A 165,954-nucleotide genomic window follows, 5' to 3' on the forward strand; every position below is an offset into this window, starting at 1 on the left:
TTGGCGCCACATCGGCCACCTCGTTGAAACGATCGAGGCAACCGAATGCAACAACTACTTCGCAAACGCCGGCTACGCTTCCATCAAAACGTGAAAGGCTCTAGGCCGGCAGACGTCGTCCGTTTGCGGCAGCCGCAACTCGATCGTCGGTCCGTGCGCCTGCGTCGCGCGGATGCGGCCCGATCGGCATGATCACCGGGAACGGCGTTGCGCCGAACGCAAACGTCCATTTGTAGCCGACCAGTCGGTCTTCAGGCGTCGTGTGCTGGTCGTGATGAGCAAGCAATTTGGCGCGCTCCGCCAATTCCTCCGCCTCGCGCCTGACCATTTCCGCCGTTTCCGGCCGCATCCGCCTGGAGAAGCTGACGAACGTCGACTCGCGCTCAAGATGGGTGATGGCCCAGCCGATGAAATTCTTGTTGGTCGTCTCGAACAGCGGCCGCAATGGCCCCTCGAAATTCCACTGGATCGGCGCCTCGATCAGCAGCCTTGCCGACAGGCCGCGACCGAGCGCGACCAGGCCGAGTTCCTCGAGCTCGCGCAGATAGAGGAACATCGAAGCCTCGCTCAGCCCTTGTGAGCGCATGATGCCTTCGGGCGTGAATTCTCGGAAAGCATGACAAAGACGAACAGCAGTGCCGGCCGCCCGGCGAGCTTGCGCTCGATCTCCGGCGCGATCTGGTTGGCGGGTCCTGGTCCTCTGTTCATAGAGCCGAGCACGTTCTCCAACTCTACGCCGGCGGCAGTGCAGATCTCCATCAGCCGGTCGAGCTTGCAGTTGCGCTCGTGGAAGATGCGCTTCACCGTCGGCTCGGAAACACCCATCCGCTCGGCAAGGACGCGATAGGTGATGCCCTTTGCCTTAAGCGTCCGCTTCAGCGCTTCGAAGATCAGGCCGTTCATGGGATGCACCTCTTTTGCACGATTTGGTATCAGCCTTCGGTACTAGTCCTGATAGCTCTTCCCGAAAAGTATCGAAAGGCCTAGCTCTCCGCCAGTCCATTACAGGAGACTAGCCATGAAGAGCCTCTTCACCTCGATACTTCTCGCCCTGGTCGGCATCGCGGCCGCGCCGGCAGTTCAGGCCGCTGAACTCTGGCGCACCGGCGGCCTCGAGCAGCCTGAATCGGCGCTGTTCGACGCCGCCGGCCAGCGCGTTGTCGTCTCGAACATCGTCGGCAATCCCGGCGAAGCCGACGGCAACGGCTATCTGTCGATCCTGTCGATGGACGGCAAGCTAGTCACGCAACACTGGACCGACGGCATGGACGCGCCCAAGGGCATGGCGATTGTCGGCGGCAAACTCTACGTCGCCGACCTCACCCATGTGCGCGTCGTCGATCTCGCAAGCGGCAAGCTAACATCGACGATCGACGTGCCGAACGCCGTCTTCCTCAACGACGTGACCGCCGACGCGTCCGGCAAGATCTATGTCACGGATATGCTTGCCGATACGATCTATCGCATCGACGGCGACCGGCCCGAACTGTTCGTCAGGGATGCGGCGCTTGCTTCGCCGAATGGCATCTTCGCCGATGGCGGCCGGCTGATCGTCGCTTCCTGGGGCAAGGGCATCAAGCCCGACTTCAGCACCGCGGAGCCGGGCGGCCTGCTCTCGGTCGATCTTGCTACCAAGGCCGTTTCGCCACTGCCCGGCGCGGAAAAATTTGCCAACCTCGATGGCGTCGTTGCCATCGGCGGCAGCATCTACGCCACCGCGTATATGACCGGCACGCTCTACCGCTACAAAGCCGGCGGCACGCCGCAAGCGGTTGCGACGTTCAAGCCGGGCAGCGCCGACATCGGCACCGACGGCAAGTCGACAATCTTCGTGCCGCTGATGAACGACGGCGAGATCGCGGCATTGGGCCTCGACTAAGCCAGCCATCGGCTCAGGCGGCGGGCGCGGCTTTCTTCAGCTGCGCCCGCGATCCGTGATCGAGGCGGTATAAGTCACCAGCGGCCGCTTGACGCCGTGGTTGATCAGCATGCGGCGTATCTGCGGCGAAGCGCCTGATATAATGAAGCGAACGCCGGCGCGGCTCGCCTTGTGGGCCGCACCCTCGATGACATTGGCCGCCGTTGAATCGAAGAACGGCATCGCCGAACAGTCGAGGATGAAGTTCCTGCGCTGGCGCGGTCGGCGACGTCTTCCTGCACCAAGGATTGATGGTCTGCCTCCAAACATGCAGCACTCTTTGCCAGCCGATGCACTGTGATGCTACAAACCTCGGCATCGTTTGGCGGGACATCCACTGCGATCCCGATTTCACAGGCACGACTTCAAAAGGATGAGCGGGTGAAGATATTCAAAGCGTTGGCAACCTCGACAGCCTTGCTGTCGATGGTTTTCCTGCTGGCAGGCTGCGGTCATGGCCTGATCAACAGGCTGATTTGAGTCAGGTGCCGTCGGCCCGCCCAAGCCATCGCTGCAGGAACCGTGCCGCAAGCCAGCACAGCATCGCCCAGGCAAAGCCGGCGCACCAGCCGGCCAATACGTCGGACGGCCAGTGGACGCCGAGATAGATGCGGCTGATGCCGACCACCACTGTCGTCAGCACCGCCAGCCCGAGTACATAGATCTTCGTTGTGCGCCCGGGCAAAACCCGCGCCGCCATGCTGCCCAGCGTCAAATACGTCACCGCCGACAGCATGGCGTGGCCGCTCGGAAACGAAAGCGATGCCACATCGGCGAGATGCGAGACCAGATCGGGGCGCGGCCGGTCGATATCGAATTTCAGCACGCTTGACAGGAGCTGGCCGCCCGCTACCGCAACGAACATGAGAAGCGCCGCGCCTGGCCTGCGGATAAGAAGCAGATAGACGATCATTGCTGCCGTGATCAGCAGCAGTACGCTGGCGCTGCCGAGGCTGGTGATGTCGCGCATCGCCCCTTCCAGCCACGCCGGTCCGATCGGATTGTCGGGCTGGCCGGCCTTGCGGAAGGCAAGCAGGATTTCGGTGTCGAAGGCATGCGGCGTGGTCGCCCGCGCCAGCTCCATCAGCTCCTCGAACCCCCACAGCCCGCCGGCAATGACCAGCCCGGCCAGCAGAACCGGGAACTCCAGCCAGTTGGGCAGTCTGCTTGCAATCTTCTTCATCGGCCCGATCGCAGTTACAGCCTTTGCAGATAGGGCCCGAGCGTGATCAGCGCCACAGCTGCGATGGCAAGCACGATGCCGGTTGCCTGCAAGGCATTGACGCGCTCGCCGAAGAAGACCAGCGCCACCACATTCACCGACACCAGCTGGATCACCGCCGACAGGCTGAACGACACCGACATGCCGAATTCACGGATCAGCCTCAGCATGATCAGATTGCCCAGCGAATAGAGCGCCAACGTCAGCACAATCTTGCCGAGGCTCGGCGCCAGCCCCCACTGTTTTGCGGCCATCGCCGCCAGCAGGAAGATCACCGTCGAAACGCAGAGCTGCCCAAGTCCCCAGAAACTCACTTTTGTTCCTCCCGATGCGGTCCCTACCGCCTGCCGCAGCTCTTGTTTCCGAAGCGCCGGTCGCGGTCAAGCGGGGCCGATGTTGGATACGAAATCGCAGGTGGCAATTAGCCGGCATGTCATCAAACTGTGACCTGCCGGTAATACCGGATTGGCCAGGCAACACGCTCCAGCAATCCATCCAGCCAGAGGCAGGCCCTATGACCGAACATCGCACCCCTGACGCCCATTTCCGCACCAGCCTGCTCGAGGAAAACGATGGGCCAGGAGCCAATCCCACCGACAACCGCACCATGGGTGAGATCATCGCCGCGCGGTTCTCACGCCGCGGCTTCCTCAAGGGTTCGCTTGCCGTCTCGGCCATAGCCGCTACCGTCAGCCCGCTGGCGCTGATCACCGCCGACAATGCCCGCGCCGCCGAAGGCTCCGCCTTCGCTTTCGACGAGCTCGAGGCCGGCATCGACGACAAGCATCACGTCGCACCTGGCTATGACGCCGACGTGCTGCTGCGCTGGGGCGATCCGCTGTTCGCCGATTCGCCGGGATTCGATCCGACAAAACAGTCGGCGGAAGCCCAGGCCAGACAATTCGGCTACAACAACGACTATGTCGGTTATATCCCGATCGACGGCTCGGCCGAGCACGGCCTGCTGGTCGTCAATCACGAATACACCAATCCGCACCTGATGTTTCCGGGCCTCGTCACCATCGTCGATGGCAAAGCCAAGCAGGCGCCCCTCAGCAAGGAGCAAGTCGATGTCGAGATGGCCGCGCATGGCGGCACTATCGTCGAGATACGCAAGGTATCAGGCAAATGGCAGGTCGTTCGCGACGGCAAGCTCAACCGCCGCATCACCTCCAACACCGAGATCGCGCTCTCCGGCCCGGTCGCCGGCCACGACCGCGTCAAGACCAGCGCCGATCCGACCGGCACGAAGGTCATCGGCACCATCAACAATTGCGCCGGCGGCGTCACGCCGTGGGGCACCTATGTCATGGCCGAGGAGAACATCCACGGCTATTTCTCGGGCGAGCTGCCGCAGGGGCATAAGGAGGCGGCCAATTACAAGCGCCTCGGCATTCCCGAAGATGCCTATGAGTGGGCAGCGCATTACGACCGTTTCGACATCGGCAAGGAGCCTAACGAGCCGAACCGCTTCGGCTGGATCGTCGAGGTCGACGTCCAGGATCCGACTTCGGTGCCGAGGAAGCGCACCGCCATGGGCCGCTTCAAGCATGAGGGCGCCGAATCGATCGTCGCCCAGGATGGCCATGTCGTCTTCTATCTCGGCGACGACGAGCGCTTCGACTATGTCTATAAGTTCGTCACCACAGGCAAGTTCGATCCGGACAACCGCGCCGCCAACATGGATTTGCTCGACGACGGCACCTTGCATGTCGCCAAGTTTGCCGACGACGGTTCGGTCGAATGGCTGCCGATCGTCTTCGGCCAAGGGCCGCTGACGGCGGAGAACGGCTTTGCCAGCCAGGCCGACGTGCTGATCGAGACGCGCCGCGCCGCCGACCTGCTCGGCGCCACCAAGATGGACCGCCCGGAAGACATCCAGCCCAATGCCGTCAACGGCAAGGTCTATGTCATGCTGACCAACAATTCGAAGCGCAAGGCCGACCAGGTCGACGCTGCCAACCCGCGTGCCGAAAATGCCTTTGGCCACATCATCGAGATCGTCGAGGACGGCGGTGATTTCACCGCGACAAAGGGCAGGTGGGAAATCCTGCTGAAATGCGGCGATCCCGCTGTGGCCGACGTCGGCGCCACCTTCTCGACCGCAACCACCGCCAATGGCTGGTTCGGCATGCCGGACAATTGCACGGTAGATTCGGCTGGCCGCCTCTGGGTCGCCACCGACGGCCAAGGCCCGAAAGCCACCGGCCGCACCGACGGTCTGTGGGCTGTCGATACGGAGGGGACGGCACGGGCGACATCAAAGCTGTTCTTCCGCGTGCCGATCGGCGCCGAAATGTGCGGTCCCCTGTTTGCGCCGGACGACCAGACCGCCTTCGTTGCGGTCCAGCATCCGGGCGACGGCGGCGAGGACTGGGAGGCTTTCGGCCGTCCGTCCTACTATGAGGATTTGTCGACGCGCTGGCCCGACTTCAAGCCGGACATGCCGGTGCGCCCGGCGGTCGTTGCCATCACCAGGCAAGGCGGCGGCAAGATCGCGGTCTGACACGCAGCAGGTCTTGCAGTCTCAAGGAAGGATTTCGGCGGTACGAAATCCTTCCTTCCGATACGGGATGCATCCATGCTGCGCATCATGCGCCGACTAATCATTCGCTGCGCTGAACCACGGCCACATTCATTGTGCTTCGCAACCTGAAGCCGATGGACTCGTATAACGCTATGGCCGCGGCGTTGCTGGCATAGGCGTGGAGATAGGGAACTTCGCCGCGCGCCACTATCCGGTTTGCCACGAATAGGGACAGCAGCTTTCCTAGACCACCGCCGCGAAATTCCGGATGTGAGCACACCCCGCTGAGTTCAGTATAGCCAGGTTGCTTCATGCGCTCGCCGGCCATTGCCGCAAGCCTGCCCTCGATCTTCACACCCCAAAAATCGCCCAGGCTCAAGGCTTCGAGCGTGAATGGGCCAGGCTTGGTGAGCAATGCCAGGGCGAGCATCTCAGCAGCATCGTCTCGGGTCAGACGATGCACGCGCGGGTCGGAGACGATCTGCAATGACTGCTCGGCGATCATCTGAACCCCGGCTGCGGTCGAAGTCGCGGAAAGCCCCGTGGGCAGAGCAATCGCGTCCGCTTGAAGCAGGATCACACTCTCGCCCGGGGAGACAAGCTTTTCGAGCGCCAGCAGGCTTTCCGGGTCGTCCGCGCCAGTGGCGGCGAAAGGGACGATCGACGGCCGATATCGCATGGCGAGGTTGTCACCCTCCGCGAAGGCCCGATGTCGCGTCTGAAGCGCGCTCCAGATAGGGCGGTCGAGCAGATGTCTCATTGCGCGGCACCCTCAGGCTTATTTACACGACGGTCGAGAGGGGCAGCGGCGAGGCTGTCCTCGATGGCAGCCAGCTGCTCAAGAAGCGGCCCCGAAAAACCCGCGCACAAATCCGCGACCACGTTCTCGATGCAAGGCCAGACGTCGCGCTTTGCGACATCGACCAGCCGCCGCCCGTCCCGAGTAAGCGAGACGATCCTGCGCCGCTGGTCATCGGTCGACGGACTGACTTCGAGCAGTCCCAATTCGGCCAGAAGCGAGACGCTTCGCGTTACGCCTGGCTGCGCGATGCCAAGGGATTGCGCCAGTTCCCCGACCGACAGCGGACCCAGCCTGTCGAGCGCGGCCAGCAGCGGGTATTGGCTCGCCTGAACCGGGACATCCAGCCGGTCGAGCAGGCGCTGCGCCTCCGCTTGCAGTTGCTCGCCTATACGCTTCAGCCTGCTGCCCAGGCACAGAAAGCCAAGCGATCGTATGACGTCTTCCATAGGCCAACTCATCCCCATGAATATCGATAACATGATATATAACAATGCATGAAAAGCAACATCGAGGCATTCAAGCGCCGGGTTCCAGGCCTATCGCCTTCGGCAAGGAAAGGTCGATCGATCAGGCTCCTTCGCCTGGACGAGGCCCGTTCGATCAGTTGCGCAGCCGGTAGCCGGTCCTGAAGATCCAGGCGACGATCGTTATGCAGATGAGCAGGAAGACCACCGTCATGCCGAGGCTGACGCCGACCGAAACGTCGGACTTGCCGTAGAAGCTCCAGCGGAACCCACTGACCAGGTAGACCACCGGGTTGAACAGCGTCACCGTGCGCCAGATGCCGGGCAGCATGTTGATCGAATAGAAGCTGCCGCCGAGGAAGGTCAGCGGCGTGATGATCAGCAGCGGCACCAGCTGCAGCTGCTCGAAGCTCTTCGCCCAGATGCCGATGATAAAGCCGAACAGGCTGAAGGTCACCGCCGTCAGCACCAGGAAGGCGAGCATCCAGAACGGATGCTCGATCGTCAGCGGCACGAACAGCGAGGCCGTCGCCAGGATGATCAGGCCAAGCACGATCGACTTTGTCGCCGCGCCCCCGACATAGGCGATGACGATCTCCAGATAGGACACCGGCGCGGACAGCAATTCGTAGATCGAGCCGACGAATTTCGGAAAATAGATGGCGAAAGAGGCGTTGGAGATCGATTGCGTCAGCAGCGACAGCATGATCAGCCCCGGTACGATGAAGGCGCCGTAGCTGATGCCGTCAATCTCGGTGATGCGCGAACCGATGGCCGAACCGAAGACGACGAAATAGAGCGACGTCGAAATGACCGGCGAAACGATGCTCTGCAGCACAGTGCGAAGGGCGCGCGCCATCTCCACCCGATAGATCGCCCATACCGCATGAAGATTCATGGCCGCGCGCGGGTTCATGCCGGTTTCCTCACCAGATTGACGAAGATCTCCTCGAGCGAGCTGTTTTCGGTATCGATGTCGCGGAACTGGATGCCGGCCGCCTCGAGCTCGCGGATCAGCGAGGCGACGCCCGGCCGTTCGCTCTGGTTGTCATAAGTATAGGTCAGCTGTCCGCCATCCGGCGAAAGCTCCAGCGCGTAGTGCGAAAAAGCATCGGGAACGGTGGCCAGGGGACTGCGCAGTTCCAGCACAAGCCGTTTGCGGCCAAGCTTGCGCATCAGCTCGGCCTTGTCCTCCACCAGTACGATCTCGCCGCGGTTGATGACGCCGACGCGGTCGGCCATCGCCTCGGCTTCTTCGATGTAATGCGTGGTCAGGATGATGGTGACGCCGTCTTCGCGCAGCCGGCGCACCATCGCCCACATGTCCTGGCGCAGCTCGACATCGACGCCTGCCGTCGGTTCGTCGAGGAACAGGATGCGCGGCTCGTGCGACAGCGCCTTGGCAATCATCAGCCGGCGCTTCATGCCGCCGGACAGCGTGATCGCCTTGGCGTCCTTCTTGTCCCAGAGCGACAGGTCGCGCAGCACCTTTTCGACGAACGCCCTGTCGGCCGGCTTGCCGAACAGGCCGCGGCTGTAGTTAACCGTCGCCCACACGCTCTCGAAGGCGTCGATGGTCAGTTCCTGCGGCACCAGCCCGATCAGACTGCGCGCGGCGCGGTAGTCGCGGTTGATGTCATGGCCGTCGACGGTGACGGAACCCGACGAGCGGTTGACGATGCCGCAGACGATCGAGATCAGCGTTGTCTTGCCGGCGCCATTCGGCCCGAGCAGCGCAAAGATCTCGCCGCGCACGATGTCGAGATTGATCTCCTTCAGCGCCTTGAAGCCGGTGGCGTAGGTCTTGGAGACCCCGGAAATCGAGATGATCGGCTGCATGGCTGAAAACGACTGCTTGAAACAGAGTTGTTGGTTTAATCCGCTGAATGTCGGTCCGCAAATCCGGATGTCAATGGCGCTCCCGACAGTTCTGGACATCGAGGTTCGCCGGAATAGGCAACACCTGCCCGGTCGTCCAGCCAAATTCCACGCAAAAGCAGATTAACCGCACTGCGGCGTTCCGCCTCGCGGCGGGACGCCGCTTTGACCGTCCGGTGCATCAAGCCTATCCTTCAACAAACAAGCAGCAGCCGGAGCCGCCATGGACCCGCTCATTCTGTCGCGCATACAGTTCGGCGCGAACATCTCGTTCCACATCCTGTTCCCGGCGATCACCATCGCGCTCGGCTGGGTGCTGCTGTTCTTCAAGCTCCGCTACAACGCGACAAACGATTCCGCCTGGATGCGCGCGTATTTCACCTGGGTTAAGGTATTCGCGCTGTCCTTCGCCATGGGCGTGGTTTCCGGCGTCACCATGAGTTTTCAGTTCGGCACCAACTGGCCGGGCTATATGGAGACGGTCGGCAACATTGCCGGCCCGCTGCTGGCCTACGAAATCCTGACCGCCTTCTTCCTCGAGGCGGCGTTCCTCGGCATCATGCTGTTCGGCTTCCGCCGCGTCTCGAACCGCGTCCATACGCTGGCGACGGTGCTGGTGGCCGGCGGCACCACCTTGTCCGCCTTCTGGATCATCGCGCTCAATTCGTGGATGCAGACACCGGCCGGTTTCGAGATGCGCAATGGTGTTGCGCACGCCACCGACTGGTGGGCCGTTGTCTTCAATCCGTCCATGCCCTACCGGCTCGTTCATATGCTGCTTGCTTCGGGGCTGACCGTCTCGTTCCTGATCGCCGGCCTGTCGGCGCTGCGCTATCTCTACGGCGATCGCTCGGAATCGATGTGGAAGGCCCTGCGCACCGGCGTCTTCACCGCCGCTATCCTGATTCCCATCCAGATCTTTGCCGGCGACCAGCACGGCCTCAACACGCTGGAACACCAGCCGCAGAAGATCGCCGCCATGGAAGCCAACTGGAACACCGGTCCCAACGTGCCGCTGGTGCTGTTTGCTCTTCCCGATGAAGCGGCCAAGCAGAACAGGTTCGAGCTCACCATTCCGGATGGCGCCAGCCTCATCCTCAGGCACAGCGCCGGCGGCATCGTGCCGGGTCTGAACGATTATGCCGGCAACCATCCGCCGGTATTTCCGGTGTTCTGGGGCTTTCGCATCATGGTCGGCACCGGCCTCCTGATGCTCGCCGTCTCCTGGTCGGCGGCCTTCTTCCTCAAGCGCCGCCACGGCCTGCCCAAGCCGCTGGCGCTTGTCATGGTGCCGATGGCGCTGTCCGGCTGGCTGGCGACGCTGGCCGGCTGGTACACCACCGAGATCGGCCGCCAGCCCTGGCTGGTCACCGGCGTGCTGCTTACCGCCGATGCTGTCGGGCCGGTCGCCGGCAGCCATGTCGCGCTGTCGCTCGCGGTCTATCTCATCCTCTACGTGCTGCTCTTGATCGCCTATCTCGGCGTGTTGGTGCATCTGGCATTGAAGGCGGCGAAGGATGGTGACACCTCGCCGCTACCGGGCGTCATGAACAGGCCGCTGTCGCAGCCGGTTGCGCAACCAGGAGAAACATCATGAGCGTCGACTGGCCGACCCTGCTGCCTCTGATCTTCGCCGGGCTGATGGGCCTCGCTATCCTGATCTACGTCATCCTCGACGGCTTCGATCTCGGCATCGGCATCCTGTTCGCCGCAGCCGAAGACACCGAACAGGATACGATGATCGCCGCCATCGGCCCGTTCTGGGACGCTAACGAGACCTGGCTGGTGCTGGCGGTCGGCCTGCTGCTGGTCGCCTTTCCATTGGCGCATGGCACCATTCTGACGGCGCTCTACATTCCGGTCTTCGTGCTGCTGGTCGGCTTGATCCTGCGCGGCGTCGCCTTCGATTTCCGCGCCAAGGTGCCGGCCGGCAGGAAGCACCGCTGGAACCGCATCTTTTTCCTCGGCTCGGTCGTCGCGTCGCTGGCGCAAGGTTATATGCTCGGCGTCTATGTGCTCGGCCTCGACGTCGGCCCCGGCGGCGTCGCTTTCGGCGCGCTGGTGGCGCTCTGCCTTGCCGCGGCCTACGCGGCGATGGGCGCGGCCTGGGTCATCTATAAGACCGAAGGCGATCTGCAGAAGAAGGCGGTGCTGTGGCTGCGCACGGCGCTGGTGCTGACCGCGCTCGGCATGGTCGCGGTATCGCTGGCCACGCCTTTTGCCAGCGCGCGCATCTTCGACAAATGGTTCGTCTGGCCGGCCATGCTCTATTTGTCGCCGCTGCCTATCCTGTCGGCAGTGCTGTTCCTGTGGCTGTGGCGCCAGACCTTCCATCTGCCGAAACCCGGCGACCGCCACGCGCTGCTCCCGTTCCTGACATTGGCCGCGATCTTCACGCTCGGCTTTGCCGGCCTCGCCTGGTCGTTCTACCCCTTCGTGGTGCCCGACCGGCTGACCATCTGGCAGGCTGCTTCGGCACCCGAAAGCCTGGCCGTCATCCTGGTCGGGACGGTCGTCGTGCTGCCGATCATCATCTTCTATTCGTTCTTTGCCTACCGGGTGTTCGCCGGCAAGGCGACGGATCTGACCTATGACTGACCGGCATAGCAGTCGCAGCCTGAAACAGAATATTCATCTTCAAGCGGAATAACCTTCTCTGGCCGGACCAGCAGAATCGCCGGCAAGAAGAAGGGCAACAGAATGAACCCCTTTTTTGCGGCAGGACAGGATCGGCTGCTGCTTTTGCTGATCCGGACGGTCGCGCTGATCGGCGCACTCGCGCTTTCCGGCCTGCTGCCGGCCATGCCGCAGGCGCATGCCCAGGACGCGGCCAACTGGACGGGCGTGTGGGACACGAAGTGGCGCGGCGGCGGCGCCCAGATCAAGTTCGAGCAGACCGGCACTGACGTAAAGGGCGTGTACCCGCTTTATAACGGCCGTATCGAGGCCAAGGCCGAAGGCGACAAGCTTGTCGGCCACTGGTTCGAAGGCGACCGCCAAGGCGCCTTCACCTTCGTCCAATCGCCTGACGGCGGCAGCTTCATGGGCCGCTTCGATGCCGCCACCGCCGAATGGTGGACAGGTGTGCGCGTCAGCGCCGTCGAGGACGTCCGTGTCGACCAGTCGAGCCCGATGAGCACCATGCGCTCGTTCCTGCAGACGATGAACGAGAGCGGCGCCGACAATGTGCCGCGCGCCGCCGGCGGCGGCATGGGTCTTGCCGGTCTGGCAGCGGGTCTCGTCGACGTCACCGAGGCCGACCGCGGCGGCCTCAACATGCCCGATTACACCAAGCTTCTGTTCACCGTCATCGACAACGCGACGTTCCGCCTGTGGAGCCTGCCGCATGATGCGATTTCCGGAGACGAGGTGACGGCGACGCTGCCGCAATACGGCACCAGGGTCTCCTTCGCCGTCACTTTTCGCCGCAAGAATGGCGACTGGTTCATCGTCGGGCCGCCACTTGGCCAGCTCCAGGCAAAGCTGGCCGAATTCCAGGAAGCGCGTGGCGAAGCCGTCGACATGGTCGACGATCCGAGCAGGCTCGCCTCGCCGCGCGACACGTTCAAGGTACTGTTGAGCGGCCTCACCGAAGCCGGCGACCCAGCCCAGGCGGCGCTCGACCTGCGCAACTACAGTCAGGCGGTGCGTGGCGACGAGGCGTTCCTGCTCGAGCGCTATCTCAAAAAGGTCATCGACCGCATCGGCTACGTCTATTGGCAGGAGATCCCCGACGATCCGAAGAGCAACACCCCCTTCGTCTATTTCGAGCATCCCGCCGGCAACATCGTCATCGGCCCGGTCGAGACTGAGAAGGGCAAGATCTGGCAGTTCACGCCCGAGACGCTCGCCCACATCCGCGCGCTCTACGCCGATGTCGAAGACGTGCCGGTGGCGCCGGAATTCGCCGCCTTCGCCAGCACCGACCCGTTCTTCATCGCCCGTGGCCTCGCCCGCGAGATCAGCCCCGGCCTGCTCACCCGCGCCGGCCCGATGGAGCGCTGGCAATGGTCGATGCTCGGCCTTGCCGCACTGGCCGGCATCGTCTTCGGTTTCATCGCCAATGCGCTGATTTCCTTGTTTGTGCGAAGGACGGACAGCCCTGCCTTCTTCCGCATCGTCGAATGGGCGGTGCGCTCGATCGTGCTTGGCTTCTTCCTGCTGTTGACGCTGCGCCCGCTCGGTCTGCCGCAAGTGGTCGCCGCCCCGGTCAAGGCAATCGCCTGGAGCCTGGTCGTGATTGGCGCCGTGCCGGTGGTCTGGCACCTGATCGGCAAGGTCGCCGACCATTACCGTGGACTGTGGCAGGTGCCCGGCTATCACGACACGCTGATTTCGCTGTCCACCGGCGTGGCGCGCGTCGCCGTGCTGGTCGTCGCCTTCCTGCTGCTGGCCGAAGTGCTCGCCATCCCCTACGAAGGCGTCATTGCCGGTCTCGGCATCGGCGGTTTGGCGGTGGCGCTGGCCGCGCAGCCGACGCTGCAGAACTTCCTCTCCGGCCTGACGCTCTATGCCGATCGGCCGGTCAGCGTCGGCGACTTCTGCAAGTTTGGCGACCAGTCCGGGACGATCGAGCATATCGGCATGCGCTCCACCCGCATCCGGTCGCTCGACCGCACGATCATCTCGGTGCCGAACTCGGATTTCGCCGGCATGCAGATCGAGAACTACGCGCATCGCGACCGCACCAGGTTCGCAACGACGCTGCAGCTGCGCTACGAAACGACGCCCGATCAGCTACGTTACGTCCTGGCCGAGCTGCGCAAGCTGCTGATTGCCCATCCGCGCGTCATCGATGAGCCGTGCCGCGTGCGCTTTGCCGGCTTCGGCGCCTATTCGCTCGATATCGACGTGTTCACTTATGTCAAAACCGCCGACGTGGCCGATTTTCAAGCCATACGCGAGGACATCCTGTTGTCCATGATCAACATCATGGATGATGCCGGCGCGCAGTTCGCCTTCCCTTCGTCACTGGAATACAGAGCCACCGACCGTCCGGTCGACGACGAAAAACGCATCGCCGCGGAGAAAAGGGTCAGCGCTTGGCGCGAGGCGCAAAACCTGCCTTTCCCCGACTTCAGCCAGATCGACAAATTCGCCCTCAACAACACACTTGCCTACCCGCCTGAGGGCTCGGCGCATTATCGCGAGACAGAACCCGACCCGGACTCGGCCGAGGCAAAGGCGACGCTGGAGAAGGTGCGCTGGAGCCTGCCCTGGAAAAAGGGGGAGTAGTGCGAAGCGCGGGGCCTGCTGATCTCCCCTCTTGAGGGGGAGATGTCGCTGAAAGCGACAGAGGGGGTCGCCGCGCGTGGAGTGCCAACTTCGTCTTCCTCGATATGCCGGACCGCGTCGCGCCAACCGAACCGACCCCCTCTGGCCTGCCGGCCATCTCCCCCTCAAGAGGGGAGATCAGCAGGCCCCCCGCAAAAGCTCAGCTCTTGTTGGCGGCCAGCACCAGCACCGGCTTTTCGCTGTAGAGGTTGGGGAACAGCCGCTTCAGGTTCTCGACCTTGGGCAGATCATTGTAGACGATATAGGGATAGGTCGGGTTGAGCGTCAGAAAGTCCTGGTGATAGTCCTCGGCCGGATAGAAGGTCTTGCCGGTCTCCAGCGTCGTCACGATCGGCTTGGGAAACACCTTGGCCTTGTCGAGCTGGGCGATGTAGCTTTCGGCGATCTTTTTCTGTGCGTCGTTTTCGGCAAAGATCGTCGAACGGTACTGGGTGCCGCTGTCCGGGCCCTGGTAGTTCAGTTGCGTCGGGTTGTGCGCGACCGAGAAATATACCTGCAGCAGCTGGCCGTAGGTCACCTTGGACGGCTCGTAGGTGATCTCGACGGATTCGGCATGGCCCGTCCGGCTGGTGCCGACCATTTCATAAACGGCCGTGTCCTGGTCGCCGCCGGCATAGCCGGAAACGGCGCTGGTGACGCCCTTGATGTGCTGGAACACGCCTTGCACACCCCAGAAGCAGCCGCCGGCGAAGACCGCCTTTTCGGTGCCGGCGGTGGCCTTCTCGTCCATTGCCGGCGGCGGGATCACCACCGCGTCTTCGGCCGAGACTGCCGGCGTCTGCCAGAATACGGCCGCGGCGGCCGTGAGGATGAGCGCGGCAAGTGCTGCTTTTGCGAAAATCGACGATCGTTTCACGGCTCCGGTCATGTCTGATCTCCCATGATGCTGGTTTGGATTATACGACGGATAGGTCCGCCGGGCTCTCACATTGCTGTGCGCATCGCCTATTTGGTCGGAGCCATGGCATCGCAGGCCTTGGTCGCTTCGGCTTTCTTCATGGCGTCCGTCTCGGCGGCGGCCTTGTTCATGCAGTCGGCCTTCATCGGATCGCCCGCCCTCATCGCGGTCGTGGCCATCGCGTCAGCGGCCATGGCGCCGGCCGGCTTCATGGCATCCGTTGCCGGCTTCATGGCGTTTGTCGCCATCGCCGGCTTCATCGCATCTTCGGCCCGCGCCGCGCCTCCTGCGAACAGCGCCGTCGAGCAAAGTGCGAAGGCGAGTGCCGCCAGGGTCGGGCGATTGGTCAAACGATTGGTCATGATGATCTCCTAGGGTTCTGGCAGGGTTGATCGCATGCGGCGGCGCCGCTGCGCGTTGTGAAAATTTCGGCAGGGTTTCTAGTTCGTAGCGGCAGCAAGGATCGGCCCGCCGCCCGGCACCTGCACCAGCACCGCTGTGCTGAGGCCGCCCGTCGCCGCCGGCAGCGGCAGTGCGGTGGCGTCGCCGGTCCAACTGCCCAGCCTGGTCAGCGAATGCACGACGTTGGCGTGCGGCAGCGTGCGGCCGGTGTTTTCGCCGCGCGCCACCGGCACGTCGACGATGCCCTTGCCGTAACGCACCAGCCAGACGTCGGCCTTGCCGCCGGGCACCGGACCGGCGCCGATGCTGACCTTTCCGCCGGCGAGCGACAGCGAAGGTCCGTCACCGTGGCCGCCGCTCGAAATCAGCTGCTCGATCTCGCCCGGCCTGGCGCCGACGGCATCGGCCCTGCCATTGACCACCACTTGCGGCGTGAACGGGCCGGAACGGCCGAGCGACGGTTCATAGCGGACCTGGCGCTGCGTGAATTCTTCTTTGCCGAATGTGTCCTTCCAGCCGAGATAGTCCCAGTAGGTGACGTTGAAGGACAGCGCCAGCACGCCGGGCCGGTCCTTGACCTTGATCAGATTGGCGTTGGCCGGCGGACAGGACGAGCAGCCCTGGCTGGTGAACAGCTCGACGACGGTCAGCGTCTCGCCGGCGGCCGCGCTGGTTGCCGACAGCACAGTCGCGGAAAACAGTGCCGCGGCGAGCCCCATCAGGGCTGTGCTGCGTTTCGCTGTCGATCCGGGCATCGCATTTCTCCTGCGCAGACATCGTGTCATGTCCACACTTCGCCGCCGACGCACGCTTCGTTACAGCATCACCGCTTCGTGATTGAGGAGAAGTCCGAGTTCCTAGAGCATTAGCGAGGGCCGAGGCAATGTCCGATCTCCCCCCTTGAGGACCCACAAGGGGGAGGTAGGCACTCAAGTCGCCCCTATTGTGTGAGCACGGTTTCCGAAGGCCGCTTGTTGAACGCGCACTTGCCGGTCACAAAATAGGAAAAATCGGCATCATCTATGGTGTTGTTGGTAAGTGATCCGCCATCTTCCCATGCTTGACTGCTGGTGATGCCGCACGGCACGGCCTCAAAGATGTCGACAGTCGTATTGGCCAGCGTCTTGACCTTGTCGATGAACAATCGGTCGGACGTGGCCGGATCGTCCGATCGCAGGGTTTCTTTCGTGCCCGAGGCCAGATAGCCGCCGCCAAGACCAGGATTGGGATTCGGAATCTTCATCTCCAGAGACAGGTTATCCATGTCCTTCACGTCGATCACCGCACCGGCGCCGGTCGCGGGATACATCGTGTTGACGCAGGTGGTTGCGTATTTCCTGGTACCGCTGATCTGAGTGATTGTGCCGGTGGGCAAGCCATAGAAGCTGGTCACCGTGACGGTCGTGCATACTTGTTTCTGGACCAGCGTCTCCGTCGTTCCGTTGATCGTGTAAACAGAGGACGTCCCGTAGCCTTTGGGATCGCCAAACCTGTTGTACGCGTAGGAGATCCTCATTAGCTTGTTGGCCACCGTGTCCCCGAATTTGGTGCCGTAGAGCGTCACCGTCTTGTCCCACCAGCCAGAGATCTTGTCGACCTTGAACGTGGCCTCCACCAATGCCGGCCGCTTTGTCACTGCCGACGCAACGCCGACCTGCACCGTGTTGATCCTGGCGATCTGCATGAAATTCGTCGGCATGGCAAAGCCGGCCGAAGCCTTGATGCTGGCGGCGCCGTCGGTGGCGACGACGAAGCTGTCGAGCTTGGCCGTGCCTTGCCCGCCATTGGCCAGATATGAGTCCTGCAGGCTTACCTGGCGGTCCGCCAACGTCGTGGTCGTCGCAAGCGTCGTGATCGACAGCGACGCTGCATCGAGGGCGTTCTGCATCGATGCCCTGGTTGAAACCGCGGAGGTATAGTCGGTGGAAAAACCCAATGCGGCAACCATCGGGATAAGCAAGATGGCGAGCAATGGCGCGAACGAGCCGCTCACCGATCTGAGAAGTTTGCGTGCTGACAGCGGCATTCCGATCCCCCCGAAACGGCGATAGACCGGTGGGTTATCACGCCGGGCGCAAACTATGCTCTAATCTCATGGATCAAAGTTTAACGACTTTGCCGCCCCGCCGCCGCACCCGCGTCCCGCCGCTTGCCGATGTACCGTGCCCCTGCTAAAGCGCGCCGCATGACCACGCCGATCAAGAACATCCGCAACTTCTCCATCGTTGCCCATATCGACCATGGCAAATCCACGCTTGCCGACCGGCTGATCCAGTCGACCGGCGGGCTGGAGCTGCGCGACATGAAGGAGCAGGTGCTGGACTCGATGGACATCGAGCGCGAGCGCGGCATCACCATCAAGGCGCAGACGGTGCGGCTGAAATACCGCGCCAACAATGGACAGGACTATGTCCTCAACCTGATCGACACGCCCGGCCATGTCGACTTCGCCTATGAAGTGTCGCGCTCGCTCGCCGCCTGCGAAGGTTCGCTGCTGGTCGTCGACGCCTCGCAAGGCGTCGAGGCGCAGACGCTGGCCAATGTCTACCAGGCGATCGACAACAACCACGAAATCGTCGTGGTGCTGAACAAGGTCGACCTGCCCGCCGCCGAGCCCGAGCGCATCCGCGAACAGGTCGAGGAGGTGATCGGCATCGACGCCTCCAACGCCGTACTGATCTCGGCCAAGACCGGGCTCGGCATTCCCGACGTGCTGGAAGCGATCGTCAACGATCTGCCGCCGCCGCGCGAGGGCGACATCGCGGCCCCGCTGAAGGCGATGCTGGTCGACTCCTGGTACGATGCATATCTCGGCGTCATCGTGCTGGTCCGCATCATCGACGGCGTACTGAAGAAGGGCCAGACCATCCGCATGATGGGCACCGGCGCCAGGTACCTGGTCGAGCGCACCGGCGTCTTTACGCCCGCCCGCATCAATGTCGACGAGCTCGGCCCCGGCGAGTTCGGTTTCTTCACCGGCTCGATCAAAGAAGTCGCCGACACTCGCGTCGGCGACACCATCACCGAGGACAAGCGCCCGACGGCACAAGCCCTGCCCGGCTTCAAGCCGGCGCAGCCGGTGGTGTTCTGCGGCCTGTTCCCGGTCGACGCCGCCGATTTCGAGGATCTGCGCGCCGCTGTCGGCAAGCTGCGCCTCAACGACGCCTCCTTCTCCTTTGAAATGGAAACCAGCGCCGCACTCGGCTTCGGCTATCGCTGCGGCTTCCTCGGGCTGCTGCATCTCGAAATCATCCAGGAGCGGCTGGAGCGCGAGTTCAATCTCGACCTCATCGCCACCGCACCTAGCGTCGTCTACCGCCTGCTGTTGAACGACGGCTCTGTCAAGGAACTGCACAACCCGGCCGACATGCCCGACGTGGTCAAGATTGCGGCCATCGAGGAGCCATGGATCCGCGCCACCATCCTCACCCCCGACGACTATCTCGGCGGTATCCTGAAGCTCTGCCAGGACCGGCGCGGCATCCAGGCCGATCTCTCCTATGTCGGCAAACGCGCCATGCTGATCTACGATCTGCCGCTCAACGAGGTGGTCTTCGACTTCTATGACCGGCTGAAGTCGATCTCCAAGGGCTACGCCTCCTTCGACTATCATTTGACCGACTACAAGGAAGGCGACCTGGTGAAAATGTCGATCCTGGTCAATGAGGAGCCGGTCGACGCGCTGTCGATGCTGGTCCACCGCACGGCGGCGGAAAAGCGCGGCCGCCAGATGTGCGAGAAGCTGAAGGAGCTGATCCCGCATCATCTGTTCAAGATCCCGATCCAGGCGGCGATCGGCGGCAAGGTCATCGCCCGCGAGACGATCTCGGCGCTGCGCAAGGACGTCACCGCCAAATGCTACGGCGGCGACGTCTCACGCAAGCGCAAGCTGCTCGACAAGCAGAAAGAGGGCAAGAAGCGGATGCGTCAGTTCGGCAAGGTGGACATCCCGCAGGAGGCGTTTATCCAGGCGCTGAAGATGGGCGATTGAGAAGTCCGGCCTGTGGCAAGGCCGGGTCGGAGCTGCCGAAGGCAGCGGGTCTTACCCGGGGCTGTGCGCACTCTTCCCCAAGACTACCAGCAGCCGACTAGGCCGATGAAACAACCGGTCCTAGACCTGTCTAGCCAATGACAATCACAGGATGCCCCCGGTGTCGGGGGTTTCCCGGAAACATGCAGTAACAAATATGATTGTTCTTACTCAGACCAGGCCTCTTCGGACCGTAAGCACTCTCCATACTAAAAAACACGGCACCATCAGCACCAGTAGCGAACCCGCTGTAGCCATTCTGGATGAAGTTTGTAACCTTGCCGTCAGATCGATGAACGTCAATGTAGCAAAGTTCATCGCACATCACTATTAGCTGGTCCGCAGTGGGTCTACCAGAAGGATCATATTCTAGGCACCGCTCGATAGTTGCCTTTAGCTCTGTCGCCAGAGGCTCGTACTGCGGATTTTGAACCATAAATACTGGCCAAGACTTGCGATTCTTGTTTCGAACATTCACTGCTGCCTCTAAGTAAACGCCAAAGGGATATTCCCCGGTTAAAAGGCGAAACATTAGAGCACCAAGAGACCAAATATCGGCGGCTTGTCCAGGATGATCTCCCGGCGACCGAAACATCATTTCCGGAGCCATATAAGGAAGGGCACCTCTAATCGTTCCTGACGTAGAACGAGTGAGGTCGCCATCCTTTGCGGCTTCGTTAAAAATCTCCTCCGTAAGAGTTGCTATGCCAAAATCAGTGATTTTTAGCTGGTGCAGATTCACTCCAGCTTCTGCAATAATATTACTTGGCTTCAAATCTCGATGAACTACCCCTGCGCGATGTGAAGCCGCAACCCCTTTCGAAAGGTGATGTAGAACGCGCGCGCCAAGGTGTGGATCAACAACACCGAAACGATTTAATTTTTCTTCAAGAGTTTCACCTGGAACATATTCCTCTATCAAAAACAGTCGGCCGCCTTCTTCGACGTAATCCAGGGTCTTTGCTACATTATGATGATTAACGCGAGCCGCAACGATCGCGCTCTGTGAAAATCGTCGCTCTTGCTGTCCAATTTGCGGCGTTTTGAGAGCCACGTCGGTTTCCAATAGCTGATCCGTGGCCAAATAAACGTCCTGCATCCCGCCTCGCCCTATGTGACTTTTGACAGCGTACCTTCCAGACACTACGTCACCATTTTTCATGGCATTACCTCCGGATTCGATACGTCGAAAGTTACAAACCGGCGATTTCCGCTAGCGCCAAAGGTGATAACGCAACATCCCGGCACAACATCGCCTTTATTCGCAATACTATTGTTCAAGAAAACCGACCCCGCAGAGGCGGTAACCGAAAATCTCATTCCATCGTATTCGATAATGAGCGAAGCGACGCCAGGAGCGTTTAGCGTTATTCTCCTGCTACGTTTATTTAGGTGATGATGTCTACCGTCCATAACAACCAATGCGCGATGCTCGTCCCTTAGTAGGTGACCCGCCAAGCTCTTCTGCACGGTTTCCATATCCGGGCGTCTTCTCGGATCCATACTCAGGCATCGATGGACTACCTCGACTATATCCGGTGCCACTCCCGCCATGGCATTCTCTAGTGATGTCAGCGGAACTGCTTGCGGTGGCTGCTTGCCCAATGGGTCGAGCACAGTTCCGTTCATCAAAGCCAAGGCGGTCACCCCGAACGCATAAACATCTATCGAACTGTTAAAGCTAATTGTCTCGGTTCCCCATAGTTCGGGTGCCATAAAAATCGGAGTGCCAATAATACTACGGGTCTTGGCGTCAAATCCGGCGTCCCTGGCCAGGCCAAAATCCAGTATCTTAACAACGCCCTCACCATCTAATCGTATATTATTCGGCTTAATGTCCCGGTGAATTATTCCGGCCCGATGAATATCGCGAAGGCCACAGGCGATTTGCCACAAAATCTTAACGTAATGTAGGTTCGGCTCCAACGAGCCGACTTCCAAATTGTCACCCTCAATATACTCCAGAACGATCGCTTTCTCTTTCCTTCCCCGATCCGCAAGCTCGACGATGTCATAAAGTTGAACGACATGTTTAGATCTCAGTTTGGCCAACGCCTTTTGTTCATCAACAATTCGCCGTTCATCGATACCGGACTGAAGTCGTTTGATGATCACTGGGCGTCTGAGGTGAGAATCTCGGCATTCGATGATCTCACCCATTCCGCCAGCCGTCATTTTTCCTGTTGGCTCGTATCGATTCGCGATCATCATTATTGTTCTGCCGGGTCCTCGGAGCTCTCTATTTCGATCTCAAATTGCAAATCTTCGTCAGCAGCTTTTTGTTTGCGAGGCTTTCTCGGTTTTTTTTCTGTTGATTTACCAGCTCGCGCCCCGGCCTTTGCTTTCTCCGATTCAGTCGCAGACGGGACGCGCTTTCTTTCGTCAGGATCCAAGTTGACGTTGGATTGGTTGCCCTCGGATCGCTCTGTTTCCCCTCTTACCCAAAGTGTTTGTAAGCTGCCAAAAGGGTCCCAAAGTTGAATTCCTTCTATATCTCTTGTTCCTAGTATATTAGATAATTCAACAGTGTCGACGAGGGCAGACGACGCGTTGTCAGATCCTCCACACCATCTCGCGAGTGCCGCCAGCCTTTCGGCAGCCGATTTAAGATCAGAAGCGTGAGATAGAATGTCGTTAAAGGTTTGAGTTGGGAGGAAATGTATGCCGTCCGTCGTAATCGCTATCTTCAAAGCACTGTTAGGCATTGCGTTGATGTGGGGTTGAATTCCTGGCCCCATCCCGATGAACTGCAACAGATCTCGCCCGTGTCCACCAACGGCCTCGGCCAACGAATCGTCGACAGTGAGCCGCTCCACAGAGACATCGTTTCCAAACGAATAAATCCGGCTGTCACCAATATTAACTATCACCGGCTTTAGTTTATGATCGATTAGGACGGCAGAAAGTGTCGCTCCGCCGTTACCTCCATACAGCTCAAACACGCTGTCGTTCGCGTGCAGAATAGCTGTAGCGACACGTTGTTCTAGGCTCTGAAATCTATATAAAGTCAAAGCATAGAAGAAACTTGACATCGCAATGGTTGCACATTTGCCCCCATCTCGCATGCCGCCCATTCCATCGGCGACGGCTACTGCGGTCAGAGGCCGCCCTGCGGACGAGCGCGAGCTAATTTTCATCGCCGCCACACGATCTTGGTTCTCGGATCGATGTAGTCCAATATCTGTCGCTAACACAGCGGGCAGATCAAAGCAGAGATTTACAGCCCGATCTGGTACCCTGCGCGACAACCAGCTTTCTAATTTTTCTCGAAACATCTTCTTTCCGAAGCTAATTGTTTGGAGGCAAGGCCTTCTCGGGTGATCCGAGGGAAGGGAAAATGATAGGTGCGCAACTCGCGCGGCACAAGCTTACTCTGCTTCTATAGACGACCATTCCGGACATATTGACGAAACCGATCGAGGAAGCGGTATGAACGGATCAGACCTATTCTGTGTTTTTCATCGTCGCGTGAGCCGGCCGCGCCCTAGTCTAGCAGCCCACCACTCTCGACACCTCTCCCGGTTTCGCTTCACTTCGCCCGCATGTCGGCCCCGTCCAACCCCACAGCAGCGCTACCGGAAGAATCTTCCCAGCCGTCGGCCGTTCACGATATGGTTGATTTCGGCTCGCATAAGCCCACCCTTTGAGAATACTCGCTCTGAAGTGTCCTTAGGCGGCTTGGGGAGACATCAATGCGTTCCACCTTGGACACCATTGCCGCGATAGGCCTCGCCATCGGCGGCGCCTTTGGCCTCGCCGGCACCTTCGTCGAGAGCGCGCCCCTTCGCGAAACGCTCTGGACGATCGACGGCGTGGCGCTCGTGGTGGCGACCGCGCTGTTGACGATGAAATATCAGCGCCAGGGCAATGACTGCGTGGCGGCTGGATTTTTGACCTTTCTCGCCGGCGAAAGCCTGCTGCTCTCCGGCAATGCGGCGGGGCTTGAGGCCAGCGTGCCCTCCTATGTCGGCGGTATCTCGCTTTGGGCGGCGGCGCTGGTCATGGTCAGCGCGCCGAAAACTTTCGCGCTGTGGATGCGGCTCACGGCTGTCGTGGCCGCCTTGCTGTTTGTTGCGTCGGCGGGCCTGATCCTCTGGGGGGCGCCGTTGCTGCCGACCTCGGCGCCGCTGCCCGCTGCCGGATATCCCTTCCTGGTGCTCACATTCATCGGCTGGATCTGGACGCTGCTGAAGCCCAGCCGGTGAGGCCAGTCGGACCGCCCCCTCTCCGGCCGCTTCGCCTCTCCCCCACTTTGTGGGGCGAGGAACCCAGGCTTCGTGAGACTTCGGCGATTGGCGGTTTCCTCGCCCCACGAAGTGGGGGGAGAGGTGGTTTGCGAAGCAAACCGGAGAGGGGTCTTCCTTGGCAACGCTGCGCTTTCGCGATGTGCAAATGGCGCACCCCTTCCACCCATCCCGCCGCCATGCCATGTTCCCCCTCGCGGCCGGGCAGGCCGCTTCATTCCGGGGGGAAATCATCATGTCGTCCTACGCTTTCGGGCGCCGCATTGCCGCGGGGCTGTTCATTGCCGCACTGTTTGCGCCCGTCGCGCATGCCGGTGATGTCACCTTCGAGATCAAGAACAGCCATCCGAACGCCATGCGCGTCGAGCTCTACAGCCAGGACCGCGATCATGTCTGGCCGGGCAACAATCAGGATTACTATCTCAACGACGGCGAGACCAAGTCGATCCCGCTGTCCTGCAGTGACGGCGAATCGATCTGCTACGGCGCCTGGGTCGACGGCGACGAGAACACCTATTGGGGCGTCGGCCCAGGCAATACGGAAAAGTGCGACGATTGCTGCTACACCTGCAGTGGCGGCGAGACCGAGGAAATCGATCTGGTTCCGTGACGTGGCAGATCTCCCCCCTTGAGGGGGAGATGTCGCCAAAGGCGACAGAGGGGGTCGCCGCGCATAGAGCGCCAACCTGTTCTGCAGCAGCAGGCCGAGTCCGGTCGTGCCGACCCCCTCTGGCCGCTGCGCGGCCATCTCCCCCTCGAGGGGGGAGAGGGCCGTCCCGCGAGTGCAGGCCGGCAACGGAATTCAAAGCCGAAACAAAAAACCCGCCTCGGTGGGCGGGTCGTTGGAGCCAATTGGCACCATACGCAAATTAGTAGCATAGCTGCCGGCACAAAGCAAGAACAAAATGTGGTGCTGCGAGCAAAAATGCGAATTCCCTTCCCGCCGCGCCCGAGGTCGGCCCTCACGAGGGGGAGAATGCTGCCTTGACGTCGTCCTGACTGTCGCCATAGCGTAGTCCGACAGGAGACCCACCCATGGCAGTGGTCGAAGGCGAGAACATCGACATCGGCTTTTCGGGAAAACGTTGCATCCATTCGCGCAACTGCGTGCTTGGCGATCCGCATGTTTTCGTGCCCAACGCGCCCGGCCAGTGGATCCATCCGGATGCGGCCAGCGTCGAGAAGATTGTGGCGCTCGCCGAAGCCTGCCCGTCCGGCGCCATCACCTATGTCCGCAAGGATGGCGGGCAGCAGGAACAGCCGCCGGTGGTCAACATTGTGCGCATCCGCGAAAACGGCCCGCTTGCCGTCCATGCCGAGATCGTGTTGGGCGGCGAAACGTTTTACCGCGCCACGCTCTGCCGCTGCGGCGCCTCGGAAAACAAGCCGTTCTGCGACGGCAGCCACACCAAATCGGGCTTCACCGCCACCGGCGAGCCGGCGCTGAAGGACGCGCCGGCGCTGGAGGTGCGGAATGGCCCGCTGACTGTCACGCCGACGACCAACGGCCCGCTCAAGCTCGAAGGCAATGTCGAAATCGTCACCGGCACCGGCCACACGGTCGACCGTACGCAACGCACCTTCCTCTGCCGCTGCGGCCACTCCGCCAACAAGCCGTTCTGCGATGGCTCGCACAAGCGCGTGGGGTTTGTGGGGTAGGCGCCGCCGCTATCTCCCTCCTTGAGGGGGAGATGTCGCCGAAGGCGACAGAGGGGGTCGGTGCGTCCTGACGCCAACGCCATCGCGGCCAGAGAATGCCGGGGCTCCACGCGAGACGACCCCCTCTGGCCTGCCGGCCATCTCCCCCTCGAGGGGGAGATTACGCTGCCTTGGCCCAGCGCTCGTGCCTTTATCGGCCCGTTCATATCCGCTAAGGGGCGGAGACGAATTCTCCGGACCCAAATATGACCGCCAAGACCAAATCGCCACCCCTCTTGCTCGGCATCGACACCGGCGGCACCTATACCGATGCCGTGCTGTGGTCGGAAGCCGGCGGACCAAGCGGAAAAGTGCTGGCAAAGGCCAAGGCGCTGACGACACGGCACGATCTGGCGGTCGGCATCTCCGGCGCGGTCGATGCGGTGCTCGAAATGGCCGGCACCGACCCGGCAGCGATCAAACTGGTGTCTATGTCGACGACGCTAGCCACCAATGCGCTGGTCGAGGGCCAGGGCGGCCGCGTGGCGCTGGTGATGATCGGCTTTGCCGAGGGCGACCTTGCCCGCGACGGGCTGAAGGCGGCGCTCGGCACCGACCCGGTGGTGTTCTGCCCCGGCGGCCACGATGTCCACGGCAATGCGGCAAAGCTCGATCTGTCCGGGCTGGAGGCAGCTTTGCCGGAACTGGAAAAGTCGGTGTCCGGCTTTGCCGTCTGCGCCTATTTCGCCACCCGCAACCCGGCGCATGAGCTAAGCGCGCGGAACCTGATCCGCGACAGGACCGGCCTGCCGGTCACCGCCAGCCACGAACTGTCGGCCAAGCTCGGCGGCCCGCGCCGGGCGCTGACGACATTGCTCAACGCCAGGCTGATCTCGATGATCGACCGGCTGGTCGCGGCAACCGAAGGCTTTTTGGCCGCGCGCAACATCGCCGCCCCGCTGATGGTGGTGCGCGGCGACGGCGCTCTGGTCTCGGCCGCCTTTGCCCGCCAGCGGCCGATCGAGACCATCCTGTCCGGCCCGGCCGCCAGCCTCGTCGGTGCCCGCCACATGACCGGCCTCGACGATGCCGTGGTCTCCGATATCGGCGGCACCACCACCGATGTCGCCGTGCTCGACAAGGGCCGGCCGCGGCTTGATCCGGAAGGCGCCACCGTCGGCGGGTTCCGCACCATGGTCGAGGCCGTCGCCATGCGCACCTTTGGCCTCGGCGGCGATTCCGAGGTGGCGCTGGAGGACGGCGCGCTCAATCCGAGAATCCTGCTCGGCCCGCGCCGCCTGGTGCCGCTGGCGCTGGCCGGCTTGATGCATGGCGAGGCCGTCACATCAGAGCTCGAACGCCAGCTGCGCGCGCCCAATCCCGGCCGCATGGATGGCCGGCTGGCGGTGCGCACCGGCGTGCCGGAGCGGCTGGCGGCCGGACTGACCGGCGCCGAAGCCAAGCTTTACGAGCTGATCGGTGCTGTGCCGCAGGCTCTCGACAGATTGCTGACCTCGAACGCCCAGAACGCCACCTTGAACCGGCTGGTATCGCGCGGGCTGGTGCATGTCGCCGGCTTCACGCCGTCGGACGCGGCGCATGTGCTGGGCAGGCAGGCCAATTGGGATGCCGCCGCGGCGCGTCTGGGTGCCGAGCTGTTCGCGCGCAGGCGCGACGGCCGCGGCCAGTTCATCGCCGCCTCGCCGGAGGCGATCTCGGAACGGGTGCTGACCGCGCTGACCCGCCTGTCGGCCGAAGTCATCCTCGAAACCGCCTTTGCCGAGGACGGGCTGGATGGCGCGGCGACCGTCGCCCATGCCCTGGTCCAGCGCGCCGTCGACGCGCATCCCGGCATCGCCCGCTTGAGCGTCGCCCTCGACCGTCCGGTCATCGGCCTCGGCGCCTCGGCGCCGCTGCATTATGCCGGCCTGGCCGAGCTGGTCGGCAATCGATGCGTGGTGCCGCAGGATACCGATGTCGCCAACGCGCTCGGCGCCGTCGTCGGCCAGGTCCGGGTGTCGGCGGAGGCGCGGGTCAGCCAGCCCAAGGAAGGGCTGTTCCGCGTTGCCTCAGGTGAAAGCGTGCGCGATTTCAACGACGAAGCAGCGGCGATCGCCGCGGCGGAGAAGGATGTGCGGGCGATTGCCGCCGGGCGGGCTAAGGACGCCGGCACCGACAGCGCCGAGATCGAAATCGCCAGCGAGTTCCGCGTCTCCACAGTAGAGGGGCAGCGCATGTTCATCGAGGCGCATGTCGTGGCGGTGGCGTCGGGACGGCCAAGGATTGCTGTGTGAGCGCGTAATCTCCCACCTCAAGGGGGGAGATCGGCAGCGAAAACGCCCTACCTTCACCCTGAGCTGAATTGACCCTGCCACCGTGACATGCCAAAGGCCCGGCCTAGCCTTTCGTCTGGAGAAGCCCTGATGACCGATCGCGTCGAGATCGCCGGATTGCGGATTGCCCGCGAGCTTCATGATTTCGTCGTGAACGAGGCGCTGCCGGGCACCGGCATTGAAGCGGAGGCATTCTGGAGCGGTTTTTCGGCGATCGTCCATGATCTCTCGCCAAAAAACCGGGCACTGCTCGAAAAGCGCGATGCCATGCAGGACAAGCTCGACCGCTGGTATCGCGACAATGGCGCGCCCGTCGACATTGAGGCCTACAAGACGTTCCTCCGCGAGATCGGCTATCTGCTGCCCGAGGGGCCGGCCTTCAGCGTGACCACCGAAAATGTCGACCCGGAAATCGCTTCGGTCGCCGGGCCGCAGCTGGTGGTGCCGGTGATGAACGCGCGTTATGCGCTGAACGCCGCCAATGCGCGCTGGGGCTCGCTGTACGATGCGCTCTATGGAACCGACGCCATCCCGGAGACGGCCGGCGCCGAGCGAGGCAACAAATTCAATCCGGCGCGCGGCGCCAAGGTCGTCGCCTGGGTGAAAAGCTTCTTCGACGAGGCGGTGCCGCTCACCACAGGCAAATGGGCCGGCGTCAACGGGCTTTCGGTCGCCAATGGCATGTTGCGGCTCGGCGAGGGTGCCGGCGCCACCACGCTTGCCGACCTCAGACAGTTTGCCGGCTATCGCGGCGATGCCGCCGACCCTGAAGCCGTGCTGCTCACCAAGAACGGCCTGCACATCGAAATCGTCATCGACCGCAACAACCAGATCGGCCGCACCGATCCGGCCGGCATTGCCGATGTCGTGCTGGAATCGGCACTGACCACCATCCAGGACTGCGAGGATTCGATCGCCGCAGTGGATGCGCAGGACAAGGTGCTGGTCTACCGCAACTGGCTCGGCCTGATGAAGGGCGACTTGGCGGAGGAGATCACCAAGGCCGGCAAGAGCTTTGTCCGCAGGCTCAACCCCGACCGCACCTATACCGCGCCCGATGGCGGTACGCTGACCTTGCCCGGCCGCTCGCTGATGCTGGTCAGGAATGTCGGCCACCTCATGACCAATCCGGCGATATCAGACCGCGACGGCAACGAGGTGCCGGAAGGCATTATGGATGCGGCGCTGACGGCGCTGATCGCGCTGCATGACATCGGCGTGAACGGGCGCCGCGCCAATTCTCGCGCCGGCTCGATGTACATCGTAAAGCCCAAGATGCACGGGCCCGACGAAGTTGCCTTCGCCGTCGAGATTTTCGACCGCGTCGAGGCGCTGCTCGGCGTGCCCAAAAACACCATCAAGATGGGCATCATGGACGAGGAGCGGCGCACCACCGTCAACCTCAAGGAGGCGATCCGCGCCGCGAAAGAACGCGTCGTCTTCATCAACACCGGCTTCCTCGATCGCACCGGCGACGAGATCCACACCTCGATGGAAGCCGGCCCGATGATCCGTAAGGGCGACATGAAGCAGGCCGCCTGGATCGCCGCCTACGAAGCCTGGAACGTCGACATCGGGCTGGAATGTGGGTTGGCCGGCCACGCCCAGATAGGCAAGGGCATGTGGGCGATGCCCGACCTGATGGCGGCGATGCTGGCCGAGAAAATCGTGCATCCCAAGGCCGGCGCCAACACCGCCTGGGTGCCGTCGCCGACGGCGGCGACGCTGCACGCCACCCATTATCACAAGGTCGACGTCCATGCCGTGCAAGCGGCGCTGAAGAGCCGGCCCAAGGCAAAACTCGACGACATCCTGTCCGTGCCCGTCGCTGTGCGGCCGAACTGGTCGCCAGAAGACATCCAGAAGGAGCTCGACAACAACGCGCAGGGAATTCTGGGCTATGTCGTGCGCTGGATCGACCAGGGCGTCGGCTGTTCGAAAGTGCCTGACATAAACGACGTCGGTCTGATGGAGGACCGCGCCACGCTGCGCATCTCCTCGCAGCACATCGCCAACTGGCTCCATCACCGCGTCTGCACGCCCGAGCAGGTCATGGAGACGATGAAACGCATGGCGGCGATCGTCGACCGCCAGAACCAAGGCGATCCACTCTACCGGTCGATGGCGCCGGATTTCGACAAGTCCATCGCCTTCCTCGCCGCCTGCGACCTGGTCTTCAAAGGCCGCATCCAGCCCAACGGCTACACCGAGCCGGTGCTGCACGCGCGGCGGCTGGAGCTGAAGGCGCGGGATAACGGCTGAACCGAAAGCACGATGCACGCCGGCCAAGGGTAGGCGCCGGCGTCCCCCTCCCCCTTGAGGGGAGGGTGGGCCGAAGGGCCGGGTGGGGTCGCCAATGCAGTGCGCCAACCCAATTCTGACGGTGCGCCTTAGGAGGAGCATCGCAACGCTCCGCACCTCGGTCGGTTTCGAAATGCGACAGGCCGAGCGTCTCACCGGCGACCCCACCCGGCCGCTTCGCGGCCACCCTCCCCTCAAGGGGGAGGGGAACGTCACGCCGCCTGCGCCATCCGTTCCGAGCTCATGCGGTAGGAAATCGCTTCGGCCAGATGGATGCGGCCGACTGTTTCGCTGGCCTCGAGATCGGCCAGTGTCCGCGCCACCTTCAAGACGCGGTGATAGGCTCGTGCGGAAAAGCCGAGCTTTTCGCTGGCATCCCTGAGCAGCGACAGGCCGGCGGCGTCGGGCATGGCGATCTCCTCGATGACTGACGGCGAGCAATGGGCGTTGGTGGTGGCGGTCGCGCCGAGCCGCTCGAAGCGCTCTCGCTGGATCGTACGGGCGCGGGCAACACGTAGTGCGACGGCGGCACTTTTCTCCGCCCGGTCCGGCCGGATCAGATCGCTGGCCGAGACCGCCGGCACCTCGATCCTGAGATCGATGCGATCGAGCAGCGGGCCGGAAATGCGCGCCTGGTAGTCGGTGCGGCAGCGGTCGCCGCGCAGGCAGCGATAGCCGGGCTCGCCGGCCATGCCGCAACGGCACGGGTTCATCGCCGCGACCAGCTGGATACGCGCCGGATAGGTGACGCGATGATTGGCGCGCGCGATCATGCAGTCGCCGGTCTCGAGCGGCTGGCGCAGTGCATCGAGCGCCTGCGGCGAGAATTCGGGGAATTCGTCGAGGAACAGCACGCCGTGATGGGCAAGCGAGGCCTCGCCCGGCCGCACGCGCAACCCGCCGCCGACCATCGCCGCCATCGAGGCCGAATGATGCGGCGCGCGGAACGGCCGCCGGTCGGTGAGTTTTCCTTCGCCGAGTTCGCCGGCCACCGAGGCGATCATCGAGACTTCGAGCAATTCCCTGGGCGCCAGCGGCGGCAGGATCGACGGCAGCCGCTGCGCCAGCATCGACTTTCCCGACCCCGGCGGTCCGACCATCAGAAGATTGTGGCCGCCGGCGGCCGCCACCTCCAGCGCCCGCTTGGCGGTCTCCTGGCCCTTGATGTCGGCAAGGTCGGGCAGGTCGCGCGCCGCGGCATGGATGCCGGCTTCCGGCCGTGACAGAACCTGCGTGCCGCGAAAATGATTGGCGATGGCGATCAGGCTGCGCGGCGCCAATATGTCGAAGTCCTTGCCGGCCCAGGCCGCTTCCGGCCCGCAGGCGAACGGGCAGATCAAGCCCTTGCCTTCGGCGTTGGCACCGATTGCCGCCGGCAGCGCGCCAGCCACCGCGGCGATGGTTCCGTCGAGTGACAATTCGCCAAGCACGACATAGCCGGCCAGCATGTCGCCCGGAATGGCGCCGAGCGCCGCCATCAGCCCGAGGGCGATCGGCAGATCGTAGTGGCTGCCTTCCTTGGGCAGGTCGGCCGGCGCCAGATTGACGGTGACCTTCTTCGACGGCATCGACAGGCCGGATGCATGCAGCGCTGCCTGCACCCGCTCGCGGCTTTCGGCCACAGCCTTGTCGGCCAGCCCGACGATGTGCATGTTGACTTTGCCCGGCGCGATCATCACCTGCACATCGACCGGCACGGCCTCGATGCCCTGGAAAGCAACCGTGCGAACCCGCGCCACCATGTCTTCACCCCAGATGCAGGCTTTTGCCCCAAGCCTTTGCGATCATGCCGCGAACGGCGTCACCCGAGACAACCACAGATTTCCGGCGAAGGCAAGAACATTTGGGGAACAGCTGAGCGCCACGGCTGCAATGGTTTGCAACGCGGCCGCTCGCGAAGCGAGGCTAGTTGCGCTTCTCCTCCACGGCATCCCAGAACAGGCTGGCGATGTCGGCGCCGCCGAAGCGCTGCACTTCGCGTATGCCGGTCGGTGAGGTCACGTTGATCTCGGTCATGTAGTCGCCGATGACGTCGATGCCGACGAGGATGAAGCCGCGCTCCTTCAGCGCGGGGCCGATGCGGGCACAGATCTCGCGTTCGCGTTCCGTCAATTCGGTCTTTTCGGCGCGGCCGCCGACATGCATGTTGGAGCGCGAATCATGCTCGGCCGGCACGCGGTTGATGGCGCCGACAGGCTCGCCGTCAATCAGGATGATGCGCTTGTCGCCACCCCGCACCTCCTTGAGGTAGCGCTGCACGATGTAGGGTTCGCGGAACAACTGGCCGAACATTTCGAGCAGCGAGGCGAGGTTGCGGTCGGCCTCGTGCAGGTGAAAGATGCCGGCGCCGCCATTGCCGTAGAGCGGCTTGACGATGATATCGCCGAACTCCTTGCGAAAGGCGGCGACCTCGAGCGGGTCCTTGGTGATCAGCGTGTCCGGCATCAGGTCGGGAAATTCGGTGACGAAGATCTTTTCCGGGCTGTTGCGCACCCAGGCCGGGTCGTTGACCACCAGCGTCTTCGGATGGATGCGCTCGAGGATATGCGTGGTGGTGATGTAGTTCATGTCGAAGGGCGGATCCTGCCGCAAAAGGATGACGTCCATCTCCGCAAGATCGGTGCGCACCTTCTCGCCCAGCGAATAATGGTTGCCCTTCTCGTCGCGGACCTGCATCGCCTCGATACGGGCAAACACCTTGCCTTCGCGCAGCGACAGCCGGTCGGGCGTGTAGTGGAACAGCTGGTGCCCGCGCCGCTGCGCTTCCAGCGACAGCGCAAACGACGTGTCGCCGGCAATCGACACGGTAGAGATGTGGTCCATCTGGACGGCGACTTTCAGGGGCATGGGTGCTCTCCGGCGCAGTTGCAACGAACGTGCGTCCACCTGGACGCACATACGCTCCAACACTTTGAATCCATGCATCGCGCTTTCCGAAAATCGATTCCGATTTTTCGGGCCGATGCATCGACGAGAGCGATATAAGGAAATCGGCGGCCTCTGCCAATCGGCCAAGGTCATGATGAGGCTGCGCTTCTGGCGCAGACCCCAATGCGATGTGCGTTCAGCGGTCGAAGACCAGCTTGGAATAGCCGAGGAAGGACAGCGCCATGGCAACCAGCGAGGCGACCGCAAGGGCGACGAGCGGCGGCACCATCGGCAGCGCGAACAGCATGGCGCAATAGACGAGATAATTGACGAGGCTGGTGGCGATGCCGACGCCGCCATAGCGTGCGCCCTCTTGCGCGACGCCGCGGCTGGAAGGCGAGAAGGTCAGATGGCGATTGATCAGCCAGGTGACGGACAGGGCAAAACCGATCGAGATGATTCGGGCTGCGAAGGGGCCAAGCGGCGTTGTCGCCAGCACCAGCCAAAGCGCCGCCGCGTCGGCGACGAAGCCGATGCCGCCGGCGACAATGAAGCGGGCGAGGCGTCCCATTTACGGCTCTAAGCCGCCCGCGGGGTCTTGCGCGGTCCGGTCTTCAAAGTCGCGAGCGCACTTGCGCGTTCGCGTTCGATGCGGCCGGAAGGCATCGACAGATAGAAGATGCGCTTCTGCTCGGCCCGGCCGCGCGACACCGAATCGAGGATTACCCCGGTCACCGCCGCCAGCATCGACAGCAGCAGCAGCCCGACTGACAGCACCCACGTCGGCATGCGCGGCACAAGCCCGGTTTCGGCGAACTCGATCAGCACCGGCGCCATCAGAAACAGGCTTGATGCCAGGAAGAACACCGAAAAAGCGCCGAAGAAACGCAGCGGCTGCGTCTCCTTCATCAGCATGGCGAACATCCACAGGATCTTCGCGCCGTCGCGAAAGGTCGACAGCTTCGACGAGGAGCCTTCCGGCCGGCGACCATAGTCGAGGCCGATCTCGCTGACCGGCAATTTGAGCTGCGAGGCGTGCACCGACATTTCGGTCTCGATCTCGAAACCGCCGGAAACGGCGGGAAAACTCTTGACGAAGCGCCTGGTGAAGGCGCGGTAACCCGAGAAGATATCGGTAAAGTCCGAGCCAAATAAACGTTTGTAGAGGCTGTTGAAGATGCGGTTGCCGAAGGCGTGGCCTGTCCTGCCGGCGTCGTTGGCGACACCGCGCCTGGTGCCCACCACCATGTCGGAGCGCTCGGTCAGCAGCGTGTTGATCAGTTGCGGCGCGTCCTCCGGCGCATAGGTGCCGTCGCCGTCGGCCATCAGGTAGATGTCGGCCTCGATGTCGGCGAACATGCGGCGCACGACATTGCCTTTGCCCTGGCGCGGCTCGCGCACCACGATGGCGCCGGCGGCGCGGGCTCGGAGCGCCGTCAGGTCGCGCGAATTGTTGTCGTAGACATAGATCGCTGCGGCAGGCAGCGTTTCGCGAAAGCGCCGCACCACTTCGCCGATCGTCAGCTCCTCATTGTAGCAAGGCAGGAGCACGGCGATGCTCGGCTCATGGCGCACTTCTTGTGGCATTTTCGTCTCCGGATGCCCTGTAAGGCCCCTGACCGCTCAAACGCCGGCCTCGCTCGGGCGGCTTTACTATTTATTGAAGCTGTTAAGGCTAGGTTTAAACCGCACCGTATTCCTTCCAAAGGTCCCGATATGAGCACAGCCGACGATGGCGCCTCCAATTCGAGGTCCGATATCGCGCTGGCGCTGCTTGCCACGGCGCTGGCGCTTACCGTCAATGCCTTTGCCGGCTTCCCGGCACTGACCAATGCCGGCGGCGACAACGACAATCTGCTGCGCCTCGTCGAAGTTCGCGACATGCTGGCCGGCCAAAGGTGGTTCGATCTCCACCAGTACAGGATGGGCCTGGAAGGCGGTTTCGTCATGCATTGGTCGCGGCTGGTCGATGCGCCGATCGCCGCCATCATCATCGCCGTATCGGCCCTGACCGGCAGCGCGGCCTTTGCCGAGAATGTTGCGCAAGTGCTGTGGCCGGCGCTGCTCTTCTGCCTGACCGTATTTTTCACGGCTCGCGCCGCGCGCAGCTTTGCCGGTGACAGCGCCGTGCTGCCCGCTGTCGTGATCGGCGCTGCCGCACTGTATTTCCTCGGCATTTTTTCGCCTGGCGCGCTCGATCACCACAATATCCAGCTGATGCTGAGCATGGCCAGTCTGAGCCTGTTGCTTGAAGCGCCAACGCGCAGGCCGGCGGCATTGCTCTCCGGCCTGTGCGCCGGATTGATGCTGGCCGTCGGCATGGAGACCGCGCCTTATGTGGCCACCATCGGCGCCTTTGTTGCCATGCTGTTCGCCCTCGGCGCCAATGGCGAGAGGCTGATCGCCCGGGATTTCGGCCTCGGCTTTGCCGGCGTGTCCGCTCTCGTCTTTGTCGCCACCATTGCGCCGTCTGCCTGGGGTCAGGCGCAATGCGACGCCTTCTCGGCCGTGCAGTTCGTCGTCGCGGCGATTGCCGGAACCGGCCTTGCGGCGATAGCGTCGATCGAGCCCGCCGGCCGCACGCGCCAATGGCGCATCGCCTCGCTTGGCCTGCTTGCCCTGGTATTGGCCGCTGTCATCGTCTTTTTGTTCCCACAATGCCTGGCAGCGCCCTACGCCAACCTCGATCCGCGCCTCAAGGAGCTATGGCTTGATCACATCGACGAGGCGCAGTCGCTGTTCAAGCTGCTCACTGAAGATCCGGCCGGGGTGGTGGCGCGCTATGCCACGCCGCTCATTGCGCTCATGCTGATGGCGCTTCGCCTTGGCCGCGGTGGCTGGCGGCGGCAGGACAGCCTTGTCGGCGCGCTGCTTGTCGTGGCCTTCATCGTCAGCGCCTGGCAGGTACGCGGTTCGACATTCTCGATCGCCTTCGCCGTCATCCCGCTTGCCGCCTGGATTGCCAAATGGCGTCAACGGGCCGAGGCCAGCGCGTCGCGCGGTGTGGCGCTGCGCATGGCTGCCGTCTGGCTGGTTTCGGTGAATGCGGTCTGGACTGGAGCTGCCGCGGCGACCTCGGTAGCCTTCGACGACAGCAACACCACGGCGGATAATGGCGACGGCGCCGATGTCGCTTGCCAGCGCATGGCCTCCTTTGCGGCGCTTGGCCGCCTGCCAGGCACCACCATACTGGCAATTTCCAATCTCGGATCGCCGATCCTGGCCTATTCCGGACATCGCGTCTTCGCCGGGCCCTATCATCGCAACGTCGCCGGCAACCTGTTGGCGCTCGATGCCTTCCTTGGGTCCGATGCCGATGCCAGGACCATCCTGGCGGATCATCACGTCGGCCTCGTCGCGCTGTGCCCCGGCAGCGCCGAAAGCAAGCTCCTCGCCGCCAAGGCGCCGGCAGGCTTTCTTGCCGGGCTGATGCGCGGCAGCGTGCCGGAATGGCTTGAGCCGGTTGCCGGGACCAGCGGAGCCGCCGTCGAATTGTACCGCGTCCGACTGGGCAGCTGATCGATCGGCGGCCCGTGCGGCCTTTTGTCGGACATAAGTCCTGACAATCCACTCTTTCGCCCTTGCCCGCCCGACACGGCTGGATAGGATGCGCGCCGGCCGACCGAGATCATTGGACCGGGAGAGAATTTCATGATGCCATCGGCACGCTTTGCCGACCTCGAAGGCGCTTCGGTGCTGATCACCGGCGGCGGCTCCGGCATTGGTGCTGCCTTGACCGAAGGTTTTGTCCGCCAGGGGGCAAACGTCGCCTTCATCGATATTGCCGACCGTGCGAGCCTGGCGCTGGCCGATCGGTTAGAGAAGGAGCTGGGCCGGCGGCCGCTTTATCTCAAGACCGACATACGCGACATCGAGGCGTTGCGGCTATCGGCGGCTAAAGCCGCCAAGGCGCATGGCGACGTGACCGTGCTGATCAACAATGCCGCGCAGGATGAGCGTCATGCCGTCGAAGACGTCACGGTGGAGTTCTGGGACAACAACCATGCCATCAACCTGCGCCCGCATTTCTTCAGCGCACAGGCGGTGGCGCCGGGCATGAAGCGGGCCGGCGGCGGCTCGATCATCAACTTCACCTCGACGTCGTTTCTCATCAACCATCCCGATATGCCGGCCTACACCGCCGCCAAGGCCGGCATCGTCGGTCTCACCAAGGGTCTTGCCGGCAAGCTCGGCGTCGACGGCATCCGTGTCAACGCGATCGCGCCCGGCTGGGTGATCACCGAGCGGCAGAGAAAGCTCTGGGTCACCGAAGAAGCGCTCGCCGCTCATGTCGCCAAACAGTGCATCAAAGAGGTGATGCAGCCGGAAGACATTGTCGGCACTGTGCTGTTCCTGGCGTCGGATGCCTCACGCATGCTGACCGCGCAGATGCTGATCGTCGATGGGGGGTTCCTGTGATCTCATCGAGCAAGGCAGCTTCCGTCGCGGCCGTCGACTGGGGCACCACCCGCATGAGGGTCTGGTTGCTCGACGGCGCCGGCAAGGTTCTCGCCGAGCGGCGCGGCGATGACGGGCTGATCACCGCCCAAGCTAAAGGATTTTCGTCCATTCTCGAAGGGCATCTGGCTGCCTTGGGCGCAGCCGAGGCGCTGCCGGTCATCATTTGCGGCATGGCCGGTTCGCGCCAGGGCTGGCTGGAGGCACCCTATGTCAGCGTGCCGGCGCCGATCGGCGCTATTCTCGCCGGCGCTGCCCGCATTCCCGGCCAGCGCCGCGACATCCGCATCGTGCCTGGCCTTGCCCAACGCCTCGCCGATGCACCTGACGTCATGCGCGGCGAGGAAACCCAGCTTGCCGGCGCCGGTTTACCGGCAAAGGGACGCCACCTCGTCTGCATGCCCGGCACCCATTCGAAATGGGTGCTGGTCGAGGACGGCTCTGTTGCCGGTTTCGGCACCTGGCCGACCGGCGAGCTGTTTTCGGTGCTGGCCGCGCACTCGATCCTGCGCCATTCGCTGGGCGAGCCGCCGAAGCCGGTTGCCGCCGAAAATCCATTTTTCCGGGAGTGGTGCCTGAAGCCGTTGGCCGAAGGCGGTGACATCGGTTCAAGACTGTTCTCGATCCGCGCCGCCAGCCTGCTGCAGGATCTGAAGCCCGAGGATGCCGCCGCGTGCCTGTCCGGCCTGCTGATCGGCGGCGAGATCGCTTCGGCAAATCGCCGTTATGGGGCGAGTGCCGTGCCCGTCGTGCTGATCGCGTCGGGCGCACTCGGCAAGCTCTATGCCGAGGCGCTCGGCCTTGCCGGGCTCGCGGTCAGGGTGGTCGACGCCGACGAGGCGGTGCGTGCCGGTCTTGCTGAAGCCGCGCGCGAAAATGGCATGATCGCTGGAAATGGAGTTGCCGCATGACCGAAACCGCACCTTTTCCAAAGCTCGAGCGGGGTCTGGTCGCCATCCTGCGTGGCCTCAAGCCAAGCGAGGCGGTGGCAATCGGCCAGGCGATCTTCGGCGCCGGTATCGAAGCGATCGAGGTGCCGCTCAACTCGCCCGATCCTTACGCCTCCATCGCCAGCATTGTCGGAGCGCTTCCTCCAACAGCCTTGGTCGGTGCCGGCACGGTGCTCAGCGCCGCCGATGTCGACGGCCTGCACAAGGCCGGCGGGCGGCTGCTGGTCAGCCCCAATATCGATGCCGAGGTCATGGGCCGGGCCATGCACTACGGCATGGTGACGATGCCCGGCGTGTTCACGCCGACCGAGGCATTTCAAGCAATCCGGCTCGGTGCCTCGGCATTGAAATTCTTCCCGGCGAGCGTGCTTGGCGCGGCAGGCATTTCGGCGATGCGCGCGGTGCTGCCGGCCAGTGTGCTGGTCGGCGCGGTCGGCGGCGTTTCGGACAAGGATTTTGCCGGCTACAAGGCAGCGGGCGTCAGCGTCTTCGGTCTTGGCTCCAGCCTGTTCAAGCCGGGCATGAGCGTCGACGAAGTGGCAGCACGGGCGAAAGCCGCAGTTCAGGCCTGGGACGCGGCGTTTGGAGTGGCATGATGAGCGAGACCATTGTTTCGGTTTTTTCCGACCATGTCTGCCAACTCGGCGAGGGACCAAGCTATGACCCTGCCACCGACACGCTCTACTGGTTCGACATCGTCAATGGCCAGCTCCTCGAACAGCGCCTGTCGGGCGGTGCGGTCAAGATCCACGAGCTCGGTCAGATGGCCAGCGCCGTCGCCATCGTCGACGACCGGCGCCAGTTGATCGCCACCGAGACCGGCCTGCATGTCCGCGACGTCGCGACCGGCAAGCTGACGCTGCACACGCCGATCGAGGCCGACAATGCGGTCACCCGCTCGAACGATTCACGCGTTCACCCTTGCGGCGCGCTGTGGGTCGGCACCATGGGCAAGGGCGAGGAGAAGGGTGCCGGTTCGATCTACTGGTTCTTCAAGGGCGAGCTGCGCCGGCTTTATGCCGACATTACTGTGCCCAACTCGATCTGCTTTTCCGAGGATGGGACCATTGCCTATTACACCGACACCAGCACCGGGCTGTTGATGCGCGTCGGCTGCGATCCGGCGACCGGCCTGCCGGTTGGCGAACCGAAGGTCTTCGTCGACCACCGTTCGACCAAGGGCTATATCGATGGTTCGGTGCTCGACCGTGACGGCATATTGTGGAACGCCTGCTGGGGCGGCAGCGTCGTCGAAGCCTATGGACCCGACGGCAAGCTCGTCCGTTCGGTGGCGATGCCGGCGACGCAGCCGTCCTGTCCGGCTTTCGTCGGCAGGAATGCCGACCGGCTGGCGGTCACCTCCGCCTGGTCGGGCAAAAGCGAGAAGCAGCGCCTGCTCGACCCGCAAGCCGGCATGACATTCATGCTCGACATTCCAGTCAATGGTCGCTTCGAGCCACGCGTGCTGATTGGCTAGACCCATGTCTAGCATTGTCGTGCAGGCGTCCAGCTGACGTCGGTTCCGCGAAAGCCGAATGCATTCGCCGCGCGATGCTAGAACGGTTCATCGTTTCGCGGGAATGCTGAACCGCTCTATCTCTTTGTTTTGACGCAATTCCGGACGGAAAACCGTTTCACACTTTTCCTGGAATTGCTTTAGGCAATCGTGCTGCCGGGAAATCGTTTCGATCATGTCAAGCCGCGAGCCGAAGCTGATCCTTGTCTACGAGCCGGAAAAGGCTTGCTTCGATCGGCTGGTCGCCGATAACCACGTGCCGGAGCGTGCCGCCGAAATCGCCTCCTATCTGGCGCAATCGACCGACATCGCTGCTGAATTCGACGCACTTGCCGCCGCTTGCCAGACGCGCGGCCTGTCGTTCGTACCGCTGGCGCTCGACGATGCTGCAAGCGTTCTCGCCGGCGAGGACCCGAAGACCACGCTTGTCTGGACGCTGACCGACGGCATTGCCTATTTCCGCGGCGGCGCCGCACCAGCTCTGGCACGGCTGAATGGGCTGAAGGCGATCGGCGCCGACGATGCGTCGTTCGCGCTCTGTCAGGACAAGTTCCGGTCCGGCGCCGTGCTCGGCGCGCTTGGCCTGCCGGTGCCGCGGGCGGGCCTTGCCCGTGACGGCGCCTGGCTGGTCGCGCCACCGGCCTCGCCCGGCGGCTGGTTCGTCAAGCCGAACCGGCTCGGCGCCAAGATCGGCATCTGGCCGGATTCGCACTGCCACGATCTCGGCCACGCGCTGGAGCTTAGCCGGCGCGTCTTCGCCGCCTATCGCGACGATGTCGTCGTCCAGCCCTATGTCGCCGGCCGCAACGCGCGCGCCAGTTTTCTCGGATTGAGGCCGGATACCGGCGTCGAGGCGCTGGGCATCGCCTTTGTCGATTCGGGCGGCGACTTCCAGACCATGCAGGACAGCCTGGCGCTTTACGGCGATGCCGGCGCAGCGGCGAAAGCTGCGGGAAAATATACCGAGCCGGTGCTGCTGCCGGTCGCCGGCAGCCAGCCTGAAGCCGATGCAAGAATCCGTCGCATCGCCGAACGCCTGATGGTCGGGCTTGGCCTGCGGGATGTGTTTTCCATCGATTTCCGGGTCGAAGCCGACGACAGCGTCCACCTCATCGAGTTCGAGGTCTGCCCCGGCCTGCCCTGCTTCGATTTCCGCGATTACTGTCGCCAGCAATGGGGCTTGAGCCTCGCCGATGCGATGGCGGAGGCAGCGGCGAACCGGCTTCTCGCCTAAATCCCCTCGACCAACACGATTTCGCCCTCGGCCACCTTCTGGCGGATCGCGACGGCGCGCTGGTATTCGGGCGAGTGGTAGCAGTCATGCGCCGCCGCAAGCGACGGAAACTCGATGATCACGTTGCGGTCGCGGCCCGGCCCCTCGGCCTTCTCATGCGCGCCGCCGCGCGCCAGGAACTTGGCGCCGAAGCGGTCGAAGGCCGGTTTGGCAGCTGCGACATAGTCCTTGTAGCCTTCCGCATCGCGTACATCGACGCGAGCGATCCAGTATCCCTTGGGCATGGCTTTTCTCCGGGTTAATTCCTGCCCTCAGGCCGAGCGCATTTCATCGAGGATCGCTTCCGCCGCCGCCCGCCTGTCGGCCGCACCGACGATCGGCCGGCCGACGACGAGGTGGCTGGAGCCGTTGCGGATCGCCTGCGCCGGCGTCACCACGCGTTTCTGGTCGCCATGGTCGCTGCCCTTCGGCCGGATTCCCGGCGTCACCACGGCCAGGTCGGGGCCGACGATGCGGCGCACCTCCTCGGCTTCTTCGGCCGAGCAGACGATGCCGCCCATGCCGGCATGCAGCGCCTGCTCGGAGCGCCTCAGCACCAGTGTATGCGGATCATACTCATAGCCGGCGTCGATCACGTCCTGCTCGTCCATCGAGGTCAGCACGGTGACCCCGAGCAGGCAAAGGTCGCTGCCCCTGGCGGCCTCGACCGCCGCCTTCATTGTCTTCGGATAGGCATGGATGGTCAGCATGCTCATGCCCATCCTGGCGATGTTTTCGACGCCCTTGGCCACCGTGTTGTCGATGTCGAGCAGCTTCATGTCGAGAAAGATCCTGGTGCCGCCGCTGGCCAGCTCGCGGGCGAAATCGAGCCCGCCGGCAAAGGCGAGCTGGTAACCGATCTTGTAGAAGGAGACGATCCCGTCGAGCTCGCGCACCGCTTTCTCGGCTTGCTTCAGCGTCGGCAGGTCGAGGCCGACGATCAACCTTTCCTGCATCGTGTCGGCATGCGCGGCGTCCGGGATCATGCCTCGATCCGCGTCGACAGCATGCGCGAGGTTTCGATCAGCGTTCGGCATAGGTGCTCCATCGATTGGCTTAGTCTCTCGTCCCTGAACTTGCCCTCGTCGTCGAAGGCGTTGCCGCCCTCCGGCACCGAACATTCCGGTGTCACCACCTCCATCCGGCAGCGTACCAGAACGGCGCGCAGATGGTTGATGCAGCGTATCCCGCCGAAGGGTCCGTTGGAAGACGAGCAGAGGCCGGCGACCTTGCCGGCAAGTGGCCTGAACGTCCGGCCGCCATCCTTGCGCAGCTGGCTCACCCAGTCGATGCTGTTCTTGAGCAACGGTGGAATGGAGCCGTTATATTCGGGCGTCGCGATCAGCAGCCCGTCATGGGCGGCGATCATCCGGCCGAGCTTGACGGCGTTTTCGGGAATGCCTTCGTCCTTTTCCAAATCCTGGTCGAGGATCGGCAGCGGATAGTCGGCGAGCGAGATGCGGGTCACCTCGGCGCCCTGCATGGCAAGTTCCTTCTGTGCCACGTCGGCGGTCCTGCCGCTATAGGCGCCGCTGCGCACCGAACCGGCGACGACGAGAATTTTCGGGATCACAGCCATGGGTCTGCCTTGTCACCCGATGGGTATAAGACAAGTGCTATTCAAACCCAACGTTTCAATTCATGCGGCCCCGCGTCGGTAGATCCAAAGCTGCGTCGGCGGAATGTTGCGGATGACGAAATGGAAATGCTCGACCGTATAGTCGCCGCGGCCCGGCGGGATCGGCGACAGCGGCCCGTAAGTCAGCTGCACGATCGGCCGGCCCGCCGGGATACGGTCGAGCAGGCTCTCGACATAGGCGATGCGCTGGGCGACAGGGAAATTGAGCAGCGGCACGCCCGATATCACAGAATCGAAGATCAGGTCGCGCTTGTCGCCGAGCGTCGCGTCGAGATTGAAGGCGTCGCCCTCGATGACGTTGACGCCTGGATAAAGCTGGCGCAGATGGCGCACGAAATCAGTGGAATATTCGACCGCGTAGAGATTCTCAGGCTTAATGCCCTGGGCGAGGATGGCGCGTGTGATGACGCCTGTACCGGGTCCGACCTCGAGCACCGGCAGGCCGGATGTCGGATCGACGATCGAGGCCATCTTGCCAGCGGTGATGGAACTGGTCGGGACGATCGAACCGACCGCCTTCGGCTTGTCGATCCAGCCCTTGAAGAACTTCAGCTCGTCGTCGAACTTTTCCGCCAGCGTCTTTCGCAGTCCGGGACTACGCGTCATTGAAAGTCCTCCTCAACGCTCCCTCGCATGCTACTTAGCAGTTACGAGGTGCAAGACAAGGCGAATCCCCGGATAAGGTGTTGATGACGCTCGGGAAGCGTTTTCCAGGGATCAGCTTCAGTGCTCGCCGAACGTTTCGAAAAAGTCTTTCATGCGGGCGAAAAATCCGCTCGACTGAGGCGAATTGTCCTTTGAGGAAAGCTGCTCGAATTCCTCCAGCAATTCGCGCTGACGGCGCGAAAGGTTCTGCGGCGTCTCAACCACGGTCTGGATGTAGAGGTCGCCGATATTGGGCTGGCGCAGCACAGGCATGCCCTTGCCCTTGAGGCGGAACTGGCGACCGTTCTGGGTGCCCTCCGGCACCTTCACCTTCGTCTGGGTACCGTCCAGTGTCGTCACCTCGAACGAGCCGCCAAGCGCTGCCGTCGTCATCGAGATCGGCACCTTGCAATAAAGATCGGCCCCGTCGCGCTGGAAGAATTCGTGCGGCTTGACCGCGAGGAAGATGTAGAGATCGCCCGACGGGCCGCCGCGCAGGCCGGCCTCGCCCTCATTGGCCAGCCGGATGCGGGTGCCATCCTCGATGCCGGCAGGGATGTTTACCGACAGCGAGCGCTCCTCGGTGACACGGCCCTGGCCGGCGCATTTCGGGCACGGATCCTTGATGGTCTGGCCGCGCCCCTGGCATTGCGGGCAGGTGCGCTCGATCGAGAAGAAGCCTTGCGTGGCGCGCACCTTGCCGTGGCCGTTGCACATCGAGCAGGTGACGGGCTGGGTGCCAGGCTTGGCGCCGCTGCCCGAGCATTCCGAGCAGGAAATCGAGGCTGGCACCCGAATCTGCGCGGTCTTGCCGGAAAATGCCTCTTCCAGCGTAATTTCCATATTGTAGCGCAGGTCGGCGCCGCGCTCGCGGCCGCCGGACGAGCGGCGCTGGCGCCCGCCCATCATGTCGCCGAAAATGTCTTCGAAAATGTCGGCGAAGCCGCCGGCGCCAAAGCCTTGCGCCCCGCCATTCATGCCGCCGTGCTCGAAGGCGGCGTGGCCGAAGCGATCATAGGCGGCGCGCTTCTGCGGGTCCTTCAGTGTCTCGTAGGCTTCGTTGATTTCCTTGAACTTGTGCTCGCAGGCATGGTCGCCTGGGTTGCGGTCGGGATGGAACTGCATGGCGAGCTTGCGAAAAGCGCTCTTGAGCTCCTTCTCGTCGGCGCCCTTTTGCACGCCTAGCGTTTCGTAAAAATCAGCTTTCATGTTTTCCCGCAGTCCGGATAGTCAACGTCTTGAAGCATCGTTGCGTCGTTTGCCGGCACGCTGTTCCGATTTAGGTGTGATGGAGGCGCGATGCCAGTGTCTACGAGGCTTTGTCCGCATTTTTTCGGGCAGCGCAGCGTTTTTCCGGCAAAGGGTTGCAAAAAAGCCCGGCTGTGCGCCGGGCTTTTTCCCTTACCTGTACCGTCAGGCGGTTCAGGCCGACTTCTTCTTCTCGTCGTCTTCGTCGATTTCCTCGAAGTCGGCATCGACGACGTCACTGTCCTTGGCGGCATCAGCCTTGGCGTCGGCCTCGGCGGCTTCCTTCTGCGAAGCCTCGTACATGGCCTGGCCGAGCTTCATCGAGACTTCGGCGAGCGTCTGCGTCTTGGCCTCGATCTCGGTCACATCGTCGCCTTCGGCAGCGGTCTTCAGCGCCGCGATCGCATCGGCAATCGCCGTGCGGTCGGCCTCGGAAACCTTCTCGCCGTATTCCTTCAGAGACTTCTCCGAGGAATGCACCAGCGCCTCGGCCTGGTTGCGGGCCTCGACCAGCGCGCGCCGCTTCTTGTCGGCTTCGGCATTGGCCTCGGCGTCCTTGACCATCTTCTCGATGTCGGCGTCCGAAAGGCCGCCGGACGCCTGGATGCGGATCTGGTGCTCCTTGCCGGTGCCCTTGTCCTTGGCCGAGACGTTGACGATGCCGTTGGCGTCGATGTCGAAGGTGACCTCGATCTGCGGCACGCCGCGCGGCGCAGGCGGGATGCCGACCAGATCGAACTGGCCGAGCGCCTTGTTGTCGGCGGCCATTTCACGCTCGCCCTGGAAGACGCGGATGGTCACCGCCGACTGCGAATCCTCGGCCGTGGAGAACACCTGGCTCTTCTTTGTCGGAATCGTCGTGTTGCGTTCGATCAGCCGCGTGAATACGCCGCCCAGCGTCTCGATGCCGAGCGACAACGGCGTCACGTCGAGCAGCAGCACGTCCTTGACGTCGCCCTGCAGCACGCCGGCCTGGATAGCGGCGCCTAACGCGACGACCTCATCCGGGTTGACGCCCTTGTGCGGCTCCTTGCCGAAGAACTGCTTCACGATCTCCTGGATCTTGGGCATACGGGTCATGCCGCCGACCAGGACGACTTCGTCGATTTCGCCGGCCTTCAGGCCGGCATCCTTGAGCGCCGCCTTGCAAGGATCGATCGTGCGCTGGACGAGATCCTCGACCAGGCTCTCGAACTTCGCCCGCGTCAGCTTCAGCGTCAGGTGCTTGGGGCCGGTGGCATCGGCGGTGATGAAGGGCAGGTTGATTTCGGTCTGCGTGGTGGACGACAGCTCGATCTTGGCCTTTTCAGCCGCTTCCTTGAGGCGCTGAAGGGCGAGCTTGTCGTTCCGCAGGTCGATGCCCTGTTCCTTCTTGAACTCGGCCGCCAGATATTCGACCAGACGCATGTCGAAATCCTCGCCGCCGAGGAAGGTGTCGCCATTGGTCGACTTCACCTCGAACACGCCGTCGCCGATTTCGAGCACCGAAATATCGAACGTGCCGCCGCCAAGGTCATAGACAGCAATCGTCTTGCCTTCCTTCTTGTCCAGTCCATAGGCAAGTGCTGCCGCCGTCGGCTCGTTGATGATGCGCAGCACTTCGAGGCCGGCGATCTTGCCGGCATCCTTGGTCGCCTGGCGCTGGGCGTCGTTGAAATAGGCCGGAACGGTGATGACTGCCTTCTCGACCTTCTCGCCGAGATAGGCCTCCGCCGTTTCCTTCATCTTCTGCAGGATCATCGCCGAGATCTGGCTAGGCGACTGCTTCTTGCCGCCGGCCTCGACCCAGGCGTCGCCATTGTCGCCCTTGACGATCTTGTAGGGGACAAGCTTCTTGTCCTTCTCCGTCACCGGATCGTCGTAGCGGCGGCCGATCAGGCGCTTGACCGCGAAAATGGTGTTCTCAGGATTGGTAACCGCCTGGCGCTTGGCCGGCTGGCCGACGAGGCGCTCGCCGTCGCTGTTGATGGCGACGATGGAAGGGGTCGTGCGGGCGCCTTCCGCATTCTCGATCACCTTGGATTCCTTGCCGTCCATGATGGCGACACAGGAGTTGGTTGTTCCCAGATCGATACCGATTACTTTTGCCATTTCTCTAATCTCTCCGCTAAGCAGGCTCTCAGGACCCGTACAGGCGTTCCGACGAAAGCCCCTGTTCACAAGAAATTCCGCTCCGGCAACCGGCATTCGGCGCTGGACGGCTTGGCGCGTATATAAGAACAGGCTGCGTGGCGCGCAAGCATTCTGCGCAAGGCGTTCACCATTCATCGCGGTTGATCGGATTCGGGACCGGCAGGCCCGTATTTTCGGCGGTGATCCAGCCGGGCCGGCCCCCGGCCCATGAACCTTTCCGCCTCGCCCCGCGACTGATGCTCAGGTGCCGCGTGGTGCGGCCCCGGAAAGGAAAGCCCCATGACCACAGATCCAGAGGCTCCATGGTCTCCGGGAACAGCAGGAGCTCAGCGCGACCATCGCCTTCGGGACCGGGTCGATGCGCTGGGCTTTTCGCCGGTTCCGTTGACCCTGCGCGGACCCAGGCGTATCGTGACGTTGAGGAAAGCAGACAATTCGATCAGGGATGAACGTGCCGGAACGCCGCGCCTTGCCCTGATTTGCGCGCCGGGACCGGATGTTTCTCCCATGACCTGTGGGGGGAGATCCATGTCTTGCGACCACGGCGCGTTCGTGCGCTCTCGTGCCGGCCGTTTGCGCCGCGCCATCGAGGCTGCCAGCGGATTGTCGATCCTGGCGCTCGCCGCTGGGCTCTGGCTCGGTGGCTCGGCACAGGCTCAGGAAACCCGGATCATCTATCCCGGCTCGATGGCAATGACCGGATTCTCCGGCACCATCATTCCCAATTTCGAGGAAGGCCTGCCGCCGGGCGTCGATCCCGTCGACGAAACCTTCATCGACACGGCGCGCGCGACCTTGCGCATCTTCGACGTCTCAAGGCTGGGCGGGCCGGCGTCTGGCCAATTGGTCTTCACCCCGCCACCGTTCGAGGTCACAGCCGGGCAAATCGGCCAGGTGTTCGGCATCACCTACGACGACGGCGTGCGCGACGGCGTCCCATCGGCCATTCCAAACCTCTATGCCGGCGCCACGTCGCTGCACGGCATCCGCATAGTCACGCCAGACGGCGACGCCGACGGCCGGCCGGAGCGGCAGCGCCGCGGCACGGCTGACGCTGTCTTCATGGACGGCCAGTTCGGCACCGAAAACGGCGGCGGCCCCGGAACGATCTGGAAGATCGACGGCATTACCGGCGCCGTCTCGAAATTCGCCGATATCGACACCAATAGCGGTCCCGGCATCGGCGACGTCACTTTTGACAATATCCACCGCCAGTTCTTCGCCAGCGATCTCGACACCGGCCTCATCCACCGCATCGACGCCAATGGCGCGCTGCTCGACACGTTCGACCACGGCATAGCCGGCCGCCCGGCGCACGGGCTTGCCGCCCTTGCCGACGACGGCTCGGTGATTGACATCCAGGGTGCTGCCTTCGACAGCGAGGACCCCGACAGCTGGGGCTACACGCAGGACGAGCGCCGCGTCTGGTCGGTCGCCTATCGTGGCGACCGGCTCTATTATTCGGTCGGTGATAAGGCGGAGATCTGGTCGGTAGGCGTTGCCGGCGACGGCAGTTTCGCCGGCGACCCGCGCTGGGAACTGACGGTCAAGGCCGACAAGGATTACGCGGTCACCGACATCGCCTTCGACAACGAAGGCTTCATGTACCTGGCCCAGCGCGGCCCGGTGGAGAACCGCTACGACTACAGCCAGTTCGCCGATTCCGGCAAGGGTGAGGTCATCCGCTACTGGCGCGAAAATCCGGACGATCCGGCGACGGAATCGGCCTGGGTGGAAGTGCCGCAGGAATATGCCGTCGGCTTCCCGCAAGACAACCGACAGTCGGCCGGCGGCCTCGACCTGCAAAATGGCTACGATGCCGAAGGCAATCTCGATACCGGCGTCTGCACCGACACGCTGGTCGATACCGGCGACAAGTTGCGCGACAACCCGGAGCTTGCCGAACAACTCGCGGCCGGCGGGCCGCTCGCCGTGCACGGCGTGCAAATCACGCCGACGGCACTGGTCAAGCCGGCCAACATGCCGCCTTTCGGCTCGTGGTTCGTCGACTTCGACAATTATTTCGAAGACCCGGAAGTCGAAGGCCATGTCGGCGACGTCGAGGTCTGGCGCCCCTGCGAGGGCCGTGCCGGCTATTATGAGCAGGTGCCGGGCGGCTATCTGCCGCCGTTCTATCCGCCGGACTTTCCGCCCCCCGGCAATCTGCCTCCTTGCCTCGATGTCGAGGATGTCAGGTATTTCTGCACACCCTCCGGCCTCGAGGCCGATCTCTATCTCCATGACCATGCCGGCTTTGGCGGCGATTCGATCAAGGCTCTGTCCAGGACGCCTGGCGTTGGGGTGACTTCACCTCTGTCGCATGCGCCCGGCGCGCCATACACGATCGGCATCACCGGCCATTACCCTGGCGATACGGTCGACGTCGGGCTCTGCTTCTACAGGCAGTCCGATAGCGACAAGGGTGGCTACTACCCTTGCTGCAAGATGACCTTGCCGCTCAGAACCCCAGCCGTCAGCTGCGAACCGTGAGGAGGGGAAGATGAGCAATCTCGCATTTTTCCCGCCTGCGACGAGCAGCCAGTCAACCGGCAAACAATCATTCGTCATCGAGACCATCATGAAACCCCTGTCACTCGCCAGGCGCGGTGTGCGCTGGCTGATGGCGGCCGGTATCGCGGTCGCCATGCTGAGTCCGCTGCAAGGCTTCGCTGAAGACCTTGCTCCGGTCAAGACCAAGCCTGCCGATGCGGGCATCTACACTGCCGTTACAGATCCCAGGCTCGATTTCGACAATCCTCGCATCGTCAATCCGGAGCCGGGCCGGATCGTGCCCTTGTTCACCAAGAAAGGCACCCAGAGAGGCTGCGACTATGTCGTATACTCGCTGAGCTTTGGCTTGCGCGGCAATCCGCAGGGTTTTGCCAGCCCGGACCTCGCCGCCATGCTGAAAAAGGTCAGGCTCGATTTCAGGGACCAGCTCCCGCACGGCCTGCGCATCGTCGGCGTGCATGTGACCGGCGACGGCACCGATGCGTCCGACGGACCGCTGCCTGGTGCTGCGATCAGCAGTTCGGCTGGCCCGGACGATACCGCGACGGTGTCCAATTTCCGGATTTCCGCCAGCGATCTCGACGGCATCGGCGCTGCGAACGAGCGCGTCGTCACGTTCCAGATCGCCGCCAGGATTGACCATGCGGCGTTTCCGTCGCCGACGACCGTTCACAACCAGGGCGTGGTCAAGGTCAGCCGCGAACGCGGCGCCGGCGTCGAAATCCCGTCGCAGGATCCGGGCAAGCCGGACGACGGCAATTATCTCACGGGTGCAAAGACGTCGATCAAGATCGACGTCACCAGGTGCAACCCGCCGCCTCCACCTCCCGGCAAGGAATGCTTCAAGGTGGAGCGCGGCACGGTCGATTGCGTGCCCGGCGGCGGCGCCTTCATCTACCACATGCCGGTCGGCCCAGAGATGGCTGGCAAATGGGTGCAGCTTTCGACGACGACACCCGGCATCACCATCATTCCCGACACGCAATTGGTGCCGGCCGGCGGCGGTGTGCTCAATTGGAAGATCGTCGGCGCTTCACCCGGCGACGTCATCCACATCATCGTCACCGGTATCGAAACCTATGCCGGCCCGAGGGAGGGCTGGGGCCTGTGCTGTACGCAGACTGTCGATATCGTCATCCCGCGTGATCAGCGCTGCCCACCGAAGGACAAGGAACCGGATCTGAAAGTCGAAAAGCGCGCCGACGTGCAACGTTGCACGATGGGCGGCGGCTGCGACTTCATCATCAGGGTCACCAATGTCGGCGATGCACCCTACCACGGCAAGATCGTGCTCAACGAAGTCACCCTGCCGGCCGGCTCCACCTTCCATTCAGGGCCGAACCCGCCTTGGGTCTGCGCGCCTGGAACCACCCCGATGATTTGCACTCATCCGGTGACCACGCTCAATCCGGGTGCCTCTGTCGACCTCAAGCTTGGCTTCAAGCCGGCCGCAGGCTGGCGAGGCAGCGTCTTGCGCAACTGCGCCACTTACAATTACGGCGCCAGCGGCAAGCCGCTTTTCGGCAGCCAGCAAAACGATCGCGGCTGTGCTTCGATCCCGGTCTGCCGGCGTGGCGATCGTGGCCGCGACTGCCGGCCGCCGGTGGAGAAGAAGGTCGACCTGATCCTGAAGAAGCGCGCCCGCACCGAATTCTGTTCGGCCGATGGCGTCTGCACCTTCGTGGTCGACATAATCAACAATGGCAGCGTCCCCTATAATGGGCCGCTGACGGTCGTCGATACCTATCCGGGCGGCGCGCCGGCATCCTCGACCTTCGGCCCGACGCCGCCATGGACATGCGGACCGAACGGCCCCGGCCAGTTCCGCTGCGACAATGCCGGCATCGTGCTGTTGCCTGGCGCCTCGACGCCGATCTTCGTCAGGGCGGTGATGCCGGCCAACTACCGGCCCGACAGTGTCGAGAACTGCGCCGAGGTGAAGGCTATTCCCGGTGAGAACGACATCACCAACAACAGGGCCTGCGCCAAGGAACGCATCCGTCATCCGAATGGCGGCCAGCCGGCCCTGCGCATCACCAAGGTGTGCAATGGTTCGCTGGCCGGTGCTGCGGTCGTTTCCTGCCGCATTACCGTCATCAGCCTCGGCACCACTGCCCCGACCGGTCCGGTACGGGTCAACGATGCCGCGACGCTGATAGCCAGCGGAGCGCCGGTCCAGATCCAGACCGTCACCCCAGACGGCGCGGAATGGACTTGCGGACCGGTTCCGGCCAATGCGCTGTCGTGCCAGATTCCCGGCGCCGTCATGACGCCTGGAACCAGCCGCCATTTCGACGTGACGGTTGCCGCGAACGGCGAATTCGAGAACTGCGCACGCGGCTCCTACGGCCCGGCTCCGGGAGACGACATCGTCTATCCGATCGGCCAGGCCTGCGCCAAGGGCGGCGGCGCCTCGACCATCCGCGTCGAGAAGACCGGTGATGCCGAGTGCAAGCCCGGCCAGCCCTGCTCGTTCGAGATCACCATCACGAACGATGGCGCGAGCGCCTTCTCCGGTCCGGTTCGCGTCGGCGATGCGATCGGCGTCGAAGGCCTCGGCCGGCTGGAAGACGTTGCGATCACCTCGATCGATCCGCCCTTCGGCTGCTCGCCGGAGCCGGCAATCTTGCCTCTGTCCTGTATCGCCCAACTGACGCTCGGCGCCGGGGAAAGCCACGTGCACACAGTGACCGTGACTATTCCCGACGACGGCCGTCTGGCCAATCTGCAGGGCATTGTCAACGGCCAGAACTGCGTCGGCATGCTGTCTCCGAACACGCCGGTGCAAGGCGGTGGCGACGTGCTGTCCCGCGGTGCGGCCGACGTGCAGGGTGATCGCGGCAAGGCCTATGCCTGCCATCCCTTCACCATCAGGAATGAGGTGAAGAAGGAATGCTCGCAAGGCTTCGTCATGAACGACGCCGGCAACTGCGTCTGCCCGCCCGGCACGACCTTCCGCAATGGCCAATGCTCGTCCGGGGGCGGCACGGTCATCGTGCCGAAGCCAAAACCTTGCGTTCTGCTCAAAGGCCAGATCCGTACCGAAGACGGACGCTGCGTCTGTCCGCGCGGAACCGAGCTGGAGAACGGCGCTTGCGTGGGCAGCAAGCCGCAGCCCGAGCAGTGCACCATCCGTGGCCAGATCCACGACGCTGCCGGCGATTGCGTCTGCCCGCGGGGCACCGAAGTCAAAGGCAATGCCTGCCGGCCAATCCAGCCGAAACCCGAGCAGTGCACCATTCGGGGCCAGATCCATAACGCCGCAGGCGATTGCGTCTGCCCGCGGGGTACGGAAGTCAGGGGCAATGTCTGCCGGCCAATCCAGCCGAAGCCGGAGCAGTGCACCATCCGCGGCCAGATCCACGACGCCGGAGGCGATTGCGTCTGCCCAAAAGGCACGGAAGTGCAAGGCAATGCCTGCAGGCGCAAGAAGCCTGTTGTGGTGGAGTGCTCGATACCTGGTCAGATCCACAACAAGCGTGGCGTCTGCGTCTGCCCGCGTGGGACAGAGCTGCGCGACGGCGCCTGCCGCAAACCGCGGCTGGAGTGCGCACCGGGCGCGCGGCCGATTAATGGCCAGTGCCAGCCGATCCGCAAACCGAGCCTGCTGCTGAATCCAGATGTTCTTCAGCAGCTGCCAAGGCGCAAGCCGCAGCTCGAGCAATAGGATCGCACGCGAACTTCAAAACGGTGATCATTCGATCAAGAAAACCCCGCCGGAGCGATCCGGCGGGTTTTTCTTTGGCTGGCAGATGAAAGAGCAGCGAAAACCTGAAGCCGTGGCATCAGCGGAAGGACAAACCGGCTTCCACTTTCCGGACTCGACTCATGGTCTAGGCAGGCGATACAGAGGGGCCGTAAACCGAGGCGTTCGGGAAAACCGCGTCATGAGCAAAAAAACCCTGATCGCGCCATCGGTGCTGGCTTCCGATTTCTCGAAGCTCGGCGACGAGGTCGAGGCGGTGGCGGCCGCCGGCGCCGACTGGATCCACCTCGACGTCATGGACGGGCATTTCGTCCCGAACATCACCTTCGGGCCGCCGGTGATCAAGGCGATCCGCAACCGCACCAAGGCTTTCTTCGACTGCCATCTGATGATCGCCCCGGCCGACTCCTATCTGGCCGCCTTCGCAGAGGCCGGCTGTGATGGCATCACAGTGCACGCCGAAGCCGGGCCACATCTCGACCGGTCGCTGCAAACGGTCAAAAACCTTGGCAAGAAGGCCGGCGTGTCACTCAACCCCGCGACACCGGAGACGATGATCGAATACGTGCTCGACCGGCTCGATCTTATCCTGATCATGACGGTCAATCCGGGCTTCGGCGGCCAGGCCTTCATTCCGGCGATCGTAGACAAGGTGAAGCGGGTGAAGGCGCTGATCGGTGACAGGCCGATCCGGATCGAGATCGACGGCGGCATTTCGCCGGAAACTGCGCCCCTGGTCACCGCCGCCGGCGCCAGCGTGCTGGTCGCCGGTGCGGCCATTTTCAAGGGCGGCAGCGTCGCAGCCTATCGGGCAAACATCGAGGCAATCAGGGCAGCGGCGGACAAGGCGGCCGGCTGACCGCCGCCGTTCGGCCGGAGACAGCCGCTCGGGGGGACTTTTGAGCAACCATCTGTTCGATGCTTTCCGTGCCCGGATGCCCACGCCCGGACGCCTTTTGATGGAGGCAGAGGACGGGCGCTCGATCAGCTATGGCGAAATGCTGGCGCGCTCCGCTCAACTGGCACATGTGCTGTCGCAGCTGGGCGTCGAAGCCGGCGACCGCGTCGCCGTTCAGGTCGAGAAGAGCCCGGAGGCCATTTTCCTCTATCTCGCCTGTCTGCGTGCCGGCGCGATCTTCCTGCCGCTCAACACCGCCTATACGCTGACCGAGCTCGACTATTTCTTCAGGGATGCCGAGCCGCGACTGATCGTCTGCGACCCGGCGCGAGTGACCGAGATCGGCGCTTTGGCGCAGACCTCGGGCGCTGCGGTCGCGACACTCGGCAGCAAGGGCGAGGGTTCGTTGACCGATCGGGCCTCTGAGGCGGCCATGGACTTCCACGACGTGGCGCGCGGACCGGACGACCTTGCTGCGATCCTCTACACATCCGGCACCACCGGCCGTTCGAAAGGCGCCATGCTCAGCCACGAAAACCTCGCCTCGAATGCGCGGGTGCTGGTCGACCTCTGGCGCTTCACTGCCGCAGACGTGCTGATTCACGCGCTGCCGGTTTTCCACACGCATGGCCTTTTCGTCGCCACCAATGTCGTCCTGATGGCCGGCGCCTCGATGCTGTTCGAAACCAAATTCGACCCAGCCCGCATCGTCTCGCTGCTGCCGCGCGCCACCGTGCTGATGGGCGTGCCGACATTCTACGTCCGCCTGCTGCAGCAGGACGGTTTGAACCGGCAAGCGGCGAAAAACATCCGCCTGTTCATTTCCGGCTCGGCGCCGCTTTTGGCCGAGACGCACAGAGCCTGGCGAGAGCGCACCGGCCACGCCATCCTCGAGCGCTACGGCATGACCGAGACCAACATGAACACGTCGAATCCTTATGATGGCGAGCGGCGTGCCGGCACGGTCGGGTTTCCCCTGCCCGGCGTCTCCCTGCGCATCACCGACCCCGAGAGCGGCGAAACACTTGCCAAGGGCGATGTCGGCATGATCGAGGTGAGGGGTCCCAATGTCTTTTGCGGCTACTGGCGCATGCCGGAAAAGACCAAAGCGGAGTTCCGTGACGACGGTTTCTTCATCACCGGCGATCTCGGACTGATCGATGCCGACGGCTATGTCCACATCGTCGGCCGCGGCAAGGACCTGATCATTTCCGGCGGCTACAATATCTATCCAAAGGAAGTCGAGAGCGAGATCGACGCGCTGCCTGGCGTCGCCGAAAGCGCTGTCATCGGCGTTGCCCATCCGGATTTCGGCGAAGGCGTCACCGCTGTCGTGGTGAGGGCGCCGGGCTCGACCATCAGCGCCGCAGGGATCGTCGAGGCCATCGCCGGGCACCTCGCCAGGTACAAGCATCCGAAACGGGTGATCTTCGTCGACGAACTGCCGCGCAACACGATGGGCAAGGTGCAGAAGAACCTGCTGCGCGAAGCCTACAAGGACCTCTATACGTCCAAAGCCGGCTAACCCTAACGAGCAGGGCTGCCTGCAAAAACCCTGGCACCATCGATCCAGACGCTTTTAATGTCCAGATCGTCCGACAGCGAAACGATGTTGGCCGCGGTACCGTTGGCGAAGCGCCCGAGCCGGTGCGACTGGCCGATCGCCTGCGCCGGATAGAGCGAGGCCATGCGCAAGGTTTCGTCGAGGTCGAGGCCGACGACGCGGTGCATGAAGCGCACTGCGGAAATCATGTCGAGGTCCGCGCCCGCCAACGTGCCGTCGGCAAGTGTCAGCCTGCCATCCTTGCGGTGGATGGTGCGGCCGTTCAGCGTGAACGAGGTCATGTCGGTGCCGATCGTCGCCATGGCATCGGTAACGAGCAGGATCTTGCCCGGCCCCTGCTTGGCGCGCAAGGCGATGGCCATGGTGGCCGGATCGACATGGATACCGTCGGCGATGATGCCGGCATAGAATGTGCCTGTATCGATTGCGGCGCCCGCCAGCCCCGGCTCGCGATTGCCGATCTGGCTCATCGCATTGAACAGATGGGTGACCACCGTTGCGCCGGCCTCGGCTAAGGCGCGAGCCGTGGCATAGCCGGTATCGGAATGGCCGATGCTGACGACAATGCCGGCCTTGCTAAGCGCCGACACCTGGCTGGCCTCGACGGATTCGGGCGCCACCGTCGTCAGCAGCACGGGCAGGTCTTTCCGTGCGGCGATCAGCATCGTCTGGTCGGAGTCTAGCATCGGCCGGATCAAAGCCGGGTCATGTGCGCCCTTGCGGGCGATCGACAGATGCGGCCCTTCGAGGTGCAGGCCCAGGAACCCCGACACCTTCCTCCGTGCCGCTTCGGCTCCGGCCGCAACCGCCGCGGCGGTGATCTCGGACGTGTCGGTGATCAGCGTCGGCAACAGCGCCGCCGTGCCGAAGGGTGCGTGCGCCCGGCAGATGGTCTCGATCGAGGCGACGTCCGGATGGTCGTTGAGCATGACGCCGCCGCCGCCATTGACCTGCAGATCGACGAAGCCAGGCGCCAGCATGCCGCCACCGGTCTCGATACGCGCAACATCGGATGGAATGGCACCGGCGGCAACAATGGCCTCGACGAGGCCGTCGCGCACGACAAGCGCCGCATTGTCGTGCCAGTCGTCGCCATCGAAAATCCGGGCGCCAGTCAGGGCAAAACGGTCGCTCATAGGGTTTCCGTTACCTTGCGCAGATTGGGCGGCGTGTCGGGGTCGAGGCCGCGATGGCGGGCAAAAGCCTCGACGAAACCATAGAACGACACGATCAGCGTCAGCGGGTCGGTCAGCGGATGACCGGTTGCGACATGCGGCAGGCGCTGAGCGCTCTTTGCCTTGTTCGACGTCACAAAGACGGCAGCGCCCTTGCCGGCCAGGCTGTCGGCGGCATCGGCCACCGATGGCTCGGACGCATCGCGAGCAGCCAGCGCCAGCACCGGGAAACCGGGACCGACCAGCGCCAGCGGGCCGTGCATGACCTCGGCGGCACTATAGGCTTCCGCATGCATGGCGCAGGTTTCCTTGAATTTCAGCGCCGCCTCGTTGGCGATCGCCGCCGACGGGCCGCGACCGAGAATGAACAGCGACTTTTGCGTCTCCAGCGCCCCGGCCAGCGCCATCCAGTCGCAGGCGATCGCCTTGCGAAAATGCTCCGGCAAGCGCGCGAGCGCCACCAGAAGTTTGTCGTCGCCGGTGCAATGCGCCATCAAGGCGAGTCCTGCGACGGCTGAATTGACGAAGGTCTTCGTCGCCGCGACGCTGCGCTCCGGTCCGGCCAGGATGTCGATCGCGTAGTCCGAAGCCCGCGCCAGCGGCGAATCGGCGGTGTTGGTGATGGCGACGGTCAGCGAACCGCCGGTCCTCGCCGCTTGCGCCATTGCAACGATGTCCGGGCTCTTGCCGGACTGCGAGATCGCCAGGCAGGCCGAGCCGCCCAGCTTCAGCTTGGCGCCATAGATCGAGGCGATCGACGGGCCGACCGATGCAACCGCCAGCCCGGCGGTCAACTCCACGGCATATTTCATGAAGGTCGCGGCATGGTCGGACGAGCCGCGCGCCACGGTGACGACGAAATTCGGGTCGCGCTCGCGAATGCCGCGTCCAGCTTCCGTCAGCACCGCGGCCGAGCCATCGAGCAGACGGGCGGTGGCCTCCGGGATCTCCTCGATCTCGCGCCGCATATGGGTCGTTGTCGCGGTCATGGCCGGCCCTCTTCGCCCGGCCCGCTCAGCCGGAGTTCGGCGACAAAATCATAGGCGTCGCCCCTGTAGATGGAGCGGGTAAACTCGATCACCTTGCCGCTCGCCAGATAGGAGATACGCTCGATGTGCAGGCCGGCAATGCCCGGCGGTACTTCCAGCAGCTGTGCGTCGCTATCGCCGAGATTGGTGGCGGAAATGCGCTGCACCGCCCGCACCGGCCTGTTGCCGGTCTTTTCCAACGCGGCGTAGAGCGACGAACCAATCGCCGCCGGATCGGGCAGCACGCTTGTCGATAGCGAGGCGCGCTCGATCGCCAGCGGCGTGTCGTTGGCGATACGAAGGCGCGCCACGCGCGCCACCAATTCGTTCGACGCCAGGCCGAGCACCATCATCTCGTCGGGCGACGGCGGATAGAGGCCGCGGTCGAGCCAAGCCGAACGCACCGCCATGCCGCGCCGTGCCATGTCCTCGGTAAACGAGGTCAGCATCGACAGCGACTGCTCGACGCGCTCCATACGTGGCGCAACGAAGGTACCGGAACCATGGCGCTGGACGAGGATGCCGCCCTTGACCAGGTCCTGCACCGCCTTGCGCACGGTGACGCGCGAAATGTCGGCCTTGCTAGCGATGTCGCGCTCGGAAGGCAGCGCATCGCCAGGTCCGATCAGCCCGCGTTTGACCGCATCCTCGATACTCTTCCTGAGCTGCAGATAGAGCGGCGCGCCACTCTGCGACGATTGTTTCAGCGCCGCGAATATCTGGTCGGCGGCCTCACTCATCGAGCTGCCTCCGCCGTGTTTGCGAAAATCCGAGCCGCCATCTGAACCGCGCCGCCCAGCGCGTCGTCGAGCGGCGGTTTCAGCAGCGCCCGGTAGCGGGCCGACAGGCGCGGCGCGTAAAGCGGCGCCAACCCGCCGAGCAGGCAGAGCGGATCGCCGCCGCCCAGGTCGAGCACGCCAAGCGCTGCTTCGACATCGGCGACCGCCTTGTCGAGGATCCAGATAGCGACGACGTCGCCTTTTTCGGCATGTTCGAACACCTTGGGCGCGAAGCCGCCGAAATCGCCGGGCTTGGCGTTGGTGGTGAATTCGACCAGATCCTCGGGATTGTTACGGAAGATGGCGAGCATGGTCTCCGTCAGCGGCGATCCCTGGCGGATGCCGTCATAGGCGAGCAGCGTCTGCTCGAGCAGGTCGCGGCCGATACGGGCGCCGCTGCCCTGGTCGCCGACCTGGAACCCCCAGCCGCCGATGGCGCGCGACTTGCCTTGTTTGCGTGCCATATAGGCGGTGCCCGTGCCGAGTATGGCCATGGCGCCGTCGCCGGAGCCAACCGCGCCTTCCAGCGCGATCTCGGCGTCGGTCTCGACACGGCTGATGCGAAACGGCAGGATCGCTTCGAGCTGCTGCCGGTAGGTGCCGACATTGGCGCCGGCAAGACCGAGAACGGCCGGAGTTTGCGGGATCAGTGCGGGATCCTTGCCCGCGGCGACAAAGGCCTGCTGCGCTGCGTCGACGATGTTCGTCCTGGCGCCGGTGAGATCGGTTCGGATGTTGGCGGCACCGCTTTTGGCGCGGCCGAGGACGATGCCGTCGGCCGTTGCAAGGGCCGCCCTGCAGCTGGTGCCGCCGCCATCGATGCCGAGCACGAATTTCACGCGATTTCTCCTCCGGGCGGATAATACCAATAAAATACCAATAGCCAAGGATTAATTTCCGTTTCAAAAAAGTTAAGGCGTAGTTTGTTGGAAAATCAGCCAATTTCGTTCGCAAGCCTGCACTGCCGCAAGGATTTCATTAATGCGTGTGGACAAGTGGTATTTTTTTGGTATGGTTTTCTCGATTGGAGGAAAGCGGATGGCCGAAACGCGCACCGAAGCGCTTCACCAGAATGCCGAGGGACTGGATATCCAGGCCCCGGAAGCCGTCCTTTCCTCTTTGGCCAACGCACAGATCGAGGCCGCCAAGGCCGTGCACGGCGCCATTCCTGCCATTGCTGCGGCAGCCGAAATCATCGCAAGCAGACTGAAAAGCGGCGGCAAGCTCGCCTATGCGGCTGCCGGCAGTTCGGGCCTGATGGCACTGGCCGACGCGCTTGAGCTGCCGGGCACTTTCGGCATCCAACGCGACCGCATCGCCATCCTGATCGCCGGCGGCGACGAGGCCTTCAAGACACTGGCCGGCGGGCCGGAGGACGACACCGAGGAAGCTTCGGCAGCAGTTGCCGCCGCCCGCATCGGCAAGGGCGACTGCCTGATCGCCGTCTCGGCCAGCGGCTCGACACCTTATGCAGTCAGGGCGATCGAGGACGCCAGGCGCCGCGGTGCGGCGACCATTGCCATCGCCAACAACAGGGATGCGCCGCTGTTGCGGCTGGCCGACATCGCCATCCTGCTCGAAACGCCGCCGGAGCTGATTGCCGGCTCAACGCGCATGGGCGCAGGCACCGCCCAGAAGATCGCGCTCAACATGCTGTCGACGCTCGCCGCCATCCATCTCGGCCATGTCCATGACGGCTACATGGTCAACCTCATGGCCGACAACATCAAGCTGCGCGACCGCGCCGCACGCATCGTTGCCGCCGTCAGCGGGCGCGACAAGGACGAGGCGGCGCGCCTGCTCGAAAGGAGCGGCGGCGTCGTCAAGACCGCTATTCTGCTCGCCGCCGGCGCCGCCAGCGCCGATGCAGCCGAGAAGATATTGGAAGGGACTGGCCACAAGCTGCGGCCGGCCCTTTCCGCGATCGAGGGGAGCAAGGGGCGCAATGCCTCTGTTCTCATCAAAACCGAACCTGAAAAAGGTCAACAGGGAGACTGAGCATGACAACGAAGCTACTGACGGCACTTCTTCTCGGCACCAGCATTCTCGGCTCCGCCGGGGTGGCTTATGCCGACGACGTAACGCTCAACATCGAAAGCTGGCGCGGCGACGACCTTGCCATCTGGAAGGACAAGCTGATCCCGGCCTTCGAAGCCAAGAACCCGGGCATCAAGGTGGTGTTCGCGCCGTCGGCGCCAACCGAATATGACGCCGCCCTCGGCGCCAAGCTCGCCGCCGGCTCGGCCGGCGACCTGATCACCTGCCGCCCGTTCGACAAGTCGCTGGAGCTCTTCAAGAAGGGCAACCTCGCCGACATCTCGACCCTGCCCGGCATGGAGAACTTCTCCGATGTCGCCAAGGCCGCCTGGCAGACCGACGACGGCAAGTCGAGTTTCTGCGTGCCGATGGCCTCCGTCATCCATGGCTTCATCTACAACAAGGACGCCTTCGACAAGCTCGGCATCAAGGTGCCGGAGACGCGCGACGAATTCTTCGCCGCGCTCGACAAGATCAAGGCCGACGGCACCTACATCCCGATGGCGATGGGCACCAAGGACCTCTGGGAAGCGGCGACCATGGGCTACCAGAACATCGGCCCGAACTACTGGAAGGGCGAGGAAGGCCGCCTGGCGCTGATCAAGGGCGAGCAGAAGCTGACCGATCTGCAGTGGGTCGAGCCCTTCAAAGAACTGGCCAAGTGGAAGGACTATCTCGGCGACGGCTTCGAGGCGCAGACCTATCCGGACAGCCAGAACCTGTTCACGCTCGGCCGCGCCGCCATCTACCCGGCCGGTTCGTGGGAGATCGGCCTTTTCAACACGCAGGCGCAGTTCAAGATGGGCGCCTTCCCGCCGCCGGTGCAGAAGGCCGGCGACACCTGCTACATCTCCGACCACACCGACATCGGCATGGGCCTCAATGCTGCCTCGAAGAACGCGGATGCGGCCAAGACCTTCCTGTCCTGGGTGGCCTCGCCTGATTTTGCCACCATCTACGCCAACGCGCTGCCGGGCTTCTTCAGCCTGAACAACACCCCGGTGAAGATGGAAGACCCGCTGGCCCAGGAATTCGTCTCCTGGCGCGGCAAGTGCAAGTCGACGATCCGCTCGACCTACCAGATCCTGTCGCGCGGCACGCCGAACCTTGAAAACGAGACGTGGGTTGAATCGGCCAACGTCATCAACGGCACCGACACGCCGGAAGCTGCCGCCAAGAAGCTGCAGGACGGCCTCGATAGCTGGTACAAGCCGGCGAAGTAAGAGCGCGGCGAAGCGTTGTCTCCCCCCTCGAGGGGGAGATGTCGCCGAAGGCGACAGAGGGGGTCGGTCGAGGCAGGCTGCGGCTTGATCGCTGCTGGAAAGCACGGTCGAACGACGATGGCGCGCTGCCTCTGCCGACCCCACCCGCCTCGCTTTGCGAGGCACCCTCCCCTCGAGGGGGAGGGAGGCGCCGCGCCCTTTGACGGCAATAGCAAGACCTGATCGGCGGGGACCGAACGCATGGCCGCAGCACCGAAAAGACCGTTCCGTTGGCATATCGGCGTTTTCCTGGCGCCGGCAGTGCTGGTCTATACGGCGATCATGATCCTGCCGCTGGCCGGCACGCTGCAGCTGTCGCTGTTCCGCAACATCAATCAGTCGCAGGTCTTCGTCGGACTGGAAAATTTCCGCATGCTGTTCGGTGATCCCAACTGGTCGGTCAATTTCTGGAACGCGCTCAGGAACAATGTCTGGTTCTTCATCATCCACATGCTGGTGCAGAACCCGATCGGCGTCCTTTTGGCCGCACTTCTGTCCAGCCCTAGGCTGCGGTTTTCCGCCTTCTACCGCACGGCGATCTTCGTGCCGACGATCCTGTCCTTCGTCATTGTTGGCTTCGCCTGGAAGCTGATTCTGTCGCCGCTATGGGGCGTGGCGCCGCATATGATGGACCTGGTCGGCCTGAAAAGCCTGTTCACGCCCTGGCTCGGCAAGGCGCAATATGCGCTGACCGCGCTCAGCCTGATCTCGGTCTGGCAGTTCGTCGGCATCCCGATGATGCTGATCTATGCGGCACTGCTGTCCATTCCCGAAGAGGTGATCGAAGCAGCCGAATGCGACGGCATCACCGGGATGGCGCAGTTCTGGAAGATCAAGCTGCCGCTCATCCTGCCGTCGATCGGCATCATCTCGATCCTGACCTTCGTCGGCAACTTCAACGCTTTCGACCTGATCTACACCGCGCAAGGCGCGCTGGCCGGGCCGAACTATTCAACCGATATTCTCGGCACCTTCCTCTACCGCGCCTTCTTCGGTTTCCAGCTGCAGGTCGGCGATCCCAACATGGGCGCGGCGATCGCCACGATGATGTTCCTGATCATCCTCGGCGGCGTCTGCGTCTATCTGTTCCTCGTACAGACGCGCTTGCGTCGCTACCAGTTTTAGGGGAGCGCGACCATGAGCACCGCAACCCGCTCGCTGCCCCGCACCATTGGCGCGCATGCGATCCTTCTGACCTACACGGCGATCGCGCTGTTTCCGGTGATCCTCGTGATCATGAATTCGTTCAAATCGCGCGCAGGGATTTTCGGCGCGCCGCTGACGCCGCCGACGCCAGGGACCTTCGACCTGATCGGCTACACGACGGTGATCGGCCAGGGCGATTTCATCCACTATTTCCAGAACAGCCTTGTCGTCACCGTCGCCTCGCTGTTCTTCGTGCTTTTGTTCGGCGCCATGGCGGCTTTCTCGCTGTCGGAATACCGCTTCCGCGGCAATTCGCTGATGGGGCTCTATCTGGCGCTCGGCATCATGATCCCGATCCGCCTTGCCACCGTCGCCATCCTGCAATTGATGGTGGCGAGCGGGCTGGTCAACACGCTGACGGCGCTGATCCTGGTCTATACGGCGCAGGGCCTGCCGCTTGCCGTCTTCATCCTGTCGGAATTCATGAAGCAGGTCTCCGACGACCTGAAGAACGCCGGCCGCATCGACGGACTATCGGAATACACCATCTTCTTCCGCCTGGTGTTGCCGCTGGTCAGGCCATCTATGGCGACGGTCGCCGTCTTCACCATGATCCCGATCTGGAACGATCTGTGGTTCCCGCTGATCCTGGCGCCGTCGGAGGAAACCAAGACGGTGACGCTCGGCGCGCAACTGTTCCTCGGCCAGTTCGTCACCAACTGGAATGCCATCCTGGCGGCACTGTCGCTGGCGATCATGCCGGTGCTGATCCTCTACGTCATCTTCTCGCGGCAGCTGATCCGCGGCATCACTTCGGGAGCGGTCAAGTGAATTCGCAAAAACCCCTTCGCGTTGTCGTCGCCGGGCTCGGCAATATGGGGCGCAGCCATGCGTTGGCGTATCACACCAATCCGGGATTCCAGATCGCCGCGCTGGTCAACCGCTCCGATGTGCCGCTGCCGGAAGGGCTTTCGACCTACGCCATCCGGCGTTCCTTCGACGAGGCGCTACGCGACGAAAAGCCCGATGTCGCCTGCATCGCTACCTATTCCGACAGCCATGCCGACTATGCGGTCAGTGCATTCGAGGCCGGCTGCCATGTCTTCGTCGAAAAGCCGCTGGCAACGACGGTCGCCGATGCAAAGCGCGTGGTCGCGGCAGCCAAGGCCAACGGCAAAAAACTGGTGATCGGCTACATCCTGCGCCATCACCCGTCCTGGATCCGGCTGATCGCCGAGGCGCGCAAGCTCGGCGGCCCTTACGTGTTCCGCATGAACCTCAACCAGCAATCCTCCGGCCATAGCTGGGAGACGCACAAGCAGTTGATGCAGACGACATCGCCGATCGTCGATTGCGGCGTGCATTATCTCGACGTGATGCTGCAGATCACCGACGCCAGGCCAGTCGAGGTGCGCGGCATGGGGCTGAGGCTGAGCGACGAGATCGCGCCGTCAATGTACAATTACGGTCATCTGCAGGTGCTATTCGACGACGGTTCGGTCGGCTGGTACGAGGCCGGCTGGGGGCCGATGATTTCGGAGACGGCTTTCTTCGTCAAGGACGTGATCTCGCCCAATGGCTGCGTGTCGATCGTCATGAAGGAGGGTGTCAGGTCCGACGACATCGACACCCACACCAAGACCTCGACCATCCGCCTGCACAGTGCGGCGACCGGAGCCGACGGCAAATTCGCCAAACCGGACGAGATGCTGTCGATGCAAGGCGAGCCCGGCCATCAGGACCTCTGCGACCTGGAACAGGCGTTTGTGCTGAAGGCGGTCCGCGAGGATCTGGACTTGACCCGTCACATGGACGACGCGGTGAAGTCGCTCGCCGTCTGCCTTGCCGCAGACGAGAGCGTGCGCAGCGGCCTCGCCGTGAAACTCTAGAACAGGGACGAAGCCGTGGGCTCGCTGAACATCGAAAATGTGAAGAAGGCCTTTGGGCCGGTCGAGGTGCTGAAGGGCATCAACCTCGAGGTGACGGATGGCGAGTTCGTCGTCTTCGTCGGTCCATCCGGCTGCGGAAAGTCGACGCTGCTCAGGGTCATTGCCGGGCTGGAGGACTCGACCTCGGGCCGCGTGGTGATCGACGGGGCGGACGTCTCCGCCACGCCGCCGGCCAAGCGCGGTATCGCCATGGTGTTCCAGACCTATGCGCTCTATCCGCATCTGACTGTGAAGAACAATATGGGCCTCGGCCTCAAGCAGGCGGGCACGCCGGCGGCCGAGATCGACCGCCGCATCGGCATCGCTTCCTCGATGCTGTCGCTGGAGCCCTACCTCTCGAGGCGGCCGGCCGAGCTTTCCGGCGGTCAGCGCCAGCGCGTCGCCATCGGCCGCGCCGTGGTGCGCGAGCCCAAGCTTTTTCTGTTCGACGAGCCCCTGTCCAACCTCGATGCCGCGCTGCGCGTCAACACCAGGCTGGAGATCGCGCAATTGCATCGCCGGCTGAAGGCCACGATGATCTATGTCACCCACGACCAGGTCGAGGCGATGACGCTGGCCGACAAGATCGTCGTGCTGAACGCGGGAAAGATCGAGCAGATCGGCGGACCGATGGAGCTTTACAATTCGCCGGCAAATGAATTCGTCGCCGGCTTCATCGGCTCACCGAAGATGAATTTCGTCGACGGCGCCAGGCTTGGCGAGACGGCCAAGACCATCGGCGTCCGTCCCGAACATCTGACCGTCGATCCCAAATCCGGCGCCTGGAAAGGCACGGTCGTCCATGCCGAGCACCTTGGCGCCGACACCAACCTCTATCTCGACTGCGAGAAGGCCGGCTTGATCACAGTGCGCATCTTCGGCGTCTATAACGCTGAACCGGGTGCCACGCTCTATGCGACGCCGGATCCGGCAAAGACATACCGGTTTGGAGCCGATGGGAAGGTGCTGAAGTAGCGCAGGCGCCGACTCCCCTTCTCCCCTTGTGGGAGAAGGTGGCCGAGCGAAGCTCGGTCGGATGAGGGGTGTTGGACGGATCGCTACGCTGAAGGCGTAAGTGCCTAAAATCCCCTGATGTTTTCACGCCTCGTTTTCTTGCAGCACCCCTCATCCGTCTCGGCGCTGCGCGCCGATCCACCTTCTCCCCCAAGGGGAGAAGGAAGAGCGCCTACAAATCCGCCTTGAACGTCTGCTTCTGGATGCCCAGCCCTTCGATACCGAGCTCGACCACGTCGCCGGGCTTGAGGAAGACCGGCGGCTTCATGCCGAGGCCGACGCCGGGCGGCGTGCCGGTCGAGATGATGTCGCCCGGGTGCAGCGACATGAACTGGCTGAGATAGGAGACGAGATAAGCGACGCCGAAGACCATGGTCTTGGTCGAGCCGTTCTGCATGGTCTTGCCGTTGACCGTCAGCCACATCGGGATGTTCTGCGGGTCCTTGATCTCGTCCTTGGTCACCAGCCACGGGCCGATCGGCCCGAACGTGTCGCAGGACTTGCCCTTGGTCCACTGGCCCTGGCGCTCGGCCTGGAAGGCGCGCTCCGAGACGTCGTGCGCGACGCAATAGCCGGCGACATAATCCAGCGCCTCGGCCTCGGTGACATACTTCGCAGTCTTGCCGATCACCACGCCGAGCTCGACCTCCCAGTCGGTCTTCACCGAGCCGCGCGGGATCAGCACGTCGTCGTTCGGCCCGACAATAGCCGAGCTTGCCTTCATGAAGATGATCGGCTCCGGCGGCACGGTGGCGCCGGTTTCGGCAGCATGGTCGGAATAGTTGAGACCGATGCAGATGAATTTGCCGGTGCCGGCGACGCAGGCGCCGATGCGTGGCTTGCCGGAAACCGCCGGTAGCGTCTTCGGGTCGAGCTTCGACAATGTCTCGAGCGATGCCGGGTCAAGCGCCTTGCCGGCAATGTCGGTGACATGGGCGGAGAGGTCGCGGATCGTTCCATCCGCATCGAGCAGGCCGGGGCGTTCGCTCCCCGCCTCGCCATAGCGCAGCAGTTTCATGCAGTTTTCTCCCAGTTGCGACCAGAGGCCGTTTGCAAACTCGCTCCGCTGCGGCGAATGGCGTGGGTTTCGAGAACCGGAGCGGAGCGTACTTAAAGTACGTGAGCACCGGAAGCGCAGAAAGCCGCGTCAGGCGCCCGGCGGAGTAGGGTTTTCAAATGGCCTCTTAGATCGACCAGCCACCGTCGATATTATAAGCCTGCCCCGACGTATAGGTGGCGCCGGCCAGATAGACGGCGAGATCGGCGATTTCCTCGGGCGTGCCGAGGCGGCCCATCGGCTGGCGGGCGATGAAGGCGGCGCGAGCTGCTTCGTAGTCGCCCTGCGCATGCATGCGGTCCTGCAGCGACGGGCTTTCGACCGTGCCCGGACAGATCGCATTGCAGCGTATGCCCTTGCCGACATAGTCGGCGGCGACCGACTTGGTCAGGCCGATGACGGCTGCCTTGGTTAGGCCATAGACGAAGCGGTTCGGCACGCCCTTGGTCGAACTGGCCAGCGACGCCATGTTGATGATCGAGCCGTCGCCGCGCTCCAGCATGCCGGGCAGCACGGCGCGGATGGCGCGGATCATCGAGCGGACATTGAGATCATAGGCAAAGTCGAGATCGCCGTCCTTCATCTCGAGGATCGAGCCGGAATGGACGAAGCCGGCGCAGTTGAACAGCACGTCGACGGCGCCGATCTCGGCAAAAGCGGCGTTCACCGCCTCGTCGTTCAGCACGTCGAGCTTGCGGGTCTTGATACCGGGCGTCTTGCCGAGGTCGGCGAGCACCACCTCGTTAATGTCGGTGGCATGGACGACGGCGCCGGCCTTGGCGAACGCCAGCGCGCTCGCCCGGCCGATGCCTTGCGCCGCCGCCGTGACGACAACGACCTTGCCTGTCAGATCCGCCATGCTTCTCTCCTCGCCCGTCTGTGATCGTTCGGCTTTTTACCGGCATTAGGCCGGGGCGCAATGTGCCAGCCGGGCACTACCATCCCGCCTGTTTCGATATTCGCCTGCCGGCCAAATGTTTTTTCTCGGTAAAGAACATTTGTTGGCCCGTCAAGCCCGGACGTCCCTCCGGGACACTCAGTCGCCGTAGGGCACCCAGACGTTCTTGACCTCGATCGCACGGCGCAGCAAGGCATCGCCGGCTGCTTCGTTCGAGGGCCAGTCGAGGCTGTGGCCGTTGCCGGTCCAGACGCGTTTGAGATTGCCGATGGACTCGGCCTCGGCCTTGGCGCAAGTCTCGGCATCGGCGAACACCCAGAGCCCGTCGACATCGTCATGCTTGGCCAATACGCCGGCAAGCTCGGCGCTACGGCCGGTAACGATATTGATGGCGCCTGCGGGAACGTCGGAATATTCGATGACCTGGTAGAGGTCGGTGGCAAGCAGCGGGTATTTTTCGGATGGCACTGCGACTACGGTGTTGCCCATGGCAAGCGCCGGCGCCACCAGCGAGATCAGGCCAAGCAGAGGCGCATTATCCGGCGCGATGATGCCGACGACGCCGACTGGCTCGTGCAGCGCCAATGTGACGGCGCGGGCCGGCGGCTGGTGGACGCGGGCCTCGAATTTGTCGGCCAAGCCGGCATAGAGGAAAAGGCGCTCGATCGACAGCTCGACCTCGTCACGCGCCGCCTTGGCGGTCGCGCCGGTGAGCTGGGTCAAACGGGCGGCAAACTCGTCTGCGCGGCCGGAAAGGTTTTCGGCCAGGTAATAGAGCACCTGGCTGCGGTTGTAGGCGGTCGCCTCCGGCCAGGCCTTGCAGGCGCGCGCGGCCGCGACGGCGTCACGGATATCCTTGCGGTTGCCGAGACCGATCTCGCCGGCAAGCTTGCCCTTGGCGCTGGCGATGGCGAAGGAATAATTGCCGTCCGGCCGGACCTGCTTGCCGCCGATGAACAGCTTTGCCGTGCGGTCGATGGCGCCACCTTCCGCCTGCTCGACAGGTCGGGCCGAAGACGTTGCCGGTTTGATGATCGGGCCGAGCGGCAGTTTTGCCGAGAGATATTCGAACATGCCCTCGCGCCCGCCTTCGCGGCCAAAGCCGCTCTCGCGGTAGCCGCCAAAGCCGCAGGAGGCGTCGAACATATTGGTGCCGTTGACCCAGACGACGCCGGCCTTCAATTGCGGCGCGACGTGCAGGGCAAGATTGATGTTCTCGCTCCACACCGAAGCGGCCAGGCCATAGCGTGTGTTGTTGGCGAGCTCGATCGCTTCCTCGGTGTTGCGGAAGGTCATAGTGGCGAGCACCGGCCCGAACACCTCTTCATGTGCCAAGATGTTAGCCGGCGAAACACCGGTCGCCAGCGTTGGCAGATGGTAATAGCCCGCGGCGGGCAGTGCCGAGTCCGGCTGCCAGCAGATCGCGCCCTGCTTGGCGCCTTCGGCGATCAGGCCCTTGACGCGATCGAGCTGAGTCAAATCGACCAGCGGGCCGATATCGGTGTTCTTGTCGAGCGGACTGCCGATGCGCAGCCGGCTCATCCGCGTCTTGACCTTGGCGATGAAGGCGTCGGCGATGCCTTCTTGCACCAGAAGGCGCGAGCCGGCACAGCACACCTGGCCCTGGTTGAACCAGATGCCGTCGACCAGACCCTCGACGGCGCTGTCGAGGTCGGCATCCTCGAAAACGACGAATGCCGACTTGCCGCCAAGCTCCAGCGACAATTTTTTGCCCGAGCCGGCAGTGGCCTTGCGGATGATCTTGCCGACCTCGGACGAACCGGTGAAGGCAATCTTCTGGACGCCGGGATGGTTGACGATGGTCGCGCCCGCCTCCGGCCCGCCCTGGACGATGTTGACGACGCCCTTCGGCACGCCGGCGCGTCCGCAGATCTCGGCAAACAGGATCGCGGTGAGCGGCGTGAATTCCGCGGGTTTGAGCACCACGGTGCAGCCCGCAGCGAGCGCCGGCGCGATCTTCCAGGCGAGCATCAAGAGCGGGAAGTTCCACGGGATGATCTGGCCGACGACGCCGACGGCCTTGTGGCCGGGAAAATCCCTGTCCAGCGCCTGCGCCCAGCCGGCATGATGGATGAAATGGCGGATCGCCAGCGGCACGTCGATGTCGCGGCTTTCGCGGATCGGCTTGCCATTGTCGATCGATTCCAGCACCGCGAACAGCCGTTGGTGGCGCTGCATGGCGCGGCCGATGGCGTAGAGCACTTTGGCGCGTTGATATCCGGTGCTGGCGCTCCATTTCGGCAGCGCTTTTGTGGCCGCCGCAACCGCCGCGTCGATATCGGCGGCACCGGCATCCGACACCTTGGCCAGCAGCTTTCCCGAGGACGGATCGCTGGTGTCGAAGGTTTTGCCTCCGCTGGCTGCCTTCCAGTCGCCGCCGATGAACAGCGCTTTGCCGAAATCCCGCGCGGCAAGCCACGCATCGGCCTCGTTGCGCGCCTCCGGCGCCGGGCCGTATTCCATGGCGTGATAGCGTTCGAGGATGTTCATGAAGCGCTCCGAATCACGCCATCGCGTGGCGATGATTGGCCGAGTAGTGGCCGGTCAGATGATGCTCGAGCTGGCGCTCGATATCGGTCAAAAGGCTCGATGCTCCGAAGCGGAACAGCTCCGGCTCCAGCCACGGCCGGCCCAGTTCTTCTTTCATCAGCACCAGCCAATCGAGCGAGGCTTTTGCCGTGGAAATGCCACCGGCCGGCTTGAAGCCGATGAGATAGCCGGTTTCCTCGAAATAGGCGCGGATAGCGCGCACCATGGCAAGGCCGACCGGCAGCGTCGCGTTGACGCTTTCCTTGCCGGTCGAGGTCTTGATGAAATCTGCACCCGCCATCATCGCCACCATCGAGGCGAGCATGACGTTGCGCAGCGTGGCGAGGTCGCCGGTACCGAGGATCACCTTCAGATGCGCCTCGCCGCAAGCGGCGCGCATCGAGACGATCTCGTTATAGAGCTCCTGCCATTTCGCCGCGAATACCAGGCCGCGCGGGATGACGACGTCGATCTCGTCGGCGCCGTCGCGGACCGATGCTTCGATCTCTTGCAGGCGCGTCGAAAGCGGTGCAAGGCCATGCGGGAAGGCGGTCGAAACGGCGGCGACATGGACGCCGCTGCCGCGCAGCGCTTCTACGGCGGTGGCGACGAAGGGATGATAGACGCAGACCGCCGCCGGGCGGATCTTTTCACCAGTAATGCCCAGCCCCTCGACGATGTCGCGACGGAACGGGTTGACCGCCTTGGCACAGAGCCTGCGCACACGCTGTTCCGTGTCGTTCGAGTTCAGCGTCGTCAGGTCCATGCAGGCGACGGCGCGCAGCAGCCAGGCCGCCTGGTTATCGGCCTTGATCGAGCGTCTTTTGGTCAGGCTGGCGACGCGGCGTTCCAGCGCCGAGCGGTTGACGCCGCGCATCGATTCCATGAAGCCGAGATCGAGCCTCATGCCGGGATTGCGAGCAATGCCATGGGCTTGCGGCATCGGCGCATTGGCGGCGGCGCGCGCCGGCAGCGGCGTGATCTTGGACGTGCCGAGATCGGTTTCGCGGATTGTGCTGCTCATCTCCTGCCCCTTGTTCAGCGACTTATGCCGAAGATAGACCGTGAAGCAGCGCTTCACGAGTCCTTCAAGCAGTCATAGCGGAAAAAGGCGGTCAAGGCAGCCAGATTTTTGACCGCATGATCAAAATCAGGGTCTCGAACCAGTGGACGCTGAGCTGCGCGTCTCAGCCGACGAAGGCGCGCTCGACGACGAAGCTTGCCGGATGGTGCAGCGAGCCTTCCTGGAAGCCGAGGCTTTCGGCCAGTTCCTTGACGTCCTTGAGCATATGCATCGAGCCGCAGATCATGATGCGGTCGGTCTCGGGATTGAGCCTGTCGATGCCGAGATCGGTGTAGAATTTGCCCGAGCCGATCAGCGCGGTGATGCGGCCCATGCGCACGGAGGTCTCGCGCGTCGTCGAATTATACAGCGTGACGCGGCCGCCGGTCAGTTCGCCGATCAGCGGGTCCTTCTCAAGCGCTGTCACCAGCTCCTGGCCGTAGGTGAGCTCGGCATTGTCGCGGCAGGTATGGGTCAGGACCACCTGCTCGAACTTCTCATAGGTGTCGGGATCGCGCAGCAGGCTGGCGAAGGGTGCGATGCCGGTACCTGTCGAGATCATGAACAGGCGCTTGGCCGGCGTCAGCGCGTCGACCACCAGCGTGCCGGTCGACTTCTGCCGCATGATGACTGTATCGCCGATCCCGATTTTCTGCAGCTCCGAGGTAAGCGGGCCGTCCGGCACCTTGATCGAGAAGAATTCGAGTTCGTCGTCCCAGGACGGGCTGGCGATCGAATAGGCGCGGAACACTGGCTTCTCGGCATTGGGCAGGCCGATCATGACGAATTCGCCGGAGCGGAAGCGCAGCGACTGCGGCCGGGTGATGCGGAACGAAAACAGCCGGTCGGTATAATGCTTCACCGAGACCACGGTTTCGGCATAGACATTGGCCGGTATCGGGAACTGCAGCGGCCGGGCGCCGGCTGTGTTGAACGCGGATGTGGTGTTCATCAAACCTAACCTTCTGGGCCGGCTCAGCGCCGGCGCCAAATCTCCACCTGCGCGCCCGAACCGGTCAGGTTCCAGCGTGCCGTTTGCACACTCCGAAGCGGTAAGCTCTTGTGTCCGGAATTTATTAGTATACAAACGATATTTGCGTCAAGACGCCACCGTAAAACAGCTTTCCAAACTAAGGCATCTAGGCAGTTCGGGCATTTCGGGTTTCGACAATGGGACAGAATTTTTCGGCGCGAGCGCTGGATTCGACTGGCGGCGTCGTCGCCGGCATCGATGTCGGCGGAACTTTTACCGACCTCCTTCTGATCGACGGCCGTGACGGTGGCCGGGTGCATATCGCCAAGACCCCGACGACAGTCGACAACCAGGCGTTCGGCGTCGTTTCGGCACTTGGCGCCACCGGCTTTCCGGTCGACGGCATCGACCTCATCGTGCACGGCACGACGACGACTACCAACGCGGTGCTGGAGCGCCGGCTGGCCAAGACCGGCATGATCACCACGCGCGGCTTTCGCGACGTCATCGAGCTTGGCCGGCGGACACGGCCGCAGGCCTATGGCATGACGGGCACCTTCGTCCCGATCATTCCGCGCAATCTGCGGCTCGAAGTGTCGGAGCGGGTCGAGGCCTCGGGCGCGGTGCGCATCCCGCTCGACGAGGCCGATATGCGGACAGCGATTTCACAACTGATCGCAGCCGGCTGCGAATCCCTGGTCATCCATTTCCTGCATTCCTACGCCAACCCGGCGCATGAGCGGCGCGCCGCCGAGATCGCAGGGGAGCTTTGGCCGAACGGCTACATCACGACAGGCCACGCCCTGCTTTCGGAAGCGCGCGAATTCGAGCGCGGCGTCACCGCTTCGGTCAACGCCTCGGTGCAGCCAATCCTCGAACGCTATGTCGAGCGGCTGCGCAAGGAGCTGGCGTCAAAAGGCTACGCCCGCGACTTCCTGATCATGAACGGCAATGGCGGCATGATCTCGGCCCGCTTTGTCACACGTGAGTCGGCCAAGACCGTCATGTCCGGCCCCGCTTCCGGTGTCATCGCTGCCGCCTATACCGGAAAACGCGCCGGCTTCGAAAATCTGGTCACCTACGACATGGGCGGCACCTCGACCGACGTGGCGCTGATCCGCAACGCCGAGCCGGCGGTGTCGAACGAGATCGAGATCGAATATGCGATGCCGATCCACGTGCCGATGGTGGCGGTGCATACGGTCGGCGCCGGCGGCGGCTCGATCGCCCGCGTCGATGCGGCCGGCCTGATCCAGATCGGCCCGGAAAGCGCCGGCGCCAATCCCGGCCCGATCTGCTACGGACGCGGCGGCTTGGAGCCGACCATCACCGACGCCAATCTGGTGCTTGGCCGGCTGGCGCCGAAAAAGCTGCTTGCGGTGGAAAACCCGGTCACCGTCGAACGGGTCACCGGCATATTCGAGGACAGGATCGGCCGACCTACCGGCCTGTCCGGCGTCGAGGCGGCGGGTGCGGTGCTGCGGCTCGGCAACGTGAAGATGGCCGGCGCCATTCGCATGGTCTCGGTGTCGCGCGGCCACGACCCGCGCGATTTCGCGCTGTTCGCCTTCGGCGGCGCCGGGCCGCTGCATGCGACGGCACTGGCGCGCGAACTAGGCCTGCCGAAAGTGCTGGTGCCGGCGCGGCCGGGCATCACCAATGCTCTCGGCTGCGTCGTCGCCGATCTGCGCCATGATTTCGTCAACACGGTTAACCAGCCGGTGGCCAGTCTCGATGAAACCCAACTCCACGAGACATTGGAACGGCACCGAAACGAAGGCGAGGAGCTGATCGGCAAGGAAGCGGTGAAGCCGGAAGCAATCCGTTTCACGCATTCCGCCGACATGCAGTTCGTCGGCCAGACGCATATCATAAACGTGCCGCTGCCGTCGTCTGCGATGACACGCGAGGGACTGCAGCAACTGTTCGAGAAGGCCTATTTCGCCCGCTTCAAGGTCGAGCTACCCGAGATCCGCGCCAATCTGGTCAATCTCAACACCTCGGTCACCGGCGTGCGGCCGGCCATCGATCTGTCCCGGCTGATCGACCCGGCTGGGCGCGCCAAAACGCTCGAAGAGGCGCGGCGCGAGATCCGGCCGGTCTGGTATGGCGGGCGCTGGTACGACACGCCGGTCTACAGCAGGGAAAAGTTGCCGCTCGACGCAACAATCGAAGGTCCGGCGATCCTCGAACAGATGGACGCGACGACTGTGCTGGAGCCCGGCGACCGGGCGCGATCGGATGCCGACGGCAACATCATCATCGACATCGGTGAGGCCTGAGATGGCGCAGCTCGACACCATTACGCTTTCGGTCCTCCAGGCGGCCCTGCAGCAAGTCTGCGACGAAATGGACCTGACGTTTTCGCGCGCCGCGTTCTCGCCTGTCATCGCCGAGGCCAATGACCGTTCGGATGGCATCTATTCGGCGCTCGATGGTTCGCTGATCGCGCAAGGCAGCCAGGGCCTGCCGGTGTTCGTCGGCGTCATGCAGTATTCGACCAAAACCGTGATCGAGATGATCGCCGACGGACGCTGCCTGCCGCCCGAGCCGGGCGATATCTACATCGTCAATGATCCCTATCTCGGCGGCACCCATCTCATGGATGTGCGCTTCGCCATGCCGGTCTACCGCGACGGCAGGATATTCTGCTGGCTTTCGAACACCGGCCATTGGCCCGACATTGGCGGTTCGGTGCCGGGCGGATTCTCCGCCTCGGCAACGGCGGTCGAGCAGGAAGGCTTGCGGTTGCCGCCGGTGAAACTGTTCAAGAAGGGCGTGCTCGACCCGGAGATCTACGCCATCATCTGCTCCAACATCCGTGTCGCCGACCAGCGCATTGGCGATATCCGCGCGCAGGCGGCGGCACTGCTGATCGGCCAGGACAGGCTTAATGGAATCCTGGATCGTTACGGAGATGAAACGGTTGTCGAAGCGATCGCCGAACTGCGGCGCCGCGCCGCTGAACAGATGCGCGTCAACATATCGGCCATTCCCGACGGAATCTATCGCTCGCAGGCCTTCGTCGATTCAGACGGCGTGGTAAACGAGCCGCTGATCATCGCGCTGGCAGTCGAGAAAAAAGGCGACACGCTCAGCTTCGACTTCTCGGGCTCATCAAAGCCCTGCGCCGGGCCGATGAACAGCGTGCTGGCGACGACCTTGTCCTCGGTCTATCTCGCCATGCGGCACATTTTCCCCGACGTGCCGATCAGCGCCGGCGCCTTCGAGCCGCTGATCGTCAAGCGGCCGGAAGGCACCTTCCTCGACGCCAAATATCCGCGCCCGGTATCGGGCTGCGCGGCCGAGGTTTCGCAGCGCATCGCCGAGGCGGTGTTCGCGGCGATGGTGCAGGCCCTGCCGGACAGGGTGACGGCGGCTCCGGCCGGCTCCAGCGGCAATTTCGCGCTCGGCGGCAACGATCCGGCCCGCGGCCGCGATTATGTCATGTACCAGATCTCCGGCGGCGGTTATGGCGGCAATGCCGGTCACGACGGCCTGACCAATGGCTGCTCTACCATCGGCATCTCCAAGTCGCCGCCGGTCGAGATCATGGAGCAGGCCTTCCCTGTGCTCTACCGGCATTATGCGCTGCGCGAAGGCTCGGGCGGCGCCGGCAAGCACCGCGGCGGGTTTGGTCTCGCCTATGAGGTAGAGATCCTGCGCGGCGACGCCCGCGCCTCTTTCGTCATGGATCACGGCCGGTTCGGCCCGCAAGGCGCGCTCGGCGGCAAGGACGGCGCGGTCAACACGGTGACTGTGTTCCGCAACGGCGAGGAACATGTGCCGCCGCACCTCTCCAAGGAGCAGGACATCGCGCTGAAGGCAGGCGACCGCGTGCGCGTCGGCACACCGGGCGGCGGCGGCTACGGCGATCCGTTGCAGCGCGATCCGCAATTGGTCGCTCGGGATGTCAAGCTCGGCTACTATACCGCAGAGCAAGCCAGGGACCTGTTCGGAGTCGTAGCGGATGAGCAACCCAAATCCCCTGGAGGCTGATCTCTCGTCTGAACTGGCCTACGCAGTCGAACGCGTCTATGCCGCTTTCGCGTCTTATCCATCGCCCCGCCACCTGCATGGCTCGCCGTACAAGGATTTGGAATCGATCTTTCGGGGAGTATCCAGTGGTCCGCTTCGGGAGCTCAGTGGTGAAAACCTCGGCGCCTATGCCGGATCGGCCATATGGACGGTCGGCGACGTCGATGACTACCGGCACTTTCTGCCGAGAGTGCTTGAACTTGCCATCCAAGGCGAACCTTCGATGGGGTTCGACGCCAACGTGATTGCCGCAAAGCTCGAAAGGACCTCCTGGCGCGATTGGCCGTTGGAAGAACAGCAGGCTGTCGAGGAGCTGTTTCAGGCTGCCTGGCGAAAAGCGATGACCATGCATCCCGATGAAGGGAACGCGGTTCCCTGGCTGGAGGGCATAGTGCTTGCCGGAATGGATGTAGCAGCTGCATTAGCGGCATGGCATGATAGCCCTTACCCCGAGGCCATGTTGCACTGTGCGGACTTGATTACCGGCAACATCAAGACACTCGATAAGGGGCACGTGATCTTCAGCGAACAGGTCACCACATGGCTTCTATCCGACAGTCTCGCCTGGCACTTGTTCACCGTCGCGGTCGAGGCTCCCTTGCGCCCCGACGATCGCGAAAAGCTCGCTTGGGCGAGCGAGACCATCGAGGACAATCTGAACTTTCCCGGAAATTAAAGGCATTGATTGGGCCGCGGTTCGCCGGTCACGCTCTGTGGTCCAGCCTCGCGACCAGCCGGTCGCCGGCCCACTGGATGCCGCAGACCAGGACGATCAGGACGATGACCACGGCGATCATGACGGACGTCTCGAAGCGCTGGTAGCCGTAGCGGATGGCGAGGTCGCCGAGGCCGCCGGCGCCGCTGGCGCCGGCCATGGCCGAGGCGCCGATCAGCGTCACCAGCGTCACCGTGAAGCCGGCGACGATGCCGGGCAACGCTTCCGGCACCAGCACCTCTCGAATGATCGTCCAGCGGTTGCCGCCCATGGCGCGTGCTGCCTCGATCAGCCCGTGGTCGACCTCGCGCAGCGACACTTCGGCGATCCGGGCATAGTAAGGCGTCGCCGCGATCGACAGCGGCACGATCGCTGCCCAGGTGCCGATCGAGGTGCCGACGATCAGCCGCGTCACCGGGATCAGCGCAACCAGCAGGATGATGAAAGGCACCGAGCGGAAGCCGTTGATGACAGCGCCAAGCGCGCGGTTCACCCACAGGTTTTCGGCGATGCCGCCGCGGTCGGTGGCGACCAGCGCCAGGCCGAGCGGCAGCCCGAAAACCAGCGAGACGAGGCCGGAGGCGGCCGTCATCAGGATCGTTTCCCAGATCGAACGGACGAGAAGCTCAAACAGAACCGGCGACATGGCCAAGCACCTCCACCCGCGCTTGGCGGGCTTTCAAGAACGCGATCACCTCTGCCAGGTGAGCTTCATTGCTGCCGGCGACTGCCACGAACAGTGTCCCGACAGGCTGCTGCTGGACGTGATCGATGCCGCCATGCACGAGGCGGAACGAGCCGGGAACTGCCGAGGCAAGATCGGACAAAAGCGGGCTTCGGGCGGCCTCACCGGCCACGTCGATCCTGAGGATCGCCTCCACGCCGGCGTTCTGCGTTAGCTGGCTTGCGATCTCCACCGGCAATTGCGGCCGGATGCCGCCGAGCAGGCTTTGTGTGATCGCCGATTTCGGGTCGGCAAAGACCGACCACACCGGCCCTTGTTCGACGATCCGCCCAGCGTCGATCACCGCGACCCGGTCGGCGATCGAGCGGATCACCTCCATCTCATGCGTGATCAGCAGGATGGTCAGGCCAAGCTGCCGGTTGATGTCCCTCAGCAAGGCAAGGATGGAGCGCGTCGTCTCCGGGTCGAGCGCCGAGGTCGCTTCGTCGGACAAAAGTAGCGCCGGGCGCGCCGCAAGCGCCCGGGCAATGCCGACGCGCTGTTTCTGTCCGCCCGACAGCGACGCCGGATAGGCTTTCGCCTTCTCCGACAGCCCGACGAGCTCGAGCAGCTCGGCGGCGCGCGCCAGGCGTTCGGCCCTGGGCCGGCCTTCGATCTTGAGCGGCAGCGCTACATTGTCTTCGACCGTCTTGGCGGACAGCAGGTTGAAATGCTGGAAGATCATGCCGATGCGCCGGCGCAGCGGCTGCAATTCGCGCTCGCCGAGCCGGCTGATGTCGCGGCCTTCGATGAAGACCTGTCCTGAATCCGGCCGCTCCAGGCCGTTCAGGCAGCGTATCAGCGTCGACTTGCCGGCGCCGCTGCGGCCGATGATGCCGAGGATCTCGCCCTGGCGCACGCTGAGCGACACGCCGTCCAGCGCCGCTGTCGCGCCGAAGCGGCGTTTCAGCTCGATGAGGCGCACGACATCGTTCGGTCCGGCGGAGCGGCCGCCGACGGGACGCATGACTTCGGTGACCGAGGCGAAATGCTGGTTCATGAAAGTTCCTGTATTGGTGTCCCGCAAACGCGATCGCGGTCCGCGTTGAAGCGCGGACCGTTTTATCATGCCGGGCTTCGGCGCCCAGTCGAGCTCGGCATCAATAGGCGCTGATGCCGGTTCCCTTGTAGACTCGGTCGAATTCGGCCTTCACCTTTTCGTTCTGATAGGAGGCGACCAATGTCTTACCCAGGACTGGTTTTCATTGCCGGCCTTGACCGCGATGAAATTGCGGTAGGGATTGTCGGCCACCGCCTCCTGGGCGATGCGATTCTCCGGTGTGAGGCCGCTTTTAAGCGCCCAATCCGTGTTGACTACGGCCGCGTCGAGGTCTTCCACCGAGCGCCCGACAATCCCGGCGTCAAGCTCCTTGACGACCAATTTCTTCGGGTTTTCGGCAATGTCGGTGGTCGTCGCCAGAATGCCGGTGCCTTCCCTGAGCTTGATCAGACCTTCGCTCTGCAGGACGCGCAGTGCGCGGCCCTCATTGGACGGGTCGTTCGGCACGCCAATGACGGCGCCTTCTGGCAGGTCGGCAATCTTCGTGTACTTCTTGGAATAGAGGCCGATCGGCCAGACCCCGGTATAGCCGACCGGGACGATGTGATAGCCCTGCGTCTTGATCTGGTTGTCCAGATAGGGCTTGTGCTGGAAGGCGTTGGCGTCAATTTCGCCACGCTCGAGTGCTTCATTCGGCTGGGTGTAGTCGTTGAACACCACGGTCTCGATCGTCAGCCCCCTCTCCGCCGCCTGGGCGGTGACGACGCGCCACACATCCTCGTCCTCGCCGCTCATGATGCCGACCTTGACCGCCGTCTTGTCTTCGGCGAACGACGGCGCAGCAAGGCCGACAATCCCAACCGCCGACGCGAAAAGTACAGCCAGACCGGCGCGCCGGTTTATACTTGCGGAGAGAAATGAGAGCAAAGTGTTGGTATTCCCAGACATGATCTATCCCGTCGGTTCTGAAGTCGTTGCGGCCAGGCGGAGTGCCAAGACTTGCTGGCATCATCGGGAATGCTGACCGCCGGATCAAAGCACCGTATTTCCCGCGAAATGCGAAGCCAGGAATATTCTCTCAAAGTTTCGGGCCTGGCGAGCACAGGGCGTGCTGGGATCATGCGTTCTAAGCCAATGCTGGTTCAGAAATTGTCCGGACGTCGTCTCCGCTATGAGGCCCGCCGTGCTTCGAAGCGGCGGGCCTTTCTGCGTCCGAATGCCCAACACGGGCAGCAGTGTGGGATGTCGACAATGCTGGACGCGCCGCATGTCCCTTCAAAGCGACGCGCTTGCTCACTCGATGACCTTTACAATCCTGCGCGTGCCAGGATCGACCAGGACGGTCCGATTGTCGACGACGACATAGCGGTATTTGACGTCGGGAACCTCATGAAGCTCGACGGTATCGGGCAGGGTCGAGCCGACATTGAGCTCCACGCCGGGAAGCTGGACGGACGCCAGAGGCTGCTTTTTCACATACTCGCGTACGATCGTCTCCTGCTGCGGTTCGATGACCACGTCCTGAGCGGCAGCGGCGCCAATACCCGCAAGCAGCAAGAACCCAGCCGCGGCTGCCGAAAGATGCATTCTCATGATCGTCTCCTTTCATGGTGCGCCACCTCTACGCTGCGCCGCGTCATGCTGTTCGCAGCGGGGTCGCTATAGGCCGGTAACGTCATCAGGTGGAGCTTGTTCCGCCACTCGGATCGCTTGCCGTTTCGCTCCATTAGTTTGGAACAAAGTTTTTTAGACGCAGTTTTGCGGGGTGAAGGGACGCGTTTTCCAAGGAGATCTCTCATGAAAGGCGTTCTGATCACCAGCATGTTAGCAATCAGCGTCAGCTGCGGGGCCGCACTTGCCCAGACGCAGCAGTCGACCGGCGATCAGTCCGGCGCCAATTGTGCAGCGGGCACTGCCAATTGCCAGAACGGCGCCAAGATGGGCGAGCAGGCTCAGGGCAAGGCCGGCGCCACCACTGATCAACAGGCGCAGGGCAAACCGAAGCTGAAGACCGGCGAGCAGGCACAGGGCAATGCTGGCGCTACGACTGACCAGCAAGCCCAGGGCAAACCGAAACTGAAGACCGATCAGCAAGCCCAAGGCAAGGCTGGCGCCACGACTGACCAGCAGGCCACGGGCAACACGAAGATGAAGACCGAGGAGCAAGCCCAGGGCAAGGCTGGAACCACCACCACCGAGCAGGCTCAGGGCAACACCAAGATCAAGCCCAATCAGCAGGCTCAGGGCAAGGCTGGAACCACGACAACCACCGAGCAAGCTCAGGGCAAGCCTGGCGCCACGACCGACCAGCAGGCCACGGGCAGCACCAAGATGAAGACCGACGAGCAGGCTCAGGGCAAGGCCGGGACCACGACCACCGAGCAGACCCAAGGCAATGCCTCGACGCAGACGCAGGACCAGAGTTCGACCGCTTCCATCAGCAATGTGACCGTTGAACAGAAGACCCAGATTACCCAGGTCATCAAGGAAACGAACGTCCAACCCGTTTCCAATGTCGATTTCGACATCTCCGTCGGCGTCGAGGTCCCGCGAAAGAAGGTCCGGCTGCATCGTCTGCCGGCGCGCATCGTCAAAATCGTTCCGGCTTATGAAAATTACGAGTATTTCGTGCTCGCTGACGGCCGGATCGTCATCGTCGACCCGAATACCTACAAGATCGTGATTATCCTGACCTAGTCGTGGCCAGACGGTCTACCGTGGGTTGATTCACCAAAAAAGCCCGCCGCGCAGCTCGGGCGGCGGGCTTTTCCGTACCCAGCTCCAGCGTCTGCAAATCGCAAATCAAGGTCCGTCCTCGGGGCGAGGAGTGAGCACGGTATGATCGATGGTGTCGGGCAGGCAGGGACTGGGCAGGCAGCTTGTTCGGACTGACGCGGTGGTCATGGCATCGATATCCGTAACCAGCACCATTCTCGCGTAGTGCCGCGGCCACAGCGGCTCTCCAAACGGGACGAAGACGCCGCCAATCATCAAGGCCAGCAACATGAGTGCCGTAACATTTGCAAATATCTCGCCGTAGCGCATGAAGGCAGCCTGTCCCGTTCGGAAAGCGATTTCAGCCTGTGACAGCGGCGACCAGGACGGCGCCGAAAGCCGGCGCTACTATCCTTGACGCCCCGCGAACGCCGCCTTCCATTGGATCCTCCCCGAACAAGCCGGGTAAATAACGGCACTCTCGGTGCTTTGTTCCCGGCCGTGTGCCGGACGACAGCCGCGTCACACAGGCCGTGTGTGGGGCGGCCTTTCGTTTGCAAAAGGCACTCTTCGCTCTCATTGATGTGCGGCAGCGAGGTCCTTGACGTGACGTTCGTGCATTTGCAGCACCGGCAGCGTCTTCTTGGCAAACTCCTTCATCGCCGGATCGTCGCCGGAATTCGCGTAAGCGGAAAACAGCGCCACCGCTTCCTTATGCGCCTGGGTCTGCATGTCGATATATTTCGATTGGAAACTGTCCCCGCTGGCCTCCTTGAGTTGGTCGAGCAGCGCTTGGTGCTTGGTGTCCAGCGACGGGCCGGCCGGCGCGGTGGCCGAAGTCGTCTGCCCCTTGCTGAGCGCCGCCTTGAAGTCCTCGCCGGCCTTGGTATGGTCCGTGACCATTTGCGCCGCGAAGGCCTTCACATCGTCAGCCGTCGCCTGCGTCTGCGCAAGTCGGCTCGATTCGATTTCAAATGTATTGGCGATGGGCACGGTCTTGACGAATGTCGCGGTGTCAACCTTGCTCATGGTGTCGGTCGTCAGCGGCGTCAGCGTCGCCGATTGGGCAAAAACAGCCAAAGGCGCGCCGGCCATCATCGCTGCCGCAGTGATGGATAGAAGCGTTTTCATGGGGGTTCTCCGAGGCTGATGTCATCCCTCCGATGGCTCAACGCGGAAGCTGCGACGAGGTTGCCTGGTCGCAGTGGCCACAGCCGCCGCGAGCCAAACAAATGATTTGGATAACACAAAAATACAAAAATAGAGGACGCCGGCTGGGTCCTGCAAAGTGCAACGCAACCCGTAGGACCGTACGGAATCGTACAAGCTCTTTCGCTTTGCCGCAGTCTTGCTATCGTCTGCCGGGACAGATGGGTGGAGGCTTCCGTGGGGCAGATCAAGTCGCCGCTTGGAATCGGTATTGATACCGACAAAGCCGTTCATATCGTCATGGCCGACTACAATTCGGGCGACATTCTCTCGACCACTGTCGTCATAGCCGATTTGCGCAAACGCTTTCCCTGGTTCCGGCAAACCGACGAGGAACTGGTTGGCTTCATCGTTCGGGCGCTGGACGGTCGGGAGATCGCGGTCAGCTTCGACCACCGCTGCCGTTAGACGGCCGATTTTCATCGCCAATGCAGCCGCGGAGCGTACGCTCCGCAGCCTCATCACAGACTATGATAAACCGGGCGCTTACTTGCCGCAGTGGTTGTCGTTCACCGTCGGCGCCATCGTGCCCGGAGACTTGCCGGTCGCGTCGGGCAGAGCCCCCTGCGGGCCTGGTGGGCAATTCCGGTCGGCATTCGAATTCGTCGTTGAGAAATCGCGAATGCTGTTGGTGATGGTCGAATCCGTGCCGGTGTCAGGGCCGCCATTATCCGGGACTACTATCGTCCGCCCGCTGCCGTCGGCAGCGGCTCCGGAGGGATCGCCGACGTTCTGGGCCATCGCTGACGTGGCCAGACCGATCGTAAGCGCCGAAGCTGCGAGAATTTTCGTGAGCATGATGCTTCTCCTTTTTACGAGGGTCGTCGCGTTGCGACTACGAAAACAACCGTTCGGGCGGGCGAAGGTTCCGACAAATTCCCCATGAATTTCAGCATGTTCTTGGGTGTTCAAGGCGGCCGCCATGCCATTCTCCGCGGGCATGCATCTGTGGACTTTTCTGACGGCCCGGCCCGGCATTTTGCTCGCCGCATGAGCGTACGCCTTACCGTCCCGCCGGAACAGGAATGCTCCTTGTGAGTTCATACCTTTGTACAATGCGACGCGCTGATGCGAATGGCGGCAGCGCAAACAAGGAGAGCAGACATCATGGGCCTTGGAACCATTCTCATCATCATCTTGGTCCTTGCCTTGCTTGGCGGCTTCAGCGGCTTGGGCGGCGGACCGTTCTATGGCACGGGCTATTACGGTGGTGGCGGCCTCGGCTTGGTGCTGCTTATCGTCATTATCCTGGTCCTGCTTGGGCGCATTTGATGCATGTCGTGCAAAAGTGTGCAGCGGTTTTGTGATAACGACATGCATAAAACAGGAAGCTAAAGCGCGTCGCATGAGGCCGGCCAAACGCGACACGCGTTAGTGTCACGCTCGCGACAAAAACGCCTGCCGCTTGGTAATTAGCGCCGGGCGTTTTGTCGTGAAAAGACTAGATTTCCAAGATCCTTGGCAAACCGGGACCCTGGCTAGAAAGGGCGACTCGGTGCCGAACCTTTCGGCGCCGAGGACGCCACCATAGCAGCAGCTTATTGTTGGCGATCGGCGGCCAGCGCTTCTTTCAGATCGGCGTTGAGCACACCCTCGTTGAACAGCGACATGATACGGGCTGCCAACCGCTCGCGGACAGGACTGTCGTCCGCAACACCCAACTCGCGGCAGCAGTCGTCGAGCGCTTTTCTCAGCACGCTCAGTTCGGCTGGAGTTGCTGCACCTTGCATCGGCATGCCATCCTCCCTTGAAAAGGGCGAAAGCGCGAAGCGTCTTTCAAGCGTCCACTCGCCGTGCCTGTGTGGACGACTCCAATTCAATTAGCGCCGCTCTCGTCCAAACTCAATGTACGGAAATTACCAAGCAGACAGTTTGGGAACGACTGCCTTGCACCTGCATTGTTGCTGCGATCCAACCCACCCCTCATTTGGATCACTGGGCGTAGCCCACGACGCCCGAATGGAGCCCGTTGCATCCCTCGCGACGGGCTCTTTTCGAGCCCGGCGATCTCAATTGTCGTTTTCGTACCAAACCGACTTTGGTACGTTTCCAACTCTAACTTTCAGTCGGATGTTTTCGTAGGCAAGCGGCAGGAGAAACTGCCGTGCATCGATTCATTTTTTTATTTAGTAGGCTCCATACCTTTCAGTGCTTATATAAGCGTTATCGTCCGCAGGTTATACCGGGCGCGGACGGCTGGGAGATAAAAAGGCTCTTGCCCTGTTTTGGGCCCAGCTATGTCTGATCCAGCAAATTCCAATAAAAATCCGTACAAAAACAAGCTGTTGCGCCGAATGAGCGCCGGCGATTTCGCATCTCTCGAGCCGCACATCGAGCGCTGTTCGCTGGAGTTACGGCAATCGCTCGAAGTGTCCGGATCGCCGATCGAGGCCATTTATTTCCTTGAGGACGGCATCGGTTCGGTGGTTGCGAAAATGCCGAACGGCAGCGATGCGGAAGTTGGCCTTGTCGGCTTGGAAGGTATGACCGGCTCGGCCCTGATAATGGGCGACGACCGTACGGTCCATGATTGCTATGTGCAGCTGGCGGGAGAAGCTGCCAGGATCGACGCCGAGCCGTTCAAGGCGGCGCTGACGCAAAGCCCGACGCTGCGGCTGTTCTTGCTGCGCTACGTGCAATATCTGCATGTCCAGACTGGCTATACCGCGCTGGTCAACGCGCGATCGAAACTTGAAGACCGGCTGGCGCGCTGGCTTCTCATGTGTGACGATCGGGTGGATGGCGGCCGGCTGACGATCACGCACGAATTCCTGTCGATCATGCTTGGCGTAAGGCGCCCGGGTGTAACGGTCGCGCTGCAGCTGCTCGAGGGGCGAGGGCTCATCCGGTCCCGCCGCGGCGAAATTATCATCCGCGATCGCGATGGTCTCGTCGCACTGGCGGATGGCGGCTACGGCCTGGCCGAGGCCGAATATACCCGCCTGGTCGAGCATATCGGCGAGCGCTGACGGCGCTTTTCTGGCCGATTGCTGCCGCAGGTCGAAGGCCCCTGCGACACCACACGGCGGGTCGGAAAAATTTGCAAAGCTGCCGGACCGTCAGGGAACTTGTTTCCTGTCGGAGGGTTATCGGACGCCTCCACTTTGCGAGGCGGCACCAACCATTCGGGAGAGGATCATGGCGACTACGAAAAAGGCCGCGAAGGCGGCAAGCAAGGGCCTTGAGGATCTGTTCCTCGACGGGCTCAAAGACCTCTACTACGCCGAGAAGAAGATACTGAAAGCGCTGCCCAAAATGGCCAAGGGCGCGGAGTCGGAAGAAGTGACCGCCGCTTTCGAGAAACACCGCATGGAAACCGAAGGACATGTCGACCGCCTCGAGGAGGTGTTCGACAAATTCGGCAAGCCGGCCCGCGGCAAAACCTGTCCGGCGATTGACGGCATCATCGAAGAGGGCTCGGAAATGCTCGAGGAGTATAGTGGTGCTCCCGCGCTCGACGCCGGGCTTGTCGGTGCGGCGCAAGCCGTCGAGCATTACGAGATCGCTCGCTACGGCACTTTGATCGCGTGGGCGGAAGAACTCGGCAAGAGCGACGTTGTCGAGCTGCTCAGGGCAACTCTCAAGGAAGAGGTCGCGACCGACGAAGCGCTTTCCAAGCTCGGCGAAAGCGGCGTCAACGAACGCGCCATGCAGGAAGCTGCCTGATTTCAAAACCGCAACCGAGCCTTGGTTGCCAAGGCTCGGTTGGCCGCGGCGAACCGGTGAAATTCTGCATTGGTCCGTCATGAACGGGCAGCAAGCGCCTTGAAGCGGTGCCTCGGATCGGACTTACTCGATCTGCTCGAACGTGCATTGCCGCGGCTCCTTGTCCGGCCGCCAGCGCAACAGCTTGGTTCCGTGCCGGAACCGGTCGCCTGTCACATGGTCGAACCGAACCTCGACCACCAGTTCAGGCTTTATCGGTTCCCATTGTCCGCTCCGCTCCGTGCTCCAGCGGCTTGGTCCGTCCGGCGCCTTGCCGGTGAAACCTGGTTTGGCCCGCAGTTTTCCAGCCGTCTGGTCAGCGCCGCCCTGTCGTTCTTGCCGATGGTCGAAGTGAATCCGACATGATCCAGCCTGCCTTCGTTATTGTAGAGGCCAAGCAGCAGAGATCCGACTTCGTTGCTGCCGGCGAGATAGCGAAAGCCGCCGACCACGCAATCCGCAGTGCGCAGCCGCTTGACCTTGACCATGGCGCGCTCGCCGGGCCGGTATGGCTCGGCGATCAGTTTTGCAACAACACCGTCGGTCGAGCCGTGGCCGGCGCCCTGCAGCCAGCGCTCGGCGGTGGCGGCGTCGTGCGTATATTTGGACAGGTGCAGTTGGGGCCGTGCCGCCGACGCGACAAAGGCCTCAATCGCCTGCCTCCTGGTGGTGAGAGGCTCTTCGATGATGATCCTGCCGCCGGGTTCGGCCAGCATGTCGAACAGGACCAGCATGGCAGGCGTCTCGAGGCTCAACTTGCGGATCCTGCTTTCGGCGGGATGAAGGCGCATTTGCAGGGCCTCGAACGAGGACGATCCGTCGACCTCGATGACAATCTCGCCGTCGGCAACAAACCGTCGCGAGCTCACATCGCGCAGCACCGCGACCAGTTCGGGAAAATAGCGGCCAAGCCGCTTGCCCGATTTTGCACGCAGATCGACGGCATCGTCGCCCTTGAACACGAGGCAGCGAAACCCGTCCCATTTCGGCTCGTATTGCCAAAGCCTGTCGCCGCCAGGGATTGCATCGGCGGCTTTGGCTTCCATCGGACGAAGGTCGAGCGGCAACGGAAATGCGGTCATGGCTGGTCCGCGCCGCCGCTACGGCATTCGCTACCGCCGTCGGCCATTCCTCTGTGCCCCGCTTTGCCGCCTCGGCGCCTTGCGGCCGGCTTGGTCGGCTGAAGGCGACAGCGGATCGACCTCGTCGGTCCCGCCGATCTCCTTGGTGATGCGATAGGCCAGATAAGCGACGGCTCCAGCAAGCAGCAAGCGGACCATGACTGCAAATCCTTCGTTGGCGTGAACCCACCAACCCGCAGGGCGAAGGTTTTGTTCCGCCGCTGCCAATCGCCGGAGTGAATCGTCGGCGGCGCAACCAAAATCCAGGCGCATCGTTTGTTGCTTATCGACGAAAAGAATTTGCGATGAAGACGCTCTTGCCCTTGTTCGCTTTGACCATGGCGCTATTCCTGGCCAGCAGCGCTTGGCCTGACGGGTGACCGCGATGCTCCTCGTTGTTCCGGTCTGGCAGGACATCGCGGCACGACTGCTTCTGACCGCGCTCGCCGGCCTGTTGATAGGCCTCAACCGCGAGGCGCGCGGGCACGCGGCGGGGCTACGCACCACCGTGCTGGTCGGATTGGCCGCCGCCATCACAATGATCCAGGCCAGTATTCTGCTCGAGACCGTTGGCAAGCACCCGGATTCGTTTGCATCGATGGACGTCTTGCGCTTTCCGCTGGGCGTGTTGACCGGCGTCGGCTTTATCGGCGGTGGCGCCATTCTTCGCCGGGGCAATCTTGTCAGCGGCGTCACCACGGCGGCCACGTTGTGGGTGATGACGGCGATCGGATTGGCTTTCGGTGGTGGCCAATACGGCTTGGGCGCGGCCGGCACGGCGCTGACGCTGGCCACCTTGCTGGTCCTGAAATGGGTGGACCTTCGAATGTCGCGCGAACACCATGCCCAGTTGGCACTGACCTGGAAGGCCGCAGCCCGACAGGAACTCGATACGATGATCGGGCCGCTTGGCTACCGGGCACGCCTCGTCGCGATAGAGAGGCGCCCGGATCTCAAAGACCCTGTTTTCTCGTTCGAGATCAGTTGGAGGCGGCCGGACACTGGGGCACCGCCAATGGATCTGCTGGAATCGGTGGGCGAGCATTGCGAGATCCAGAAGTTTGATCTCCTCAGCGAACCTGCCCGCTAGCTGGCGGCTTGCAACGATCGCGGCATGAATCAGGCCATAGCTTCTCCACACCCCTTTCGATACCTATCTGTCGAGGCAGGACTCAAGGAGCAAGCAAAAGACCGTGGCACAGCGATCGGGAAGTGCTGATCTCCCACTTCACGGCGGGCGCGTGCCGAAATGGCTCGGCGACCGCATGACGCGGCTTGGCGCGGTCATGTGCGAGGCGATCATCCACCATTACGGCCGCGATGAATTGCTGCGCCGGCTGGCGCATCCGTTCTGGTTCCAGTCTTTTGGCGCCGTGATGGGGATGGACTGGCATTCCTCCGGCATCACCACCAGCGTCGTCGGAGCGTTGAAGCGCGGTCTGTCGCCGCTCTCCGGCGAGCTCGGCATCCACGTTTGCGGCGGCCGCGGCGCGCATTCGCGCAAGACCCCGCACGAGCTTGCCCTGATCGGCGAGCGTGTCGGCCTCGACGGGCAAGGCCTGGCGACTGCCAGCCGGCTTGTCGCCAAGGTGGACAGCGCCGCGGTCCAGGACGGTTTCGATCTCTATCTGCACGGCTTCATCGTCACCGATGACGGCAACTGGGTGGTGGTGCAGCAAGGCATGAACGGCGACAGCAAGGTGGCGCGCCGCTATCACTGGCTGTCCGAGGGCCTGAAGAGCTTTGTCGACCAGCCGCATGCTGCCATCGAGGGCGCCAATCAGGGCGAGATCGTCAACCTGACCGACCGCCGCGCCGAAGCGTCGCGCCAGGGACAACTGGACCTTCTGCACGGCCTTGGACCGGATCGCATCGTGAGGGAGCTTGCCGCTTTGGAGCGGGGTTCGGCGCCAGCGCCGGAGCCGGCACAAAAGCTGCTGCCGCATCTGGTGATGCCGGCGCACCACGATGTACGCGAAAGCGATGTCGTCATGCGCCGCCTGCACGGCAACATCGCCGCGGCGGCCGAGCGCGGCCCGACAGATTTCGCCGGGCTTCTCCTGGTGCCCAATGTCGGCGCGCGCACAGTGCGGGCGCTGGCGCTGGTCGCCGAAGTGGTGCATGGCGCGCCGTGCCGATTTTCCGATCCCGGCCGCTTCTCGCTGGCGCATGGCGGCAAGGACAGGCACCCGTTTCCGGTGCCGCTGAAGGTCTATGACGAGACGATCGGCGTGCTGAAGTCGGCTGTCCACAAGGCCAGGCTCGGCCGTGACGAAGAGATCGGCGCGTTGCGGCGGCTGGACGACCAGTCGAGGCAGGTCGAGCGCTATGCCACCGGGCCGAGCCTGAAGGAAATCGTCGCCGGAGAGTTCGAGCAATCGCATCTGCTCGGCGGCCGCAGCGTCTTCGGTTGGGAGGTTGTACCCGAAACGGCCGCAGTCAAATCAACGAAGTGATCGGCTCGGATCAAGCCTCCAAGTCGATCAGGGCGACGCCGAGTTCGGGACGGTGCCTGCGGCGCAGATGGCCAGGCGTCTCCACCAATGTGACCTCAAGCGTCGGCCGCACGATGCCGTCCAGCAGATGACCGCCCCTCGTGGTGCCGTCACTCAATCCAAGGACTGCGTGGACGTGCAAGCTGGGCCTGCCGTCGTCGCCGATGGCAACATCGCCGATCGCGCTCAGCACTTCACACTGTTCCCGGACGGGGATTTTCCGGTAGGTCCTTTCTCCAGGGTCGAACCAGCCGACGGTTGCACTTTCGAAAGCGCCGAGCGCGGTCAGCGACGCGCCGCCGACGCCACGGTCGACCGCAAATGACGTCAGCTGCGCAAACGCCTCTTCGCCGGGATCAAGCACAACGACGAACGTTCTCTGTCCGGCGCTTTCGGCGACAAGCTGTGATTTCATGATCTTGCTCCAGCCGTGAGGAATTCAAATCCACCAAACCAGCAATGCCAGCAAGACGAGACCCACCAGGCCGCCGATGAAAATGATCCGGCGCGCCCGCGTCCGCAGGATGATCTCGCCCTGCCGCGCCTGCTCCGCCGAAAAGACAGGACCATTCTTGTCCCGGTCGCTGCTCATCCATCGTCTCCTTCCGGGGCATTATTCGGCATTGAATGGATCTGGCGCCCGATAGAACACAATCTCGTTCGGCGGATGAGGTTCCACGGCGGGGCGCCGTTGCAGCTATTCCTTTGGCGCGGTGGCGGGCGCGGTATAGCGGCGGCGCACTGCGTCCAGGATGTGGTTGCGGCTCTCCTGCGCCGAAAGTGTGCCGTCTTTCTCCGCTTCGGCGGTTTCGCGCGCCAGTTCCTTGTCCCTGATCTGGTGGCGAAACCATTCGGAATAGTCGCCGGCGCGCAGATGATGTTCCCAGGTCCTGTCGTCGATGCCCTCGGCGATCTGGGCGAAAATCATCAGATTATGGGCGCGGAGGTTCATCGCATTGTCGGGGCCGCGGAAATAGAAGCTGCCCTTCTCGTCCAGCTGGCCCTCGGCATATTTGCGGCTGTGGCGCTTGAGCGACTGCCGCGGTTCGATCGGCTCGACCATGGCAGGTTTCTTGCGCGCCTGCGGCCGCCAGAACAGCACGCGCTCGTCTTTTGGAGAGTTCAGGTCCTTGTCCTTTGGCGGTTCGGTGCCGGTCTCGCGACAGAACGTCTTGATGACCTTTTTCGCCTTGGGGCCGAGTGCGATGACGGCGGTGACCAGCCGCAATGCCTCGGTTGAGATCGCGTCCGGATGAACCGTGATCAGGATCGTGCCCGGCAATTCCATGGCCAGCACCATTGGCGTGTCGTCGCGCCGCTTCGGCAAGAGGTGATGCGCCTCGTCGATGATCAGCCAGTGTGGTCGTGCCGTGCGGAAGCGAACACCGCCAAGGCCCAGCAGCAGGTCGGCAAAGAAGTCCGGCCGCTCGTTAACGCGCAGCGCCAGGCCATTGACGACCAGATTGTTGTCCGGCTTCCCCAGGAGATCGAGCAGTTGCGTCTTCGTCGGCGCGTTCGAGCCGTCGCCCAGCCGGACGGCGCCTTCGAGGCCATCGTAGTCGCCTTCCGGATCGAAGATGCAGAACTGGAACTTTCTCTCGACGAAGCGCTCCGTCAGTGCGGTCGCCAGGGTCGATTTGCCGATGCCGGAGCTGCCGGCGATCAGCACCGTATCGGTTGGCGACAGATACACCTCCTTGCCATTCTCCGAGCCAAGCACAATGCCGTCGCGGCTCGGCACAAGCTCGCGATCGCGCTCCACCACCTTGGCGATCAGTTCCTCGACGCCTTTTCCGCGCGCGCCGCGTGTCACGAGATCCGCCGTATCCTTGACTGCCGGCAGTGCGTTGTCGACGGCGACGCTGAAGCCGCAGGCGCGCAGGAAGGCGTGGTCGTTTTCGGCGTCGCCGACACCGACGACGTTGTGCGGCGACAATCTGAGGTCCTGAAGCGCAGCTGTCAGCCCGGTCGCCTTGTTGATGCCGCTGGGCAGGATCATCACCGCGCCCTTGTTGAAGATGATTTCCAGCTCCAGCCCCAATTTCTTGATGACCTCGAGCGCGGTAGCCTGATGCGGTTCCCAGGTTGCGACGATCGAGCGTCCGACCGAAAGCGGTTTGACACCGCGTTTCCTGAGTTTGGCGATGAACTCGGGGGCGGGCGGCGGAGATATCGTCCGCTCCTCCTCGCTGGCCGGCGTGTAGATCAGCGCCCCGTTTTCCGCGACCACCTTGTCGAAGATCGCGACTTCGGGAAAGACACGTTTCAGGTCGGGCAGCTCGCGCCCGGTGACGAGAATGAGTTTGCGGCCGCTCTTCTTGAAGCGTTCAAGCGCCGCAAGCGTCTTCTTGGCAACGACCCCTTCATGCGCCAGCGTGCCGTCATAGTCAGTGGCCAGGGCAATGAAATACATGCCGTCAGTAGCCGCCCACGATCGGCAATATCTCGCCGGTGATGTAGCTCGAGCAGTGCGGCGAGGCGAGGAACACGTAGGCCGGCGCGATCTCCTCCGGCTGGGCCGGCCGTTTCATCGGCGTGTCAGCGCCAAATTTCGAAACATCGCCGGCTTCCTTGTCCGAGGGGTTGAGCGGCGTCCAAACCGGGCCTGGCGCCACGGCGTTGACCCTTATGCCCTTCTCGACAAGGTTGCCTGAGAGCGCGCGGGTGAAGGCATGAATGCCGCCCTTGGTCATGGAGTAATCGACCAGTTGCTTCGAGCCCTCGATGCCGGTCACTGAACCGGTGTTGATGATCGCCGAACCGGGTTTCATGTGCGGCACGGCCTCCTGCGCCATGTGGAAATAGCCGTAGAGGTTGGTCTTCAGCGTCGTGTCGAAATGCTCCTCGGTCAGCTCGCTGAAATCGCTGGAGTGGATCTGGAAGGCGGCGTTGTTGACCAGCACGTCGATCCGCCCAAACTCCTGCACGATCTCAGCCACCGCGTTGTGGCAGTGGTTGCGTTCGCTGACGTCGGCCTTGATCAGGATGCAGCGCCGGCCTTCCGCTTCGACGGCCCTTTTGGTATCTTTGGCGTCCCTATCCTCCGAGAGATAGACGATCGCCACATCGGCGCCTTCACGCGCATAGAGCACGGCCACCGCACGGCCGATGCCTGAATCGCCGCCGGTAATGACGGCCACTTTGCCGTCGAGCTTTTTCGATCCGATATAGTACGGCGCATCGTAAAGCGGCGCCGGCTCGATCGCCCATTCATGCCCCGGCTTCGGCTGGTGCTGCTCGGGGAAGGGCGGCTCGGGATATTTGCGGGCACCGGCCTGCATGGCGCCTTTTTGCCTGCCATTGGATTTGGACTTGTCCTTCTCGTCGATCCGGCGCTGGATGTGCCGTTGCTTGGCGGCCTCGCCGGCGACTTCCGATTTCATCTGCATGGTCATCTCCCTGGCTTGAAACCCAACAACGCATGTCCGGCGAAAAGGTTTATGCGACCACGTCATTCCTTGAGCCCGGCGACACGCTCCAGCAGCGGCCGTTGCAGCAGCGGCAGATGGCCGACGACGCTGAAGGCTGCGTTCCTGACGCCTTGCATGATGCCGTTGTCCGATTGGGCCAGCGACAGGATGCGCTCGCTGAGCGTGATCCACCGTTGCCCCACCGGGTGGCGTTCGCTTGTGTAGCCGGCAAGCGTGCCGTCGACGAAACGCCTGGCGAATGACGCGGCGTCCTCGATGCCGAGATTCATGCCGCGCGCGCCCAGCGGCGAATGCACATGCGCGGCATCGCCTCCCAGGAAGACGCATGCGGTTTGATAGCGCGGCGCCTGTCGTACCGGAATATGGAAGCGGTCGGCCCGCAACAACCGCGTGATCCGGTAATTGCCGGGGATGCGCGCCAACGCATCCTCGCTGTTTGAAACCGCGCGATAGCGCTTCTCGCCGATCGGGATGATAAAACCGACGTCGCCGTTCCTGTGAAGAAATGCGTGGGCGGCCATCGGCTCATAGGGCCAATCGTCGATGTCGGCGTCGGCAATGCTCCATCGCCGCCGATGCGTGTAGCCATCGAAGCCGATGCCGATGGCATCACGCACCGTGCTTTGCGCACCGTCGGCTCCGAAGACAAGGTCGAAACTTGCCTCGTCACGGCCGTCTGGCGCCTCGATCCGCACCTCGGCCCGGCCTTTGTGCTCGGCCATCCTGACAAATGTGCTTCGCCATTCGACGTCGACGCCGAATCCCTTGAGCGTGTCGGTCATCAGCGATTCGGTGTCGCGCTGCGGCAATGACAGCAGAAAATTATGGCGGTGCGGCAGGATCGAGAAATCGATCTCGCCGAGTGCTCGTCCTTCGAAGTAGAAACGGGCTCGACGAATTTTCAATCCCTCGGCGAGCAACCGGGCAGCGACTTTGGACGGTTCAAGGACGTCCAGGCTATGCGAACTGATGCCGACCGCCTTGGCGAGCGGCGTAGGGCCTTCCTTGCGGTCGATGACGCGAGGTGCAATGCCGCGCCTTGCCAGTTCGACTGCCGCCGTCAGCCCGGTCGGGCCGGCGCCGACGATCAGGATGGAAGCGTCCCGCGAAGCCGTCATCGTCGGGCGTCAGCTTTTTGGCAGTGCGTAGGCAATGATGGCGTCGCCGATCCTGGTCTCCATAAAATGGTGGCTGCCGGGTGCAAGGGTCGCCAGCCAGGTCAGGACGTAAGCCATACACCGGCGGCATTGCCGGCAAGCAGCAGGCTGCCGGCGGCCAGCAGGGCGATCCCGGCGGGCAGATAGTACTAGGATCCGCCCAGCGCGATCAGCCAGGCACCACCCCCTCCGATCAGCAGGCCGAGGATCGTCAGCAGCGCGCCGACGAACATCGTCCACCAGAAGGCAACGCCGGACCGGCGAATGGGATGGGGTGGGGGATGGTCATGATCATGATGCTTATCCGGGTGAAACAGAACGTGACCTCATCCGAACGTATGGACGGTTCGATGGTTTCCGATCAGCCCGACCAGATGGGCCAGGGCGGGGTAACCATTCTGTGATCTCCGCTGCCCCAGCCGGAACTTACCCACGCAGCCGCAGTTAGGGGTTTTGGGGGGTGAATACGGTTTGCTGGATGCGAAATCGGCGAGGGAATGCCGCAGGTCTTTTCAAGGAGCGCCAACGGCATTTCACGCTTCGCTCTGTGGGGCGCGTGTTTCATGGCGATCTTTGCGGCTCTCGGCGGTACCGCCGTCTTGCGTTCGGACTTCCTCACCGGCGTTGGCCGGCCGTTGGCGCAACCAGTGCCGTTCAGCCACAGGCACCATGTCGGCGAGCTCGGCCTCGACTGCCGTTATTGCCATAGCGGCGTCGAGACTGCGTCATCGGCGGGTCTGCCGGCGACCGAGGTGTGCATGACCTGCCATTCGCAGCTGTTCACCAACGCGGACATGCTGGCGCCGATACGGGCAAGCCTTGCTTCCGGGCAGCCATTGCAGTGGCAGCGGGTGAACAGTGTCCCCGACTTCGTCTATTTCAATCATTCGATCCATATCGCTAAAGGCGTCGCCTGCGAGACGTGCCATGGCGAGGTCGACGACATGATCGGACAATAGGCCGAAGCGGCGCACCTCGTGATGCCTTGCCTGCGCTCGGACCGGCCTCATACGGCCCGCTTTTGCCCGGCCGCCAGCGTAGAAATCTTTTGGCCGTGGCCGTTGAGTTGCCGGGCCTCGTCCTCGGCTGCGTCTTCAAGCTTGGCGACGAGCAGGTCCTTGAGGTCGCCGACCTCTTCCTCGATGTCTTCGATGGGTACGCCGGCATCGGCAGCCTCTTCCTTGCATTCCCTGGCGAGGATTTCCGCCTCCCTTTCAAGCTTGATCGGAGGCGGCGGCACATGAACGTTTTCGTGGATCCAGTCCTGCAAGAATTCTATCGCACTATCACTCATGGCGCTCACCTATAGCGGCAACCTGTAGTGCACATTAACGTACGTGCTGCAAAATGGATGCTTGGCAACGCCGGATTTCGAATAGCGATACTTGACGATAGCGTGATCGCAGTAGGGGATAGAGCTTCTGCAGCCAAATGGATTATCGGCGTCGCGGAAATGCGGCTAGCCAGACAGTCGGAGCGGGATCATTCTGCCCTTAGGACGTATTGCGCCGCCGCGCCGGTGCTGCTCGATTAGGATCGCCTGACGGCCGAACAGCGTCATCCGCAGCAGCCGGTCGTGCCGGCCACTCGGCGGCGCGGTCGCCGCGCATTTTGCGTTTATGCGCCATCCAGAACGGCAAGAGCTCAGCAAGAAAACTGTATATCGTGGTCTTCATCGGCATGCTCCGGACACGGGTTACAACTCGTGATCCCCGAGTTCCGTTCCGACAAAGAGTTCCGTTCCGACAAATCCGTCGCTTCTACAATTGCGATTCGATCGGCAGGCACCCGACCAGCGCTGCAACGATGCGCCGATAGAGACTGGCCTCCGGTTCACGCGAATATTGCCGCATCTCGCCATCCGCCATGCCGAGCCACCGCAAGGCGCCTTTGTCCAGGACCAGCTGATAGCTCGTCTGCGGTGACTTTTCGTGCTCGAACAGCCGGCGCAACTCCATCACCAGATTGGTATCATGGAAAAGCACGCCCATTTCCGCATTCAACGACACCGAACGCGGATCGAAATTGAAGGAGCCGACAAACCCGAGCGTATCGTCGACCGTGAAGGCCTTGGTGTGGAGGCTGGCTCCCTTTGAACCGAAAACGGAAATGTTGGCCTGGCGGTCGAAGGGCTGCAATTCGAAAAGCTGGATACCTTTTTTAAGCAGCTTGCGGCGGCATTTGGCATAGGCGCCGTGCACGGCGGCGACGTCCGTCGCGGCGAGCGAGTTGGTCAGGATTGCAACCTTGACGCCACGATCCACCAGCTTCGACAGGATGGCCAACCCGGTGCGGCTGGGGATGAAATAGGGCGAGATAATTTCGAGGCGCTGCCTGGTCGCCGCGATAGCGGGAAGCAGCTCTTTGGTCAGCCAGTTCCTGCGCCGCTTGCCGCGCACCTTTTCCGGCGGATCGGAAATGACGCGAACGCCTTTCGTCCAGCAGACGTCGCTCTGCGCTGCAATGAACTCCGTGATCGTGCGCCAGGCACTGAGGCTGTTCAAAAGCTGGCCGTCTGCGGTCGCATCGAGATTGTCGAGGAAATCGGCGCGCGAGCCCACCGCAGCCGGGTTGAGCAGCTGGATCGGCTTTGCCGCCTCGCAATTCCAGAACGCCTCGAATATCTGCATCGTCTGCCCTACGGCAGGACCGAGAAGCAACAGGTCGAGATCGCGAAAATTCGTCTCCGCAGCGTCGAAATAGGCATCGCCGATATTTCTTCCGCCGACGATGGCCAAGCCCTCATCGGCGATCCAGGCCTTGTTGTGCATGCGGCGGGTCATCGCAAACAGCCGGGCGACCATCTCCAGCGAGCGAAAGATGCTGCCGTTCCTCATGCCGCTGGGGTTGAACAGCCTCAGCTCGATGTTCTTGTAGCTGTTGAGCGCCAGGTAAGCAGCGTCGCTGTTGCGCGGATTGATATCGTCCAGCAGCATGCGGACGCGGACACCGCGCTCCGCCGCCTTGACGACCTCCTGCATCAGCAGCCGGCCGCTATGGTCGTCGTGCCAGAGATAGTACATCAGGTCGAGGCTGCTTGTGGCACTGCGCGCAGCAAGGATTCGCGCGGCAAACGCGTCATAATTGTCGGCGATCAGCAGCAGCCCGCTATTGCCGGCAGCGATCTTGTCCCGGGCAAACCGCGAGATGGCTGTATCCATGAAGTGCACCGATAAACATCAGCGAAGCAAACCGTCTGAAATCTGACTAACAACCCTTCAGGTTCATTCTGGTTGCAGCCGCGGCTGCCGTATCGCGTCCAGGTTCAGCCGGGCCTTGATCGGCAGATGATCGGAAGCCCGCTGCGCCAGCGGCGTCTTGTGCACCTCGATGCTGGAAATCAGGTGCGGCGGCCTGGCCAGGATGCGGTCGAGCGCAAACAGCGGAAAGCGCGACGGAAAGCTCGGCAGAACCGCATCGATCGGACCGAAATGCGGCAGCAGGGCCAGCAGCGAAGACCTGTTGCGGACGCGCCATTCGTTGAGGTCGCCGAGCAGGATTGTTGGCCGCAGAACCGGGTGCGTGGCTTCGACAAGTGCGTTGACTTGCTGCGAGCGCGAGCGCCGCAGCAAGCCGAAATGCGCGGCTATGATCCTGAGCGAGACGCCCTTCAGCTCCAGGTCCGCGATGACCGCGCCGCGCGGCTCGAGGCCGGGCAGCCGGATCTGGTTCACGCTTTCGACCACGCCGCGCCGCGCCAGGATCAGATTTCCGTGCCAGCCATGGCTGCGGCGGTTTTCCGGGACATGGGTGGGGACGAGGTCGCTGTCCCGCTCGAGCGCCGCGAGATCCAGCAATCCCTGCCTGCTTCCGGTTCTTTCGTCGGCCTCCTGCAAAGCAATGATGTCGGCGTCGAGTTCCTTGACCACGGCCGCGACCCGCTCCGGATCGAACCTGCCATCGGTGCCGACGCATTTGTGCACGTTGTAGGATGCGACCGTGGTGCACGAAATTTCATTGCCGGGTGCCGTAAACCGCGGCACTTCCCTTCGCAGCGCAGCGCCAAGCGACCTTGGAAGGGTAGGCGATCGATCCAGCATGTTATCCATTTGCTGTTGAGTCGGTGAGTGGCGGCCATTGCGATTATGGCGCGTGCGGAGGTCTGAAACAACGACGACCTTGCAGAACCGTTCCACCATCCGGGCTCGGCGCGCCGGCGGTCTGGAACCCTGACGGGCAACAACACGTTTCGGAAAGGCAGCGCAGTCAACGGAGAAGTCGAATGCAGTCCTTAGCCGCAGATTCCGCCCCCCGCCCAGGCCCGCTCAGGATTGTCCCGTTCGATGGAACCGTGACCGTCCGGTTCTCCGATGCCATTATTGCGTCGAGCGAGCGGGCAAAGGTGCTCTATGAAGACGGCCATGATCCTGTTTTCTACATACCCTTCGAGGACATCTATTTCGACCTTCTGGAGAAGACGAACACGACGAGCCACAGCCCGCTGAAGGGCACGGCAAGCTATTGGCGGGTTCATGCGGTCGGTTCGTCGGCAGAAGACTTCATGTGGGCCTACGAGACGCCCGACACCCCGGCATTGGCGATCGCCCGCCACGGTGCGTTCGATCCCGGCAGGGCGCGGATCGAGGCCGATCCCGCGGAAGACAAGCGGCACACACCGCACGTCACCGAGTAGACCCACATCGGCGACAGCCGCCAGCGGTCCGTCAGCTCGCGAACTCTTCTCTGAGGATGCGCAGGCCGTCTTCGTATTTCGCCGTCGAGGCCCCGATCTGCCGTGCCTGCCATAGATTGTCGGCAAGATCGGCGCGCTTGACAGGCAACGCCAGCGGGTTGGCCGCAGCCCTGCGAACGAACGCGGCATCGTCCTCGTTCGGCAGCCGCGTCATGGCGTCGACGGCAGACACGATGGACGGCCCGAACCCGGCCGCCTCAAGCCGGTCGCGGTTCCAGCCGTCGCCTTTTTCGATGACGTCGTGAAGATAGGCGATAGCTTTCTGGTCGAGCGTTTCGACGGCATCGACGAGCCGGCGGCAATGTTCGATATATGGCCGCCCTGTCTTGTCCGCCTGCCCGGCATGAGCCTGTTCGGCGATTTTCGCTGCGCGATAAAGCACGCTCATTGGGTCGACCCCGTAACGAACAGAGCATGTCCTGGCGCACCAACGCGCCATCGTCGGTGCGAGTTCCTACGCGCCGCGGCACCCTGCTGCCTCACTTGCGAGCGGCGGGCGCGAGGCGTCAGGACACGCGTTCAAAACTGTCGAGGCTGGTTCCAAAGGCGCGCCAGGCGGGCAGTTTCCTGGCTCGGGCCGGGGCACCTTCCTTTTCCGCCGACAAAGCGGCATCCGCAACGGTGTGCCACAGCATCTCCAGCTTCCCATCCCTGAGAATGCCGGTATAGCTCACCGCTGCGGCTCCGACCCGCCCTTCGGCCGCGCAAGTGAAGCCGATGACATCTCCATGGCAGGCTCCGAACAGCGGCACGGTCATGCCGAAAAAGGCGCTGTCCTCCAGCGCCGTCCTGAAGGTTCCGCTGATCCGTCCGCCCTCTTCGCTGGTCAGTTCGACCACCGACCCGTACTGGTTTTGCCAGATGCCCAGCCAACTCATCGCTGCTCCTCCTGATTGCCTCCATGGGGATTGTGCTGCCACACGGCCGCCAAGCCGCGGCCGGTGTAGCGGCCTTCAATCAGCCGCGATGCCAGCCATCGACATCTGAACGAAGCGCAGCGGCGCTTCCAGCGTCCAGGTGATGCCGTGCCTGGCGAATTCCAGGCGGCCGGTGCCACTGAGCGCCTGCGGCGTGACGCGTTTGAGCACAACCGTTCCGAACCCGCGTCGCGTGTTTTCATCCACCAATGGCCCGTCCAGTTCCCGCCAGACAAAGCGGAAGCCATCGCTGCCGTCGGCGGCTGGCGTCACGGTCCATTCGACCTCGACCCGTCCGTCATGGTGCGACAGCGCTCCGTGCTTTACCGAATTCGTGGCCAGCTCGTGAAAGGCAATGCCGAGATATTGCACCGCGTTCGGCTGCAGCATGATCATCGGCCCGCTCATCGACAGACGGGCCTGTGTCGCGAAGGCCTTGGTCTGGGCATGGATCAGTTCGCCGATAGTCGCCCCACGCCATTCGGCATCGACCAGCAGATCGTGCGATTCCGATAGCGCCATGATGCGTTCCCGGACCTGTGAAAGGAAAGCCTCTGGCGTCCCCGCCAGCTTGCTGGTCTCGCGGATCATCGAGACGATCACCGAATATTGGTTTTTGACGCGGTGGTTCACTTCGCGCATGAGTGTGCGGATGCGCCGTTCGCTCTCCTTGTGCGGGCTGATGTCGCGCGCGATCTTGGAGGCGCCGATGATACGCCCAATGCCGTCGCGTATCGGCGAGATGGTGAGCGAAACCGGTACCAGGGTGCCGTCCTTGCGCTGCCGGATAGTCTCGTATGAAGGAATCCGTTCGCCGGCGCGAATGCGGCTGATGATCATGGCTTCCTCATCCAGGTGGTCGGGCGGGATGAGGATCGTCACCGGGCGCCCGATCGCCTCGGCGGGCGTGTAGCCGAACAGGCGTTGTGCCGCGTCGTTCCAACTGGTGATAATGCCGTTCAGGTCTTTCGACACGATCGCGTCCATCGAGGATTCGACGATGGCAGCGAGCCTTATGCCGGCGTCGTCAGCCAGCGCCTGGGTGCGCAGGTCGAGCAGGGTGTTGATAGCGCCGACGACCTCACCGCGCACATTGCGAAGCAGGACCGGGTGCGCGCTGAACGGGATGAACTGGCCGTCCGGCCGCTCGGCGATCGCCCGGCCCCCACGAACGTCCCGCTCCTCCAGCAAGGCAACGGCCATCGGACATTCGTCATGCGCCATCGGTCGCCCATCAAGGTGGCGAAGCTTCCATGAACCGCACCAGCGGTCCTGGCCAAGCATCGGACGATGTCCCCAGAGATCGGCAGCGGCTTCGTTGAAGAAGGTGATGTAGCCTTGTTTGTCGGTAGTGTAGACGGCCACAGGCAACGCCTGCATCAGATCGGCGGAGGAAACTTGCGGGATTCCGCCAGTCCTTAGTTCAACGACGTCCACCAGTCCCCCGCTCCGCTTGGCTTGCCGACGGATTGCTACGTCATCTAAATGCGCGCGAGCGTTTTCGGTTCCGTTCGATCCGCTTTCGGACATTCAGGCTGATTTGCGTTTCGGGGCCGCTCTCGGCTTTTTGCTGGGAGCCTTGCCCCCTTCCTGCGCCAGGCTTTTGCGCAGAACATCGGCGAGATTGATGACGTTCGTCTTGGGCTCAGGTGCCGGCTTGGGCGGTTTCTTGCCCTTGCGCTTGGCCTCGATCATTGCAACCAGCGCCTTTTCATAAGTATCGTCGAACTTCGACGGGTCGAATTTGGCCGGCTTCTTGTCGATCAGCAGTTGCGCGATTTCCAGCATCTCGGGATCGACCTTGCGAGCCTTCAGCCCTTCGAACACCGCGTCCGCCGCGACCACTTCATTGTGGTTGCGTAGTTCCGTCATTACCATGCCCTTGCCAAGCGGCTGGATCAGCACCTCTCGGCCACGCTGGTACAGCACGACGCAGGAGCGGGCTGCCACTTTCTTCCTGGCCATGGCGTCCCGGATCACCGCGAAAGCCTCCGTGGAGGGCGCGTCGGCCGGAACCAGATAATAGGGTTTTTCGAGGTAGCGTGCGTCGATTTCGGCGGCGGGCACGAACTCGCCGATCTCGAGCGTATGCTGCGATACCATCTTCAGTTTCTTGATTTCGTCCGGCTCTATATGGATGAACTCGCCCTTTTCGACCTCATAGCCTTTTACCTGCTCCGCCGCCTCGACCGTGTCGCCGGTCTCCTCGTCGATATAAGCGCTCTTGACCGGGAGACCGTCCTTGCGGTTCAGGATCCTGAAATGCACTTTCTCGGCCTCGCTGACGGCGCCGATGATCTTGACGCCACAGGAAACCGATCCGACTTTCATAAAGCCCTTCCAGGCAGCTCGCGGCGTCGCCATGTCGATCACTCATTTGTCGAACGGACGGAACGGCTGCGCACGGAAATCGTTCCGCAGGCTGCTCCACATGCCGGCCCGGACGTTTGTGTCATTTTCGTCAGGGGAATAGCGGGGGGAATAGCGGAATGGCCCAACGCAGCGCAGGGTTGCTGATTTATCGCCGAAGCGAAGGCCGTCTCCAGGTCTTGCTGGTGCATCCTGGCGGCCCATTCTGGGCGAAGAAGGACGACGGCGCATGGTCGATCCCGAAGGGCTTGGTCGACGAGAACGAGGACGAGCTGGCGGCGGCAAAACGCGAGGCCGAAGAGGAACTCGGCGTCGCCATCGATGGAGTTTTCGAACGCCTTGGCAGCTACCGGCAGCCGGGCGGCAAGCTCGTCACCGCATGGTGCGTCGAAGCGGACTTCGACAGCGACGCCATAAACAGCAACACCTTCGTCATGGAATGGCCGCCGAGGTCCGGCTCGATGAAGGAATTCGCCGAAGTCGACAGAGCGGGCTGGTTCTCCCTGCCTGAAGCCAACCTCAAGATCCTGAAAGGCCAGCGCGCCATGCTGGCGGACTTTGCCGGTCGGCATGGCGACGGATGAATTTGTTTCAGCCCAGTTCTTAAGGGCAGTGCTCGGGCTTGCTCCCGCTCTGCTTTAAGCGCGTTGCGGCCGCAGCGTGCGCAACGTGATCGAATAGCGGTGCTCGGCAACCGGCGGAATGCTGTGCTCCCATTCGTTGCGCGCAGCACCCGTCATCAGATAGGCCGATCTTGGATCGACGGTGACCGTCTTGCGGTCCCATCGCGTGCCGTTTTTCCGGCGCAGGCGGAAGCTGCAGGCGGCCAGCAGCGAAACGCCGGCGACCGCCTCGAAATGAGGCTTGTCGCGGTGCCAGCCGATACCGGCGCCCGGCCGGTACTCATTGATCAGCACCTGCACGAAGGTTTCGGCGGGCAAGCGGGCAAAGGCTGCAACCTTTTCCCTGAGCGGCAGCAGAAAGCCGGGTATTGGCGGCGCCTCGACGACTTCGCGCCGGTCGTAGTCATAACGCAGCCCAAAACCGACGACCCGCCGGTTTGCCAGATGGCCATAGAAGTCGAAGGGCTGAAAAGGCAGGGTTGCGAGCTGGCTCGCCAACGCTGCCTCCTCGTCCGGCGTGATCACTTCGGGCTGGTAGCGGAATCCTTCCGGCAGGTCGTCGGCGGCGGCAAAGAGATCGCCCTGGCGGGCTGCAGCCGATGTCTTGAGCGGTGGCATCAACCGTATTTGGTGAAGCCGGCCCGTAGCGGCAAGGCTGCTCCGGCAGGAAGGAACCTCGCTCTCCGTGCAGGGTTATTCACACGACGGCGTGGATTGGACCTGTTGAGAATGCCTTCAACTGCGATCAGAAGCATCGATTACCAGCCGGCGACGAGGGTACTCTCCGTATGGTTCGTCCCGAGCGGAAACCGCTATGATTACGAGGACGTGCCGCCGCAGGTCCACGCGGCATTCCGCAAAGCCTCGTCGAAGGGCCGGTTCTTCAACGCGCATATTCGCGACCGGTACAAATACCATCTGGTCGAGCAGAGCCATTCGAGCTGAGCCGAGGCCATCCGCCTCAGCCGGGCCCCTCCATCACCTTGCGCGTGTGGCGGGCGATCACACCTTCCTCGTCGGTCGCCACGACGCGGACTTCCACTTTGCTCTCCGCCTGGCTCATCAGCGCGGCATGAGAGCTGTTGGCGGCCTCGTCGATCGCCACGCCGAGCCAGCCAAGCCTGCCGCAAATCGCTTTGCGGGCCCGGGCAGAGTGCTCGCCGATGCCGCCGGTGAACACCAGGCATTCGAGGCCACCCAGCGTGTTGGCGAGGGCGGCAACTTCCCTGGCGGCGCGGAAGGCGAAAAGCTCCACCGCTTCGCGGGCCCGGCGGTCGTCGCTGGCCTCCAGCGTGCGCATGTCGCCGGAAATGCCGGACACGCCGAGCAGGCCGGATTCCTCATAGAGCATGTCTTGCAGCGCCTGTCCCGAAAGGCCTCTTTCCAGTAGCAGGTACAAAAGCACGCCCGGATCGATGGCGCCGCAGCGTGTGCCCATGACCAGGCCATCAAGCGCCGAAAAGCCCATCGTCGTATCGACGCTTCGCCCGTCGCGCATGGCGCACAGGCTCGCCCCGTTGCCGAGATGGGCGACGATGGTTCTTTTCGCCGCCAGATCGGGCGATATCTGCTTGAGCCGGCCGGCAACATATTCGTAGGAAAGCCCGTGAAAGCCGTAGCGGTGGATGCCGTCCGCCTCGTAGCGGCGCGGCAGCGCAAAACGGCTGACCAGAGGCTCGATGGTCCGATGGAAGGCCGTGTCGAAGCATCCGACCTGCGGCAGGTCGGGCCGCAGCGCGGCAAGCGCCCGGATTGGTGCGAGGCTGCGTGGCTGGTGCAATGGCGCAAGCGGGGTCAGCCTATCGAGAGCCTCGATAATTGTCGGCGTCAGGCGGACAGGTTCGACGAACTCGCGTCCGCCATGGACGATGCGATGGCCGGCGGCGATGAGTTTCCTTCCGCCAAGTTCGTTCTCGATCCACTGCAGCATCTGGCCGATGCCCATGTCGCGTGATGCGTCCGCGGCAAGTGGCCGATCGCACTGCAGCTCGCCATCGGCGGCTTTCGCGGTCAGCCTTGGCGCATCGCCCAGATCCAGCGAACCGCGCGAGGCAAGATCCGGCTCGGCGGACGCTGCAAGGTCGTAAAGTCCGAACTTGATGCTGGACGAGCCGGTATTCAACGCAAGGATCGATCGTCGCATCAATCGCCGGCCCTCGTCGCGCCGTCCTGTGGCCAGGACCATTTCTGGATCTCGGGCATGTCCTCGCCATGTTCGCGGACATAGGCCGTATGCTCAGCCAATTTCCCATGCAGCGCCGCGGCAAGCTCCTTCGCCCGCTCGGCCAGCCCCGGCACGCGCGCGATCGCAGCGAGTGCCAGATGATAGCGGTCGAGCCGGTTGAGCACGACCATGTCGAACGGCGTCGTCGTCGTGCCTTCCTCGCGAAAGCCGTGCACATGCATGTTGTCGTGATTGGCGCGCCGGTAGGTCAGACGGTGAATGAGATAGGGGTAGCCGTGATAGGCGAAGATGACCGGCTTGGCCCTGGTGAACAGTGCGTCGAATCTGTCGTCGGCAAAGCCATGCGGATGCTCGGAATTCGACTGCAAGATCATCAGGTCGACGACATTGACGACGCGGATCTTCAGGTCCGGAATGCCCGAGCGCAGGATGTCGGCTGCGGCAAGCGTCTCCAGTGTCGGCACGTCGCCGGCGCAAGCCAGGACCACGTCCGGTTCTTCGCCCTTGGCAACCGTCCCGGCCCATTCCCAGATGCCGGCGCCGGCCTGGCAGTGCGCTTCCGCGTCCTCGGCCGACAGCCATTGCGGCGCCGGCTGCTTGCCGGCGACGATGACGTTGATGCGGTTATAGGTTTTCAGGCAATGGTCGGTGATCCACAGCAGCGTGTTGGCGTCGGGCGGGAAATAGAGCCTGACCGTGTCGGCCTTCTTGTTGGCGACGAAATCGGCAAAGCCCGGGTCCTGATGGCTGAAGCCGTTATGATCCTGCCGCCAGACATGCGAGGTCAGCAGGTAGTTGAGTGAGGCGATCGGCTTGCGCCAGGCAAGCTCGCCGGAGGTCTTCAGCCATTTGGCATGCTGGTTGACCATGGAATCGACGATGTGGACGAACGCCTCGTAGCACGAGAACAGGCCATGGCGGCCGGTCAGCAGATAGCCCTCCAGCCAGCCTTGGCAAAGATGCTCGCTGAGCACTTCCATGACGCGACCGTCACGGGAAAGATGGACGTCGTAGGGCTCGATCCGCTCCATCCAGACCCGGTCCGTAACCTCGAACACGTCGTCGAGGCGGTTGGAGGACGTCTCGTCCGGTCCCATCAGCCGGAAATTCCTGGCATCGGCGTTCAAGCGGATCACATCGCGAAGATAGCTTCCGACGGTCCGCGTCGCCTCTCCGACAGCACCGCCCGGACGCTGTACGTCGAGCGCCAGGCCTTTCCAGTCGGGAAGCACCAGGTCTTGTTTCAGCAGGCCGCCATTGGCGTAGGGGATTGCGCCCATTCGTCTTGGTCCTGTTGGCGCAAGCGCAGCGAGCTCCGCCAGGAGATGGCCGCCTTTGTCGAACAGTTTTTCCGGCTCGTAACTGCGCATCCAGTCTTCCAGGATCTGGCGGTGCGCCGCATCGCCGCGTGCATTCGACACCGGCACCTGGTGCGAACGCCAGAAATCCTCGACTCGTCTGCCGTCGACCTCTTTCGGCCCGGTCCAGCCCTTTGGGCTGCGCAGCACGATCATCGGCCACAGCGGCCGGTCTCCCTTCCAGCCCGCGGCTCGTGCCGGCTCCTGGATGGAGTGGATCCGGTCGAGCACCGTATCGAGCGTGCGGGCCATCTCGCGATGCATCGCGGCAGGTTCATGACCTTCGACAAAAAAGGTTTCGTAGCCATAGCCGAGGAACAGGCTGCGCAACGCCTCGTCTTCCATGCGGCCGAGGATCGTCGGGCTGGCGATTTTGTAGCCGTTGAGATGCAGGATCGGCAGGACGGCACCATCGGATGCCGGGTTCAGGAACTTGTTGGAATGCCAGGCCGCGGCGAGCGGGCCGGTCTCGGCCTCGCCGTCGCCGACGACGCAGGCAACGACAAGGTTCGGATTGTCGAAGGCGGCGCCGAAGGCATGGACCAGCGCATAGCCGAGTTCTCCGCCTTCGTGGATCGAGCCGGGCGTCTCCGGAGCCGCGTGGCTCGGCACTCCGCCGGGAAACGAGAACTGCCGGAACAGCTTTCGCAGGCCGTCTTCGCCCCTGCCGACCTCGGGATAGATCTCGCTGTAGGTGCCCTCGAGCCAGGTGTTCGCGACCATTGCCGGGCCGCCGTGACCCGGACCGCAGATGAACAGGACATCGAGACCACGTTCACGGATAATCCGGTTCAGATGCACATAGATGAAATTGAGGCCCGGCGTCGTGCCCCAATGGCCGAGCAGCCGCGGCTTGATGTGCTCGGGCCGCAAGGGCTCGCGCAAGAGCGGATTGTCGAGCAGATAGATCTGGCCAACCGAGATGTAGTTCGCGGCGCGCCAGTAGCGGTCCATCAGATCGATCTGGTCAAGGCCGGTCGTATGCGCAGCGGTGCGGGCCTCGTCGTTCATGGAAATGCCTCCGGAATACACTCGTCCGTCGTTATCTGGAGTGGCGTCGCGTCGGAGAAAGGATTTGCCTCGAAATAAGTTTGGGCGGCGCGGCCGGCGCCCGCTTGTCGATCCTGCAACGCGCCTCGCCAGACAAAAGCGAGTCGGTCTTTTGGGGAACCTCGGGGCTTGCCAACGGTTAGGAAGATGCACCGCATTGCTTGAATCCAAGGGGACCGCCGAGGCCCTGAGATATGAGCCGGCCGAAGTGCCGTTGAGCAGCTTGGGCGATTGCAGCGGAAGCCCTAGGAGGAGCAGAAAGATGCTCGATCTCTCCCATGCCCGCAACCAAATGGTCGATATCCACCTGAGCCGCCGTGGCATTCGCGACCGCAATGTCCTTCAGGCGATGCGCGAGGTCCCGCGCGAGGCTTTCGTCGAGCCTGGTTTCGAAGAATTCGCCTATGAGGACGGGCCGCTGCCGATCGCCGAAGGTCAGACGATATCGCAGCCCTATATCGTTGCGTTCATGATCGAAATGGCGGAGGTCGGAGCCGGTGACCACGTCCTCGAGGTCGGCACCGGATCAGGCTATGCGGCTGCCGTGATGAGCCGTATCGTCGAACGCGTCTACACGATCGAGCGCCACGCCGCGTTGGCCGAAACGGCGAGGCAACGGTTCAAAAAGCTCGGCTACGACAATATCGAAGTCCGCACCGGCGATGGCACCAAGGGCTGGCCAGAGGCGGCACCCTTCGATGCGATCCTGGTTGCGGCCGCCGGACCCGGCGCACCGCTCGCCCTGCAGGAACAGCTCGACGTCGCTGGTCGGCTTGTCATCCCGGTCGGCGATGAATTCGACTCGCAGCGCCTGCTCAAGGTCACCCGTACCGGCGCCGCAACCTACACCGAAGAGGATTTCGGCGGCGTGCGGTTTGTTCCGCTGATCGGCGAGCAAGGCTGGGGCGAGCCAGGCAGCGACAGCCAGATAGCGGCCGATCTTCCGCACCGGCATCAGCGCAGAAGCAGCCTGCCGCGGATGATAGCGGCCGCCGCCGAACCGCTTCCGGATTTCGACGATCCGGCCTTCGGTGCGCTGTTCGACCGGTTTGCCGACCGCCGCGTCGTCTTGCTCGGCGAAGCCAGCCACGGCACGTCGGAGTTCTACCGTGCGCGCGCCGCGATCACTCGCAGGCTGATCGAGAAGCATGGCTTCACCATCGTCGCGGTCGAGGCCGACTGGCCCGATGCCGCGGCGATCGACCGTTACGTCCGCCATCGGCCGCCGCGGCCAGGCGCCGCGCCGCCCTTCCAGCGCTTTCCCACCTGGATGTGGCGCAACACCGACGTCGCGGCGTTCGTCGACTGGATGCGAGTGCGTAATGAGCGGATCAGCAAATCCTCCCGGCGGGCCGGATTCTATGGCCTAGACATCTACAATATGGGCGGATCGATTGCGGCGGTCCTGCAATATCTCGACCGGGTCGATCCGCAGGCGGCGAGGATCGCGCGCGAACGCTATGGCTGCCTGACGCCGTGGCAGAACGACCCGGCCACCTATGGCCGTGTCGCACTCACTTCCGGTTACCAGAAATGCGAGAAGGCCGTGCTCGAGCAATGCCGGGAACTGCTTTCCAGAGAGCTCGACTATGCGCAGCAGGACGGTATCGATTTCCTCGACGCCACCCAGAACGCCCGCCTGGTCGCCTCCGCCGAGCGTTATTACCGCACCATGTATTATGGCGGCGCGCAGTCCTGGAACCTGCGCGACACCCACATGTTCGAAACGCTGGAGCACCTGCTGCAGGCCCGCGGCCCGAATGCCAAGGCGGTGGTGTGGGCACATAATTCCCATATCGGCGATGCCCGCTATATCGAAATGGGGATCGTCAGGGACGAACTGAATATCGGCCAGCTCTGCCGCCAGCGTTTTGGCGACGAGGTTGCCTTGATCGGGCTCAGTACGCATTCCGGGACGGTGGCCGCCGCCACCGACTGGGACGGCGACATGGAAGTGAAACCGGTTCGGCCCTCCCACAACGACAGCTATGAGCGGCTTTGCCACGACAGCGGCGTCTCGCCTTTCCTGCTCGACTTCGAGCGCGACGATACGCTGCGCGAACGGCTTCTGGAGCGCCGGCTGGAACGCTTTATCGGCGTCATCTACCGGCCCGAAACCGAGCTCCACAGCCATTATGCGGACGCCTCGCTCGCCCGCCAGTTCGATGCTTTCGTCTGGTTCGATGAAACCAGTGCCGTGACGCCGCTTGGGCCGGAACATGCGGGGACAGGCCTTCCCGAGACCTATCCTTTCGGGCTGTAGCGAATTTGGACCCTGGGAAAGCGGAAAATCAAAAGAAGGAGGTCACCGATGGCCGGAAAAAAGACTCATGAGCAGCAATTGCGCATCATCGAAGAGCGCGAGAACACCAAAAACGCCGGCAAGGATTTCGACGCGGAAGCGGATTTGAAAAAGACCAGGCAAGAGCGCGAGGCGTTCCGGCGCGGTGCCGAGCTCAGATCGGACCCGAAGGATATTGCCGATCCCGACGATCGCAACATCATCCGCGGCGAGCACCAGGAAAGCGCCCACAACAAGCATCGCGCCGACCGCTGAACGGCCGGATCGCTTGACGTTAAGACAATACGGCGCCGGCTCCGTTCCCTGATCTGACGGATGCAGCGTTCGTGGCCGCAAAATTGGCGGACGAGGGCGCCGTCTTGATCCCTGGAGCTATTCGGCAAAAAATGTCGCGGCGACAGCAATTGAGACGAGGCTCAGCATCGCCAGGCCTGCCCTGGCGACATGCGAAGCCTCCCAGACGTTGCGCAAATCTCTCCAGTCGCCGGTCTGCTTTCGAGAGAACATTGAAAAGAACGTCGCGGCGGATTTCGGCAGGGCAGTGTCTTGCACCCAGAAATTATTGACGGGGTGCGTGACCAACCAATAGGTCGCGTGCTCCGCCAGCAGGAAGACAAGCGCCGCCAAGGTCCACCAGAATCGGGCGCTTGGATAGGGCGTCAAGTAAAGCAGGACGGCGAGTGCAATGATGCCGCCGATCTCGGCGAACCCGCCGATCGTGAAGCCGGGATAGTAGATCGCCTGCACTGATCTGTAGGTGGCCTCCTTGAGGCGCAACTTGCCGGGCAATTCCAGAGCGTGCGCGAGCGAGAGCGCCATCGAGACGGCGACCAGCAGAAGCGTGGCGATCGTCAATGCGCGCATGTTCCTGCTCCCGACCATGCCCTCGTGGTGCGCGCGTAGATAGGGTGGTTGGTGATCCGGTAAAGGCAACGACACCCGACTTCGCCGGCAAGTCCGGTTCGGTCATTCCCCGATCTGGCTGGTCGACCGTTCGTGGACTGTGGCGCCGGTCTGCGCGTCGACCGCGACCATGCTGACCTCGTAGCCCCAGAGCTTGCGGATATGCCGCAGTGTGGCGTCGCGGCTGCCGCCTTCCAGCACTATGCCGTCCTTGACCTTATGCTGCAGGCGCAGATGCCGGTCGCCGAGCAGGTCCACGTCCACCACCTGGATGTCCGGCCGGCTGGCGCCGATATCGTAGCTGTGGGCGAGTGCGGCGCGGATGCTCTCGTAGCCGCGCTCATTGTGTATCGAGGCGACTTCGTAGTGCGGATCGTTGGCCGCATCGGCAAGCACAAAGAACCGCCATTTCCGGATCAGGGTAGGGCTCAGATACTGGCGGATGAAGGACTCGTCGCGATGGTTGGCCCAGGCGTCCAGCAGGGTCTGGCGCCAGTCGCCATTGCCGGCGATATCGGGAAACCAGTCGCGGTCCTCGGCGGTCGGCGCGGTCGAGATGCGCTGGATGTCCTGCATCATGTCGAGGCCCAGCGCGTAAGGGTTGATACCGGAAAAGCGCGGATCGTCGAAGCCCGGCTGGAAGATCACATTCGAATGGTTGCGCAGGATCTCCAGCATGGCACCTTCGCCGATCAGGCCGCGGTCGAACAAAAGGTTCATCAGCGTGTAATGCACGAAGGTGGCGCAGCCCTCGTTCATCACCTGCGTTTGGCGCTGCGGATAGAAATACTGCGCGATGACGCGGACAATCCGGATGACCTCACGCTGCCAGGGTTCCAGGATCAGGCTGTTCTTCTCCAGGAAATAAAGCAGGTTTTCCTCGGGCAGCTTGAGCGATTTCTTGCGTTCCGCCATGATGTCCGTCTCGCGGGGCTTGGCGCCGTCCTTCGAAGGCGGCAGCGTGCGCCATAGGTCATTGTAGGAACGCTCCTCGTATTCCAGGCGCTCGCGAACGCCCTCGCGCTGCTTTTCCGACGACAGCTTCGGCGGCCGGTGATATCTGAACACGCCCTGCTCCATCAGCGCATGTGCGGCATCGAGGATCTCTTCCACCGCATCGACGCCATGCCGCTCCTCGCAGCGGGCAATGTAACCCTTGGCGAAGTCGAGATAACTGAGGATGGCGCTGGCGTCCGTCCACTGCTGGAACAGATAATTGTTCTTGAAGAAATGGTTATGGCCGAGTGCCGCGTGCGCCGTCACCAGGGCCTGCAAGGCCATGGTGTTTTCTTCCATCAGATAGACGATGCAGGGATTGGAATTGATGACGAGTTCATAGGCAAGCCCCCGTCCGCCTTTGCGATACAGCAATTCCTGGTAGAGGTAGTGCTTGCCGAAGGACCAGTGCCGGTACATCAGCGGCATGCCGACCGAGGAATAGGCGTCGAGCATCTGTTCGGACGAGATTATCTCCATCTGTACCGGATAGACGTCGAGGTGGAGCTCTTCGGTGGCGATCGCCTCGATGGTCTCGTAGGCGCGCGACAGCGTCCTGAAATCCCAGTCGGAACCGGAAAACAACAACCCGGATCTGCTCGCCATCAGCCCCCTCTTTCACCGCTCTTTTGATAACCCGGCTGTCTGGCGAAGAGCTGGCGGAAAACCGGGTAGATGTCGGCCGCCGTGGCGATGCGGCTCATCTGGAAGTTCGACCACCTCAGCTTGACCGCACTGTAGGCACGCCACAGCGACGTGCCGTTGTCGGTGGCGCCGAAGATGTGGCTCTCGCGCTCGTCGAGGATCTCGACGTAGGCAAAATACTGGCAAAGCCGCATGATCTGTTCGTCGAGCAGGGTGATGCAGCGCTCCGAATCGGTGACGAAATTGTCGCCGTCCGAGGCCTGGGCGACATAGATGTTCCATTCGCGGCTGGGATAGCGCTGCTCGACGATGCGGTGCATCTCCTCGAGCGCCGTGGAAACCACCGTGCCGCCGCTCTGGGTGTTGTAGAAAAAGGTCTCCTCGTCCACCTCCTGCGCCTCGTGCGTGTGGCGGATGAAGACCACCTCGGTCCGGTCGTAGCGCCGTTTCAGGAACAGGTGCAGCAGCACGAAGAAGCGCTTGGCCAGATCCTTCTCGCGTTCGCCCATCGAGCCGGACACGTCCATCAGGCAGAACATCACCGCATTGGCATTCGGCACCGGCTGGGCGTCGAAGCGGTTGAAGCGGATGTCGACCGGGTCGACATAGGCGATTCGCTTGCGGCGGCGCTCCAGTCGCTCAAGCTCTTCCTGCAGCGCCACGATGCGCTGGCGCATCTCGGCGTTCTGCGGCTTCGCCTCCAGCGACGTGATCTCCTGCGCGATTGCGTCGAGTTCCTCCTGCTTCGGGCGCCTGAGTGCTATGCGGCGGCCATGGCTGTTGCGCATCGTGCGCCCGACATTGATGTTGGTCGGCGAGCCGGTCGCGGCGAAGCCGGCCCGGCGCGGCTTGAAAGCGAGGATCTCCTTGAGGTTGAGCTTGACCATGTCCGGCAGTTCGAGGTCTTCGAAAAAGAGGTCGAGAACCTCTTCGCGCGACAGCACGAAACGGAAATCGTCCTCCGATTCGGTTCTTCCCGGGGCTGATCCCATGCCGCCGCCCTGGCCAGGCTTGGGCAGCCGGTCGCCTGGGGTGAAATGCTTGTTGCCGGGCAGGACGTGCTGGCGGCTGCCGCTGTTCCTGGCATCATTGAAGCTCGGCTCGCCGGTACCCCGCGCCGGCATCGAAACGGCATGCTCGGCGTCCACGTCGGCGATCTTGCCGGCGCGGATCTGATCGCGGATGGTGCGCTTCAACTCTTCGCGCGCCCGCCGCAGGAAACGCTGCCGATTGCCGAGGCTTTTGTCCTTCGGGTTCAGTCGGCGATCAATGAAGATCGGCATATGTTACCCCGGGCTGGCTTCAACCCGCCTTGTTCACCCGCATGTACCAGTCCACCAGCCGGCGGACCTGGCGCTCGGTGTAGCCGCGCTGGATCATCCGCTGCACGAATTCGGTATGCCGCTTCTCCGTCACGCTGTCCTGCTTGGAGCCGAAGCTGATCACTGGCAGCAGGTCCTCGACCTGCCCGAACATCCGCTTCTCGATGACTTCGCGCAGCTTCTCATAGCTTGTCCATGACGGGTTGCGGCCATGGTTTCTGGCCCGCGCGCGCAGCGTGAACTTCACCACTTCGTTGCGGAAGTCCTTGGGATTGGCGATGCCGGCCGGCTTTTCGACCTGCGACAATTCGTTATCCAAGACCTCGCGATTGAGGATCTGGCCGGTATCGGTATCCTTGTAGTCCTGATCCTCGATCCAGGCATCGGCGTAGGCGATATAGCGGTCGAACAGGTTCTGGCCGTATTCGCTGTAGGATTCCAGATAGGCCTTCTGGATCTCGTGGCCGATGAACTCGGCATAACGGGTGGCCAGCTCCGACTTTATGAAATCGAGATAGTCCGCCTCGGTCTCCTTCGGGAACTGCTCGCGCTTGATCGCCTCTTCAAGGATGTACATCAGATGCACCGGATCGGCCGCCACCTCTTCGGTGTCGTAATTGAAGGTCTGCGACAGGATCTTGAAGGCGAAGCGGGTGCTGACGCCGGTCATGCCTTCGTCGACGCCGGCGGCGTTTCGGTATTCCTGGACCGACTTCGCCTTGGGATCGGTTTCCTTGAGGTTCTCGCCGTCATAGACGCGCATCTTGGTGTAGAGCGGCGAATTGTCGTGTTCGGCCAGGCGGGTCGAGACGGTGAACCGGCTGAGGATATCGAGCACTTCCGGAGCGCAGGGGCTGTTAGCCAATTCGCTTTCGCGCAACAGCTTCTCGTAGATCTGCCGCTCTTCGGTGACGCGCAGGCAATACGGCACCTTGACCACCAGGATGCGGTCGAGGAACGCCTCGTTGTTCTTGTTGTTCTTGAACTGCAGCCATTCCGATTCGTTGGAATGGGCAACGATGATGCCCTGATAGGGGAAAGCGCCGAAATTCTCGGTGCCGTTGTAGCTGCCTTCCTGGGTGGCGGTCAGCAGCGGATGCAGCACCTTGATTGGCGCCTTGAACATCTCGACGAATTCGAGCAGCCCTTGCGTCGTCCGGTTCAGCCCGCCGCTATAGGAGTAGGCGTCCGGATCGGACTGGCTGAAGTTTTCCAGCTGCCTGATGTCGACCTTGCCGACCAGGGCCGAAACGTCCTGGTTGTTCTCGTCGCCCGGCTCGGTCTTGGCAATGCCGATCTGGCGCAGCCTGGACGGCATCAGCTTGACGACGCTGAATTTGGAGATGTCGCCGGACAATTCGTCGAGGCGCTTGGCCGCCCAGGGCGAGATCAGGCCGTTCAGCCGCCGTCGGGCGATGCCGTATTTGTCCTCCAAAAGGTCGCCCATGCGGTCGGGGTCGAACAGCCCGAGCGGCGATTCGAAGACCGGGCTGACCTGGCCGCCGACCTTCAGCGTATAGATCGGACGCTGCTCCATCAGCCTTTTCAGCTGCTCCGCAAGCGAGGACTTGCCGCCGCCGACCGGGCCAAGCAGATAGAGGATCTGCTTGCGTTCCTCGAGCCCTTGCGAGGCATAGCGGAAATAACCGGCGATACGCTCGATCGTATCCTCCATGCCGTAAAAGTCGGCGAAGGTTGGATAGATCTTGATCGTCCGGTTCGAAAAAATACGGCCGAGCCGCTCGTCCTTGCTGGTATCGACAAAGGTCGGCTCGCCGATCGCCTCGACCATCCGTTCGGGTGCCGAGGCGTACATCGACTTGTCCTCGCGGCAGGCAAGCAGATATTGCTGGAGGCTTATCTCCTCCTGAGCCGCATTCTTGTAAACCTCGGAAAACAGATCGAAGACGTCGGATTGATTCTCACGCATGGTATTCCTAGCCCCGGAGCCGGTGTGGCTGCACGTTTGTCTCTTGAACAACCAAATGTCAGAAAGCCCTTGTGGTTCCCTTCACTTCGCAGAGAGTGCATGTGATCGAAGGATAAGAGTCTAGATAAGGACATCCTGAGTGCAGACAAGGCGTGCAACGTCCTGACCGAGGCATAAAATCCTGAATTGCACCGCGCCCCGCTGACGACTCCCAACAAGACGGAGGAACGGTTCGGGTCCTTCCCGGTTGTGAGGGAAAGGAGACGGTCGATGTCTGGGAATAGTTTGTGGTTGCTCGTTGTTGCAGGCGGTCCACTGCTGCTGGCAATCCTGATCGCCTACGCCCTGCTCACGCAGCGCCGTCGCGGCCCGGCGGAGCGCAGGGAAAGCGAGCGCGCCACCGAGCGCCTGTATCAGGAAAAGAAGGACTGACCGACAGGATCGCAGCTCAGCTGCCGGCGGCCGCCAGCCCGGTCGCTTTTTCGGCGCGCAGCAGCATGCCAAACAGGTCACGCGGCTCATCGGGATCGGCCAGAAGGTCTAGTTCCTCGTAAAGGCCGGTCCGCTGAAGCTGATCGCGAACGTAACGCAACGCGGAAAAATCCTCGATCGCAAAGCCGACGGAATCAAACAATGTGATCTGTCGGGCGTCCGTCCGGCCTGCTGCCTTTCCTGTCATCACCTGCCACAATTCGGTGACCGGATGATCCGCATCGAGCTGCTGGCTCTCGCCTTCGATGCGCGTCTGCGGCGGGTATTCGACGAAAATATCCGAGCGCAGCAGAATGTCGCGATGCAGCTCGGTCTTGCCCGGGCAATCGCCGCCTACCGCATTGATGTGCACGCCGGATCCCACCATGTTGTCGGTCAGGATTGTTGCCGACCGCTTGTCGGCGGTAACCGTGGTGATGATCTCTGCACCTTCAACGGCTTCCTGCGCCGACGCGCAGAGCTTGATGTCGAAACCCATGCCGGCAAGGTTCTTCATGCATTTCGTCGAGGCCGCCGGGTCGATATCGTAGAGACGCAGCCTGTCGACGCCAAGCAGCGCCTTGAAGGCAATGGCCTGGAATTCCGATTGCGCGCCATTGCCGATGATCGCCATGCACCTGGCGGCCTCTGGAGCGAGGTATTTCGCCGCGACCGCCGAGCTTGCGGCGGTTCTGAGCGCCGTTAGGATGGTCATTTCCGAAAGCAGCATCGGATAGCCGTTGCCGACATCGGCAAGCACGCCGAAAGCGGTCACGGTCTGGCGGCCGTCACGCGTGTTCTTCGGATGCCCGTTGACATATTTGAAGCCGTAAAGCTGCCCGTCGCTGGTCGGCATCAGCTCGATGACGCCGTCAATGCTGTGCGAGGCGACGCGCGGCGTCTTGTCGAACAGCTCCCAGCGCCTGAAATCCTCTTCGATATAGGCGGCAAGCTCGACCAGAAAGCGCTCGATGCCGATGGCAAGCACCAGCTTCATCATGCGGTCGACGCTGACGAACGGGACGATGTTCAAATTGGCGGTCATGGCTCAGAACCCCCTCGTCGGGCGGTCCATGATCCGCCGGCCCATCAGGCTTGCGGTCAGGTCAACCAAAAGCGTGGCGGTGCGGCCGCGCTCGTCAAGAAATGGGTTGAGCTCGACCAGGTCGAGACTGGTGACGAGGCCGCTGTCATGCAGCATTTCCATCGCCAGATGCGCCTCGCGGAAGGTGGCGCCGCCGGGAACGGTGGTGCCCACCGCCGGGGCGATCGACGGGTCGAGAAAATCGACGTCGAGGCTGACATGGAGCATGCCATTGGCGGCGCTCACCCGTTCGAGAAAGGCGCGAAGCAGTTGCGCTATGCCGTGCTCGTCGATCGAACGCATGTCGTGGACCGTCACGCCGGCTCTGCGCAATGCATCCCGTTCCGCCAGGTCCACGCTGCGGATCCCCAGCGCGCATATGCAAGCCGGCTCCACCTGTGCTGCAAGCCGGGGGAAATAGCCCTCGAAGCCGGGCTGCCCGCTTGCATAGGCCAGCGGCACGCCATGCAGATTGCCGCTGGTCGTCGTGTCGAGCGTATGAAAATCGGGGTGGGCGTCGAGCCACAGCACGAAGAGCGGCCGACCGGCATTCGCCGCGCGGCGGGCTATGCCGGCGAGCGTGCCGGCCGAAATGCTGTGGTCGCCGCCGAGAAAGATCGGCATCGCATCGGCGCTTGCGGCATAGGCAGTTTCGCTGATCGCTGCCGTCCAGGCGGCGATTTCCGGCAGCGCCTTCACCGCCGCGTTGCCGTGTACGACAGGGCGCATATCGGCAGGGACAATCGTTCCGAGGTCGGTCAGCGTATGGCCAAGCTCGGTCAGCGCGCCGGCCAGACCGGCCGTGCGAAGCGCGCTCGGCCCCATCTCGCAGCCCATGCGGCCTGAGCCGGCCTGGATCGGCGCCCCAACGATCGTGCAATGCATTTGTCATACCCACCGAATTACGATGGCTTTATTGAAGCGGGCATCGCTGGCAGAATGAACATGTCAAATTGGCAAATTTGTTGAAGTGCCCTACCATTGTGGCACGATCTACTTCCGTTGTGAGCAAACATGGACCGTCTCGATGAGCAGATCATCACCTCTTTGCGGCACGACGCCCGGCGCAGCATTTCCGACCTTGCCATTAGCCTGGGTGTCTCCCGGGCAACGGTAAGGTCCCGGATCGAGCGACTTGAAAGAGACGGCGTCATCGTCGGCTACACCGTCATTCTACGCGCCGACGCGGTCGATCAGCGGGTGCGTGGCATCATGATGATCGAGATCGAGGGCCATGCCGCCGATCGCGTCATCCGGGCGCTGGGCGGCTTCTCCGAGGTCTCGACCATCCACACCACCAATGGCCGGTGGGACCTGGTGATAGAACTCGGAACCCAGACGCTGAGCGAGTTCGATGCGGTGCTGAGACGTATCCGGCTGATTCCCGGAATTACCGGCAGCGAAACAAGCCTGCTCCTGGCAACGCCGCGCACCACCAAGGCGCGGCTGTGATCTTCGCCCTTGACCTCCAGCGGCAATGAAATCCCAAGCCAGGGAACCTTCAATTGCCGCCGCGGTTAGAGCAATTCCAGGAAAAGTGTGAAACGGTTTTCCGTTCGGAATTGTGTCAAAACAAGAGAGATCGGTTCAGCGTTTCCCCCGATGAACCGTTCTAGGCTCGGACAGCCCTTCTTCGAGGGAGAACAATCATGGCTCACGCCCAGCAGGAACTGGTCGAATTCGTTATCAGCAAAGCGTTCAATCCGGTCATGCGGGCCAAACCAGACGGAAAATCCGATGCCGAACGCAAGACGCTCGAGCACGTCCAGCAAGCCACGAAGACCGAGATCGAGCGCTATCGCCATTACGGCTCGGCCGAGGAGGTCGCGACCAATTTCAAGCGCGACCTGACCTCAGATGCCGCCAAAAAGTTGCACGCCCAGCTGCGGCGCCTGCATCTGCCGACGATCGAGGATATTCGCGACGAATTTGAGGACAAAGCCCGCAAGCTCGGGGTCAAGGCCTCGTCGTAGATCCGCGACCGGTCCTCGGTGACGTCCGTCAGGCTGTCATCACAAACCGTCCTTGGTCGGAGGCCACCCTGACCGAACCGTCTCGGGGATGTTGTCCGACGTCAGATCGCCCCGATTGAGCTTTTCAATCGCTTCATCGGCTTCGCTTTCGTCGAGACCGGAAAGCGGCAACCCGCCGACCACGACGGCTTCGTCGCTCTCGCTGTCATAGACCTCCCCGAGGCCTTCCGGATTCTGTCGTTTGTCGAACGGCATGGCACTCCCCAACACCGCTATTGTACGCCTGCCACCCATTTCAGGGCCTGGGCTTTTTCGTCCTCCGGGAACACCCGCGCCTCGATTTGCGGAAACAGCGCGTCCGTCATTTCCGTGGCTGCCTTGATCCACTGCTTGTTGGAAATCACGGCGGCACGTTTGAAGCGGTGGACCTCGCCAAGTTTGCTCAGCCCATACTGCAGGTCGCGCCGCAAGGCGCCAGCCGTCATGTCCTCGAAATCGGCAAGATCGGTCAGGACGCCGATGTCCTTGTGGTCGCTCAGTTTCGCTTCGATTGCCGGGATGACTTTGTCGTAGTCGTCCGCCGTCACGGTGCCGGTGACACGAAAGGCGGCGACATTCTGGGGAGCGGCAATCATCTCGATCATTTTTTCCTCCGGTCTCTGACTTGCTGCCTGCCCGAAACAAACTCGGGCCATTGGCGGATGTTCCCTGCCGGAGGCGTGCTTGGCTTCAACCTGACATGGTTAGAACGACGATCGGCCGGCTTCCCCGACCGGCCCTCGGATCGCCTGGGTGACGACGGTGTAACGCGTGATTTGGCCCTCCTCGGGGTCCTCCCCGTCGAAGTGGATTTCTGCATTCAGCGGCAGCCGCGCGGTGTTGCCGAACTGCTTGACCGCGGAGACATGCACAATCTGCACGTCGGGGTCACGCGTCATGGCCTCCATTGCCGCAAGCTCGGCCGTGCTGCTGCCGCCGATCCGCCAACTGGCTTCCAGCACTCCCGATCGCCAGATGCCCGAGGAATCGACACCTTGGCCGATGTCGTAGTTGCGCCGTGAGGCAAAGAATCCGGGATAGCCATCCATCGCGGCGTCGTAGATCCTCGCCTGCGCCACAGCCAAACTTAGCGCCGGAGAAAGCTGCAGCCCGTCCAGCGCCTCCCATCCGCCGCGCACGACGACCAGATCGGATCCGCCGTAAACGGGCTGTCCGGCATTGTCGGCCGTCATTCGCTGCACGCCGTAATAGGCGACCGATGTTCCGTCGATCGCCGTTCTGCCAATGCTCAGCGTGACGATGTCGCGAAGCTCCGTTTCGAGAACAAGGCCGTATTCCCTCAGGTCGGAGGATGGATATCGTTCCAGCAGCCTTTCGATGTCGGCAACGGTCGCGGCGGTGTGCTGGTCGCGGCCCCGCGAAGCGCGCGGTGGCTTGAACCGGACCAGCCCTAGCTGCAGCAGACGTTCCGCTGCGCGCAGCGCGTCATCGCGTGAAAATGCGGTATAGCCGGGCAGTACGGCAGCGCCGACGGCTCTGCCGAAGCCGGCTGGCCATTCTTTTGGCCGTGCCGCCGACCTGTCCACCAGCTCGTGGGTTATGGCCTTGGTGGTTGCGAGGCGCCAGGGCACCACACCGCCGAAGAGGTCCTCCGGCCCGTTTATGCCCAGTTGGAGCGCATCGACGGCAAGCAGGCTGTCGTCCGGCACGAAATACAGTCGGCGACCGTCACCGCCGCCGTCACTCAGGCCCTCGCGGAAGGCAAAGCCCTTCAACGCCGCAATCGTGCGCGCAACGGCAGCGACGGTTTCCCGCTCGTGGGTATAGATTGTCTCGCCGCCCGGCACGGAGAATGCGACCACAACACCTTTCGCCCCGCTTGGTTGCTTACCGCTTAGCCCGGTCATGTCGCGCCCTTCGTCCATTGCCGAGCCCATCGCCGTTTCCGCGGCGATGCGTCCGAACCGAAAAACCCGCTTCCTCGGCGAATGTTCCGGCCAACGGCCGGCAATCCGGTTTGACTGTCCCACAAGGGGGAGGGAACGCTGCCGCATGCCCTTACTTCCCCTTTTGGCGCCGAAAGGCAGGCAAATTTGCCGAGGTCAGCGCCAACGGAAGTCTCCCTCCCCCTTGTGGGGAGGGTTAGGGGTGGGGGTACGTCGTAGAGCGAAAGCCTCGGCTTTCCATCTGCGATAGCCCTGGGTTTGACCGGGGCGGCGACCGGAACTCGGCGGCTCGTAGCTGTTTATGAGGGAATCTCAGACAGGGAGATGGAGACCATGGCTTTCACTCTCAAAAGCTCTGCCTTTGCCGATGGCGAAAAAATACCGCCGCGCTATTCCCGCGACGGCGGCAACGTCTCGCCGCCATTGGAGTGGACGGACGCGCCGCAACGAACCAAAAGCTTCGTCCTGGCCGTCGAGGACCCCGACGCCCCTTCAGGCATGTTCCGTCATTGGGCGGTCTACGACATCGACGCACAGCGCAACTTTCTTCCCGAAGGCACGACCGCCGGCGCCAAGACCGAGAGCCTCGGACACGGCGTCAACGATTTCGGCAATCCTCATTATGACGGCCCCCAGCCGCCGCCTGGGCATGGGCTCCACCATTACCATTTCCGGCTTCTTGCACTCGACGCCGAGACGCTTCATCTCGGCGAGAAGGCTGCCGTCGAAGACGTGCTGAAACAGGCCGAGCCGCACGTCGTGGGAGAGGCCGAGCTCGTCGGCACGTTCGAACGGGCTTGAGGACGCCACGCCACCCCGTCGCCTGGTTCGGCACAAACGGAGAAGCATGATGGACAACAAATCAAACCCTGTCGACCAACCCATATCCGGCAAGAAAGCCAGCGGCAGCGACAAGGCCGAGGCACCGAAGGAAGCAGGCGATCAGGCACGGAAAGCCCAGGAGTGGGGCGGCGGCTCAAAGGCCTCGAAAGGCGCGATATCGCCGCAGGATCGCAAAAATCAAAACTCCAGCCAGCGCAGCTGATACCGGTCCGTCATCCGGCAACGCGTCTGAAGCGGCGGGCAAGGCCGGGCTGGAGGCACTGCGCTGCGCCTCAAATCGCTAGCGGTTCATGTTCATGATCGCATTCATCGGCATCAAATTGTGGTCGAGATTGGCCATGATCCAGATCGAGCCGCCGATCACCAGAACTACGATCAGCACGCCGAAGGCAAGCGCCAGGGCGTTGTTGGTGTTGTCCGGTCCCGTCGTGATGTGCAGGAAGAAGACGAGATGCACGCCCATCTGGGCGATCGCCAGCACGACCAGCGCCACCGGAATGCCGGGTGCCCATATCAGGTTGGTTCCGGGCAACCAGAACGAGGCGATGGTCAGCAGCGTTGCCAGCCCGAGGCCGATCACATAGCCGCGTAGCCCGGATCCGACCTCGGTGTCGCCGAGGTATTCGTCACCCGGCGCCGTATCGATGTCGTAGCGCTCCAGGCCATCGGTGTCGCGCCGTTGCGCGTGGCGATCGTCCGCATTGCTCATCGACTTGCTCCCAGGAGATAGACCACCGTGAACAGGGCGACCCAGATGATGTCGAGGGCGTGCCAGAACAGGCTGAAGCACATGAAACGCCGAAGAATATCGTCGCGGAATCCCTTGGCGAAGATCTGCGCCATCATCGTGAGCAGCCACAGCAGCCCCGCCGTCACGTGAAGGCCATGGCATCCCACCAGCGTGAAGAATGCCGACAGGAAAGCGCTGCGCGTCGGTCCGGCACCGCTGGCAACCATATGCGCGAACTCGCGCAACTCGAGCAGGATGAAGCTGGCGCCGAGCACGAAGGTGACAGTCATCGCGACATAGAACCAGGAGCTTCGCCGCGCTGTCACGGCAAGGCTGGCGAGACCGCAGGTAAAGCTCGACAACAGCAAAGCGGCCGTCTCGATCGCGACGTTGCGCAGGTCGAACAGCTCGGCCCCGCTCGGCCCGCCCGCCGTCTTGCCCGCCAGCACGGCATAGGCCGCGAAGAAGGCCGAGAACATCACGATGTCGCTCAGAAGGAAGATCCAGAAGCCGTAGCCCACGACGATCCGGATCGGTGCCGGGCCGCCGTCGCCGTGGCCGGGTGCATGGCCGTGCCCGCCATGGAGGCGGTAGGGGTCACGCTCTCGAACGTCGATCGCGGTCATGGCCTTGGCCCCGTGTAAGTGGCCAGCGCCTCGCGGCGCGCACTTCGGTTGGCGCGGTCGATCCGGGCGACTTCGGCGGCAGGAATGACGTATTCGGGGATGTCGCGCCACGCGAATACGACGAAGGTGGCCAAAGCACCGAGCGCGCCGAGCGCCACCATCCACCAGATGTGCCAGATGAGAGCAAAGCCCATCACGGTCGCAAAGAAGGCGCAGATGAACCCGGTGGGACTGTTGCGGGGCATCTCGATCGGCTCGTAGTCAGGCTCGTCGCGCAGCCGGTTTTGCTCGCGTGCCCGCTGCTTGATGCTCCAGTAGGGCTCTTCGCCCTCGACATGCGGAAGCGCGGCGAAGTTGAATACCGGCGGCGGCGAGGGCGTGGCCCATTCCAGCGAGCGGCCGTCCCAGGGATCTCCGGTGGCGTCGCGAAGCGCCGCGCGCTGCCGGATGCTGACGACGAGCTGTACGATCTGCGCGACCACGCCGGCGGTGGTGATCAACATGCCGACGCCGGCAACCAGCACCCACGGATGCCATGCCGGCACGTCGAAATGCTGCATGCGGCGGGTCATGCCGAGCAGGCCGACAGCGTAGAGCGGTACGAAGGTGGCGTAGAATCCAATCAGCGTCAGCCAGAAGGCCAGCTTGCCCCAGCCCTCGTGCAGCCGGAAGCCGAATGCCTTGGGAAACCAGTAGGTATATCCCGCGAAGGCGCCGAACAGCACGCCGCCGATGATGACGTTGTGGAAATGCGCCACCAGGAACAGGCTGTTGTGGAGCAGGAAATCGGCCGGTGGCACCGCCAGCAACACACCCGTCATGCCGCCGATAACGAATGTCACCATAAAGCCCAGCGACCACAGCATTGGCGTCGCGAAGCGGATGCGGCCGCCATACATGGTGAACATCCAGTTATAGATCTTCACGCCGGTACCGACAGCGATGATGCTGGTGGCGATGCCGAACGCGGCGTTGACGTCGGCGCCGGCGCCCATCGTGAAGAAGTGGTGCAGCCACACCATGAAGGAGACGATGCAGATGAAGAGCGTCGCGGCCACCATCGAGCGGTAGCCGAACAGCGGCTTGCTGGAGAAGGTGGAGATGACCTCCGAGAAGATGCCGAACGCCGGCAGGACGAGGATGTAGACCTCGGGATGGCCCCAGGCCCAGATCAGGTTCACGAACATCAGCATGTTGCCGCCAGCTTCATTGGTGAAGAAATGAAAGCCGAAATAGCGGTCGAGCGTCAGCATCGCGAGCGTGGCGGTGAGGATCGGGAAGGCGGCGACGATGAGCAGGCTGGCGGCGAGTGAGGTCCAGCAGAACATCGACATCCTGAGGTAACTCATGCCGGGCGACCGCATCTTCAGGATCGTGGTGACGAAATTGATCCCGGTGAGCAGCGTTCCGACGCCCGCTATCTGCACGGCCCACAGATAATAGTCGACGCCGACGCCCGGCGAATAGGCGGTCTCGCTGAGCGGCGGATAGGGCAGCCATCCGGTACGCGCGAATTCACCGATCACCAGCGAGATGTTGACCAGCAGCGCACCGGTGGCGGTGAGCCAGAAACTCACCGAGTTGAGCGTCGGAAAGGCAACGTCTCGGACGCCGAGCTGCAGCGGCACGACCAGGTTCATCAGGCCGATGACGAACGGCATCGCCCCGAAAAAGATCATGATTGTGCCGTGGGCGGAAAAGACCTGGTTGAAGTGGTCGGGCGGCAGATAGCCGGGCGCCTGGAAGGCGAGGGCCTGCTGCGACCGCATCATGACGGCGTCGCTGAAGCCGCGCAGCAGCATCAGCAGCGCCAGCAGCGTGTACATGACGCCAATCCGCTTGTGATCGACGCTGGTGATCCATTCGCGCCAGAGATAGGGGAAATGGCCGGCCAGGAAGACCCAGGCCAGCACGCCGAGGATTGCCAGGGCGACGACCGCCGAGGCGATCATCGGCAGAGGCTGATCGAACGGAATGACGTCCCAGCTCAATTTTCCGAGCATTGTCAGCCTCCTGCCTTGGGCGATACGCTCGGCTCGGGGCGACCGGCCTGGGGACCGGGCGCGGGCGGAACGCCCTGCGTCGCGATTTCATGGAAAAGGTCCGGCTCGACCGAGCGATAGGTCGAAGGCGGCACGTCGATGCTCTGTCTGGCCAGTTCCTGGTAGCTGGCCTTGTCGAGTGCCTGTCCCTGGCTTCGCGCCGAATTGACGAACGCATCGAAGGCATCCGCTGCGACGGCATGCAGCACGAATTGCATGCCTGGAAAACCGTCACCGCTGAAATGGGCCGACCGCCCATAGAATTCGCCGGGCTGATCCGCCTGCAGGTGAAGCTGCGTCGTCATGCCATTCATCGTATAGATCATGCCGCCAAGCTGAGGCACGAAGAACGCGTTCATGACGCTTGCCGAGGTAAGCGAGAAATGCACCGGCCTGCCCGCCGGCACCACGAGCTGGTTGATGCTCGCGACATTCTGCTCGGGGTAGATGAACAGCCATTTCCAGTCGAGCGAGACGACCTGCACCTCAAACGGCCTTTGCTGGGAATCCAACGGCTTCATTGGGTCGAGGTCATGCGATCCGATCCAGATGATGCCGCTCAGAAACAGGATGACGAGGATGGGGATCGACCAGACTACCAGTTCGATGCGTCCGGAATAGGCCCATTCCGGCAGGTACCGCGCTCTTGTGTTGGTTTCCCGGAACCACCAGGCAAAGCCGAGCGTCGCCACGATCGTCGGGATGACGATGGCCAGCATGATAGCGACCGAATTGAGCAGGATCGTCCGCTGCGCCGCCCCCACCGGCCCTTGCGGATCGAGCACGCCGCCCTGGCAGCCGGCAAGCAGCGCGGCAACAAGCATCGTCGCGCCGACGCGGCCAACACGGATGGCGGCACAATTTCGAACGATCGCCCTCAGCAACATGACATCTCGCCGTTTCCTGAAAACCGATGGAACGTTGCAGGCAGCGTGGCTGCCAACCCCCGAATGTGCGCGCCGGTGTGCTCCTGGCGACAGTTTCTTCACGCACGGGGCTCCGGCTGGCAGAACCACACGCGGCGGACGTCATCGTTAAGCGGTCAACCTGTCGAGAACCCTCCAAATCCTAAAAACCAGCGGCAGATCCCAAGCAACCAGAGCCAAATCCTAAGAAACCAGAAACAGTACCCAGATCGAAGTTATCGCCAGAAACGTGGCGAATGCCAAGGCGGTAAACCGGTTCATGGCCGCGCCCACGGTTGGTCCATTTAGTCCGCTCCCTGCGACGTGGCTGCTAATTTCAGTGCTGCTGCTCCAGATGGCTGCGCCAACCGAACGAATGTTCGTCGCGAAAGTTCCCAAAAAGCCAGATCCATCGCAGCCTTTGGTTGCAGGCCGGCGGCAACGCTATGCGCACCAGGGATGGTTGGGCGGCTTTCTCGGCCAAACGGAAGCGAGGACTGGCTTTGCGTATGTAAAAACTACTTGTCTAGGTGAAAATAGTTGCTACTAATCGGCTGGGCCGGCGCATGGCCGCCTCTGGGAGGAATTTCGGCATGACAAGACTGCGCGGCCTCGCGTGGGATCACCGACGCTGCTGGGGTCCGCTCGACGCCAGCATCGGGCCGTATTGTGCCGCCAATCCCGGTCTTGAGATCGAATGGGACCGCCGCAGCCTCTATGAGTTCGGCGAGGGCGCGCTTGGTCCGGTGCTCGGCGCCTATGACCTTGTCGTGTTCGACCATCCGTTCATCGGCGATATTGCCGAAGGCGGGCTGATGGTGCCGTTCGATTTGTCGGCCGAGCAGCGCCACGGCTTCGAACGGGATTCGGTCGGCGCATCCTGGCAATCCTACGCAAGGGACGGGCTTCAATGGGCGTTGCCGATCGATGCTGCCTGTCAGGTTGCCTCATATCGCCCCGATCTCCTGGAGCGCTACGGACCGCTGCCGCGCAGCCATGACGAGGTGCTGGAGCTCGGCCGGCGCGCCTTGAAGGACGGCAAATGGCTTGGGCTGCCATTGGTGCCGACTGACGCCATGTGCCTGCTTTTGACGCTCGGTGAGCCCCGCGAAGACGGCGACGGGTTCATTGCCAGGGAAAAAATCGAGCAGGCCGTCGGACAATTGCGCCAGCTTGCGGCGCTGTCGCATCCGAACTCGCCGAAATGGAACCCGATCCGCTGCTATGATCATATGGTCGCGCATGACGACGTGGTCTACGTGCCGTTCGCCTTCGGCTATGTGAATTATGCCTCCATACCCGACAGGCCGTATCTGCGCTTCGCCGACGTGCCGACGCCGCGATCTGCCGGCGCCTTGCTTGGCGGCGCCGGCATCGGCGTCAGCGCCCAATCGAAACACAAGCAGGCGGCCATCGATTACGCGCTATTTCTGTGCTCGCCCGGCTATCAGCGCGGCGACTATGTGAAATCCGGCGGACAGCCGGGGTCGCTGGCGGCGTGGCAGGATACCGAGGTCAACGCGCTCTCGGGCGGCTTCTTCGCCTCGACGCTGGCGACGATCGAAGCCTCTTATCTGCGCCCGACCCATCCGGGCTTCATCAGCTTCTTCCGCCAATGCGCCCCTCATGCCGCGGCGGCGATCGCCGGCGAATTGCAGGCGGCCGAGCTCGCGGATCGGCTGAACCGGCTCTATCGCGAGACCAGGCATGGCCAGCCGCAACGGAGCGTCGCGTAATGGCCGCCGATATTGCCCAGATCGTCGACGAAGGCGAAAGCGGCCGCAACGGCTATCGGGTGCCGGCGGTGGAGAAGGCGCTCGACATACTGGAATTCATGGCTGCCAGCGGCGAGCCGCTGACCCAGACCGAGATCGCCACCGGAATGGGGCGCTCCATTCACGAGATCTACCGCATCCTGCTGCTGCTGGAGAAGCGCGGCTACATTTTCCGGACGCAATCGGACCGCTTCCGCCTGTCGCTGAAGCTGTTCGAACTGGCGCATATGCATCCCCCGGTGAACCGCCTGGTCGAATGCGCGCTGCCGGTGATGCGCGGCCTCGCCGCCAATGCCGACCAGAGCTGCCATCTGGTCGTGCGCGAAGGCGAGAGCGCACTGGTCGTGCTGCAGATCGATTCGCCTTTGCCGATGCGTTATTCGGTTGCCCTTGGCTCGCATTTCCCGATCCTCGAAACGAGCTCCGGCGCGGTGCTGCTGGCGCATTCGAGCCGCGCCGAGCGCGACCGCATCGTCGAACGGATCGTCGCTGCAGGCGAAGGCCAAGGCAGCCGGGCGGAAATCGAAGCGCGGCTGAACGAAGTCGCAAGGCTCGGCTATGAAATGCGCGCCTCGCTGGCTGTCGAGGGCTGCACCAACATTTCGATGCCGGTGCGCGACCATACCGGCGCCGTCATTGCCGCGCTCACCGTCCCCTTCCTGCCGCAAAAGGCCGCCCGCTTCGATCGCAGCACCGTGTTCGAGCGGACGAAGGCGGCGGCCGAGGCGATATCGGCGGCGCTGGGCGCGGGCGAAGCTGCCGCCTCTTCACGTGCCGACCCGGAACGGCGGGACTATCCGTTCAGCAACTGACAAGAAATACAGGGAGAAGAAACATGAACTGGTCCAAATCGATGCTGTTTGCCTCGGCGGCGGTGCTTGCTCTGAGCGCCGCCGCGGCACACGCCGAAAACATGCCGAAGCGCATCGGCTACGTCACCAACTACGCCACCCATGAGTGGTATCAGAACGTCATCAAGGGCATGCAGTCACGCGCCAAGGAACTCGGTATCGAGCTCGAGGTGCAGGACGCCAATCTGGACGTTGCCAAGGAGGTCTCCGCCGCCGAAGATTTCATGGCCAAGGGCGTCGACGTCCTGATCATCACGCCCGTCAACGAGGAAGGCGTCGTGCCGCTGCTGCGCCAGGCGAAATCCAACAACGTTCCGGTCGTGCTCGAAGGCAATCCGGTCAAGGGCATGACCACAATGGTCGCGATCTGCGACTACGACACCGGCTACACCGCCGGCGTCGAAGCCGGCAAATACGCCAAGGAAAAGCTCGAAGCCAAAGCCAAGGTGATGAATGTCGGCCTGCCGCTGCTGTCCGCCACCGTGCTGCGGTCGCAGGGTTTCATGGATGGCCTCAAGACCATCATCCCCGACGCGGTCATGGTCCACGACCTCGACGGCGGCGGCAATCCCGATCGCGCACTCGAAGTCTCTTCGGCGGCTCTTGCCAAGAACGCCGACATCAACATCATCTACGGCATCAACGATTCCTCCTCGCTCGGCGGCCTTCAAGCCTGGAAAGCGGCCGGCAAGTCGCAGGACGGCCTCTTGACTGTCGGCACCGGCGGCGAAGGCCTCGCCTTCATCAATGCGATGCAGAACGAGCCGTCCTACCGCATCGAGGCCGCGATGTTCCCGGAAAAGGAAGGCTACACCGCCATCGATGCAGCGGTTACGCTCTTCAATGGCGAAGAGGTGCCGGAACACATTGTCAGCCCGACCGCGCCGATGAACGGCGACGACTGGAAGAAGTTCTACGACTACGATGGCACCACACGCAAAATCAAATGGGATGCCGTCAATGCGCTTCAGCCACCGGAAAAATGCATGAAAACTTCCGCCGATCTGAAGAAGTAAGGATTCCGGGTAGCCCTTCCCGCACGGCGGGAAGGGCGGCGGATCGGATATGCCGAACGGCAAAACAGGGCAACCGTCCTGTTTTGGCCGGCAGTTTCCAGACGGCGACGGCACCGATACGGGCCCGGAAATAAAATGGACATGAGCGAGCTTACGCAATCCTCTGCGCCAAGGCGTTTCATCGGCGGCCAGCTGCTGGGCAGCAGCCAGCTGGTGCTCGGCGTGATCCTGGCCGTGCTCTGCATCGCCATTTCGATTGCCGCGCCGCAATTCTATTCCGAGGCCAACATCATCGCCATCCTGCGCCAATGCGCGCTGGTGCTGATCGTTGCCTCCGGCATGACGATGCTGATCATCACTGCGGAAGTCGACCTGTCGGTCGGTGCATCGCTGGCTTTTGTCGGCTGCATCGGCATGGCCGTGCTCAATTCAACGCACAGTCTGACGCTCGGGCTGCTGGTGGCGCTCGCCTTTTCAGGCGCGGTCGGCCTTTTCAACGGCCTCGTCGTCACCAGCCTCAAGGTGAACTCGCTGATCGCCACCATCGGCACCATGATGATGCTGCAGGGCGGCGTTTACCTGTTCACCCGCGAGGCGGTGCAGAACCACCACCGGCTTGCCGGCTTCACCGATCTCGGCGCTGGCTATATCGGCGCGATCCCGCTGCCCGTGGTCGTTGCCGCGGTGATTTTCGCGCTGGCCGCGGCAACGCTGCGCTTCACCACGCTCGGCCGTTATCTCTACGCTGTCGGCGCCAACGAGCGCGCGGTTCGTCTCTCCGGCGTGCGCTCGCAACGGCTGAAACTGTTCGCCTTCGTCGTCACCGGCCTGTGCGTCGGCGTCGCCGGCATGATCCTGTCGTCGCTGATGAATGCCGGCCAGCCGACCGCCGGCCGCGGCTTCGAGCTGACGGTGATTGCCGCCGTCATCCTCGGCGGCACCAGCCTACTTGGCGGTCGCGGCTCGCTGCTCGGCACATTGCTTGGAGTGCTCGTGCTGAAGGTCATCGACAACGGCATCATCATCCTCGGCTGGAACCAGGATCTGCAGATGGTGGTGCCCGGAATCGTCATCATCCTGGCGACCTATCTCGACATCGTGCGGAACAGAGCCAATGTCGGTTGATTTCCTTCACCCCGGCGAAACCGTGGCTGTCGACAAAAGCGTGCCGGCGCTGGAGATGCGCGGCATCGGCAAGCGTTTTCCCGGCGTGGTGGCGCTGGACAATGTCGATCTGACCTTGGAACCCGGCAAAATCCATGCCCTGATGGGCGAGAACGGCGCCGGCAAGTCGACGCTGATCAAGATCATGGCCGGGGTCTACGGCAAGGATGCCGGCACCATCCGCCTGCGCGGCCGCGAGGCCGACATCAAGTCGCCGCGCGATAGCCTGAAAGAGGGCATCAAGGTGGTGTTCCAGGAGATCGCGCTGATCGCCGAATTCAGAGTCGCCGAAAACATCTTCCTCGAAGGCTATCCGACCGGCAAAGGCGGCTCGATCGACTGGAAGAAGATCCGTGCCGATGCGGCCGCTCTGTTCAAGCGTATCGGCTTCAATGTCGACCCGGCGGCGCGCACGGGATCGCTGCCGGTCAGCCAGCAGCAGATGGTCGAGATCGCCCGCGCACTCGCCCATGAGGCCCGCGTCGTGGTGATGGACGAGCCGACCTCCTCGCTGACGCCGAACGAGGTCTCGCTGCTGTTCACCGTCATCCGCCGGCTGGCCGCGCTGGGCATCGCGGTGCTCTATGTCAGCCACAAGCTCGACGAGGTCTTCGAGATCGCCGACACCGTGACCGTGCTGCGCGACGGCCGCCACGTCTCGACCAGGCCGATCGGCGAGCACACCAACGACACGCTGATCCAGGACATGATCGGCCGGCGCATCGAAAACCTGTTCCCGCGCAAGCGCGGCGCGCCGGGCAGCAAGGTCGCGCTTTCCGTTGAAGGGCTCAGCACCGCCAAGAAGCTGAAGGATGTGTCGTTCGAGGCGCATGCCGGCGAGGTCCTCGGCTTCTTCGGCTTGATGGGAGCGGGCCGAACCGAGCTCGCCAAGGCCATCGTCGGCTACGACCCGATCACGTCCGGCGCCATTTCGGTCGATGGCAGCCGGCTGCTGCCGCACGAAACGCACACCGGCGTCCGGCTCGGCATCGGCCTGCTCACCGAGGACCGCAAGAGCGAGGGGCTGATGGGCGAGTTGCCGGTCTACCAGAATGCCAGCCTCGCCTCACTCGGCGCCTTCGCCAGAATGGGCTTCGTCGACAAGGTCAGCGAACGCAAGGCGGTGCAGGACTATGTCGACCGTTTCCGCATCCGGACGCCCAGCCTGTTCCAGCAGGTCAAGAACCTGTCCGGCGGCAATCAGCAGAAAGTGCTGATCTCGCGCTGGCTGATGCGAGGCCTGAAGGTGATCGTCGTCGACGAGCCGACCCGCGGCATCGACGTCGGCGCCAAGTCGGAGATTTTTGCGCTCATCGACCGGCTCGCCGGCGAAGGCCTGGCGGTCGTCATGATGACGTCCGAAATGCCCGAGCTGCTGGGGCTTGCCGACCGCATCGTGGTGATGTGCGAAGGCCGCCTCACCGCGATCATGCCTCGCGACGAGGCCACGCAGGAGAACATCCTCAATGCGGCAATCGGCTAAGACGATGACGCTTCGCAAAGGGACCAAGCGATGAGCCTGGCAAGCACCGACTCCATGAAAGCTGGGCCGTCCATGCTGGCGCGGCTCGTCGCGCGGCAGGAATTGGCATTGCTCCTCTGCCTCATCCTGGTGATCGCGTTCTTTTCCTTCACCGCCGAGAATTTCTTCTCCGTGCGCAACATCACCAATGTGCTCGGTCAGGCTTCGCTGGCGCTGACAGCCGGCATCGGCTGCGCCATCGTCTTCATATCAGGCGAGGTCGACATCTCGATCGGCTCGCTGCTGGCGACGATCGCACTGCCGCTGATCATCATCATGAACGACACGAATTCTCTGCTGCTCGGCATCAGCGGCGCGCTGCTGTTCGGGCTGATCATCGGCGTCGTGAATGGCTATCTGACGGCCTATGCCGGCATCAACTCGCTGATCGTGACCCTGGGCACGATGTTCATCATGCGCGGCGGCGTTTATCTCTATACCGGCCAGCGTGCTATTCCAGACGACGCCGCGCTCGACAGCTTCATCGCGCTGTCGGACGGCCGCCTGTTCAACGTCGTTCCCTATTCGGCTGTCATCGCCATCGTCCTGCTCGCCGTCTTCGCCTACGTGATGCAGCACCGGCCGTTCGGGCGGCAGATCTATGCCGTCGGCGGCAATCCGGAAGTGGCACGGCTGGCGGGTTACGACGTGCGCCGCGTCAAGTTCACCTGCTTCATCATCAGCGCGCTGCTGGCGACGGTAGCCGGCATCATCCTGGCAGCCCGCGTCGGTTCGGCGCAGCATACGGCCGGGCTGAATTTCGAGTTCCAGGTCGTCGCCGCCACCGTGCTCGGCGGGGTGAGCCTTGCCGGCGGCATAGGCAGCCTGACCGGCATGGCGCTCGGCGTGCTGATCCTGCAGTTCCTGTCCAACGGGCTGCGCGGTCTCGGCCTGCCGACCGAGTGGCAACTGGTCATCACCGGCATGATCATCATTGCCGCCGTCGCCTTCGACGAAGCAAAGCGCCGGCGCGCCATTGGAGGCTGATATGGATCGTCTCAAAGGGAAAACCGCAATCGTCACTGGCGCCGCCGACGGCATCGGCCACGCGATCAGCGAGGCGATGGCAAGGGAAGGCGCGCACGTCTTCCTCGGCGACATCGCCGACGAGAAGGGTGAAAAATTCGCAGCCGAGCTGCGCGCCGCCGGCCACCGCGCCGACTACATCCATTGCGACGTGGCGGAGGAGGCCGACATCGCCGCCCTGATCGACGCAGCCGTCGGCAAGACCGGCCATCTCGATATTCTCGTCAACAATGCCGCCATCGCCATCGGCGGCATGCCGGTTCACGAAATGAGCGACGAGCAGTGGCACCGGCTGATCGCGGTCAACCTTACCAGCGTGTTCCGCGGCTGCAAATATGCGCTGCCGCATATGATCGCGCAGAAATCGGGCTCGATCATCAACATGGCCTCGGCACAAGGGCATATCGGGCTCGACGGCTGGACCGCCTATGCCGGCGCCAAGGGTGCGGTGATGGCGATGACGCGCCAGATGGCGGTCGAGTTCGGCCCGCTCAACATCCGCGTCAACTCGATCTCGCCCGGCACCATCAACACGCCGATGAACGACAAATTGGTCAAGGAGATCGGCGGCAATCTCGCCAAAGCCTGGGTCAAGATGCATCCGCTCGGCCGCATCGGCAAACCGTCCGAGGTGGCCGAAGCCGCCGTCTATCTGGCCTCCGACGCCGCCGGCTTCACCACCGGTACCGACCTGCGCGTCGACGGCGGCCTCACCGCGGCACCCCGCTACGTACCCGACCTGCTTTGACAACCAACGAGACATGAAATGAACAAAGCCCTCGAAGGCGTCCGCATTCTCGATTTCAGCCATCTGCTGCAAGGGCCGTTCGCCACGCAGCTGCTCGGCGACATGGGCGCCGACATCATCAAGATCGAGCGTGCCGGCGCCGGCGACATGTTCCGCGGCATGACCTTCTTCGCCAAATGGGTCGGCGGCTCCGAAAGCCCGAATTTCCTCGCCTGGAACCGCAACAAGCGCTCCATCGCGCTCAACCTGAAAAGTCGCAAGGTGCATGCCATCATCATGGACATGGCTGAGAAGGCCGATGTGGTGGTGCAGAATTTCCGCCCCGGCGTGCTCGCCAGGCTCGGCTATGGCTACGAGGATTTCAGGGCGGTCAATCCCGCCATCATCTATTGCTCGGGTTCCGGCTATGGCGAGGAGGGCCCCTACGTCGAGCGCCCCGGCCAGGACATGCTGATCCAGGGATTGTCCGGGCTGATCTCCAACACCGGCCGCGGCGATCAGGCTCCTGTTCCGGCCGGTGCCGGCCTGGCCGACCAGATCGGCGCCATGAACATGGTCTACGGCATCCTGTCGGCGCTCTACTATCGCGAGAAGACCGGCAAGGGCCAGAAGATCGAGGTCAATCTGCTCGCCGGCATGCTGGCGCATCTCAATCAGGAATATGTCGCCGTGCTCAATCTCGGCGAGGATTTCGTGCGCCCGAAGTCCGGCATCGGCCACCCCGGCATGCAGGCGCCGTTCGGCGTCTATGAAGCGAAGGACGGCGGCTATGTGTCGATCGCCATGAGCCCGTTCAAGACGCTGTATGAAGTGCTGGAGGCGCCGCAGCTTGCTGTCTACGACGATCTGAAGACGCTGTTCGACAGGCGCGACGAGGTGTTCGACAAGGTCAACGCCGAAACCAGGAAGTTTGCCACGCAGGACCTGCTGGCGCGGCTGCTGGCAGCCGACATCTGGTGTGCCGAGGTGAAGGACATAAGGCGCGCAGCCGAGGACCCGCAGGTCAAGCACCTGGGCATGATCACCAGCTACGATCATCCGCGCGGCGGCAAGGTCAGGGTGGTCGCGCCGGCGGTCAAGATGAGCGAGACGCCGGCTACCATAGAGCGGCCGGCACCGCTGGTCGGCCAGCATGGCCGCGAGATACTGGCCGAGTTCGGCCTCTCCAGCGGCGAGATTGCAGCGCTTGAGGCGTCCGGCGATATGACCGTGGATGCTGCCTGACGATGAGCGTTTACCAGACACTCAGCTTGGAAATATCCGGGCGCGTCGCAGTCGTCACCTTCCGGCGCGCCGATCAGCTCAACGCCATGAACCGGCTGATGCAAAGCGAGATCACCGAGGTTTTCGAGGCGCTGTCGCAGGATGACGGCGTCGGCGCGATCGTGGTGACCGGCGAGGGGCGCGGCTTCATGGCCGGCGCCGACATCAAGGAATACGCTGCCCAGACGGCTATCGAGTTCGACGCCTTCCAGGCCGCCGGCACGCGCATGTATGCGGCGGTCGAGAACAACCGCAAGCCGGTCATCGCCGCGGTCAACGGCTTTGCGCTCGGCGGCGGCATGGAGCTGGTGCTGTGCTGCGACATCGTCATCGCCAACCAGTTCGCGAAGCTCGGCCTGCCCGAGATCAAGCTCGGGCTGGTCCCGGGCGGCGGCGGCACGCAGCGCAGCGTCCAGAAGCTCGGCCGCAACCGCTCCAACCTTTTGCTGATGACCGGCGCCATCGTGCCGGCTTCCGAGCTCGCCGCCGGGCTGGTCAACGAGGTCGTCGACGCCGAAAAGCTGATGCCGCGGGCGCTGGAACTCGCCGGCATGATAGCCGCCGAACCGGCTGCCGCGATCGAGGCATTGAAGGCGCTGACGGCGCACGCCGTGTCGGGCGACTTGGCGGAAGGCCTTGCCATGGAGCGCGACGTACTGGGCGGGCTTTATCGTAGCGAGACCGGCCAGCAGCGGGTGAAGGCGTTCGCCGAAAAAAGCGCCGCGCGGCCGAAGGCTGGGCAATGACATCCCTGGTCAAGCAAAACCGGCCGCGCTTCACCGATGTCGAGGGCCTGGCCGCGATGGTCGGCGGCGGCGACGTCTTCGGTGTCGGTGGCCATCATTTTGCCCGGCTGCCGATCGCCTTGTTGCGGGCCATCGCCCGCTTGGGCGTCAAGGATCTTCGCTATGTCTGCTGGGCCGGCGGCCTGCCGCTCGAACTGCTTCTCGAAGCGAATGCCGTGGCGGAGGTTGATATCTGCTTTTCCAGCCTCGATATTTTTGGCTTGCCGCCGCGCTTCCGTGCGGCTGCCGAGACCAATGCCGTGCCGGTCCGCGACTGGACGGCGCTGGCCATGATCCAGGCGCTGCGGGCGGGGCAGCAGAACCTGCCGTCGATGCCGTTTCAGCTTCCGGAGGGTTCGGACATGCTGGCGCGCGTGCCGGGTGCGATCGCCGTGCCCGATCCGATCGTGGGAGCCACGACCGGGATCATCCCGGCCTTGCGGCTCGATACGTTCGTCGTCCATGCCCAGCGTGCCGACGAGAGCGGCAATGTCCAGATCATCGGACCACGAGCGCTCGATTTCGCCATGGCCGGCGCGGCGCGCGAGGTGCTGGTGACGGTCGAGGAGATCGTCCCGGTCGGAGGGCTGCGGCATGATGGTCGGCAGAGCATTTTGACCCGCAACCAGGTGTCGGCGATCGCGCTGGCACCAGGCGGCGCCTATCCCGCCTCCTGCCTGCCATTCTATGTGACGGACTATCAAGCGTTAGCGGAGGCGTTCGCGGCCAAGGAAATACCTTTGTCGGACAGCCTGAGCATGCCTTCGGAAGGCGTGCCGGAGCGGGTTCAAGACGCTGCAAAAGTCGGCGCTGAAACAGTCCTCGCAATGCCCAGGCTCGTGCACGGCAACAAGGAGGCGTCCATCGACGAGATCATCGCCGCCCGCATCGCCGCTGAGCTCGACAATGAGAGCTTTGCCAGTGCCGGCGCGGTGTCGCCGCTCGCCAATGTCGCCTACCGGCTGGCCAAAGCGACGCACGCGCCGGACATGATCATCGCCACCATGAGTTGCGGCCATCTCGACATAGCACCGAGCCGGATGATCCTGTCGCTGATCGAAAGCCTCGATTGCGAAACGGCGGTGGCGCATGCCGGCGGCGACGACACCTATTCGACCTACTATCAGGCCGGCGCGGTGACGCATGAGATCGTCGGTGCCGCGCAGGTCGACCGCCGTGGGCGCGTCAACACCATTGCGCTGCGCAAGTGTGACGGCAGCCTTATCCGGCTGCCCGGGCAAGGCGGCATGGCCGACGTCGCCAACATGCATCGCGATTATCTGCTCTACGTCCCCCGCCATTCCGTGCAGTCGCTGGTCGAGACGGTCGAGATTGCCAGCTCGGCGCGCGGCCTGTTGACTGAGGCCGAACGCGAGCCGATGGGCTATCGGACCGGCGCGGCATTGGTGTTCACCGACCTTTGCGTGTTTCGGCTCGACGGGGAGAGCCGGCAATTGGCCGTCATCGAGACCATGCCGTGCGTGACGCGCCAGCAGCTCCAGGATGCCACCGGCTTTGCCCTGACATTCGATGCCGATTGCCGCGAAGTTGCGCTACCCTCAAACGAGACGCTCGACATCCTGCGAAACCGCATCGACCCGCTCGGCCTGCGGCGCCTCGAATTCGTCAGCGCCAGGGAGCGCAGCGCCCTGATCGCCGAGATCCTGGCCACCGACCGGCGGATGGTCGAGCGCTGCATCGCCGCACAGCGGTCGCATACTGCACCGGATTGAAGGGGGTGCGCATGGCAAAGCCGTTGCTCGAAATGTCGGCCGCGAGGGTCTTCTTCGATGGCATCTTCACCAGCCCGCGCATCGCCCATCCGGAAGGCGTGGCCATCCATCGCGACGGCTCGATCTGGTGCGGCACCGAAACCGGCGACCTGCTGCGCTTGGCCGCCGATGGCGGCTCGGTCGAACGCATGGGCGGTACGGAGGGCTTTCTGCTCGGCATCGCCTTCGATAGCGCGGGAAACTGTTTTGCATGCGATTTGAGACATTCGGCGATCTTTCACTGGGATGCCGCGACGGCTGGTATGCAGCGCTTCGCCTCGGCCGGCATCCGCGTGCCGAACTATCCGATCGTCGACGAGACACGCGGCTGGCTCTACGTGTCGGACAGCCTCGGCGAAGACAACCGCTCCGGCATTTTTCGCTACGATTTGAAGACCGGCGAAGGCGGCCTGTGGTGCAGCGAGACCATGGCCTTCGCCAACGGCATGGCGATGGCGCCGGGTGGCGATGGGCTTTACGTCGTGGAAAGCCATGCGGCCTGCCTCAGCTATGTGCCAATCCGTGCCGACGGCACGGCAGGACCTCGCCAACTCGTCGTGGACGGCGTGAGCAACGTTCCCGATGGCGTCGCCTTGGCGCCGGACGGGTCGCTGTTCATCTCATGCTACGAGCCCAGCCGTATCTATCGCTGGCGAAAGGATAGCGGGCTCGAGGTGCTGATCGAGGATCCGGCGGCAACGACGCTCGCCCACCCAACCAACATTGCCTTCAAGGGCGACAAGCTCTACACCGCAAATCTCGGCCGCTGGCACATCACCGAAATCGACTTGACGGCGATTTCCTAGATCGGGCCGAACCGGGCGGCGCTGCCCTATCCCAGCCGCCCGTGACTCGATCGGATGCGCAACACCTGCACCCGCGACGGCAGCTCGATCAGGAACTCTTCGTCCCGCTCGAGATGGTGGATTTTTGTCGGATCGCCGCCGGTGAACGCCGCCATCGCCTCGACGTTTTCCCAATAGGAGATCGTCACGAATTCCGAATGGGTCGGCGTGTCCTCGCGAAAGGTCTGCACGCCCAGCGCCTTCTCGATCAGCGGCTTGATGCCGGCCTCGTAATTGTAACTCTCGTAGGCATCCGCCTTTTCAGGCGCGGTTCTGCCGCGCCAGATACGAGCGATGGTCGGGGTTTTCTCCGTAGCTTTCTCTGTCATGGCCAATGAATTCCTGCTGGTCTGCTTGGTCCGCGGCGTTCGGCAAGGCCAGCCAAGGAACGCATCTCCCCGGCTGGCAGCCTGGTATCCAGTTGCCGGCGACTTTTTATCCTCCCCGGCCGAACGAGCTCGCGCTGCCCCAGACAGGCCTCCTGCCGACCGGCAGGAGACTTACTCCTGATCCTCGGCGCCGCCTCCGTGGAAGAAGGACCGGATTTCCTGCATGTCGACGCTGCCGTCACCGTCCTCATCGACGGCGTTGAATATTCGCCCGACGAAATCCTGGACTTCGCTCTGAGAAAGCGCGCCATCGCCGTCCGCATCTACTATGGCGAACATCATTCGCATCTTCGCGCCATGCATCCCGCGTGGAATGCCGCCGCGCCCTCCCATCTCCCACCCTCGCTCAGGCGGGCCCATCCTGTAGTCGCGATGCCAGCGGTCGGGACCTCGCCGTTCTGTCCAGGGCGCGCGATCTTCCTGCATTCTCTCCTCCAGCATCTCAGTCATCATCTGGCGCATCATATCGCGCATGGCATCCTGGCTCTGCCCGATCACTCCGGGCGACGGTTCGGCGCCACGATCCGGTGCCGGCGCGGCGGGCGCAGGTGGGCTCGTCTGGCCGAATGCCGGCGCGGCCAACATGGCCAGCGCCGCGACAATTACAGTGGTTTTGCTTGCGAGCGTCATCGTATTCTCCATCGGTATGAATTGTGGCCGAATATGTCTGCATCCAAGCCAAACCGGCTGCTCGCCTCATGGTTCCTGGGCAGTCGGCACAACGGCGGAAAAGTCCGCCCGATCGCGGCAACGAAAGCTCGTTGTCCACGTTGCCATGGATGGATGCGACGCTCCACCAGGAGGAAAAAATGGCCGACGATAAGAGCAAGCGAGATTTCCGCGAGCGCGACCGCGTTTCTACGGAAGACGACCGTGAAGTCGAGTATTTTGCCCAACAGAACGGCATCACCGCCGATCAGGTCCGCCAGCTGATCAAGAGCTTCGGCAATGATCGCGGGCGCCTGACCGTAGCTGCGAAGGCATTGCGAGGGATTTCACCTGCCGGAGCCGACGAGGTGACCAGGGAAGCCCGCCAGCAGGCGACACCCATGCATCTCGGCAAACCCGACGAGTGATGCCGGGGGGCAACTGCTCTGCCGCTGCCGCGGGCATCAGAACTTGCGGCTCAAATAGTCCGAGCCGCGCAGTCCGAACCGCCACTCGGCATCGACAGCCTTGGAAATGCCGATCCGGCGGCCTGTCAGAACGGCGCCGGCTTCGCTCGGCGGCCTGAATTCGAATGGCGGCAGGTCCAGCGGCAGCCCGTCATAAGATTTGTCGATAGCCAGCGCCTGGCAAAGGCGGCCCGGTCCCGAGCAAAGCAGCCGGGGATCGTCAACGCGGCGATTGGCCCGCATCACCTCCAGCCCTAATCGCGGTTCGATTGCGCGGACAAGCACGGCACTGCCGGGCAGGCAGACGGCATTGAGGCACCAATGCAGGCCATAGGAGCGATAGACATACGCGCTGCCAGGGGCGCCGAACATTGCGCCGTTGCGCACCGTCCTGCCACCGAAAGCATGTGAAGCCGGGTCATCCGGGCGATAGGCCTCGGTCTCGACGATGCTGCCGCCAACGCCGTGCAAAAGCAGCATGGCGCCGATCATGTCGCGCGCTACGATGGCGGCATCTCGAGCAAAGAATTGATGGGTGGTGGTCATTGTGCGGCAGACTCGATCGCGCCTGGACCTGGCGCGTCAGCAAGTTCCCGGACCGGACACGAAATGTCCAGCCACAGCTCTCGGATGAAGGTATTCAGCGCAGCATGGCTGCGCCGATGAAAACCGCCGCGGCCAGCACGACGATGGCGGCAATCACCAGGACCGGCCAATATCTGCGCGGTTGGACGTCGGGCTCATCCTTCAGCGGGCGCATCGCATTGGCATAGCTCGCCTGGTTGGTAAACTTCGGCGTTTCATGGCGCGCGGCAGGGCTCTTCGGCGGAGCGTTGCCGGCGGATTCCGCGTCCGTTTCCATGGGAGCCGCAGCCGGATCGATGCCCGGGGTCTTGTCCCCTTCGCGCCCGGCATCGATATCGCCCCGCGCCTGAGCCGGGCTTCGCCCAAGAGGTGCTGCGTCGGTCATCGTCGAGGTCCTTTCAGAGCATCGGCCTCAAGCATTCTAACCTGCGTCTCATTTCAAAGTTCCCCCGTTTCAAAGTCCCCCGTTTCAAAGTGCCCCCGTTTCTAAGTGCCAACGAGCGGAAACCGCCTGGGCCTGCTTCCAGGAACAACCGGCGATCGAGCGGGTTGAGCAAGCATCGGGAGAGCAACATGGACTTGGTGCGCCACGCGCCCAGATCGGCAGTTCGAAACAGGCTCCAGCGCATGATCTACTTCACCGCCGACACGCATTTCAGCGACCCGCGCATCCTGCGTATCGACCGCCGCCCGTTCGGCTCGCTGGCGGAACATGACCGGGCCCTCATTGCGTTCTGGAACGAGACTGTCGGGCCGGACGACGAGGTCTGGCATCTCGGCGATTTTGCCAGGGGATCGGCCGCGTTCGTGTCGTCGCTTCTGGCGTCTCTTCATGGCAGCAAGCATTTGATCATCGGCAACAACGATGCTGCGGCCACCATCGAGGCCACGGGTTGGGCGAGCACGCAACACTACAAGGAGCTGGCGCTCGACGGCAGCCTGCTGATCCTTTGCCACTACCCTTTTTCGCACCTGGAACCAGATCGGCAGGACCTGCATGGCCACTCCCACGGCAGGCTGACCCCGGTCACGCGCCAGTATGACGTCGGCGTCGACAGCTGGGATTTTCGTCCGGTCACGCTGACCACCATCCTGGCCAGCCGCGGCCGAAGGGCGGCGCGGCAAAGCCGTCAAAAAGTCGAGTGATCGAAAGTGCCGGCCGTGCGTTGAGGAATTTCAACGCCAGGGAGCACGCCATGAACAGACGTGAACTGATCGATGCCGATGGCGGCAATCATGCCGCAAAACCCATTCCGCGCGCCGCGTTCGATAGCACCTTGGCCCTGCTGCACGAAGGCTATGACTTCATTTCGGCCCGCTGCCGGCGCATGAACACCGACATCTTTGCCACGCGCCTGATGCTGCGGCCGGCAATCTGCGTCCGCGGTGCCGAGGCTGCCGAGATGTTTTATGGCGGCGACCACTTCACCCGAATTGGCGCGATGCCGCAGACCACGCTGCGGCTGCTGCAGGACAAGGGCAGCGTGCAGGCGCTCGACGGCGCCGCTCACCGCCACCGCAAGGCGCTTTTCCTGTCGATCCTGTTGGATGGTGACCAGATCGAGCGGCTCCGCGCAACCTTCCATCGCGCCTGGCTCGACCGACTGGAAGACTGGCAACGGCGCGACGAGATCGCCCTGTTCGACGCCGTAAACCTCGTCCTGACCCAGGCGGCAGCGGCTTGGGCCGGCATCCCCGCCGACAAGGATCGCGCCGAACTCTGCCGCGAGCTCAGCGGCATGGTCGAGAACGCCGGCGGCATTGGGCCGTCGACCGTGCTGGCGCTGTGGCGGCGACGCCGGACCGAACGCACTATCGGCGAGCTTGTACGGCGCGTTCGAAGCGGCGCGCTTGATTTGCCGGCAAACAGCCCGGTCCGCCTGGTCAGCGAACATGTCGATGCCGAGGGAATGCCGCTCGATCTTGCCAGTGCCGCGGTCGAAATCATCAACATTATCCGTCCAATCGTCGCCATCGGCCGCTTCATCATGTTTGCGGCGCTGGCGCTTCACCAGCACCGCCAATGGTATGACAAGTTCGCCGCCGGCGATGACGACGGGCTGGAAGCCTTCGCCGAGGAGATTCGCCGGCTCTACCCGTTCTTCCCGTTCATCGGCGGCCGCGCCCGCCACCCCTTCGAATGGAAGGGCTACCGTTTCCACCAAGGCGACTGGGTCCTGCTCGACCTGCACGGCACCAACCATGATCCGCGCCTGTTTGTGGAGCCGGACCGATTTATCCCGGAGCGCGGCTTGAGCTGGAAAACCCACGGCTTCGACTTCATCCCGCATGGCGGCGGAGATCCGGCGACTACCCATCGCTGCCCCGGAGAAGCCGTCACCGTCGCGCTGATCATGGAAGCGGTTCGCCTGCTGACGCGGTCGATGGCCTACCAGGTGCCTGATCAGGATATGACCGTCTCGCTTGCCCGCATGCCGGCGCGGCCGAAATCCGGGTTCAGGATAGATAATGTGCGGCGAAAACCCGGCTGAAAGGCTGCCGGTCGAACCGGAACCTCTGCGGAGCTGAGGCGTTCGAAAATTGCAAGGCGTAAAGGCAAACGCAATGGCTCAGAAGATCACGACAGGCGCGAACGACCGGCCGCGCAATGAAACCATCGGCCAATCCGGCGAAGGCCTGCCGGACGACAGCAGCAGGTCGCTCGAGGTCGACGAAGGCTGGGTCGCCCGGCTGAGAAACAAGCTGCAGGGCAACCCCCGGCAAGCCGCTCAGACCAACACGGACGAAGTCCCCGCAGGCACTCCAGGCGCTGGCGAGAATATTTGCCGCCGCTGTGCAGGGTCAGGCATGATCGACGGCCGCACCTGCCCCGAATGCGGCGGAACCGGCAAGGTGATGACGCCGATAGGCGGAGGCTGAGCAATTCCAGGAAAAGTGTGAAGCGGTTTTCCGTCCGATATCTGCGTCAAACAATAAGATGGACCGGTTCTGCGTTTCCGCGGAACGATGAACCGTCCAGCGCCGGTCAGATCGCCGGCACCCACTTCCAGAACACGCCCTCCTTGCGGTCGGGGTAGTGCTTGAACTCGCATTCGAAGCGCCAGCCATAGTTCTTGGCGGTGGCAAGCGCCTCCTTGCTGACCGGGTTCATGCCGGTTCCCGGCGCAAACCAGTCCTCCAGCAAGTCGTCGGGGATATAGGCGCCGATCCTCAAAGGCAGCTTTTCGAGGACGACATCCATTTCAGGTGGTGCAGGCACGGGGGCGCTCCTTTGAAACCTACCCGCGAAGAAGCCGTTTAACGCCAAGCGGGTTCATTCTTCTGTTCATAGTCCTGGAACGCCTTCTGGAGACCGCCGATCACCTCGGCGGACGTCTCGAACATCGCCTTCAGCTGCGGCTCATCGACCTTCTCGATGTCCTCGCGAAGGTGCTGCTTCACCTCCTCCAACTTTTTCTGCATTTTCTGCGTGTGGTGGCGCGGATCGCGGTCGGCAGCGCTAGTCATGATCAATCTCCAATTTGTGGATCTCGGAGAACTCGCCCGGCTCTGAGGATCGACAGGCGGGTTTGCAGCGTAAACGGCTTGCCGATAGCTGTGGTTCCCGACTGCGGATGCGGTCTTCGCGCGCCCAACGCGCTGTTCCTGGGTTCAACCGCCCGGTAGCAAGTCCGAAGGGCGCTTGCCGCGAATTCAAGACGCAAGCAGTGGCAGACGAGCATTGATGAAACTGAGAACTGATGGCGTCTCTGGCCAAGGACGGCAATCCACGACCTATAGCCTACGCCTCGTCCGCGATCCATTCGAGCGAGGCGCCATGCGGGTCAGTCCAAGCTACAGGGGAGCCGTTCGCAGATAGGAGGAAGCGGCCAGGCGGCCAGCTTGTTCCGGCGCGTGTGGCGATGGACGGGAAGACGCGAGGGAACTCGTTCGATACCCAATAAGGCGCGAGACGCATCGCCTGCTCGGCGAAAGCTTCTCTGTCACCAAGGTCGGAGACATAGTCGAGGACGGCTGTGTGAAAGATGACGAGTGTAGCGTCGTTTGGCGCTTCGTTGCAGAGTTGCACGAGGTCGCTCCCGCGCAGGTCGCCCTTCACCACCCGAGGCTTGACTGTGGCAGCGATCTTTAGGGCCGCCCGCAGATTGGCAAGCCGTGCTGTCTGTTCCGGCCAGACCAGTGTCTCAAGCCATGCGACTTGCGAGTCGTCCGAAGCATCTATCGGGCTCAGGTCCAATCCAGCCCGCCAGACGACTTGCGGCAAGGCCGTCGGCAATGGCGTTGTTTCGCTAGCGAGGCATCGGAAGACAGGCGGCTCCAAGGCCATTGCAGGTGCGCGGATCACCTTGCGTCCGTAGTCATAGCCGTAGAGGTCGGGCATGAGGCAGAGCCCTGCGGAGGTCCCGACCTCGATGAGGGCCAGCGGCTGCGGCAAACGTGCCAGGACGGGGAGCAGGGTGGCGCATCTTCCCGGCTCGTTGGTTTGCGTTGAGCGCTCGAGCATGAGCGAGCGGATAGCGTCGGGATTAGCCTGAAGCGCCTGGCGAAGCTCGGTCCACCCTGTTGGCGTGCCGAACAAGTGACGCACCGCTGCAAGTAGAAGGTTCGGTTGCCGCTTTAGGTCCGGAAGAGTCGACAGGAAACCGAGCGCCTCCCGATCCCCAGCGACTGCCCGAGCCAACTCCTCGTAGAGCGGCGAGCGACCGCGAGCTTCCGTATCGGCGAAGCGAATATATCGGGCTGAGATCCCGGCCAAGCCCTCCTCGTCCATATCCGCTGATCCTCGGTCCCGACGTCCCATCACAATACACGATCCACGGATCTGATTGGACCAGGCCACGGCGTTTTTACACAGGCTTGACCCCAGCGGACTTGCCGCGGTCGCCTACTTAACCCTTGCGTTATGAGGTCGTACGCAATCCAAAATCTGGGGAACTGTCCCTAATTGGTGTCTCACCCAGGGATGCGGTCCACCATGTCTCCGGTATAAACCGCAACCCATGTCTCCGGGTTGGACAATTTGAGATTTGGCGCACCCGACAGGATTCGAACCTGTGACCTCTGCCTTCGGAGGGCAGCGCTCTATCCAGCTGAGCTACGGGTGCTTTCAGGATCGGTGATCCCAAAAACGAACCAGCCGGTAAACCGGCCAGCCACGGCTTCTTAGCGGAAGCTGGCGCCGGCTTCAACGGGCAATCGCCAGCGGGCTCAAACTGCCGTAGCAGCCCGGGGGAGACAGACACCGTCCCGTCCGGCGCCACCGCCTGCTCATTCTGTCACGGTAAGCACTGCCTTGCCGCTGATGCTGCGCTGCCGCAGCGCGTCCAGGGCTTGGCCGACGTCCCGCCACGGCACGGTGAGGACCACACGCGTTTCGAGCCGGCCGGCTGCGATCAGCGCGAGCAGCGAGGCGATGTCGGCGCCAACCTCCGGACCGGAAGCGTAGTAGGCGAAGGTCTGCAACCGCGCACCTTCGTGCCCCGGAACGAACTGGCGGAAGCCGATGGGCGTGAGTTCGCCGCTGCTCGAGCCGAACATGACGACGGTACCGCCGGGCGCGACCCGTTCGATCGCGTGGGCGAGGCTATCGCCGCCCACCGATTCGGTAATCAGCGAGAACAGTCCTTCGGCCAACTCGATCGTTTCGACGACCCGCTCGGCTCCGAGGCCGCGGAGATCGTCGGCATGCCGTTCAGCGGCGACCGCCACCACCGACGCGCCCTGCTGGCGGGCGATCTGGATCTGGAAACGGCCGACCGCGCCGCTTGCGCCGGTAATCAGGACCCGCTGGCCGGCCAGGTCGCCGCCGAGGCGCAGGGTCCGCAGCGCGGTCGTGCCCGCGACCGGAACAGTGGCGGCGGAGACGAAGCTGACGTCGTCCGGCAGGACGGCGAGGTGGTCGGTCGGAACGGCGACCCGTTCGGCCCACCCGGCCTCGTCGACCAGAGCCGCAACCCGGGCGCCGACGGCCGGCCCGGAGCCGTCGGCCGCGGCGCGCTCGACAATTCCGGCGACGTCCTGGCCAGGCACCCAGCCGTTCGGACGGATGTTGAGCAGGCGCAGTTCGCCGCGGTTCAGCGAGACTGTCCGGACCGAGACCAGCGCCTCATGCGGGGCGGGCTCGGGCTCGCCAAGCTCGGCGAGCCGCAACCCGGTGGCGCTGTCGGAAGATGTGACCAAGGCGAGCATTGGTATCGTCCCTTCTTGCTGCGTGGCGGACGCCAGCCTGTTTTCGTGCGCCGGGCTTGTTGGTCCGACGTTCAGAACGCAAGCAGGGCATGACTAAATGGAAGCCCGCCTGGTCGGCTTCTGAGTAGCTCATCCCTAAACTATCGACTTTCCTGCTTGAGTAATTTAGATATCCTGGCAGTCGATCGCTAAAATCAGTCAATATGAGACAGCCTCTCCGCTACCCCTGGCCATTCGATCCGGATGATGTCCTCGCCCCGGCAATCGCCGTGCGCGTTGACGTTACCGAAACCGGGGCGGAGGTGCCGGACCACCACCACCGCAAAGGGCAACTCGTCTTCGCGCTGGGCGGTGGCGTCACATGTCGCGTCCCCAGCGGCCTGTGGATGGTGCCGCCGCATTGCGCGGTGTGGATTCCCGGCGACATGGAGCACAGCAATATCGCGACCGCCAATGCCCGGATTTTCTTCGTCTATATCGAACCGGGAGCTACCGACTTGCCGGACCGGTGCTGCACGCTTTCGATCACGCCGTTGCTGCGCGAGCTCATCATAGAGCTGACGGATCGCGTTGAGGACGATGACGCGAGGGGCGAGCTCCTGACCAGGGCTCTGCTCACCGAACTGCCGCGCATGCCTGTCCAGCAGCTGCATTTGCCGATCTCGTCCGAGCCGCGCTTGAGGCGCATCGCGGCGGCGTTGGCGCAAGATCCTGCCGATCGCAGCACCCTGGCGGAATGGGCCAGTCGCGTCGCGCTCAGCGAGAGCAGTCTCGCACGTCTCGTGGTGAAGGAGACAGGGCTGACCTTCGGGCGCTGGCGCCAGCAACTGCACCTGATCGTCGCAATGCGCGAGCTGGCCTCCGGCGCCAGCGTGCAGCAGGTTTCGGCCGATCTCGGTTACGAATCGGTCACCGCCTTCATCACCATGTTCAAGAAAGCGCTTGGCAAGCCGCCGGCAAAGTATCTCAGCAGTGTCGCGCAAAACGGCGGCTCTGCGTTTGTCGCCTGAACCCGCACGCGGTCAACACTCGGACTTCAACTATCACTGCTCCTCGGCATACAGCAGCCGCGTCTTTGCCTCGGAGGTCGGCAACAGGCTGCGCTGGATCAGCGCCTCGACGTGGTCGTTGCGCTGGCGCGCGCTGTCGGCGCCCATCACCACGATGATCAGCCTGTGCCCGTCCGCATTATAGGAGGTGACGATGTTGAAGCCCGAAGCCCTGATGTAGCCGGTCTTGATGCCGTCGACCCCGCGCACCCGGCCGAGCATGTCATTGTGGCCGCGCACCAGCCTGCCGCGGAACATGAAGTCGCTTTCAGAGAAATAGTGGAAATGCTGCGGGAAGCGGGCGTGCAGCGCCATGCCGAGCACCGCCATGTCGCGCGCGCTCGTGTGCTGGTCGCCGTCCGGCAGGCCCGAGGCGTTGCGGAACACGGTGCTGCTCATGCCGATCTGGCGCGCCTTGGCGGTCATCATGCCGGCGAACGCCTCTTCGCTGCCGCCGAGATATTCGGCAACGGCGACCGCCACGTCATTGGCCGATTTGACGATGATGGCGCGGATCGCCGAATCGACGTCGATGGTCTCGCCGCGCCTGAACCGCAGCTTGGTCGGCGGCTGCCGGGCGGCGTTGTCCGACACCGGAATTTGCGTCTCCTTGCTGATGCGGCCCTGGTCCAGCGCCTCGAACAGGAGGTAGAGCGTCATCATCTTGGTCAGTGACGCCGGATAACGCGGCGCCGTCGAATTGACCTCGAACAGCGTCTTGCCGGTGCCGGCATCGATGACCATGGCGGCATATTTCTGCGGCGGCGCCGGTACCGCCAGCACGCTGTCGGGCGGCGTGACAGTCGTGCAGCCGGCAGCAAACAGCAGCAGCGCCAGCACAGCGACGCATTTGTGGATGGACGAAAAGAACCGGAAGGCGGACAAGTCAGTTCCGAAGGCAGGCAGTTTCTGAGACGAGGCGAAGCTATCTTAACGCAAAGGCACAGTCCATTTGGTTAATATCGGTCGGGCCTGGATTGGTGCCCTGTCCACAGGCCCATGTGTCGGCTGTGCCGAGCCGCCTGATGTGAATTCCCGGCCACCGCGCTTGCGCAACCGGCGGCGAGTGGGCTTTGCTGGCGCCGGCAGAATCGGGCCGCCAGAATCGGGCTGGCAGAATCGGTAGGTGCACATGGATACGGTCACGATCACGGCGACGGGCATTTCGGTATCGGTCGATCTTGCCGTCGGCCATCTCGCCGACATGACGGTCGATATCGATGGCCGCCGGCTGAAGCCGCTGCATCGCGCACCCTGGGTCGGCGAGCCGCGCGAGATGCTGCCGAAAGACCTGCCCGAAGGGACGGTCCACCTGTCCGGCGATTTCCTCTGCGCACCCTTCTCGAGCAGCGACGTCGAAGCGGCACCTTTGCATGGCTGGCCGGCAAATAGTCGCTGGGACGTCGTCGACAGCGCGGCAACGGCCGACGGCTGGCGCGCCGTCTTCCGCCTGCAGCGCCCGGTCATGGGCGCAACCGTCGACAAGATCCTGACCTTGCGCGACGATCATCCCTTTCTCTATCAGGAGCACGTCTTTTCCGGCGGCGCCGGCGCCATTCCCGTCGCCCACCACCCGATGACGGTGATGACGGCCGGCGGCAGGCTAGCCTTCTCGCCGAAGCGCCTTGCCGCAACGCCGAGTGAGGCGCCGGAGCCCGATCCGGCCCGCGGCCGCTCGTTGCTCGCCTACCCGGCGCGAACCGCCGACCTGACGCGCTTTCCCGCTGCCGACGGCGGCACGATTGACCTGACCACCTATCGCATGGACCAGCTGCGTGAGGACTTCGTCACGCTGGTCGAAGCCGACCATGGCGGACCGGGCTGGACGGCGCTGGCGCGCCAGGCGGAAGCCGACCTCGTGCTGGTGCTGAAGAACCCGGCCGAACTGCCGGTCACCATGCTGTGGGTCAGCAATGGCGGGCGCGACTATGCGCCGTGGAGCGGCCGCCACCGCGGCGTGCTCGGCATCGAGGACGGCCGCACGGCCGTCGGCCACGCCGCATCGCTCGGCGACAATTGGCTGAAGCGCGAAGGCGTGGCGACCGCCTTTGCCCTTTCCGAAGGGCGCCGCTTTTCGTTCCGCCATGTCATCGGCGCGCTGCCTTGGCCATCCGGCGAGCCGCCGCACGACGTCACGACCTCGCCGGGCCGCATGCGCATCCTGGCGGCTGACGGTGCCGTGCGCGACATCGGCTTCGACGGCGATTTCCTGCGGATCGGTCAATCCAGGCCCGATTGAAGGCTTGGCACAATCCGGCGTTTGAAATTTCCGAAAACTGCCGCCAAAATGCGCCAGAACCACCGTAAGGGGCCAATGTCAGAAATCGCCCATATCGCTGCTGCCATTTTCAAGCGCGCCGGCAAGGCGCCGCGCTTCATCGTTGCCATTGCCGGTCCGCCCGGCGCCGGCAAGTCGACATTGTCGGCAGGCTTGCACGACCTGCTGCCGGAAGGCACGGCGGAAGTCGTGCCGATGGATGGCTTCCATTACGATGACGTCGTGCTCGATCGACGCGGCCTTCGCGCGCGAAAAGGTGCTCCGGAAACCTTTGATTTTGCCGGCTTCGAAGCGCTGCTGAAGCGCATCCGCGCCGGCGAGCCGGATATCGCCATCCCGGTCTTCGACCGCAGCATGGAGCTGTCGCGCGCCGCCGCTGCAATTGTCGCCGCCGACACCAAATTCATTCTGGTCGAAGGCAATTATCTCCTGCTCGACGAGGAACCCTGGACGCGGCTGGCGCCGCTGTTCGACTTCTCGATCTTCGTCGATGTGCCGCGCGCCGAGCTCGAGCGCCGACTGCTGGAGCGATGGCACGAGCACGGCCGCTCCGACGAGGACGCGCGCGCCTGGATTGCTTCCAACGACATGCCGAACATTGATCGCGTGCTTGCGCGTCGGCGGCCCGCTGACCTGGTGGTCGGTGAACAGGCCTGATCTGTAAGGACTATTGGGCCGGAACCTTAACACTTTCAGGCCGTTATCCCGGACACGGCAATTGTGCCGCATGAGGGAACGGTTCGATGGAAACCATGGCAAGAAAGCCTGCGCCCGCCAAGGGCAGGGCAACACGATCAAAAGCCACTCGAGTGAAAACCAGCGCCGGCCCGGCAGCAGCGGCCCGCTCCAAGGATGCGGCAAAGCCCAGCTTTGGCAAGGCGGCGCCGAAAAAGGTGATGCCTGCCGCGGCCAAAGCCGCTGCACCCAAGCCCAAAAGATCGGCAAGCAGCAGAGGATCGATCGCAGGCAGCGCAATGCGCACTGTTAAAGCAACGGCCAATGTCGCCGCCGGTGCCGTGCTTGCCACCGCCAAAGGTGCGGCGTCGCTTGCTGCTTCCGTAGTCGGCAAGGGCGGCTCAAAGCCCCGGACCAAGGCAAAATAGCCGAGCGGAATCGACGTAAGATCAGCTTCTGGCCGGAATGGTGAGGCCCCTCTGCACCGCCGGTCGGGCGAGGCCACGCTCCAGCCATGCGCCCACGCTGGGGAAATCGTCGAAACCGACGAGTTCCCGCGCCTCGTAGAAGCCGATCAGATTGCGCACCCACCCAAGCATCGAAATATCGGCGATGGTGTAATCGTCGCCCATGATCCAGCTGCGGCCCTTGAGCCTCGTTTCGAGGACGCCGATCAGCCGTCGCGACTCGTCGCGATAACGTTCCAGCGGGCGCTTGTCGGCGATTTCGCGCCCAGCGAATTTGTGGAAGAATCCGACTTGGCCGAACATCGGCCCGATCGAAGCCATCTGGAAGAACACCCACTGGATCGTCTCATAACGCAGCGTCGCGTCTGCCGGGACCAGCTGGCCGGTCTTGTCGCTGAGGTAAAGCAGGATGGCACCGGATTCGAACAAGCCGATCGGCTTGCCGCCCGGGCCGTCCGGATCGATCGTCGCCGGTATCTTGCCGTTCGGGTTCAAAGACAGGAATTCCGGGGTCCAGCTCTCGTTCTTGCCGATATCGACGGCATGCGGCTCGTAAGGCAGGCCAAGTTCCTCCAGCGCGATCGATATCTTCACCCCGTTCGGCGTCGGAAACGAATAAAGCTGGATGCGGTCGGGGTGGCTCGCCGGCCAGCGCCTGGCAATCGGAAACGCGGACAGATCGGCCATCGAAACTCCTGGTAGGGACCGCGCCGAGCGGCACGGTCATGGCGGGTCGCAGAGAGTTAGGCGCGACGCTTGGCGCGATCAATATGCGCATGGAAAGTTTCGCCGGCCCCCGTGAAGGACCCGCAAGGGGTGCGGTCACACGGCCTTGACCGCCAGCACCGCATTGGTGCCGCCGAAGGCGAAGCTGTTGCTGATCGCGGTGCGCACGGTGCGTTCGCGCGCCACGTTCGGCGTGATGTCGAGATCGCAGTCGGCGTCGGCTTCCCGATAATTGGCGGTCGGCGGCACGATGCCTTCGCGGATCGCCATCACGCAGGCGATCATTTCCAGCGCGCCGGAGGCGCCGAGGCAGTGGGCGTGCATCGATTTGGTCGAGGACACCGAAAGCTTGTAGGCATGGCCGCCGAACACGCGTTTGATCGCCGCCGTCTCGATCTGATCGTTGGCCTTGGTGCCGGTGCCATGCGCGTTGAGATAGTCGACGTCCTCGGGATTGAGCCCGGCATCGACGAGGCAGAAGCGCATCGCCGCCTCAGGCCCTTCGATGGTTGGCGCGACGATATCGGAGGCGTCGGCGGAAAGGCCGACGCCGGCGATTTCGGCAAGGATGGCGGCGCCGCGCGCCATGGCATGCTCATATGTTTCCAGCACCACCATGCCGGCGCCTTCGCCGAGCACGAGCCCCTGGCGGTCGGCCGAAAACGGCCGGCAGGTGTCCGGCGACAGTACCCGCAGGGCCTCCCAGCCCTTGAGGATGCCCCAGACCAGCGGCGCATCGGTGCCGCCGGCGACCATGACGTCGGCCCGGCCGAGCCTGATCTGATCGACCGCCGAGGCAATGGCGTGGTTGGATGACGAGCAGGCAGAGGTGATGCCGAACACCGGCCCGCGCAGACCAAGATTCATGCTGACATGGCCGGCTGCAGCGCCCGGCATTACTTTCGGGACGGTGAAGATGCCGGCGCGGTTCTTGCCTTCGAGCAGGATGGCGCGATAGTTCTCTTCGATTGCCTCCCAGCCGCAGACGCCGACGCCGACGATGGTGCCCATCCGGTAGGTGTTGGCCGCGTGCGGGTTCAATCCCGCCTGCTGTGCCGCCTCCCGCGCGGCGATCGTCGCCAGAAGGCTGAAGCGGTCCATCGACACGACCTGCTTGCGGTCGATGCCGTGCTCGGGAAGCGCCTTGATTTCGCAGCCGACCTTGACCTTCAGATCATGCAGCAGCGGATTGTCGATCGCGCCGATTGCCGAACGGCCGGCGCGCATTTCATTCCAGATTGCCGGTGCGTTGGTGCCGAGCCCGCATAATCCGCCGATGCCCGTGATGACGACGCGCTTGTGCATTCAGTCAGGCTTTTTTCGCGATCAGCGCGCGAACCGCCTCGACCATGTCGCCGACATTCTTCAGATTGCTCCAGGCATCGACAGTGTTCATCTCGATTTCGATGCCATACTCTTCCTCGAGATCGAAGATGATCTCCGTCAGTTCCAGCGAATGGATGCCAAGGGCGGTCAGTTCGGTACTGGTGGTGATTTCCTCGCCGCCCGGCTCGGCATGAGCCTTGATCTTGGCGATGATATCGTTTGCCAGCTGGTCAGCCATTCGGTTTCTTCCCCAACTCTGTCGTTTCCCGACGCCAACTGATCAGCGCCCCTTTTGTCCTCGATTACGTCGTCATCGTCGCCTTTTACCCCCGCCAGGCGCCGGTGACCGTACCAAGGTGGCTCCCTCTATAGAAACCGAAACGCTGTCAAGCAACAAGCTATATATCGACAAAGCCGCCGCAGTGCTTAACGTTGGTGTCGTGGATACGATCGCATATAGCTTGACTTCAGTGCCGCCGGCCCAGCGTGTTGCCGGCGTCGCGCGGCTTGGCTGCGACTGGAACGGAGGCCGCACGCGTCTTCGGCGTCTGTACCAGGACGGTTCGGCCAAGATCCGCATGCCGGCGGTCTCGGCCGATCCGCTCGAAGCCGTCCTGATCAACACCGCCGGTGGGCTGACCGGTGGCGACCGTCTCGCCTGGGAGGTCGATGTCGGTGCCGGCGCCTCCGCAACCATGACAACGCAGGCCTGCGAGAAAATCTATCGCGCCGCATCCGATCGCGCCGAAGTGCGGGTGCAACTGACTGTCGGGGAAAACGGCCACATTGCCTGGCTGCCACAGGAAACCATCGTCTTCGACCGCTCGGCCTTTGCCCGCAGCCTTGACGTGGAGCTTGCCACCGGAGCCGAGGCGCTGATCCTGGAGGCTACCGTCTTCGGCCGCCTGGCCATGGGTGAACGGGCTTCGCAAGGCCATTTCCACGACCGCTGGCGCGTCCGCCAGGACGGGGCGCTGGTCCATGCAGAGGAGTTCCGCATCGGGCCGGACATTGCGGCCACCTTGAACCGTCCCGCAGCGGCCGGCGGTGCCGTCGCCGTGGCGACGCTGCTGATGGTGTCGCCACGGGCAGAGGCTTTGCTCGAGCCGGCCCGGGGCATAGTTGGCGGCCAGGGCGGCGTCAGTTTCTGGAGCGTGCGGAAATCTGGCAAGCTTCTTGCGAGGCTCTTCGCTGAGGACGGCTACCAGCTCCGCAAGCGGCTGGTGCCGCTTGTCGAATTGCTCAACGGACGGGCGGGCCTGCCCAAATTATGGTCACTCTGATTTCGATTGTGCCACCGCAGGAAAAAGCATGAATCTGACGCCGAGGGAGAAAGACAAGCTGCTGATCGCCATGGCGGCGATCGTGGCCCGCAAGCGGCTCGAACGCGGCGTCAAGCTCAATCATCCGGAAGCGATCGCGCTGATCACCGATTTCGTCGTCGAGGGTGCCCGCGACGGCCGCGCGGTCGCCGAGCTGATGGAGGCCGGCGCCCATGTCGTCACCCGGGCCCAGGTGATGGAAGGCATTGCGGAAATGATCCACGATGTGCAGGTCGAGGCGACGTTTCCAGACGGCACCAAGCTGGTGACCGTGCACGAGCCGATCAGATAACACCGCCAAGGAGAGGAAAATGCTTGAGCTGCGTCCCAACTGCGAGTGCTGCGACAAGGATCTGCCGCCCGATGCGACGGATGCGGTGATCTGCACCTTCGAATGCACCTTTTGCGCCGACTGCGCACAAAACGTGCTCGGCGGCGCCTGTCCGAATTGCGGCGGCAACTTCTCGGCCCGCCCGATCCGTCCGGCAGCGCTGCTGACGAAATATCCGGCCTCCACCAGGCGCGTCCTCAAGGCAGAGGGCTGCGCTCCGGCCCGCAAGGCGGCGTGAGAGGTACTCGAAGATGGAAGCTACGCCGATGATCCCCGCCACGATGAAACGCTCAACGCTGTCGGCGGTCCTGCTGCTGGCGGCAGCAATGCCAGCCTATGCCCATGTCGGCGCCGGCACGGTTTGGTCCTTCACCGCCGGCTTCTCCCACCCGCTCTCCGGCCTCGATCACATGACGGTGATGATTGCCGTCGGCCTATGGGCCGCGCTCAGGGGCGACAAAGCGATCTGGGCATGGCCGCTGGCCTTCGTAAGCGTCATGCTGGCCGGCGGCGTGCTCGGCATGCTGCATGTGCCGATGCCTTTCGTCGAGCCGGCGATACTGGCGTCCGTCGTGGCACTCGGGCTGCTGGTTGCGCTCGCCGTCGATCTTCCTGTCTCGGCCGGCGTCGCCGTCACCGGCCTGTTCGCGCTGTTCCACGGCTATGCCCATGGCACCGAGGTGCCTGAGAATGTCGGCGGACTCGGCTATATGGCGGGCTTTGCCGTTGCCACGGCACTGCTCCACGCCGTCGGCATCGCGGCCGGTCTCGGCCTCGGCTGGCGCTTCCGCAGGCTTGCCCGCGCCGCTGGCGCCGCTTGTGCCGTGATTGGCGCCGGCCTCGCTTTCGGCGTCGTGTGAGGCCGCGATGATCCCCGGCGAAATCATCACGGCAAGCGGCGAGATCGAACTGAACAAGGGTCTGGCGACGGTCACCTTGAAGGTAGCCAACGGCGGCGACCGGCCGATCCAGGTAGGCAGCCATTATCATTTCTTCGAGACCAATGAGGGACTGAGATTCGATCGCGACAAGGCCCGCGGCATGCGCCTCGACATCGCTGCCGGCACCGCCATGCGCTTCGAGCCCGGCCAAGAGCGCGACGTTACCCTGGTGCCGTTCGGCGGCAAGCGCGAGGTCTACGGATTTCAGCAGAAGATCATGGGCGCGCTGTGAGATCGAAGGCGTCGAGCAGTTTCGGCTCAGCCGGGCGGCTTGGCCGCCGCATAGATGACGACCTTTCCCGGATCGTCGAATTCCACCGCCAGAACGTCCTCGGTTTGCACTCGCCGCGAATCGATGGCGTTGAACAGCAATGCGTTCGCCTCGATCTCCTTGCGCAGCTCGGCGATGTCGTCCCGATGTTGCCTGACCTTGTTTTCGATCGCCGGCGGCGGGCCGCCTTCGGTGCGCGCGGCATCGGTAAGAAACACGATATCGACCTTGTCGAGCTTGGATGTCTTGCGCACGGCGGCGATGTTTTCACGCGTGCGGTCGATCGCCGAACTGACCTTGCCGGCTTCCGCATTTGTCTGGGTCTCTTCCTGGCCGACCTCCGAGCCGACGATCCGGTTGACGGTCTCGGCGCTGTCGAGGCTCTGCGCGTTCAGCGCGGCGTGCGGAATGCTGGCTGCCAGAAACGCGGTCGCGGCAATCCCATGCAGCCATCTGGTGTCGGAGAAGGTGGTGATCGCCATCGCTCGTTCTCAGGGTCCTTTTCGAGGCTCGTGTCAGGGCGACAGGACCGAAACGCAACGTCCCCCGTGAAGGTTCCCTTTGCGATGCGGCGGGCTGGCCGGGCGCCGGCCCGCCGCCTCGTCTCGTCAGCTCGCTTTCTTGGTGATCAGCGTCAGCGCGCCATTGGTGCTCATGCTGGCGGCGATCACCTGCGCCGAGGCGAGCCCCTTGGCTTCGAGCGCGGATTTGACCTGCGGTGTCGCGTCGATCGAGCCGCGCAGTTTCTGCAGGTCGGCATCGCTGCGCTTGGCGATCACCTCGTTGACCTTGGCTTGAGTGTCCGCGGGCAGATCCTTGATATCGACGACGTTGATCGCCTGGATGGTGGGCGCCTGCGGCTGCGCCCCGGGCGCGGCAGGAGCAGGTGCAGCCGGCGCCGGACTGGGCTGCTGCGCAGGCTGTTGCTGGGCGCTGGCGGCGGTTGCGAGCACCAGCGTGGCGGCGGCTGCCAGAAGGGTCGTTTTGCGCATGGATGTTCCTTTCCATCGATTGGCAAATGGTCGTTTTGGGGTGGCCCGGCCACCTCAAACGCTAAATGGGATCGGAAAGTGTCGCTCAGCGGGTCATTGCGTGACCATAGGATGGCGGCAATGTGGAGCCCGGCTTCGACAAGCGGTATTTTCGGGCTGTATTTCGGGAGCAATTGCTGATGGCTAAAATCACCCGCGCCGCCTATGCGCAGATGTACGGCCCGACCGTCGGCGACAAGGTCCGGCTCGCCGACACCGAGCTGTTCATCGAGGTCGAAAGGGATCTCACTCTTTACGGCGAGGAGGTGAAGTTCGGTGGCGGCAAGGTCATCCGCGACGGCATGGGCCAGAGCCAGGTGTCGCGCGCGCAAGGCGCGGTCGACACCGTCATCACCAATGCGCTGGTCGTCGATGCCACCGCCGGTATTGTCAAGGCAGATATCGGCCTCAGGGACGGCCGTATCGCCGCGATCGGCAAGGCCGGCAATCCGGATACCCAAGGCGGCGTCACCATCGTCATCGGTCCCGGCACCGAGATAATCGCCGGCGAGGGCAAGATCCTGACCGCCGGCGGCTTCGACGCGCATATCCACTTCATCTGCCCGCAGCAGATCGAGGAAGCGCTGATGTCGGGCATCACCACCATGCTCGGCGGCGGCACCGGCCCGGCGCACGGCACGCTGGCCACCACCTGCACACCTGGGCCATGGCATCTGGCGCGCATGATCCAGTCTTTCGACGCCTTCCCGATGAATATCGGCCTGTCGGGCAAGGGCAACGCGTCGCTGCCCGCCGCGCTCGAGGAGATGGTGCTTGCCGGCGCCTGCTCGCTGAAGTTGCACGAGGACTGGGGCACGACGCCGGCCGCAATCGACTGCTGCCTGTCGGTTGCCGACGATTACGACGTGCAGGTAATGATCCACACCGACACGCTGAACGAGTCCGGCTTCGTCGAAAACACGGTCGCGGCGATCAAGGGCCGCACCATCCATGCCTTCCACACCGAAGGCGCCGGCGGCGGCCACGCGCCTGATATCATCAAGGTCTGCGGCCTGCCTAACGTCATTCCGTCCTCGACCAACCCGACACGCCCCTACACGATCAACACGCTGGCCGAACACCTCGACATGCTGATGGTCTGTCACCATCTGTCGCCGTCGATCCCCGAAGATATCGCCTTTGCCGAGAGCCGCATCCGCAAGGAAACCATCGCCGCCGAAGACATTCTGCACGACATCGGCGCCTTCTCGATCATCTCGTCGGACAGCCAGGCCATGGGCCGTGTCGGCGAAGTGGCGATCCGCTGCTGGCAGACCGCCGACAAGATGAAGCGCCAGCGCGGTTCGCTGCCGCAGGAGACCGGCAACAACGACAATTTCCGCGTCCGCCGCTACATCGCCAAATACACCATCAATCCGGCCATCGCGCATGGCCTGTCGAAGGACATCGGCTCGGTGGCGGTGGGAAAACGCGCCGACCTTGTGCTGTGGAACCCGGCCTTCTTCGGCGTCAAGCCAGACATGGTGCTGATCGGCGGCATGATCGCCGCCGCCCCGATGGGCGATCCCAACGCCTCGATCCCGACGCCGCAGCCGATGCACTATCGGCCGATGTTCGGGGCCTACGGCAAGGCGATGACCAATTCGTCGGTGACGTTCGTCTCCAAGGCCGCGCTCGACACCGGCCTGCGCGACAGGCTCGGCATCGACAAGCAGATGGTCGCGGTCGAGAACACCCGCGGCGGCATCGGCAAGCATTCGATGGTGCTTAATGACGCCACGCCGCATGTCGAGGTCGACCCGGAAACCTATGAGGTCCGCGCCGACGGCGAACTCTTGACCTGCGAGCCAGCAACCGTGCTACCGATGGCGCAAAGGTACTTTTTGTTTTGAGGTGATGCGTGTTCTGGCGCACAAGCTCCCCGCTGGACGCCGACGACGAGGAGTGGCAGCTCGATTGCTGGGGTTGGCTGCTCAGGCATTTCGGCGGGGCAGCCGCGCTACGCAAACGTTCGCTGATCTTGCCAACACGAGCATTTTTCACCCCCTCTGAAGAACAGGGGCACGCCGCTGCATCGCACTATTTCGGGCAGGTGGCGGCATATTTTGGCATCGATGCGGCCCGCTTCAATCTCGTGCCACAGCAAGATTCAATCGACCCGGTTTTGGGACCGCTTCAGGTCCTTCAGGACGCGCCGCGGGAGCCTGCCGGGACCTTCTCCGTGTCCCGGGGCGGTGCCATGACAATCACCTACAATCCGGCGATCGTTCCCAAGCCCATGAAGCTCATTGCGACGTTCGCGCATGAGATTTGTCATCCATTGCTGTTCTCGGTGCCTGAAGAACCGCCGGGCGGCACCGAGATGGAGGAGTTCGCAACCGATCTCGCGGTCACCTTCTTCGGCTTTGGTATCTTCAATTCCAACACTGCGGCGAGTTTCACTCAGTACCGCGACACCGCCACCGGCACGCAAGGCTGGTCCTTCGAGCGACAAGGCTATCTGTCGCCAGCGGAACGCGCCTTTGCGCTGGCGCTGTTCATCCAGGCGCGCGGTCAGGGAATACAGGACGCGCGCGAGTATCTGGATTCCGGGCCGTTGGCCTATTTTCGCAAGGCAACGAAGTATCTGGCGCAGACGCCATCCATTTCATCCGATCTGCTTGCGGCGCACCAATAGCCAAGGTCTCAACGGACTCAACATTCGAACGGCAGGTCAGCGCAGCAGAAACCGGTTTTCACTTTTCAGATCACAATCTAGAACGCCAAATGTAGAACATGCCGCGCCAGGCCTATGGACCAGCAACTCCCCTACGCCCACGACATTTTCCCGCATATCCGCATCGTCCTGGGCATGGTGATCGGCCTTGGCGTCACACGGCTGCTGTCGGGGCTCGCCCGCATCGTCCAGCATCCCGGCCAGTACCGGCTCTATCCCGTGCACCTCGCCTGGGTTGCGTCGGTGCTTTTAATGCTGGTGCATTTCTGGTGGTGGGAGTTCGGCCTGTTCCAGATCGAGAATTGGACTTTCGGCAAATACCTGTTCATCATCTTCTACGCCGTCACGCTGTTCCTGCTCTGCGCGCTGCTGTTTCCGGATTCGATGCTGGACTACACCAGCTATGAGGATTTCTTTTATTCGCGCCGGGCCTGGTTCTTCGGCCTGCTGGCGGCGACCTATCTGCTCGACGTGATCGATACGCTGCTGAAAGGGCCGGAGCATTTCGCCCATTTTGGCGTCGAATATCTGATCCGCACGCCGGTTTTCGTCGCGCTTTGCGTCATTGCGATCCTGCTGCGCGACCGCCGCTTTCACATCGCCTTTGTCGCCGGCGCGCTCGTCTATCAGATATCGTTCATCCTGCGGCTCTTCGACACGATCGTCTGAGCCCCATTGGGGCGGCGGACGCGATAGGCTAGGCTTTTTGGGAGAGGCAGTTTTTACATGAAGCTCGATATTCGCACCGACTTCACCAAATTCCCGCGCGCCGTCTCCGTCCTGGCCGCAGGCGAAGCCGGAACCACCACGCCATACGACAGTGCGGTGCTTGCCCATGACGAGCGGCATCTGCGCCGCCGCGCCATCGAAACGGTGCGTAACGACAAGGTGCTGGTCGACCTGCCCGAACCGGTGAGCTTGAACCATGGTGACCGGCTGGTGCTGGAGGATGGCCGCCACATCGAGATCATCGCGGCCGAAGAGCCGCTCTACGATATCCGTGCCGGCGGCCCTGTCCATCTGGCAGAGCTTGCCTGGCACATCGGCAACCGCCATCTCGCAGCCGCCATCGAAGCTGGGCGCATCCTCATCCTGCGCGACCATGTCATCAAGGCGATGCTGGAGGGATTGGGCGCCACCGTGAGCGACGTTTCCGAACCGTTCAAGCCGGTGCGCGGCGCCTATTCCGGGCATGGCGGGCACGGCCATGCCCATACCGAGGTGCATGCGCACAGCCATGCCGAAGCGCATTCCCATAGCCATAGCGAATCGCATTCCCACAGCCATTCGCACGACCATGACCATGACTGACCAGCCTTCCAACGTTGCCCAGCCTTCCAATATTGCTTTGTTGCGGCTGATGGCGTGGCTGTCGCCTTCCTTCCCGGTCGGCGGCTTTTCCTACAGCCATGGTCTCGAGCAAGCCGTGCATGCCGGGCTGGTTGCCGACAGCAAAGAGCTCGCCGCGTGGCTGGAAACGCTGGTCGAGATGGGTTCGGGCTGGAATGATGCGGTGCTGTTTGCCGAAAGCTGGCGCAGGGCGCGCAAAACCGGCGATCTCGATGAAATCGTCGCCCTTGCCGAAGCTCTGGCAGGCTCGCGCGAGCGCCATGCCGAGACCATGCTGCAGGGCGCTGCTTTCCTGAAGGCGGCCATCGCCTGGCCGTGCCAGGTGCTGGATCGCCTGCCGGCCGAATGTGCCTATTGCGTTGCCGTCGGCGCCGTTGCCGGCGATCACGGCATTGCGCTGCGGGACGCCCTGGCGGCCTTTCTGCAGGCCTTCTTCTCCAATCTCGTCCAAGCTGCGATCCGGCTTGGCATCGTTGGCCAGAGTGCCGCGATGACGCTACTGGCCGCCTTCGAACCGCTTGCCCTGGCCACGGCCGACCGCGCTGCCGGCTCGGCCCTCGATGATCTCGGCGGCTGCGCTTTCATCTCCGACGTCACGGCGATGAAGCACGAGGCCCAGTATTCGCGGCTGTTCCGCTCATGATCGTCCTCGCTCTCGCCCTCTCGCTCGTCCTGCTGTTGATCACAGCACTGCATGTTTATTGGGGCATTGGCGGCATCTGGCCGGGCAGGGACGCTGCCTCCTGCGCCCGCGCGGTGGTCGGCTTCCGTGGCGTCGACGAGATGCCGGCGCCCTTCGCCAGCTTCGCCGTCGCCGCATGCCTGGGCCTGGCGACGCTGTGGCCGATGGCGCTCGAAGGCGTGTTTGCCACGCCCTTTCCCAAGGCCGGGCTCGCCGCCACAGCGCTGCTCATCGCACTGGTCTTCCTGGCGCGCGGCATTGCCGGCTTTGCGCCCTGGTGGCGACGGCTGGCGCCCGAACAGCCTTTCGCGCGGCTCGATGTCCGCTACTATTCGCCGCTCTGCCTTTTGATTGGGGCAGGCTTCGCCATTCTTGCGATCACGGAGTTCCCCGCATGATATCACCCAACGGTCCTCTTCGCGTCGGCATCGGCGGTCCGGTCGGCTCGGGCAAGACGACGCTCACCGAAAAGCTCTGCAAGGCGCTGCGTGACGAGTTCTCGATCGCTGTCGTCACCAACGACATCTACACCAAGGAAGACGCCATGATGCTGGCCCGGCTGCAGGCGCTCCCTGACGATCGCATCGTCGGCGTCGAGACCGGCGGCTGCCCGCACACCGCCATTCGCGAGGACGCCTCGATCAATCTGCAGGCGATCGCCGAGATGACCAAAAAATTCCCGGATCTCGACATCGTCTTCATCGAATCGGGCGGCGACAACCTCGCCGCCACTTTCTCGCCGGACCTTGCCGACCTGACGCTCTATGTCATCTCGGTTTGCCAGGGCGAGGAGATTCCGCGCAAGGGCGGACCGGCAATCACGCGGTCGGATTTCCTGGTCATCAACAAGAGCGACCTTGCGCCCTATGTGAACGTCAGTCTCGACGTGATGGAAAGCGACGCTGCCCGCATGCGCGGCAAACGGCCGTTCGGCTTCACCGACCTGTCGCGCGGCAAAGGGCTTCAGGAGGTGATAGATTTCATCGTCGAACATGGCGGGCTGAGGGTCGGCACGGCCACCAGCACGGCGGCATAACGGCGCTCGCCTGCACCAAACGAAACCGGTTGCGCGTGTTCCAGCCGCGCGGCATCCTTGCTTCTTTCACGGAGGTTTACGATGAGCATCACGCGCCTGCAGAAGGAAGTGCTGACCAACCTGCCGTTCTATGAGGAGCGCGTCGATATGGCTTGCGCCTTCCGCTGGACAGCGCGGCTCAACATGCACGAAGCGGTGGCCAATCATTTCTCGCTGGCGGTCAACGACGACGGCTCGCAATTCCTGATGAACCCCAACCAGGTGCATTTCTCGCGCATCAAGGCGAGCGATCTGCTTTTGATCGACGCCAATGATCCCGACACGCTTATGGGCCCGAATGCGCCCGACCCGACGGCGTGGGGCCTGCATGGTGCCATCCATCGCAACGTGCGTCATGCGCGCTGCGTCATGCATGTCCACTCGATCCACGCCACCGTGCTTGCCTCGCTCGCCGACTCGACGCTGCCGCCGGTCGACCAGAACTCGGCGATCTTCTTCAACCGCCATGTCGTCGACGCTCATTATGGCGGGCTGGCCTTCGAGGAAGAGGGCGAGCGCTGCTCCCAGTTGCTTGTCGACCCGAAGGTCAAGGTGATGGTGATGGGCAACCATGGCGTGCTGGTCATCGGCGACAGCGTCGCCGACACCTTCAACCGCATGTTCTATTTCGAGCGCGCCGCCGAAACCTATATCAAGGCGCTGTGGACCGGTCGGCCGCTGCGGGTACTGTCGGATGAGATCGCGGAGAAAGCGGCAAGGGAACAGGAAGACTATCCCGGCCAGGCCGAGCGCCACCTTTCCGAACTGAAGGCGATCCTCGACGAGCAGGAGCCTGCCTACCGGAGTTGAGCGCGGTCCCGCCGGGCCTGTATTAAAGCCCCAACTGAGCCCGCAGTTCGTCGGCGCTGTTGATGACAATCGCCCCCGGCGGTCCTTCCATGGGCACCTCCGGCCAGAAGATCGTCTTCATTCCCGCTGCCAGCCCCGCCGTGGCGCCGGTCACGCTGTCGTCGACCGCCACGGCCTTGGCGGGATCGACGTCGGCTAACCAGGCGGCGCGCAGGAAAGGTTCGGCATACGGCTTGCCTTCACGCACGTCGTTGCGGCTGACCGTCTTCATGCCGGGATATACGAGGCCTACGGCGCGCAGATTGGCATCGACGATTAGTCTGTCCGAGTTGGACACCACCGCTTGCGGCACGCCAAGCGCGCGCAGCTCATTGAAAATCTCGATCGCGCCGGTGCGTGGTGTCAGCGTTTCGGCCATCGGCAGATAGTGATCGTACTTGCGCACGATCCAGTCGTCGAAAGGCAGGTCGAGGCCGAACTCGTCGCGCAGCATTTCGTAGACCGGCCATGCGGCGATGCCGAGCACGCGCTCATGCAGGTCGGCCGGCGGCGCGATGCCGACGCTGTGCAGCGCCGCAATCAGCGCCGCCTCGTGCAGCGGCTCGCTGTCGACCAGCGTGCCGTCCATATCCCAGAAAACCGCTTTCGGCGTCATGCAAGGCTCCATTCTCAAAAAATTCCTTAAAGCGTTTAGCGCGCGAGATAAACCGCCGCGTCCCCGCTAATGCATGTCGCGCAAAGTGTGCAGCGGTTTTGCGATGACGACATGCATAAAAAGGAACCTAAAACGCGTCGCATGAGGCCGATCGAACGCAACGCGCTTTAGAACCGGGATTGGTGCGACCTCGACAGCCTTGCTGTTGCAACGAGACTGGGTCGACCTGTCACTTCGCTCCAAACACCAAGTTTCATTACTAAGCAATTGCTCTTACAATAGGCAATTGCGCGCAAGTTCATTCCCTGCGAAACTACTGCGCTCCGCCTCTTATGCTCGGCGGGGTTGGGAGGCAGGAACTTGAATTCGCGGCAGGACAGCGGCGGCAACAGGCTGGACGACGCGGCGCGTGCCGGCTGGCTCTATTATGTCGCAGGCAACACCCAGGACCAGATCGCCGCCACGCTTGGCATCTCGCGGCAGACGGCGCAGCGGCTGGTGTCGCTCGCAGTCTCCGAAGGGCTGATCAAGGTGCGCGTCGACCATCCGATCGCCAATTGCCTCGACCTTGCGGCACGGCTGAGATCGCGCTTTGCGCTTGATCTGGTGGAGGTGGTGCCGAGCGACCCTTCTTCTTCCTCCACCGTCATCGGCGTCGCCGAGGCGGCGGCGGCCGAGATCGAACGGCGGCTGCGGTCGCCGGGGGGCCCGCGGCAGGGGGGAGGGGCCCCCGCCCCCCCGGAGGCCCCGGCAGCCCCAACACCCCCGCAGGGGAAGACCGCCCCCC

Annotated in this window: 166 protein-coding genes, 1 tRNA gene and 4 pseudogenes; 81 read left to right on the top strand and 90 right to left on the bottom strand. The window is 63.1% G+C overall.

All coding sequences use genetic code 11. The features are described from left to right. Window positions 1–100: 100 nt before the first annotated feature. Both NKH28_RS15590 and NKH28_RS15595 read right to left on the bottom strand, forming a co-directional pair. Window positions 101–586: a hypothetical protein gene (locus NKH28_RS15590; protein WP_352979529.1), complete on the bottom strand. Its 486-nt coding sequence runs from the start codon at window positions 584–586 to the stop codon at window positions 101–103. Next, on the bottom strand, window positions 568–903 hold the full coding sequence (locus NKH28_RS15595; RefSeq protein WP_352979531.1) for a helix-turn-helix domain-containing protein: 336 nt from the start codon (window positions 901–903) through the stop codon (window positions 568–570). Before NKH28_RS15595 ends, NKH28_RS15590 begins: the two co-directional genes overlap by 19 nt. A 115-nt stretch (window positions 904–1,018) precedes the next feature. Here NKH28_RS15595 and NKH28_RS15600 point away from each other — a divergent pair, with 115 nt between their 5' ends. Then, window positions 1,019–1,879: an SMP-30/gluconolactonase/LRE family protein gene (locus NKH28_RS15600; protein WP_352451849.1), complete on the top strand. Its 861-nt coding sequence runs from the start codon at window positions 1,019–1,021 to the stop codon at window positions 1,877–1,879. A gap of 36 nt (window positions 1,880–1,915) precedes the next feature. Here the strand turns inward: NKH28_RS15600 and NKH28_RS15605 are convergent. From NKH28_RS15605 to NKH28_RS15615, 3 genes and pseudogenes are all read right to left on the bottom strand, one after another. After that, window positions 1,916–2,140 (bottom strand): annotated as a pseudogene (locus NKH28_RS15605) (sodium-independent anion transporter); the annotation flags it as partial. Window positions 2,141–2,399: 259 nt separating this feature from the next. Next, window positions 2,400–3,101: a phosphatase PAP2 family protein gene (locus NKH28_RS15610; RefSeq protein ID WP_352451848.1), complete on the bottom strand. Its 702-nt coding sequence runs from the start codon at window positions 3,099–3,101 to the stop codon at window positions 2,400–2,402. A 14-nt stretch (window positions 3,102–3,115) separates the two neighbouring features. Beyond that, on the bottom strand, window positions 3,116–3,454 hold the full coding sequence (locus NKH28_RS15615; RefSeq protein WP_023679017.1) for a hypothetical protein: 339 nt from the start codon (window positions 3,452–3,454) through the stop codon (window positions 3,116–3,118). A gap of 200 nt (window positions 3,455–3,654) precedes the next feature. Here NKH28_RS15615 and NKH28_RS15620 point away from each other — a divergent pair, with 200 nt between their 5' ends. Then, window positions 3,655–5,646, top strand: coding sequence for a PhoX family protein (locus tag NKH28_RS15620; protein ID WP_352979533.1), 1,992 nt, complete (start codon window positions 3,655–3,657; stop codon window positions 5,644–5,646). A gap of 100 nt (window positions 5,647–5,746) precedes the next feature. On the opposite strand, the gene NKH28_RS15625 is transcribed toward NKH28_RS15620, so the two are convergent. The 4 genes from NKH28_RS15625 to NKH28_RS15640 form a co-directional block, all read right to left on the bottom strand. Next, a complete protein-coding gene (locus NKH28_RS15625) occupies window positions 5,747–6,427 on the bottom strand; it encodes a GNAT family N-acetyltransferase (protein WP_352771412.1) in 681 nt (226 codons plus the stop codon). After that, entirely contained in the window at window positions 6,424–6,915 is a 492-nt protein-coding gene (locus NKH28_RS15630) for a MarR family winged helix-turn-helix transcriptional regulator (protein WP_352979535.1), read from the bottom strand. The genes NKH28_RS15625 and NKH28_RS15630 overlap by 4 nt, the downstream gene beginning before the upstream one ends. Before the next feature lie 154 nt (window positions 6,916–7,069). Beyond that, window positions 7,070–7,831 (bottom strand): ABC transporter permease, encoded by a 762-nt coding sequence (locus tag NKH28_RS15635; protein ID WP_352472853.1) that lies wholly within the window; start codon window positions 7,829–7,831, stop codon window positions 7,070–7,072. 14 nt (window positions 7,832–7,845) lie between these two features. Continuing rightward, window positions 7,846–8,772: an ABC transporter ATP-binding protein gene (locus NKH28_RS15640; RefSeq protein ID WP_352903331.1), complete on the bottom strand. Its 927-nt coding sequence runs from the start codon at window positions 8,770–8,772 to the stop codon at window positions 7,846–7,848. Between the two features lie 262 nt (window positions 8,773–9,034). On the opposite strand from NKH28_RS15640, the gene NKH28_RS15645 reads away from it, so the two are divergent. The 3 genes from NKH28_RS15645 (at window position 9,035) to NKH28_RS15655 (ending at window position 14,046) form a co-directional block, all read left to right on the top strand. Beyond that, complete coding sequence (locus NKH28_RS15645) at window positions 9,035–10,408, top strand: cytochrome ubiquinol oxidase subunit I (protein ID WP_352770230.1); 1,374 nt, start codon at window positions 9,035–9,037, stop codon at window positions 10,406–10,408. Further along, window positions 10,405–11,409: a cytochrome d ubiquinol oxidase subunit II gene (locus NKH28_RS15650; RefSeq protein WP_352539814.1), complete on the top strand. Its 1,005-nt coding sequence runs from the start codon at window positions 10,405–10,407 to the stop codon at window positions 11,407–11,409. Before NKH28_RS15645 ends, NKH28_RS15650 begins: the two co-directional genes overlap by 4 nt. Before the next feature lie 102 nt (window positions 11,410–11,511). Then, on the top strand, window positions 11,512–14,046 hold the full coding sequence (locus tag NKH28_RS15655; protein ID WP_352979537.1) for a mechanosensitive ion channel family protein: 2,535 nt from the start codon (window positions 11,512–11,514) through the stop codon (window positions 14,044–14,046). A gap of 199 nt (window positions 14,047–14,245) precedes the next feature. On the opposite strand, the gene msrA is transcribed toward NKH28_RS15655, so the two are convergent. The 4 genes from msrA to NKH28_RS15675 all read right to left on the bottom strand — a co-directional run bounded on the left by msrA (window position 14,246) and on the right by NKH28_RS15675 (window position 17,432). Next, on the bottom strand, window positions 14,246–14,974 hold the full coding sequence (gene msrA / locus NKH28_RS15660; protein WP_352539816.1) for a peptide-methionine (S)-S-oxide reductase MsrA: 729 nt from the start codon (window positions 14,972–14,974) through the stop codon (window positions 14,246–14,248). Between the two features lie 77 nt (window positions 14,975–15,051). Further along, the gene (locus NKH28_RS15665) at window positions 15,052–15,366 is read right to left on the bottom strand and encodes a hypothetical protein (protein WP_352472837.1); all 315 of its coding nucleotides are present in this window, start codon (window positions 15,364–15,366) and stop codon (window positions 15,052–15,054) included. Window positions 15,367–15,444: 78 nt separating this feature from the next. Next, window positions 15,445–16,161 (bottom strand): DUF1223 domain-containing protein, encoded by a 717-nt coding sequence (locus tag NKH28_RS15670; RefSeq protein WP_502898622.1) that lies wholly within the window; start codon window positions 16,159–16,161, stop codon window positions 15,445–15,447. A 185-nt stretch (window positions 16,162–16,346) separates the two neighbouring features. Then, window positions 16,347–17,432, bottom strand: coding sequence for a TadE/TadG family type IV pilus assembly protein (locus tag NKH28_RS15675; RefSeq protein WP_352979539.1), 1,086 nt, complete (start codon window positions 17,430–17,432; stop codon window positions 16,347–16,349). Window positions 17,433–17,591: 159 nt separating this feature from the next. Here NKH28_RS15675 and lepA point away from each other — a divergent pair, with 159 nt between their 5' ends. Further along, complete coding sequence (gene lepA / locus NKH28_RS15680; protein ID WP_352539818.1) at window positions 17,592–19,397, top strand: translation elongation factor 4; 1,806 nt, start codon at window positions 17,592–17,594, stop codon at window positions 19,395–19,397. A 130-nt stretch (window positions 19,398–19,527) separates the two neighbouring features. Here the strand turns inward: lepA and NKH28_RS15685 are convergent, their stop codons facing one another. The 3 genes from NKH28_RS15685 to NKH28_RS15695 are packed head-to-tail and all read right to left on the bottom strand — an operon-like array spanning window position 19,528 to window position 22,711. After that, window positions 19,528–20,598, bottom strand: coding sequence for a serine/threonine-protein kinase (locus NKH28_RS15685; protein ID WP_352979541.1), 1,071 nt, complete (start codon window positions 20,596–20,598; stop codon window positions 19,528–19,530). Beyond that, on the bottom strand, window positions 20,595–21,647 hold the full coding sequence (locus NKH28_RS15690) for a serine/threonine-protein kinase (RefSeq protein WP_352979543.1): 1,053 nt from the start codon (window positions 21,645–21,647) through the stop codon (window positions 20,595–20,597). The genes NKH28_RS15685 and NKH28_RS15690 overlap by 4 nt, the downstream gene beginning before the upstream one ends. Then, the gene (locus NKH28_RS15695; protein ID WP_352979545.1) at window positions 21,647–22,711 is read right to left on the bottom strand and encodes a PP2C family protein-serine/threonine phosphatase; all 1,065 of its coding nucleotides are present in this window, start codon (window positions 22,709–22,711) and stop codon (window positions 21,647–21,649) included. Before NKH28_RS15695 ends, NKH28_RS15690 begins: the two co-directional genes overlap by 1 nt. Window positions 22,712–23,128: 417 nt before the next feature. Here NKH28_RS15695 and NKH28_RS15700 point away from each other — a divergent pair, with 417 nt between their 5' ends. From NKH28_RS15700 to NKH28_RS15720, 5 genes are all read left to right on the top strand, one after another. After that, window positions 23,129–23,641: a hypothetical protein gene (locus NKH28_RS15700; protein WP_352979546.1), complete on the top strand. Its 513-nt coding sequence runs from the start codon at window positions 23,129–23,131 to the stop codon at window positions 23,639–23,641. Between the two features lie 274 nt (window positions 23,642–23,915). Beyond that, window positions 23,916–24,290 (top strand): hypothetical protein, encoded by a 375-nt coding sequence (locus NKH28_RS15705; protein WP_352979547.1) that lies wholly within the window; start codon window positions 23,916–23,918, stop codon window positions 24,288–24,290. A gap of 425 nt (window positions 24,291–24,715) precedes the next feature. Beyond that, the gene (locus NKH28_RS15710; protein ID WP_352979548.1) at window positions 24,716–25,339 is read left to right on the top strand and encodes a CDGSH iron-sulfur domain-containing protein; all 624 of its coding nucleotides are present in this window, start codon (window positions 24,716–24,718) and stop codon (window positions 25,337–25,339) included. Between the two features lie 245 nt (window positions 25,340–25,584). Continuing rightward, a complete protein-coding gene (locus NKH28_RS15715; RefSeq protein ID WP_352979550.1) occupies window positions 25,585–27,612 on the top strand; it encodes a hydantoinase/oxoprolinase N-terminal domain-containing protein in 2,028 nt (675 codons plus the stop codon). A gap of 129 nt (window positions 27,613–27,741) precedes the next feature. Continuing rightward, window positions 27,742–29,913 carry a malate synthase G gene (locus NKH28_RS15720; RefSeq protein WP_352979551.1) on the top strand — a complete coding sequence of 724 codons (2,172 nt, stop codon included), beginning with the start codon at window positions 27,742–27,744 and terminating at the stop codon, window positions 29,911–29,913. 251 nt (window positions 29,914–30,164) lie between these two features. On the opposite strand, the gene NKH28_RS15725 is transcribed toward NKH28_RS15720, so the two are convergent. From NKH28_RS15725 to NKH28_RS15740, 4 genes are all read right to left on the bottom strand, one after another. Then, window positions 30,165–31,694, bottom strand: coding sequence for a YifB family Mg chelatase-like AAA ATPase (locus NKH28_RS15725; RefSeq protein WP_023679867.1), 1,530 nt, complete (start codon window positions 31,692–31,694; stop codon window positions 30,165–30,167). A gap of 163 nt (window positions 31,695–31,857) precedes the next feature. Next, the gene (gene gshB / locus NKH28_RS15730; protein ID WP_352491152.1) at window positions 31,858–32,799 is read right to left on the bottom strand and encodes a glutathione synthase; all 942 of its coding nucleotides are present in this window, start codon (window positions 32,797–32,799) and stop codon (window positions 31,858–31,860) included. 217 nt (window positions 32,800–33,016) lie between these two features. Further along, window positions 33,017–33,391 carry a GtrA family protein gene (locus NKH28_RS15735; protein ID WP_352684065.1) on the bottom strand — a complete coding sequence of 125 codons (375 nt, stop codon included), beginning with the start codon at window positions 33,389–33,391 and terminating at the stop codon, window positions 33,017–33,019. 8 nt (window positions 33,392–33,399) lie between these two features. Then, complete coding sequence (locus NKH28_RS15740) at window positions 33,400–34,407, bottom strand: glycosyltransferase (RefSeq protein ID WP_352979553.1); 1,008 nt, start codon at window positions 34,405–34,407, stop codon at window positions 33,400–33,402. Window positions 34,408–34,536: 129 nt separating this feature from the next. On the opposite strand from NKH28_RS15740, the gene NKH28_RS15745 reads away from it, so the two are divergent. The 6 genes from NKH28_RS15745 (at window position 34,537) to NKH28_RS15770 (ending at window position 40,978) form a co-directional block, all read left to right on the top strand. Then, on the top strand, window positions 34,537–36,339 hold the full coding sequence (locus NKH28_RS15745) for a GtrA family protein (protein WP_352684069.1): 1,803 nt from the start codon (window positions 34,537–34,539) through the stop codon (window positions 36,337–36,339). A gap of 132 nt (window positions 36,340–36,471) precedes the next feature. Continuing rightward, window positions 36,472–37,239, top strand: a complete 768-nt coding sequence (locus NKH28_RS15750) for an SDR family NAD(P)-dependent oxidoreductase (RefSeq protein ID WP_352684071.1) — start codon at window positions 36,472–36,474, stop codon at window positions 37,237–37,239. Further along, entirely contained in the window at window positions 37,239–38,189 is a 951-nt protein-coding gene (locus tag NKH28_RS15755; protein ID WP_502901214.1) for a 2-dehydro-3-deoxygalactonokinase, read from the top strand. Before NKH28_RS15750 ends, NKH28_RS15755 begins: the two co-directional genes overlap by 1 nt. Next, window positions 38,186–38,824 (top strand): 2-dehydro-3-deoxy-6-phosphogalactonate aldolase, encoded by a 639-nt coding sequence (locus NKH28_RS15760; RefSeq protein WP_023679860.1) that lies wholly within the window; start codon window positions 38,186–38,188, stop codon window positions 38,822–38,824. The genes NKH28_RS15755 and NKH28_RS15760 overlap by 4 nt, the downstream gene beginning before the upstream one ends. After that, window positions 38,824–39,705, top strand: coding sequence for an SMP-30/gluconolactonase/LRE family protein (locus tag NKH28_RS15765; RefSeq protein WP_352684075.1), 882 nt, complete (start codon window positions 38,824–38,826; stop codon window positions 39,703–39,705). The genes NKH28_RS15760 and NKH28_RS15765 overlap by 1 nt, the downstream gene beginning before the upstream one ends. A gap of 214 nt (window positions 39,706–39,919) precedes the next feature. Next, window positions 39,920–40,978, top strand: coding sequence for a D-alanine--D-alanine ligase family protein (locus NKH28_RS15770; protein ID WP_352684077.1), 1,059 nt, complete (start codon window positions 39,920–39,922; stop codon window positions 40,976–40,978). On the opposite strand, the gene NKH28_RS15775 is transcribed toward NKH28_RS15770, so the two are convergent. The 6 genes from NKH28_RS15775 to dnaK form a co-directional block, all read right to left on the bottom strand. Then, the gene (locus NKH28_RS15775; RefSeq protein WP_023679856.1) at window positions 40,975–41,262 is read right to left on the bottom strand and encodes a DUF1330 domain-containing protein; all 288 of its coding nucleotides are present in this window, start codon (window positions 41,260–41,262) and stop codon (window positions 40,975–40,977) included. The two genes, NKH28_RS15770 and NKH28_RS15775, sit on opposite strands and share 4 nt — an antisense overlap. 27 nt (window positions 41,263–41,289) lie before the next feature. Continuing rightward, window positions 41,290–42,003 (bottom strand): orotidine-5'-phosphate decarboxylase, encoded by a 714-nt coding sequence (gene pyrF / locus NKH28_RS15780; RefSeq protein WP_352979556.1) that lies wholly within the window; start codon window positions 42,001–42,003, stop codon window positions 41,290–41,292. Continuing rightward, complete coding sequence (locus NKH28_RS15785) at window positions 42,000–42,596, bottom strand: NADPH-dependent FMN reductase (protein WP_352771032.1); 597 nt, start codon at window positions 42,594–42,596, stop codon at window positions 42,000–42,002. Before NKH28_RS15785 ends, pyrF begins: the two co-directional genes overlap by 4 nt. Window positions 42,597–42,656: 60 nt before the next feature. Next, a complete protein-coding gene (pmtA, locus tag NKH28_RS15790; protein WP_023679853.1) occupies window positions 42,657–43,262 on the bottom strand; it encodes a phospholipid N-methyltransferase PmtA in 606 nt (201 codons plus the stop codon). Window positions 43,263–43,379: 117 nt separating this feature from the next. Further along, entirely contained in the window at window positions 43,380–44,510 is a 1,131-nt protein-coding gene (gene dnaJ, locus NKH28_RS15795) for a molecular chaperone DnaJ (RefSeq protein ID WP_023679852.1), read from the bottom strand. 213 nt (window positions 44,511–44,723) lie between these two features. Next, the gene (dnaK, locus tag NKH28_RS15800; RefSeq protein WP_023679851.1) at window positions 44,724–46,640 is read right to left on the bottom strand and encodes a molecular chaperone DnaK; all 1,917 of its coding nucleotides are present in this window, start codon (window positions 46,638–46,640) and stop codon (window positions 44,724–44,726) included. A 570-nt stretch (window positions 46,641–47,210) separates the two neighbouring features. On the opposite strand from dnaK, the gene NKH28_RS15805 reads away from it, so the two are divergent. From NKH28_RS15805 to NKH28_RS15820, 4 genes are all read left to right on the top strand, one after another. After that, window positions 47,211–49,172 (top strand): hypothetical protein, encoded by a 1,962-nt coding sequence (locus NKH28_RS15805; RefSeq protein ID WP_352979558.1) that lies wholly within the window; start codon window positions 47,211–47,213, stop codon window positions 49,170–49,172. Window positions 49,173–49,182: 10 nt separating this feature from the next. Next, window positions 49,183–52,860, top strand: coding sequence for a DUF7929 domain-containing protein (locus tag NKH28_RS15810; RefSeq protein WP_352979560.1), 3,678 nt, complete (start codon window positions 49,183–49,185; stop codon window positions 52,858–52,860). Window positions 52,861–53,080: 220 nt separating this feature from the next. Beyond that, window positions 53,081–53,758 carry a ribulose-phosphate 3-epimerase gene (gene rpe / locus NKH28_RS15815; RefSeq protein ID WP_352979562.1) on the top strand — a complete coding sequence of 226 codons (678 nt, stop codon included), beginning with the start codon at window positions 53,081–53,083 and terminating at the stop codon, window positions 53,756–53,758. Window positions 53,759–53,798: 40 nt separating this feature from the next. After that, window positions 53,799–55,322 carry a malonate--CoA ligase gene (locus NKH28_RS15820; protein ID WP_352979564.1) on the top strand — a complete coding sequence of 508 codons (1,524 nt, stop codon included), beginning with the start codon at window positions 53,799–53,801 and terminating at the stop codon, window positions 55,320–55,322. A 2-nt stretch (window positions 55,323–55,324) separates the two neighbouring features. Here NKH28_RS15820 and nagA read toward each other — a convergent pair whose 3' ends face one another. The 4 genes from nagA to NKH28_RS15840 are packed head-to-tail and all read right to left on the bottom strand — an operon-like array spanning window position 55,325 to window position 59,182. Next, window positions 55,325–56,497, bottom strand: coding sequence for an N-acetylglucosamine-6-phosphate deacetylase (nagA, locus tag NKH28_RS15825; RefSeq protein WP_352979566.1), 1,173 nt, complete (start codon window positions 56,495–56,497; stop codon window positions 55,325–55,327). Next, window positions 56,494–57,525, bottom strand: coding sequence for an SIS domain-containing protein (locus NKH28_RS15830; protein WP_352472801.1), 1,032 nt, complete (start codon window positions 57,523–57,525; stop codon window positions 56,494–56,496). Before NKH28_RS15830 ends, nagA begins: the two co-directional genes overlap by 4 nt. Continuing rightward, entirely contained in the window at window positions 57,522–58,304 is a 783-nt protein-coding gene (locus NKH28_RS15835) for a GntR family transcriptional regulator (protein WP_352472800.1), read from the bottom strand. Before NKH28_RS15835 ends, NKH28_RS15830 begins: the two co-directional genes overlap by 4 nt. Continuing rightward, entirely contained in the window at window positions 58,301–59,182 is an 882-nt protein-coding gene (locus tag NKH28_RS15840) for a glucosamine kinase nucleotide-binding domain-containing protein (RefSeq protein WP_352472799.1), read from the bottom strand. Before NKH28_RS15840 ends, NKH28_RS15835 begins: the two co-directional genes overlap by 4 nt. 199 nt (window positions 59,183–59,381) lie before the next feature. On the opposite strand from NKH28_RS15840, the gene NKH28_RS15845 reads away from it, so the two are divergent. From NKH28_RS15845 to NKH28_RS15870, 6 genes are all read left to right on the top strand, one after another. Then, window positions 59,382–60,341, top strand: coding sequence for an N-acetylmuramic acid 6-phosphate etherase (locus tag NKH28_RS15845; RefSeq protein ID WP_031212743.1), 960 nt, complete (start codon window positions 59,382–59,384; stop codon window positions 60,339–60,341). Window positions 60,342–60,343: 2 nt separating this feature from the next. Continuing rightward, window positions 60,344–61,603: an ABC transporter substrate-binding protein gene (locus NKH28_RS15850; protein ID WP_352979568.1), complete on the top strand. Its 1,260-nt coding sequence runs from the start codon at window positions 60,344–60,346 to the stop codon at window positions 61,601–61,603. A 240-nt stretch (window positions 61,604–61,843) separates the two neighbouring features. Further along, complete coding sequence (locus NKH28_RS15855; RefSeq protein ID WP_352449605.1) at window positions 61,844–62,767, top strand: carbohydrate ABC transporter permease; 924 nt, start codon at window positions 61,844–61,846, stop codon at window positions 62,765–62,767. A 12-nt stretch (window positions 62,768–62,779) separates the two neighbouring features. After that, window positions 62,780–63,619: a carbohydrate ABC transporter permease gene (locus NKH28_RS15860; RefSeq protein WP_352449604.1), complete on the top strand. Its 840-nt coding sequence runs from the start codon at window positions 62,780–62,782 to the stop codon at window positions 63,617–63,619. Further along, entirely contained in the window at window positions 63,616–64,677 is a 1,062-nt protein-coding gene (locus tag NKH28_RS15865; RefSeq protein ID WP_352979570.1) for a Gfo/Idh/MocA family protein, read from the top strand. The genes NKH28_RS15860 and NKH28_RS15865 overlap by 4 nt, the downstream gene beginning before the upstream one ends. 15 nt (window positions 64,678–64,692) lie before the next feature. Continuing rightward, entirely contained in the window at window positions 64,693–65,691 is a 999-nt protein-coding gene (locus NKH28_RS15870; RefSeq protein WP_352527632.1) for an ABC transporter ATP-binding protein, read from the top strand. Between the two features lie 211 nt (window positions 65,692–65,902). Here NKH28_RS15870 and NKH28_RS15875 read toward each other — a convergent pair whose 3' ends face one another. The 5 genes from NKH28_RS15875 to NKH28_RS15895 form a co-directional block, all read right to left on the bottom strand. Further along, window positions 65,903–66,748, bottom strand: a complete 846-nt coding sequence (locus NKH28_RS15875) for a fumarylacetoacetate hydrolase family protein (protein ID WP_352684100.1) — start codon at window positions 66,746–66,748, stop codon at window positions 65,903–65,905. Between the two features lie 166 nt (window positions 66,749–66,914). Continuing rightward, the gene (locus tag NKH28_RS15880) at window positions 66,915–67,646 is read right to left on the bottom strand and encodes an SDR family oxidoreductase (protein ID WP_352473100.1); all 732 of its coding nucleotides are present in this window, start codon (window positions 67,644–67,646) and stop codon (window positions 66,915–66,917) included. Between the two features lie 177 nt (window positions 67,647–67,823). After that, entirely contained in the window at window positions 67,824–70,196 is a 2,373-nt protein-coding gene (locus NKH28_RS15885) for an aldehyde dehydrogenase family protein (protein ID WP_352979572.1), read from the bottom strand. A gap of 13 nt (window positions 70,197–70,209) precedes the next feature. Further along, window positions 70,210–71,259 (bottom strand): deoxyribose-phosphate aldolase, encoded by a 1,050-nt coding sequence (gene deoC / locus NKH28_RS15890; protein WP_352979574.1) that lies wholly within the window; start codon window positions 71,257–71,259, stop codon window positions 70,210–70,212. Between the two features lie 163 nt (window positions 71,260–71,422). Further along, window positions 71,423–72,250 carry a ferredoxin--NADP reductase gene (locus NKH28_RS15895; RefSeq protein WP_352771472.1) on the bottom strand — a complete coding sequence of 276 codons (828 nt, stop codon included), beginning with the start codon at window positions 72,248–72,250 and terminating at the stop codon, window positions 71,423–71,425. Window positions 72,251–72,468: 218 nt separating this feature from the next. Here NKH28_RS15895 and NKH28_RS15900 point away from each other — a divergent pair, with 218 nt between their 5' ends. From NKH28_RS15900 to NKH28_RS15910, 3 genes are read left to right on the top strand one after another with little or no spacing between them, the layout of a single operon-like run. Next, the gene (locus NKH28_RS15900; RefSeq protein WP_352979575.1) at window positions 72,469–74,553 is read left to right on the top strand and encodes a hydantoinase/oxoprolinase family protein; all 2,085 of its coding nucleotides are present in this window, start codon (window positions 72,469–72,471) and stop codon (window positions 74,551–74,553) included. Between the two features lies 1 nt (window position 74,554). Next, complete coding sequence (locus NKH28_RS15905) at window positions 74,555–76,270, top strand: hydantoinase B/oxoprolinase family protein (protein WP_352979577.1); 1,716 nt, start codon at window positions 74,555–74,557, stop codon at window positions 76,268–76,270. Beyond that, window positions 76,242–76,985 carry a hypothetical protein gene (locus NKH28_RS15910; RefSeq protein WP_352979579.1) on the top strand — a complete coding sequence of 248 codons (744 nt, stop codon included), beginning with the start codon at window positions 76,242–76,244 and terminating at the stop codon, window positions 76,983–76,985. Before NKH28_RS15905 ends, NKH28_RS15910 begins: the two co-directional genes overlap by 29 nt. Before the next feature lie 28 nt (window positions 76,986–77,013). Here the strand turns inward: NKH28_RS15910 and NKH28_RS15915 are convergent, their stop codons facing one another. The 4 genes and pseudogenes from NKH28_RS15915 to NKH28_RS15930 form a co-directional block, all read right to left on the bottom strand. Continuing rightward, on the bottom strand, window positions 77,014–77,670 hold the full coding sequence (locus NKH28_RS15915; protein ID WP_352979581.1) for a methionine ABC transporter permease: 657 nt from the start codon (window positions 77,668–77,670) through the stop codon (window positions 77,014–77,016). Beyond that, window positions 77,651–78,748, bottom strand: coding sequence for a methionine ABC transporter ATP-binding protein (locus NKH28_RS15920; protein WP_502906628.1), 1,098 nt, complete (start codon window positions 78,746–78,748; stop codon window positions 77,651–77,653). The genes NKH28_RS15915 and NKH28_RS15920 overlap by 20 nt, the downstream gene beginning before the upstream one ends. Window positions 78,749–78,848: 100 nt before the next feature. Continuing rightward, window positions 78,849–79,696: pseudogene (locus NKH28_RS15925) on the bottom strand (MetQ/NlpA family lipoprotein). 345 nt (window positions 79,697–80,041) lie between these two features. Then, a complete protein-coding gene (locus tag NKH28_RS15930; RefSeq protein WP_023677114.1) occupies window positions 80,042–80,341 on the bottom strand; it encodes a DUF1236 domain-containing protein in 300 nt (99 codons plus the stop codon). A 96-nt stretch (window positions 80,342–80,437) separates the two neighbouring features. Between NKH28_RS15930 and NKH28_RS15935 the strand changes: the two genes are divergently transcribed. Further along, entirely contained in the window at window positions 80,438–81,445 is a 1,008-nt protein-coding gene (locus NKH28_RS15935; RefSeq protein ID WP_502906629.1) for a DUF1236 domain-containing protein, read from the top strand. A gap of 105 nt (window positions 81,446–81,550) precedes the next feature. On the opposite strand, the gene NKH28_RS15940 is transcribed toward NKH28_RS15935, so the two are convergent. Continuing rightward, entirely contained in the window at window positions 81,551–81,793 is a 243-nt protein-coding gene (locus NKH28_RS15940; protein WP_352979583.1) for a polymerase, read from the bottom strand. A 246-nt stretch (window positions 81,794–82,039) separates the two neighbouring features. Further along, window positions 82,040–82,594 carry a DUF4142 domain-containing protein gene (locus tag NKH28_RS15945; RefSeq protein WP_352473087.1) on the bottom strand — a complete coding sequence of 185 codons (555 nt, stop codon included), beginning with the start codon at window positions 82,592–82,594 and terminating at the stop codon, window positions 82,040–82,042. Between the two features lie 255 nt (window positions 82,595–82,849). Between NKH28_RS15945 and NKH28_RS15950 the strand changes: the two genes are divergently transcribed. Beyond that, on the top strand, window positions 82,850–83,080 hold the full coding sequence (locus NKH28_RS15950) for a hypothetical protein (RefSeq protein WP_352473085.1): 231 nt from the start codon (window positions 82,850–82,852) through the stop codon (window positions 83,078–83,080). A gap of 78 nt (window positions 83,081–83,158) precedes the next feature. On the opposite strand, the gene NKH28_RS15955 is transcribed toward NKH28_RS15950, so the two are convergent. Further along, window positions 83,159–83,596: a hypothetical protein gene (locus NKH28_RS15955; RefSeq protein WP_352539853.1), complete on the bottom strand. Its 438-nt coding sequence runs from the start codon at window positions 83,594–83,596 to the stop codon at window positions 83,159–83,161. A 183-nt stretch (window positions 83,597–83,779) separates the two neighbouring features. Here NKH28_RS15955 and NKH28_RS15960 point away from each other — a divergent pair, with 183 nt between their 5' ends. Beyond that, entirely contained in the window at window positions 83,780–83,944 is a 165-nt protein-coding gene (locus NKH28_RS15960) for a DUF3309 family protein (RefSeq protein WP_023677107.1), read from the top strand. Between the two features lie 266 nt (window positions 83,945–84,210). Here NKH28_RS15960 and NKH28_RS15965 read toward each other — a convergent pair whose 3' ends face one another. Beyond that, entirely contained in the window at window positions 84,211–84,408 is a 198-nt protein-coding gene (locus NKH28_RS15965; protein ID WP_352449586.1) for a hypothetical protein, read from the bottom strand. A gap of 501 nt (window positions 84,409–84,909) precedes the next feature. Here NKH28_RS15965 and NKH28_RS15970 point away from each other — a divergent pair. Further along, entirely contained in the window at window positions 84,910–85,641 is a 732-nt protein-coding gene (locus NKH28_RS15970; RefSeq protein ID WP_352473082.1) for a Crp/Fnr family transcriptional regulator, read from the top strand. A gap of 169 nt (window positions 85,642–85,810) precedes the next feature. Beyond that, window positions 85,811–86,338, top strand: coding sequence for a YciE/YciF ferroxidase family protein (locus tag NKH28_RS15975; RefSeq protein ID WP_352614258.1), 528 nt, complete (start codon window positions 85,811–85,813; stop codon window positions 86,336–86,338). 123 nt (window positions 86,339–86,461) lie between these two features. Here the strand turns inward: NKH28_RS15975 and NKH28_RS15980 are convergent. After that, window positions 86,462–87,459: pseudogene (locus NKH28_RS15980) on the bottom strand (ATP-dependent DNA ligase). A 30-nt stretch (window positions 87,460–87,489) separates the two neighbouring features. Continuing rightward, window positions 87,490–87,657: a hypothetical protein gene (locus tag NKH28_RS15985; RefSeq protein ID WP_352473079.1), complete on the bottom strand. Its 168-nt coding sequence runs from the start codon at window positions 87,655–87,657 to the stop codon at window positions 87,490–87,492. 226 nt (window positions 87,658–87,883) lie between these two features. Between NKH28_RS15985 and NKH28_RS15990 the strand changes: the two genes are divergently transcribed. Together NKH28_RS15990 and NKH28_RS15995 are read left to right on the top strand one after the other, a co-directional pair. Continuing rightward, window positions 87,884–88,588 (top strand): MgtC/SapB family protein, encoded by a 705-nt coding sequence (locus NKH28_RS15990; protein ID WP_352473102.1) that lies wholly within the window; start codon window positions 87,884–87,886, stop codon window positions 88,586–88,588. A 103-nt stretch (window positions 88,589–88,691) separates the two neighbouring features. After that, window positions 88,692–89,954: a DUF763 domain-containing protein gene (locus NKH28_RS15995; protein ID WP_352979585.1), complete on the top strand. Its 1,263-nt coding sequence runs from the start codon at window positions 88,692–88,694 to the stop codon at window positions 89,952–89,954. Between the two features lie 10 nt (window positions 89,955–89,964). Here the strand turns inward: NKH28_RS15995 and NKH28_RS16000 are convergent, their stop codons facing one another. The 5 genes from NKH28_RS16000 to NKH28_RS16020 all read right to left on the bottom strand — a co-directional run bounded on the left by NKH28_RS16000 (window position 89,965) and on the right by NKH28_RS16020 (window position 94,542). Further along, window positions 89,965–90,408: a PPC domain-containing DNA-binding protein gene (locus NKH28_RS16000; RefSeq protein ID WP_023677099.1), complete on the bottom strand. Its 444-nt coding sequence runs from the start codon at window positions 90,406–90,408 to the stop codon at window positions 89,965–89,967. Between the two features lie 24 nt (window positions 90,409–90,432). Further along, complete coding sequence (locus NKH28_RS16005; protein WP_352769229.1) at window positions 90,433–90,585, bottom strand: peptide ABC transporter permease; 153 nt, start codon at window positions 90,583–90,585, stop codon at window positions 90,433–90,435. 105 nt (window positions 90,586–90,690) lie between these two features. Beyond that, the gene (locus NKH28_RS16010; RefSeq protein ID WP_352979587.1) at window positions 90,691–92,406 is read right to left on the bottom strand and encodes an HAD family hydrolase; all 1,716 of its coding nucleotides are present in this window, start codon (window positions 92,404–92,406) and stop codon (window positions 90,691–90,693) included. Window positions 92,407–92,410: 4 nt separating this feature from the next. Then, the gene (locus NKH28_RS16015; RefSeq protein ID WP_352979589.1) at window positions 92,411–93,382 is read right to left on the bottom strand and encodes an SDR family oxidoreductase; all 972 of its coding nucleotides are present in this window, start codon (window positions 93,380–93,382) and stop codon (window positions 92,411–92,413) included. Window positions 93,383–93,444: 62 nt separating this feature from the next. Next, window positions 93,445–94,542, bottom strand: coding sequence for an FAD-dependent oxidoreductase (locus NKH28_RS16020; protein ID WP_352979591.1), 1,098 nt, complete (start codon window positions 94,540–94,542; stop codon window positions 93,445–93,447). A gap of 80 nt (window positions 94,543–94,622) precedes the next feature. On the opposite strand from NKH28_RS16020, the gene NKH28_RS16025 reads away from it, so the two are divergent. Both NKH28_RS16025 and NKH28_RS16030 read left to right on the top strand, forming a co-directional pair. Further along, the gene (locus NKH28_RS16025) at window positions 94,623–94,985 is read left to right on the top strand and encodes a hypothetical protein (RefSeq protein ID WP_352979593.1); all 363 of its coding nucleotides are present in this window, start codon (window positions 94,623–94,625) and stop codon (window positions 94,983–94,985) included. Window positions 94,986–95,078: 93 nt separating this feature from the next. Next, window positions 95,079–95,528, top strand: a pseudogene (locus NKH28_RS16030) (cytochrome c3 family protein); the annotation flags it as partial. Window positions 95,529–95,587: 59 nt separating this feature from the next. Here NKH28_RS16030 and NKH28_RS16035 read toward each other — a convergent pair. The 3 genes from NKH28_RS16035 to NKH28_RS16045 all read right to left on the bottom strand — a co-directional run bounded on the left by NKH28_RS16035 (window position 95,588) and on the right by NKH28_RS16045 (window position 98,621). Then, the gene (locus NKH28_RS16035) at window positions 95,588–95,875 is read right to left on the bottom strand and encodes a hypothetical protein (protein WP_352449563.1); all 288 of its coding nucleotides are present in this window, start codon (window positions 95,873–95,875) and stop codon (window positions 95,588–95,590) included. 466 nt (window positions 95,876–96,341) lie between these two features. Beyond that, on the bottom strand, window positions 96,342–97,742 hold the full coding sequence (locus NKH28_RS16040; RefSeq protein ID WP_352539864.1) for a phospholipase D family protein: 1,401 nt from the start codon (window positions 97,740–97,742) through the stop codon (window positions 96,342–96,344). Window positions 97,743–97,805: 63 nt separating this feature from the next. Further along, window positions 97,806–98,621: an endonuclease/exonuclease/phosphatase family protein gene (locus tag NKH28_RS16045; RefSeq protein ID WP_502904272.1), complete on the bottom strand. Its 816-nt coding sequence runs from the start codon at window positions 98,619–98,621 to the stop codon at window positions 97,806–97,808. Between the two features lie 182 nt (window positions 98,622–98,803). Between NKH28_RS16045 and NKH28_RS16050 the strand changes: the two genes are divergently transcribed. Next, complete coding sequence (locus NKH28_RS16050; RefSeq protein WP_352814075.1) at window positions 98,804–99,214, top strand: DUF427 domain-containing protein; 411 nt, start codon at window positions 98,804–98,806, stop codon at window positions 99,212–99,214. Between the two features lie 31 nt (window positions 99,215–99,245). Here NKH28_RS16050 and NKH28_RS16055 read toward each other — a convergent pair whose 3' ends face one another. The 4 genes from NKH28_RS16055 to ku all read right to left on the bottom strand — a co-directional run bounded on the left by NKH28_RS16055 (window position 99,246) and on the right by ku (window position 102,555). Beyond that, on the bottom strand, window positions 99,246–99,662 hold the full coding sequence (locus NKH28_RS16055; protein WP_352539867.1) for an HD domain-containing protein: 417 nt from the start codon (window positions 99,660–99,662) through the stop codon (window positions 99,246–99,248). 118 nt (window positions 99,663–99,780) lie between these two features. Beyond that, window positions 99,781–100,152: an avidin/streptavidin family protein gene (locus NKH28_RS16060; RefSeq protein ID WP_352539868.1), complete on the bottom strand. Its 372-nt coding sequence runs from the start codon at window positions 100,150–100,152 to the stop codon at window positions 99,781–99,783. A 75-nt stretch (window positions 100,153–100,227) separates the two neighbouring features. Continuing rightward, a complete protein-coding gene (locus NKH28_RS16065; RefSeq protein WP_352979599.1) occupies window positions 100,228–101,571 on the bottom strand; it encodes a PAS domain-containing HWE histidine kinase family protein in 1,344 nt (447 codons plus the stop codon). Between the two features lie 150 nt (window positions 101,572–101,721). After that, window positions 101,722–102,555, bottom strand: a complete 834-nt coding sequence (ku, locus tag NKH28_RS16070; RefSeq protein ID WP_352979601.1) for a non-homologous end joining protein Ku — start codon at window positions 102,553–102,555, stop codon at window positions 101,722–101,724. A gap of 125 nt (window positions 102,556–102,680) precedes the next feature. On the opposite strand from ku, the gene NKH28_RS16075 reads away from it, so the two are divergent. Further along, window positions 102,681–103,145 (top strand): NUDIX hydrolase, encoded by a 465-nt coding sequence (locus tag NKH28_RS16075; RefSeq protein ID WP_352979603.1) that lies wholly within the window; start codon window positions 102,681–102,683, stop codon window positions 103,143–103,145. A gap of 54 nt (window positions 103,146–103,199) precedes the next feature. Here the strand turns inward: NKH28_RS16075 and NKH28_RS16080 are convergent, their stop codons facing one another. Next, window positions 103,200–103,802, bottom strand: coding sequence for an alpha-ketoglutarate-dependent dioxygenase AlkB (locus tag NKH28_RS16080; RefSeq protein ID WP_352979605.1), 603 nt, complete (start codon window positions 103,800–103,802; stop codon window positions 103,200–103,202). A gap of 111 nt (window positions 103,803–103,913) precedes the next feature. On the opposite strand from NKH28_RS16080, the gene NKH28_RS16085 reads away from it, so the two are divergent. Continuing rightward, window positions 103,914–104,129, top strand: a complete 216-nt coding sequence (locus NKH28_RS16085; RefSeq protein WP_352473055.1) for a KTSC domain-containing protein — start codon at window positions 103,914–103,916, stop codon at window positions 104,127–104,129. 16 nt (window positions 104,130–104,145) lie between these two features. Here NKH28_RS16085 and NKH28_RS16090 read toward each other — a convergent pair whose 3' ends face one another. After that, on the bottom strand, window positions 104,146–105,327 hold the full coding sequence (locus NKH28_RS16090) for an acetate/propionate family kinase (protein ID WP_352979607.1): 1,182 nt from the start codon (window positions 105,325–105,327) through the stop codon (window positions 104,146–104,148). After that, on the bottom strand, window positions 105,327–107,738 hold the full coding sequence (locus NKH28_RS16095) for a phosphoketolase family protein (RefSeq protein WP_352979609.1): 2,412 nt from the start codon (window positions 107,736–107,738) through the stop codon (window positions 105,327–105,329). The genes NKH28_RS16090 and NKH28_RS16095 overlap by 1 nt, the downstream gene beginning before the upstream one ends. 301 nt (window positions 107,739–108,039) lie before the next feature. Here NKH28_RS16095 and NKH28_RS16100 point away from each other — a divergent pair, with 301 nt between their 5' ends. Further along, window positions 108,040–110,040 carry a protein-L-isoaspartate(D-aspartate) O-methyltransferase gene (locus tag NKH28_RS16100; protein WP_352979611.1) on the top strand — a complete coding sequence of 667 codons (2,001 nt, stop codon included), beginning with the start codon at window positions 108,040–108,042 and terminating at the stop codon, window positions 110,038–110,040. A gap of 48 nt (window positions 110,041–110,088) precedes the next feature. Then, entirely contained in the window at window positions 110,089–110,334 is a 246-nt protein-coding gene (locus tag NKH28_RS16105; RefSeq protein ID WP_023720508.1) for a hypothetical protein, read from the top strand. 117 nt (window positions 110,335–110,451) lie between these two features. Here the strand turns inward: NKH28_RS16105 and NKH28_RS16110 are convergent, their stop codons facing one another. The 4 genes from NKH28_RS16110 to NKH28_RS16125 all read right to left on the bottom strand — a co-directional run bounded on the left by NKH28_RS16110 (window position 110,452) and on the right by NKH28_RS16125 (window position 115,875). Then, window positions 110,452–110,943, bottom strand: coding sequence for a DUF1772 domain-containing protein (locus NKH28_RS16110; RefSeq protein ID WP_352539874.1), 492 nt, complete (start codon window positions 110,941–110,943; stop codon window positions 110,452–110,454). A gap of 102 nt (window positions 110,944–111,045) precedes the next feature. After that, window positions 111,046–112,584: a SpoVR family protein gene (locus tag NKH28_RS16115; protein ID WP_352473050.1), complete on the bottom strand. Its 1,539-nt coding sequence runs from the start codon at window positions 112,582–112,584 to the stop codon at window positions 111,046–111,048. After that, window positions 112,584–113,906: a YeaH/YhbH family protein gene (locus NKH28_RS16120; protein ID WP_352539876.1), complete on the bottom strand. Its 1,323-nt coding sequence runs from the start codon at window positions 113,904–113,906 to the stop codon at window positions 112,584–112,586. Before NKH28_RS16120 ends, NKH28_RS16115 begins: the two co-directional genes overlap by 1 nt. A 19-nt stretch (window positions 113,907–113,925) precedes the next feature. Next, entirely contained in the window at window positions 113,926–115,875 is a 1,950-nt protein-coding gene (locus tag NKH28_RS16125) for a PrkA family serine protein kinase (protein WP_352449545.1), read from the bottom strand. 270 nt (window positions 115,876–116,145) lie between these two features. Here NKH28_RS16125 and NKH28_RS16130 point away from each other — a divergent pair, with 270 nt between their 5' ends. Next, window positions 116,146–116,307, top strand: a complete 162-nt coding sequence (locus NKH28_RS16130; protein ID WP_292655465.1) for a hypothetical protein — start codon at window positions 116,146–116,148, stop codon at window positions 116,305–116,307. A 16-nt stretch (window positions 116,308–116,323) separates the two neighbouring features. Here NKH28_RS16130 and ocd read toward each other — a convergent pair whose 3' ends face one another. Together ocd and rocF are read right to left on the bottom strand one after the other, a co-directional pair. Then, window positions 116,324–117,391, bottom strand: coding sequence for an ornithine cyclodeaminase (gene ocd, locus NKH28_RS16135; RefSeq protein ID WP_352539877.1), 1,068 nt, complete (start codon window positions 117,389–117,391; stop codon window positions 116,324–116,326). A gap of 3 nt (window positions 117,392–117,394) precedes the next feature. After that, window positions 117,395–118,315, bottom strand: a complete 921-nt coding sequence (gene rocF / locus NKH28_RS16140; protein WP_352473047.1) for an arginase — start codon at window positions 118,313–118,315, stop codon at window positions 117,395–117,397. 129 nt (window positions 118,316–118,444) lie between these two features. Here rocF and NKH28_RS16145 point away from each other — a divergent pair, with 129 nt between their 5' ends. Together NKH28_RS16145 and NKH28_RS16150 are read left to right on the top strand one after the other, a co-directional pair. Further along, entirely contained in the window at window positions 118,445–118,882 is a 438-nt protein-coding gene (locus tag NKH28_RS16145; protein WP_352473046.1) for an Lrp/AsnC family transcriptional regulator, read from the top strand. 197 nt (window positions 118,883–119,079) lie between these two features. Beyond that, complete coding sequence (locus tag NKH28_RS16150) at window positions 119,080–119,403, top strand: hypothetical protein (RefSeq protein WP_352979614.1); 324 nt, start codon at window positions 119,080–119,082, stop codon at window positions 119,401–119,403. Window positions 119,404–119,442: 39 nt separating this feature from the next. On the opposite strand, the gene NKH28_RS16155 is transcribed toward NKH28_RS16150, so the two are convergent. The 3 genes from NKH28_RS16155 to NKH28_RS16165 form a co-directional block, all read right to left on the bottom strand. After that, window positions 119,443–119,658, bottom strand: a complete 216-nt coding sequence (locus tag NKH28_RS16155; RefSeq protein WP_352979616.1) for a hypothetical protein — start codon at window positions 119,656–119,658, stop codon at window positions 119,443–119,445. A 17-nt stretch (window positions 119,659–119,675) separates the two neighbouring features. Further along, entirely contained in the window at window positions 119,676–120,047 is a 372-nt protein-coding gene (locus NKH28_RS16160; protein WP_352539879.1) for a SpoIIAA family protein, read from the bottom strand. Between the two features lie 99 nt (window positions 120,048–120,146). Continuing rightward, the gene (locus tag NKH28_RS16165; protein ID WP_352979618.1) at window positions 120,147–121,340 is read right to left on the bottom strand and encodes a DUF3182 family protein; all 1,194 of its coding nucleotides are present in this window, start codon (window positions 121,338–121,340) and stop codon (window positions 120,147–120,149) included. A 342-nt stretch (window positions 121,341–121,682) separates the two neighbouring features. On the opposite strand from NKH28_RS16165, the gene NKH28_RS16170 reads away from it, so the two are divergent. After that, window positions 121,683–122,150, top strand: a complete 468-nt coding sequence (locus NKH28_RS16170; protein WP_352615137.1) for a YbhB/YbcL family Raf kinase inhibitor-like protein — start codon at window positions 121,683–121,685, stop codon at window positions 122,148–122,150. Window positions 122,151–122,196: 46 nt separating this feature from the next. Then, window positions 122,197–122,394: a hypothetical protein gene (locus tag NKH28_RS16175; RefSeq protein ID WP_352615135.1), complete on the top strand. Its 198-nt coding sequence runs from the start codon at window positions 122,197–122,199 to the stop codon at window positions 122,392–122,394. Window positions 122,395–122,472: 78 nt separating this feature from the next. Here NKH28_RS16175 and cyoD read toward each other — a convergent pair whose 3' ends face one another. From cyoD to cyoA, 4 genes are read right to left on the bottom strand one after another with little or no spacing between them, the layout of a single operon-like run. After that, window positions 122,473–122,901 (bottom strand): cytochrome o ubiquinol oxidase subunit IV, encoded by a 429-nt coding sequence (gene cyoD / locus NKH28_RS16180; protein ID WP_352473039.1) that lies wholly within the window; start codon window positions 122,899–122,901, stop codon window positions 122,473–122,475. Next, the gene (cyoC, locus tag NKH28_RS16185) at window positions 122,898–123,548 is read right to left on the bottom strand and encodes a cytochrome o ubiquinol oxidase subunit III (protein ID WP_352615133.1); all 651 of its coding nucleotides are present in this window, start codon (window positions 123,546–123,548) and stop codon (window positions 122,898–122,900) included. The genes cyoD and cyoC overlap by 4 nt, the downstream gene beginning before the upstream one ends. After that, window positions 123,545–125,551 (bottom strand): cytochrome o ubiquinol oxidase subunit I, encoded by a 2,007-nt coding sequence (gene cyoB / locus NKH28_RS16190; RefSeq protein WP_352746732.1) that lies wholly within the window; start codon window positions 125,549–125,551, stop codon window positions 123,545–123,547. The genes cyoC and cyoB overlap by 4 nt, the downstream gene beginning before the upstream one ends. Window positions 125,552–125,553: 2 nt before the next feature. After that, window positions 125,554–126,477, bottom strand: coding sequence for a ubiquinol oxidase subunit II (gene cyoA / locus NKH28_RS16195; RefSeq protein WP_352979620.1), 924 nt, complete (start codon window positions 126,475–126,477; stop codon window positions 125,554–125,556). Between the two features lie 611 nt (window positions 126,478–127,088). Here cyoA and NKH28_RS16200 point away from each other — a divergent pair. The 11 genes from NKH28_RS16200 to NKH28_RS16250 all read left to right on the top strand — a co-directional run bounded on the left by NKH28_RS16200 (window position 127,089) and on the right by NKH28_RS16250 (window position 139,223). Continuing rightward, the gene (locus NKH28_RS16200) at window positions 127,089–128,231 is read left to right on the top strand and encodes an extracellular solute-binding protein (RefSeq protein WP_352979622.1); all 1,143 of its coding nucleotides are present in this window, start codon (window positions 127,089–127,091) and stop codon (window positions 128,229–128,231) included. Then, window positions 128,231–129,082 (top strand): IclR family transcriptional regulator, encoded by an 852-nt coding sequence (locus NKH28_RS16205; protein WP_352473035.1) that lies wholly within the window; start codon window positions 128,231–128,233, stop codon window positions 129,080–129,082. Before NKH28_RS16200 ends, NKH28_RS16205 begins: the two co-directional genes overlap by 1 nt. 23 nt (window positions 129,083–129,105) lie before the next feature. Next, window positions 129,106–130,137, top strand: a complete 1,032-nt coding sequence (locus NKH28_RS16210; RefSeq protein ID WP_352979625.1) for a sugar ABC transporter substrate-binding protein — start codon at window positions 129,106–129,108, stop codon at window positions 130,135–130,137. A gap of 141 nt (window positions 130,138–130,278) precedes the next feature. Continuing rightward, window positions 130,279–131,262: an ABC transporter permease gene (locus NKH28_RS16215; protein WP_352821588.1), complete on the top strand. Its 984-nt coding sequence runs from the start codon at window positions 130,279–130,281 to the stop codon at window positions 131,260–131,262. Continuing rightward, entirely contained in the window at window positions 131,252–132,784 is a 1,533-nt protein-coding gene (locus NKH28_RS16220; protein ID WP_352979627.1) for a sugar ABC transporter ATP-binding protein, read from the top strand. Before NKH28_RS16215 ends, NKH28_RS16220 begins: the two co-directional genes overlap by 11 nt. A 30-nt stretch (window positions 132,785–132,814) precedes the next feature. Then, the gene (locus tag NKH28_RS16225) at window positions 132,815–133,810 is read left to right on the top strand and encodes an ABC transporter permease (protein WP_352821586.1); all 996 of its coding nucleotides are present in this window, start codon (window positions 132,815–132,817) and stop codon (window positions 133,808–133,810) included. A gap of 1 nt (window position 133,811) precedes the next feature. Beyond that, on the top strand, window positions 133,812–134,597 hold the full coding sequence (locus NKH28_RS16230; protein WP_023677038.1) for an SDR family NAD(P)-dependent oxidoreductase: 786 nt from the start codon (window positions 133,812–133,814) through the stop codon (window positions 134,595–134,597). A gap of 18 nt (window positions 134,598–134,615) precedes the next feature. Beyond that, window positions 134,616–135,821, top strand: a complete 1,206-nt coding sequence (locus NKH28_RS16235) for a CaiB/BaiF CoA transferase family protein (RefSeq protein WP_352769354.1) — start codon at window positions 134,616–134,618, stop codon at window positions 135,819–135,821. Between the two features lie 2 nt (window positions 135,822–135,823). Then, a complete protein-coding gene (locus NKH28_RS16240; RefSeq protein ID WP_352769357.1) occupies window positions 135,824–136,606 on the top strand; it encodes an enoyl-CoA hydratase/isomerase family protein in 783 nt (260 codons plus the stop codon). Then, on the top strand, window positions 136,603–138,378 hold the full coding sequence (locus NKH28_RS16245; RefSeq protein ID WP_352899321.1) for a CoA-transferase: 1,776 nt from the start codon (window positions 136,603–136,605) through the stop codon (window positions 138,376–138,378). The genes NKH28_RS16240 and NKH28_RS16245 overlap by 4 nt, the downstream gene beginning before the upstream one ends. A gap of 11 nt (window positions 138,379–138,389) precedes the next feature. Then, a complete protein-coding gene (locus NKH28_RS16250) occupies window positions 138,390–139,223 on the top strand; it encodes an SMP-30/gluconolactonase/LRE family protein (RefSeq protein WP_352979629.1) in 834 nt (277 codons plus the stop codon). Window positions 139,224–139,249: 26 nt separating this feature from the next. Here NKH28_RS16250 and NKH28_RS16255 read toward each other — a convergent pair whose 3' ends face one another. Then, window positions 139,250–139,591: an antibiotic biosynthesis monooxygenase family protein gene (locus tag NKH28_RS16255; protein WP_352473025.1), complete on the bottom strand. Its 342-nt coding sequence runs from the start codon at window positions 139,589–139,591 to the stop codon at window positions 139,250–139,252. Between the two features lie 171 nt (window positions 139,592–139,762). Then, entirely contained in the window at window positions 139,763–140,281 is a 519-nt protein-coding gene (locus NKH28_RS16260) for an EF-hand domain-containing protein (RefSeq protein WP_352539895.1), read from the bottom strand. Between the two features lie 23 nt (window positions 140,282–140,304). On the opposite strand from NKH28_RS16260, the gene NKH28_RS16265 reads away from it, so the two are divergent. Then, the gene (locus NKH28_RS16265) at window positions 140,305–140,727 is read left to right on the top strand and encodes a DUF3606 domain-containing protein (protein WP_352539896.1); all 423 of its coding nucleotides are present in this window, start codon (window positions 140,305–140,307) and stop codon (window positions 140,725–140,727) included. A 36-nt stretch (window positions 140,728–140,763) separates the two neighbouring features. Here NKH28_RS16265 and NKH28_RS16270 read toward each other — a convergent pair whose 3' ends face one another. Then, on the bottom strand, window positions 140,764–141,312 hold the full coding sequence (locus tag NKH28_RS16270; protein ID WP_352979632.1) for a DNA-3-methyladenine glycosylase: 549 nt from the start codon (window positions 141,310–141,312) through the stop codon (window positions 140,764–140,766). Between the two features lie 94 nt (window positions 141,313–141,406). Beyond that, window positions 141,407–141,736, bottom strand: a complete 330-nt coding sequence (locus NKH28_RS16275) for a hypothetical protein (protein WP_352682364.1) — start codon at window positions 141,734–141,736, stop codon at window positions 141,407–141,409. Window positions 141,737–141,978: 242 nt separating this feature from the next. Between NKH28_RS16275 and NKH28_RS16280 the strand changes: the two genes are divergently transcribed. The 3 genes from NKH28_RS16280 (at window position 141,979) to NKH28_RS16290 (ending at window position 144,231) form a co-directional block, all read left to right on the top strand. Further along, window positions 141,979–142,497 carry a metallophosphoesterase gene (locus NKH28_RS16280; protein WP_352979634.1) on the top strand — a complete coding sequence of 173 codons (519 nt, stop codon included), beginning with the start codon at window positions 141,979–141,981 and terminating at the stop codon, window positions 142,495–142,497. 50 nt (window positions 142,498–142,547) lie between these two features. Next, a complete protein-coding gene (locus NKH28_RS16285; protein ID WP_352979636.1) occupies window positions 142,548–143,843 on the top strand; it encodes a cytochrome P450 in 1,296 nt (431 codons plus the stop codon). Window positions 143,844–143,916: 73 nt separating this feature from the next. Further along, complete coding sequence (locus tag NKH28_RS16290; protein ID WP_352979676.1) at window positions 143,917–144,231, top strand: hypothetical protein; 315 nt, start codon at window positions 143,917–143,919, stop codon at window positions 144,229–144,231. Between the two features lie 106 nt (window positions 144,232–144,337). Here the strand turns inward: NKH28_RS16290 and NKH28_RS16295 are convergent, their stop codons facing one another. The 5 genes from NKH28_RS16295 to NKH28_RS16315 all read right to left on the bottom strand — a co-directional run bounded on the left by NKH28_RS16295 (window position 144,338) and on the right by NKH28_RS16315 (window position 147,501). Continuing rightward, entirely contained in the window at window positions 144,338–144,571 is a 234-nt protein-coding gene (locus NKH28_RS16295; protein WP_352474765.1) for a hypothetical protein, read from the bottom strand. A 38-nt stretch (window positions 144,572–144,609) separates the two neighbouring features. Beyond that, window positions 144,610–144,819, bottom strand: coding sequence for a hypothetical protein (locus NKH28_RS16300; protein ID WP_352474763.1), 210 nt, complete (start codon window positions 144,817–144,819; stop codon window positions 144,610–144,612). Between the two features lie 274 nt (window positions 144,820–145,093). Next, window positions 145,094–146,083 carry a DUF2332 domain-containing protein gene (locus NKH28_RS16305; protein ID WP_352979638.1) on the bottom strand — a complete coding sequence of 330 codons (990 nt, stop codon included), beginning with the start codon at window positions 146,081–146,083 and terminating at the stop codon, window positions 145,094–145,096. Window positions 146,084–146,340: 257 nt separating this feature from the next. Further along, window positions 146,341–146,417: transfer RNA gene (locus NKH28_RS16310), tRNA-Arg, on the bottom strand. Between the two features lie 163 nt (window positions 146,418–146,580). Beyond that, the gene (locus NKH28_RS16315; RefSeq protein WP_352979640.1) at window positions 146,581–147,501 is read right to left on the bottom strand and encodes a zinc-binding dehydrogenase; all 921 of its coding nucleotides are present in this window, start codon (window positions 147,499–147,501) and stop codon (window positions 146,581–146,583) included. Window positions 147,502–147,704: 203 nt separating this feature from the next. Here NKH28_RS16315 and NKH28_RS16320 point away from each other — a divergent pair, with 203 nt between their 5' ends. Continuing rightward, window positions 147,705–148,511: an AraC family transcriptional regulator gene (locus NKH28_RS16320; protein ID WP_352979642.1), complete on the top strand. Its 807-nt coding sequence runs from the start codon at window positions 147,705–147,707 to the stop codon at window positions 148,509–148,511. 33 nt (window positions 148,512–148,544) lie between these two features. Here the strand turns inward: NKH28_RS16320 and NKH28_RS16325 are convergent, their stop codons facing one another. Next, entirely contained in the window at window positions 148,545–149,435 is an 891-nt protein-coding gene (locus NKH28_RS16325) for a D-alanyl-D-alanine carboxypeptidase family protein (RefSeq protein ID WP_352744800.1), read from the bottom strand. Between the two features lie 247 nt (window positions 149,436–149,682). Here NKH28_RS16325 and NKH28_RS16330 point away from each other — a divergent pair, with 247 nt between their 5' ends. Together NKH28_RS16330 and NKH28_RS16335 are read left to right on the top strand one after the other, a co-directional pair. Further along, entirely contained in the window at window positions 149,683–150,789 is a 1,107-nt protein-coding gene (locus NKH28_RS16330) for a hypothetical protein (protein ID WP_352979644.1), read from the top strand. A 75-nt stretch (window positions 150,790–150,864) separates the two neighbouring features. Next, window positions 150,865–151,485, top strand: coding sequence for a nucleoside triphosphate hydrolase (locus NKH28_RS16335; protein ID WP_352979674.1), 621 nt, complete (start codon window positions 150,865–150,867; stop codon window positions 151,483–151,485). A 43-nt stretch (window positions 151,486–151,528) separates the two neighbouring features. On the opposite strand, the gene NKH28_RS16340 is transcribed toward NKH28_RS16335, so the two are convergent. The 4 genes from NKH28_RS16340 to NKH28_RS16355 form a co-directional block, all read right to left on the bottom strand. Then, window positions 151,529–151,861, bottom strand: a complete 333-nt coding sequence (locus tag NKH28_RS16340) for a hypothetical protein (protein ID WP_352979646.1) — start codon at window positions 151,859–151,861, stop codon at window positions 151,529–151,531. 91 nt (window positions 151,862–151,952) lie between these two features. Beyond that, the gene (locus NKH28_RS16345; RefSeq protein ID WP_352979648.1) at window positions 151,953–152,657 is read right to left on the bottom strand and encodes a glutathione S-transferase family protein; all 705 of its coding nucleotides are present in this window, start codon (window positions 152,655–152,657) and stop codon (window positions 151,953–151,955) included. 135 nt (window positions 152,658–152,792) lie between these two features. Then, window positions 152,793–154,001 (bottom strand): beta-ketoacyl-[acyl-carrier-protein] synthase family protein, encoded by a 1,209-nt coding sequence (locus tag NKH28_RS16350; protein WP_352588683.1) that lies wholly within the window; start codon window positions 153,999–154,001, stop codon window positions 152,793–152,795. A 4-nt stretch (window positions 154,002–154,005) separates the two neighbouring features. Then, window positions 154,006–154,260, bottom strand: a complete 255-nt coding sequence (locus NKH28_RS16355; RefSeq protein WP_023677013.1) for an acyl carrier protein — start codon at window positions 154,258–154,260, stop codon at window positions 154,006–154,008. A 202-nt stretch (window positions 154,261–154,462) separates the two neighbouring features. Here NKH28_RS16355 and NKH28_RS16360 point away from each other — a divergent pair, with 202 nt between their 5' ends. The 5 genes from NKH28_RS16360 to NKH28_RS16380 are packed head-to-tail and all read left to right on the top strand — an operon-like array spanning window position 154,463 to window position 156,848. After that, entirely contained in the window at window positions 154,463–155,305 is an 843-nt protein-coding gene (locus NKH28_RS16360; RefSeq protein ID WP_352979650.1) for an urease accessory protein UreD, read from the top strand. Between the two features lie 28 nt (window positions 155,306–155,333). Then, window positions 155,334–155,636, top strand: coding sequence for an urease subunit gamma (locus NKH28_RS16365; RefSeq protein ID WP_023677011.1), 303 nt, complete (start codon window positions 155,334–155,336; stop codon window positions 155,634–155,636). A gap of 19 nt (window positions 155,637–155,655) precedes the next feature. Beyond that, window positions 155,656–155,913 carry a DUF1272 domain-containing protein gene (locus NKH28_RS16370; protein WP_352449491.1) on the top strand — a complete coding sequence of 86 codons (258 nt, stop codon included), beginning with the start codon at window positions 155,656–155,658 and terminating at the stop codon, window positions 155,911–155,913. Window positions 155,914–155,941: 28 nt separating this feature from the next. Then, the gene (locus NKH28_RS16375; RefSeq protein ID WP_352449490.1) at window positions 155,942–156,535 is read left to right on the top strand and encodes a HupE/UreJ family protein; all 594 of its coding nucleotides are present in this window, start codon (window positions 155,942–155,944) and stop codon (window positions 156,533–156,535) included. Between the two features lie 7 nt (window positions 156,536–156,542). Then, window positions 156,543–156,848 carry an urease subunit beta gene (locus NKH28_RS16380; RefSeq protein WP_352449489.1) on the top strand — a complete coding sequence of 102 codons (306 nt, stop codon included), beginning with the start codon at window positions 156,543–156,545 and terminating at the stop codon, window positions 156,846–156,848. A gap of 26 nt (window positions 156,849–156,874) precedes the next feature. Here the strand turns inward: NKH28_RS16380 and NKH28_RS16385 are convergent, their stop codons facing one another. Next, complete coding sequence (locus NKH28_RS16385; RefSeq protein ID WP_023677007.1) at window positions 156,875–157,369, bottom strand: hypothetical protein; 495 nt, start codon at window positions 157,367–157,369, stop codon at window positions 156,875–156,877. Window positions 157,370–157,495: 126 nt separating this feature from the next. Beyond that, on the bottom strand, window positions 157,496–157,879 hold the full coding sequence (locus tag NKH28_RS16390; RefSeq protein ID WP_352979653.1) for a hypothetical protein: 384 nt from the start codon (window positions 157,877–157,879) through the stop codon (window positions 157,496–157,498). Window positions 157,880–158,058: 179 nt separating this feature from the next. Between NKH28_RS16390 and ureC the strand changes: the two genes are divergently transcribed. The 8 genes from ureC to NKH28_RS16430 all read left to right on the top strand — a co-directional run bounded on the left by ureC (window position 158,059) and on the right by NKH28_RS16430 (window position 164,512). Beyond that, window positions 158,059–159,771, top strand: a complete 1,713-nt coding sequence (gene ureC, locus NKH28_RS16395; RefSeq protein WP_502906630.1) for an urease subunit alpha — start codon at window positions 158,059–158,061, stop codon at window positions 159,769–159,771. A gap of 8 nt (window positions 159,772–159,779) precedes the next feature. Beyond that, window positions 159,780–160,556: a hypothetical protein gene (locus NKH28_RS16400; RefSeq protein ID WP_352979655.1), complete on the top strand. Its 777-nt coding sequence runs from the start codon at window positions 159,780–159,782 to the stop codon at window positions 160,554–160,556. A gap of 114 nt (window positions 160,557–160,670) precedes the next feature. Then, window positions 160,671–161,264: a hypothetical protein gene (locus tag NKH28_RS16405; protein ID WP_352474742.1), complete on the top strand. Its 594-nt coding sequence runs from the start codon at window positions 160,671–160,673 to the stop codon at window positions 161,262–161,264. Between the two features lie 57 nt (window positions 161,265–161,321). After that, a complete protein-coding gene (locus tag NKH28_RS16410) occupies window positions 161,322–161,906 on the top strand; it encodes an urease accessory protein UreE (protein ID WP_352979657.1) in 585 nt (194 codons plus the stop codon). After that, a complete protein-coding gene (locus tag NKH28_RS16415) occupies window positions 161,893–162,588 on the top strand; it encodes an urease accessory protein UreF (protein WP_352979659.1) in 696 nt (231 codons plus the stop codon). Before NKH28_RS16410 ends, NKH28_RS16415 begins: the two co-directional genes overlap by 14 nt. After that, complete coding sequence (locus tag NKH28_RS16420; RefSeq protein ID WP_352979661.1) at window positions 162,585–163,025, top strand: DUF3995 domain-containing protein; 441 nt, start codon at window positions 162,585–162,587, stop codon at window positions 163,023–163,025. The genes NKH28_RS16415 and NKH28_RS16420 overlap by 4 nt, the downstream gene beginning before the upstream one ends. Further along, complete coding sequence (gene ureG, locus NKH28_RS16425; protein ID WP_352979663.1) at window positions 163,022–163,663, top strand: urease accessory protein UreG; 642 nt, start codon at window positions 163,022–163,024, stop codon at window positions 163,661–163,663. The genes NKH28_RS16420 and ureG overlap by 4 nt, the downstream gene beginning before the upstream one ends. Before the next feature lie 81 nt (window positions 163,664–163,744). Next, window positions 163,745–164,512 (top strand): class II aldolase and adducin N-terminal domain-containing protein, encoded by a 768-nt coding sequence (locus tag NKH28_RS16430; protein ID WP_352979665.1) that lies wholly within the window; start codon window positions 163,745–163,747, stop codon window positions 164,510–164,512. Between the two features lie 22 nt (window positions 164,513–164,534). Here NKH28_RS16430 and NKH28_RS16435 read toward each other — a convergent pair whose 3' ends face one another. Then, the gene (locus NKH28_RS16435; protein ID WP_352979667.1) at window positions 164,535–165,167 is read right to left on the bottom strand and encodes an HAD family hydrolase; all 633 of its coding nucleotides are present in this window, start codon (window positions 165,165–165,167) and stop codon (window positions 164,535–164,537) included. Between the two features lie 360 nt (window positions 165,168–165,527). Here NKH28_RS16435 and NKH28_RS16440 point away from each other — a divergent pair. Beyond that, on the top strand, window positions 165,528–165,954 hold a 427-nt coding region (locus NKH28_RS16440; protein ID WP_352979669.1), incomplete at its 3' end, for a helix-turn-helix domain-containing protein.

Origin of the sequence: Mesorhizobium sp. M1227 (assembly GCF_040318315.1) — a bacterium.
Lineage (GTDB): Bacteria > Pseudomonadota > Alphaproteobacteria > Rhizobiales > Rhizobiaceae > Mesorhizobium.

Coding starts and splice junctions, on each gene's coding strand:
- NKH28_RS15700 (WP_352979546.1), top strand. CDS start 23,129: ATGCGTTCCACCTTGGACACCATTGCCGCGATAGGCCTCGCCATCGGC.
- NKH28_RS15905 (WP_352979577.1), top strand. CDS start 74,555: ATGGCGCAGCTCGACACCATTACGCTTTCGGTCCTCCAGGCGGCCCTG.
- NKH28_RS16315 (WP_352979640.1), bottom strand. CDS start 147,501: ATGCTCGCCTTGGTCACATCTTCCGACAGCGCCACCGGGTTGCGGCTC.
- NKH28_RS15855 (WP_352449605.1), top strand. CDS start 61,844: ATGGCCGCAGCACCGAAAAGACCGTTCCGTTGGCATATCGGCGTTTTC.
- NKH28_RS15965 (WP_352449586.1), bottom strand. CDS start 84,408: ATGCCGATGCAAGGTGCAGCAACTCCAGCCGAACTGAGCGTGCTGAGA.
- NKH28_RS16280 (WP_352979634.1), top strand. CDS start 141,979: ATGATCTACTTCACCGCCGACACGCATTTCAGCGACCCGCGCATCCTG.
- NKH28_RS16390 (WP_352979653.1), bottom strand. CDS start 157,879: ATGCGCAAAACGACCCTTCTGGCAGCCGCCGCCACGCTGGTGCTCGCA.
- NKH28_RS15665 (WP_352472837.1), bottom strand. CDS start 15,366: ATGACCAATCGTTTGACCAATCGCCCGACCCTGGCGGCACTCGCCTTC.
- NKH28_RS15595 (WP_352979531.1), bottom strand. CDS start 903: ATGAACGGCCTGATCTTCGAAGCGCTGAAGCGGACGCTTAAGGCAAAG.
- NKH28_RS16080 (WP_352979605.1), bottom strand. CDS start 103,802: ATGCCACCGCTCAAGACATCGGCTGCAGCCCGCCAGGGCGATCTCTTT.
- NKH28_RS15885 (WP_352979572.1), bottom strand. CDS start 70,196: ATGAACATCCTCGAACGCTATCACGCCATGGAATACGGCCCGGCGCCG.
- NKH28_RS16235 (WP_352769354.1), top strand. CDS start 134,616: ATGAACAAAGCCCTCGAAGGCGTCCGCATTCTCGATTTCAGCCATCTG.
- pmtA (WP_023679853.1), bottom strand. CDS start 43,262: ATGACGCGTAGTCCCGGACTGCGAAAGACGCTGGCGGAAAAGTTCGAC.
- NKH28_RS16375 (WP_352449490.1), top strand. CDS start 155,942: ATGATCCCCGCCACGATGAAACGCTCAACGCTGTCGGCGGTCCTGCTG.
- NKH28_RS16065 (WP_352979599.1), bottom strand. CDS start 101,571: ATGCAGGCGTTGCCTGTGGCCGTCTACACTACCGACAAACAAGGCTAC.
- NKH28_RS15940 (WP_352979583.1), bottom strand. CDS start 81,793: ATGCGCTACGGCGAGATATTTGCAAATGTTACGGCACTCATGTTGCTG.
- NKH28_RS16435 (WP_352979667.1), bottom strand. CDS start 165,167: ATGACGCCGAAAGCGGTTTTCTGGGATATGGACGGCACGCTGGTCGAC.
- NKH28_RS15850 (WP_352979568.1), top strand. CDS start 60,344: ATGACAACGAAGCTACTGACGGCACTTCTTCTCGGCACCAGCATTCTC.
- NKH28_RS16155 (WP_352979616.1), bottom strand. CDS start 119,658: ATGCCGTTCGACAAACGACAGAATCCGGAAGGCCTCGGGGAGGTCTAT.
- NKH28_RS15955 (WP_352539853.1), bottom strand. CDS start 83,596: ATGGCGGCCGCCTTGAACACCCAAGAACATGCTGAAATTCATGGGGAA.
- NKH28_RS15835 (WP_352472800.1), bottom strand. CDS start 58,304: ATGAGTGAGGCCGCCGACCAGATATTCGCGGCGCTGAAACAATCGTCG.
- ku (WP_352979601.1), bottom strand. CDS start 102,555: ATGGCGACGCCGCGAGCTGCCTGGAAGGGCTTTATGAAAGTCGGATCG.
- NKH28_RS15625 (WP_352771412.1), bottom strand. CDS start 6,427: ATGAGACATCTGCTCGACCGCCCTATCTGGAGCGCGCTTCAGACGCGA.
- NKH28_RS15690 (WP_352979543.1), bottom strand. CDS start 21,647: ATGATGATCGCGAATCGATACGAGCCAACAGGAAAAATGACGGCTGGC.
- NKH28_RS16290 (WP_352979676.1), top strand. CDS start 143,917: ATGGCTCAGAAGATCACGACAGGCGCGAACGACCGGCCGCGCAATGAA.
- NKH28_RS16175 (WP_352615135.1), top strand. CDS start 122,197: ATGATGGACAACAAATCAAACCCTGTCGACCAACCCATATCCGGCAAG.
- NKH28_RS15860 (WP_352449604.1), top strand. CDS start 62,780: ATGAGCACCGCAACCCGCTCGCTGCCCCGCACCATTGGCGCGCATGCG.
- dnaJ (WP_023679852.1), bottom strand. CDS start 44,510: ATGAAAGCTGATTTTTACGAAACGCTAGGCGTGCAAAAGGGCGCCGAC.
- NKH28_RS16110 (WP_352539874.1), bottom strand. CDS start 110,943: ATGCGCGCATTGACGATCGCCACGCTTCTGCTGGTCGCCGTCTCGATG.
- NKH28_RS16255 (WP_352473025.1), bottom strand. CDS start 139,591: ATGACAGAGAAAGCTACGGAGAAAACCCCGACCATCGCTCGTATCTGG.
- NKH28_RS15910 (WP_352979579.1), top strand. CDS start 76,242: ATGAGCAACCCAAATCCCCTGGAGGCTGATCTCTCGTCTGAACTGGCC.
- NKH28_RS16060 (WP_352539868.1), bottom strand. CDS start 100,152: ATGAGTTGGCTGGGCATCTGGCAAAACCAGTACGGGTCGGTGGTCGAA.
- cyoD (WP_352473039.1), bottom strand. CDS start 122,901: ATGAGCAATGCGGACGATCGCCACGCGCAACGGCGCGACACCGATGGC.
- NKH28_RS15740 (WP_352979553.1), bottom strand. CDS start 34,407: ATGCCACAAGAAGTGCGCCATGAGCCGAGCATCGCCGTGCTCCTGCCT.
- NKH28_RS16410 (WP_352979657.1), top strand. CDS start 161,322: ATGAAGCTCGATATTCGCACCGACTTCACCAAATTCCCGCGCGCCGTC.
- NKH28_RS15735 (WP_352684065.1), bottom strand. CDS start 33,391: ATGGGACGCCTCGCCCGCTTCATTGTCGCCGGCGGCATCGGCTTCGTC.
- NKH28_RS15745 (WP_352684069.1), top strand. CDS start 34,537: ATGAGCACAGCCGACGATGGCGCCTCCAATTCGAGGTCCGATATCGCG.
- NKH28_RS16000 (WP_023677099.1), bottom strand. CDS start 90,408: ATGAAATCACAGCTTGTCGCCGAAAGCGCCGGACAGAGAACGTTCGTC.
- NKH28_RS16090 (WP_352979607.1), bottom strand. CDS start 105,327: ATGCGACGATCGATCCTTGCGTTGAATACCGGCTCGTCCAGCATCAAG.
- NKH28_RS16270 (WP_352979632.1), bottom strand. CDS start 141,312: ATGACCACCACCCATCAATTCTTTGCTCGAGATGCCGCCATCGTAGCG.
- ocd (WP_352539877.1), bottom strand. CDS start 117,391: ATGACCGCCAATTTGAACATCGTCCCGTTCGTCAGCGTCGACCGCATG.
- NKH28_RS15675 (WP_352979539.1), bottom strand. CDS start 17,432: ATGCCGCTGTCAGCACGCAAACTTCTCAGATCGGTGAGCGGCTCGTTC.
- NKH28_RS15810 (WP_352979560.1), top strand. CDS start 49,183: ATGAGCAATCTCGCATTTTTCCCGCCTGCGACGAGCAGCCAGTCAACC.
- NKH28_RS15880 (WP_352473100.1), bottom strand. CDS start 67,646: ATGGCGGATCTGACAGGCAAGGTCGTTGTCGTCACGGCGGCGGCGCAA.
- NKH28_RS15975 (WP_352614258.1), top strand. CDS start 85,811: ATGGCGACTACGAAAAAGGCCGCGAAGGCGGCAAGCAAGGGCCTTGAG.
- NKH28_RS16015 (WP_352979589.1), bottom strand. CDS start 93,382: ATGCAGATGAAATCGGAAGTCGCCGGCGAGGCCGCCAAGCAACGGCAC.
- NKH28_RS16120 (WP_352539876.1), bottom strand. CDS start 113,906: ATGCCGATCTTCATTGATCGCCGACTGAACCCGAAGGACAAAAGCCTC.
- NKH28_RS16170 (WP_352615137.1), top strand. CDS start 121,683: ATGGCTTTCACTCTCAAAAGCTCTGCCTTTGCCGATGGCGAAAAAATA.
- NKH28_RS15640 (WP_352903331.1), bottom strand. CDS start 8,772: ATGCAGCCGATCATCTCGATTTCCGGGGTCTCCAAGACCTACGCCACC.
- rocF (WP_352473047.1), bottom strand. CDS start 118,315: ATGCATTGCACGATCGTTGGGGCGCCGATCCAGGCCGGCTCAGGCCGC.
- NKH28_RS16210 (WP_352979625.1), top strand. CDS start 129,106: ATGAACTGGTCCAAATCGATGCTGTTTGCCTCGGCGGCGGTGCTTGCT.
- NKH28_RS15900 (WP_352979575.1), top strand. CDS start 72,469: ATGGGACAGAATTTTTCGGCGCGAGCGCTGGATTCGACTGGCGGCGTC.
- NKH28_RS16260 (WP_352539895.1), bottom strand. CDS start 140,281: ATGACGCTCGCAAGCAAAACCACTGTAATTGTCGCGGCGCTGGCCATG.
- NKH28_RS16115 (WP_352473050.1), bottom strand. CDS start 112,584: ATGGCGAGCAGATCCGGGTTGTTGTTTTCCGGTTCCGACTGGGATTTC.
- NKH28_RS16305 (WP_352979638.1), bottom strand. CDS start 146,083: ATGGACGAGGAGGGCTTGGCCGGGATCTCAGCCCGATATATTCGCTTC.
- NKH28_RS16055 (WP_352539867.1), bottom strand. CDS start 99,662: ATGAGCGTGCTTTATCGCGCAGCGAAAATCGCCGAACAGGCTCATGCC.
- NKH28_RS16005 (WP_352769229.1), bottom strand. CDS start 90,585: ATGAGCAGCGACCGGGACAAGAATGGTCCTGTCTTTTCGGCGGAGCAG.
- NKH28_RS15830 (WP_352472801.1), bottom strand. CDS start 57,525: ATGACCGCGACAACGACCCATATGCGGCGCGAGATCGAGGAGATCCCG.
- NKH28_RS16250 (WP_352979629.1), top strand. CDS start 138,390: ATGGCAAAGCCGTTGCTCGAAATGTCGGCCGCGAGGGTCTTCTTCGAT.
- nagA (WP_352979566.1), bottom strand. CDS start 56,497: ATGAGCGACCGTTTTGCCCTGACTGGCGCCCGGATTTTCGATGGCGAC.
- NKH28_RS15720 (WP_352979551.1), top strand. CDS start 27,742: ATGACCGATCGCGTCGAGATCGCCGGATTGCGGATTGCCCGCGAGCTT.
- NKH28_RS16010 (WP_352979587.1), bottom strand. CDS start 92,406: ATGTATTTCATTGCCCTGGCCACTGACTATGACGGCACGCTGGCGCAT.
- cyoA (WP_352979620.1), bottom strand. CDS start 126,477: ATGTTGCTGAGGGCGATCGTTCGAAATTGTGCCGCCATCCGTGTTGGC.
- NKH28_RS15785 (WP_352771032.1), bottom strand. CDS start 42,596: ATGGCTGTGATCCCGAAAATTCTCGTCGTCGCCGGTTCGGTGCGCAGC.
- NKH28_RS15710 (WP_352979548.1), top strand. CDS start 24,716: ATGGCAGTGGTCGAAGGCGAGAACATCGACATCGGCTTTTCGGGAAAA.
- NKH28_RS16345 (WP_352979648.1), bottom strand. CDS start 152,657: ATGGCCGATCTGTCCGCGTTTCCGATTGCCAGGCGCTGGCCGGCGAGC.
- NKH28_RS15590 (WP_352979529.1), bottom strand. CDS start 586: ATGCGCTCACAAGGGCTGAGCGAGGCTTCGATGTTCCTCTATCTGCGC.
- NKH28_RS15705 (WP_352979547.1), top strand. CDS start 23,916: ATGTCGTCCTACGCTTTCGGGCGCCGCATTGCCGCGGGGCTGTTCATT.
- NKH28_RS16095 (WP_352979609.1), bottom strand. CDS start 107,738: ATGAACGACGAGGCCCGCACCGCTGCGCATACGACCGGCCTTGACCAG.
- NKH28_RS16145 (WP_352473046.1), top strand. CDS start 118,445: ATGGACCGTCTCGATGAGCAGATCATCACCTCTTTGCGGCACGACGCC.
- NKH28_RS16215 (WP_352821588.1), top strand. CDS start 130,279: ATGAGCGAGCTTACGCAATCCTCTGCGCCAAGGCGTTTCATCGGCGGC.
- NKH28_RS16085 (WP_352473055.1), top strand. CDS start 103,914: ATGCCTTCAACTGCGATCAGAAGCATCGATTACCAGCCGGCGACGAGG.
- NKH28_RS15805 (WP_352979558.1), top strand. CDS start 47,211: ATGTCTTGCGACCACGGCGCGTTCGTGCGCTCTCGTGCCGGCCGTTTG.
- NKH28_RS16365 (WP_023677011.1), top strand. CDS start 155,334: ATGAATCTGACGCCGAGGGAGAAAGACAAGCTGCTGATCGCCATGGCG.
- rpe (WP_352979562.1), top strand. CDS start 53,081: ATGAGCAAAAAAACCCTGATCGCGCCATCGGTGCTGGCTTCCGATTTC.
- NKH28_RS15920 (WP_502906628.1), bottom strand. CDS start 78,748: ATGAACCAGCATTTCGCCTCGGTCACCGAAGTCATGCGTCCCGTCGGC.
- pyrF (WP_352979556.1), bottom strand. CDS start 42,003: ATGATCCCGGACGCCGCGCATGCCGACACGATGCAGGAAAGGTTGATC.
- NKH28_RS15970 (WP_352473082.1), top strand. CDS start 84,910: ATGTCTGATCCAGCAAATTCCAATAAAAATCCGTACAAAAACAAGCTG.
- NKH28_RS16165 (WP_352979618.1), bottom strand. CDS start 121,340: ATGGGCTCGGCAATGGACGAAGGGCGCGACATGACCGGGCTAAGCGGT.
- NKH28_RS15600 (WP_352451849.1), top strand. CDS start 1,019: ATGAAGAGCCTCTTCACCTCGATACTTCTCGCCCTGGTCGGCATCGCG.
- NKH28_RS15645 (WP_352770230.1), top strand. CDS start 9,035: ATGGACCCGCTCATTCTGTCGCGCATACAGTTCGGCGCGAACATCTCG.
- NKH28_RS15670 (WP_502898622.1), bottom strand. CDS start 16,161: ATGCCCGGATCGACAGCGAAACGCAGCACAGCCCTGATGGGGCTCGCC.
- NKH28_RS15620 (WP_352979533.1), top strand. CDS start 3,655: ATGACCGAACATCGCACCCCTGACGCCCATTTCCGCACCAGCCTGCTC.
- NKH28_RS16205 (WP_352473035.1), top strand. CDS start 128,231: ATGGCCGCCGATATTGCCCAGATCGTCGACGAAGGCGAAAGCGGCCGC.
- NKH28_RS16430 (WP_352979665.1), top strand. CDS start 163,745: ATGAGCATCACGCGCCTGCAGAAGGAAGTGCTGACCAACCTGCCGTTC.
- NKH28_RS16330 (WP_352979644.1), top strand. CDS start 149,683: ATGGATACGGTCACGATCACGGCGACGGGCATTTCGGTATCGGTCGAT.
- NKH28_RS15635 (WP_352472853.1), bottom strand. CDS start 7,831: ATGAATCTTCATGCGGTATGGGCGATCTATCGGGTGGAGATGGCGCGC.
- NKH28_RS16240 (WP_352769357.1), top strand. CDS start 135,824: ATGAGCGTTTACCAGACACTCAGCTTGGAAATATCCGGGCGCGTCGCA.
- NKH28_RS15845 (WP_031212743.1), top strand. CDS start 59,382: ATGGCCGAAACGCGCACCGAAGCGCTTCACCAGAATGCCGAGGGACTG.
- ureC (WP_502906630.1), top strand. CDS start 158,059: ATGGCTAAAATCACCCGCGCCGCCTATGCGCAGATGTACGGCCCGACC.
- NKH28_RS16405 (WP_352474742.1), top strand. CDS start 160,671: ATGGACCAGCAACTCCCCTACGCCCACGACATTTTCCCGCATATCCGC.
- NKH28_RS16125 (WP_352449545.1), bottom strand. CDS start 115,875: ATGCGTGAGAATCAATCCGACGTCTTCGATCTGTTTTCCGAGGTTTAC.
- NKH28_RS15945 (WP_352473087.1), bottom strand. CDS start 82,594: ATGAAAACGCTTCTATCCATCACTGCGGCAGCGATGATGGCCGGCGCG.
- NKH28_RS15725 (WP_023679867.1), bottom strand. CDS start 31,694: ATGGTGGCGCGGGTTCGCACGGTTGCTTTCCAGGGCATCGAGGCCGTG.
- NKH28_RS16285 (WP_352979636.1), top strand. CDS start 142,548: ATGAACAGACGTGAACTGATCGATGCCGATGGCGGCAATCATGCCGCA.
- NKH28_RS16225 (WP_352821586.1), top strand. CDS start 132,815: ATGAGCCTGGCAAGCACCGACTCCATGAAAGCTGGGCCGTCCATGCTG.
- NKH28_RS16300 (WP_352474763.1), bottom strand. CDS start 144,819: ATGACTAGCGCTGCCGACCGCGATCCGCGCCACCACACGCAGAAAATG.
- NKH28_RS16385 (WP_023677007.1), bottom strand. CDS start 157,369: ATGGCGATCACCACCTTCTCCGACACCAGATGGCTGCATGGGATTGCC.
- NKH28_RS15895 (WP_352771472.1), bottom strand. CDS start 72,250: ATGAACACCACATCCGCGTTCAACACAGCCGGCGCCCGGCCGCTGCAG.
- NKH28_RS16130 (WP_292655465.1), top strand. CDS start 116,146: ATGTCTGGGAATAGTTTGTGGTTGCTCGTTGTTGCAGGCGGTCCACTG.
- NKH28_RS15610 (WP_352451848.1), bottom strand. CDS start 3,101: ATGAAGAAGATTGCAAGCAGACTGCCCAACTGGCTGGAGTTCCCGGTT.
- NKH28_RS15875 (WP_352684100.1), bottom strand. CDS start 66,748: ATGAAACTGCTGCGCTATGGCGAGGCGGGGAGCGAACGCCCCGGCCTG.
- NKH28_RS15985 (WP_352473079.1), bottom strand. CDS start 87,657: ATGGTCCGCTTGCTGCTTGCTGGAGCCGTCGCTTATCTGGCCTATCGC.
- NKH28_RS16020 (WP_352979591.1), bottom strand. CDS start 94,542: ATGACGGCTTCGCGGGACGCTTCCATCCTGATCGTCGGCGCCGGCCCG.
- NKH28_RS16355 (WP_023677013.1), bottom strand. CDS start 154,260: ATGGCTGACCAGCTGGCAAACGATATCATCGCCAAGATCAAGGCTCAT.
- NKH28_RS16100 (WP_352979611.1), top strand. CDS start 108,040: ATGCTCGATCTCTCCCATGCCCGCAACCAAATGGTCGATATCCACCTG.
- NKH28_RS15685 (WP_352979541.1), bottom strand. CDS start 20,598: ATGAAAAATGGTGACGTAGTGTCTGGAAGGTACGCTGTCAAAAGTCAC.
- NKH28_RS16415 (WP_352979659.1), top strand. CDS start 161,893: ATGACCATGACTGACCAGCCTTCCAACGTTGCCCAGCCTTCCAATATT.
- NKH28_RS16370 (WP_352449491.1), top strand. CDS start 155,656: ATGCTTGAGCTGCGTCCCAACTGCGAGTGCTGCGACAAGGATCTGCCG.
- dnaK (WP_023679851.1), bottom strand. CDS start 46,640: ATGGCAAAAGTAATCGGTATCGATCTGGGAACAACCAACTCCTGTGTC.
- NKH28_RS15960 (WP_023677107.1), top strand. CDS start 83,780: ATGGGCCTTGGAACCATTCTCATCATCATCTTGGTCCTTGCCTTGCTT.
- msrA (WP_352539816.1), bottom strand. CDS start 14,974: ATGACCGGAGCCGTGAAACGATCGTCGATTTTCGCAAAAGCAGCACTT.
- NKH28_RS16105 (WP_023720508.1), top strand. CDS start 110,089: ATGGCCGGAAAAAAGACTCATGAGCAGCAATTGCGCATCATCGAAGAG.
- NKH28_RS16380 (WP_352449489.1), top strand. CDS start 156,543: ATGATCCCCGGCGAAATCATCACGGCAAGCGGCGAGATCGAACTGAAC.
- NKH28_RS16275 (WP_352682364.1), bottom strand. CDS start 141,736: ATGACCGACGCAGCACCTCTTGGGCGAAGCCCGGCTCAGGCGCGGGGC.
- NKH28_RS16335 (WP_352979674.1), top strand. CDS start 150,865: ATGTCAGAAATCGCCCATATCGCTGCTGCCATTTTCAAGCGCGCCGGC.
- NKH28_RS15990 (WP_352473102.1), top strand. CDS start 87,884: ATGCTCCTCGTTGTTCCGGTCTGGCAGGACATCGCGGCACGACTGCTT.
- ureG (WP_352979663.1), top strand. CDS start 163,022: ATGATATCACCCAACGGTCCTCTTCGCGTCGGCATCGGCGGTCCGGTC.
- cyoB (WP_352746732.1), bottom strand. CDS start 125,551: ATGCTCGGAAAATTGAGCTGGGACGTCATTCCGTTCGATCAGCCTCTG.
- NKH28_RS16350 (WP_352588683.1), bottom strand. CDS start 154,001: ATGCACAAGCGCGTCGTCATCACGGGCATCGGCGGATTATGCGGGCTC.
- NKH28_RS15695 (WP_352979545.1), bottom strand. CDS start 22,711: ATGTTTCGAGAAAAATTAGAAAGCTGGTTGTCGCGCAGGGTACCAGAT.
- NKH28_RS15930 (WP_023677114.1), bottom strand. CDS start 80,341: ATGAGAATGCATCTTTCGGCAGCCGCGGCTGGGTTCTTGCTGCTTGCG.
- NKH28_RS16230 (WP_023677038.1), top strand. CDS start 133,812: ATGGATCGTCTCAAAGGGAAAACCGCAATCGTCACTGGCGCCGCCGAC.
- NKH28_RS15775 (WP_023679856.1), bottom strand. CDS start 41,262: ATGCCCAAGGGATACTGGATCGCTCGCGTCGATGTACGCGATGCGGAA.
- cyoC (WP_352615133.1), bottom strand. CDS start 123,548: ATGACCGCGATCGACGTTCGAGAGCGTGACCCCTACCGCCTCCATGGC.
- NKH28_RS16075 (WP_352979603.1), top strand. CDS start 102,681: ATGGCCCAACGCAGCGCAGGGTTGCTGATTTATCGCCGAAGCGAAGGC.
- NKH28_RS15655 (WP_352979537.1), top strand. CDS start 11,512: ATGAACCCCTTTTTTGCGGCAGGACAGGATCGGCTGCTGCTTTTGCTG.
- NKH28_RS16420 (WP_352979661.1), top strand. CDS start 162,585: ATGATCGTCCTCGCTCTCGCCCTCTCGCTCGTCCTGCTGTTGATCACA.
- NKH28_RS15915 (WP_352979581.1), bottom strand. CDS start 77,670: ATGTCGCCGGTTCTGTTTGAGCTTCTCGTCCGTTCGATCTGGGAAACG.
- NKH28_RS16320 (WP_352979642.1), top strand. CDS start 147,705: ATGAGACAGCCTCTCCGCTACCCCTGGCCATTCGATCCGGATGATGTC.
- deoC (WP_352979574.1), bottom strand. CDS start 71,259: ATGAGCAGCACAATCCGCGAAACCGATCTCGGCACGTCCAAGATCACG.
- NKH28_RS16040 (WP_352539864.1), bottom strand. CDS start 97,742: ATGGATACAGCCATCTCGCGGTTTGCCCGGGACAAGATCGCTGCCGGC.
- NKH28_RS16220 (WP_352979627.1), top strand. CDS start 131,252: ATGTCGGTTGATTTCCTTCACCCCGGCGAAACCGTGGCTGTCGACAAA.
- lepA (WP_352539818.1), top strand. CDS start 17,592: ATGACCACGCCGATCAAGAACATCCGCAACTTCTCCATCGTTGCCCAT.
- NKH28_RS16050 (WP_352814075.1), top strand. CDS start 98,804: ATGCAGTCCTTAGCCGCAGATTCCGCCCCCCGCCCAGGCCCGCTCAGG.
- NKH28_RS15715 (WP_352979550.1), top strand. CDS start 25,585: ATGACCGCCAAGACCAAATCGCCACCCCTCTTGCTCGGCATCGACACC.
- NKH28_RS16245 (WP_352899321.1), top strand. CDS start 136,603: ATGACATCCCTGGTCAAGCAAAACCGGCCGCGCTTCACCGATGTCGAG.
- gshB (WP_352491152.1), bottom strand. CDS start 32,799: ATGCCCCTGAAAGTCGCCGTCCAGATGGACCACATCTCTACCGTGTCG.
- NKH28_RS16150 (WP_352979614.1), top strand. CDS start 119,080: ATGGCTCACGCCCAGCAGGAACTGGTCGAATTCGTTATCAGCAAAGCG.
- NKH28_RS16045 (WP_502904272.1), bottom strand. CDS start 98,621: ATGCTGGATCGATCGCCTACCCTTCCAAGGTCGCTTGGCGCTGCGCTG.
- NKH28_RS16160 (WP_352539879.1), bottom strand. CDS start 120,047: ATGATCGAGATGATTGCCGCTCCCCAGAATGTCGCCGCCTTTCGTGTC.
- NKH28_RS16035 (WP_352449563.1), bottom strand. CDS start 95,875: ATGAGTGATAGTGCGATAGAATTCTTGCAGGACTGGATCCACGAAAAC.
- NKH28_RS15765 (WP_352684075.1), top strand. CDS start 38,824: ATGAGCGAGACCATTGTTTCGGTTTTTTCCGACCATGTCTGCCAACTC.
- NKH28_RS16200 (WP_352979622.1), top strand. CDS start 127,089: ATGACAAGACTGCGCGGCCTCGCGTGGGATCACCGACGCTGCTGGGGT.
- NKH28_RS15630 (WP_352979535.1), bottom strand. CDS start 6,915: ATGGAAGACGTCATACGATCGCTTGGCTTTCTGTGCCTGGGCAGCAGG.
- NKH28_RS15770 (WP_352684077.1), top strand. CDS start 39,920: ATGTCAAGCCGCGAGCCGAAGCTGATCCTTGTCTACGAGCCGGAAAAG.
- NKH28_RS15760 (WP_023679860.1), top strand. CDS start 38,186: ATGACCGAAACCGCACCTTTTCCAAAGCTCGAGCGGGGTCTGGTCGCC.
- NKH28_RS15650 (WP_352539814.1), top strand. CDS start 10,405: ATGAGCGTCGACTGGCCGACCCTGCTGCCTCTGATCTTCGCCGGGCTG.
- NKH28_RS15750 (WP_352684071.1), top strand. CDS start 36,472: ATGATGCCATCGGCACGCTTTGCCGACCTCGAAGGCGCTTCGGTGCTG.